Here is a 224785-nt window from a genome sequence, read left to right as displayed (position 1 = left end):
GTGACGACGCTGTCCTTCGCCTTCGTGATCACGGCAACGCTCTGCCTGATCGCGGCGGAGTTCGCGCCCCTTCTGGTGATCGCCTTCGTCGTCCTGCAGGGCAGCGGCTACGGCGTCCTCAGCATCATGCGGCCGGTGATGACACGGGAGATCCTCGGCCAGGCCAGGTTCGGCGCGATCAGCGGCGCCATGGCGGTGCCGTATCTGTGCGCCTACGCGCTGTCGCCCTTTGTCGGCTCGCTGCTCTGGGCAGCCGGCGGCTACGATGTCGCGCTGGCGGTGGTGGCGCTGCTCACCCTTGTCGGGCTGGCCTGCTACCGGGCGGCCCTGCGCCATGCGACAGCCCCGGCGATCCCGGCAACACCGGTCCGCCAGCCATCGTGATCCGTCAGCCCTGCAGCGCCCGGCTGCGCGGTACGGCATCGGCCGGCGGCGAAGGCGTCAGGCAGACCAGTTCGGCCGACACGGCTTCGTCGTCCTCCACCGCCCCGCGTCCGCAGGTCAGGAGCATGCGCGCGAGCTCGTCGGCGGGTTTCGGAGGCGAGAAGAAATAGCCCTGCATCTCGCGGCAGCCCTCGCGCAACAGGATATCGCGCTGGGCCGACGTCTCGACGCCCTCGGCGATCACCGACAAATCCATCGCACGGCTCAACCCGATCACGGCGCGGATGATCGCCATGTTCTCGCGATCGTCGATGTGGCGGACGAAGGACTGGTCGATCTTGATCTTGTCGAAGGGGAACCGGCTGAGATAGCCGAGCGAGGAATAGCCGGTGCCGAAATCATCCATGGAGATGCCGATGCCATGGTCGCGGAACCGCTTCAGTGTCGCCAGCACCGTGGCGCTGTCCTGCAGCAGCAGCGATTCCGTGACCTCGATCCGCAGCCGTTCGGGAGCGAGGCCGGCGCGCTCCAGCGCCGCCTCCACGATATCGGCGAGGCCCGGATCGCGGAACTGCACCGGCGAAAGATTGACCGAGATGGCCAGGTCCGACGGCCATTCGGCGGCCTGCCGGCAGGCGGTTTCCAGCACCCAGACGCCGAGCGGCGCCATCAGTCCGCAATCCTCGGCGACCGGGATGAACTCGGCCGGCGACACCAGGCCGCGCTGCGGATGATGCCAGCGCAACAAAGCCTCGAACCCGGTGACGACCTGACGCTCGACATCCACGAAGGGCTGGTAGAACAGCGCGAATTCCTCGTTCTCGACGGCCAGCCGCAGGTCGAGTTCGAGCTGCCGCCGTGCCTCCAGACCGGCATCCATGTCCGGCTCGAAGAAGCGGAAGGTGCCGCGGCCCTCGCTCTTGGCACGGTAGAGGGCCACGTCGGCATTCTTGATGATGGTGTCCGGGTCGATCGCCCGCCCGGCCTCGGCCATTTCCGCCGTGACGAAGATGCCGACGCTGACGCCGACGCAGATCGGCCGCTCGTCGATGGGAAACGGCTCGACGAAGGCATCGACGATGCGCTGCGCCAGCGCTGCGGCGCCGAGATGCGGATCGCCGGCGGACTGGATGATCGAGAACTCGTCGCCGCCGACGCGGGCCACGAGATCGCCCTGCCTGACGCAGGACAGCAACCTTGCGGCTGCGGCGCGCAGCAGCGCGTCGCCGGTCGGATGACCGAGCGTGTCGTTGACCGCCTTGAAGCCGTCGAGGTCGAGGCAGAGCACGCTGGTGTTGGCGATGCCGGCGGCGGTCCGCGTCGCCGTCTCCAGCCGGTCGCGGAACTGCACCCGGTTGGGCAGTCCGGTGAGCGCGTCGTGCAGCGCCATATGGGAGAGCTTCGCCTGGGCCCGATACTGGTCGGTCACGTCCTCGAACGTGTCGAGCCAGCCGCCGCCTTCGATCGCCTGCCGGGAGGTCGCGATCATCCGGCCGTCGGGAAGTTCGTGGGTGAAGCTGCCGTCCGGACCGGGCGCCAGAAGATGCTGGATCTCCGGATCGAGCAGCACTTGCCGCGCAGACACGCCGATCTGCAGACCGCCAAACATCTCCGCGAACCGCCGGTTGAAGATCACCAGCCGCTCGTCGACGTCGAACAGGCACAGGCCTTGGGTCATGTTGTTGAGCGCCGCCTCGAAGCGGCTGTTCTGGATGGCGATATGGCTGTCGTAGCTGTCGGCCTGCTCGGCCATGAGCTCGCGGATGCGGCCGATATGCTCGCCGATGCTGCGCTGCATCGTCGCCAGGGCCCGCATCAGCTGGGCCGTCTCGTCGTGACCATGTGGCACGATCTCGTTGTCGAGCTTGCCGCGGGCGATCGATTCGGCAACCTGCACGGCCCGGTTCAGCGGCGGCACGATCATCCGCGCCAGCATCAGCGAGATCATCACGGCCAGTACAACGGCCGCCGCCATCGCGCCCTGGGTGCTGTGCATCGAGGCTTCGATCAGTTCGCCGACTTCCCGGCGAAAGCGGTATCCGTCGCCGGCGAGGATCTCGACCGCCGTGTCGAATTCGCCGTCGAGGGCGGAAAACCGCGCCCGCAGCTGCGTGTTGTCCAGCGTGCTGAAATCCTGCTGCAGCAATTGCAGCCCGGTTCGGATTTCGCCGATCTTGCGACGGCCCCCGGGCGACATCGCCCGCTCCGAGGCGACGTCCAGATCCGCCATGATGTCCGGCAGCGATGTCGACAGTGCCGTCTGCGCCGACAGGAACGCTTCGCCATCGCCCCGCACCTCGCCCGAACGCAGCTGCAGATCGTCCATTTCGATCTGCAGAAGCGAGTTCTGCGCCGAGCGCAGATAGCTCAACGACAGAAGCGCCTCGTCGTAAATGCGTGTGGCGAGGTCACCAGCCCCACGCTGCGAGTGCTGCGCGAAGACGCCGAGACCAAGCGTGACGAGCGTCAGGCACAGGCAGCCGACAAGAAGTTTCAACCGGAGGGGCATGCGGTGTCGTAATCCCGGAGCGTTAGGAGGGGCGGAATCTGCCGGGTATCATTCGACCGAAACGGCGAGGCTCATGCGCGGATGAATGCCGCAGCGGACTTCGTAGTCGCCCCGTCGCGGAAAGGTGACGTCGATCACCTCGCCGGGCGCCTGTTCGTCGGAATCGAAGCTGAAGCCGTCGGTCTCGACATAGATCTGGTGCAGGAACTCGTCGCGATTGGTGAAGCGCAACGTGTCGCCCTCTTCGATCGCCACCGCCTTGCGGTCGAACATGCGGTCGATCTGGTCGATGATGATCATATGCCCTGCCGCCATGGCGACGACGATCGGCAGGGTGAAGCCGCACAGGGCGGCGCAGGTGACGAGACGTAGCATCAGGGACGTCCTTTCCGTGTCGGGGCTAGTGGCTGTCCGTCGCCGCCGCGCCGGCGGTCAGCCGCCGGCTATAGGACATGCGGTAGCTGCGGGTGCGCGTGATCAGCATCGGGTCGTCGGACGGCGCAATGCCGCCGACGAGGCTGAGCGGCGTGAAGACGAGCTCGCGCTGCCGCGCGACCGAATCGGCAGCCAGCGTCATCAGGGACAGGACGCCGAGCTCCACCTGTTCGCGGTCCTCGGGCCAGGGAAAGGCCGCTTCGGTGATCGGATCGCCCTCGCCGGCGAGCTGGACCAGCAGGCGGAATTGCACCGGCCCGTCCTCCAGCCGCTCGGCCATGTCCTGCGAGAGATAGTCGGGGTCCTTCGCCGCCGCTTCGGCCGCGCTCAGATGCGCGACGCCCGCGACCGGCACCAGCCGATATTTGCCGAAGCGCGATTCGCCGGCCGCATTGGTGAAGGAGAAGGCGTTGACGCCGTAGAAGGCCTCGGTGGCGAAGCTGACCGGTGCCGGCTTCGGGGCCTCGATGAAGCGTTTGGCGGCCGGATGCGCGGCCAGGTGATCGGCGAAATCCTGCGGATCGGACGAGCCGAGCGCCTGGACGAAGCGGCGGAACTCTTCCGGCGTCTGCGCCGCGAAGCCGTCGAAGGAATGGGCGACGATGTCGGTCGAGCCGCCGTCCGGCAGCAGGAACTTGATCGCCATGCCCTTGGGGTTCGCGTCACCGGTATTGTCGCCGACATGGGGCACGCCGGCGAAATTCGAGAAGCGGACCGTCACGTCCACATCGCCCCCGGTGCGATGCTCGGCGCGGGTCAGCGATGCGGCGTCCTTGGACGGGCGGAACGCCCCGTCGAGGAGAATGCCCTTGGAATGGGCCGTCCGGTAGCCCTTGTGCGGCCCGCCGAAAACCTTGTCGAGCCCGGCGACGATATCCCGGGCGAGCTGGGTCTGGCTGCTGCCGGCCGGCTTGTCCTCGGCGGCCGCGGGTGCGGCGCCGAGCCATGCGGTTGACAGGGCAAGCACCGCTGCCGCGCGCCGAATCAGGGCGCCGGCCCGCCTGTCGTCAGGTCTGGTCATTGCGGGAATCCTGCCAGTTGCTCACGCGGCAACGTGGCACGTGCGTGCTTAACTCATCGCTACGTTGCAGCCGGTTGCAGGCAACCAATCGTTAGCCGGAACGTGGCATGATGGCACGGCTGTCGCGGGGCCCGGGCCCCGGCGAGCGGAACGCGGTCAGGCGGCACTGATCGGCGCGGTCTGCGGCAGGACGAAGGGCAGATCCGGCGGTGTCCGGCCGACCGGCAGGGCGATGCCGTAGACCGCACTGACAAGCGCGTCGTCGACGACAGTGCCGACCGGCCCGTTGGCCAGGACGCGCCCGCCCTTGAGCGCGACGATGCGGTCGCTCGCAAGCGCTGCGAGATTGAGGTCGTGCAGCACCACGACGACACCAATGCCCCGCCCCGCCAGCCGCCGGGCCAGCGAGAGGGTCTCGACCTGGTGGCGCAGATCGAGACTGGCGGTGGGTTCGTCCAGAAGCAGATAATGGCCGTCCGCGCCGTCGCCGGCCGGCGTTTCCATCGCCGCTTCGAGCTGGGCGATGGCCCGGGCCAGATGCACGCGCTGGGCCTCGCCGCCGGACAGGCTCGGCACCAGCCGTGCCGCATGGCCGGCCATGTCCACCTGCGCCAGCGCCGCGGCGGCGATGGCTTCGCGCCGGCGGCCGAGCGCCCCGCCCGCCTCCGCGCCGAAGCCGACGATCTCGGCGGCGGTGAAGGGAAAGGCGAGCGCCACGCTCTGGGCGACCACCGCACGGCGACGCGACAGCGCGGCCGCGCCGATGTCTCCCATCGGGCATCCGTCGAGGCGCGCCGCCCCGCGGTCCGGCCGCATCTGCCCGCTCAACACCTTCAACAGCGTCGACTTGCCGGCGCCGTTGGCACCGATCACGGCGACGCATTCGCCGGGAGTGACGGCAAGGCTGACCCCGTCGAGGATGGTTCGGCCGCCAAGGGAGACCGAAATGTCGGCGAGTTCCAGCATCAGACCACCAGCCCGCCGCGCCGCCGCAACAGCAGCCAGAGGAAGAACGGCGCCCCGACCAGCGCGGTCAGGATGCCGATCGGCAGTTCGGCGGGGGCCACGATGGTCCGCGCCGCGGTGTCGGCGGCAACGACGAGACTGCCACCGAAGAGCGCCGCCGCGGGCAGCAGGGTCCGATGGTCCGGGCCGATCAGCGTGCGCAACAGATGCGGCGCGATCAGGCCGACGAAGCCGATGATCCCGGAGATGGCGACGGCCGCGCCGATCGCCCCGGCGATGACGAACACCGCGAGGCGCGTGACGCGCTGCACGTCGATGCCCAGATGAAACGCTTCCGTGTGGCCGAGCGTCATGGCGTTGAGACTGCGGGCAAGGAACGGCGCGGCGACGAAGGCCGGTAGCATCAGCGGCAGCACCGCCGCGATCTTCGGCCATGTGGCGCCGCCGAGGCCGCCCATGGTCCAGAAGGTCAGTTCGCGCAATTGCTGGTCGTTGGAGATGAAGACGAGCACGCCGATGAGCGCGCTGGCGAGCGCGGCGAGCGCGATGCCGACGAGCAGCATGGCGGCCACCGAGGTGCGGCCGTTCACCGTCGAGAGCCGGTACAGGATGATTGTCGTGCAAAGGCTGCCGAGGAAGGCGGCGATCGGCAGAAGATGCCGCGCGACAAGCTCCGGCAGCCAGCCAGCGGCCATTTCGCCGAGGACGATGCTGGTCACGGCGGCGAGCGCGGCACCTGAGGAGATTCCGACAAGCGACGGGTCGGCCAGCGGATTTCGAAACAGCCCCTGCATCATCGCGCCGGACAAAGCGAGCGCCGCCCCGACCAGCATGCCGGCGAGGACGCGCGGCAGGCGAATGTCGAGGACGATGGTGGCCAGCGACAGGTCCAGCGTCTCCCGGCGACCGGTCGCGGCCGCGACCAGCGCGTCGAGCGTCGCCGAAAGCAACAGGCCGGCGGCCCCGACCGTCAGCGCGACGAGGCAGACCAGCACCGCAAGAATTCCCGCGGCGACGACGCCGACCCGTGCCAGCGTAGCGCGGTCGCGGGATCGCAGGATGTTCCCGCCCCTCCCCGTTCGCGCGCCCACCAGTTCGCCGGAGACGCTCACCGCGGCTCGACCCAGGCGCGCGGCGGCAGCGCCGGCAGATCGAGCCCGGGATACAGATCGGCGGCCAGATCCCGGATCGCATGGGCCGTGCGCGGGCCGAAGCCGAGAAGATAGGTCCCGTCATAGGCGAAGAGCCGGTCTTCTTTCACCGCCGGCGTCGTTGCGAAGGCCGGGTCGGCGCGAACGTGATCGAGGCCGTCGGCGTGCTCGCCCGACTGCATGGTGACGACCGCATCCGGCGCGGCGGCAACGACGGCTTCCGGCGTTGCAGGCTTGAAGCCGGCGAAGGCGGCAAAGGCGTTGTCGGCGCCGGCCAGTGCCAGCATGGCGTCGGCCGAGGTCTTGCGGCCGGCCACCATCGGCGCCCCGCCCCGCATGGCCAGGACGAAGGCAACGCTCGCCCGCTCGCCCACATTTGCGGTCGCCGCAGTCACGGCCGCCAGGTCCGCCGCGACCGCCGCAGCCAGTTCCTCGCCCTTCTCCCCTGCCCCGACAGCGTCGGACACGGCGCGGATCTTGGCGACGATCCCCTCGGCCGTCGGCGTGTCGGGAATGTTGACGAAGGGCACCGAAGCCGCTTCCAGGACGTCGAGCACGTCCGGCGGACCGGCACCCTCGATGGCGACGATCAGCGTCGGCGACAGCGCCAGGATGCCTTCCGCCGCCAGCGCGCGCATGTAGCCGACGTCCGGCTTGTCCGTCATCGCCGCGGGATAGGTGCTGGTGGTGTCCACCGCGACGATCTTGTCAGCCATGCCGAGCGCGTCGAGGATCTCGGTCACCGCCCCGCCGATCGACACGATGCGCGCCGTATCGGCGATCACGACCGTGCGGCCATGGGCGTCGACGATGCTGCGGCTGTCCGCCAGCACCGGAGCCGACAGGGCCGGCAGGAGCGAGAGCGCCGCGGCGGCGATGGTGAGGCGGCGGATAAGGCTTTGCATACCGGATGTCCTACTTGGTCAGGATGAGCTTGTTGTTGGACGTCAGCCGCAGCCGGTAGATGTCGCCGGCATGCCGGATCAGGACTTCCCGCCCGGCCGAAAACAGCTCGGCGGCATTCAGCATCGGCAGCGTTCCGCCGCCGGTTCCTCTCGCCTCATGGCCGGTCCCCGTCTGCGGCTTCGGCGCCGTTTCGCACATCATCTGGACCCTCATCGTCGTCATCCCGCGCTGGACACCCCAGCCCACCGGGCCTTGCCACCCCCTCGGCAACAATGTTGACTCTGATAGTCATGTTAAATATCGAATGCAAGCAAGGCGCCACGGTCGACAAACCGTTCGCCTCCGGATGCCAGCCAGCCGCTCCTGACCGAAGCCAGCCAGCCCGTCACGCCTCTCAAACGACAGCGGGAAATCATGGCCCATCCAGACGGGCGCCTTCGCGGCGCGACACCACCCCTCCTTCTTTCCCTGGCGACGGGCGTTTCGCTCCTCGCCCTTTCGACCGTCGCCATGGCGCAGGACGCGCAAACCACGCAGGAACCGGCGGGCGCTCCGGACATGGACGCGATGGCGATCCAGCTCGACGAGGTGTCGATCCTCGCCAATCGCGGTCCCCAGAGCCCGATCCAGAGCCTTGGCGGCGTCAGCGTCGTCGGCCGTGACGAGATCGCCCGCTACAATGCCGGCGATCTGGAGGACGTGCTGGCGACGATTCCGGGCGTGTCCACCACCAGCGACCGCGACGATCCCGGCGTGTCCATTTCCGTCCGCGGCCTGCGCGATTCCGGCCGGGTCAACGTGATGATCGACGGCGCCCGCCAGAATTTCGGCGTGCAGGGCCATCTCGACAACAATCTCGTCTATGTCGATCCGGCGCTTCTGGGCGGCATCGACGTGATCCGCGGCCCGGTGGCGAACGCCTACGGTTCCGGCGCGATCGGCGGCGTGGTGGCCATGCGCACGCTCGAGCTGGAAGACCTTTTGACGCCGTCCGAGCGCTACGCGGCGCGCCTCGGCACGGTCTACGGCACCAACGGGCCGGACTGGCTGGGCAAGCTGGAGGCCGGCGTGCGCCTCACCGAGGACGCGGATGTCTACGGCGCCTTCGTCTACCGCGACGAGGACGACTACCAGGACGGTGACGGCAACGATGTCGACAACACCGGCTTCGACGTGCGCTCCGGCGTCCTGAAGGCGCGGCTGCGCCCGGCCGACGGCCACGAGATCACCCTGTCGGGCGTCATCTACGACAACGACTTCGTCTCATCGACCGGCTCCGGCGCCGATCGCGACACCGACGTGCGCAACGCCACCTACCGTCTCGGCTACACCTTCGTTAGCCCCGACACGCCGCTGGTCGACCTCAACTTCAACCTCTATCGAAACGAGACCGACTACACGCAGATCGACCAGAACCCGGCCGCGGCGCGCCGCGACGTCGAGGTGTCGACGACCGGCTTCGATCTCTACAACGCCTCGCGCTTCGATCTCGGCATCGTGCCGACCACCCTGACCTACGGCGTCGACTATTTCCGCGACGAGGTGGAGACCCAAGACAATGTCGGCTCGACCGAACTCTTCACGCCGTCCGGCACGCGCGAGGTCTATGGCGGCTTCATCCAGGCCCGGTTCGAATACGACACCTGGCTGGAAGTGATCGGCGGCGGCCGCTTCGATCATTTCGACCTGACCAGCACGGCGACGACCGAAGAGAACACCGGCGACCGCTTCTCGCCGAAGCTCAGTGTCGGCGTCACGCCGATCCAGGGCTTCCAGATCTACGGCACCTATGCCGAAGGCCTGCGTTCGCCGACCCTGAACGAGGCGGTCGTGTCGGGTCTCCACCCGGCGCCCGCCGCCTTCGAGCTCCTGCCCAATGCCGGCCTGTCGCCGGAAGTCGGGCACACGCTGGAGGCCGGCGTGAACCTCTCCTACGACAACGTCCTCGTCGACGGCGACGGGCTGCGCGCCAAGCTGGCGGTCTTCCGCAACGATGTTGACGACTACATCGAATATGCCACGCTGGACCGGCCCGGCGTCGCCAATCCGTGCCTGGCCGGCCGCGGCCCGATCTGCTTTGCGCGCCTGCCCTACGATGCGCTGCAGTACCAGAACATCGAGGAAGCCCGGCTGGAAGGCGTCGAGCTGGAGGCCAGCTATGACTGGCGCTGGGGCTATGTGGGCCTGGCCGGCGCGATCATCGACGGCGAGAACCGCCGCAACGGCGATCCGCTCAACTCGGTCTATCCCGACAAGCTGACGACGACGCTGGGCTTCCGGGCGCTCGACGAACGCCTGACCTTCGGCGGCCGCTGGCATGCGGTGGCGGCCAAGGACGACGTCACCGATCCGACCCTCGCCTCGGACCGCTACGACGTCTTCGACCTCTTCGTCGCCTACGAGCCCAACGAGAACACCCGCTTCGACGCCAGCATCCGCAATCTCTTCGACCGGCAGTACCAGGCCTATTCCGGCTTCCCGGCAAGCGAGACCGACCCGGCGCCCGGCTTCGAGGCGATGTTCGGCGTGAGCATCAAGTTCGGCGTCGACAGTTGACACCCCAACACAAGGATCAGACCATGTTCATCGCAATGAACCGCTTCAAGGTGCTTCCCGGACAGGAAGAGGAGTTCGAAGCGGTCTGGCGCAATCGCGAATCCCAGCTCCAGACGGTGCCGGGTTTCGTCGAGTTCCACCTGCTGCGTGGGCCGGTGCGCGAGGACCACGTCCTCTACGCCTCGCACACCATCTGGGCCGACGAAGCCGCCTTCACCGGCTGGACCAAGTCGGAAGCGTTCCGGGCCGCCCATCGCAGTGCCGGCGAACGCCAGCCCATGTATCTCGGCCATCCCGAGTTCGAAGGCTTTACCGTCGTCCAGACCATTCCGGGTCTCGAAGCGGCAGAGCTTGCCGCTACCGGCTGAGCGACACGTCTGGCCGGCGGTGCGAATTCACGCGCTGTCGGCCGGCATGAACGGGCCCCGCGTCATAGCAGGACGACGTGGCGGACCGTGCGGCCAGCCGCGAGCGCATCGAAGCCTTCATTGATATCGTCGAGCGTTCCGCGGCTGGTCAACAGCCGGTCCACCGGCAGCCGTCCGCCGCGATAGAGCGCGATGTAGCGGGGAATGTCGCGGCTCGGGATGCAGCTTCCGACATAGCTGCCCTTCAGGGTCCGCTCCTCGGCGACGAGCTTGAGCGGCGACAGGGCCATGGTCGCCGTCGGCGGCGTCAGCCCGGCGGTCACCGTCGCCCCGCCGCGCCGGGTGATGGCGAAGGCCAGTTCCAGCGCCCGCGCCGAGCCGGCCATCTCGAAGGCATGATCGACACCGCCGCCGGTCGCCGCGCGCACCGCATCGGCGACGCCCTCCTCGCCGGCATTGAAGATGTCGGTCGCCCCCAGCGTCTTGGCCATCTCCAGCTTGTCGGCCTGCAGATCGACCGCGATGATCCGCGACGCCCCGGCCGCGACCGCGCCGAGAATCGCGCTGAGGCCGACGCCGCCGAGCCCGACCACGGCGACCGTCTCGCCGGCCTTGACCCGGCCGGTGTTGACCACCGCGCCGACGCCCGTCAGCACCGCGCAGCCGAACAGCGCCGCGATCTCCAGCGGCAGTTCCGGATCGATCTTGATCAGCGAACGGCGGGACAGGACGGCACGCTCGGCAAAGGCCGAGACGCCGAGATGATGGTGGACGGGTTCGCCCTCGCAGGACAGGCGCCGCTCGCCCGACAGCAACGTGCCCTCGCCATTGCGGGCATTGCCTGGCTCGCACAGCGCCGGCCGGCCTTCGGCGCAGGGGCTGCAATGGCCGCAGGACGGCACGAAGACCATCACCACGTGGTCGCCGGGGGCCAGGTCGTCGACGCCCGCGCCGACCGTCTCGACGATGCCCGCGGCTTCATGGCCGAGCACCATCGGGGTCGGCCGCGGCCGCACACCGTCGATCACCGAGAGGTCGGAATGGCACAGCCCGGCGGCCTTGATGTGCACCAGCACCTCGCCGTCCCCCGGCGGCGCAAGCGCGACGGTCTCGATGGAGAGCGGCCGCGATGTGGCATAGGGGCCCTCGACGGGCGATCTGCGCAGCACCGCCGCGCGCGTGGTGGTGGTCGTCATCTCTGTCCTCCCCTCGGGCCTGCCGCCGCGATGTTCCGCGACGGCTGGCATCAACGGCGCACGACCGGTCAGGGCCGCTTCCGGCCGGTGCAATCCGGCCAGGCGAGGCTCCCCAGTGCGCCGCATGTCTCCCTGCGATCGGCCGGGAATGTCGCATCGCCTTTGGCGGCTTGGCAATCCGCGCCCCGCGGGTTCTGCTTGTGCGCCCGTCAGAACGGCACGAAGCAGACGATCAGCCCGCCAAGACCAGCGGCAAGCCGCATCCACACCGGCCCCTTCCAGATGAAGGCCAGCGACAGCGCCCAGAGCGCGGCGGCGATCTTCACGAAGGCGATTCCGGCCTCGACCGGACGGTCGGCCATGTGGATGATCGCCGGATTGGCGATCATCGCCAGCGGAATGACATAGAGCCCGATGCCGAGGCGCATGGCGGACCCGGCCACCTTCAGCCAGTTCTCGCCGACCATGCCGGCGGCGATGAACACGGCGCCGCAGACCGGCGGGGTGATGGTCGACAGGAGGGCGAACCAGAAGACGAAGAGATGCGCCAGCAGCGGCTCGATGCCGAGCCGTTCCAGCGCCGGCCCGGCGATGGACACGCAGATCACGTAGGCCGCCGTCGTCGGCACCTCCATGCCCAGCAGGATGCAGGCGATGGCCGTCAGCAGCAGCGCCGGCCAGAGGGAATCGTCGGCCACCGACAGGATCGTCGAGGTGACCTTCACCCCGAGCCCGGTCATGCCGAGGACGCCGATGACGATGGAGGCGCAGATGATGATCGCGCCGATCACCGCGATCTGCTGTCCGGCGCTGACTGCGGCCCCGCCCGCCCGCTCGACGAAGCGGTGCAGCGACACCTCGCCGCGCACATTGACGAAGAGCAGCAGCGCGGCGGCCAGGATCGCCAGGCAGGCGGCATATTGCGGCGTGAAGCCGCCGACGAACATGCGCTCCAGGAGGATGCCGAAGGGCACCGCGAAGAACATGGATGTGATGACCACGTCGCGAACCGAGGGACGGTCCGCCGCATCGACGGCGCCGAGGCCGTAGCGCCGGGCAAACAGGTCGATGCCGATCCAGGTGGTCAGGAAGTAGAGGATTGCCGGCGGCAGCGCCGCCGCCATGATGGTCGCATAGGGCGTGCCGGTCAGCTCGACCATGACGAAGGCCCCCGCCCCCATCAGCGGCGGCATGATCTGGCCGCCCGACGAGGCCACCGCCTCGACCGCGCCGGCCAGCGCCCGCGGATAGCCGAGCCGGGTCATCGCAGGAATGGTCACCGCGCCGGTCGAGGCGACATTGGCCGAGGCCGAGCCGGAGATCGAACCGAACATCGCCGAGGACAGCACCGACACCTTGCCGGCACCGCCACGCAGGCGCCCTGCCGCCAGCGTCGCGACGTTCATGAAGCCCTGCCCGGCCTCGCCGGCATTCAGCACGGCGCCGAGAATGACGAAGATCGAGACGATACCGACGGACACGCCCGTGAGCGAGCCCCAGATGCCGCCCTCGGTGATGGTCATGGTGCCGAGGAAGCTGGCGAAGGGAAAGCCGGGATGGCCGTATTCGCCGGGCACATACTGGCCGAACAGGCCGTAGGCGAGACACAGGAGGGCCACCAGCGGCAGCGGCCAGCCGATCGCGCGGCGCGCCATCTCCAGCGTGATGGCAAGCAGCGTGATCGCGACCGCCATCTGGAAGTCATTGTCGATGAATCCGTACTGGTCGGACAGCGCCTCGGCGTTGAGCGCGATGTAGAGGCAGCCGATCTCGCCGAGGATCAGCAGCACCCAGCCGGTAAGAAGCTGCGTGCGGGTCTTCGCCAGGAAGACGAAGAGCCAGGGCAGCGCCAGCGCCATGTGGATCGGCCGGGCGACCAGCGCCGGCACGAGGCCGCTGAAGATCAGTCCCAGATGGAAGGCGATGGAGAGCAGCCCGAGCACCGGCCAGACGAACCACATCGGAGGGCGCACGGCCGCGTCGTCGGCTACCATCGTACTCATCGCATCATCCTCGCGCGGACCGCCGCGCGGCGCGTCGCACTTGCAGGCCGGCCCCGGCAGCGTCGCGCGCTACCGGGGCCGGAAGGGTCTTTGTGGGTTCAGGGCACGGGCCCGGTCGGCTCAGCGCAGATCGTCGGGCAGATCGATCCCGGCTTCCTCGTAATAGCGCGCGGCGCCCGGATGCAGCTTGACGCCGCTGCCTTCCAGGAGCTCCGGCGTGACCGCATTCCACCAGCGGGCGCTCTCGCCCATCGCCGCCTTCTCTTCCCAGAAGGTCTTGGTCAGGAGATAGGCGGTCTCATCGCTCGTGGCGGTGGTGGTGAAGGCGACGACCGGCAGCGAGGTGGTGACGGTGTCCTCGTCGATGCCGGCATAGGTGCCGGCCGGGATGACCTGCCGCGTGCGGCCGGTCTCGGCCACCTGCTCGTCGGTCAGCGTGATCAGGCTGACCGGCGTGCTGGCCGAGGCCTCGATCACGTTCGGTGCCGGGAACGAGCCGGCGGTGACGAAACCGTCGATCTGGCCGTTCTTCAGCGCGTCCGAGGCGTTGCCGAGCTCGGCGTCGGCGACCGTCACCTTGTCGGCAAGGCCGAAGAGCTCGAGATATTTCTCGCCCTCGGTGGCGCCGAAGGAGCCCTTGCCGAGGAGGATGGTCTTGCCGGTCATGTCCTCCAGCGCGCGCGCATCGGCATCGCCGCGCATGACGAAATGCATGGTCAGCGACGGGATCGGGAACAGCGAGCGGATCTCGGCGAAGCGCGGGTTCTGGCGCTCGGCGAAGGGGCCGGTGCCGGCCGCGGCGGCCGAGACGAGGCCCGGAGGCGCGGTGAAGACGTAATTGCCGGCGCGGGCCGCCGCTTCCATCACGTTCTGGACCGAGCCCTGGCTTTCCTCGACCGTGACGATGACCTCGCCATCGGTGCCGCCCTTGACCGCATTCGCGAGCTCAACACCCATCTGGTAGTAGGAGGTGCCGCTCTTGGCGGATTTGTAGGAGATCCGCTCCTCGGCGGCACCCGGTGCCGCATGGAGCCCCGCGACCAGTACGGCCGCAGCGGCTGCGAACGTCTTCAGACCATTTCCGTGCATTGTCATTCCTCCCATCGTCGTTCCGCCGGTGCCGGCGTGTGTCCCGGTCGACGCTGTCGGCAGCGCCGGCCTCTCTGTCAAGTGCGGCCGCCCCTTGAGGCAAGGCGCGGCGGCCGCAGAAAGGGTCACATCGGGATCGGATGCTTGCGATGCAGCGCGTCGATCTCGGCCAGGACGTCATCACTGAGCGTCACGTCGGTTGACGCGATGTTGTTGCGCAGCTGGTCCATGTCGGTCGCGCCGATGATCGCCGCCGTCATGAACGGCCGGGTCAGGCAGAAGGCGATCGCCATCTGGCAGACATCGAGGCCGTGCTTTTTCGCGATGGCGCCGTAGGCGTCGGCGATGACCGCGTTCTCCGGCGTGTAGCGGCCGCCGAGCGCGTTGTCGTTGACCGCAAGCCGCGCGCCCTCCGGGCTGGCGCCGCCGCTGTACTTGCCTGTCAGGAGGCCGGCGGCGAGCGGCGAATAGGCCAGCAGCCCGACATCCTCGTTGACCGACAGCTCGGCGAGATCGAGGTCGAACAGCCGGTGCATCAGGCTGTACTCGTTCTGGATCGAGGCGACCCGCGGCAGGCCGCGCGCCTCGGCGATCTGCAGGAATTTCTGCGTGCCCCAGCAGGTCTCGTTGGACAGGCCCACATGGCCGATCTTGCCGGCCTTCACCAGTTCGTCCAGCGCTTCCAGCACCTCGACCATGTTGGCCTCGACCGCGGCGGGGTCCTGGCCGCTCGGATCGTAGGTCCAGGACTGGCGGAAATGGTAGGAGCCGCGGTTCGGCCAGTGCAGCTGGTAGAGATCGATGCGGTCGGTCTGCAGCCGCTTCAGGCTGGCCTCCGCCGCCGCCCGGACGCTGGCGCCGGTGATCGGCTCGCCGCCGCGCACCTTGGCGTTGCCCTGGCCGGTGATCTTGCTGGCGAGGACGACGTCGTCACGCTTGCCGGACGCGGCGAACCACGTCCCGATGATCTCCTCGGTACGGCCGACGGTCTCGGCGGTCATCGGCGTCGTCGGATACATTTCGGCGGCGTCGAAGAAATTGACGCCCGCCTCCACCGCGTAGTCCATCTGCTGATGGCCCTCGGCTTCGCTGTTCTGGCTTCCCCAGGTCATGGTGCCGAGACAGATCTCGCTGACGCTCAGGCCGGTCCGGCCGAGTGGACGGTACTTCATGCGTGTCCTCGCTGATGGGGAATCGTTTGGGCCGGACCCTAGCCAAATCCGTCGGTCACACAAGCAAACGGCAGGGTTGCAGGGGTGACGGCGAGTTCAGTCGAAGGCTTCGGCGAGGTCGAGCAGCCGGAAACGCACTTCCTCGCGCCCCCGGTACCGGTCCAGCGACAGCGTGCCGACGGCGTGGATCGGGCGGTCGCGGGAATTGAGCAGCCTCTGGCCGATTTCGGTGTCCGCCGTCTTGAAGGCGATCGCCGAAACGCGGGCCCCGTCGGCGCCGCGCAGGGTCGCCCGCACATGACCATTGCCGACGATCGAGGAGGAATCGATCCGGTGCCGGGCGAGCGCGAAGATCGGCGAGGCATGGCCCGAGCCGAAGGGCCCGGCCCGCATGATCGTCGCATAAAGTTCGGGCGTCAGCCCGGCGGCGCTGACCGTGCCGTCGACCTTCAGGGAATCGCCCTCGCGCAACGCGCTCACGGCCGCCGCGGCGCGTTCTTCCAGGAAGCCGCGGAAATCGCCGAGCCGATCCTTCTGGATGGTCACGCCGGCCGCCATCGCATGGCCGCCGCCCTTGACCAGCAGTCCTTCGGTCACCGCCTCGCGCACCAGCCGACCGAGATCGAACCCGCCGATGGAGCGGCCCGACCCGGTGCCACGGCCCGACCCGTCGAAGGCGATGGCAAAGGCCGGGCGGCGATAGCGCTCCTTGAGGCGCGCCGAGATCAGCCCGACAATGCCCGGATGCCAGTCGTTCGAGCCGACCACCAGCACGGCCGGGCCCTCCCCCGAGCCGATCTCGGCGGCGACTTCGGCATCGGCCTCGGCCAGCATGGTCTGCTCCATGGCCTGGCGCTCCTCGTTGAGGGCGCTGAGGCGCGCGGCGATCTCGTCGCAGGCCGCGTCGTCGTCGAGACAGAGCAGCCGGCTGCCGAGGGCCGCGTCGCCGATCCGGCCGCCGGCATTGATCCGCGGTCCCAGCATGAAGCCGAAATGATGGGTCTCCATCGGTCCGGACAGGCGCGAGACCCGGCCGAGCGCCGCCAGCCCGCCATTGCGCTGGGCATGGGCGACCTTCAGCCCCTGCACCACGAAGGCGCGGTTGAGCCCGACCAGCGGCACCACGTCGCAGACCGTCGCCAGCGCCACGAGGTCGAGCAGGCCGAACACGTCCGGCAGCTTCGACTGGGCCATGCCCCGCCGGCGCAGTTCGCGCGACACCGCCACCAGCGTCATGAACACGACGCCGGCCGCGCACAGATGCCCGAGCCCCGAGAGGTCGTCCTGCCGGTTCGGATTGACCAGCACGTTGGCGTCGGGAAGCTCGGGGCCGGTCTGGTGATGGTCGAGGACGACCACGTCGACGCCCTCGGCGCGCGCCGCCTCGATCGCCTCGAAGCTGCCGGTGCCGCAGTCGACGGTGACGATCAGCGTGGCGCCGTCGGCGGCAAGTTCGCGCATCGCCGCAGGGTTCGGGCCGTAACCCTCGGTGATCCGGTCGGGAATGCGGATCGCCGCGTCGATGCCGAAATGCTTCAGGTAACGCCAGAGCAGCGCCGAGGAGGCCGCGCCGTCGACGTCATAGTCGCCGAAGATCGCCACGCTCTCGCGCCGGCCGATGGCGTCCGCGAGGCGTTCGGCGGCCGCGTCCATGCCGGTGAGGCGCGAGGGATCGGGCATCAGGTCGCGGATGCGCGGATCGAGGAAGCCGGTGGCGTCCGCTTCGGCGATGCCACGCGCCGCCAGCACCCGGCTGACGATGTCCGGCAGGCCCAGCGACTGCGCCATCTTCAGGGCGGCGCCTTCGGCCCGCTCGTCGAGCGCGTTCAGCCAGCGGCGACCGCCGATCGAGCGATCGACGTCGAGAAATGTGCGCAGGGGTGCGGCCATGGATGCTGTTGTGGCGATGGCGGCGGGGCGGCGCAAGGCCGTCCCCGCGACTGCTCACAGATGAAACTTGGACTTGTCGTGGTGATAGGCGCGCATCTCACGCACGGTGCGCGAACGCGAGCGCATCAGCAGCGTGTGGGTGACGATGCGGTCATTGTAGAAGCGCACGCCGTCGAGGAGATTGCCGTCGGTCACGCCCGTCGCGGCGAAGATCACGTTGCCCGAGGCCATCTCATGGGTCGAGTAGATCCGGTACGGATCGGAGATGCCCATCTTCTCGGCGCGGGCGCGCTTGTCGTTGGTGTTGAGCTGCAGGCGGCCCTGGATCTGGCCGCCGGTGCAGCGCAATGCGGCAGCGGCCAGGACGCCCTCGGGCGCGCCGCCAATGCCCATATAGATGTCGATGCCGGTCTGCTCGGGATCGGTGGTGTGGATGACGCCGGCAATGTCGCCGTCGCCGATCAGGCGGATGGCGGCGCCGGCCTCGCGCACCGCCTCGATCAGCGGCGCATGGCGTGGCCGGTCGAGGATGCAGGCGGTGATCTCGGAGACCGCGACGCCCTTGGCCCTGGCCAGCGCCTGCAGATTGACCTCGGGCGGCTGGGCCAGATCGACCACGCCCTCCGGATAGCCCGGTCCGACAGCGATCTTCTCCATGTAGACGTCCGGCGCGTTCAGGAGGCTGCCGCGCCCGGTCATGGCGATGACGGCCAGCGAGTTGGGCAGGTTCTTGGCGCAGACCGTGCGGCCCTCGAGCGGATCCAGCGCGACGTCCACCGACGGCCCCTCGCCGGTGCCGACCTGTTCGCCGATGAACAGCATCGGCGCCTCGTCGCGCTCGCCTTCGCCGATGACGATGACACCCTCGATGGCCAGCGTGTTGAGCTCCGAACGCATGGCGTCGACGGCGGCCTGGTCGGCGGCCTTCTCGTCGCCGCGGCCGCGCAGATGCGCCGCCGCGACGGCAGCCCGCTCGGTGACCCGCGCGATTTCGAGCGTCAGAATCCGGTCCAGCGTGCCGGTCTCGTCAGGTGCCCTGGTCATCGCGCGTCTCTCCCTCGTCGCGTCCCCGCCGCCCGAATCCTGTCAGTGCCGGGCGTGCAGGCCTGATATGCGCCGGATGTGCGAAAGCACAATGTCACCGGTCACAATGCCGGAGAAGCCGCCTCCCGGGCCCTCCGGCGAATGAAGCGCTCAGTCGAGCGCCTCGATGCGGATCATCTTCGGCTCGCCGGACAGATGTCCGTCCTTGGACACCATCTCCAGCGCCTTGCGGACGGCCGCCTCGGTGGTCTCGTGGGTGACGAGCACGACCGGCGCGATCGACGCGTCGGCGGTCTCGTCGCGCCGCCGCTGGACGATGGATTCCAGCGAGATCTTGCTCTCGGCCATGCGCCGCGCGATCGAGGCGAAGGCGCCGACCCGGTCGAGCACCGACAGGCGAATGTAGTAGCCGCCCTCATGGGCACGCATGCGGGCCCGCTTGTAGGGCGCCAGATTGGCCGCCGGCATGCCGAGCGTCGGCCGCAGGGTGCCGCCGGCGACGTCCATAATGTCCGACAGCACCGCCGAGGCGGTCGCGTCGCCGCCGGCCCCCGGGCCGGCCAGAAGGATCGAACCGAGCAGGTCGCTGTCCACCGCCACCGCATTGGTCACGCCGTCGACCCGCGCCAGGGCGGAATCGGCCGGGATCATGGCCGGATGGACACGCTGCTCGATGCCGGTATCGGTGCGCATGGCGACGGCAAGTAACTTGATGCGGTAGCCGAGCTCGGCCGCCGCGGCGATGTCGTCGTTGGTCACCGTCTCGATGCCCTCGATGAACACCGATTCCAGATCCAGCTCGCAGCCGAAGGCGAGCGAGGTCAGGATCGCCAGCTTGTGGGCCGCGTCGAAGCCGCCAATGTCGAAGGTCGGGTCGGCTTCCGCATAGCCGAGGCGCTGGGCGTCGGCGAGGCAGGCCTCGAAGGCGATCCCCTCCTTCTCCATGCGGGTCAGCATGTAGTTGCAGGTGCCGTTGAGGATACCGTAGACGCGGCTGACATCGTTGCCGACCAGCGCCTCGCGCATGGTCTTGACGATCGGGATGCCGCCGGCGACCGCCGCCTCGAACAGGATCTCGGTCTTCTTGCGGGCCGCCAGCCGCGCCAGGGTCACGCCGTGATGGGCGAGCAGCGCCTTGTTGGCGGTCACCACCGGCAGGCCGCGGTTCAGCGCCGCCTTCACCGAATCCAGTGCCGGACCTTCCGAACCGCCGATCAGTTCGACGAAGACGTCGATCTCGGCTTCCGCCGCCAGCTTCACCGGATCGTCGAACCAGGCGAGGCCGGAACTGTCGAAGCCGCGGTCGCGACTGCGATCGCGGGCGCAGACGGCGGTGGCGCTGATCGGACGGCCGGCCTTGTTGGCCAGTGGCTCGGCATTGGTCTCGATCAGCCGGGCAAGGCTCGCGCCGACCGTTCCAAGCCCGGCAATGCCGAGCCGCAATGGGCTGTTCATGACGTCCCTGTCGATGTTTGCGTCGAAATAGCCGGCGAGGTCAGGAGCCGGCGCCGATGGGTTCGACCTTCTGCCCGGCTTCGGCGCCGGTGGCAAGAAAGCGCTTGATGTTGCGGGCCGCCTGGCGAATGCGATGCTCGTTCTCGACCAGCGCGATGCGCACATGGCTGTCGCCGTGCTCGCCGAAGCCGATGCCCGGCGCGACGGCCACATCCGCCTTCTCGATCAGGAGCTTGGAGAATTCCAAGGAGCCCATGTGGCGATAAGCTTCGGGCAACGGGGCCCAGGCGAACATGGTCGAGGACGGCGACGGTACGTTCCAGCCGGCGCGGCCGAACGAATCGACCAGCACGTCGCGGCGGCGGCGATAGATGGTCCGCACCTCCTCGATCGCCTCGTCGCCGGCGTTCAGCGCCGCGGTCGCCGCGACCTGGATCGGCGTGAAGGCGCCGTAGTCGAGATAGGACTTCACCCGCGCCAGCGCCGCCAGCAGCCGCTCGTTGCCGACGGCAAAGCCCATCCGCCAGCCCGGCATGGAGAAGGTTTTTGACATGGAGGTGAACTCCACCGCCACGTCCATCGCGCCCTCCACCTCGAGGATCGAGGGTGGCGGCGAGCCGTCGAAGAAGATCTCGGCATAGGCCAGATCCGACAGGACGACGATCTCGTGCTTGCGCGCGAAGGCGACGATCTCGCGATAGAAGTCGAGATCGGCCTCGAAGGCGGTCGGATTGGCCGGATAGTTCAGGATGATGGCGATCGGCTTGGGGATCGAGTAGCGCACCGCCCGGTCGATGGCGACGAGGAAGTCGTCGTCCGGCTTGGCCGGGATCGCGCGGATCGTGCCGCCCGACATGATGAAGCCGAAGGCGTGGATCGGATAGGTCGGGTTCGGGCAGAGCACCACGTCGCCCGGCGCGGTGATGGCCTGCGCCATGTTGGCGAAGCCTTCCTTCGAGCCGAGCGTCGCCACCACCTGGGTGTTGGGGTTCAGTGTCACGCCGAAGCGGCGGGCGTAATAGGCCGCCTGCGCCTTGCGCAGCCCGGCGATGCCCTTGGAGGCCGAATAGCGGTGGGTGCGCGGATCGCGGATCGCCTCGCACATCTTGTCGACGATGAATTTCGGCGTCGGCAGATCGGGATTGCCCATGCCCAGATCGACGATGTCGGCGCCTCCGGCGCGGGCCGTCGCCTTCAGGCGGTTGACCTCCTCGAAGACGTAAGGCGGAAGCCGGCGGATCTTGTGAAATTCTTCCATGATATTCGGTCCTCGGCGCAATGCCGGTCGGGGATTGGGCCGGTCGTCGGGTGGGCCGGTCGCGGAAATTTAAGTCGGCGGAAGGCCTGTTACTGCCCGGCCTCGATCTGGCGCAAGACTTCCTCAGGCGTCGGCCCGGTGCGCGCCGGCCGCTTGCCGGCGGCGTCGCGCGGCGTCGGCTCGGTGGCCAGCACCGCTTCCATCTCCGCGGCCTGCTGCTGGCGCACCGACTGGGCGCGCTGGATCTTGCCGTCGAAGCCGCTCGGCTGCGCCGCCTCGCTGGCATGCTGGCCGGCCGTGGCGGCGAGCCGGGCCTGCTCAGCCTGGACCTCGGCGTCGGTGAGCTGCTCGGCGGCGCGACCCGGATAGGCACCGAGCAGCGGATAGCCGTCCGCGTCGGTCCGCTGCGAACTCGGCACGTCCGGCGAGGCCGCGAGCCGCAGGGCGCCGACGGACGTGTTCTCCGACTGACAGGCGGCGGCCGGCAGCAGCGCCAGCACGATCGCGAACGGACGGATAACGGAAAGCGGAAGCATAGCCATCAGGCCTTCTTGAAACAGCGTCACACCTCATATCCTAGAGGTCGGGCTTTGACAAAAGCTTGGGTGCCCGATTGTGGCGGGAGCCGATCCTCGACACAATGGCCGGGCACCTCGGGCCAGACTGGGAACCAGCACGCCCGTACCGCATGGGAGGATGCCGCATGACGACGACCAAGCAACCGAACGACGCCGGGCCGCAAAACGGCGCCGGGCCCGACCCGGACTTCGTCGTCAAGGATCCGGAAGCCTTCGCGCGCAACATGGCGCATGTGCTGGAAGAGGTCGGCAAGGCGGCCTCGGCCTGGGTGGGCCCGCGCGAACGCGGCGAGATCGTCGAGGACAATCCGGTGTCGCTGGGCGAGATCGTCCAGACCCTGTCGAAGGTGTCCGAATACTGGCTGACCGATCCGACCCGGGCGGTGGAAGCCCAGACCGCGCTCTTCTCCAACTACATGAATGTCTGGAACAACTCGATCCGGCGCATGGCCGGCGAGGCGCCGGTCAATCCGGTCGAGACGCCCAAGGGCGACAAGCGCTTTGCCGACAAGCAGTGGAGCGAGCACCTGTTCTTCGACTTCGTCAAGCAGGTCTACATCCTGACGACGCGCTGGGCCGACGATCTCCTGGAGCGCACCGAGGGCCTCGATCCGCACACGCGCCACAAGGCCGAATTCTATCTCAGGCAGGTGAGCAACGCCCTGTCGCCCTCGAATTTCGTCCTGACCAATCCCGAGCTCTACCGCGAGACCGTCGCCTCCAACGGCGAGAACCTGGTGCGCGGCATGAAGATGTTCGCCGAGGACATGCAGGCCGGCGGCGGCACCCTGCGCCTGCGCCAGTCCGACGCCTCGACCTTCAAGGTCGGCCGCGACATGGCGCTGACCCCCGGCAAGGTGGTCGCCCAGAACGACGTTTGCCAGATCATCCAGTACGCGCCGCAGACCGAGACCGTGTTCAAGCGGCCGCTGCTGATCGTGCCGCCCTGGATCAACAAGTTCTACATCCTCGACCTGAAGCCGGAAAAATCCTTCATCAACTGGCTGGTCGGCCAGGGCCACACGGTCTTCGTCATCTCCTGGGTCAATCCCGACGACCGGCAGGCGATGAAGGACTGGCAGGCCTATATCGAGGAAGGCATCGTCTTCGGCCTCGACACGGTCGAGGCGGCCACCAGTCAGAAAGAGGTCAACACGATCGGCTATTGCGTCGGCGGCACGCTGCTCGGCGCCTCCCTCGCCTATCTGAAGGCGACCGGCGACACACGGATCGCCTCGACCACCTTCCTGACCACCCAGATCGACTTCACCCATGCCGGCGATTTGAAGGTCTTCGTCGACGAGCCGCAGCTCCAGACGCTGGAGCGGGCAATGGAGAAGAAGGGCTATCTGGAAGGCTCGCAGATGGCGACCGCCTTCAACCTCCTGCGCTCGGGCGATCTGATCTGGCCCTATTTCGTCAACAACTACCTGCGCGGCAAGGAACCGCTGCCCTTCGACCTGCTCTACTGGAACGCCGATTCCACCCGCATGCCGAAGGCGAACCATCTGTTCTACCTGCGCAACTGCTACCTGGAGAACCGGCTGTCACGCGGCGAGATGGAGATCGGCGGCCACCGCCTTGACCTGTCGCAGGTCGATATCCCGATCTACAATCTGGCGACCAAGGAAGACCACATCGCCCCGGCCCGCAGCGTCTTCACCGGCTGCCGGGCCTTCGGCTCGAACGTCACCTATGTCCTGTCCGGCTCGGGCCACATCGCCGGCGTCGTCAATCCGCCCGAGAAGAACAAGTACCAGTACTGGACGGGCCCGGCCCCCAGGGAGGTCGACACATACGAGGACTGGCTGCTGGCGGCGAAGGAGACGCCCGGATCCTGGTGGCCGCACTGGCAGGAATGGATCGCGCCTCTGTCGGGCACCAAGGTCAAGGCGCGCAAGCCCGGCGGCCGCAAGCTGAAGCCGATCGAGGACGCGCCCGGCAGCTACGTGCAGATCAAGGCCTGAGCCCGCGGCCCGGGCCGGGCGCGACGCGGCGTCCTTCGCCGTCGCCGTCGTCGTCAATGGCCCCGAGCCGGCGCGCCGCATTGACGCCGGCCGACCGCCGCCGCTATCGGCAGCCATGGTCAGCTTCCCCTCTCCGCTCATCCCGGCGCGCCTCGTCCTGCGCTACAAGCGCTTCCTCGCCGACGTGGTCATCGACGGCGAGAGCGAGCCCGTCACCGTCCACTGCCCGAATCCCGGTGCGATGATGGGGCTGAAGGCCGAGGGCTCCCGGGTCTGGCTGTCGCGCTCGGCCAATCTGAAGCGCAAGCTGCCGCTGACCCTCGAGATCGTCGAAGCCGACGGCACGCTGGTGGGCATCAACACCGCCCTGCCGAACCGTCTCGCCGAAGAGGCCATCGCCGCCGGGCTGGTGCCGCCGCTGGCCGGCCTCGGCACCGCCCGCCGCGAGGTCAACTACGGCCGCCGGTCGCGCGTCGACCTGCTCTACCAGGCGCCGGACGGCCAGCCGATCTATGTCGAGGTCAAGAACGTCCACCTGATGCGCCGGCCGGGGCTGGCCGAATTTCCCGACTGCGTGACCACCCGCGGGGCCCGGCATCTCGACGAACTCGGCGACCGGGTGGCGGCCGGCGACCGGGCAATGATGCTCTACATCGTCCAGCGCAGCGACTGCGACCGGGTGGCCTTTGCCGCCGATCTCGACCCGGCCTATGCCGCGGCATTCGCCCTCGCCCGCGAACGAGGGGTTGAAGCCCATGCCGTTCGGTGCGACATCAATCTGTCAGATATCCGACCCACGACCATCCTTCCGATCGTCGACAGCGCGCGCCAGCCATGACCACCTATCTCGAAGCCGAAGCGAATCCGACCCGCAACACGGGGGCGATCCGTCTCTATGACGAAGCGGCCTTCGCCGGCATGCGCAAGGCCTGCCAGCTCACGGCCCGTTGTCTCGACGGGCTGGCCGGCATCGTCGAGCCGGGCGTGACGACGGATGCGATCGACCGCTACGTGATGGAGTTCGGCCTCGCCAACGACGCGGTGCCCGCGACGCTGAACTATCGCGGCTACACCAAGAGCGTCTGCACCTCGATCAACCATGTGGTCTGCCACGGCATTCCCAACGACAAGGCGCTGAAGGAAGGCGACATCGTCAACATCGACGTCACCTTCATCGTCGATGGCTGGCATGGCGATTCCTCGCGCATGTATCCGGTCGGCCGGGTCAAGCGCGCCGCCGAACGGCTGTGCGACGTGACCTACCGTTCGCTGATGATCGGCATCGAGGCGGTGCGGCCGGGCGGCCATATCGGCGACATCGGCGAGGCGATCCAGACCTATGCCGAATCCGAGCGCTGCTCGGTGGTGCGCGACTTCTGCGGCCACGGCGTCGGCAAGCTGTTCCACGACGCGCCGAACATCCTGCATTACGGCCGCCGCGGCGAAGGCGCCGAGATACGCCCCGGCATGATCTTCACCATCGAGCCGATGATCAATATCGGCCGCCCGCATGTTAAGATCCTCTCCGACGGCTGGACCGCCGTGACCCGCGACCGGTCGCTGTCCGCCCAGTACGAGCACACGGTCGGCGTCACCGAAACCGGCTGCGAGGTGTTCACCCTGTCGCCGGGCGGCTTCGACACGCCGGGCCTGACGGTCGAGCCGCTGACCGCCGCCGCGGCCAGCTAGTTCCGGCACGATGACCGCCGCGGCCTCCGACGACGAACCGGTAATGACCGGTCTTCAGGAGGCCGGCAAACCCTCGGGCGAGCGCTCACGCAAATCCCGGGACGCCGCAAAGACCGACCATCATCTCGGCCATCGCGACCGGCTGCGCGCGCGCTTCACTGATGCCGGCGCCGATGCCCTGGCCGATTACGAACTGCTCGAACTCGTCCTCTTCCGCACTATTCCGCGCCGCGACGTCAAGCCGATCGCCAAGGCGCTGATCGCGCGCTTCGGTTCGCTGGGCGAGGTGCTGAACGCGCCGCCGCGGCGGCTGACCGAGGTGCCGGGCGTCAAGGAGAGCGTGGCCCGCGACATCGCCATCGTCGCGGCGATCAACCAGCGGGCCATGCGCTCGGCCGTCCGGCAGCGCGAGGTGCTGTCGTCCTGGTCGGCGGTGCTCGACTATTGCAAGGCCGCCATGGCCTACGAGACCCGCGAACAGTTCCGCATCCTGTTCCTCGACAAGAAGAACGCCCTGATCGCCGACGAGGTGCAGGGCACCGGCACAGTCGACCACACGCCGGTCTACACCCGCGAGGTCGTCAAGCGCGGGCTGGAACTGTCGGCCACCGCGATCATCCTCGTCCACAACCACCCGTCGGGCGATCCGACCCCGTCGCGGGCCGACATCGAGATGACGCGCACCATCATCGACACGGCAAAGCCCCTCGGCATCGCCGTCCACGACCACATCATCATCGGCAAGAACGGCCATGCCAGCCTGAAGGGCTTGCGCCTGATCTGAGGTCGAGAGGCACCGGCCCGCCGCAGCCTTGTCCGACAACGGCGATGCCGGCGCGCCCGCCTTCAGTGCAGGTGACCGCCATCCTTGACCAGCCGGATCTCGCGCGGCCGGATCAGGCCGGCATGCATGACCCGGACCGAGTGGATCGCCGCCTCGATCTCGCGGTCCCAATGGTCAAGGAAGCGCTTCAGGCGCGGATAGCTCGGGGCCATGTCCTCGAACTGCCAGGAAAAGCTCTGCAGGAAATCCGGATGGTCCGGCATCCGGTAGAGAACCTCGGCCGTGGTCAGGCCGAAGCCCTTCAGCATGTTCTCGAACTGGGGATCGACGTTGCGGGTGTGCATCGGCAAGCTCCTTGGCTGTGCCGGCCGGCATGAACCGGCACCTGGATGCTCTGCCCCTATGGTTAACGCTTCGTTAAAGCCTGGCAAGCCGGTCGCGCATCCGTGACCCCGAGCCCCCCGCAAGAGACCTGCCCGCCCCTGGCCCGGTCAGCCGCGCGCGACGCGCAGGGTCGAACGCCCGCCATCGATGCCAATGACCTGTCCGGTGATCCAGGACCCGGCATCGGTGAGCAGGATCTCGCCCATCGCCGCAATGTCGTCGGGCCGGCCGAGACGCGGCAACGGGTGCATCTTGGCCACCGCCTCGGCCATCTTCTCGTTGGAGGCAACGCGCTTGCCGAGCGGGCTGTCGACCAGCGACGGCGCGATGGCATTGACCCGGATCTGAGGCGCAAACTCGGCGGCGAGCGAGCGGGTCAGGCCGACGACGGCGCCCTTGGCCATGGCGATCGAGGCATGGGCGGCGAAGCCCTGATCCACCGCCACGGTGGAGAACAGGAGGACGCTCGCTCCGTCCGGCGCCTTCTGCAGCGCCGGTAGAGACGCCTGAATCGCTTTCGCAGCACCCAGCGCGTTCAGGTTGAAATCGTTAAGAAAGTCGTCGCCCTTCAATCGGGCGAAGGGCTTCAGATTGATCGTCCCGACCGCATAGACCAGCCCGTCGAGGATCTCGCCTGCCGCCTCGGCCGCGGCGGCGATCGCCGCATCGTCGGTCACGTCGCAGACCACCGTCTGCGCTCCGATCTCGCCGGCCAGCGCCTGCAGTTCCTCGTCGCTGCGGCCGGCAAGGACGAGGTCGTGTCCGGCCGTCGCCAGGCGCCGGGCGATGGCTTCGCCGATGCCGCCATTGCCGCCATAGATGAGATATCTGCCCATGATCGTGCCGGCCTTCCCTGATTGCGTCGAGACCGGCAGATGCGGCCGCAAGCCGAACGATCAACTGCGACGCGATGGCGCGCCGAGGCGGCATGTCAGCCGGAGACGATCGCCCCGCCCGCCGCGTGCATCGCTTCCGGCGTATCGACATCGACGCTGGCCGCCGCGCCGATCTCCACCGTGACCAGCGCGTCCGGATGCGCCGCGATCACCGACTGGGCGCCGACGTCGCCGGCAATCGCCGCGATCTCGTCGGCAAAGCCGGTGGCGAGAAGCACCGGGTTGCGCCGCTTGCCACCATCCGAGGCGGCGACGATCGCGCCTCTGCCCCCAGGCGCGAAGGCGGCGATCAGCCGGTCGAGATCGGCGGGCCTGAGTTGCGGCTGGTCGGCGAGCATGACGAGGACGCCGTCCGCCCCTGCCGCCACGGCCTCCGCGAAGCCCGCCTTCAGCGAGGTGGACAGGCCGTCGGCATAGGCGGGGTTCTCGATGAGCGACACATCGAGCCCGGCGAGCGCCGCGCCGATCTCTGCGCGCATGTGGCCGACGACGACGCGGACATGGCGGGCGCCGGAGGCGAGCGCGGTCTCGGCCGAGCGGCGCACCAGCGGCACGCCGTCGAAGGTGGCGAGCAGCTTGTTCGGTCCGCCCATGCGGCTGGACCGACCCGCGGCGAGGATCACCACGTCGACGACCGGCCGGGCATCATCCCGCATCTGCCGCGCCCCGCGTCTCGCTTTCCTTCGGCAGCGCCTCACGCGGCTGCGGACGCGAGGCGATCTCCATCAGGAGCCCGCCGACGCCCATGCGCCTGATGTCCTCGCCCGACACGGCAAGATCGGCCAGCAGGCGATTCAAAACCCAGTCGAATCCGTTCTCCTTGGGACTGCGGGCGCAGCCCGGCGCGCCCAGCACCGGACTCCCCCCCAGCCGGCCGAGCAGCAGAAGATTGCCGGGGTCGACCGGCATGCCGAGATGGTCGACAGCGCCGCCGGCCGCCACGATCGCCGCCGGGATCACGTCGCCGGCGTCGATCACCGCCGAGGCCCCGAAGACCAGCGTGATGTCGGCGGGCCCCAGCCGTTCGAGCGCCTCCTTGAGCGCCACCATGTCGTGGGCGCAGCGGATCTCCTCGCCGATCGTCGAGCCGGAGAGCGCCAGTCGCGCCTCCGTCGCCCGCCGCGTCTTGTCGAGGACGCTCGGCTTGACGCCCGGCAATTCGGTCTGGATCAGCGCCACGCGCCGCGCCGCGAAGGGCGCCAGCCGGAAGGCCGCCTTGTCTGCGACGAGCCCCACCGCTCTGTCGACGGCCGCGCCGGGGACGGCGAGCGGGATGATCTTCACCGTCGCGACCATCTGGCCGGCGCCGACCGGGGCATGTTCGGCCAGCGTTGCCAGCGTGATGCCCGGGTCGATGGCGTTCAGCGCATCGACGACGCCGCGATCCGGCAGGAACAGCCCGGCGGGCTCGGCGAAGAGATTGACCCGCCCGGTGGCAGCCGCTCCCGCCCGCACGCCGGTGCCGGCCAGTGCCGCGCCGATCGCGGCCGCGGCCTCGTCCTCGGTCAGATCGTCCGGCTCCAGCCGCGCCGCGACCACCGTCGCGATTCCGGCCTCGCGCAGCCGCGCGACATCGTCGGCCGACAGCCGCGTGCCCTTCTTCAGCCGGCCGCGGTCGAGCGCCTTGGAATGGGCGAGGATCGCGCCCTCGGCATCGGCAAGGGCGACCTCCCCGAAGATCATGCGGCCTCGGTCTCGCCCCGACGATCGGCGAACATCTTGCGCTTGCGGAAGGCCTCGACGACCGAGGCCATGATGGCGACGGCGATCTCGCCCGGGGTGGCTGCGCCGATATCGGCACCGATCGGCGCCTCGATCCGCTCGATCAGATGCGGCGCGATGCCGGCCTCCACCAGCCGGTCGACGCGTTTGGCATGGGTCTTCCGGCTGCCCAGCGCACCGATATAGAAGCAGCCGGCCTTCAGCGCCGCGATCAGCGGATAATCGTCGATCTTCGGATCATGGGTGATCACGCAGACCGCCGTATAAGCATCGAGCGGCCGGTCCTTCAGGACGTCCTCAGGCCATTCGGCGTGGAGGGCGATGTCGGGAAAGCGCTCCGGCGTGGCGAAGGCGGTGCGCGGATCGATGATCTCGATGTCGTAGCCGGCCAGCCGCGCGATCGGCGCCAGCGCCTGGCTGATATGGACCGCGCCGATCACCACGAGCCGCGCCGGCGGCAGATGGGCGTTGAGAAACGCCTCGCCGTCGCCGGTCTGGACGATCCCCGACTTGCCGGAGCGGATCACCCGGCCGATCTCTTCGGCCAGCGGATCGGCCGCCACCTCGGCCTCGCGCACCAGACGCTGCGTGCCGGTGGCGAGCTCGGTCACGACGACCGCGGCCCGCCGGGCCTCGCGCTCGGCATTGAGTGCGGAAAGAAGCGCGCGGTCCATCAGTTCACCCGTTCGACATAGACCCGGATCCGGCCGCCGCAGGACAGCCCGACGCGCCAGGCGGTCTCGTCCGCCACGCCGAATTCCAGCATGCGCGGCGCGCCGGCCTCGATCACGTCCACGGCTTCGGCGACCACCGCCCCCTCGACGCAGCCGCCGGAGACCGAGCCCTCGAAATTGCCCTCGGCATCGATCACCAGATGGCTGCCGGTCGGACGCGGCGCCGAGCCCCAGGTCTCCACGACGGTGGCCAGCGCGAGGCTGCGCCCCTCTCCTGCCCAGGCTTCCGCGGTCTTCAGGACGTCGAATTCGGGTTGGCTCATCTTGCGTCTTCCTTCAAGCATCCTGCCGGTCCGCCTGCGGCTCAGGCCGCCGCGGCTGCGCGATCGGCCGCTGCAATCCAGCGGCGCGGATCGGTGTTGCGGTCGCCGCCCTCCGACAAGGCCGCGCAGAGCGCGCTCATCGCCTCCAGCGAATGCACCGCGCGGAACTCGTCAACATGCGGCAGCATGGCCCGCACGCCCTTTGCCCGGGCCGAGAAACCGTCGAACCGCAGCAGCGGGTTCAACCATATCAGCCGCCGACTGGATTTATGCAGCCGCTCCATCTGTTGCGAGAGGTCGTCGACACTGTCGCGTTCCAGCCCGTCGGTGATCAGGAGCGCCACCGCGCCCTGCGTCAGCACCCGGCGCGACCAGACCCGGTTGAACTCGGCCAGCGCCTCGCCGATCCGCGTGCCGCCGGACCAGTCGCGCACCGCGCCGGCGCAGTCGGCCAGCGCCTCGTCGGGGTCCTTGTGGCGCATCTGGCGCGTCACGTTCGTCAGCCGCGTGCCGAACAGGAAAGTATGAACGCCCCGCCGCTGCTCGGTCAAAGCATGCAGGAAATGCAGGAAGATCCGGCTGTACTGGCTCATGGAACCGGAGATGTCGGCCAGCACCACCAGCGGCGGATGCACCTCGCGCGGCGAACGGAACTTCGGCAGGACGAGATCGCCGCCGGTGCGCATCGAGGCGCGCATCATCGCCCGCGGATCAATCTTGGCGCCGCGCGGATCGCTGCGGAAGCGCCGCGTACGCATCCGGTCCTGCGGCAGCCGCAAGGCGGCGATGGCCCGCTTGGCCTCCTCGACCTCGGCGACGCTCATCTGGGCGAAGTCCTTCTGGCGCAGCACCTCGTTGCCCGAGACGGTGAGGCTCGCGTCGATCTCGATCTCCGGCTTTTCCTGCTTCGTCACCCGCTCCTTGGCGCCCTCGAACATCGCCTCGGCGGCACGATCCTCGCCGGCGCGCTTCTTCTCCGGCTTGGACGGCCGCGGCGGCGCGGTCGGCGAGAACATCGCGATCATCTTCTCGATGAGTTCGCGCGAGCGCCAGAACAGCCGGAACGCCTCGTTGAAGACGGCGTCGTCCTCGTGCCGAGAAACCAGCACGGCATGCAGCGTCCAGTAGAAATCGTCGCGCGAGGACAGGCCCGCCGCCTTGACCGCCGCAATGGCGTCCAGCGTTGCCGACGGACCGAGCTTCAGCCCCGCCTTGCGCAGCGCGCGGGCGAAATAGGCGATGTTGTCGGCCAGCCGGCCCTCGGGGTCGGCAACGGCCGGTGCGCCATCCTCCGGGTCCGAATCCGCCATGGCGTCAGGACGCCTTCGCCAGTTCGCGCTTCACCTCGGTCAGGATCTCGCGGCTTTCGCCCCGCTCCATGCGCTGGATGTCGTCCTGGTATTTCAGCAGCACGCCGAGCGTATCGGAGACATGGGCCGGGTCGAGGGCGATGGCGTTCAGCTCTGTCAGGGCATTGGCCCAGTCGATGGTCTCGGCGACGCCCGGCGCCTTGAACAGGTCGATGCCGCGCAGCCGCTGGACGAAGGCGACGAGTTCCGCCGACAGCTCGGCATTGGCCCGCGGCGCCTTGCGGCGCACGATGTCGAGCTCGCGGTCCGAGGCCGGATAGTCGACCCAGTGATAGAGGCAGCGGCGCTTCAGCGCGTCGTGGATCTCGCGGGTGCGGTTGGTGGTGATGATGACGATCGGCGGTTCGGCAGCGCGGATGGTGCCGAGCTCGGGGATGGTCACCTGGTTGTCGGACAGGATTTCCAAGAGGAACGCCTCGAAGGCCTCGTCGGTCCGGTCGAGCTCGTCGATCAGGAGCACCGGCGCGCGGCCGGGCTCGCCCTCCAGCGCCTGCAGGATCGGCCGGCGGATCAGGAAGCGTTCGGAGAAGATCTCCGAGCGCATGGCGTCGCGGGAAATGTCGCCCGAGGCCTCGCGCATGCGGATCTCGATCATCTGCGCGGCGTAGTTCCACTCGTAGAGCGCCGAGGAGACGTCGAGCCCCTCGTAGCATTGCAGGCGGATCAGCGGCCGGTCGAGGGCGGCGGCCAGCACCTTGGCGATCTCGGTCTTGCCGACGCCGGCCTCGCCTTCCAGGAACAGCGGCCGGCCCATCTTCAGCGCGAGGAACAGCACCGTCGCCAGCGCCCGGTCCGCCACGTAGTTCTGGCTGTCGAGCAGCTGTTCGGTCTCGTCGATGGATGCCGGCAATGAATGTGTCACGTCGCTTCCTTCAAGCAGATGGCGTCGTCGGCCGGCTCGCGGCCGCTCAGAGGTGGCGGTAGGCCCGGTCGAGATAGACCAGCGACGCCGCCCTTGGATTGGTGCGAACCGCCACGACCTCGCCGATCAGCACACGGTGGGTGGCGACGACGCTCGCCTCGATCAGCCGGCAGTCGAAGCTTGCCAGTGCCGATGTGAGGACGGGCGCGCCGGTCTGCAGCGTGTCCCACTCGGCCTTGGCGAACCGCTCTTCGGGCGCCAGCTGGCCCTCGCCGGCAAAGGCCCGGGCCACAGGCTCGTCGGCGGCGGCGACCAGATTGACGGCGAAATTGCCATTGGCCTCAAAGCGGTCGTTCTCCGGGCTCGACATGTTGAGGCACACCAGCAGCGTTGCCGGCGAATCGGAGACCGAGCAGGCGGAAGAGACCGTCAGGCCCCGCTGGCCGGCCGGCCCGTCGGTGGTCACCAGATGTACCGCCGCCGCAAAGCGGCTCATCGCGTCGCGGAAGCTGTCGCGGTCGATTGTCGAAGTCGTCAGCAAACCATCGTCCATACATTGCGGGAGCGAATCCCGGAGCTTTGCGGGTAAACATAGGGCGCGCGGATCGGTTTCGCACGGGGGCGCGCCGCAATCCCGCCGGCAACGCACTGTCCTTAACGGTGGGCACGCCTGCCGGCCGGCGAAAGCCGATTCCGCTCGGCCGCCCGCTGCTGTAGGCTTGCCCGCATGACCATGCTGCAGTTCCGTCCCGGCCCGTTCGGCCCCGCCGCCCTCCTCGCCATCCTGGCCGTCGCCGGCCTCTGGTCCGCTTCCCCGGCCGCCGCCCAGACGGCCGATGCCACGACTGCGAGCCCACCGGTGCTGCTCGGCGTCGCCGCGCCGCTGAGCGACAGCCAGGCAATTCTCGGCACCCAGCTCGTCGCCGGTGCGCGGGCCGCCGCCGGCACCGTTGACCAAGGCGCTGGCATCGAAATCGTCGAGGCCGACACCAAATGCTCGACCGAGGGCGGGCGGCAGGCCGCCGAGACCTTCGTCGCGATGAACGCGAGCGTCGTGGTGGGCTTTCTCTGCGCCGAGGCGATCGAGGCGGCGCTGCCGGTGCTGACCAAGGCCGGCATTCCGGTGATCGATGTCGGCGTGCGGGCCAACCGCCTGACCGACCGGCGCGAGCGCACCGGCCATCTGGTCTGGCGCATCGCGCCGCGCTCCGATGCCGAGGCTGCGGCGATCGCGCAGACCCTGACCGATCGCTGGGCGGGCGAGCCGCTGGGCCTGATCGACGACGGCTCCATCGCCGCGCGCGGCCTTGCCGACATGGTGCGGCGGCTCCTCGGCGACCGCGGCATCGAACCCCAGAGCGTCGACAATTACCGCCCGGCCGAGGAGAAGCAGTTCGGCCTGGTGCGCCGGCTGGAACGCACCGGCATCAGCCGCTTCTTCATCGCCGGCAACCGGCCGGACGTGGCGATCATCATCCGCGACGCGGCCGCCAACGGTCTTGCGCTGCAGGTGATCGGCGGCGAGGAACTGCTCGACGAGACCAGCCTCGACGCGCCGCTGCCCGAAGGCGTCATCGCCGTCGCACCGCGCACCAGCTTCCCCGAACTGGCATCCGCCGAGGACGCAAAGGCGGACCTGCCACCGCAGGGTTATTTCGGCCCGGCCTTCGCCGCGACCGAGATCGCCGTGACGGCCGCCCGACGCGCCGCCGAGACCGGCCGCCCCCTGCCCGACATCCTGAACGCCGACCGCTTCCCGACGCGTCTCGGCGAGATCGGCTTCGACGCCAAGGGCGATTCCGATCTCGATCTCTACCGTGTGTTCGAATGGCGCGGCGGCCGCTTCGCCGAAGCCGGCGGGAGCTGAGGCCCTGTCCGGCGTCTGGCGTCCGGGGCCGCGCAACAGCCTGACGGATATCGCGGGCGTCCGCGTCGGCCATGGCGGTGAAGCGGCCCTGAAGAGCGGCACGACGGCAGTGCTGTTCGACCGGCCGGCCGTCGCCTCCGTCGCCGTTCACGGCGGCGCACCGGGGACCCGCGAGACCGATCTCCTGGCGCCCGAAAACACCGTCGCCGGCATCGACGCGCTGGTGCTGTCGGGCGGCTCCGCCTTCGGCCTCGATGCCGCCTCGGGCGTGCAGGCCTTCCTGCGGGAGGCCGGCCGCGGCTTTGCCGTCGGCGACGTGTGCGTGCCCATCGTGCCGGCGGCGATCCTGTTCGACCTCGCCAATGGCGGCGACAAGCGCGCCGGCTGGGACCGCTACCCGCCCTATCGCGAGTTCGGCTTTGCTGCGGCCAGCAGCGCGGCCGCCGACTTCGCCATCGGCACCGCCGGCGTTGGCATCGGCTGCACCACTGCGACCTTCAAGGGCGGCCTCGGCACCGCCTCGACGCTCTTGCCGAATGGCACCGTCGTCGCGGCCCTCGTCGCCGTCAACGCGGTCGGCTCCCCCACCATCGGCACCGGCCGGCATTTCTGGGCGGCGCCCTTCGAGATGGAAGGTGAGTTCGGTGGCCTCGGCCTGCCCATGCCCCTGCCGGCGGATGCGGCCGCCGTCCGCACCAAGCTCGATCCGCGCCCCGGCGCCAACACCACGATCGGGATCGTCGTCACCGACGCCGTGCTCGACAAGGCGGCGGCCAAACGCCTCGCAATCGCCGGACAGGACGGTTTCGCGAGAGCAATCTGGCCCGCCCATACCGATTTCGACGGCGACCTGGTCTTCGCGGCGGCCACCGGCACCAGCGGTATCGCGCCGGCCCCCATCGATCGGATGGAACTCGCCGCCGCGGCCGCGGCTACCATGGCGCGCGCCATTGCTCGGGGCGTATCGGCGGCCCGTGCGACAGCGTATGATCGGCTGCCGGTCTGGTCGACGGCCTAGGCGGACCGGACACAACGACATCGGGAGAGACCACATGCCGACGCGCTTCACGACGGGTCTTCTGCGCTGGCTGGTCCTGGCGGCCCTCCTCCTTGGCCCGGCCATGGCGAAGGCCGGCGATTTCGCGACCCTCGAATCCTACGGCTTCTCGTCCGACGGCCAGGTCTACGCCTTCGGCCAATCGGGCATCCATGACGGTTCGGGCTTTCCCTATGCCGAGATCTTCTTCCTGGACCTCGCCGAGGACCGGTTCATCGCCCCATCGCCGATCCGCGTCCGGCTCGACGACGAGAACGCGACCCTCGACATGGCGCGCGAGGAAGCCCGCAGCCGGGCCGCGCCGCTGTTCGCCGAGCACGATCCCCGGCCGGAGGCAGGCCTGCTCGTCTTCGCGAAACCGGCGACCGAACTGTCGGACGATCCGCACCGGGCGCGCTTCCTGCCCCGCGCCATCGCCCCCTCGCCGGATCGCCCCGTCGAGTTGCGGATCGAGACGTTGTCCCTCGCCGGTCCGAGCCATTGCGGCGATTTCGGCGAGACGGTCGGCTACCGGCTGGTGCGGATCGCCGCCGAGCCCGGCGCCACGGCGCGCCTCGTCCATGAAGATACGAGCATTCCCGAGAGCCGCGGCTGCCCGCTCGACTACAGCATTGCCGAAGTGCGGGTGCTCGAGCGCCCCGACGGCAGCTTCGCCGCGGTCGCCATCATCGCCGTCGAACAGGTCGGCTTCGAAGGCCCGGACCTGCGCTACATCGCCAATCCCGTACCGATGGACTGAACACCGAGTCCGTTGAGGCGATTCGAAACGTCTGGTAGACGACGCGCATCCCTTCTCCTGCTCGTCTTCGAAAGATATCAGCCGATGATCCCTCGCTATTCCCGCCCCGACATGGTCGCCGTCTGGTCGCAGGAGACGAAATTCCGGATCTGGTTCGAGATCGAGGCCCATGCCTGCGATGCGCTGGCGAAGCTCGGCGTGATCCCCGAGAGCGCCGCGAAGACGATCTGGGAAAAGGGCGGCGCCGCGACCTTCGACATAGACCGGATCGACGCGATCGAGGCCGAGACCAAGCACGACGTCATCGCCTTCCTGACCCATCTGTCCGAGATCGTCGGCCCCGACGCCCGCTTCGTGCACCAAGGCATGACCTCGTCCGACGTGCTCGACACCTGCTTCAACGTGCAGCTGACCAAGGCGGCGGACATCCTGCTCGCCGACATGGACGCGCTGCTGGCCGCGCTGGAGCGCCGCGCCTTCGAGCATCGCGACACCATCACCATCGGCCGTTCCCACGGCATCCATGCCGAGCCGACCACCTTCGGCGTCAAGCTGGCCCTCGCCTATGCCGAGTTCGAGCGCTGCCGCGAGCGGCTGGTGGCAGCACGCGCCGAGATCGCCACCTGCGCCATTTCCGGCGCCGTCGGCACCTTCGCCAACATCGATCCGCGGGTCGAGGAGCATGTCGCCAAGGCCATGGGCCTGACCGTCGAGCCGGTCTCCACCCAGATCATTCCGCGCGATCGCCATGCGATGTTCTTCGCCACCCTCGGCGTCGTCGCCTCGTCGATCGAGCGCCTCGCAACGGAAGTCCGCCATCTGCAGCGCACCGAGGTGCTGGAAGCCGAGGAGTATTTCTCCCCCGGCCAGAAGGGCTCGTCGGCCATGCCGCACAAGCGCAACCCGGTGCTGACCGAGAACCTCACCGGCCTTGCCCGCATGGTCCGCTCCTACGCCATGCCGGCCATGGAGAACGTCGCGCTCTGGCACGAGCGGGACATCTCCCACTCCTCGGTCGAGCGCTATATCGGCCCGGACGCGACGATCACGCTGGACTTCGCCCTCGCCCGCCTCACCGGCGTCGTCGACAAGCTGCTGGTCTATCCCGACCGGATGCTGGCCAATCTCAACAAGTTCAAGGGCCTCGTCCATTCCCAGCGGGTGCTGCTGGCGCTCACCCAGGCCGGCGTGTCGCGCGAGGATTCCTATCGCCTGGTCCAGCGCAACGCGATGCGGGTCTGGGAGGAGGACAAGGACTTCCTGACCGAGCTCCTGGCCGATCCGGAGGTCACCAAGGCCCTGCCAGAGGCGACGATCCGCGAAAAGTTCGACCTCGGCTACCACACCAAGCATGTCGGCACGATCTTCGAACGGGTCTTCGGCCGCGCCGGCTGACGCGCCGCATCCGGAACAATCGACGCCACCGGCGGTTGGCAGGATGAGGGCTGCGCCCGGCATCCGGCAACCGCCGGTCGCAGCCGATCAACCGGGAGGAAGAGCCATGTCCACGCCCCGCGGCCCCTCGCGCCCGAACCGGCGCCACCACACGCTCTGGATCGCACTGACCGTCATCGTCGTCGCCGCGATCGCCTATTTCCTGTTCTTCACCGCCACCCCCGACGAGGGTACGCGCGACGCGGCCGGCGTCTCGACCGAGACCAGCGAGCCCCCCTCGGACGAAGCGCCCGTCACCCTTCCGGCTGACTGACGGCCCGAATGGCGCGGCGCTTTGCCCTTTCGGGCCGGACGATCCTCCTGACCGGCGGGTCGAGCGGTGTCGGCGCCGCGCTCGCCGAGCGGCTGTTGGCGCTGGACTGCAAGATCGTGGTCTGGTCGCGGCGCCCGCCCGATCCCCCTCACCCGTCGCTCATCCACGAGCCGGTCGATCTGGCCGACATGACGGCGCTGGACGGCGCGCTCGACGGCCTCCTCGCGCGCCATCCGGACCTCTCCGTCGTCATCAACAATGCCGGGATCTCCGAGCGGGGCGACCTCGCCCGCAGCGACCCCGCGACGCTGGACGCGCGCGCCGAGGCCCAGATCGCCGTCAATCTGCGGGCGCCGATCCGCATCTGCCAGCGTCTCTTCGCGCCGCTGAGCCGGCTGGACAGCGCGATGATCGTCAACAACACCAGCGGGCTGGCCGTCGCCCCGACCGTTCCCCACCCGGTCTATTGCGCCACGAAGGCGGGCCTGCGCAGCTTCACCCAGTCGATGCGCTACCAGGCCGAGAAGGCCGGCGGCCGGCTCGCCATCACCGAGATCCTGCTGCCCGTGGTCGAGACGCCGATGACCGCAAGCGTCCCGCGCGGCCGCATGCCGGTGGACAAGGCGGCGGACCGGATCATGCGCGGTCTGGGGCGGGCCGAGCCGGAGATATGGGTCGGGCAGACGGCGCTGCTGCGCCGCCTCGTCGGCCTGTCCCCTGCCCTCGCACGACAACTTCTCAAGGTAGCAACTGGTTAGCTACCGGGACGGGTTTCGCAAGCCGCGCCTTGACACACCTGACGACCGACCGCATCTGGGTCCGATGCGAGTTGCAGATGCCGATATTCTCATCGTGCCCGGATACAAGGGCTCACCCGAAGACCACTGGCAAAGCCGGTGGGAGCGCAAGCTGTCGACCGCGCGCCGCGTCCAGCAGGCCGAATGGACCAAGCCGGTGCGCGACGACTGGACCCGGACCATCGCCGACGCCGTCAACGAATCGACGCGGCCGATCGTGCTGGTCGCCCATTCGCTCGGCGTCGCCGCCACGGTGCAGGCGATCCCGCAGTTCCGCAACCGGATCTCGGGCGCGTTCCTGGTCGCGCCTCCGGATGTCGAGAACGATGCGATCCGGCCGCGCCATCTGATGACCTTCGGGCCCTATCCCCGCGACCCGCTGCCCTTTCCGAGCGTCGTCGTCGCCAGTCGCGACGATGCGTTCTCGTCGCTGGAAAGCGCCGAGGACATTGCCGGCGCGTGGGGTTCGCTGTTCATCGATGCCGGCGAGGCAGGCCACATCAATGCCGACAGCGGGCATGGGCCATGGCCGGAAGGTCTCCTGACCTTCGGCAAGTTCATGTCACGGCTGACCGTGCCGGCCTGACGCCGCGAACGGCGCCAGGCACTTCAGGTCAGGCTCAGGCGGACGCCGCCTTCGCCAGGGCGGACGCCCCGGCCGACAGCACGCCGAAATCCGATCCGACGCAGGCCATCCGGTAGCCATAGCCGCGATAGCGCTTGGCGTCCTCGGCCGTCATCGCATAGATCGCCGCGATCTTGCCGGCCGCGGTAGCCGATGCCGCGAGATCGCGGATCGTGGCTTCCGTCTTCTCGCTGCCCGGATCGAGCGTGCCGTCCCCGGACAGGGCGATCGACAGATCCGACGGACCGACGAAGATGCCGTCGAGCCCCTCGATGGCGAGAATCTCCGGCAGATTGTCGAGGGCAGCGGCGGTCTCGATCATGGCGAAGGCCAGCGTCTCGGTGCGGGCCTCGGGCACGTAGCCGCCGCGGTTCCCGTATTCGTGCAGCTGCGCCGCGCGGGTCGGGCCATAGGAGCGCAGGCCCACCGGCGGATATTTCACCGCCGAAACGAAGGCGCGGGCATCCTCGGCCGTCTCGATCATCGGCATAATCAGGCCGGTGGCGCCGAAATCCAGGCACCGTGCGCCCAGCGACCGGTCCTCGATCGGCAGGCGCACCAGCGCCGGCTTGTCGAGAAGGACGGCGCGCTCGATCGCCACCCGCAGGGAGCCGACATCGAAGAGGCCATGCTGGACGTCGAAGGTCGCCACGTCGAAATCGGCGCGCAGGAACGCCTCGTGCACGAGCGGTTCGGGCATGCCGAGCCAGCACGACAGCACGAAGCCGCCTTCGCCGAGGCGGCTGCGAAGTTTGGGAAGGGCCATTCTATTCGGTGTGGACTTGCGTCTCGGCCTCGCCGAGGAACTGGGCCATGTGCCGCCGGATCTGGTGATCCGACTGGTCCACGCCAGCGTCGTCGAAATCCTTGCGGATCTTCTGGAAGACGTCGTTGTCGCCGGCCTCGATGAAGTCCGCCTTGATGACCTCCTGTGCGTAGGCCTTCGCGTCGTCGCCGGTCTTGCCCAGAAGCTCTGCCGCCCAGAGGCCAAGCAGCTTGTTGCGCCGGGCCTCGATACGGAAGCGAAGTTCCTGGTCATGGGCGTAGCGCGACTCGAAGTCCCGCTCGCGGTCGTTCAGCGACATCGTATCCTCCTTGTACAATCGGCCGGACGAAACCCTTCGGCCTAGCTGATCCTTACCGGCTGCGGCCGATGTTTTGAAGCCGCATTCGGCCGTGAACAGGCGCTTGCGCCCTTGATTTGTGCGCACAACCGCACGACTTCCCGAGCAAGCCATCCCTCGACGATTGTTAAGGTCCGCCGTTTGGGCTAATGAGCGGCATAGTCGTCAGACGTCTTCGCGCCGGGCCAGGGCCGGCGCCTCCACCACGATAGAGCTGCATAATGACACGTCGCCGCCGTATCTACGAAGGCAAGGGCAAGATCCTCTACGAGGGCCCCGAACCCGGCACCCTGGTCCAGTTCTTCAAGGACGATGCCACCGCCTTCAACAAGAAGAAGCACGAGGTTGTCGACGGCAAGGGCGTCCTCAACAACCGCATCTCCGAATACATCTTCTCCCACCTGAACAAGATGGGCATCCCGACTCACTTCATTAAGCGGCTCAACATGCGTGAGCAGCTGATCAAGGAAGTCGAGATCATCCCGCTGGAAGTGGTGGTGCGCAACGTCGCCGCCGGTTCGCTGGCCAAGCGCCTCGGCATCGAGGAAGGCACGGTGCTGCCGCGCTCGATCATCGAGTTCTACTACAAGGCCGACGCGCTCGATGATCCGCTGGTCTCCGAAGAGCACATCACGGCCTTCGGCTGGGCGAGCCCGCAGGAGATCGACGACATCATGGCGCTGGCCATCAGGGTCAACGACTTCCTCTCCGGTCTCTTCCTCGGCGTCGGCATCCAGCTCGTCGATTTCAAGATCGAGATGGGCCGCCTGTTCGAGGGCGACATGATGCGGATCATCGTCGCCGACGAGATCTCTCCCGATTCCTGCCGCCTGTGGGACGTGCAGACCCAGGAGAAGCTCGACAAGGACCGGTTCCGCCGCGACATGGGCGGCCTCGTCGAGGCCTATCAGGAAGTCGCGCGGCGTCTCGGCATCATGAACGAAAACGAGCCACCCCGCCCCTCGGGGCCGGTACTGGTCAAGTGAGGCGGCGCCGTGCCGTCAAGCAGCCGGTACCGGCGCTGAAACTGGTCTATTCGAGAGACAGGCGGATATCGTGATGAAGGCACGCATTGTCGTCACGCTGAAGAACGGCGTTCTGGACCCCCAGGGCAAGGCCATCGAGGGCGCGTTGGGCCATCTCGGCTTCGACGGCGTCGGATCGGTCCGCCAGGGCAAGGTCTTCGACGTGGAACTCCACGGCACCGATGGCGAGACCGCACAGGCGCAGCTTGACGCCATGTGCGACAAGCTGCTCGCCAATCCGGTGATCGAGAACTACACCGTCGAGATCGCCTAAGAGCGTCGACGGCCTCGTTTCGACCGTTCAGAGCGGTGGCTGTCGCCTGAGGCAGCCGCCGGATCGTCCTCACCTTTCGAGCCGCACCCATGAAAACAGCCGTCGTCCTTCTCCCCGGCCTCAATCGCGATCGCGACATGATCGCCGCTTTGACCGCCATCACCGGTCGGGCGCCGCAGACGGTCTGGCAGACGGAGACGACGATCCCCGATGTCGATCTCATCGTCATTCCGGGCGGCTTCTCCTTCGGCGATTACCTGCGCTGCGGCGCCATCGCGGCGCGCGCGCCGGCGATGCGGGCCGTCGCCGAGGCAGCAGCGCGCGGCGTGCCGGTGCTGGGCGTCTGCAACGGCTTCCAGATCCTGTGCGAGGCCGGCCTCTTGCCGGGCGCGCTGATGCGCAACAACACGCTGCGCTTCGTCTGCCGCGAGGTGAAGCTCGAAGTGGTGACTGCCGCCACCCGCTTCACCGGCAATTACACCGACGGCCAGATCATCCGCTGCCCGGTCGCCCATCACGACGGCAACTACTTCGCTGACGACGAGACGTTGGCCCGCCTCGACGGCGAGAACCGCGTCGTCTTCCGCTACGCCGAGGGCACCAATCCGAACGGTGCGATCCGCGACATCGCCGGCATCGTCAACGCCGACGGCAACATTCTCGGCATGATGCCGCATCCCGAGAACCTCATCGAACCCGAGCATGGCGGCACCGACGGCCGCGCGATCTTCGAGAGCGCGCTCGGCATCACCTCGCGTCTCGCCGCGTGAGCCAGCCCGTCCTGCGGCCCGCCGCGCTTCTGGCCGCCCTCGCCCTGTCCGCACTGCTGGGCGCCTGCGCGGCCAAGCCCGGCGCTGCGACCGGCGATGCCGCCGCGGGCGACGACACCGGTCTCGACCGGATGGAACGCCTGACGCTGACGGCCAATCGCTGCTGGTTCAAATCCGGCGACGCCGCCTTCGCGCCCTACAGCCTCGCGCCGGAACTCTCGTCCTTCTCGGGCCGGCCGCGCTTCCTGCTGGTGCCGCGCGGCAAGCCGGAATCGAAACCCCTTCTGGTCGTCGAAGGCCGCAAGGGCTCGACCGCCATCGACACCTACGGTCCGCTGATGGGCGAGCCCGTCGCGGCCCGCATTTCCGCCGACCTCTCCCGCTGGCGCGCCGGCGCGGATGGCTGCTCGGCCTGACATGCGGCGCCTGCGGACCCTAGCGGCGATGCTGGCAGGCTTCGCCCTCAGCGCCTGCCTGTCGGGCGAAACCGCCTCGCTGGCCGGGCTCGCCGTCCCGGTCGCCGCGCCGGCCTTTGCCGGCCCCGCACGTCCCGGCCCGGCCGAAATCAACTATGCGAACGCCACCGCCGCCGGCATCTATCGCCGCCGCAGCGCCGAGCGGTCCGCGACCTTCCTGACCGACCGCGATCTCGGCGGCTATGGCCTCTGCCTGCGATCGCCGGCTGCCAGCGGCGGCATGGACCATGCGCTGATCCTGTTCACCCGCCGTCTCGACGGGGATGCGATCTCGCAGGTGGACGACGACACGTTGGTGCTGCGCCGCCCGGCCGACACGGCGCCCTGCCGGGCCGGCGACATCGCCTATGTTCCGGCGGGCCAGCGCTAGGCGCGAGGCACCCACGGTGGCGGTCTAACCGCCGGCCGATCCTACCAGCGCTGCTTGACCGGCTCGACCCGCGCCGCGGGATCGTCCTTGTAGGAGCGGATCGAGGCCTCCAGCGCCGTATATTCGCGGCAGCCATTCTCGAAGGTGCCGTCGGAAAAGGTCAGCGCCACGCGCCGGCACTCGCCGCGCAGCCGGATCAAGAGGATGCCGGCGTCGCGCACCCGTCCGAGATCGAGATAGGCCTCGCCGAGATAGGCCATGGCGCCCCGGTGATGCGGATTGATCGACAGCGCCCGTCCATAGGCGTCGAGGGCGCGCTCGTGATTGCCGGACTTGCGCAGCGAATAGGCGAGCAGCGTCCAGGCATTGTCGTGATGCGGCCGCCGCGCCACGACCTTGGCGAAGGCGGTGATGGCGGCCGGCCAGTTCTCCGCGTCGAAGGCTTCGACGCCATCTGCGTAATCGGAATCGCCCGAGCGCACGGTCGGGCTCATCTCGCCGGAGAACACCGCGGCAGCGTCCTGCGATGCACCCGCCATGACCACCAGGCCGAGGCACAGGGATGCGGCAAGCTGCAAAGCCGCTCGTCTCGCCATGGTCGCCATCGGGTTCTCCCTGCCTGTGCCGGTCCCCCGACACGATGAGACCATCGATCGGACCGGCGCGAAACCGGCATCGGGTGCGGCAGAGCGTCTCGCCGCCAGGCAGCTCGCCGGGCCGGATGTCCGCCAGCAACGGGGGAACACCGGCCAAGCCCCTTTGTGTGCGCCGCGCCAGATGGTAACAGGCGCGCAGGACCTTGCCGGAACGTCGCCCCAGGACACGCCATGAACGCCGAGACCCCCATCACCCCGGAACTGATCGCCGCGCACGGGCTGAAGCCGGACGAGTACGACCGCGTCCTGGCGCTGATCGGCCGCGAACCGACCCTGACCGAGCTCGGCATCTTCTCGGCGATGTGGAACGAGCATTGCTCGTACAAATCCTCCAAGCGCTGGCTGCGCACCCTGCCGACCAAGGGCGAGCGCGTCATCCAGGGCCCCGGCGAGAATGCCGGCGTCGTCGATATCGGTGACGGGCTCTGCGTGGTCTTCAAGATGGAGAGCCACAACCATCCCTCCTATATCGAGCCCTATCAGGGCGCGGCGACCGGCGTCGGCGGCATCCTGCGCGACGTCTTCACCATGGGCGCCCGGCCGATCGCGGCGATGAACGCCCTGCGCTTCGGCGCCCCCGACCATCCGCGCACCCGCCACGTCGTGGCCGGTGTCGTCGCCGGCGTCGGCGGCTACGGCAATTCCTTCGGCGTGCCGACCGTTGGCGGCGAGGTCAATTTCCACCCGCGCTACAACGGTAATTGCCTCGTCAACGCCTTCGCCGCCGGCCTCGCGAAGACCGACGCGATCTTCTACTCCAAGGCCGAGGGCGTCGGCCTGCCGGTGGTCTATCTCGGCGCCAAGACCGGCCGCGACGGCGTTGGCGGCGCGACCATGGCCTCGGCCGAGTTCGACGACACCATCGAGGAGAAGCGCCCGACCGTGCAGGTCGGCGACCCCTTCACCGAGAAGTGCCTTTTGGAAGCCTGCCTCGAACTGATGCAGACCGGCGCCGTCATCGCCATCCAGGACATGGGCGCCGCGGGCCTGACCTGCTCGGCCGTCGAGATGGGCGCCAAGGGCGACCTCGGCATCGAACTGGACCTCGACCAGGTGCCGGTCCGCGAGGCGAAGATGAGCGCCTACGAGATGATGCTGTCGGAGAGCCAGGAGCGCATGCTCATGGTGCTGCGCCCCGACAAGCGCGACGAGGCCGAGGCGATCTTCGTCAAATGGGGCCTCGACTTCGCCGTGGTCGGCCGCACCACCGACAATCTGCGCTTCCGCATCATGTGGGAGGGCCGCGAGGTCGGTAATCTGCCGATCAAGGAACTGGGCGACGAGGCGCCGGAATACGACCGGCCGTGGATCGAGCCGGTGCCGGCCGCACCGATCGCCGCCGCCGACATCGCCGAGCCGGCCGATTACGGCGCCGCGCTCATCAAGCTGCTCGGCTCGCCGGATTTGTGCTCGCGCCGCTGGGTGTTCGAGCAGTACGACACGCTGATCCAGGGCAATTCGCTGCAGCGGCCGGGCGGCGACGCCGGCGTGGTGCGCGTCGACGGCCATCCGACCAAGGCGCTGGCCTTCTCCTCCGACGTGACGCCGCGCTATTGCGAGGCCGATCCGCTGCAGGGCGGCATGCAGGCGGTCGCCGAATGCTGGCGCAACCTGACCGCCGTCGGCGCCGAGCCGCTGGCCTCCACCGACAATCTCAACTTCGGCAACCCCGAAAAGCCGGAGCTGATGGGCCAGTTCGTCAAGGCGGTCGAGGGTATCGGCGCGGCCTGCGAGGCCCTCGCCTTCCCGATCGTCTCGGGCAATGTCTCGCTCTACAACGAGACCCACGGCCAGGCGATCCTGCCGACCCCGACCATCGGCGGCGTCGGCCTGATCGAGGATCGCAGCCGCACCGCCACGATCGGCGGCATGCAGGATGGCGAGACGCTGATGCTGATCGGTGCCGACGGCACGCATCTGGGCGCCACGGTCTATCTGCGCGAGATCGACGGCCGCGAGGCCGGCTCCCCGCCGCCGGTCGACCTGGCCGCCGAAAAGCGCCACGGCGACTTCGTCCGCGGCCTGATCCGCGACGGCCGGGTCGCCGCCTGCCACGACCTCTCCGACGGCGGCCTTGCCATCGCGCTGGCCGAGATGTGCATGGCCTCCGGTCGCGGCGCCAGCGTCGATGCGGGCGACGGCTCCGACCATGCCCGCCTGTTCGGCGAGGACCAGGCCCGCTACGTCGTCGCGCTGAAGACCGGGGACGTCGCCGCGGTGGAAGCGGAAGCCGCCGCAGCGGGCGTGCCGATCCGCCGCCTCGGCACCGTCGAGGGCGACCGGCTGGTCGTTGCCGGGCGCCTCGACCTGACGGTGGAAGAGCTGACGATCGCCCACGAGACCTGGTTCCCGGCCTACATGTCCGGCGAGATCGTCGAGCCGGCCGCCGCCGCCTGAGCGAAGGCCCCTCCCCGGTCCGCCCGATTGATCGCGGACCGGGCGATACCTATCATCAGGCCCGGCCGCGATTCCGGACCCGGCCGAAGGAGATCCAGCACATGCCCATGAACGCCCGCGACATCGAGACGATGATCAAGGACGCCATCCCCGATGCCGACGTGACGATCCGCGATCTGGCGGGCGACGGCGACCATTATGCCGCCGAGATCGTCTCGGAGAGCTTTCGCGGCAAGTCGCGCGTCCAGCAGCATCAGATGGTCTACCAGGCGCTGCGGGGCAACATGGGCGGCGAACTGCACGCCCTGGCCCTACAAACCAGCGCGCCGAAGTAATATGTCGGGGTGACGAGGACGAGGTTTCCCGTCACCGACGATTTCGCATCGTGCCGCGCTGGCCGTCCGAACGACGGACGACTTGGCCGCACGATGCAGGACAAACCCCGCGCGGATTGCCCGCGCGCTTGCGTGCCGGTCCGACCGGCCGCCTGACCGACACCTTGCTTTCGACGAGCGAGGCGATTGAAATGGACGCACGGCAGAAGCGCTGAAAGCCGCTGCACCAGTGTCCGCGAACCCTGAGCAAAGGACCGCATCCATGACCGCCATCAACGAATGGATCGACAACGAAGTGAAGACCAACGACGTCGTGGTCTTCATGAAGGGCACGCCGGCCTTCCCGCAGTGCGGCTTTTCCGGCCAGGTCGTGCAGATTCTCGACTATCTCGGCCTCGAGTACAAAGGCGTGAACGTCCTCTCGACCGACGATCTGCGCCAGGGCATAAAGGCCTACAGCGAATGGCCGACGATCCCGCAGCTCTACGTGAAGGGCGAGTTCGTCGGCGGCTGCGACATCATCCGCGAGATGTTCCAGGCCGGCGAGTTGCAGACCTTCCTGGTCGACAAGGGCATCGCCACCACCGCGCCGGCGCCCGCCGCCGGCTGACCCTTCGGCGCGCCGCGGGACATCCCGCGCGCCTGCCCCATATCCCGATCCGCGGCCCGTGCGTTCTTGAGCGTGCGGGCCGCTTTCGGTTGACACAGCGTCGCCCGCTTCAGGCCGCCAGATTGCTAAGCCATGCTTGCGGATTTGTGCAGTGCGAAATACATCTGCGCGGATCGATCCCACGAGGCTGATGATGTCCAACGCGTCCCCCAACGCCGAAACGCGCGGGCTTCCCTATTGGGAACTCGTCACGATGGTCGCCTGTCTGATGGCGCTCAACGCGGCGGCGATCGACATCTTCATTCCCTCGCTGCAGGAAATGGGCGCAGCCCTCGGCGTCGACGACGCCAACCAGCGCCAGTTCGTGATCACCGCCTACATCCTCGGCTTCGGCGGCGCGCAGATCCTCTACGGCACGCTGTCGGACCGGTTCGGCCGCCGGCCGATCCTGTTCTTCGGCCTCGCCGTCTACATCCTCGCCTCGATCGCCGCGATCTTCTCGCCCACCTTCGGCATCCTTCTGGCGCTGCGCGCCCTGCAGGGCATCGGCGCGGCGGCCACCCGGGTCATCGCCATCTCGGTGGTGCGCGACTGCTTCGGCGGCCGCCGCATGGCCAGCGTCATGTCGCTGGTGATGATGGTGTTCATGGCGATCCCGGTGATCGCGCCGAATATCGGCCAGGCCATCATGCTGTTCGGATCGTGGCGCGAGATCTTCGTGGCGATCGCCGTCTTCGGTGCCTTCGTCACGGTCTGGGCCGCCCTGCGTCTGCCCGAAACGCTGCACCCCGACGACCGGCGCGAGCTCACCGGCAAGCGCATCGTCGAGGCCTTCCGCATCGTCCTGACCAACCGCGTCGCCTTCGGCTACACGGTCTCCACGGCGCTGATCTTCGGCGTCCTGTTCGGATTCATCAACCAGGCCGAGCAGATCTATACCGGCCTCTACGGCCTTGGGCCGATCTTCACCGTCGTCTTCTCGGCCACTGCCGTCTTCATGTCGGCCGCCTCGTTCCTGAACTCGCGGCTCGTCGAGAGACTCGGCATGCGGCGGCTGTCGCACGGCGCGCTGATCGGTTTCCTGTCGCTGGCCGCGCTGCACCTCGTCGTCGCCTACGCCATGGGCGGCGCCGCGCCGCTGTGGTTCTTCGTGCCGATCATGACGCTGAATTTCTGCCTGTTCGGCTTCATCGGCACGAACTTCAATGCGCTGGCCATGGACCCGCTCGGCCATGTCGCCGGCACCGCCTCTTCGGTGCTGGGCTTCATGCAGACCTTCGGCGGCGGCCTGTTCGGCGCGGCGATCGGCTATTTTTACGACGGCACGGTGCTGCCGATGCTGGTCGGCTTCATCATCCTGTCGGTCTCGTCGCTGATCTGCGTGGTGCTGGCCGAGGGGCGGCTGTTCGACGCCAAATACGACACGCCGGCCACCGCCACCGCACCGACCAGCACCGGCGCCGAATAGCAGCCTGCCGCACGCGGCAGGGCGATCCCCGGCTCCTGCCGGCGCTCTCGCCTATCGCGGCAGCAGGCCGTCGCGCGCGGCGGTCCAGACACTGGCGTCGCAGGCGGCGATGACCACGCCTTCCTTGTCGCGCGGCGTATAGCGCGTGCCGTCGGGCTTGCCGACATGGCCGCCGGCCTCCGCGACCAGCAGACAGCCGGCCAGATGGTCCCAGGGCATCAGCTTGGAATAGACGCTGAAATGCGAACCGCCGGAGGCCAGCAGCCGGTATTCGTGGCCGGCGCAGCGATAGTTTCCAGTGATCTTCACGCCGGCCAGGCGTGGCAGCAGCGCAGCCTTCTCGTCGGGCGCAAAATAGCTCGTGCTGATGCAGGCGATGGTCTCGGCCAGCGGCAGGGCGGCGGCGGTCGTTAGCCGCCGGGTCTCGCCCGAACGCGTGCGCTGGATCGCACCGGCGCCCTTCTCGGCGATCATGACATCGTCGCCCACCGGATCGTAGATGATGCCGCCGATGGTCTCGCCGCGCAGCACCACCGCCGCCATCACCGCAAACAGCGGCAGCCCGGCGGCGAAATTCGCCGTGCCGTCGACCGGGTCCACCACGATCGCCAGTTCCGCGTCGTCGAGGCGATCCAGCAGCGCCGGGTCGGCGGCGACCGATTCCTCACCGAGGAACAGGGCGTCGGGCGCCAGCGACCGGCACTCGCGGGCGATCCAGCGCTCGGCCGCCTCGTCGGCCTCGGTGACAAGGTCCGTCGCCGAGGTCTTCTGCCGGATGTCGGCCTCCGACAGATTGCGGAAGCGCGGCATGATCTCCGCGATCGCCGCCTCCCGCAGGATATGGGCCAGACGGTCGATATCGATGGGTGCGGTCATGACGGAAGGCCTTCGGCTGAGGGTCAGGTCGTGGGGGAAGCGGGCGCCAGTCCGGCGAAGTCGAACAGCGACGGATCGAGCAGATGGCCGGGCCGCACATTGCCCAGGGCCCGCAGCATCACCTGCTTGCGGCCCGGAAAGCGGCGCTCGAGATCGGCGATCATCTGCTTGGTCACGTTGCGCTGCAGCCCGTCCTGGCTGCCGCAGAGATCGCAGGGGATGATCGGAAATTCCATGGCGGCCGAGAATTTGGCGATGTCCTCCTCCACCGACCGGATCAGCGGCCGCAGCACCATCAGGTCGCCCTCGTCGTTGATGAGCTTGGCCGGCATCGCCGACAGCCGTCCGCCATGGAAGAGGTTCATGAAGAAGGTCTCGAGGCAGTCGTCGGCATGGTGGCCGAGCACCAGCGCCTCGCAGCCTTCCTCGCGGGCGATGCGGTAGAGATTGCCCCGCCGCAGGCGCGAGCACAGCGCGCAATAGGTGGCGTTCGACGGCACCTTCTCGGTGACGACCGAATAGGTGTCGCGATATTCGATCCGGTGCGGAATGTCGTAGCGGGTCAGGAAGTCCGGCAGCACGTGCTTGGGGAAGTTCGGCTGCCCCTGGTCGAGATTGCAGGCGAGGAGATCGACCGGCAGCAGGCCGCGATATCTGAGATCCGATAGCAGCGCCAGCAGCGCGTAGGAATCCTTGCCGCCGGACAGGCCGACCAGCCAGCGCGCGCCCGGCCGGGCCATGGCATGCGCCTCGATGGTCTCGCGCATCTCGCGCAAAAGCCGCTTGCGCAGCTTCTTGAAGGTCACCGACGACGGGCAGTCGCGAAACAGCGGATGCGCCGAGCCGGCGCCGTCCTCGGCAGCCGGCGTCGCCGCGTCGTCGTCCTGCGCGTTCGCTGCGCGCGCGGTCTCCAGATCGAGCATCCCCGCCTCCGTCGTCACGGGCTTCGTCTAGCCGCAGACCGCCCAAAACAAAAGGCCGCCCAGAGGACGGCCTTTCGCAAAACTCGCATGCACCGAGAAATCAGCGCGAATAGAACTCGACCACGAGGTTCGGTTCCATCTGCACCGGGTACGGCACGTCGTGCAGGCCCGGAACGCGCTGGTAGGTCGCGACCATCTTCTGGTGGTCGACCTCGACATATTCCGGAACGTCGCGCTCGGCGAGCTGAACCGACTCGAGGATGATCGTCAACTGCTTGGACTTCTGACGAACCTCGATCACATCGCCCGGCTTGCAGACGTAGGACTGGATGTTCGTGCGCACGCCGTTGACGTTGACATGGCCGTGGTTGACGAACTGACGGGCCGCGAAGATCGTCGGCACGAATTTCGCACGATACACGACGGCGTCGAGACGGCTCTCGAGCAGACCGATCAGGTTCTCCGAGGTGTCGCCCTTACGGCGCGCGGCCTCTTCGTAGATCTTGCGGAACTGCTTCTCGGAAACGTCGCCGTAATAGCCCTTGAGCTTCTGCTTGGCGCGCAGCTGCACGCCGAAGTCGGAAACCTTGCCCTTGCGGCGCTGGCCATGCTGGCCCGGGCCGTACTGGCGCCGGTTCACCGGGGACTTGGGACGGCCCCAGATGTTCTCGCCCATGCGGCGATCGATTTTGTACTTCGCTGATGCGCGCTTGCTCATCGCATTTCCTTCAACAAAACGAGGCCCCGCGGACAATCCGAGGACCTTCTGAGGAAACGCGCCCTCCTCTGCCCGCTGTTGCGGACTGACAGGACGACATTGGCACGAGGCGATGCCGTCCACGGGACACGTCAAAAACCGGCTGGAACGGGTCCAACCGGCTGGGCTGTTCCATACGGGGGCGGCCGGAAACTGTCAACCGGCCGCCCGCCGGATCAGTATTTGGCGATCACCCAGATCGCATGGATGATGCCCGGGATATAGCCGAACAGCGTCAGGACGATGTTGATCCAGAAGTGCTTGCCGAAGCCGACCTGCATGAACACGCCGACCGGCGGCAGGATGATCGCGAGAATGATGCGGATGATGTCCATGGGGTCTGGTCCTCTTGTACGGGTGTCGGTCACTGCAACGCCGCTTGTCCCGGCTCGTTCCCCGCAGGCCGTTTTGAAAAAATAGCGCAGCTTGATCTTTGCGCCCGGCGATGCCACCCGTTGCCACCTGCCGATACGGAAGGGGGACGGGATGGGGCGACGGATGAGGGTCTTGCCGCTGGTGCTGGGCGTGGGGGTGCTGCTCAGCGCCTGCGCCACATTGTCGGAAGAGGAGTGCGTGACCAGTGACTGGCGCACCCTCGGCGAGTCGGACGGGGCCAATGGCCGGCCGGTCAATTTCGTCGCGCAGCACCAGGCCGCCTGCAGCAAGCACGGGATCGAACCCGACCTGTCCGCCTGGCGCAGCGGCTGGGACGCCGGCATTTCCAGTTTCTGCACGCCGGAGAACGGCGCCCGGATCGGAGCACGGGGCGGCAGCTATCAGAATTCCTGCCCGCTCGACCTCAAGGCCGGCTTCGAGGAAGCCTACCGCGCCCACAAGCGCGTCCATGATGCCGATCGGCGGGTTGACGATTTGCAGGGACGCATTGATCGCCTGCGCGACGAGATCGACACACTGGACGACGAGAAGGCGGAGCGCGGCAAGCGGCGCGAGCTGCGCCGCTTGCGCGACGATCTCTGGGACGCCGAGGACGATCTGCGCCGGGCCGAACAGGATCTGCTGCTGGCGCGCTTCGCCGAGCGGGCGGCGGGCTAGCTGGCGCTATCGGCCACTTCGAGACCGAAGCCGCGCACCAGCCGGCGCATCTGGTAGCCGGGTGTGCCGCCGGTGAAATGGGCGCGGTCGAAGCCTTCGGGAAGTTCGCCCGAGCCCGGCTTGCACAGCGAGCGCGCCCGCCGGGCGATCGCCTCGGCCGGGTCGAGCCAGTCCACCGGCCATGGCGCCAGACGGCGGAAATGGTTGGCGATCAGTGGATAATGGGTGCAGGCGAGAACGACGATGTCGGTGCGCTGGCCGCCGGCCTCGACGAAGCACGGGGCGATCTCCGCCGCCATTGCGTCGTCGAGCTCCTGGCCGCCGCTCGCCTCGCTGTCGAGGAGCGAGCGTTCGGCCAGCCGGGCCAGTTCCGGCGATCCCACCAGCCGCACCTCGCAATGGGTGGCGAAGGCCTCGACGAGATCGCGCGTATAGACGCGGCGGACCGTGCCGGGCGTCGCCAGGACGCTGACGAGGCCGGACCGGGTGCGCTCGGTGGCCGGCTTGATGGCCGGCACCGTGCCGACGAAGGGAATGGCGAAACGAGCGCGCAATTGCGGCAGCACCAGCGTCGAGGCGGTGTTGCAGGCGATGACCGCAAGGCTCGGTTCGTAGGTGTCGATGAGCTCGGCGAAGAGGTCGAGAATGCGCGCCACCAGCGGCTCCTCCTCCCAGTCGCCATAGGGAAAGCCCGCATCGTCGGCCACATAGATGAAGCGCCGGTCGGGCATCGCCGTCCGCAATTCGCGCAGCACGGTCAGTCCGCCAATGCCCGAATCGAAGACGAGGATAGGCGCGTTCACAGGGCCGGCTTTCCGGTCCCGTCCGGCGCCGGGTCGGCCCCCTCCGGCGCGTCGTCGCCGGCATGGCCGCCCTCGGCCTTGTCCGCCGGCGCGAGGCCGCCCTTGGCGATGACGTAGTCGAAGGAGCGGATGACGCCGCGCATGGTACGCACCTCCGGCTCGGAGAAGCCGGCCTTGGTCAGCATGGTGCGCAGCTTCTGGGCCAGCGCCTCGCGCTTGTGCTCGGGGTAAAAATAGCCGTTGCGGTCGAGCGAGGTCTCGAGGTGCTCCAGCAGCCGGTGGAGATCCTCCTTGCGCGCCGGCGGCACCTCGGGCGCCGAAAAACGCGGCTTGGTGACATCCGCCGAGCCCGCCATGCGCCAGGCATAGCTCATCAGGAGGACGGCCTGGGCGATGTTCAGCGAGGCGAAATCCGGATCGACCGGGAACGTCACGATCTCGTCGGCAAGGCCCACTTCCTCGTTGGACAGGCCGAAGCGCTCGCGGCCAAACAGGATGCCGGCCGACTGGCCGGCGCCGATCCGCGCCCGCAGATTGGCGGCAGCCGTCTCCGGCTCGCGCACAGGCTTGAAGCTGTCACGGGCCCGCGCCGTCGTCGCATAGACGAAGGTGAGATCGGCCACCGCCGCCTCGACGCTGTCATACAGCCGGGCGGCCTCGATCACGTGGTCGGCGCGCGAGGCTGCCGCCACCGCCCGCTCGTTCGGCCAGCCGTCGCGCGGACTGACGAGGCGCAGGTCGGACAGGCCGAAATTGGCCATCGCCCGCGCCACCATGCCGATATTCTCACCGAGCTGGGGCTCCACGAGCACGATGGCAGGCCCGGCCTCGGGCGTCTTGTTGGGCGACTGGTTCTCGGGCACGCTGGCGACATCCTCTGTTCGGCTCGCTGATACCGCGCCACGCCCGCCACGCCAAGCGGGGCGCAAGAGCATCCCCAGCCGCGCTGGTTCCTCCTCACGGCGTCGCGCCGTCCACCCCCTCCCAGGCAATGCGCCGCAGCGGATCGGGATCGGCCTCGCCGCGATCGCGGCGGGCCGACAGGACCAGCGTCTCGCGGGTTTCGGTCCGGTAGGCCGGCCAGTCGTCGCCGGGCGGCCCGCCATTGACGAAGGCCATCCAGCGCTCGCGCATCCGTATCGCCAGTTGCTGGCGTGCCGGATCGGGCAGCACGCCGAGATAGACGCTGCGGAACGGCTTCAGGAAATCCTCGAACAGCAGCGGCAGATCGACCGAATGGGTTGCCCCGAGCCGCGACAGGAGCCCCTTCGCCTCCCAGTCCAGTCGGTACATGTAGGTGGGCGCGCGCTGCGACTGGCTGTCGGCCATGTGGATCGCCGCCATGCGGAAGAGGAGATCCGTGCCGAAGGCGATGCGCCCGGCCCGGCCGGCGGGATAGAGCGCGCCGATCCTCTCGGCCGCCGCCTCCCCCGCCGTCTCGGCCACCCACCGGGTCAGGGACGGCTTGTCGCTGTCGATCTTGAAGATCGGCAGCTCGCTGAAGAAGGAGAACTCGTCGCGATTGGTGCCGATCAGGAGCGGCACCGGCTTCATGGCGCGGTAGAGCGCGGGCAGCGGGCCGTCCGGCAACTCGCCACAGTCGAAATGCGGCCGCGAGGGAATGCCGGGAAATTCCGCCGTGACCTTGCGCGCGGCAAGGCCGAAGGCCCGCGGCGCCAGCTGGAACAGCCGTTCGCGATCGGCCTCTGCCCCGAGGACCGCCAGCGTGCGCTCGCCGATCTCCATCGCCTGGGCGCGCGGATAGAACAGATTGAGCCCGCCCGACTGCATGATCGCCCGCGAGAACAGCCCATGCGATCCCGGCGCTGCCATGTGAAAGGCGACGGAGGCCGCCCCGGCGGATTCGCCGGCGATCGTCACCCTTTCCGGGTCGCCGCCGAAGGCCGCGATGTTGTCGCGCACCCAGGCGAGCGCCAGCCGCTGGTCGAGCAAGCCGGCATTGGCGGCAAAGCGCGCGTCGCCGGGAAACAGTTCGGCAAAGCCGTTGAAGCCGAAGACGCCGAGCCGGTAGTTCAGCGTCACCACCACGGCGTCGCCGCGCCGGGCGAGATCGGCGCCCGGATATTGCGATCCCGAGCCGATGATGAAACCGCCGCCATGGATGAAGACGAGGACCGGCCGCGACCCGCGCGTGTCCGGCGTCCAGACATGCAGGTTGAGGCAGTCCTCGCTGAAGGTCCGCTTCAGCCCGGCAAAGGTGGCGAAGGGTTCGGCCAAGGCGCGGCGCTGGGGCGCGGCCGGCCCGTAGGCATCGGCGTCGAAGGTCCCCCTGAACGGCGCGGGGGCCCGAGGCGCGGCAAAGCGCAGGCGTCCCACCGGCGGTACAGCATAGGGAATGCCCAGAAAGCACGCGATGCCGCCGATGCGGTTGCCCCGCACCCGGCCGCAGGGCGCCTCCGCCACCACCGATGCTGTCATGCGCAAACTCCTGTGCGGTTGGTGGCGGGCCGCACCGGCCCACCGGCGGCGAGCGGCGCCACCCATGCTTTGCGTCCACCGATACGGGTGTTATAGGGCGCCGTGAGTTTCGGGCGTGGCACCGCGTCCTGCATCCATGCGGCCGCTCAGGGCCGCGTTTTCATTGCTTCAGGGGGAAGACAGAGATGGCGAAGATCAAGGTCGACAATCCGGTCGTGGAACTCGATGGCGACGAGATGACCCGGATCATCTGGCAGTTCATCAAGGACAAGCTGATCCATCCCTATCTCGACATCGACCTTGAATATTACGACCTCGGCATGGAGAACCGCGACGCCACCGACGACCAGGTGACGGTGGATGCGGCCAACGCCATCAAGAAGCACGGCGTCGGCGTCAAATGTGCGACGATCACCCCGGACGAGGACCGCGTCGCCGAATTCGGCCTGAAGAAGATGTGGCGTTCGCCCAACGGCACGATCCGCAACATCCTCGGCGGCGTCATCTTCCGCGAGCCGATCATCGCCAAGAACGTGCCGCGCCTGGTGCCCGGCTGGACCCAGCCGGTGATCGTCGGCCGCCATGCCTATGGCGACCAGTACCGCGCCACCGACTTCAAGTTCCCCGGCAAGGGCAAGCTGTCGATCAAGTTCGTCGGCGAAGACGGCGAGACCATCGAGCACGAGGTGTTCGACGCCCCGGCCGCCGGCATCGCCATGGCCATGTACAATCTCGACGAGTCGATCCGCGACTTCGCCCGCGCCTCGCTGAACTACGGCCTGCAGCGCGGCTACCCGGTCTATCTGTCGACCAAGAACACCATCCTCAAGGTCTATGACGGCCGCTTCAAGGACATCTTCCAGGAGGTGTACGAGGCCGAGTTCGAGGACAAGTTCAAGGCCGCCAAGATCACCTACGAGCACCGCCTGATCGACGACATGGTGGCCTCCAACCTGAAATGGTCGGGCGGCTATGTCTGGGCCTGCAAGAACTACGACGGCGACGTGCAGTCCGACACCGTGGCGCAGGGCTTCGGGTCGCTCGGCCTGATGACCTCGGTGCTGATGACGCCGGATGGCAAGACCGTGGAAGCGGAAGCTGCCCACGGCACCGTCACCCGCCACTACCGCCAGCACCAGCGCGGCGAGCAGACCTCGACCAACTCGATCGCCTCGATCTTCGCCTGGACCCGTGGCCTCGCCCACCGCGCCAAGCTCGACGACAACGCCGCCCTCGCCGAGTTCGCCTCGACGCTGGAGAAGGTCTGCGTGTCGACCGTGGAGAGCGGCCACATGACCAAGGACCTGGCGCTGCTGATCGGCCCGGACCAGCCGTGGCTGTCGACCACCGGCTTCCTCGACAAGGTCGACGAGAACCTGCAGAAGGCCATGGCCTGATCGCCAGCCCGACAGCTGAATGACGAAACGCCCGGCCTCAGCGCCGGGCGTTTTCGTATGTGGGGATGAGAGAGCGGGACCGTTCGCCAGCGCGCAGTGTCAGCCGGACGCACCAGCGCGATCCGGGCGCATTCGAAGGCAACAGGCCGGCGCGGGCCGACGGACCCGAACGCAAAAGGGGCGCCCGCGGCGCCCCTTGATCCTCGATAAGCGTGTGTGGTCGGCCTCAGCCCGCCGCGGCCTCGATCGCGGCCTCGACGGCGGCAAGGGCTGCGTCGGCCTTGTCGGCATCGGGACCGCCGGCCTGCGCCATGTCGGGCCGGCCACCGCCGCCCTTGCCGCCGATCGCGACGCTCGCCTCGCGCACCAGCGCCACGGCGTCGAAGCGCTCGGTCAGGTCCGCCGTGACGCCGACGACGACGCTGGCCTTGCCGGCATCGACGCTGACAAAGGCGACGACGCCTGAGCCCAGCTGCGTCTTGGCCTCGTCCACCAGGCCCTTCAGATCCTTGCCGGCAACGCCATTGAGCACGCGGCCGAGGAAGCCGACCCCGGCCACGACCTTCGACGCCGAGCCGCCCTCGCCGCTCGCGCCATCGCCGGCCAGCGCCAGCCGCTTGCGGGCTTCCGCCAGTTCGCGCTCGAGCCGGCGCCGCTCTTCGACGACCGCTTCGAGGCGCGCCGGGGCATCGGCCGGCGAGACCTTGAGGATCGACGCCATCTGCCGGACGCGGGCATCCTGTGCAAGGAGATGATCCCGCGCCGCCTGACCGGTCAGCGCCTCGACACGGCGCACGCCGGCGCCGACCGCGCTCTCGCCCAGGATATGGACGAGGCCGATGTCGCCGGTGGCGTTCACATGGGTGCCGCCGCACAGTTCGATGGAGAAGGTCTTGCCGGCCTTCTCGCCTTCCTCGCCCGTGCCCATGGACACGACCCGCACCTCGTCGCCGTATTTCTCGCCGAACAGCGCCATGGCGCCCGATGCGATCGCGTCGTCCACCGCCATCAGCCGAGTCTCGACCGGGGCATTCTGCAGGACGATGCCGTTGGCCAGCCGCTCGACCTCGGCGAGTTCGGCGGCATCGATGGGCTTGGGATGGGAAAAGTCGAAGCGCAGCCGTTCCGGCGCGACCATCGAGCCCTTCTGCGCGACATGGCTGCCAAGGATCTCGCGCAGGCCCTCATGCAGCAGATGCGTCGCCGAATGGTTGGCGCGGATCTTGGTGCGCCGGCCGTGATCGACGATCAGGTCCAGCGGCATGCCCGGCTTCACCGTGCCCGACTTCACCTTGCCGCGATGGACGAACAGCCCCTCGGCGAATTTCTGCGTGTCGGCGATGACGATCTCGACGCCGTCGCCGCGCATCACGCCGGTATCGCCAAGCTGGCCGCCCGATTCGCCGTAGAACGGCGTCTGGTTGAGGACGATGGCCACCTCGTCCCCGGCCCCCGCTGCGGGGACCTCGGCGCCGTTGCGCACCACCGCCATGACCGAGCCCTCGGCCCGCTCGGTGTCGTAGCCAAGGAACTCCGTCGCGCCGACGCGCTCGCGGATCGGGAACCAGATCGTCTCGGACGCCGCTTCACCGGAGCCGGTCCAGCTCTTGCGCGCCTCGGCCTTCTGCCGCTCCATGGCGGTGTTGAAGGCGTCGAGATCGACCTCGATGCCGCGCTGGCGCAGCGCGTCCTGGGTCAGATCCAGCGGAAAGCCGTAGGTGTCGTAGAGCTTGAAGGCGGTCTCGCCGGACAGCTTGGCGCCGGCATCCATGCCCTCGGTCGCGTCGGTCAGCAGCGACAGGCCGCGGTCGAGCGTCTGCAGGAAGCGCCGCTCCTCCAACTTCAGCGTCTCGGAGATCAGCGCCTCGGCGCGCACCAGCTCGGGATAGGCGCGGCCCATCTCGGCGACCAGCGTCGGCAGCATCTTGTAGAGCACCGGCTCGCGCGCCCCGAGCATCTTGGCGTGGCGCATGGCCCGCCGCATGATGCGGCGCAGGACATAGCCGCGGCCCTCGTTCGACGGCAGCACGCCGTCGGCGATCAGGAAGGCGGTCGAGCGCAGGTGGTCTGCGATGACCCGGTGGCTGGCGACGCTGTCACCCTCGGCGCGCGAGCCGATGGTCGCTTCGACGCTGGCGATCAGCGCCTTGAACAGGTCGATGTCGTAATTGTCATGGACGCCCTGCAGGATGGCCGCGATACGCTCCAGCCCCATGCCGGTGTCGATCGACGGGCGCGGCAGCTCGACGCGATTGTCGGCGCTGAGCTGCTCGAACTGCATGAAGACGAGATTCCATATCTCGATGAAGCGGTCGCCATCCTCGTCCGGGCTGCCCGGAGGGCCGCCGGGGATGCCTTCGCCATGGTCGAAGAAGATTTCCGAGCACGGACCGCACGGGCCGGTCTCGCCCATCGCCCAGAAATTGTCGGAGGTCGAGATGCGGATGATGCGGTCGTCGGACAGGCCGGCGATCTTGCGCCACAAAGCCGCCGCTTCCTCGTCCTCGGAATAGACCGTGACCAGGAGCCGGTCGGCCGGCAGCGCGAATTCCTTGGTGATCAGGTTCCAGGCGAGTTCGATCGCCCGGTCCTTGAAATAGTCGCCGAAGGAGAAATTCCCCAGCATCTCGAAGAAGGTGTGGTGCCGGGCGGTGTAGCCGACATTGTCGAGATCGTTGTGCTTGCCGCCGGCGCGCACGCATTTCTGCGAGGTCGCCGCGCGCTGATAGGGCCGCGTCTCGACGCCGGTGAAGACGTTCTTGAACTGCACCATGCCCGCATTGGTGAACATCAATGTCGGGTCGTTGCGCGGCACGAGCGGCGACGAGGCCACCCGCTCGTGATCGTTCTTCGCGAAATAGTCGAGGAACGCGGACCGGATTTCGTTGACGCCACTCATGAATGCGACCTTCGGAATACCTGCGGGGAAGAGCCCGTCGCCGCGGCGCGCACGCCGTCAGCCTCGGGCAAAGGCGCGTTGTACAGAGGCCCGCTCCGCCTGTCCATCAGCCCCCCCAACGCGAAACGACCCACCCGGATGGGCAGGCCGTCGCGCATGTCGTGCTGCCGTTGCCGATCAGGCGTCGGAATCGTCGCCCGGGCCGGTGTCGTCCAGAAGCTGCTCGGCGAGAAGCCCGGCATTCTGGCGGATCAGCGTCTCGATCTCGTCGGCGACGGCCGGATTGTCGCGCAGGAACGACTTGGCGTTCTCGCGTCCCTGCCCCAGCCGCTGGCTGTTGTAGGAGAACCACGCGCCCGACTTCTCGACGATGCCGGACTTCACGCCCAGATCGACCAGCTCGCCGGTCTTGGAGACGCCCTCGCCATACATGATGTCGAACTCGACCTGCTTGAACGGCGGCGCCAGCTTGTTCTTGACCACCTTGACCTTGGTCTGGTTGCCGGTGACCTCGTCGCGGTCCTTGATCGCGCCGATGCGGCGGATGTCGAGGCGAACCGAGGCGTAGAACTTCAGCGCGTTGCCGCCCGTCGTCGTCTCGGGCGAACCGAACATGACGCCGATCTTCATGCGGATCTGGTTGATGAAGATGACCATGCACTTGGAGCGCGAGATCGAACCGGTGAGCTTGCGCAGCGCCTGGCTCATCAGCCGGGCCTGCATGCCGGGCAGCGAATCGCCCATCTCGCCCTCGATCTCGGCGCGCGGCGTCAGCGCGGCGACCGAATCGACCACCAGCACGTCGATCGCGCCCGAGCGCACCAGCGTGTCGGTGATCTCCAGCGCCTGCTCGCCGGTGTCCGGCTGCGAGATCAGGAGGTTCTCCAGATCGACGCCCAGCTTGCGGGCATAGACCGGGTCGAGCGCGTGCTCGGCATCCACGAAGGCGCAGACGCCGCCCTTCTTCTGGGCTTCGGCAATGGTGTGCAGTGCCAGCGTCGTCTTGCCCGAGCTTTCCGGACCATAGACCTCGACGACGCGGCCCTTCGGCAGGCCGCCAATGCCGAGCGCGATGTCGAGGCCCAGCGAGCCGGTGGAAACGGTCTCGATCTCGACGATCTTTTCGTTCTCGCCGAGCCGCATGATAGAGCCCTTGCCGAAGGCTCTCTCGATCTGCGACAGCGCGGCGTCGAGCGCCTTGTTCTTGTCCAACGAATTATCCTCGACAAGCCTGAGTGAATTCTGTGCCATGAGAGACGAGACCTTATTCCACGCGTTGGACGGGGGTGCAATGACGAGCCGCACCATCACCATGTACTCTTTTTGTTCCAGTTCCGCAAGCCCGCGATCCCGGTTTGTTCCGTTTTCGCGCGCTGCCGCGAATCGCTTCCCGGCGATGAATTTCTGAAGTTTTGATGAAGAGCCCGCCCATGACCGCCCCCCTGATCTATGTCGCCGGCGCGGCCCATATCGACCGGCGCGCGATCTCGGACGCGCCCTTCATCCCGCATGCCTCCAATCCCGGACGGCTGGTGGATTGTCCCGGCGGCGCGGCGTTCAACGCGGTTCAGGCCATGGTCCAGGCCGGGGCGACGATAAGCCTGCACAGCGCCCGCGGCGGCGACCCGGACGGGCGCCGCGTCACCGACGCGATCCGCGCCCTCGGCGTCACCGACCTGTCGGTCACCTGGCTCGACCGCATGACGCCCACCTACACCGCCGTGCTCGACGACAAGGGCGAACTCGTCGCCGGCATCGCCGACATGGCGCTCTACGACCTCCTGGTGCCGCGGCTGTTCACCAAGAGCGCCGTGCGCGCGGCGATCGGCAGGGCCAACGGCGTCCTCGTCGACGCCAACCTGCCGTCCGGCGCGATCGCGACGATCACCCGGGAGGCGGCGGGCAAGCCGGTCGGCGCGATCGGCGTCTCGCCGGCCAAGATCGGCCGCCTGCAGGAATCGCTCGGCAATATCTCGGCGCTGTTCCTCTCCTATGCCGAGGCCGCCAGCCTCGTCGAGGCGACGACGGGCACCAGCCCGCAGCTCATCGCCGAACTGCTCGGCGAGCTCGGCGTCCACCGTGCCGTGGTGACCGACGGGCCGCGCGAGGTGATGATCATCGACGGCGAGACCGTTTTGCTGCAGCAGCCGCCCACCGTCGTTCCGAAGGACATCACCGGCGCCGGTGACAATCTGGCCGGCACCGCCTTTGCGGCTTTGTGCGCCGGCACGCCCTGGCTCGACGCCGTGCGCGCCGGCATCGTCGCCGCCTCGTTGCGGATTTCGTCCGATCCGTTATCCCCGGACGCATTGTCGCGGAGGATCGCCGAGGGCGTCGCCGCGCTGCATGACCCCCGCGCACCGGAGCCTGCGTCTTGACCACTGCCCTGCCCTATACGGCCTCTGCGGATGTCGCCGCCGCGCTTGCTTCGAACGCGCCGATCGTCGCGCTGGAATCGACCATCATCACCCATGGCATGCCCTATCCGCGCAATCTCGCCATGGCCGAGCGGGTCGAGGCGATCGTCCGCGAGGAAGGCGCCGTGCCGGCGACCATCGCCGTCCTCGACGGACGCCTGCGGATCGGGCTCGAGCCCGCCGAGCTCACGGCCCTCGCGACCGCGAAAGACGTTCTGAAGGTGTCGCGCGCCGACCTCGCCTATGCCCTGGCCACCGGCCGCACCGGCGCGACCACGGTCGCCGCCACGATGATCGCCAGTGCGCTCGCCGGCATCGGCGTCTTCGCCACGGGCGGCATCGGCGGCGTCCATCGCGGCGCCGAGACGAGCTTCGACATCTCCGCCGATCTCGAAGAACTGGCGCGCACGCCGGTGATCGTCGTCTGCGCCGGCGCCAAGGCGATTCTCGATCTGCAGAAGACGCTGGAAGTGCTGGAAACCAAAGGCGTTCCAGTGGTCGGCTACGGCACCGACGATCTGCCAGCCTTCTGGTCACGCAGCTCCGGCCTGCCGGTGCCGCTGCGCCTCGACAGCGCCGCCGCCATCGCGGGCTTCCAGGCCGCCCGCGACAGTCTCGGCATCGATGGCGGCATGCTGGTCACCAACCCGCTTGACGAAGCCGCGGCGATCGATCGCGACGAGGTCGACGGCTGGATCGCCCAAGCGCTCGCCGATGCCGAGGCGGACGGGATCACCGGCAAGGCCGTGACGCCCTTCCTTCTTGCCCGCATCTTCACTCTCAGCGGCGGTCGCTCGCTGGAGGCCAATATCGCGCTGGTCGAGGCGAATGCCCGGCTCGCCGCCCGCATCGCGGTCGCCCGGCAGGGCTGAGCCGCCGGAGCGGCTGGAAGCCTATTCGTCGAGCATGTTCTTGACCGCCACGGCCAGCTCGCGCAGCGAGAACGGCTTGGCGAGGAAGCCGAACTTCTCGCCCTCGGGCAGGTTCTTGGCGAAGGCATCCTCGGCATAGCCGGAGACGAAGATGAACTTCAGCTCCGGTCGCGTCTTGCGCATTTCGCGCAGGAGCGTCGGGCCATCCATCTCGGGCATGACCACGTCGGAGACGACGAGCTCGATCTGGCCGTCGAGTTCCTCCATCACCTCCAGCGCCTCGATACCGGACGCCGCCTCGTGGACGTCGTAGCCGCGCATCTTCAGCGCGCGCACATTGCCGGCCCGCACATGGTCCTCGTCCTCGACGAGCAGGATCGAGGCCGTGCCCGACAGATCGACCTTGGCATTGACCGGCGCGGCGACGGCATCGCTCTTGGCCGCCGTCACCTGCGCCGGGATATGGCGCGGCAGGAAGATGCGGAAGGTCGTCCCCTCGCCGGGCTTGGTGTCGACGAAGATGAAGCCACCCGACTGCTTGACGATGCCGTAGACCATGGAGAGGCCGAGGCCGGTGCCCTTGCCGATGTCCTTGGTGGTGAAGAACGGCTCGAAGATGCGCTCGGCGACCTCAACCGGCATGCCCGTGCCGGTGTCGGAGATCTCGGCGAGCACATAGTCGCCCTCGGTCATTTCCGCGTAGCCGAAGGCCGCGGCCTCCGCCGCCTCGACGTTGCGGGTCGAGATGGTGATGGTGCCGCCGTCCGGCATCGCGTCGCGGGCGTTCTGCACCAGGTTGGTGATCACCTGCTCGAACTGGCCGATATCGGCCATGACCGGCCATAGGTCGCGCGCATGATGGCGCTCCAGCTTGGCATGGTCGCCGCTGACCCGCTTCAGGAGGAGATGCATGTCGGCGACCACGTCGGTCAGGTTCAGCATCTTCGGCCGCATGGTCTGGCGGCGCGAATAGGCCAGCAGCTGACGCACCAGCGAGGCAGCGCGATTGGCGCTCTGCTTGATCAGCAGGAGGTCCTGGAACGAGGGATCGCCGGTGCGGTGGTTGAGCAGCAAGAAGTCGACCGAGGCGGTGATGATCGTCAGGACGTTGTTGAAATCGTGGGCGATGCCGCCGGCCAGATTGCCGATGGCCTGCATCTTCTGGCTCTTGGCGAACTGCTCCTCGAGGGCCCGCTGCTCGGTGATGTCGACGCCGTAGAGGATGACGACCTCTTCGGTGTCCGACCCCGAATTCGGGATCGGGCTGACATAGAAGCGCACGGCACGGGTCCGCTCGCCCTCGATCTCGGCGTCGATCGGCGGCACGCCCGCCTGCCCTTCCATGGCCGAGCCGAGCGCCTGCTGGAAACCGTCGCGACCGGCCGCCAGAATGCTCGATTCGATCGCCGCGGTGCCGTTCGCCGCCTCGTTGCCGAAGATCTGCCGGAACACCGCATTCGAGCGCACCGCGCGGCCCTGCCGGTCGAGGACGGCGATCGCCATGGGCGAGGAATTGAAGAAGCGGGTGAACCGGGCCTCGGCGACCTCGACGGGGCTGGCAGCATGATTGTCGCCGCTGCGGTTGAGGACCAGCGTGCGCACCGTGCCCGGCGCGGCCACGTCGTCGGCGACCGGCTTGCGCAGGAGCCGCACCGGCAGGCTGCGTCCCGACTTGGTGATCAGGTCGAGGTCGATGGCAGTGGTGTCCAGCGCATCGGCGCCGCCCTGCGGCAGGGTGAGGAGCGGATGCGACGCCTCGGGCACGAATTCCAGGATCGAGCGACTAAACGGCCGGAACTCGACCAGATCGACGCCGAGCCAGTCGGCCAAGGTGGCGTTGAGATAGGCGATTTTCAGATTGCCATCGGTGGCGAAGAAGCCGGCCGGCGCGCGGTCGAGATAGTCGATGGCGTGCTGCAGATCCTGGAACGAACTCTCCTGGTGCTTGCGCTCGGAGGTGATGTCGAGGATCTGCCAGGCATGCAGCGTGCCGTTGGAGGTGTTCAGCGGGCGCACCGAGGCGCGGTACCAGTGCGGCGTCGGGTCGGTGCTGTCATACAGACTGCGCGGCAGGCGGAACTCGCGCTGCCCGGTGCGGTTTTCCCGCGCCAGATTGGCCAGGTGGTAGATCGCCTCGGACGCTTCGGTCTCGCGCGCCAGAAGCCGCTCCAGCGTCTTCACGCCGGCCGCACTGGTGGCGCCGGTGATCTCGCCATAGGCCTTGTTGGCGTAGATGATCCGACCCTTGCGATCGAGGATCAGCATGCCGGTGCGGGCGGTGTCGAGAAAATCCTTGGCGATGGAGGCTTCGGCGATCCGGCCGGTGAACTGCACGAAGCCCAGCGCGGTCGCGAAGATCGCCGCAAGACCGGCCATGGCGAGGCCGCCGAAGATGATCAGCAGCGCAATGCCGCCATAGGCGTTGCCCAGAAGCGCCAGCAGCGCCGCCAGCACCATCAGCGAGCCGCCGAGCATCAGAAGGCGCCTGACGCCCGAGGCTGCCGTGGCCCTGTCGATCAGCGGCCGGTCTGCAGACCCCGTCGTCGCCCCTCCATCCATCGTGATTCGCTCCTTGTCCGCGCCGCCATGACTATGAATCAAAAGCAGATTCGACGCGAGAGTGCCCCAGGGTGCTTTTATTCGGCCTGTGGCCGCGGAAAATCCCGGCGACGCCTTCGCGCGCGCCGTCCAACGCTTTATGAACGTTCAAGCTGGCGTTGCCCTTGCCCATGGGGTTCATCCCGCGGAAGGTTGCCCCAAATGTGAAATCGGGCGTGCTCCTCCGCCCAGAGTAGAAGGAAGCCCGCCCCATGCCGCAGTGGATCGTCGATCTCGTCGGGGAAGGCCTCGCGCCGATCGTCTGGGTGGCCATCGTCGCCGTCATCGTCTGTGGTCTGGCGATGGCGATGATCGTTCTCGCCAAGAAGGCCTTCGGCGGACGGATCGGCACCCAGTTCAAGGGCCGCGCGCCGCGTCTGGCGGTGATGGACGTCACCCGCATCGACGAAAAGCGCAAGCTGGTGCTGGTGCGCCGCGACGAGATCGAGCACCTGATCCTCATCGGCGGCCAGAACGACGTGCTGCTGGAGGGCAACATCCTGCGGGTGCCGGCCGCCGCGCGTCCGCATGGCGACTGGAACACCTCGCGCTCCGACGAGATCGAGGAGGAGCGCTTCGCCAGAAACCATCGCCACGAGCCGGAGCTGCCCGCCGTCGCCGAACGGGCCCGGGCGCCCGAGCCGCGGATCGACGCCCCGGCCCCGCGCGAGACGAAGCCGACGCCGCCCGAACGCGCCGAAGCCCCCTCCGCTGAAGCTCCGTCCGCCGGCGCGACTGACCGTCGCTCGCCCCCGCCGGTGGCAACGCCGTCGCCGCTGGCCGCCGCAAGTCTGGCCACCGCCGCAACGGGTGCCGCCGCAAATGGTGCTGCCGCGTCCGTTGCGGTCGACAGCCCGTCGCAGGATACCCGGCGTCCCGCGGCCGCCGCCATGCCGGAACCGGTGGCGCCGCCCGCTCCGCCGAAGGCACCCGTTGCCGCGCGCCCGGTGACCCAGCCGCGCTCCATGGCGACGCCGACCGCCACGCGTGCGCCCGACAGCGGCCCTGCGACCGCGCAGCAGGACACGGCCGCCGGCCCGGCGCCGGCCAGCCGCGTCGAGCCGCGCTTTGCCGCGGCCAGAAGCCAGCCGGAGCCATCGGCGCCCGATTCCGAGACCGCACGCACGCAATTGCGCGCCCAGATGAACCGCTCGCAGTCGCCGGAATTCTCGCGGGTTCAGGACGCGACCGCGCCGGCGATCGCCGTCGAGCCTGCCGATTCCCCGGTGGCGGCGCGCCAGCCCCTGTCGGTCCGCAGCTTCGCGAGCGCGATCCAGCAGCGCAAGGCGCCGCCTGAAATGCCGCCGCCGGCCACGCCAGCCACCCCAGCGCCGACGCCTCGGCCGGCTGCGGCTGCCCCCGTTTCGGCCGCCCCGGCCTCGGCCCCAGGCCGCGGCGCTGCGACAGCCGCCACCGCGTCCGCTGCCTCTGCTGCCCCATCGGTCGCATCGCCGGCCCCCGAGCCGGAAGCGCCGAAGCCGGAGGCAATGCCGACCGCCAAACCGGAGGCGCCGGCCGCCCCCGCATCTGAGCCCGCCAAGGCCCCCGCCATCGAGGCCGAACGCGCCGACCCGAGCCTCGAGGATTTCCTGTCGGCCGAACTCGACACCGATTTCGGTGATGACGACGGCGACGAGGATGTCGCTCCGCCGCGGGGCAGTGTCCCGGCTCCCTCGGTCGATGTACCCGTGACGGGCCGGCCGGAGCGCGCGCCCGAACCCCGCGACGTGCCGAAGGTCGATGCCACCGCGCGTTCCCCCGGCGCGTCGACCTGGCCGCAGGCGCCGACCCCGGTCGTCGCCAAGGCCGAAGACGCGAAGCCGTCACCGGCCCCCGCCCCGTCGATCGACGCCCCCAGCCGCGAACCGGCCGCCTCCCCGCGCCCGATGCCGGAACCGGCGCGGGTGGAACCGGAGACGCGTGCCGACCGCGAGACCCCGGACGATTCGGCGCCGGATGCACCCGCGACGGGCGATCAGGCCCCCGAGCGGCGGCTGACGCTGGAAGAGGAGATGGAGCGCCTGCTGGGCGACTTCAGCTTCGACGCCAAGGGCGAACTCAAACCCAATTGATGCCAGGATGCCCGTCTGCGCCGATCACGCGCAGGCGGGCATTCCGCCACCCTGAGGGGTGGACGGCCGGCACGCTGAAACTGTCGGGATTGGAACGCCGAACCGGAACGGTGCGGCCTGGAACGGGGAAGCTGGTCGTACGAAGGGCGGCCCCCGTCAGGGGACGACCGGTCGGCTATTCGTCGCGATAGACCTTCTCGCGGCGCTCGTGCCGCTCCTGCGCTTCCAGCGACATGGTGGCGATCGGGCGGGCGTCGAGCCGTTTCAGGCTGATCGGCTCGCCGGTCTCCTCGCAATAGCCGTAGGTGCCGTCCTCGATGCGCTCCAGCGCCGAGTCGATCTTGGCGATCAGCTTGCGCTGGCGATCGCGGGCCCGCAGCTCGATGGCGCGGTCGGTCTCGGAGGAGGCGCGGTCGGCGGCATCGGCCTGATTGCTGTTGTCGCTGGCCAGCCCCAGGAGGGTCTCGCGCGATTCCCGCAGGATCTCGGCTTTCCACGCCAACAGCTTCTTACGGAAGTAGTCCTTCTGACGGTCGTTCATGAACTGCCCGTCTTCGGACAAGGTCGCATCGATATTGAGTAACTGGCTCATCACGCACCTCCGTTTCCGTAATTCGGGCTTATAGCGACGCTTGTCTCCGGGAACAAGTTAACTCCGGTATCCTACATCCAGAATATGAAGACGTTTCTAAGAGACGGATTTCGCAAGGATTTCCGAGCGCTCTATCCCTCGTCTGGATGACGTGGCGATGACGCGGCAGCGATGAATGCCGTCCTGCGACGAACCGGCCGCCGGTTCCGCCCCGAACCGCGCCTCGACCGACGTGCCGACAGCGGCGGCGAGGCCGCCGATTGCCCGGACCGCATTTATCGGCATAGTCCCTCGCCATGTCCTCCGCCTCGACGTCCCGCCTCTACATTCTCCGCCATGCCCATGCGGGCTGGGCCCGCCCCGGCGAAAGCGACCATGATCGCAGGCTGGACGCCCGCGGCCGCGCCGAATGCGAGCGGCTGGTCGTCTTCCTGCGACGCAAGGCCTTCGCCTTCGACACCGTGCTCTGCTCGACGGCGGCGCGCACCCGCGAGACCCTCGACCTGATTCGACCGGCCCTGCCGTCCGGTCTTGCCGAAGAGAACCTGTCCTCGCTCTATGGCGGCGAGGTCGCGGCCTATTACGAGGCGGTGCGCGGACAGGCGGATGCGACCGCGCTTCTCGTCATCGGGCACAATCCGATGATCGAGGAATTCACCCTGTCGCTCGCCGGCAGCGGCGATCGCGCGGCACTCGCCACGGCGAGCCAGGGCTTCCCCACCGGAGGTCTGGCAATCGTGGAATTCGAGGGGCCCCTGTCCCGGATCGCGCCGGGCGCCGGCAGATTGTGCCGCCTTTTCGATCCCGACGAGGCCGGCTGAGCGGCTGGCCGCGGGCCGGCGCGCCTTTCGAGCCGCCCCCGGCGGACCTATATCGGGGCCTGACGACCGACCCGGAGCCCAGAGAGGACCCCCGCCCCGCCCATGACCTCCCTTGCCGACGAAGCCCGGCTCGTCTTCGATACCTTCACCGACCGCACCACCGGCCTGTTCCACCCTACGCTGCGGCTGGGTGTCACCGGCCTGTCGCGCGCCGGCAAGACGGTCTTCATCACCGCGCTCGTCCATAATCTCCTGCATGGCGGGCGGCTGCCGCTGTTCGAGGCGCAGGCGGGCGGCCGCATCCTGCGCTCCTTCCTGGAGGAGCAGCCGGACGATGCCGTGCCGCGCTTCCAGTACGAGGAGCACATCCGCACCATCCTGGAGGACCGGCTCTGGCCGAACTCGACGCGGGCGATTTCCGAGCTGCGCCTGACCATCGAGTATGAATCGGGCTCCGGCTGGGGCCGGATGTTCTCCGGTGGCCGGCTGTCCATCGACATTGTCGACTATCCGGGCGAATGGCTGCTCGACCTGCCGCTGCTGGAAAAGGACTTCGCGACCTTCTCGGCCGAATCGCTGGAGCGCGCGCGCCTGCCCTCGCGCCGCCATCTCGCCCGGGAATATCTCGACCTCGTCGACAGCGTCGATCTGGAGGCGCCGGCCGACGAGACGACGGCGGTGGCGCTCAGCCGTGCGTTCGCCGGCTATCTGCAATCCTGCCGCGCCGACAGCGCCGCCCTCTCGACGCTGCCGCCGGGGCGCTTCCTGATGCCCGGCGACCTCGAAGGCTCGCCGGCTCTCACCTTCGCGCCGCTGCCGGTCGAGCCCGGCCGGACCTATCCCAAGGGTTCGCTCGCAGCCCATCTCGCGCGCCGCTACGAGGCCTACAAGACCGTCGTGGTCAAACCCTTCTTCCGCGATCACTTCGCCCGCCTCGACCGGCAGATCCTGCTGGTCGACGTGATGCAGGCGATCAATGCCGGCCCCGAGGCCGTCCGCGATCTCGAAACCGCCCTCGCCGACATTCTCGGCTGCTTCCGCCCTGGCCGCTCGACCTGGCTCGGCTCCTTCCTGACGCGGCGGATCGACCGCATCCTGGTCGCCGCCACCAAGGCCGACCATCTCCACCGCGACAGCCACCGGCGGCTGGAGGGCATCGTGCGCCGGCTGCTCGACGACGCCATTGCCCGGGCGAAATTCTCCGGCGCCCGCACCGACGTCCTTGCCCTTGCCGCCGTGCGCGCCACCCGCGAGGCCAGCGTCGAGGATGGCGGCGAGACCCTGCCGGTCATCGTCGGCACGCCGGCCGAGGGCGAGACCATCGGCGAGGAAACCTTCGACGGCCGCACCGAAACGGCGATCTTCCCCGGCGACCTGCCCGCCGACCCGGCCCGGCTGTTCGTCGACGGGGCCGAACCCGACCCGATCCGCTTCGTGCGGTTCAAGCCGCCACGGCTAGAGCGCGATGCAGCCGGGCTGACCCTGTCGCTGCCGCATATCCGTCTCGACCGCGCCCTGCAGTTCCTCATGGGAGACCGGCTGTCATGACGAGCGACGACACGCAGGACGGCCGCCGTCCCCGCCGCCGGCCGGGCGCCTTCCGCCTCGACGAGGCCGGGATGCAGCCCGAGCGCGCGCCGGAGCCAGAAGCGGCGGCACCCAGCCGCACGCCGCGGGCCATCGAGAACATCGCGAAGATCCGGCTGGACCCCGAGGACGCCATCGAGCGCGAGGCGATCGCGGTTCTCGACGACGAACCGGCGGCCCGGCGCAAGCGGCGCTTCTCCTTCGGCAAGCTGTTCCTCGCCGCGCTCGGCCTGCTGATCTCGCTCGGGATCGGCCTTGCCGTCGATGCCCTCGTCCGCGATCTCTTCGCCCGCTGGGAATGGCTCGGCTGGGGCGCCGTGGCGCTCGCCGGACTCCTCGTCGTCGGCGCACTGGGCGTCGCCCTGCGGGAAGTGATCGGCCTGATGCGGCTGGCCGCCGTCGATCGCGAACGTCAGGCCGGCCGCGCCGCCTATGAAGCCAACTCGACCGAGGATGCCCGCAACGTGGTGCGTGGCCTGTCCACTCTCCTCTCCGGCCGACCGGAGACGGCCAAGGGCCGTGCGAAGATGGCGGAACTGAAGGACGAGGTGATCGACGGGGCCGATCTGGTGGCGCTGGCCGAGCGCGAGCTGCTGGGGCCGCTCGACCGACAAGCGCGGGCGCTCGTCCTCGCCTCCTCCAAGCGCGTCTCCGTGGTCACCGCCGTCAGCCCCAAGGCGCTGGTCGACGTCGCCTATGTCCTGTTCGAGACGGTCAAGCTGATCCGCCGCATGTCGGAGCTCTATGGCGCCCGGCCCGGCACGCTCGGCCTGATCCGCCTGACCCGCGACGTGGTCGGCCATCTCGCCGTCACCGGCACGATCGGCATCGGCGACGGGCTCGCCCAGCAATTGCTCGGCCACGGCGTCGCCGCGAAACTCTCCGCCCGGCTCGGCGAGGGTGTCGTCAATGGCCTGCTCACCGCCCGCGTCGGCCTTGCCGCCATGGACCTCTGCCGCCCGCTGCCGTTCCTCCGGCTACGCCGGCCGTCGATCTCCGATGTCCTCGGCGACCTGACGGTCATCGGTGCGGCCCGAACGCCACAGGCGGCATCGACCGAGCCGCGCACCTCCGGTTGAGCGAACCGTCGCAAGGCTGTGTTAACCCTTACGGATCATAAAGGGGGCTAGGAAACAGCCACTTGCGCCGTCAGGAAGGTCCGCTCATGTCCCGCATGCTGAACGCCGGTCTCGCTCTCGCCATCGCGGCCGGTTCGGCCATCGCGACGCCTGCTCTCGCCGATCCCGACAAGGCGTTCTTCCGCCAGGTCGTCGGCCAGTGGTCCGGCCCGGGCGAGATCGTCGCCGGCAAGTACAAGGGCACCAAGTTCGTCTGCGACTTCGCCGGCTCCGAGCATCCCAAGGCCACCGGCGTGGCCCTCGACGGCTCCTGCCGCGTCGGCCTGTTCTCCCAGCCCATGCACGCCGAAGTCCTGCGCTCGGGCACCAGCTATCGCGGCGCCTTCCAGGACGGCGCCAAGGGCAAGGGCCTCGACATCGTCTCCGGCAATGTCGATCGCGACCGCATCATCGTCGGCCTCGACCGCAAGCAGCTCAAGGGCGCCATGGTCGCCCGCCTCGCCGACGCCGAGACGCTGGCGATCACCGTCTCGGTCACCGTCGCCTCGGAACTCGTCCCGGTCATCGGCATGAATCTGAAGCGCACCGGGGCCACCCGTCAGAGCGCCCTGACCGAGTAGAGCCCAACGCAGGACGCCGGCGTCAGCTGCGCCCGCGCAGCCATGCCAGGGCGCCGGGCGCCATTCCCTTGAATTTTGGCGCATCCTCGAGCGGCGCGACGAGAAGCCAGGCGTCATCGACGAGCTGCCATTTCAGCCGGTGGTAGAGCTTCGAACGCGTCAGCGCGCTGTCGATGAGATAGATGCCGTCGCCCAGCCTGAAGCCGTCTCCGTGGAGATCGATGTCGGTGCCTTGCCACCGCTCGTCGCAGAGGAAAAGATAGAGCTGGGTCATGCCGGTCCGTCTCACCTTCGCCTGACATCCTCTCGGACCTGCCCGGTCCCTCCCGTCGATCGACCGCCCGGGTCCGGAACACCCCGCCGTGCTAGCGCCCACGTCCGCTGCGCGGCCCGACGCCGCCGCTCTCAGGCGTCGGCGTGTTCCTCTCGCCACCATTCGCCGTCGGCGCTGGCCGGCTTGATCCCCTCGGGATCGATCGCCGCGATCCAGTCGGCCACCGTCCGGCCGCCGAAGGCGAGGTCCGGCGCGATATCGGCGAGCGGCACCAGCACGAAAGCCCGCTCGGTCACCCGGGGATGCGGCAAGATCAGCGCGTCGTCTTCATAGGGTGAGGCCGCATAATCCAGGACGTCGAGGTCGAGCGTGCGCGGCCCCCAGCGCTCGCGCCGCTCGCGGCCGAAGAGCCGCTCCGTCGCCAGGCACAGTTCCAGGAGATCGCGCGGCGCCAGATCGGTCTCGACCGCCGCGCAGGCGTTGACGAAGTCCGGCTGGTCGGTCTTGCCCCAGGGCGGCGTGCGGTACAGCCGCGAGACCGCGACCACCGTCGTGTCGTCGCGCCCGTCGAGCCGGCGCAGTGCCGCCGCCATCTTCGCCGCCGGATCGCCGATATTGCCGCCGAGCCCGAGATATGCCCGTGCGCTCACCAGCGTTCGCCCCGCATGGCGCGGAACATGGCGTCGGTCACCCGCAGCGCGTCGCGATTGGCCGCCACGTTGTGGACGCGGAAGATGTCGGCGCCGCGTTCGCGCATCAGCGCGCTGGTCGCCGCCGTGGCGATGTCCGGCTCAGGATCCTCGCGCCCGACCGCGCCGCGCACGAAGCGCTTGCGCGACGTGCCGACGAGCAGCGGATGGCCCAGCGCCTGCAATTCGTCGAGCCGCGTCAGGAGGATCAGGTTCTGCGGCCCGTCCTTGGCGAAGCCGAAGCCCGGATCGACCACGATCGCCTCGGCCGGCACCCCGGCCCCGCGGGCAATGTCCAGCGACCGGTTCAGGAACAGATACTGGTCGGCGATCATGTCCTCGAGCGTCTCGCGCTCGCGGCCATTGTGCATCAGGCAAAGCCCGGCGCCGGTCTCGGCTGCGACCGTGGCAATGCCCGGGTCCTTCTGCGCGCCCCAGGTGTCGTTGACGATATGCGCCCCCGCCTCGACCGCCATGCGGGCCGTTTCGGATCGATAGGTGTCGACCGAGATCACGCAGTCGGAGCACGCCGCCAGCGCCTCGATCACCGGCATGATCCGCCGCTGCTCCTCGGCGGCGTCCACCGGGGTCGCGCCGGGCCGGGTCGATTCGCCGCCGATGTCGACGATCGTCGCGCCCGCCTCGACCATCCGCAGCGATTCCGCCACCGCAGCGTCGACGCTGGCATAGCGGCCACCGTCGGAGAAGCTGTCGGGCGTCGCGTTCAGGATGCCCATGATGCAGGCCGGACCGTTGAGGTCGATAGTGCGGCCATGGCCCACGCGCCAGGTTCCGCCGCGCGGTTCGGTCAGCTTCATCGCGTGTCACCTTGCCAGCATTGCATCAGGGTCTGGTAGCGCGCGGCCCGGCCGGGTGCAATCGCGTCGCCGGGCAAGCGCGCCGGGTCGAGGTGCAGGCGCGCGAAAACGCCGCGACCGGGCCCTTTCTGCCGATCTCCCACTGGCCCCGGAGGCCTTGCGCGCTAGCCTGTGACGTTCAGCCCGCCCTGCCACTGCCCGCGAAAGCCGCCGATGCAATACCACGCCATCCACCAATGGGTCCGCCAGCGGATCGAGATCACGACGCTCGTGGCCGCGCTGACCGCGGCAGCCGCGATCTGGGGGTTCGTCTCGCTCGCCGGCGAGGTGGTGGAAGGCGACACCAAGGGGCTCGACACCGACATCCTGCTCTGGTTCCGCAGCGCGACCGACCCGCAGGATCCGCTCGGCCCCGGCTGGATGGAAGAGTTCGGCCGCGACATGACCGCCCTCGGCGGCACCGGTGTCCTCGTCATGCTGACGCTGTTTGCCGGCGGCTTCCTGTGGATGCAGGGCAAGCGTCGCTCGATGATCATGATCTTCGCCGCGGTCGGCGGCGGCTTCGCCATGAGCCAGCTTCTCAAGTTCGGCTTCGACCGGCCGCGTCCCGACCTCGTGCCGCACGGTTCCATCGTCTACACGGCCAGCTTCCCGAGCGGCCACTCCATGATGTCGGCCGTCACCTATCTGACGCTGGCGATCCTGGTCGCCCGCGTCCAGGAGCGCCACCGGGTCCGCATCTACCTCATCACCATCGCCTGTTTCCTGACGGTGCTGGTCGGCGTCAGCCGCGTCTATCTGGGCGTCCACTGGCCGACCGACGTTCTCGCCGGCTGGACCGCGGGCGCCGCCTGGGCAGTCGGCTGGTGGATGCTCGCCCGCTGGCTGGAGGAACGCGGCGCGGTCGAGCCTGAAGCCCAGACGATCGACGAGCCCGCCGATTCTGCCGCCCCCTGAGGCCGGCTGCGACCGCACACGCCCTCTCTGATGGCCGCCCCGACCGGGCGGCCATAGGCGATCTCTATGCGCCTTTCGTCGCGCTTGCATGCCCGTAAGCCCTGATTCGCCAAGGCGTTAACACCTTCGCGCCGCGAAATTGACGCAATCGGCTTGCGGAGCCGCCATTGCTATGGAAATGATCATGCCTTCGGACGCGGCGTTCCTGACACTTTCGCGCGCGCCAAACAGACCGGCATCCCAGAAGCACCGGAAAACGGGCGGGCAATGGAATATTTTCTTCAGCAATTGATCAACGGTATCACGCTCGGCTCGATCTACGGGCTGATCGCCATCGGATACACGATGGTCTACGGCATCATCGGCATGATCAATTTCGCCCATGGCGAGATTTTCATGATCGGATCGTTCGTCTCGCTTACGGTCTTCTTGGCGCTCGCCGCCCTCGGCATCACGTTCCTGCCGCTGGTGCTGCTGATCATGGTGCTCGTCGCCATGCTCTGCACCTCGCTCTGGGGCTGGACGGTCGAGCGGGTCGCCTACCGGCCGCTGCGCGGCTCCTTCCGGCTCGCCCCGCTGATCACCGCCATCGGCATGTCGATCTTCCTGCAGAACTTCGTGCAGGTCACCCAGGGTGCCCGCGTCAAGCCGCTGCCGCCGCAGATCCAGGGCGGCATCACGCTGATGGATTCGCCCTCCGGCATCGTCGTGCAGCTCAGCTACATGCAGATGATCATCATCGGCATGACCATCGTCCTGATGGCCGGCTTCTCGCTGCTGATCTCGCGCACCTCGCTCGGTCGCCAGCAGCGCGCCTGTGAGCAGGACCGCAAGATGGCCTCGCTGCTCGGCGTCAATGTCGACCGCACGATCTCGCTGACCTTCGTGCTCGGCGCCTCGCTCGCGGCGGTCGCCGGCATGATGTACCTGCTCTATTACGGCGTCATCGATTTCTATATCGGCTTCATCGCCGGGGTGAAGGCGTTCACCGCGGCGGTTCTGGGCGGCATCGGCTCGCTGCCGGGTGCCATGCTGGGCGGCCTCGCCATCGGCCTGATCGAGACCTTCTGGTCCGGCTATTTCTCGGTCGAGTACAAGGACGTCGCCGCCTTCTCCATCCTGGCGATCGTGCTGATCTTCATGCCCTCCGGCCTGCTCGGCCGGCCTGAAGTCGAGAAGGTCTGATCGCGATGGCCAGCACGACATCAGCCACCGCGGCGAACCGCCCCGAGGGCGCGGAGATCCTGTCCGAAGAGCGGCGCGACGCGGCGCGGGGCGAACCGCCCTTCACCGAAGCGCCGACCGGCGACAGCCGCCTCGTTGCCTCCCTGAAGGAGGCCGGCATCACCGCGGCGATCATCGCGGTCATCACCCTGTTCTTCCTGGCCTTCCGGTCCGACATCGCATCGGGCGGCCTGTCCCTGACCCTGCGGCCGGAGTTCTGGCTGGTCTGGGTGGTGATCGCCTTCGGCGTCCGCTTCCTCCTGTCCTATTTCGTCTTCCGCTCCGAACAGCCGATCACCGGCTTTCTCAAGAAGACCTTCGCACCCACCGCCCGCGGCCTGCCGATCGGCAAGGTCCTCGGCATCGCGCTGCTGCTGGTCGCACTGACCCTGCCCTATCTCCTGGCGACGCTGGTTCCGAGCCAGAACCGCTATCTCCTCGACCTGGCAATCCTGATCCTCACCTATGTGATGCTGGGCTGGGGACTGAACATCGTCGTCGGCCTCGCCGGCCTGCTCGATCTCGGCTACGTCGCCTTCTACGCGGTCGGCGCCTATTCCTTCGCGCTGCTGTCGACGAATTTCGGTCTCGGCTTCTGGGTCTGCCTGCCCATGGCCGGCCTGTTCGCGGCGATGTGGGGCGTCATGCTGGGCTTCCCGGTGCTGCGCCTGCGCGGTGACTATCTGGCCATCGTCACCCTCGCCTTCGGCGAGATCATCCGCATCGTTCTGTTGAACTGGTACGAGTTCACCGGCGGCCCGAACGGCCTCCTGGGCATTCCCAAGCCGACGCTGTTCGGCCTGGAGTTCAACCGCGGCGACAATTCCTTCGCGGAGTATTTCAACCTCGAATACGACACCGTGCAGCGGTTCGTGTTCCTCTACTACATCATCCTGGCGCTCGCCCTGATCACCAACTTCGTCACCCTGCGGCTGCGCAAGCTGCCGGTGGGCCGGGCCTGGGAAGCGCTGCGCGAGGACGAGATCGCCTGTCGCTCGCTCGGCATCAACACCACCAACGTCAAGCTCACGGCCTTCGCCACGGGCGCGATGTTCGGCGGTTTCGCCGGCGCCTTCTTCGCCACCCGGCAGGGCTTCATCTCGCCGGAGAGCTTCACATTCATCGAATCGGCGATCATCCTCGCCATCGTGGTGCTCGGCGGCCTCGGCTCGCAGCTCGGCGTGGTCATCGCCTCGGTGGTGATGATAGGCGGCATCGAACTCTTGCGAAACCTCACCATCCTGCAGGCGGTGTTCGGTTCGGACTTCGATCCGACCCAGTACCGCATGCTGATCTTCGGTCTCGCCATGGTGGCGATCATGGTGTGGAAGCCGCGCGGCCTGATCTCGTCGCGCTCCCCATCCGATGTCTACAAGGAGAAGAAGAAGATCGGCGCCGATCAGGTCTCCCAGGGCGAGGGTCACTAATGTCGAACACCTCTCACCGCTGGTCGCTCGACCCGGTTCTGACCGTCGAGCATCTGACGATGCGCTTCGGCGGCCTGACCGCCGTGGACGACCTCTCCTTCAATGTCGGGCGCGGCGACATCACCGCCCTGATCGGTCCGAACGGCGCCGGCAAGACCACGGTCTTCAACTGCGTCACCGGCTTCTACAAGCCGACCGAGGGCCGCATCGCCATGCGCCGGGGCCGCAATGTCCCGGACGCCAAGATCGCCGCCCTCACCCGCAGCGGCAACCAGTACGACCGCGACGACGAGCATGCGGTGTTCCTCCTGGAGCGGATGACCGACTTCCGCATCACCGAGGTCGCCGGCGTCGCCCGTACCTTCCAGAACATCCGCCTGTTCGGCGGCATGACGGTGCTAGAGAACCTCCTGGTCGCGCAGCACAACAAGCTGATGCGCGCCTCCGGCATGACCATCGGCGGCCTGTTCGGCCTGCCCGGCTACCGGCGCGCCGCCGCCGAAGCCAAGCGCAAGGCAATCGAATGGCTGGGGCATACCCGCCTTCTCGACCGCGCCGACGACCCGGCCTCCGACCTGCCCTACGGCGCCCAGCGCCGGCTGGAGATCGCCCGGGCCATGTGCACCGATCCGGCGCTGCTGTGCCTCGACGAGCCGGCCGCCGGCCTCAACCCGCGGGAATCGGCCGAGCTGAACACGCTGCTGCGCTACATCCGCGACGAGCATGACGTCTCGGTGCTGCTGATCGAGCACGACATGGGCGTTGTGATGGAGATTTCCGACCACATCATCGTGCTCGACTACGGCAAGAAGATCTCCGACGGTTCGGCCGCCGAGGTGCGCGACGATCCCAAGGTCATCGCCGCCTATCTGGGCGTCGACGACGAGGAGGTGGAGCAGGTCGAGCAGGATCTCGGCGTCAAGAAGGCCGGCGCGTCGACGCACGCCGCCGACGGCAGTCAGGGAGACATGGCATGAGCGCGGTCGCGCCGACGCCCGAGGGGGAGCCGATGCTGGCGGTCCGCGGCGTGCATACCTTCTACGGCAAGATCCAGGCGCTGCGGGGCGTCGATGTCGACGTCTTCGCCGGCGAGATCGTCACGATGATCGGCGCCAACGGGGCCGGCAAGTCGACCCTGATGATGACCATCTGCGGCAATCCGCAGGCCCGCGAGGGGCAGATCCTCTATCGCGGCGAGGACATCACCCACATGCCGACCCACGACATCATGTCCCGGTCGATCGCACAGTCGCCGGAAGGACGCCGCGTGTTCGGCCGGATGACCGTGATGGAGAACCTCCAGATGGGGGCCATCATGGAGGACGAGAAATATTTCGACGACGATCTGCGCAAGGTCTTCGAGCTGTTTCCGCGGCTCAAGGAGCGGCGCGGCCAGCGCGGCGGCACCCTGTCGGGCGGCGAGCAGCAGATGCTGGCCATCGGCCGGGCGCTGATGAGCCGGCCGAAACTTCTGCTGCTCGACGAGCCGTCCCTCGGCCTTGCCCCGCTGATCGTCAAGCAGATCTTCGACGTCATCCGCGAGCTCAACGCCAATGAGGGGCTGACCGTGTTCCTCGTCGAGCAGAACGCCTTCCACGCCCTGCGCCTCGCCCATCGCGGCTACGTCATGGTCAACGGCACCGTCACCATGTCGGGCACCGGCAAGGAGCTTCTGGCCCGCGAGGAAGTGCGCAGCGCCTATCTGGAAGGGGGAGCCCACTGATGGAATCCGAAATGGGCCTGCTCTGGGAAGTCGCCCTGCCCGAGTTCCTGCTCGTCACCGTCGTTCTCGGCGGCGGCGGTGCCTGGATGATCGGCCGCTCCACCGCGCTGACGTGGAACGGCTGGGGTCTGATGACCTTCTACGTGCTGTTGCTGACGGCTGCTGTCCGTTTCATTCACTTCAGTCTGTTCGGCGGCTCGTTCTTTCTGCCGCCGGCGACATTCGGCACCGCGATCTACTATGGACTGATCGACTTCATCGTATTGTTGGCCATTGCCGGCATCGGGCGCAGCTATGTCCGCAACCGTCAGATGTCTCGGCAGTACGGTATATTGCACGGTAACCATCGCTGACTCTGCCGCATTAATGAGCGCCGGCGAAAAACTGTGCCGGGGCTATTCCAACGGCAGCGAATCCGGTCTTAAATCCCCATCGGTAGAGGACGGTCAACACCGCCTCGTGGCCCACCGGCCGCCAGAAGCAACAGGAAGGTTCCCATGAAGAAAGCACTCCTAGCCGGCGCAGCGCTCAACCTGGTATTCGCTGGCGCAGCGTTCGCCGACATCACGATCGGCGTCGCCGGCCCCATGACCGGCCAGTACGCCAGCTTCGGTGAGCAGCTGCGCACGGGCGCCGAGCAGGCCGTTGCCGACATCAACGCCGCCGGCGGCGTGAATGGCGAGATGCTGAAGCTTTCGGTCGGCGACGACGCCTGCGATCCGAAGCAGGCCGTGGCCGTGGCCAACCAGTTCGCCTCGCAGGGCGTGCCGTTCGTGGCCGGCCATTTCTGCTCGGGCTCCTCGATCCCGGCCAGCCAGGTCTATGCCGACGAGCAGATCGTCCAGATCTCCCCGGCCTCGACCAACCCGGACTTCACCGACAAGCGCCCGGGCGACGGCGTGTTCCGCGTCTGCGGCCGCGATGACCAGCAGGGCGAAGTTGCCGGCAAGTACATCTCGGACAACTTCCCGGATGCCAACGTCGCGATCATCAACGACAAGACCGCCTACGGTAAGGGCCTCGCCGACGAGACCCAGAAGTACTACGAGGAAGCGTCCGGCAAGAAGCCGGCCCTCGTCGAGGCCTATACGGCCGGCGAAAAGGACTACACCGCCCTCGTCACCAAGATGAAGGAAGCCGGCATCAACCTGCTCTATATCGGCGGCTACCACACCGAAGCCGGCCTGATGGCGCGCCAGATGCGCGAGCAGGGCATGGACACCGTGCTGATGTCGGGTGACGCGCTCGTCGCCGAGGAATACTGGGCGATCACCGGCGACGCCGGCCAGGGCACGCTCATGACCTTCTCCCCGGATCCGCGCAAGAACGAGGCCGCAGCGCCGGTCGTCGCCGAGCTCGAGAAGGCCGGCAAGACCGCCGAGGGCTACGTGCTCTACACCTACGCGGCGATCCAGGCCTGGGCCGACGCGGTCAAGAAGGCCGGTTCCACCGACTTCGACCCGGTCGTCACCGCCCTCAATGATGGCGACTACGCCACGGTCATCGGCGACCTGACCTTCGACGACAAGGGCGACGTCACGCTGCCGGGCTACGTCGTCTACGAGTGGAAGGACGGCCAGTACGACTACGTCGACGGCGCCGCCCAGTAAGCATCAGGACGCGGCAGATGCCGCATCCCGACATGACGAAGGCCCCGGTGCATTGCGCCGGGGCCTTTTTCGTTGTGGCGGCGCGGGGCTCGGCTCGCCGATAACACCCTGCCCGTCCCGGCACCTGCCGGCCATGCGCCTGGGCATGGCCAGCCGGCGACCGGACGTCAGTCCTGCCCGTGCTTGAACACGGCGGCGCGCTTCTCGCGGAAGGCGGACATGCCCTCCTTCTGGTCGGAGCCGGAAAACAGCGCGTGGAAGGTGCGGCGCTCGTGCAAGAGCCCCTCGCGCAGGCCCACCTCGAACGACCGGTTGGTGGCTTCCTTGGCGGTGATCGTCGCCGGCTTGGAGAACTCCGCAATGGTCCGGGCGGCGGCCATCGCCTCCTCCATCAGCGAGGCCGCGGGCACCAGCCGCGACACCAGCCCCATCCGCTCGGCTTCCTCGGCCTCGACCATCCGGCCGGTGAGGATCATGTCCATCGCCTTGTACTTGCCGACGGCGCGGGTCAGGCGCTGCGAGCCGCCCATGCCGGGAATGACGCCGAGCTTGATCTCCGGCTGGCCGAACTTGGCCGTGTCGGACGCAATGATCAGGTCGCACATCATCGCCAGTTCGCAGCCGCCGCCCAGCGCGAAGCCGGACACCGCCGCGACCATCGGCGTGCGCACCCGCTCTAGCATCTCCCAGTCGGAGAACCAGTCGGCGAGCATCATCTCCATGACCGTGCGGTCTTCCATCTCCTTGATGTCGGCGCCGGCCGCGAAGGCCTTTTCCGAACCGGTGATCAGAATCGCGCCGACGCCGGGATCGCGGTCGAGCTCGGCGGTCAGCCGGACGATCTCGCGCATGACCTCGGAATTCAGCGCATTCAGCGCCTTCGGCCGGTTCAGGGTGAGGATCGCGACGCGGCCCTCCCGGCTGGTGAGTACGACCTTGTCTTCGCTCATCTGTCCTCCTCTTGCGGGCCCTGCCCGCTCTCGGCTCTGCGACATGGGGCGACGGTCCGGGCTGCCGTCATTGGCAACCCGGTCGCCGCGATCGCGGTCCTATTTCGGCGCCATGCGGATGGCGCCGTCGAGGCGGATCGTCTCACCGTTGAGCATCGCGTTCTCGGCGATGTGGACGACCAGCCTGGCGTATTCCTCGGCGGTACCAAGCCGCGACGGAAACGGCACTGCCGCCGCCAGCGAGGCCTGCACCTCTTCCGGCATGCCGGCCAGCATCGGCGTCTCGAAGATACCCGGCGCGATGGTCATCACCCGGATGCCGGTCTGCGCCAGGTCGCGCGCCATCGGCAGCGTCATGCCGGCGATGGCCGCCTTGGAGGCCGAATAGGCGAGCTGGCCGATCTGGCCGTCGAAGGCGGCGACCGACGAGGTCGAGACGATCAGGCCACGCTCGCCATCGGCGTTGAGCGGGTCGCCCTCGGACATCAGCTGCGCCACCTGCGAGGCCATGTTGAAGGAGCCGATCAGATTGACCGCGATCACCTTCTGAAACAGCGCCGGATCATGGGCCGCACCGCGCGAGATGGTCTTGCGGCCCGCCACGATGCCCGCGCAATTGACCAGGATGCGCGGCGTGCCGATCGCCTCGACGGCCAGCGCCAGCGCCTGCCGGACCGATTCGGAATCGGACACGTCGCAGCGCACGAAAACGCCGCCGATCTCGTCCGCGACCGCCTGCCCGGCCTCCTCGTTGAGGTCCAGCACCGCGACCTTGGCCCCCCTGGCGGCCAGTGCGCGGGCCGTGCCGCGCCCCAGACCCGAGCCTGCGCCGGTCACGATCGCCGGTGTCGTCGTTCCGATATCCAAGCATTCCTCCATGCGTTGCGGGGCGGGACCGCGAAGATGCGGCGCCTCGCCCCTTGGGATGTGATCTATTGCCGTAGCCCCGCGCGTTCCCCGGCGAAAGCCGGAAATGACGCCGGCGCGCGATCTTTCCCCCTCGTCTTCCACCCGGCCGCGCCACGTCGTATGCACGGCAGCGATCTGTCACAGGAGTCCGGCATGTCCCGTACCGTTTACGTCAATGGCGCCTACGTTCCCGAGGAAGAGGCGACGATCTCGGTCTTCGACCGCGGCTTTCTGTTCGCCGACGGCGTCTACGAGGTCACCACTGTCCTGTCCGGCAAGCTGATCGATTTCGGCCCGCACATGAAGCGGCTGGCGCGCTCGCTCGGCGAACTCGACATGCCCTCGCCCGCCAGCGAGGAGGACTTGCTGACGATCCACCGCGAGCTTGTCGCCCGCAACGGCCTCGACGAGGGGCTGATCTACATGCAGGTGACCCGCGGCGCCGCCGATCGCGATTTCCTGTTCCCGCCGAAGGACACGGCGCCGTCCCTCGTCCTGTTCACCCAGGCCATGGTCCTGCGCGACAAGCCGGCGGCGCGCACCGGCATCCGCATCGCCTCGGTGCCCGACCTGCGCTGGGCCCGCCGCGACATCAAGACGGTGCAGCTGCTCTATCCGTCCATGGCGAAGATGGAAGCCAAGGCCAAGGGCGCCGACGATGCGTGGCTGGTCGAGGACGGCGTCGTTACCGAAGGCTCGTCCAACAACGCCCATATCGTCACCGCCGACGGCACGCTGATCACCCGGGACCTGTCGCATTCGATCCTGCACGGCATCACCCGCGCCGCGGTGCTGAAGCTGGCGGCCGACGACGGCGTCAAGGTCGAGGAGCGCAGCTTCACCCTCGAAGAGGCGAAGAACGCCAGCGAGGCCTTCGTCACCTCCGCCTCCACCTTCGTCATGCCGGTGGTGGAGATCGACGGCCAACCGGTCGGCAGCGGTGCGCCCGGCCCGATCGCCCGGCGCCTGCGCGAGATCTATCTCGCCGAGGCCGACCGCACCGCCATCTGACGGCCTCGGACGCCGGCCGCTCGGCACGCTGCCGGTCGGCGTCGCGACCGCCATTGAAGCCGGTCATCAGCTTCGCTTTCGTTTCTTGCGCTTCGGTTTCGTTTTGCCCATGATCGCTCCGTCAGGGGAGGAGTGAACCATGCTGTCGGACCGACAGACGCAAATACTCGAGAGTGCCAAGCGCAGCGGCCGCGTCTCGGTGGAGGAACTGGCGGCCCGCTACGACGTGTCGGTCCAGACCATCCGCAAGGACCTGAACGACCTTTGCGATCAGCGGCTTCTGGCCCGCGTCCATGGCGGCGCTGTGCTGTCCTCCGGCGTCGAGAATGTCGGTTACGACGCCCGCCGCACCATCGCGGCGGACGAGAAGGGCGCGATCGGCCGGGCGGTCGCCGATCTCGTGCCGGACCGCGCCTCGCTCTTCGTCAATATCGGCACCACGACCGAGGCCGTCGCGCGCGCCCTTCTGCGCCACGCCGGGCTGATGGTCATCACCAACAACATCAACGTCGCCACCGTCATGCGGCCCTATCCGGAGATCGAGGTGGTGATCGCCGGCGGCGTCGTGCGCCGCTCCGATGGCGGCATCGTCGGCGAGGCGGCGGTGGATTTCATCCGCCAGTTCCGGGTCGATTTCGCCGTCATCGGCGTCTCGGCCATCGATCCCGACGGCTCGCTGCTGGATTTCGACTATCGCGAGGTGCGCGTCGCCCAGGCTATCATCTCCAATGCGCGCCATGTCATCCTGGCGGCGGATTCGTCCAAGTTCGAGCGCAGCGCGCCGGTGCGGATCGGCCATCTCGACCAGGTCCACACCTTCGTCACCGACGTCGCGCCCGACGGAATCCGGCAGATCTGCCAGGACCGCGAGGTGCGTCTGATCGAGGCCGGCCGGCGCGATGCGACCAAAGCCGACGCCGCCGAGTAGTTTTCGTTTGACGTTCGGTTTGGTTTCGTAATAGCCTCCTCACATTCGCAATCGCAACCTCGAATGTTGCGGTGCGAAGCCTGGGGAGGCTCTTCTGGATTACGACGTTTTCATCATCGGTGGTGGAATCAACGGCTGCGGCATCGCCCGCGACGCCGTCGGCCGCGGCTACCGGGTCGGGCTCGCCGAGATGAACGATCTCGCCTCCGGCACGTCCTCCTGGTCGACCAAGCTGGTGCATGGCGGCCTGCGCTATCTCGAGCATTACGAGTTCAGCCTCGTGCGCCACGCTTTGATGGAGCGCGAGGTGCTGTGGAGCATCGCGCCGCACATCATCCGGCCGCTGCGCTTCGTCCTGCCCCATCATGACGGCCTGCGCCCGGCCTGGCTCCTGCGCCTCGGCCTGTTCCTCTACGACCATATCGGCGGCCGCCGGAAGCTGAAGGCGACGACCACCGTCGATCTCGACGGCCCCCTCGGCGCCCCGCTGAAGGACGATTTCCAGAAGGGCTTCGAATATTCCGATGCCCGCGTCGACGACGCCCGCCTCGTCGTCCTCAACGCCCGCGATGCGGCGGCACGCGGCGCCGACATCATGGTCCGCACCAAGGTGACCGAGGCGCGGCGTGAAAAGGACGGCTGGGTCATCGCCCTCCACGATCAGGAGACCGGCGCGGTCCGCTCCGTCACCGCGCGCTTCCTGGTCAATGTCGGCGGCCCGTGGGTCGACGCCATCATCCAGAACGCCATGGGCCGCAACGGCGCCAACCACATCCGCCTCGTCCAGGGCTCGCACATCGTCACGCGCAAGCTCTACGACCACGACCGCGCCTACATCTTCCAGAACGCCGACGGGCGGATCATCTTCACCATCCCCTACGAGGACGATTTCACCCTCGTCGGCACCACCGACCAGGACTATGAAGGCGACCCGTCGCAGGTGGCGATCAGTCAAGGCGAGATCGACTATCTCCTGTCGGCCGCCAGCGAGTATTTCGACAAACCGGTCGTCGCCGAGGACATCGTCTGGACCTATTCCGGCGTGCGCCCGCTCTATGACGACGGCGCCTCCAAGGCGCAGGAGGCCACCCGCGACTACGTCCTGAAGGTCGAGGGCGAGAATGGCGGGGCGCCGGTCCTCAACTGCTTCGGCGGCAAGATCACCACCTACCGCGTCCTGTCGGAAGAAGTGCTCGGCAAGATCGCCCATCATCTCGGCGCCAAGGGCAAGAGCTGGACCGGCGACGAGCCGCTGCCGGGCGGCGACTTCGCCGTCGACGGCGTCGGCGCGCTGGAGGCGGCACTGCGCCAAGCCGCGCCCGAGCTCGACGCGGCGACGATCCACCGGCTTGTCCGCTCCTACGGCACCGACGCGGCGAGATTCGCCAGGACCGGTGCACTCGGCCGGGATTTCGGGCACGGTCTCTACCAGGCCGAGATCGACTGGCTGATCCAGGAGGAATGGGCCCGCACGGCGGAGGATATCCTGTGGCGCCGCACCAAGCTCGGCCTGCGCTTCAGGGCCGACGAGACGGACGCACTGGCGCAATATGTGACGCAGCGACAGAATGAACGGAGGACGGCCGCCGAATAGAACCGGCGCGTCTGGGAGGACACATTGCTCGAATTGCAGAACGTCAGCCGCAGCGTCGGCGGCGAAAAGCACATCATAGACGTCTCGCTGACCCTCGACCGCGGCTCGCTCAACGTGCTGCTCGGGCCGACGCTGGCCGGCAAGACCAGCCTGATGCGGCTGATGGCCGGCCTCGACGCGCCGACGTCGGGTCGCGTCGTCATGGACGGCAGGGACGTGACCGGCGTGCCCGTGCGCAAGCGCAACGTGGCCATGGTCTACCAGCAGTTCATCAACTACCCGACCCTGACGGTCTACGAGAACATCGCCTCGCCGATGCGCATCGCCGGCAAGTCGGCGGCCGAGATCGAGGCCGCGGTCCAGAAGGCAGCGGCGCTGATGAAGCTGACGCCCTTCCTCGACCGCACGCCGCTGAACCTCTCCGGCGGCCAGCAGCAGCGCACCGCGCTCGCCCGTGCCCTCGTCAAGAATGCCGAACTGGTGCTGCTCGACGAGCCGCTGGCCAATCTCGACTACAAGCTGCGCGAGGAACTGCGCGAGGAACTGCCGAAGATCTTCGCCGAGACCGGCGCGATCTTCGTCTATGCCACCACCGAGCCCCACGAGGCGCTGCTTCTGGGCGGGCGCACAGCCACCCTCTCCAAGGGCCGCGTCACCCAGTTCGGCGAGACGCCCGACGTCTATCGCCAGCCCCATGATCTCCTGACCGCGCGCACCTTCTCCGATCCGCCGCTCAACGTCATGGCCTTCACCAAGTCAGGCAGCCGCTTCACCTCGCCCAACGGCGTCGTCTTCGAGGCCGCGCCGAGCCAGGCAGCCCTGCCGGACGGCCGCTATCTCGGCGGCATCCGGCCGCATCACCTCACCGTCGAGACCGGCGACACCACCGGCACCGTCTTTCCGGCGGTGATCAGCCTGACCGAGGTCACCGGGTCGGAGACCTACATCCACGCCGAGGTCGGCGAGGACCGGATCATCGCCCTCGTCCACGGCGTGCGCCGCCACGAGACCGGCGAGACCATCCGCCTGTCCTTCGATCCCGCCAGCCTTCTCGTCTTCGACGAAGCGGGCAACGCCGTCGCGGCGCCCGCCCGACACGCGGCCTGAGGAGAACGCCATGGCCCGCATCCGCCTCGACCATATCCGCCACGCCTATTCGCCGGCCCTCGCTGCGGCCGACATCTACGCCCTGCGCGAGGTCCACCACACCTTTGACGACGGCGGCGCCTATGCGCTGCTCGGGCCGTCGGGCTGCGGCAAGACCACGCTGCTCAACATCATCTCTGGCCTGCTGACCCCGTCCGAGGGCAGCGTCCTGTTCGGCGACGACGACGTGACCATGCTGACGCCCGAGGCGCGCAACATCGCCCAGGTGTTCCAGTTCCCGGTCATCTACGACACCATGACGGTCCGGGAGAACCTCGCCTTCCCGCTGAAGAACCGGAAGGTGCCGGCCGCCGAGATCAAAACCCGTGTCGAGGACATGATCGGCCGCATCGGCCTCGAGGCCAAGGCCGACCGCAAGGCCCGCGGCCTGACCGCCGACGAGAAGCAGAAGATTTCGCTCGGCCGTGGCCTGGTGCGCTCCGACGTCAACGCCATCCTCTTCGACGAGCCGCTGACCGTCATCGACCCGCATATGAAGTGGCAGCTGCGCTCCGAGCTGAAGCAGCTCCACCGCGAATTCGCGATGACCATGGTCTACGTCACCCACGACCAGACCGAGGCCCTGACCTTCGCCGACAAGGTCGTCGTCATGTACGAGGGCGAGGTTGTGCAGATCGGCACGCCCGAGGAACTGTTCGAGCGGCCTCAGCACACTTTCGTCGGCTATTTCATCGGCTCGCCGGGCATGAATGTCCTGCCCTGCCGGATCGACGGCAGCGACGCGATGGTCTCCGACATGCGCATCGCCCTGCCGGGCGGCCGCGCGGCCTATGCCGCCGGGGCGAAGACCGAACTCGGCATCCGGCCGGAATTCGTCACCATCGTCGACCGCGGCGACGGCGACGCCGTGCCGGTGACCATCGACAAGGTCGAGGACGTGGGATCGGAGCGCATCGTGCGGGCCCGGCTCGGCGAGCATCCGCTCAGCGCCATCGTGCGCGAAGGCGTCGCCATCCCCACCGACGCGGCCATGCGCTTCGCGCCCGACGCGCTCAATCTCTATGCCGATTCCCGGCTGGTCGGACGGGTCTAGGGAGAACGCACATGGACAAGACCTGGAACAACAAAGCCTGGTTCATGGTCATGCCGGTGCTGGTGCTGGTCGCCTTCTCCGCCGTGATCCCGCTGATGACCGTGGTCAATTACGCGGTGCAGGACACCTTCGGCAACAACCAGTTCTTCTGGTACGGCACCGACTGGTTCGAGGAGGTGCTGACCTCGGCGCGCTTCCACGACGCCCTCATCCGCAACCTCGCCTTCTCGGCCATCATCCTGACCATCGAGGTGCCGCTCGGCATCCTCGTCGCGCTGGCCATGCCCCGCAAGGGCATCTGGGTGCCGGTCTGCCTCGTCCTGATGGCGCTGCCGCTGCTGATCCCCTGGAACGTCGTCGGCACGATCTGGCAGGTCTTCGCGCGCACCGACATCGGCCTGTTCGGCTACACGCTCGCCTCGCTCGGCCTCGACTACAATTACGTTCAGGACCCGTTCGACGCCTGGGTCACGGTCATCATCATGGATGTCTGGCACTGGACGAGCCTCGTCGTCCTCCTGTGCTACGCCGGGCTCGTGTCGATCCCGGACGCCTATTACCAGGCCGCCAAGATCGACGGCGCCTCGCGCTGGGCGGTGTTCCGCTTCATCCAGCTGCCCAAGATGGGCCGCGTGCTGCTGATCGCCGTGCTTCTGCGCTTCATGGACTCGTTCATGATCTACACCGAGCCCTTCGTCGTCACCGGCGGCGGACCGGGCAACGCCACGACCTTCCTGTCCATCGACCTGGTGAAGCTGGCGCTGGGCCAGTTCAACCTCGGCGAAGCAGCGGCGATGAGCCTGATCTACTTCCTGATCATCCTGGCGCTGTCCTGGGTCTTCTACACCATCATGACCAATGTCGGCACCGAGCGCCCGATGAAGGGAGGCGACAATGACTGACACCACGGCAAACCGCGACGTCGTCGAGGCCCCGGGCGCCGGCGCCGTGCCGCCCACCGGCCGGTCCGGCGAGGCGATCGCCCGGCGCAGCCGCAAGGCATCCGGCGGCTTCCGCTGGAAGGCGCTGATCCCGATCCTCTACATCGTCTTCCTGCTGCTGCCGATCTACTGGCTCGTCAATATGAGCTTCAAGACCAATCAGGAGATCCTGAGTGGGCTGACGCTGCTGCCGGAAAACCCGACCCTGCGCAATTACACGGTCATCCTGACCGACCCGTCCTGGTACAACGGTTACATCAACTCGATCATCTATGTCGTTCTGAACATGGTGATCTCGGTCTCGGTGGCGCTGCCGGCAGCCTATGCCTTCTCGCGCTTCCGCTTCCTGGGCGACAAGCACCTGTTCTTCTGGCTTCTGACCAACCGCATGGCGCCGCCGGCGGTGTTCGCCCTGCCCTTCTTCCAGCTCTATTCGGCCTTCGGCCTGATCGACACGCATATCGCCGTGGCGCTCGCCCATTGCCTGTTCAACGTGCCGCTGGCGGTGTGGATCCTGGAAGGCTTCATGTCGGGCGTGCCGAAGGAAATCGACGAGACCGCCTATATCGACGGCTATTCCTTCCCGCGCTTCTTCTTCAAGATCTTCACCCCGCTGATCGCCAGCGGCATCGGGGTCGCGGCCTTCTTCTGCTTCATGTTCTCCTGGGTCGAGCTGCTGATCGCCCGCACCCTGACGGTGACCGACGCCAAGCCGATCTCGGCGATCATGACGCGCACGGTCTCCGCCTCCGGCCTCGACTGGGGCGTCCTCGCCGCGGCCGGCGCCCTGACCATCATTCCCGGCGCAATCGTGATCTGGTTCGTGCGCAACTACATCGCCAAGGGCTTCGCCCTGGGGAGGGTGTGATGCGCATCACCGCACCGACCGCCAAGACGGAGGCCTGCCGATGATCGACCTCAGCTGGATGGCCTGGACCTGGCCGACCGCCACCTTCTTCATCGCGATCTTCGCACTCATCGCCCTGATGGGCGTCTGGGAGAAGGTGTCGCCCGGCGGCAATCCCCGGGTCGGCATCCTGCGCTTCGAGACCACCCGCGGCGACCGCCTGTTTGTGTCGCTGCTCGGCTCGGCCTTCATCTGCCTCGGTTGGCTGTGGGGCGTAGACCTGCCGCTCTGGTACGCCCTCGGCCTCTGCGCCGTCTTCTTCGTTCTGGTTTTCCGGCTCGTCTGACGGGCCGGAACCGGGCCACACCGCGTCGTCGCCGGTCGACGCGGACATGCCCATCGCTCGCACCGGCACACACTGGGAGGACATTCGACATGATGAAACGATATCTGATGGGAACGGCCGCCACATTGGCGATCGCCCTGGCCGCAGGGCCGGCCATGGCCGACATGGAGGCGGCCAAGAAGTTCCTCGACGCCGAGATCGGCGATCTCTCCACCCTGTCCCGGGAGGAGCAGGAGAAGGAGCTGCAGTGGTTCATCGACGCGGCGAAGCCCTATCAGGGCATGGAGATCAAGGTCGTCTCCGAGACCATCACCACCCATGAATACGAGTCCAAGGTGCTGGCCCCGGCCTTCACCGCGATCACCGGCATCAAGGTCAGCCACGACCTGATCGGCGAGGGCGACGTTGTCGAGAAGCTGCAGACGCAGATGCAGTCGGGCGAGAACATCTACGACGCCTACATCAACGATTCCGACCTGATCGGCACCCACTGGCGCTACCAGCAGGTCCGCAACCTGACCGACTGGATGGAAGGCGAAGGCAAGGAGGTCACCAATCCGGGCCTCGACCTCGACGACTATATCGGCACATCCTTCACCACCGCGCCGGACGGCAAGCTCTATCAGCTTCCCGACCAGCAGTTCGCCAACCTCTACTGGTTCCGCTACGATTGGTTCAACGACGAGAAGAACAAGGCCGACTTCCAAGAGAAGTACGGCTACGAGCTCGGCGTGCCGGTCAACTGGTCGGCCTATGAGGACATCGCCGAATTCTTCACCGGTCGCGAGATCGACGGGAAGAAGGTCTATGGCCACATGGACTACGGCAAGAAGGACCCGTCGCTCGGCTGGCGCTTCACCGACGCCTGGCTGTCCATGGCCGGCAATGGCGACAAGGGCATCCCGAACGGCGTGCCGGTCGATGAATGGGGCATCCGCGTCAACGAGCAGAGCCAGCCGACCGGCTCCTGCGTCGCGCGCGGCGGCGACACCAACGGCCCGGCCTCGGTCTACGCCATCGAGAAGTATCTCGACTGGCTGAAGGCCTACGCCCCGCCTGAGGCCCAGGGCATGACCTTCTCCGAATCCGGTCCGGTCCCGGCCCAGGGTGCCATTGCCCAGCAGATCTTCTGGTACACCGCCTTCACCGCGGATGCGGTCAAGGAAGGCCTGCCGGTGGTGAACGAGGACGGCACGCCGAAATGGCGCATGGCCCCCTCGCCGCACGGCGTCTACTGGGTCGACGGCATGAAGCTCGGCTACCAGGACGTGGGCTCGTGGACCCTGATGAAGTCGACCCCGGTCGACCGCGCCCAGGCCGCCTGGCTCTACGCCCAGTTCGTCGGCTCCAAGACCGTCGACGTGAAGAAGGCCCATGAGGGTCTGACCTTCGTGCGCGAATCGACCATCCGCGACGAGAGCTTTACCGAGCGGGCTCCGGAACTCGGCGGTCTCATCGAGTTCTACCGCTCGCCGGCCCGCAAGCAGTGGTCGCCGACCGGCACCAACGTGCCGGACTACCCGAAGCTGGCACAGCTCTGGTGGCAGGCGATCGGCGACGCGTCCTCGGGCGCCAAGTCGGCCCAGGAAGCGATGGACTCCCTCTGCGCCGAGCAGGAAAAGGTGATGGAGCGCATCGAGCGCGCCGGCATCCAGGGCGACATCGGTCCCAAGCTCAACGAAGAGCAGGACATGGAGTACTGGGTGGAGCAGGCCAAGGCCAACGGCACGCTGGCACCTCAGCCCAAGAAAGAAGACGAGAAGGAACAGCCGATCACCGTCAATTACGACGAGCTGGTGAAGAGCTGGGCCGACGCCAACGCGTCCAAGTGAGCGTCTGACATCTGAGAAACGAAGGCCGGGGTCAGCCCCGGCCTTCTGCCATCGCGAACACCAGCATCCAGAAGGGGACGGCATGTCCGGATACGTTCTCGCCATCGACCAGGGCACGACGTCGACCCGTGCGATCGTCTTCGACGACGGCTTTCATATCCGCGGCCTCGGCCAGCAGGAATTCCCGCAGCATTTCCCCCATTCGGGCTGGGTCGAGCACGATCCCGAGGATATCTGGTCCTCGACGCTTGCCACCATCCGCACCGCGCTCGCCGACGCCTCGCTGTCGGCCTCCGATATCGCTACCATCGGCATCACCAACCAGCGCGAGACCACGCTGATCTGGGATCGCGACACCGGCAAGCCGATCCACAACGCCATTGTCTGGCAGGACCGACGCACCGCCGAATTCTGCCGCAAGCTGGTCGCCGACGGCCACGAGCCGGAGATCACCCGCAAGACCGGGCTCCTGATCGACCCCTATTTCGCCGGCACCAAGATCGCCTGGCTTCTCGACAATGTGGAGGGTGCCCGGGCCCGGGCCGAGGCCGGCAAGCTCGCCTTCGGCACCGTCGACAGCTTCCTCCTATGGCGGCTGACCGGCGGCCGGGTCCATGCCAGCGACGCCACCAATGCCTGCCGCACCATGCTCTTCGACATCGAGGCGCATGACTGGGACGACGACCTCTTGCGGCTCCTCAAGGTGCCGCGCTCACTGCTACCCGAGGTCAAGGATTGCGACGCCGCCTTCGGCACCACCGACCCCGGCCTCTTCGGCGCCGCGATCCCGATCTGCGGCATGGCCGGCGACCAGCATGCCGCGACCCTCGGCCAGGCCTGCTTCCAGCCGGGCATGCTGAAATCCACCTACGGCACCGGCTGCTTCGCGGTGCTCAACACCGGGGACACAAAGGTGCCCTCCTCCAACCGACTCCTGACGACGATCGCCTATCGGCTGGCCGGCCGCACCACCTTCGGCCTCGAGGGCTCGATCTTCGTGGCCGGCGCCGCGGTGCAATGGCTGCGCGACGGGCTCGGTCTCGTCGACCGCGCCGACCGCACCGGCCCGATGGCCGGGGCCGCCGACGACGCCCAGGAGGTCTACATGGTGCCGGCCTTCACCGGCCTCGGCGCGCCCTGGTGGGACGCGGAGGCGCGCGGCGCGATCTACGGCCTGACCCGCAAGACCGGCCCCAACGAACTCGCCCGCGCCGCCCTCGAATCCGTCTGCTTCCAGACCGCCGACCTGTTGTCCGCCATGAAAAAGGACTGGACCGGCGCCTCCGACACCATCCTACGCGTCGACGGCGGCATGGTCGCCTCCGACTGGACGATGCAGCGCCTCGCCGACATTCTCGATGCCCCGGTCGACCGTCCGGTCGTCCTGGAAACCACGGCCCTCGGCGCCGCCTGGGTCGCCGGACAGAAGGCCGGCGTGTGGCCCGACATGGCAGGCTTCGCCGAACGCTGGAACCTCGAACGGCGCTTCGAGCCGCGCATGGATGCCGTCACCCGAGGCCGCAAGCTCGCCGGCTGGGCCGATGCGGTGAAGCGGACGCTGAGCTGAACCCGTTCGGCGCGTCGCTGGACACGCGGATATCCCGGCACTAAATTAAGGATATCCCCGCGGATCGGAGCACGATCATGCCGCTCTATGTGAAAGACCCGGAAGTCGGCGAACTCGCCGAGAAGCTCGCCGCGCTGACGCAGACGACCAAGACCGAAGCCGTCCGGCGCGCGCTTCGCGATGCTCTCATCCATGCCCGCACCACCAGCGCGCCGGAAACAGGCGAGACGTCCTATGTCGAGCGGGGACTGCGCTTCTCCCGCGACATTCTGAACGATTATCCTCCCGGTGCGCATCCGCAGCCGGTCACAAAGGAATGGATCGACAGCCTCTATGAGGACGGCTGATGTATGTCGATGCATCGGCCCTCGTCGCACTCATCCTGTCCGAACCGGATGCGCCGGACATTCTCGCGCGGATGGAATCGGCGGACCGGCTGTTCACCAGTCCGACCGGACTGTGGGAAGCGGTGATTTCCTGCACCCGCCGCATGGACTGGGACCCTGAAACCGCGCGGTCTGCTGTCGCGAGATATCTCGACGGAATGCAGATCGCCGTCGTGGATATGCCCGCAGCAACTGCGGACCTCGCCATCGACGCCTATGCGCGCTACGGCAAGGGCCGGCACCCAGCGGCGCTGAATTTCGGCGATTGCTTCGCCTATGCCTGCGCCCGCCATTTCGACGTGCCGCTGCTCTACAAGGGCAACGACTTCGCCCGGACCGATATCGGCGCCGCCTGACCGCCGGTCCGCCGCGCAGCTAAGCAATGGGATGCGCCTCACCCGTTGACCTTTGCCCCGCGATCCGGTCTGTCGTCAGCCGAAACAGCGCCGCATCCGGCTGCCACTCACAACATCCCGCAAGAGATTCGCCATGGCCACCAAGGACATCGTCTATATCGCCCTGTTCGCCGCTCTGATGGCGGTGCTGGGCGTTTTTCCGCCCCTGATGATCCCGGCGCTCGGCATTCCGATCACCGCCCAGTCCATGGGCCCGATGCTGATGGGCGGCATTCTCGGCGCCAGGCGCGGCACCCTGTCGATGCTGCTGTTCCTCGCCCTCGTCGCGGTCGGGCTGCCGCTCCTGTCCGGCGGCCGCGGCGGCCTCGCGCCCTTCGTCGGGCCGTGGTCGGGCTTCATTTATGGCTGGCTCGCCGCAACCTTCGTCATCGGCTGGCTGACCGAGCGGTTCTGGAACCGCCTTTCCTTCCCGCTCGCCTTCGTCATTGCGGTCATCGGCGGCATCGGCATCATCTATCTGGTCGGCATTCCCTGGTATGCGGCGATGTCGGGCATGGGCCTCGTCGAAGCCTTCATCGGCTCGGCCGTCGCCTTCATCCCGGGCGACCTGATCAAGGCCGGCGTCGCCGCGGCGGTCATCATCGCCGTGCGCCGCGCCTATCCGCTGATCGCCCCCCGGGCCTCCGCCCGCTCGGCCTGACCGGCAACATGCGGATGGCCGCCTCGTGATCGCCCTGACCGGCGTCGCCGCCGAACGCGGCGGCCGCCGCGTCCTGTCGGATCTGGACCTCACCCTCACCGAGCGACGGATCGCCATCGTCGGCGCCAACGGCTCCGGTAAGAGCACCTTCGCGCGCCTGCTCAACGGGCTGGTTGTACCCAGCGAAGGCAGCGTTACCGTCGACGGCTTCGACACGAAGTCGAGCGGCAAGGAGGTGCGCCGGCTCGTCGGCTTCGTCTTCCAGAACCCGGACAACCAGATCGTCTATCCGACCGTCGCCGAGGATATCGCCTTCGGGCTGAAGGGGCGCGGGCTGGACAAGCCGGCGATCGCCGCCCGGGTCGCCGCAACGCTCGACCGCTTCGGCCTGACCGGCATGGACGACCGCCTCGCCCATGAACTGTCCGGGGGCGAACGCCAGATGCTGGCGCTGGCCGGCGTCATGGCGATGGCGCCGCGCTGGCTGGTCATGGACGAGCCGACGACGCTGCTTGACCTCCGCAACACCCGCCGCGTGATGGATGCGGTCGCGGCGCTGGAACAGCATGTCGTCTTCGTTACCCACGATCTCGACCTGATCGCCGGCTTCGACCGGGTGCTCGTCTTCGAGGCCGGCCGCCTCGTCGCCGACGCGGCCCCGGCCGAGGCGGTGGCCGCCTACCGGGCCATCGCAGGATGATCGCCGGGCTTTACCGGCCCGGGACCAGTCCGGTCCACCGCGCCCGCGCCGGCAGCAAGCTCGCGGCGCTGCTCGGCCTCGGCACGCTGCTCTTCGCCATCGCCGATCCCTGGCTCGCAGCCGCGGCCCTCGTCGTCACGATGGCCGCCCATGGGCTGGCGCGCATTCCGGCCCGCGTCGCCTTTGCCCAGATCCGCCCCGCCCTGTGGATCCTCGGCATTCTCTTCGCGGTCCAGCTCTGGCTGGTCGGGCTCGACGCCGCCCTGCTGCTCGTCCTGCGCTTCGCCACGCTGATCCTCGCCGCCTCGCTTGTTACTCTGACCACCCGCACCGCAGAGCTCGTCACGGTCATCGAATGGGCGCTGTCGCCATTGGCGAGGCTGGGCGTCGATGTGGCCAAGGTCGGGCTCGCCATCTCGCTCGCCATCCGCTTCATCCCCGCCGTCGCCGCGATCGTCGAGGAGGTCCGCGAGGCCCAGCGCGCCCGCGGCCAGGACCGCAGCATGGTCGCGCTGGCCGTGCCGGTGATCATCCGCCTCCTGAAGATGGCCGACGAGATCGCCGAGGCGATCGACGCCCGCTCCTGACGGGAGAAATTCCCGTTGTGCGATAGGGCGTGACGGGCCGCACCCGGACGCGCTACATGAAGCCGGGCACGCGAAGGATCATGGGAGGATCGTTCATGCGATGGATTCGGGCGACGCTCTGCGCCGCACTGGCTCTGGCGCTGTGGACCGGTTTCGCGGCAGCCGAGGACGATACGGCACACGCGCCGGTTCGGATCGGCGTTCTGAAATACGGCACGGTCAACTGGGAACTCGACGCCATGAAGCGCGCCGGGCTCGATGCCGCCAACGGCGTCGATGTCGAGATCGTGCCCTTCGCCGGCGAGGACGCTTCGACCGTGGCGCTGCAGGCCGGCTCCGTCGACATGATCGTCTCCGACTGGCTGTGGGTCTCGCGCCAGCGGGCGACCGGCGCGGACTTCACCTTCGTTCCCTATTCCACCTCGGTCGGTTCGCTGATGGTACCGGGCGACAGCCCCGTCGCCGACCTGGGCGACCTGACCGGCAGGACCATCGGCGTCGCCGGCGGACCGCTGGACAAGAACTGGTTGCTGATCCAGGCGCTCGCGAAAAAGGACCACGGCACCGACCTCGCGGCCGAAAACGACATCGCCTATGGCGCACCGCCGCTCCTGGCCGAAAAGGCCCGGACCGGCGAGCTCGATGCCGTCCTCAATTACTGGCACTACGCCGCCCGGCTGGAGGCGCAGGGCTTCCGCACGCTGATCTCCGGCACTGACGCGGCGATCGCGATGGGCACCGCCGGTCCGGTCGCGGCGATTGGCTGGGTGTTCAGCGAGGCCTTTGCGAAGGACCACCCGAAGGCCGTCGAGGGCTTCGTCGCCGCCGACAAGGCGACCAAGCAATTGCTTGCGACCTCCAACGAGGCCTGGAACGCGCTCAAACCGCTGATGAAGGCCGAGGACGACGCGACCTTCCGGATTCTTCGCGATCGCTACCGCGAGGGCATCCCCGGCCGCAGCGGCGCCGACGAGGCCGTCGATACCGCCAGGCTCTACGAGGTCCTGGCCGAGATCGGCGGATCGAAGCTGGTCGGGCCGTCGGACACGCTCGTCGATGGCACCTACTGGACCGGCGACGGGAATGGCTCCTGACGTAGCGGCCGGCGATCGCGGCAAGCCCTCCGCCGGCATCGCGCCGGCGCTGGTGACGACGTTGTCGCTGCTCGGGCTCCTGGCCGCCTGGTGGATCGCGGCGGTGATCGCCGACAGCCGCGTCCTGCCGACGCCGCCGGCCGTGTTCGACGCCTTCTGGCGCGATGCCGTCACCGGCGAACTCTTCTACCATCTCGCCATGACGCTGTTGCGCGTCGCCGCGGCCTTCGCCATCGCCATGATCATCGGCTCGGCCATCGGCGTCGGCCTCGGCATGGACGCCCGCGCCGACCGCTTCTTCGACCCGTGGCTGATCCTGTTCCTCAATATCCCGGCGCTGGTGGTGATCGTCCTCGCCTATATCTGGTTCGGGCTGAACGAGGCGGCGGCCGTCGGGGCGATTGCGATCAACAAGATCCCCAATGTCGTCGTCACCATGCGCGAGGGCGCCCGCTCGCTGGATCGCGGCCTTTTGGAGATGGCCTCGATCTACCGTTTCGGGCGCTGGCGGACCCTGCGCGACGTCGTGCTGCCGCAGCTACAGCCCTATTTCGCCGCCGCCTCACGCTCCGGGATCGCGCTGATCTGGAAGATCGCCCTGGTCGTAGAGCTCCTCGGCCGTTCCAATGGCGTCGGCTTCCAGATCCATCTCTATTTCCAGCTCTTCGATGTCGCGGCGATCCTCGCCTACACCCTGGCCTTCGTCGCCATCATGCTCCTGATCGAGTTCCTGCTTGTCCAACCCCTCGAAGCCCATGCCACCCGCTGGCGCGCCCGGCCCGCTTGACGTCGCCATCCGCGACAAGGTGTTCACGACGATCGACGGCGTCCGGCTGGCCGCGATCGACGCGGTCGCCTTCACCGCACCGCCGGGCAGCTTCACGACGCTGATCGGCCCCTCCGGCTGCGGCAAGACGACGACGCTGCGGATCACCCTGGGGCTCGACCGGGACTATACGGGCCATGTGCGCCTGCCCGCCGCCGACGGCCGCATCGCCGCCGTGTTCCAAGAACCGCGTCTCCTGCCCTGGCGCACGGTCGAACAGAATGTCCGCCTTGCGCTGCCCGAAGCGCTGGCGGGCGCCGATCTCGACGCTTTGTTCGAGACGCTGGGCCTTGCCGCCATGCGCGGCCGCTATCCCGGCGAACTCTCGCTGGGCCTTGCCCGCCGGGCTGCGCTGGCCCGCGCCTTCGCCATCGAACCGGCGCTGCTGCTGCTCGACGAGCCCTTCGTCTCGCTCGACGAAGCGACGGCCAACCGGCTGCGCGCTTTGCTCATGGAGGTATGGTCCGCCCGCCCGACGACGGCGCTGATGGTCACCCACAATCTGCGTGAGGCGGTGGAGCTCTCCGACCGGATCATCTTCCTGACCGAGCGGCCGGCACGGGTCCGGGGCATCCACGACATCGACACGCCGCGATCCGAGCGCGATGCCGCCTGGCGCGACGCCGCGGTCCTGGCGATCGACGCCCGCTTTCCGGGCGTTCTCTAGGCTTCAGGGGTCCGTGGCTCGCGCCTAGCTGCCGGGGACCGTCGCCCCCGCCGGAACGGCGACCAGCTCGAAGCGGATCGTCACGGCCTTGTCCAGATACTGCCCGGTCGGATCGTTGGCGACGCCGAGATCGAAGGCGGTCCGGTCAACGGTCGCGCTCCCGGCCACATGCGCCGGGCCGTCGCCGTCCTGTTCGAAGCGGAAGGGGACCGTCACCGGCAGGCTCTTTTCCTTGATCGTCAGCGTGCCGCCGGCTTCATAGCCGGTCTCCACCGCGCGGAAGTCGCTGAGTTCCAGCGTCACGGTCGGGTGCGTCTCGCTGGCAAAACCGTCCGTGCCCTGCACCTGCGGCGCGACGAAGCTGTTGTCGACGGCGATCGACGCCGCATCGATGGTGATGCTCGCCTCGGCCAGATCCAGCGCCTCCGGGGAAAAGCGCACATCCGCCTGCCACGTGCCGATGGTGCCGGTCAGCGTCTTGCCCGAAAATCGCGTCTCGAAGCCGAGCTGGCTTTGCGCCGGATCCACGATCCAGTCGCCGCTGGCAGGAGCGTCGGGCGCTGCCGGCGCGCGGTCGTCGCGCGTCGCTTCTGCCCCGAGGAGAGCGTCGGGCTGGCCGGCCACAAGCCCGCCGCCGAGCGCGGAGAGCACCACCGCCAGCGCGATGGGGATTGCGATCAGCCGTGTTTGTGGTCGCGCCATGCCGTGATGCGGCAGCATGCGCGAGAAGGACGGAACAGCATCGACCAGCGAATGCTTCAGCGCGCCGGCCACATGCAGGACGAGAAGCCCGAGAAACGACAGCGCCAGCCATTTATGGGCAAAGCCGAGAACATCCTCGAGCGCGGCGGGGTCGATGCCGGGGAGCAGCGCGGCCACCGGCAGATGCGGCCATTCGAGGCTGTCGATGAGGAAGAGATAGGTCGGGATGCCGGCCGCAGCTGCCGAGACCAGCAGCCAGCCTGACAGCGGCACGACCAGCATCAGGGCGTAGAAGGCCAGATGGACCAGGCCGGAGGTTGCCCGCTCGGCGCGCGAGGTGGTCGGCGCCAGGGCCGGCGGCGGGTTCACCAGCCGCCAGGCGATCCGCGCCAGCGTCAGGCAGAGCACCAGGATGCCGATGGTCTTGTGCCATTGGAAGAGCGCGAAGCGCAGCGCATCCGGCATGGCGTCGAGATGCACCATGGCGAGGCCGACGGCGAGCTGGAACAGGATCGCCAGGGCAATCGTCCAGTGCAGCAGGATCGCGCCGCTGGTGTAGCGCGTATAGGCCGCGGACCAGCCGGCTGTCGGGGACACGCTCATCTGACGCTCCGTGGCGGGAAATGGGGAAGGATCAAAACGACCGGCGAACGGCCGCACACCTGGCCGGCTCGCGGGCAGCGTCAGACCTTGGGGATCATGCCGTCGCGGGCGACGGGACGCAGGGAAGCGCCCCGCCGTTCGGCGATCAGGACTGGGGAACGAATTCCGCCTCGATCTCCAGCAGCACCTCGGCGGCGACCGGCCCGGCCAGCGCCTCGATGCCGTATTCGGTGCGGTCGACGGTCATCGCACCGGAAAAGCCGACGGCCGGCTTCTGCGACATCGGATGCGGGTTGAGGGCGGTGTTGAAGGTGACGTCCAGCGTCTCTTCACGGGTCTGGCCGTTCAGCGTCAGGTCGCCGGTCACCGTGCCGGTGTTGTCGCCGGTCAGCTCGATCGACTTGGACACGAAGGTGATCTCGGGGAACTTCGCCGCGTTCAGGAACATGTCGCTGGCGATCTCGGCGTCGAAATCCTTGTCGTCGGCCGGATAGTTCGTATCCACCGAAGCCGGATCGATCGTCGCGGTCAGGCTCGACTGCGCCGGATCCTCGGAATTCAGCTCCAGCGTGGCCGAAATCGTCGAGAACCGGCCGATATAGGTCGACAGGCCGAAATGCTTCACCTTCCAAAGAACATTGGTGTGCAGCGGATCGGCGACATAGGTTCCGGCGGGCACGTCGATGCTCTGCGCATGAACGGAGCCGGCAAGGCACAGTGCGGCGACGGTGGTCAGCAAGAAACGCATGAAAACTCCTCTGGGACAGAAAGCCTCTGGGGCTGCCGGTACACTACGGATTTTCTGCACTGCAAAAAGACGCCGCCGCCGAGACAGACTGTTCAGGGGCCTCCCCCTGCGCAGCCGCGATCCGGGATCGCAGCGACGGGTCGCCCGGCGTTGCCCATGGCCCCGCTTGGCGCTTGACCTCTTCGCGCCTGCGTCGGACTTTCGATCCCATGAACACGATTCGATCCGTCTGCGTCTATTGCGGCTCCTCCGCCGGCCGCGATCCCCGATATCTCGAGAGCGGCCGACGCCTTGGCGAGGCGATCGGCGCCGCCGGCATGCGCCTCGTCTATGGCGGCGGCACGCGCGGCATCATGGGCGCGGTCGCCGAGGGCGTGATCGCCAAAGGCGGCGCCGTGACCGGCATCATCCCGCGCTTCCTCATCGACATGGAGGCGACCGAGAGCGAGCTGACCCGGCTGGACGAACTGATCGTCACCGAGGACATGCACGCCCGCAAGCACCAGATGTTCGAGCGCTCGGACGCCTTCGTGGCCCTGCCCGGCGGCATCGGCACGCTGGAGGAGCTGATCGAGATCCTCACCTGGAGCCAGCTCGGCCGCCATGCCAAGCCGGTCATCGTCGCCAATGTCGGCGGCTTCTGGGACCCGCTGTCCCGGCTGATGGACCATATGAGCGCCGAAGGCTTCCTCCATACGGCCCATCAGGTGCGCCCGATGGTGATCGACGACGTCGATGCCATCGTGCCGGAACTGGTGACGGCCCTCGCCGGCGACGACGCGCATCGCCGCGGCCGGGCGGAGATCGTCGAGAAGCTCTGACGCCGGCGGCACCCGCGGCCTGACTGCCTTCCAGCCCCATCGCACGACCATGCGCCCGCCCCCGGACTGCCGGCGGCGGGCGCCTTTGCTTGCGTCGCGGCGCCTGCGTCCTACATCGAACGCAAGGCGGCGCCCGGCCGCACCCCATTCCTCCCCGTCACACGACCCGAGAACGACAAGGACACGCCGCATGGCCGAGAAGCGCTCGACCCCGAAGATCGAGGTCCGTACCGCCGAGAAGAGCGATGTCACCGACATCATCGCCCTCTCCTCCAAGGTGTTCAAGGACGACGCGCCCTACACGCGCGGCATGATCCTCGGCCAGCTCTCGGCCTTTCCCGAGGGCCAGTTCGTCGTCGTCTACGAGGGCGAGATCGTCGGCTATGCCGCGACCATGATCCTGGCCGAGGAGAAGGCGCTCGGCCAGCACAGCTGGGGCGAGGTCACCGGCGGCGGCTATGCCGCCATGCACGACCGCAAGGGCGAGTGGCTCTACGGGACCGAGGTCTGCGTCGACCCCGACCGCCGGCGCCTGCGCATCGGCAAGCGGCTCTACGACGCCCGCCGACGCCTGTGCCAGGATCTCGACCTCAAGGGCATCGCCTTCGGTGGCCGCATGCCGGGCTACCAGCGCCACGCCAAGAAGTTCGGCACCCCGGAAGCCTATCTGGAGGCGGTGAAGGCCAATGACGTCAAGGACCCCATCGTCTCGTTCCACCTGAATGCCGGCTTCGAGCCGCAGGGCCTCCTGAAGAACTACTATCCCGGCGACAAGGCCTCCGGCGGCTACGGCGTCCTGATGCTGTGGCGCAATCCCTATTACGATCCGGCCCGCGAGGAGCAGCCGGTCAACCGCGGCAATCCCGACATGGTGCGCATCGTCACCGTGCAGATGAAGGCGCGCAAGATCGCCCAGCCGCAGGATTTCTACGACGCGGTCGAATATTTCGTCGAGGTGGCGTCGGAATATGGCGGCGACTTCGTCGTCTTCCCCGAACTCTTCACGCTGATGCTGCTGTCCTGCGAGCCGGAGGAACTGAAGCCCGACGCGGCGATCCAGCGGCTGACCGAGCACACGCCGGACTTCGTCGAGCGGCTGAGCGAGATGTCGATCCGCCGCAACATCAACATCATCGGCGGCAGCCACGCCACCAAGACCGATGACGGCGACATCCAGAATGTCGGCTATGTGTTCCTGCGCGACGGCTCGGTGCATGAGCGCGAGAAGACCCATCCGACGCCCAACGAGCGCCAGTACTGGCAGATCAAGGGCGGCGATCCCACCGACACGATCGAGACCGACTGCGGCCCGATCGGCATCATGATCTGCTACGATTCCGAGTTCCCGGAAGTGGCGCGCCGCCTCACTGACCAGGGCGCCCGCATCCTGTTCGTGCCGTTCAACACCGACACCCGCCACGGCTATCTGCGGGTGCGCTATTGCTGCCAGGCCCGGGCGATCGAGAACCAGTGCTATGTCGTGACGTCCGGCATGACCGGCAATCTGTCCAACGTCGACAATCTCGACATCGAATACGCCCAGTCGGCGATCTTCACGCCCTGCGACTTCCCCTTCGCCCGCGACGGCATCGCCGCCGAGGCGTCGGAGAATGTCGAGATGGTCACCGTCGCCGATCTCAATCTCGCGACGCTCAACTGGGCCCGCTACGAGGGCTCGGTGCGCAATCTGCGCGACCGCCGGCTCGATCTCTACAAGGTGCGCTGGTCGGACGGCGGCTGAGCCGTCCGGCTCAGGCCGTCTGCGGGGTGAGTGCGGCGGCCCGCCGCCGCGCCCGCCCGTTGCGGAACAGCGCCACGGTGTAGAGCACCACCGCGCTCCAGATCAGGCAGAAGGCGACCAGCTGCCAGTTCGAGAACGGCTCGCCGAAGACGAAGACGGCGGTCAGGAACAGCAGCGTCGGCACCATGTATTGCAGGATGCCGATGGTCGAGTAATGCAGGAGCCGCGCGCCGGCGGCGAACAGCATCAGCGGGATCGCCGTCAGCGGCCCGGCAAAGATCAGCATGCCGGCCACGTATCCGCCGGTCATCACGTGGTTGTCGCCCGGCAGGAAGGCCAGAAGCAGCACGCTCGGCACGGCCAGCAGCGCCACCTCCAGGAAGAAGCCCTCGGTGGAGCCGACCGGCACCATCTTGCGGAGCAGCCCGTAGGTGCCGAAGGAAAAGGCCAGGACGAGCGAGATCCACGGCAAGCCGCCGGCCTTGATCGTCAGGATCAGCACCGCGACGCCGGCCAGGGCAATGGCCGTCGCCTGCAGGCGGTTCGGCCGCTCGCCCAGGATCACCGCGCCCAGGAGCACATTGACCAGCGGGTTGATGTAATAGCCGAGCGCCGCGTCCAGCGCCTGACCGGAGGCGATGGCGTAGACATAGGTGCCCCAGTTGAACGAGATCAGCGAGGCCGTCAGCGCCGCCAGCGCCAGGGTTCGCCACTGGGTGAAATACCGCCAGACGCCGCCCAGCAATCCCTGCCACCACAGGACGAGCACCGCGAAGGGGATCGCCCAGATCACCCGATGCGCCACGATCTCCAGCGGCGAGACGTGGCTCAGGAGCTTCATGTAGATCGGGAGAACCAGACCCCAGATCGCGTAAGCGCCAAAGGCATAGAAGAAGCCCTTGTTCGCGCTGCCGGCGGCTTGCATGGATGTGCTCGATAATAAGGTTGAGTGACGGCTTCCTGTAACAGAGCCGCCCCCGTCCCGACACCCGCTTTCTGGTGATCGGACCGATCGCGAATCATGATCGACATGGGGCTGTCGGGATCAGCCCTGCCGGCCGAAGCGGTCCGTTGCCCGGATCAGCCGGTCGAGAATGCCCGGCTCGTTGAAGGCGTGCCCCGCGCCCTCGACAAGGTGCAGATCCGCGTCCGGCCAGGCCTTGTGGAGTTCCCAGGCGATGCGGGCCGGGCACGGCATGTCGTAGCGCCCGTGGATGATCTCGCCCGGAATGCCCCTCAGACGATGCGCATCGCGCAGCAGCTGCCCCTCCTCCAGCCAGCCGGCATGAACGAAGAAGTGATTCTCGATCCGCGCGAAGGCGATGGCGAAATGCGGGTCGGAGAAGTCCGCCGTCAGCGCCGCCGAGGGCATGAGCGTGATGGTCTCGCCCTCCCACAGGCTCCAGGCCTGTGCCGCCGCAAGCTGCTCGGCGGGATCGTCGCCGACCAGGCGCCGGCGATAGGCCATCATCATGTCGCCCTGCTCGGCAGGCGGGATCGGCGCCAGGAATCGCTCCCATTTGTCCGGGAACATCTCCGAGACGCCGAACTGGTAGTACCAGGATAGCTCCGCCTTCGTCAGCGTGTAGATGCCACGCAGCACCAGCGCGTCGACCCGTTCCGCATGGGTCTCGGCATAGGCGAGCGCCAGCGTCGAGCCCCAGGAGCCGCCGAAGACCAGCCAGGTCTCGGCCCCGACCATGGCGCGCAGCCGCTCGATGTCGCCGACCAGGTGCCAGGTGGTGTTGGCCTCGAGCTCGGCATGGGGCGTCGAGCGACCGCAACCGCGCTGGTCGAAGAGGAGAACGTCGTAGACCGTAGGATCGAACAGGCGGCGATGGGCCGGCGAACAGCCGCCGCCCGGCCCGCCATGCAGGAACACCGCCGGCCGGCCGCCCGGCGTGCCGCAACGCTCCCAGTAGATCCGGTGTCCGTCGCCGACATCCAGCATGCCATGGGCGTAAGGCGCGATGTCCGGATAGAGGCCCTTGAGGCCGGTCGCATCATTCATGGCCGTTCCTGTTCCTCGGCATCCGGGCGATCGGCATGCTGATACGACACGATCTCTGCCAAAAACGGATTGGCGGCGATATCGGCGTCGGTCGATCGCACGGGTAGATCGCTGAGCCGGGCCGTATAGGGCAACTCCGCCTCGACGCCGAACTGGATCGTCGGCGCGATGGCCGCCGGGTCGTCGAAGGCGCCGATGGCCAGCGCCATCCCGTCCGGCGCCTCGTAGGTCAGCGGCGTCCCGCAGTTTTCGCAGAAACCGCGCAGCACATGGTTCGACGAACGGAACCGCGCCGGCTCGCGCTTCGTCCAAACGCAGCCGCCCTCCGGCACCGACACCAGCGGTGCGTAGAAATTGCCGAACGCCTTCTGGCACATGCGGCAATGGCAGATCGACGCCTGCCCCAGTGTCCCGGTGATGCGAAACCGCACCGCGCCGCACTGACATCCGCCCGAATGACCCATCCGCCCAATCCTCATCGCCCGTCCGGCGCCCGAACGCGCCGCCACGAGGATAGACCCGCGCCCGCGCGTCTCCAACAGGCAGGTGCCAAGTGTGATCCGCCTCCAATTGCAACCCATGGAAGAAAACAGACTTGCCCTCTTAGGTTGCATATGCAATGTTACGTAACGTAATAATTGTATCGGATGGGAGGTGGAACGGTATGTCCGACATATCGACCCTCCTCGACACGCTCGGCCCCTGCGACCCGACCCTGCGCATCGGCGTGGTGGACGGCACGCCCGACCTCGCCATCCCCGCCCTCGCCGATGCGCGGCTCGACCTGGAGCCCACGATGCGCATTGCCGAGGCGCACGGGCCGGACGCCCATGGCACCGAGATCTGCAGCGTGCTGTTCGACCGCGAGGGCGGCCTGGCCCGCGGCTGCAGCGGTCTCATCCTGCCGGTGTTCTTCCCCGATCCGCGCCCCGCCTACATGGCGCCCCGCGCCACCCAGACCGACATCGCGCGCGGGATCTACATGGCGGTCGAGCGCGGCGTCGCGATCGTCAACATCAGTGCCGGCCAGCTGTCCTCGACGCCCGAGGCCTCGCGCCATCTGGAGGACGCGCTGGATCTGTGTGAGCGCAAGGGCATCCTCGTCGTGGCCGCCACCGGCAATGACGGCTGCGCCTGCCTGCATGTCCCGGCCGCCGTCGCCAGCGTTCTGGCGGTCGGCGCGATGGACGCGGCGGGCCGGCCGCTGCAGAGCTCCAATTTCGGCGCGAGCTACGGCGCCAACGGCATCCTGGCGCCCGGCGCGGGGCTGACCGTCTCCAGCCTGCGCGGCGAACGCGTCCAGCGCAGCGGCTCGAGCTTCGCCACCGCGGTGGTCACCGGGGTCGCCGCACGGTTGCTGTCGGCCGCCCGGCGCGACGGCAGGTCCCTCGGCCCGCTCGACATCCGCCGGATCCTCATCGAGACCGCCCGCCCCTGCGACCCGCAGGCCGATGGCGAGTGTGCGCGGGTTCTCGCCGGACGGCTCGACGTTCGGGGAGCGATCGAACGCCTTCGTCAGACACTGGAGCCGGAGCTGGAGGGGGCGGTTTTCCTCCCGCGATCCGGGAACGACCAAGCTGGGAGAGAGCCAATGATCAGGGAAACCCTATCCGTCAGCCCGTCCGCGGCGACCATGTCCCCGCCCGGACGATCCGGCATCGCCGGCGCCGTCCTTCAGTCCGATTGCGGCTGTGGCTGCGGCGGCAAGAAGCAGGCGGCGCAGCAGGAACTGGCCGCCGGCGCAACGGCCGACGAGGACGAGTTCGACGAGGACATGCTCGCTTCGGGCGACGATGGCGGGGATGACGACGACGGCGACGATGATGTCGACGTCGCGGGCGCCATGCAGTCGGCCCGTCCGGTCCGGCGGCGGCGCGGCGCGCTGGCTGAGGCCCGCGAGGTCCGGCAGTCGAGCGTGACGCAGCAAGGCTGCGGTTGCGGCGGCGCGGCGAAGGAGCCGCAGAAGGTCTATGCCATCGGCTCGGTCTGGTTCGATTTCGGCAACGAGCCGCGATACGACGCCATCGTCCAGCGCATGGGCGATCCCGTCGCCGCCAACACGCCAGCGGCGCTGATCGACATGCTGAAGAACGATCTGTCCTTTGCCACCGGCATCACCTTCATCCTGATGCAGGAGCAGATCCCGATCTACGCGATCACGCCGGCCGGCCCCTTCGCCCAGGAGGTCTATGCCGACCTGCTCGACGCCATGCAGACCAGCCTCGACAACACCGGCGATTTGCAGCGCGTCGCGATCCCGGGCTTCGTCCACGGTTCGACGCGGCTGATGAACGGCCAGATCCTGCCGGTGATCTATCCCGACCCGCGCGGCATGAGCAAATGGAAGCCGATGGAGCTGGTCAACGCCGCCAAGGCCGCGATCGGCGAGGAGAGCGTCAGCGACGACGCGATCTTCAACTTCCTCGTGCGCACCTATGACGAGCTGCGCAATCTGGGCATCAGCCCCGAGGACAGGGCGATCAACTTCGCCGCCACCAATGCCTATCAGGGCGCCAGCGTCTTTGCCGACGGCATGAATCGCGGGCTCGAGCTCTACAGCATCACCGTCGCGCGCAGTCCGATCTGCCGGCCGGATTCCGATTGCTGGGATGTGCAGGTGACGATGTTCGATGCCGAGAACGAGCGGCGCGCCGCCCGCGTCTACCGCTTCACGGTGGATGTCAGCGAGGTCCTGCCCGTCACCGTCGGCGCCGGCCGCAACTGGAGCGTCCCGCTCAGCGCGTTGACGTGACCCGAGCCCATCCGCCGGGTCTGCCTGCGCGCGCCCGGCGGTTCCCGGCGTCGGCGCATGACGTGCCGGCGCCAGACCTGCGAACCTGAAGGAGAACCAACATGAGACGACCGATCCAGGCTCCGCCCGTCCAGCGCCATGGCAGCGGCCTGACACATCTCTCGGGCACGGTCAGCCAGTCCGGCTGCTGCGTGCGGGTGGCCGGAATCTGCCTCGCCAGCTCTCCGATCTGCTGAACGGGCCGGATCATCCGAACCCGCATCGGAAGACCGTTCGGCCTTAAAGACCCGCCGGTCGGTCCCAACGGGATGGGCGCCGTGCGACAGGCGCGCCGGCCATCCGGACATGCCAACGACCCACAGCCAGTCACCAACAGGGAGAAGTCATCATGAGATCCCCCATGCAATCGGCTCCGGTCATGCGCGGAGCGACTTTCGTCACGGATTCGGGCGGCGTCGGCCAGTCCTTCAGCTGGAGCTGCCTGCTGAAATGCGGCAGCAAGCTGATCCGCTGCGCCCCGCAGTGCATTCCGAACCCCCTGAACCCCGGCTGCATCAGCTGCCTCGGTTCGTCGTTCAACACCTGCAAGAATTGCTTCTGACGACACCGGCGATCGCCGGCCCATCCGACCGGGCCGGCGGTCGTCCCGCAACGCACGATCCGCGTTGCACGGACGGAGACGACCGCCCGAGACCCGCCGCGTGCTTCGCCTTTTGCGAGCGCGCCCCCGCATGATCCCCTTCGACAGGGAGGCTCAGACGATGGACATGCCCCGTCAGGCGAAGCCCCAGCCTCGCAATTTCATGCAGGAACTCGTCGGCCGGCAATGGGCGCCGACGGCCGAGGACCGCAGCGTGCCCGAAGCGCTGCGCCTGGAGGAGACCACCAGGCCGAAGCGCCGCCGCAAGAAGGCGGACGGCGCGTGCCTGCGCCAGCTCATGACCTTTTCGGTCGGCTGAGACACACCGCCTCCGCCGGCAGGGTCACAATTCCCTTGCGAAGCGCTCCGTCGCTTTCAGGAGTTCGTTCAGGATGCCCGGCTCGGCGAAGGCGTGGCCGGCGCCCTCGACCATGCGATAATCCGCCCGCACCCAGGCCTGGGCCAGCTGCCAGGAGGTGATCGCGGGCGTGACGACGTCGTAGCGCCCCTGCACGATCACCCCCGGAATGTCGACGAGCCGGCCGGCATCGCGGATCAACTGCCCCTCCTCCAGCCACAGATCATGGTAGAAATAATGGTTCTCCAGCCGGGCGAAGGCGATCGTCGCGTCCGAGACGGGACCGCCGGACGCTGGCTCGCCGCCCGGCGCGGTCCGTAGCATGACCGTCGCCGATTCCCAGCCGGTCCAGGCCCGCGCCGCCTCGGCCCGCACCGCCCGGTCCGGGTCGGTCAGGCGCTTGCGATAGGCGGCGATGATGTCGTCCTGCTCAGCCGCCGGGATCGGCCCCAAGAGGTTTTCCCAGCGATCGGGAAACAGCCGGTTGGCGCCGCCGTCGTAGAACCAGTCGAGCTCGGCCCGCCGGCCGGAGAAGATGCCGCGCAGGATCAGCCCCGAAACGCGCTCCGGATAGGTCTCGGCATAAGTGAGCGCCAGCGTCGCGCCCCAGGAGCCGCCGAACATCAGCCAGCGCTCGACGCCGATCAGCTCGCGCAGCCGCTCCAGATCGGCGACCAGGTGCCAGGTGGTGTTGCCTCCCAGCTCGCCGAGCGGGGTCGAGCGCCCGCAGCCGCGCTGGTCGAACAGCAGGATGCGGTAGCGTTCCGGATCGAACAGCCGCCGGTGCTGGGGCGACGCCCCGCTGCCGGGCCCGCCATGCAGGAACACCACCGGTATGCCGCGCGGATTGCCGCACAACTCGTAATACACTTCGTGCCCGTCACCGACGGCAAGGCGTCCGGTCTCATAGGGCTCGATGGCGGGATAGGGCTTGCGCGTTGGTTCACTCATTCCCTGCCTTGTAGGGCAGACAACCCCGCTTGGCATCGGGACACACCGATGAATTCTCGACGAGCGATGGGGAAGCGCCGAGTGCCGAGCTGGCTGCGACATCCCGCTGCCGTCACGTCATGCCCAGCGACTCCGCGACGCCCAACCGCCACGGCCGGCTCGCCAACCCCGTCAGCTCAGCAACCCCGCCCTCGCCACAAAGGGCGCCGCCCTCCAAGCTGAGTCATCCTCGGGCTCCGACCCGAGGACCCATGCCAAACCGCCCCCACCGCCGCGACGCCAACCGGCGCCCCTCCCCGGTCGCCGCAACGTGGCGATGCCGAGGCATGGGTCCTCGGGTCAAGCCCGAGGATGACGCCGTGGGTGTGACGGGCGCCGTGGATGGATGGCAGACGTTGATGGGTATGCGCAGCGGGTGAGTGGCAGGCGTGATGGTCGCGCTTGGATGGATAGCTGGCGCAGTCACCAGCACGGCACTCCCGTCAGCTCAGCCCCCGCCCTCGCCACAAAGGGCGCCGCCCTCCAAGCTGCGTCATCCTCGGGCTCCGACCCGAGGACCCATGCCAAACCGTTCCCGCTACCGCCACGGCAACGAGCGCCCCTCCCCGGTCGCCGCGACGTGGCGACGCCGAGGAATGGGTCCTCGGGTCAAGCCCGAGGATGACGCCGCGGGTGGGAGGAACGCCGTGGATGGACGGCAGGCGTGGATGGGGTATGCGCAGAGGGAAACTGGCGGGCGTTGAGGGTGGCCCTTGAATGGATGGCCGGCGCACTCGCCAGCACGGCACTCCCACCAGCTCAGCCCCCGCCCTCACCACAAAGCGCGCCAACCTCCAAGCCGCGTCATCCTCGGGCTCCGACCCGAGGACCCATGCCAAACCATTCCCGCCGCCGCCACGGCAACGGGCGCCCCTTCCCGAGCGCCGCAACGTGGCGATGCCGAGGCATGGGTCCTCGGGTCAAGCCCGAGGATGACGCCGTGGGTGGGATGAGTGCCGTGGATGCAGGGCAGACGGGAATGGTGGCGCGTTGAACGGATAGCCGGCGCAGTCGCCAGCACGTGGGTGCCTGCACCTCCAGCCCCCGCCGTCCCCCCGCTCGCCGCCGCTAGCGCTTCATCTCCCACGTAGTGATCCGCTCGCCGGTGTCGGGGTCCTTGCCGTCCTTGAGCTGGATGCCCTCGGCGAGCAGGTCGTCGCGGATGCGGTCGGCCTCGGCGAAGTTCTTCGCCCGCAGGAGATCGAGGCGCTCGGCGATCCGGGCGGCGATGGCATCCGCCGGCACCGGCGCGGCCAGGTCCGACGTCGCGGCGAGATAGCCGGCCACGTCGATCCCGAGCACGTCGAGGCAGGCGCGCAGCGCGGCCGGGTCGCCCTTGCGCAGCGCGTGCAGTTCGGCGATGGCGGCGGCACTCGCCAGATCGTCGGACAGGGCGGCGAGGAAGCGCTCGCTCGGCGCCGAGGGCGCGACGTCGGCCACGGCCCGCGCCCAGCCGGCCAGCGCCTCCTCGGCCTCCTCCAGACGCTTCACCGAGAAGTCGATCGGCTCGCGATACTGGGTCATCAGCATGGCCAACCGCAGCACGGCGCCGGGCCAGGACCGCCGGCCGAAACGCTTCGTGTGCAGGAGGTCGTGAATGGTGACGAAATTGCCGTCCGACTTCGACATCTTGCGGCCCTCCAGCTGGAGGTAGCCATTGTGCATCCAGACCTGCGCCATCGCCGCGGTGCCGTGGGCGCAGCGGGACTGGGCGATCTCGTTCTCGTGATGCGGAAAGATCAGGTCGAGCCCGCCGCCATGGATGTCGAAGGTCTGGCCGAGATAGGCCTCGCTCATCGCCGAGCATTCGATATGCCAGCCGGGACGGCCCTTCGGCGTGCCGGTGCGGCCCGCCGCCTCCCAGGCCTCGCGGCCCCAGGGCGCTTCCCAGCCGGGCTCGCCGCGTGAGGACAGCTTCCACAGGACGAAATCGCCCGGATTGCGCTTGTGGCCTTCGACGGCGATGCGGGCGCCCGCCCGCTGCTCGTCCAGCCTGCGGTTCGACAGCTGGCCGTAATCGGCCATCGAGGTGACGTCGAACAGCACCTCGCCGCCCGCCTCGTAGGCATGGCCCTTCTCGATCAGCGTGGCGATCATCGACACCATGTCGTGGCCGTCGCTGCGCCCGGTGACGAAATCGGTCGCCCGCGGCTCGTGATCGGGCGGCAGGCAGCCGAGCGCGGCGACGTCGGCATGGAACTGGTCGGCGGTCGCCTGCGTGACCTTCGCGATCGCCGCGTTCAGCGGCAGGTCCGGATAGTCCCGCGACGCCCGCCGGTTGATCTTGTCGTCGACGTCCGTGATGTTACGCACATAGGTGACGTGATCGGCGCCGTAGAGATGGCGCAGCAGCCGGTAGAGCACGTCGAAGACGATCACCGGCCGGGCGTTGCCGATATGGGCGTAGTCGTAGACGGTCGGCCCGCACACATACATGCGCACATGCCGGTCGGCCTCGGCCTTGCCCGGATCCTGCCAGTCGAGTGGCCGGAACTCCTCCTTGGCGCGCTTCATGGTGTTCCAGAGCGTCAGCCCCCGAAAGCCGTCGTCCATCACTCGTCCCCGGTCGTCTGCATGGTTGCGGAGGCTCTCGCTAACGCCATTCGGCCCGGCTGACAAATCGCGGCGGAGAGCCACGCCGACGAACCCCACGATTCATGTCATTCGGACATGCGGCTTGATCGAAAACGGATGGCGCAATTTTCATTCGCAAAGCGTACAAAACTGGAAATATTCCAATCGCCTGGAACCCTTTCGCTGTATCGCGATTGCCACTGCATGCCCCAAACGAAGGTGGCGCACCGAGGTTGTGATTTCGGTTTAGAATTTGCCGCTAATCTGGCGCAATCGGGGTCATTGGTTGCGGTCCCATCCAGCCGACGAGACATGGCAATGAGCAGCAGCAACAGTATCGAATTTCGTTCCAAGAGCGAGCGTGAGCGCGACATCCATCTGGAGCGCAATTACCGCGAGATCGGCAATCGCGCGATTGCCGCGGCGAGCCAGTCCTGCTGCAAGCAGAAGCGCGTCGAGACGCGCCGGGACAGCTATGCCGGCGCCGACCTGACCGCCGCCCACTAGGGCGACGGACGCGGACCTCAGAAATCCGCGCTCATCAGCAGCGTGATGGACAGAAGCGCCATCACCGCGGCGATCGAAACATCCAGGATCCGCCATGCGGCGGGTCTGACGAAGACGGGCGCAAGCAGCCGCGCACCGTAGCCCAGCGCCACGAACCACACCGCCGAGGCGATCATCGCCCCGCCGGCATAGGCCGTGCGCTGGCTCGCCTCGCCGTAGCGGGCCGACAGGCTGCCCAGCAGCACCACCGTGTCCAGATAGACATGCGGGTTGAGGAAGGTCAGCCCGAGCACCACGCCGATCGCGGCCCGCCGGCTCATCAGCCGTGCGCCACGGACCGCCATCGCGTCCGGATGGAACGCCCGCCGCAGCGCCAGCACCGCATAGACGGCGAGGAAGGCCGCGCCGCCCAGCGTCACCAGCCGGACGATCTCCGGCGCACCGGTGATCAGCGTGCCGAGCCCGGCGACGCCGGCGGCGATCAGCGCCGCATCCGCCAGCGTACAGACCAGCACCACCGCCAGCACGTGGTTGCGGGCAAGCCCGCGCTCGAGCACGAAGGCGTTCTGCGCCCCGATCGCCACGATCAGGCCGAGACCCAGCGCAAAGCCCCGCGCCCCGGCCGCAAGCAGTTCCATTCAGCTATCCGTCACCGATCGAGAGCAGGAGAACCGCCTCAATGGGCGGCGATGAACGCGGTCAGGATCTCGCGCGCGGCGAGAAGATCGCGCTTGTCGATCATCTCGGCCACCGTGTGGATGTAGCGCGTGCCGACGGCGATGCCGACCGCCCGCGCTCCCGAGGCCGCCTGCTGGACGGCGGCGCCGTCCTGCCCGCCGCGAGCGAGGATGGTGCGCTGAAAGGCGATGTCCTTGGAGCGGGCCAGCGCCTCGATCTCGCGCACGAGGTCGATGTCGGCGATGAAGGACCCATCCTTCAGATGCAGGCCGAAGCCCTTGCCCTGCACCGTCGTGCGGTCCTTTTCCGGCACGCCCGGCGTGTCGCAGGCCAGCGTCGTGTCGACGCCGATGCCGATGTCCGGCTGCACACCGAAGGCCGCCGTCTTGGCGCCGCGCAGGCCGACTTCCTCCTGGGCGGTGAAGGCGACCGTCAGTTCGCAATCATGGGTCTCGCCCGCCTCGACCAGCTTGCGCACGGCTTCCAGGCCGAGCCAGCAGGCGATGCGGTTGTCCAGCGCCTTGGAGACGATCTTCTCGCCCATCTCCTCGAAGGGCTCGTTCATCACCACGAAGTCGCCGACCTGCACCATGTCCCTGGTCGCGGCGCCATGGCCGATATCGACGAAGAACTCGTTCGGCTCCGGCATCTTCTTGCGCTCTTCGGCCGACTGGATGTGGATCGGCTTGCCCTCGGCATTCATCACGCCCTTGAAGTCGCCGTCGTCGGTGCAGACGAGGACGCGGCGCGAGAACAGGTTGCGCGGATCGAAGCCGCCGACCGGGTCGATGTGGATGAAGCCCTTGTCGGTGACGTGGCTGACGAGGAAGCCGATCTCGTCCATGTGGCAGAGCAGCATGACCTTCTTCGGGGTCTCGCCCTTGCCCTTGCGGGTGCAGATCAGCGAGCCGAGCGTATCGACGCGGATCTCGTCGAACAGGCCCTCCGCTTCCCGGGTGATCAGGTCGCGCACGCGGTGTTCGCGGCCGGGCACGCCGGGGGTTTCGCACAGACGCTTCAGAAGATCGGTGTTCACGGGGCTATCGTCCTGTTGGAATGTCAGAAGAGCGAGGGCTGGATCGGGCCATCGGCCGCGCCGTCGTCCGGCTCGGACGCGGTCTCCACCGGCAACTGGATATCGGGGCCGGTATTGGCAACCTTGTTGACCTTGTCCGACACCCGCACCGGCTCGAAGAAATCGTCGTTCGCCGCGGTGAGTATGTCGCCGACCGAGGCGGGGTCGTGGGTGCGGCAGTCCAGCCAGCGGTCGTGATCCTGCGGCAGGACAACCACCGGCATCCGGTCGTGGATCGGCGCGATGCCGGGATTGGCCACCGTCGTCAGGATGGCGGCGGTGTCGATCTCGCTGCCGTCCGGCGCCAGATAGGTCTCCATCAGTCCGGCAAAGGCGAAGGGCCGGCCGTCCGCCGGACGCAGGAAATACGGCTCGGATTTCGCCTTGCCCTGCCGGCGCCATTCGTAGAAGCCGGTCGCCGGCACGAGGCAGCGCCGGTAGCGCATGGCGCCGCGAAAGGCCTTCTTCTCGCTCGCGGTCTCGGCCCGCGCGTTGATCAGCAGCGGAAACGCCTTCACATCCTTGACCCAGGACGGGATCAGGCCCCATCGCACGATCAGCGCGGTGCGGTTCGGCAGATTCGCGCCGGGCCGCTCGGGCTGGCCGCCGATGGCGATCAGGATCGGCTGGGTCGGCGCGATGTTGTAACGTGGCGGAAACGGATCGAGCTCCGCCAGCGCCAGCAGCGCGGCGACGTCGTCCGGGGGTGCCGTGAGAGTGAAACGTCCGCACATGCCGGCTGTTGAGCCGCAGCGCCGGCGTCCTGTCAAGCGGGTCGCGGGCGATCCGGCAGGTGGAGCGAAGAGGAACCCGTGCCCATGCCAGAGACCAGCCTCCGCCCGCTTCTCGGCGTCTCCTGCGGCCTTGTCGCCGAGGGCCGCCTGCTTCTCGTCGAACGCGGCCGGCCGCCCTTTGCCGGCAAGCTGAGCCTGCCCGGCGGCAAGCTGCGCTTCGGCGAAGCGGTCACGGCCGCCGCACGGCGCGAACTGGCCGAGGAGACCGGCGCGGTGGCGGACGATCTCGCCTTCGTCACGCTGCACGAGGCGATCGATCCGGATTTCCACGCGGTGATCGCGGTCTTCGGCGGACGGCTGATGGCCGGCAGCGAGCTGGCGGCGGCGGACGATGCGGCGGCCCTGCACTGGCTAGCCCTCGCCGACATCGAGGTCGCCGACGCGGCCGGCCGCACGACGCCCGGTCTTTACGATGTCGCACGGAAGGTCCTCGCCACCTGCGCGGAAAACTGACACACCGGGGCAACGAACGGCGCGCGATTCCTGTTGCCCGAAAGGCGCAGGCGCGGGAGATAAGCGGCCGGGCATCGGACCGATCGTTGCAATTGTCTTAACGAAGGACGAAACATCGGCCATGCGTCGAATGATGATAGCCGCGACGGCCGCACTGGTGGTCTCTTTCGCCGGTTCCGTGGCGGGCGATCACCGGGCGCTGGCCCAGGAGAGCGCCCCGGCGGAAACCGCGCCGGAAGCTGCAGCGCCGCGGGGCGAGGCAGCATTCCTGAAGCCGCTCGGACGGCTGGCGTCGATCCTCGGCTCCATCCACTTCCTGCGGACCCTGTGCGGCGACACCGACGCGGCGATCTGGCGCCAGAAGATGGAAGAGCTGCTGGCCGAGCAGGCGCCGGGAGAGGCCGACCGCCGCTATCTGATCGGCAGCTTCAACAGCGGCTACCGGGCGTTCGAATCGACCTATCGCGAATGCACCCCCGCCGCACGGGTCGCGGTGAACCGCTATCAGGGCGAAGGGGTCACTCTGGCACGCGAAATCAGTGCCAGATACGGGAATTAACCGATGATTAACGGTTCGGAAAAACGGCGAGACTGTTCGCGCCCGGATCGTGCTAGGACCTTAACGGGACGTGAAGCCGCATGGCTGGAATTGAGGGAATCGGAATGATCGATTTGCAGAGCGCCGAACTGGACGAAATGATCCAGGCCGAAAAGAAGCAAGTCGCATTCGAGTATCACAACGAAGCCTGGGCCGACGGCATCTCCGACGGCATCGAGGCCGAGATCCTCGCCGAGACCGCCATCGCGACCGCCCTCACCGAGCTGGTGCGCCGCCATGGCGAGGACGATGTCCTCGAAATGGTCGAGACCCTGCGCCAGCGCATCGAATATGGTGAATTCCGTCCCGACCGGATCATCCAGTAGTCTCTGCCCTCCTCGCGGTCCGGACATTCCACCGCACCCCATCGTCCAACGCAGCGGAGGTCCGTCGTGCCGACGCGCCTGACCCTTGCCCTCAGCACTTCTCTCTTCGCGCTGGCCACATTCGTCGCCGGCGACGCGCTGGCGTTGTCGCAGATCGATCCCGTCGAGGGCCGCTCCGGCTCGCGTGAAGGCATCATCGCGGTGCCGCTGCCGCCGCTGACCGATGCGCCGACCAGCGAGACGGAGACCGGCCGTCCGCAGGGACCGGGCGAAGGCACCGATGCCGGCGAAGTGCCGCTGTCGCCGGAAGACGAGGTCGAGCCCGGCGACACAAGGCCGGCGCCCGCCGAAGGGCCCGAGCGCCGGCGCGAACCGAGGCCCGCCGGCGAGGCGCCGGCCGATGCCACCGATCGCCCCGGCCCCGACACCCCGCGTCAGGACGGGGCGCGGGCAAGGCCGGATGGGGCAACCACCAATTTTCAGGCCGAACGGGCGCCGATCGCGGCCCTCGCCTCGGAAGTCGCCTATGGCGATGCCGGGCTGCCGCGCCCGGTCCGCGACCTGCGGGCCCGGCTGATGGCCGTGGCAAGAAGCGGCGAGATCGAGAAGCTGGCGCCCTATATCGAACGCGGCGACCACGGCACGGTCCTGTCCTTCGGCCAGGGCGGCGAGGACCCGATCGCCTTCCTGAAATCGGCCTCCGGCGACGGCGAAGGGATCGAGATCCTCGCCATCCTCCTGGAAGTGCTGCAGTCGGGCTACGCCCGGATGGAGCCGGACACCGACAACGAGATCTATGTCTGGCCCTATTTCACCCAGCAGCCGATGGATTCGCTGACCAAGCCGCAACTTGTCGAGCTGTTCGAGCTGGTGACCGCCGGCGACTACCGGAACATGCGCGAATTCGGCGCCTATAATTTCTACCGGGTCGGCATCTCGCCCGAGGGCCGGCTGGAATTCTTCGTCGCCGGCGACTGAGCCTCAGCGTCCCTGGCCGAGCTACCCGGCTTTCACCGCCATCAGCCGTTCGAGCTGTGCCGCCGTCTCCTGCGCGCCCATCGCCTTGGCCGCGCCCAGCGCGTCGACGCCGTCCGCCGCGCGAGCCTCGAGATCGGCGCCGCGCTCCAGGAAATAATCGACCATCTCGGTGCGGTTGAACATCGCCGCCATCATCAGCGGCGTGCGCCCGTCCGGGCCGCTGCCGTTGACGGCGGCGCCATGGTCGAGCAGCAGCCGCGCGATCTCCGCCTCGCCCTTGAAGGCGGCGCCGGCCAGCGGCGTCTGGCCCCGGTCGTTGACCAGCGACGGATCGGCGCCGCGTTTCAGCAGCAGTTCCGTCAGTTCGACATGGCCGTGATAGCTCGCCAGCATCAGCAGGCTGTCGCCCTTCTCGTTGCGCAGATTGGGCGGCAGGCCCTTGTCGAGAAAATCGGCCATGGCGACGGCGTCGCCGCCGCGCGCCGCCTGGAAGACCATGGCGGCCAGCGCCAGCGTCTCCTCGTCGAATTGTGGGGCGGGGCCGTTCGCCTCGTCCTGCATGGCCGTCTCCTTGATCCGTGGCGTCTGCACCGTGCGGACTTAGGAAGTCGCTGGCGGATGCCAAGCCATGGGACGACAGACGGCCCCTGGCCGCCTCAGCCCTGGCCGCCTCAGCCCTGCCGACCGAGCGGCGCCAGGGTCTCGACGAACTCCACCGGCTCGCCGGTCGACGGCGCGACGAGCTCGCCCTCCCACATGGCCCGCCGGCCGCGCACCAGCGTGCCCACCGGCCAGCCGGTGACCGCCTTGCCGTCATAGGGCGTCCATTGCGAGCGCGAGCCGATCCAGTCGTCGGTGATGGTGGCCTCGCGCTTGAGGTCCACGATCGTGAAGTCGGCGTCGTAGCCGAGCGCGATGCGCCCCTTGCGCGACAGGCCGAAGATCCGCTGCGGACCGGCCGAGGTCAGGTCGACGAAGCGGGCAAGCGACAGGCGGCCATTGGCGACATGGTCGAGCATGATCGGCACGAGGGTCTGCACGCCGGTCATGCCGGAAGGCGACTTCGGATAGACCGCAGCCTTTTCTTCCAGCGTGTGCGGCGCATGGTCGGAGCCGAGAACGTCGACGACGCCGGCCGCGATGCCGTGCCAGATGCCGTCGCGATGCCGCGCCTCGCGCACCGGCGGGTTCATCTGCAGCTTGGTGCCCAGCCGGCCGTAATCCTCGGCGGTCATGGTCAAATGATGCGGCGTCGCCTCGCAGGTGACATTGCGCTTGTGCCCGGCGAGATAGACGATCTCCTCGGCCGTCGAGATGTGCAGCACGTGGATGCGCGCGCCCACCTCCTCGGCAATGCCGACCAGCCGCTCGGTGCATTGCAGCGCCGCCACCTCGTCGCGCCAGACCGGATGCGAGGCGGGATCGCCCTCGACCCGCAGATCGGCGCGGTCGCGCAGCCGGAACTCGTCTTCGGAATGGAAGGCGGCGCGGCGGCGGGTGCGGCGCAGGATCTCGCGCACGCCATCGTCGTCCTCGACCAGCAGCGAGCCGGTCGACGAGCCCATGAACACCTTGATGCCGGCCGCGCCCGGCAGCCGTTCCAGTTCGGCGACGTCGGCGGCGTTCTCGCGGGTGCCGCCCACCCAGAAGGCGAAGTCGCAATGCATCCGGTGGCGGCCGCGCGCCACCTTGTCGGCGAGCGCCTCCTCGCTGGTGGTCAGCGGATTGGTGTTCGGCATCTCGAAGACGCAGGTGACGCCGCCCAGCACCGCGGCGCGCGATCCGGTCTCGAGATCTTCCTTGTGGGTGGCGCCCGGCTCGCGGAAATGCACCTGGCTGTCGATGACGCCGGGCAGGATGTGCAGCCCGGTGCAGTCGATCACCTCGCCGGCCGATGCCGCGTCCAGCGTGCCGATCGCGGCGATGTGCCCGTCGACGATGCCGACGTCACGCGCACCGGCGCCGTCCTGGTTGACGACGATGCCGCCCTTGAGAACCGTGTCGAAGGTCGTGGCGTTGCTGGCACTCGTTCCCATGGCGTCGTTCCGTGCTTGTCCCTCTGGAGTGCCCGGCTTACGTAAACAGGCAGGATCACACAAGCGAGCCGTCCATGCCCTATGCCCGCCTGCCGGAGCGCAGCCTCCTTGCCGTCACCGGGGAGGCCGCCCATCATTTTCTGCAGAACCTCGTCACCGCCGACCTCGATGGTCTGGCCGACGGCGAGATGCGCCCCTGCGCGCTGCTGACGCCGCAGGGCAAGATCCTGTTCGAATTCCTCATCGGCAAACAGTCCGACGGGCTGCGCATTGATGTCGCCACCAGCGCCGCCGCCGATCTGAAGAAGCGCCTGACCCTCTACCGCCTGCGCACCAAGGTGGGCATCGAATCGCCCGACCAGCCGGTCCATGCGGTGTGGGAGGAGCCCGACCTCACCGCCGCCGAACTCTATGCCGATCGCCGCTTCCCCGAGGGAGAGATGGCGCGGCTCTACGGTACTCCGCCGGAAGGGCTCGCCGAGGCCTCCGCCGACGATTACCGCCTGCGCCGCATCCGCGCCGGCATCGCCGAGGCCGAGACCGACTATCCCGGCTCCGACGTCTTTCCGCATGACGTGCTGTTCGACCAGAATGGCGGCGTGTCCTTCCGCAAGGGCTGCTTCGTCGGCCAGGAGGTCGTCTCGCGCATGCAGCACCGCGGCACCGCGCGGCGGCGGCTGATGCTGCTGGCCGGCGAACGGCATTTGACGCCCGGCTCCAACATCGAGGCCGGCGGAAAGACCATCGGCACCGTCCTGTCGGCCGACGGCACCGAGGGCTTCGGCTTCCTGCGGATCGACCGGCTGGCCGGCGCCCTGTCGCGCGGCGAGGAATTGTCGGCCGACGGCGTGCCGGTGACGGCGACGATCCCTCCCTGGGCCGGTTTCGCCCTGCCCGAACCCGCCGGCGCCGAGGGCGAGACCGCCGGAAGCGAGGCATGAGCCGCACTGACGCGAAACCACTCCGGGTCTGGCAGCGCATGCTGTCGGGCCGCCGGCTCGACCTGCTCGATCCCTCCCCGCTCGACATCGAGATCGAGGATGTCGCCCATGGCCTGGCCCGCGTCGCCCGCTGGAACGGCCAGACCCGCGGCGATCACGCCTTTTCCGTCGCCCAGCATTCGCTGATCGTCGAGGCGATCGTCGCGCGCCGCGAACCCGATCCCCGCTGGCGCCTCGCCGCGCTGCTGCACGACGGCCCGGAATATGTGATCGGCGACATGATCTCGCCCTTCAAGAGCGTCATGGGCGGCGACTACAAGCTGGTGGAAAAACGCCTGCAGGCGGCGCTGCATCTGCGCTTCTCACTGCCGGCGACGCTGCCCGCTGCCGTCGAGAAGGCGATCAAGGCCGCCGACCGGCTGTCGGCCTATCACGAGGCGACGCTGCTCGCCGGCTTCGACGAGCGCGAGGCGGCGCAGTTCTTCGGCAAGCCCGGCGCGGCGCTGCTGGATGCCGCCGATTTCGCCCCCGTTCCGACCGCGGCGACGGAAGCCGCCTTCCTGAAGCGCTTCGCCGAACTCGACGCCGCGCTGGCCGTCGCCGCCGGCTCGGGCGAGCGGGCACCGGCCAAAGCGTCGCGGCAGGGGTGACATCGGCGCATCCCGGCGCAATATGTGGGCCCATGTCCTATCTCGTCGTCTCGTCCCTCGCCGAACTGCCCGCCATGGTCGCCAGCCATGGCGCCCAGGATCTGGTCACGCTGATCAACGCCGACACGCGGGTCGACCGGCCGTCCGGCATCGCGCCGGACCGGCATCTCTTCCTCGGCTTCAACGACATCGCCGAGCCGATCGAGGGCCTGACGGCGCCGACCGTCGACCATCTCGACCAGTTGCTGGACTTCGGCACGCGCTGGCGCCGCGACACGCCGCTGGCGGTGCATTGCTGGGCCGGCATCAGCCGCTCCACCGCCGCCGCCTATATCCTGGCGCTGTCCATCAATCCGGATCTTGAAGAAGAGGCGCTGGCGAACGAGCTGCGCAGGCGGGCGCCGTCCGCCACTCCCAATCCGCGCCTCGTCGCCCTCGCCGACGACAAGCTGCAGCGCGGCGGCCGCATGGTCTCCGCCATCCGCGCCATCGGCCGCGGCGAAGACGCCTTCTCCGGCACGCCCTTCATCTTGCCGCTGACGCTCTGATCGACGAGCGGCGGCGTCAGCCCCGCGGCTTGTAGACGTGGTCGGGGCCCGGGAAGCTGCGGTTGCGCACCTCGTCGGCATAGTCCGCGATGGCCCGGCTGGCGGCCTCGCCGAGCGCACCGTAGCGCTTGACGAAGCGCGGCACGCGCGGCGTCAGACCGAGCATGTCCTCCAAGACCAGGATCTGGCCGTCGCAGGCCGCTGAGGCGCCGATGCCGATGCTGGGCGCCGCGATCTCGGCCGTGATCGTCTCGGCCAGCGGCTCGACGATGCCCTCCAGCACCACGGCAAAGGCGCCGGCGTCACTGACCGCCTTCGCGTCCGCGAGGATGCGGTCGCGGGCAGCGTCATCATGGCCTTGGCTGCGAAAGCCGCCCATGGCGTTCACCGCCTGGGGCGTCAGGCCGACATGGGCCATCACCGGAATGCCGCGCTCGACGAGGAAGGCGATGGTCGGCGCCATGTGCTGGCCGCCTTCCAGCTTGATCGCGCCGCAGCCGGTCTCCGCCATCACGGTCGCGGCCGCGCGGAAGGCTTCCTGCGGGCTTGCCTCGTAGCTGCCGAAGGGCATGTCGACGACGATCAGCGCCTTCTCCGTCGCCGACACCACGGCGCGGCCATGGGCGATCATCAGCTCCGGCGAGGCGCCGAGGGTGGACGCCATGCCGTGCTCGACCATGGCGAGGCTGTCGCCCACCAGGATGAAGTCGACATGCGGATCGACCAGAGCCGCCATGGTCGCATTATAGGCGGTCAGGGCGACGATGGGGGTGGCGCCCTTGCGGCTGCGAATGGCGGGCGCCGTCAGGCGGGTCGTGCGAACCGGCGTGCTCATGCGACCTGCCCTTCCGTTGCGCTCCCTTGCGCCTTCTCCGCGACACGCTGGTCGATCAGGAGCACGTCGCCGAACCGGGCTGTCACCAGGATCACCACCGGCCGCTCGTCGATCGCCGTCACCGCGTCGAGGCTTGCCGCGTCGCGAATGTCCAGCGAGGCAAGATCGGCGCGCGGCTCGGCGGCGATGATCTCCCGCATGGCCGCCAGCACCGGCTCCGGCTCGGCGGCACCGGCCCGCAGTAGCGCCTCGCCCCGGTCCAGCGCCCGCGCCAGCACCACGGCCGCGTCGCGGTCCTCCGGCGTCAGCCGCACATTGCGCGACGACATGGCAAGACCGTCGGCCTCGCGCACCGTCGGCACGCCGACGATGGTGATCGGCGACGACAGATCGGCGACCATGCGCCGGATCACGGTGAGCTGCTGGTAGTCCTTCTCGCCGAAATAGGCGCGGTCCGGCTGGACGATGTTGAACAGCTTGGTGACCACCGTCGCGACGCCGCGGAAATGCCCGGGACGCGCCGCACCGATCAGGATCTGGCCGAGCGGCGCGAGATCGACGGATGTCTGCAGGGGCTGGGGATACATCTCCGCCACCGTTGGCGCGAACACCTGGACGCCGGCGAACGCCGCCAGCTGCGCAAGGTCGCGTTCCAGATCGCGCGGATAGGCGTCGAGATCCTCGTTCGGCCCGAACTGGGTCGGGTTCACGAAGATCGTCACCACCACGGCGTCGTTCTCGGCGCAGGCCCGCTCGACGAGCTTCAGATGGCCGGCATGGAGATAGCCCATGGTCGGCACCACGCCGACGCTCTCGCCCCGGGCCCGGCAGTCCGCCAGCGCCGCCCGCATCGATCCGATCTCGCTATGTACCTGCACGCAGTCCTCCCCACCGTCTGGCCGCGGCTTTTATCGTCTGCGGGGCGCGAGCGAAAGCCGTCGCAACCGGTTGCGGGACCGGACTTGTGGGCGACCGATCAGCGAGGGTGATCGCTGCGATCACGGAAACGCGGTTTCACGGGCGATGCGCCGGGTCTAGTAATGGCGGCGAACCGATGCGGGGATGACGAGATGAGCGCGACGACGACGACCGCGAGCGCCGACCGGACGCCATGGCTGGCGATTGCCGCCGGCTGCCTGATCGCGCTCCTGACCTTCGGGCCGCGCTCGGCGATCGGCTTCTTCCAGATCCCGATGCTCACCGACAATGGCTGGAGCCGCGAGGATTTCGCCATCGCCATCGCCATCCAGAACCTCTTCTGGGGCGCCGGCCAGCCGCTGTTCGGCGCCATTGCCGACCGCTTCGGCACCGCCAAGGTGCTGGTCCTCTCCGGCTTTCTCTACGCCGCGGGGCTTGCCATCACCGCCGTCGCGCCGACGCCGCTCTGGCTGGCCGTCGGTTCGGGCGTCCTCGTCGGGCTGGGCGTTGCCGCCGGCTCCTTCGGCATTGTCCTTGCGGCCTTCGCGCGGCGGGTCTCGGCCGAGCAGCGCTCCTTCGTCTTCGGCCTCGGCACCGCCGCGGGCTCGGCCGGCATGTTCGTCTTCGCGCCGCTCAGCCAGGGACTGATCGACCGCTTCGGCTGGTCGGATTCGCTCCTGGTCCTGTCGGCGATGATGCTGCTGGTGCCACTCTTCGCCTTTGCCCTGCGCGGCAACAGCCGCACCACGCGCGGCCATTCCAGCCTGGTGGCGGAGATCGAGCAGACCATGGGCGCCGCCCTGCGCGAAGCCTTCGCGACGAAGAGCTACGTGCTCCTGACCACCGGCTTCTTCGTCTGCGGCTTCCAGGTCGCCTTCATCACCGCCCACTTCCCCGCCTATCTCGCCGACAAGGCCATCGCTCCGGTCTGGGCGGTCACGGCGCTGGCGCTGATCGGCTTCTTCAACATCATCGGCTCGATCGCCTCGGGCCTCATCGGCCAACGCTATTCCAAGCCGCATTTCCTGGCGCTGATCTATGTCGGCCGGTCGATCGCGGTGACGATCTTCCTGCTGACGCCGATCACGCCGATGACGGTGGTGGTCTTCGCCGTGGTCATGGGCCTGTTGTGGCTGTCCACCGTGCCGCCGACCAACGCCCTCGTCGCGATCATGTTCGGCACCCGCTATCTCGGGCTCCTGGGCGGCCTGGTCTTCCTGTCCCACCAGATCGGCTCGTTCCTCGGCGTCTGGCTGGGCGGCTATCTCTATGCCGTCGCCGGCTCCTACGATCCGGTGTGGTGGCTCGGGGTCGGCCTGGGTCTCGTCGCGGCGCTGGTCCACTGGCCGATCCAAGAGGCGCCGGTCGTGCGGGCACCGGTTCCGGCCTGAGCCAGCCCTCGGGCCGCGACTAGGCGGCGATTCCGATCTTGCGCAGCGCCGACAGGAAGCCGGCGCGCGCATCCGGCACGTCGATCCCGCGCGGCTCGTAGACATGGCGGCCAAGGAAATAGCCGGTCAGGCGGTACCCCGCCGCCAGCGATTCCGCATCGCTGGCCGTGGCGGCATCGGCGAGGAAGGCGGGCAGCGTCAGCAGCTTGTCGTGCCACGGCGCGCCGGCCTCGCGGCTGACCGCCCGGCCGGTGCGCGGCGAAACATAGGCGAGGTCGTCGCGCTGGCCGGTGGCCGCGCAGCGCTCCAGGTCGAGGCCGAAGCCCAGCTCCTCCAGCAGCGCGATCTCGAAGCGCAGCATCAGTTCGGCGACGAGTTCGGGCCGGTCCAGATGATCGACGATGATCTGCAGCCCGTCATAGAGCCGCGCATGGGGATCGCGCTCGGCCAGAAGCCGCAGATGCGCGGCAACGAGCTGCACGCCGTTCAGCCCGACGCCGGATTCCATCAGCCGGGCCGCACGCAGTTCCAGCGGTTCGAGGACGAAGGCGCCCATATGCTCGTCGAGCCGGGCGCGCCAGTGGACGGCGACGGAATTGCCCGGCTGCAGCACCGGCTGCTGCTTGCGCGAGCGCCCGCCCCGCACGAGGCCGAGATGCCGGCCCCGCGCGCGCGTCATCACCTCGGCGACCACACTGGTCTCGCCGAGGCGCCGTACGCCGAGCACGATCGCTTCCTCACGCCATTCCATGTCACATCAGCGCCGCAGCGCACTCCGGACCGGTCCACCGCGACGGCGGTGACGGCAGCAGGCGGTCAGCTGGAATAGTCCAGCCCCATCTCGCGGTAGCGCTCGGGATCGTCGCCCCAATTGCCGCGCACCTTCACGAACAGAAACAGATGCACCTTCTGGTCGGCCGCTTCGGTGATCTCCTTGCGGGCCGCCGAACCGATCGCCTTGATGGTCTCGCCATTGTGCCCGATCACGATGCGCTTCTGGCTGTCGCGCTCGACATAGATGGTCTGCTCGATCCGCACAGAGCCGTCCTGGCGCGTCTCCCACAGCTCGGTCTCCACATGCGAGCTGTAGGGCAGCTCCTGGTGCAGGCGCAGATACAGCTTCTCGCGGGTGATCTCGGCGGCGAGCTGGCGCAGCGGCAGGTCGGTGATCTGGTCTTCCGGATAGTACCAGGGCCCTTCCGGCAACGCCTTGGCCAGATAGTCCATCAGGTCGCCGCAGCCCGAGCCGTTCAGCGCCGAGATCATGAAGATCTCGTCGAAGGCGACGCCGCGCTCGGTGATTTGCTGGGTCAGGCCGAGCAGCCGGTCGCGGCGCATCTGGTCGACCTTGTTGAGCAGCAGGACCTTGGGCTGCTTCACATCCTTGAGGCGTTCGAGAATGGTCTCGACCTCCTCGTTGATGCCGCGGTCGGCGTCGATAATCGCCAGCACGATGTCGGCGTCGCGGGCGCCGCTCCAGGCGGTGCGCACCATCGCCCGGTCGAGCCGGCGCTTCGGCGCGAAGACGCCGGGCGTATCGACGAAGACGATCTGGGTGCGATCGCGCATGGCGATGCCGCGCACCAGGGCCCGGGTCGTCTGCACCTTGTGGGTGACGATCGACACCTTGGTGCCGACGAGCTGGTTGACCAGCGTCGACTTGCCGGCGTTCGGGGCGCCCAGCAGCGCCACGAAGCCCGAGCGCGTCGGTCCTTCTGCGGCTGGCGCGGCGCCCGCCTCGGTCGCGTCGATGCCGGTCGTGTTGTCGTCTTCGGTCAATTGTCGTCCTTCCAGACGGATTCGCGAATGAGCACCGCCGTGGCGGCCTCCTGTTCGGCAATGCGGCGGGACCGGCCCTGCCCGTCCGCGGGAGCAACGTCCGGGATCGAGACCCGCACGGTGAACAGTGGATCATGGTCGGGGCCGGAGCGCTCGACGATCTCGTATTGCGGCGTCACGGGCCCGCGCGTATGCGCCCATTCCTGCAGCGCCGTCTTGGCATCGCGGCGTGCGGCGACACTCTTGCCGAGCCGCCCGCCCCAGTAGCGCACGATGAAGTCGCGCGCCGTATCGAGCCCCTCACCCAGATAGATAGCCGCGATCAGCGATTCCACCAGATCGGCGCGAATGCTCTTGGTGCGATCGCTCTTCAGCTTCTTCAGGTCGCCGCCATGGCGGACGAACTCGTAGAGGCCCAGCTCGTCGGCGATCTCGGCGCAGGTATCGGCGCTGACCAGCGAATTGAGCCGCAGCGACAGCTCGCCCTCGTCGGCGCCGGGAAACATGTCGAACAGCTTTTCGGCGACGACGAGGCCGAGCACCCGGTCGCCGAGGAATTCCAGCCGCTCGTAGCTGCGTTCGCCCTCGCCCTTGCCGCCCTTGCTGGAGCGCAGGCTTGAATGGGTCAGCGCCCGCTCGAACCGCGCCTTTTCATGGAACGTGATGCCGATCCGGCGTTCGAGCTCCTCGAGCGGCTTGTCCGCCTTCAGCCGAGCCATGTCAGGATGCGGCCCGGCCGCAGGTCGGTCGGCCATTTCCAGATTTCCAGCGGGGACACGTCGCCCTCCACGGAGAAGAAGATCACCTGGGCCTTGCCGACGAGATTCTCGAACGGCACGTAGCCGACGTCGAAGCGGCTATCGAGCGAATTGTCGCGATTGTCGCCCATCATGAAGTAATGCCCCTCGGGCACCACGAATTCGCGGGTGTTGTCGCCGGCCGAATTCGGGCTGAGGTCGAGCGTCATGTAGCTGACGCCGTTCGGCAGCGTCTCGCGGAAGCGCGGCACCGGCGTGCCGTCCTCGGCGACGAAATCCTCGACCTTCTCGCGCTCGACCGGCTTGCCGTTGATCGACAGGACGCCGTCGACCACCTGGATGCGGTCGCCCGGCAGGCCGACCAGCCGCTTGATGTAGTCGACGTCTTCCTCGCGCGGCTTGCGGAACACCACCACGTCGCCGCGATCGGGCTGCGAGGCCATGACCCGGCCGTCGAACAGCGGCGGCGACAGCGGCATCGAATATTGCGAGAAGCCGTAGCTCCATTTCGACACGAAGAGATAGTCGCCGACCAGGAGCGTCGGCATCATCGAACCCGACGGAATCGAGAACGGCTGGAACAGGAACGTGCGGATGACGAGGGCGAGCAGGAGCGCCTGCACGATCACCTTGAGGGTCTCGCCGACCCCCCCGGATTCCCTACGTTCGGCCTTCTCGACCATGCTTCGCCTTTCGTCGCCCCATCGCAGCGCGGCAAAGCCGCCCGCGCCTTCTACCGGCTCGCTCCGACAGGAGCAATCCGCTCTGCGTCAAACTTCGCGCCGCCCAAACGCGCGCCCCGTCGTCGTCGCGGCGGCCTGTCAGGCTGCCCGTCCCGGGTCGCCACCGGCCGCATCCGGGTCGCGCAGACCGCGCGGCGGCCGTCCGGCGATGATCTGGCGGGCGCGGCGTCGCTGGAAGCTGCGCGCCGTGAAGAACACCAGCGCGTAGCTGGCCAGCCCGGCGATCAGCCCCAGCGGCAGGCAGCCGACGAGCATCGGCTTCACCACAGGGTCCCAGATGGCGATGAAATCCATGTGGCCGAGGGCCGTGCCGAGCCCTTCGGGCGATTTCTCGTGCACCGGCGGCGCATGCAGCATGAACTGGCCGGTTTCGTAGGTGATGCCCCAGATGAGCGGGAAGGTCAGCGGATTGCCGGCCGCCGTTCCCAGCGCCGCGGCTGCCATGTTGCCGGCGATGACATAGGCGATGGCGAAGGCCAGCAGGAAATGGAAGCCGATGAAGGGCGTGAACGACGAGGCGACGCCTGCCGCCACACCGGCGGCGATGGCATGCGGCGTCGCGTTCAGCCGCAGCACCCGCTTGCGCAGATAGCGGAAGGAGCGGCGGAACGAGCGGCGCGGCCACAGGATCGTGCGGATCCGCGCTGCTAGATTCTCCGGCTGGCGCCGCCTGAACAACATTCCGGTCGCATTCCCCAATCCGCGTCAGATCGCGGCGATCAGTCTTGCCTGCGCCCGGTGCGGACAAGGCCGCACGGTCACTGGCGATGGTCCCGCCCGGTCGGCTACAGGTTGCGGCTACCCGGCTTGACCGGCGGAATTGCGGCCAGTTCCGGCGGCAGGGCGTCGGCCGGATAGGCCGGCACCTCGTATTCGGCCAGCGCGATCAGCGGCACGCCCACATCGACCTTGCCGGCCGAGCGGTCGATGATGCAGGCCGCCGCCAGCACCTCGGCGCCCAGGCCCCGCAGGCACTCGACGGTTTCGCGGATCGACAGGCCCGTGGTGACGATGTCCTCGACGATCACCACGCGGTCGCCCGGCGAAATCTCGAATCGCCGCAGCCGGAACACGCCGTTCTCGCGCTCCACCCAGATCGCCGGCGCGCCGAGATGGCGGGAGGTCTCATAGGCCGGGATGAGCCCGCCGATGGCCGGGCCGACGACATAGTCCGGCGCCGGCGACACCTCTTCCCGAATGCGCTCGGCCAGCGCCTTGCACAGCCGCTCGGTCAGATGCGGATGCATGAACACCCGGGCCTTCTGCAGGAAGACCGGACTGCGCAGCCCCGAAGTCAGGATGAAGTGGCCTTCCAGATAGGCGCCGGCCTCGCGGAATATCGCGAGCACTTCCTCACTGGTCATGAACGGGTCTCCTCGGCTGCTGTTGCAGCGGTTCGATACGCTGGCTGGCCGTCCGGCTCAACCGTTGACCCGCACGACTTCCGAGACGCAGGGCTTGGCGCGCAGCTGCCGCAGGGTCTGGGTCAGGTGCTGGACATCCCAGACTTCCAGTTCCAGCACCATCTTGGTGAAGTCCGGCGCCGTGTTGACCATCGTCAGATTGTGGATGTTGGCGTCGTTGGCGGCGACCGTCTCGGCGATCTCGGCCAGCGAGCCCGGCTCGTTGATCGCCGAGATCATGATGCGGGCCGGAAAGCGCTCGTTCATCGCCTCGTCGATGTCCCAGCGCACGTCGATCCAGCGATCCGGCTCGTCGTCGAAGGCGATCAGCGCCGGCGACTGGATCGGATAGATGGTGATGCCTTTGCCCGGCTCGATGATGCCGACGATGCGGTCGCCCGGCACGGCGCCGTCCGGGCCGAAGCTCACTGGCATGTCGTCGCCGGCGCCGCGGATGGGAATCGCCTTACCGCCCTTCTTCGACTTCTTGGAGCGGCCGGGCACCCGGAAGATCATGCCGGCGGCGGTGCGCAGATTGACCCAGCCGTCCTCTTCCCGGTGCGGCGACTTGCGGGTGACGCGGCTGTCCTGGAAATCCGGATAGGCCGCCCGCACGACGTCCGCCGAGTTCAGCTCGCCGCGGCCCACGGCCGCCAGCGCGTCCTCGACCTCGCGCTGGCCGAGCTTGGCCAGAAGCGGCTTCAGCGCATCGCGCGAGAAAGTCTTGCCCGAGCGCGCGAAGGTGCGTTCGAGGATCTGCTGGCCAAGGCCGGAATATTGCCGGCGGATGGCGGCGCGATTGGCCCGGCGGATCGCCGAGCGCGCCTTGCCGGTCACCGCCAGGTTCTCCCAGGCCTGGGGCGGCGTCGCGCCCTTGGCCCGGATGATCTCGACCTCGTCGCCATTCGACAATTCGGTGACCACCGGCATGATCCGGCCGTCGATCTTGGCGCCGACGCAGCTGTCGCCGACATCGGTATGCACCGCATAGGCGAAATCGATCGGCGTCGCGCCACGCGGCAGCGCGATCAGCCGGCCCTTGGGCGTGAAGCAGAAGACCTGGTCCTGGAAGAGCTCGAGCTTGGTGTGCTCTAGGAACTCCTCGGGATTGTCGCCCTCGGCCAGAAGCTCGATGGTGCGCCGCAGCCAGCCATAGGCGTTGGAATCCTTGGACAGGTGGACGCGCTGGTCGCCGTCACCCTCCATGTCCTTGTAGAGCGTGTGGGCGGCGACGCCGTATTCGGCGACCTCGTGCATCCGGCGGGTGCGGATCTGCAGTTCGACGCGCTGGCGCGACGGGCCGACGATGGTGGTGTGGATCGAGCGGTAGTCGTTCTGCTTCGGGGTCGAGATGTAGTCCTTGAACCGGCCCGGCACCATCGCCCAGCTGCGGTGGACGATGCCGAGCGTGCGGTAGCACTCCTCCTCGGTCTCTACGATCACCCGGAAGCCGAAGATGTCGGAGAGCTGCTCCAGCGACAGCGCCTTGCGCTGCATCTTGGAGAACACCGAATAGGGCTTCTTCTGCCGGCCGCTGACCGTGGCGACGATGCCGTTCTCGCGCAGGCGGTCGGTCAGGTCCGTCTCGATGCTGGCGATCCGCGCCGCATGGCGCTGGTTCAGCTCTTCGAGGCGCGCCGAGATCGTCTCGTAGGCTTCCAGATTGACATGCCGGAACGCCAGATCCTCGAGTTCCTCGCGCATGTCGTGCATGCCCATGCGCCCGGCCAGCGGCGCATAGATGTCCATGGTCTCCTGCGAGATACGGGCCCGCTTTTCCGGCGCCATGTGGCCGAGGGTGCGCATGTTGTGCAGGCGGTCGGCCAGCTTGACCAGGAGGACGCGGATGTCGTCGGCGATGGCCAGGAGCAGCTTGCGCAGGTTCTCTGCCTGCGCCGCCTTCTTGGAGACGAGGTCGAGGCGCTTGAGCTTGGTCAGGCCCTCGACGAGCTGGCCGATCTTGGGACCGAAATGCTGGTCGATCTCCTTGCGGGTGGCGTCGGTGTCCTCGATCGTGTCGTGCAGCAGCGCGACGGCGACGGTCGCCTCGTCGAGATGCATGTCGGTGAGGATCGCCGCGACCTCCAGCGGATGCGAGAAATACGGATCGCCGCTCGCACGCTTCTGCGCGCCATGCTTCTGCATGGCGTAGACATAGGCTCGGTTGAGGAGCGCTTCATCGAGATCGGGCTTGTAGGCCGCCACCTTCTCGACGAGTTCATATTGCCGCATCATGGGATTGGGGATCGGGTCCGCAAAGAGAAAGGGGCGCGCCGTCAACGACGGCACGCCCCTCAATATAAGACTGTGAGGCCGCCGACCGAAAGTGCCGGCATTCCCAAAAGCTTAATAATCGTCGGTCTTTTCCGGCGGGACCAGGCCCTCGATGCCGGAGAGGAGCTCTTCCTCGGACATCCGGTCGAAGGACACCGGCTCGTCGTCGCCGGCCTCGGCGGCAGCGGCGATGCTGCGGGTCTCGGCCGGGGCCGAGGCGGGCTGCGGTGCCGGCTCCGGCTCGTCGACCTCGACATGCTTCTGCAGCGAGTGGATCAGGTCTTCCTTGAGATCGCCGGGCGACAGGGTCTCGTCGGCGATCTCGCGCAGCGCGACCACCGGGTTCTTGTCGTTGTCGCGATCGATGGTGATCGGCTGACCCTGGGAGATCTGCCGGGCGCGATGGCTGGCGAGCAGGACCAGCTCGAACCGATTGTCGACCTTATCGACGCAATCTTCTACGGTGACGCGGGCCATGCCTGTCTCCTGAGTATCTGAAATTCGAAGAGATGAACGCGTCGCATATACCGTTTGTGGGCGTACGGCAAGGGTCGGACGCTGCGCTATCCCCTGCCCTCGTTGACAGCGCCGCGGCGGCCAGAATAAGCGAAGCGCAACTCACCGGCGTTCGCCGACCGGCGCCGGCCCCGGCCTGAAACGGCCGGCCCGCAGACCCTCGTGCCGCCTGCGCTCATCCTGTCGAGCCTGCGGATGCGTGCCCTCCCTCATGCGAGAAAGCAGCCATCCATGTTCGATCAACGCGAAAAGATCGCTCTCTTCATCGACGGGGCCAATCTCTATGCCGCCTCGCGCGGGCTGGGCTTCGACATCGACTACAAGAAGATGCTGCGCAGCTTCGAGGCCCGCGGCTATCTGCTGCGCGCCTATTATTACACCGCCCTCGTCGAGGACAACGAATACTCCTCGATCCGGCCGCTGATCGACTGGCTGGACTACAATGGCTACCGCGTCGTCACCAAGCCGGCCCGGGAGTTCACCGATGCGAGTGGCCGCCGCCGGATCAAGGGCAACATGGACATCGAGCTCGCCGTCGACGCGATGGAGCTGGTCGACACCGTCGATCATTTCGTCCTGTTCTCCGGCGACGGCGACTTCCGCTCGCTGGTCGCGGCCCTGCAGCGCAAGGGACGCAAGGTGTCGGTCGTCTCCACCCTGACCAGCTCGCCGCCGATGATCTCCGACGATCTGCGACGCCAGGCCGACCATTTCATCGAGCTCGCGAACCTCAAGGGCGAGATCGGCCGCGACCCGGCCGAGCGCGAGGCGCGGATCGCCCGCCGCATCGAGGCCGAGGAAGCCGCCGCGGCCGTCGAAGAGGACGACGACTATTGAGCGCCACCATCGCGCCGCGCCGCCCGTCGACGCTCCGGATCGAAGAATGAGTTCGACACCCGCGCCCGAAAACCTGCCGGCGGAGCCCTCCCGCGACTGCCCGCTCTGCCCGCGGCTCGTCGCATTCCGCGAGGAATGGCGGGCAAAGGAGCCCGACTGGCACAATGCGCCGGTGCCGACCCTGCTGCCGCCAGAGGGGGCCGGCGCGGTGCGTCTGCTGATCGCCGGTCTGGCGCCGGGGCTGCGCGGTGCCAATCGCACCGGCCGGCCATTCACCGGCGATTATGCTGGCGACCTGCTCTACGCGACGCTGGCGCGCTACGGCTTTGCCAATGACCGCTTCGCCGCCCGCACCGATGACGGGCTCGAACTGATCGACACGGCAATCGTCAACGCCGTGCGCTGCGTGCCGCCGCAGAACAAGCCGGTTGGCGCCGAGATCAACACCTGCCGGCAGTTCTTCTCCGGACGGATGGCGACCTTTCCGAAGCTCGCGGCGGTCGTGACCTTGGGCCGCATCGCCCATGACTCGACGGTCCGCGCGCTGGGCGAACGCCCCTCGGCGGCCCCCTTCGGGCACAACGCCCATCACATGGTCGGCGGCATCGCGGTGTTCTCGAGCTATCACTGCTCGCGCTACAACACGAATACCGGCCGGCTGACCGAGGCGATGTTCCACGACGTGTTCGAGAATGCGGCGGCGTTCCTGAAGCGCTGAACGTCAGCGCCAGTGCGCCATGATCGCCGCCTGCACGTCAGCGCCCGGCGGACAGCCAGGCAGCGACATCGGCCGCGTTCCGGTCGGCCGGGACAACGGATAGAACACCTTGTCGATGCGCCCGTCGGTGACGACCATCGCCATGCGCTTCAGATACAGCCCGCCGTCGAGTTCAAAGAACGGCAGCTCGAGGGCGCGGCGCAGGTCTCCCGCGGCATCCGACAGCAGCGGATAGGGCAGATGCAGCCGCTCGGCCGCCTCGCGCTGCTCTTCGGTCGTCTGGGTGGACAGGCCGAACACCTGTGCGACGCCGAGCGCCTGCAATTCGGCATGATGGTCGCGGAAGCTGCAGCTCTGGGGCGTGCAGCCGCGTGCGCCGGGGAAGTCGTTCCAGCCTTCGGGCAGCGCCGCGTCGGGCCGGCCGGTCATCGGATAGACATAGAGGACGAGGCGGCCGGGCAGACGCGACAGGTCGACCTGCGTCCCGTCCGTTGCCGGCAGCGGCACCGCCGGAAGGCGCGTGCCTTCCAGATGCGCGGCGCCGCCGTCGTCGGTCGGCGGCGTCAGATCGTCCGGCAGTCTCGACACGTCGACCATCCGCCTCTCCCCTGGCTCAGGCTTCCTTCAGGATCCGCTGCTTCTGGCGGTTCCAGTCGCGTTCCTTCATGGTCTGCCGCTTGTCGGGCGCGTTCTTGCCGCGCGCCAGCGCCAGCTGCAGCTTGGCCACGCCGCGATCGTTGAAGTAGATCCGCAGCGGCACCAGCGTCATGCCGTCCTTCTGGATCGCGCTCGCCAGCCGGCTGAGCTGGGTGCGATGCACGAGGATCTTCCGCCGCCGCTTCGGCACATGGTTGAAGCGGTTGGCCTGCAGATATTCCGGCAGGTTGGAGTTGATCAGCCAGAGCTCGCCGCCCTCTTCGCTGGCGTAGGACTCGGCGATCGACGCCCGCCCCTCGCGCAGCGACTTCACCTCGGTCCCGGTCAGGACGAGGCCAGCCTCCAGCGTGTCGAGGATCTCGTAATTGAAGCGGGCCTTGCGGTTCTCCGCAGCAACGTTCGAGCCTGCCGATTTCTTCTTCTTCGCCATTCAAACCTCGCGCGCGGCCCGGCCGCGCTCCTCTCGCCCCATGATATAGGGGCGAGACGGCATGGTTTCGACCGTCGTGCGACGGCCGATCAGCCGGTCAGGCCGGCATGCTTCAGCGCCGCGTCGATCGCGCGCTCGGTGGATTCGTCGATCGGCACCAGCGGCGAACGCAGGCGGTTGCCCAGCTTGCCGAGCTTCGACAGGGCGTATTTCACGCCGGTCGGGTTCGGCTCGATGAACAGCGCCTTGTGCAGCGGCATCAGCTTGTCCTGGATCTCCAGGGCCTTGGCGTAGTCGCCGGCAAGGCAGGCCGACTGGAATTCGGCGCCCAGCTTCGGCGCGACATTCGCCGTCACCGAGATGCAGCCCTGGCCGCCATGGGCGTTGAAGCCGAGCGCCGAGGCGTCCTCGCCGGACAGCTGCAGGAAGTCGGGGCCGCAGGTGATCCGCTGCTCCGACACGCGCTCGACGCGGCTGGTCGCGTCCTTGACGCCGATGATGTTGGAGAAATCCGCCGCCAGCCGGCCCATCGTCTCCGGCCTCATGTCGATGACCGAGCGCCCGGGGATGTTGTAGATGATGATCGGCAGCGACACCGAGCGGGCGATCGCGGCGTAATGGGCGTAGAGGCCCTTCTGGTTCGGCTTGTTGTAATAGGGCGTGACGACCAGAAGCCCGTCGGCGCCGGCCTTTTCGGCGAACTGCGCGAGTTCGATCGCCTCGACTGTGTTGTTCGAGCCGGCACCCGCCACAACCGGCACCCGGCCGCGCGTCGTCTCGATGCAGATCTCGACGATGCGCTTGTGCTCGCCATGGGTCAGCGTCGGGCTCTCGCCCGTCGTGCCGACGGGCACCAGACCGTGCGAACCCTCGCCGATCTGCCATTCGACGAAGGCCGCGAACGTCGCCTCGTCCAGCGATCCGTCTTCGGCGAACGGCGTCACCAACGCCGGCAGCGAACCCTTGAACATGCTCTCTCTTTCTCCCCACATGCCGGTCATCGAACGGCGGCACGCGCTTCGTCTCGTGAATGTCATCTGGCCGACGACCGTCGCCCGCTGGACCACCCGAAGATGGCGTGCCGGAAGCTGCAATCGGTCCGGGATCGCGGCACCATATTGAAGCGGTCGGGGCGAAACAAGCAGCGCCCGGAGGCCGTCCCGCCCGAAGCCTCGTGACTGTTGCCGGTAACGGCGCTTTAATCGTGGTCGTGAGAGATTTGCAAACCATTCCGGCAATCCGCCATGACCCGATCGCGACGGTCACAGGCAGCGGCGATTGCGAGCGGAAGTGGCGGGGCCCGGCAGTCCATCTGCCTCGGTCCGGACGTCCAGAAGGTTGGCCATGACAGCACAGAATCTTGCGCAGCGGCTCGTGATTGCAGCGGTGATCTCCGCCATGACGGCCACGTCCACACTGGCCCAGGAGGCGGTGTTGCCCCTGCTCGGCCCGTTGCCGACGTCGCGTCCCGCCGTCCATGCGGCCGGCGTTCCGATGGATCCGTGGCGCTTCGGCCGAACGGTCACCGCGCGCCAGAACCCGGCCCTCGCCCAGGCCGCCCCCGCGGCCCCCCCGGCCGGCGCCAGCGCCTTCACCGCCTCCATCGCGGCGATGACCCCGCGCCTCGGTTCGGTGCAGCCGATGCGCGGCGAGTTGAAGGACGGCCTGCAGGCGCTCTCCGACCGCAACGCCCAGAAGGCCCGCGCCATCCGCGAGGGCATGGTGCCCGGCTCGCTCGACCGCCACATCCTGTCCTGGGCGATCGGCCTGACCGGTGGCAAGGACGTTCCGGCCGCCGAGATCGCTCGCACCGCCACCGAGCTTGCCAGCTGGCCCGGCACCAAGACGCTGCGGATCAACAGCGAGAAGGCGCTCTATCGCGAGCAGCTGCCGGCGGGCGAAGTGATCCGCGCCTTCGGCAACGGCAAGCCGGAAAGCCCCGAGGGCGCGATGGCGCTGGCCCGCGCCTATCTGGCCGCCGGCGATGCCGGCCGCGCCAAGGCGCTGGTGTCGCGGGTCTGGCGCGAGGAACGCCTCGACAAGGATGTGGAGCGCCAGTTCCTGGCGAATTTCCAGTCGCTTCTGTCGCGGGCCGACCACAAGCGCCGCATGGACATGCTGCTCTATGCCGAGCGCGTGACCGATGCCGGGCGCGTCGTCGGCATGGCCGGCGCCAAGGCGCTCTATGCCGCCCGCGCCGCGGTGATCCGCAACGAGGGCAATGCCGCCAAGCTGTTGTCCGCGGTGCCCAAGGCCGAGCGCGCCGATCCCGGCTACCGCCTCGCGCTGATCGAGTACAACCGCAAGCACGACAAGGTCGAGGAAGCCGCGCAGCTTCTCATCGACGCCCCGCGCGATGTCGATGCGCTGGTCGATCCCGACGCCTGGTGGAACGAGCGCCGCATCGTCGCCCGCGATCTCCTCGATCTCGGCAAGCCGAAGCTCGCCTATCGCGTCGCCGCCATGCATCTGGCCGAAAGCCCCCAGGAACAGGTCGAGGCCGAGTTCCACGCCGGCTGGATCGCCATGCGTTTCCTCAACGACCCGGTGACGGCGCAGCGCCATTTCGCCCAGATCGTCCAGATCTCCAGCATGCCGCTGTCCCTGTCGCGCGGCTATTACTGGCTGGGCCGTTCGGCGGAAGCCGGCGCCTCGGGCTCGGCGGCCGGCTATTACGCCAAGGCCGCGCATTATCCGGCGACCTATTACGGTCAGCTTGCGGCTGCGCGCCTCGGCCGCAAGCCGGAAGCGATCAGCTTCCCGCGTCCGAGCGACGCCGAGCGCCGCCGCTTCGAACAGCGCGAGGCGGTCCGCGCGATCCGGCGCCTGGAGGAGATCGGCTCCGACTGGCGCGCCGACAGCCTGTATCGCGCGCTCGCGGACGAACTGGAGAGCCCGGGCGAACTCGCGCTTCTCTCGGTCATGGCGGAGCGGCGCGGCGACCATCACCTGGTGCTGCAGGTCGGCAAGCTCGCCTATTGGCGCGGCATCGACGCCCCGGCCCTCGCCTTCCCGATCGGCGTGATCCCGGCGAGCGCCAACATCTCGGCGGCGGGCAAGGCGCTGGCCTATGCCATCGCGCGTCAGGAAAGCGCCTTCAACCCGAAGGCCCGGTCATCCGCCGGCGCGCTCGGCCTGCTGCAGCTCATGCCGAACACCGCAAAGAGCGTCGCCCGCAAGGTGGGTGTCAGCTATTCGCCGGACCGGCTGACCAGCGACCCCGGCTACAACGCCACCCTCGGCGCGCATTTCCTCGGCGAGCAGATCGCCGATTTCGGCGGCTCCTACGTGCTGACCTTCGCCGCCTACAATGCCGGCCCGCGGCGCGCCCGCGAATGGATCGAACGGTTCGGCGATCCGCGCGGCAAGCCGCTCGACCAGGTCGTCGACTGGGTCGAGCGCATTCCCTACACCGAGACCCGCAACTACGTGCAGCGGATCATGGAGAATTACGGGGTCTACAAGATGCGCCTCGGCGCCGGCTTCGACATCGAGCGCGACCTGCGCTTCGGCCGCGGCGGCTGACCGCCGCCTATTGAAGCCCCTGACATGGCGCGCCGGCCTCAGCCGGCCGCCTTGCCCTGGGACAGGGCACGGGCCTGTTCCACCCACGCTTCCCGGCCGATCCGGCCGCTGAAGCCGATCGCCGCTTCGATCGCCGCGATCTCGCTTTCGCCGAGGGCCGCGATCTGGTCGAAGCGGAAGATGCCCTGCTCGAACAGGAGACGCTCCACCGTCGGGCCGATCCCCTTGATCTGCGTGAGATCGTCCGGCGCCTGCGCGCCCTCTCCGGTGTCGGTCACCGACGCATCGGCGGTCCCGCCAGCAGGCGCCGCCTCGACGCCTGCATCCTCGCCGCCCCCACCGGCCGAACTGTCGGCTTCGGTTTCGCCCCCCGTCTCCGCACTCGCCGGCGCGCCGCGCAACGGCGCCGGCCCTCCGGCGGTGCGGAACGCGGCGACATAGGTCCCGTCATCGGCGGGCACCGGGGTGAGAGCCGGCGGCACGGCGCTGCCGTCCTCGACCATCCCGGGCGCTGCCTCGCCGCCATCGAGATTGGCATAATCCACCGTCCGGAAATCCTGGTCGAAACGCTCGGAACGGTGCTTCACCGCCAACGGGTCGGCCGGTATGCCTTCGCGATCGGCGAGATCGGGCGTCGGCGCATCGGGATGCGGCCCGGAGAACGCGATCCGTTCGCCGGGAAGCTGCGGCATGGGATCGGGAATGCGCCCGGCCTCGCCACCGCGGATCACCTCCGCGGCGACTACGCTGCCGCCGAAATTCGAGAACACACCCGACTGGCTGGGTTCGGCTGGTCGTCTCTGGTCCGGCGGCGGCGGGCTCCAGGTCGAATGCATGCGCCGCTGACGCGCGCGATCCTCAGCGATCGCCGCCCGGTCCTGCGACAATCGGGTGTAGTCCACCGAGCGGAAATTGCGGTCGAAGGGCGCGGCCCGGTGCTTGACGGCGAGCGGGTCTTCCGGCGGGACCGGTGCCGCAGATTTTGGCGCGGCGGCAGGTTTGGCGACGACCTCTGCCTTCGCGGCGTCTGCGCCCGCTCCGTTCGATGCGGACGACACGTCCTGATCGGTAACGTCCTGCGCGTCGGCCTTGGTCGCAGCAGGAGCAGGCCTCGCCGCAGCATTGTCGACGGCCTCGGCCCCGTCCATGCGCGCGGGGGCCGGTGTTTCAGCAGCTTGGGAGGTCTTGTCGTCCCTAGGCCCCCTGGGCCCTGCCCGGCCGCTGTCGCCGCGAAGAAGGCGGGACAGTCGGGTGAGACCCGCGGTCGTGGCGGCAAGCACGATCAACTTGCCAAGGAAGGACGTCATCTGGCCGGCTCCGCAGTCGATGAAGATGCGGGACTAGCTAGTGGGAGTGTGCAGCGCGGCAACCGCCGGTCGGCAGGACCGTCGATCCGCCGGCAGACCACCTGCGGTGACCATCACCTCCCCAAACAAAAAGAGCCCGGCGCGAACGCCGGGCTCTCTAGACGATATGTCTGCTCTATTAGAAGGAGCGGACGAAGCGGAGGAAGCCCGCCGTCTGGTCGAGGGAGTCGTCAACGAAGCCGTTCTGGCCGTCGAAGTCGATGTTGGCGTAGGAGATCTCAGCCAGCATGTCGAAGTTGTTGGTGATCTCGTAGCCGACGTTACCGACCAGCTTGTAGTACTCACCATCGCCACGGTTCGAGAAGGTGGTGGCGGTCGTGTAGCGGTAGGTGTCGAAGGTCTCACCGTAGACGCCCGAAACCGCGATGCCGAGCTTGCCGAACTGCTGAGCGTAGCCAGCGCCGATCTGCCACTCGACCGGCAGGGTGCCGACCAGGAGGTCGTTCTGCGTGCCGAGCGTAGCGGCGTTCGAGAACAGGCCCAGCGTGGAGTAGCTGGACGGGTCGAAGGCGTAGGAACCCTCGATCTTCAGCTCGGAGTCAGCAGCGATCAGGTCCGTGAGGGACAGACCGGCCTTCAGAGCGAAAGCGCCATCGTCTTCGCGCGGATCGGTACCGTTGATGATAACGGCCGAAGCGGGAACGATCACACCGGCGCTGTTGATCACGAAGCCCGAACCCGGGGTGAACGAAGCAACGTTGATCAGACCGCCCTGGACCCGCTCGTCATACGAACCGGCGAGGTAGATCGAGCCCCAGCCACCGGCATAGGCCAGGCGACCAACGACGTCCGGTGCGAAATCGCCCGAGCCATCGTCTTCCAGCGACAGAGCGGCGGTGAAGCCGTTCGCTGCGTAAGTGTAGGAGACGCGGTTGGTCTGGTAGTCACCGACCGGCAGGTCCGTGTCCGTCAGCAGGCCGTCGCCCTCGGTCCAGAGGCTGTCCAGGTAACCCATGGTCAGGCCACCGAGCTGGATGAAGCCCATGTCCATGCGGTAGTTGGCGTCGTTGCTGTAGGCGCCGAAAGCGTTCTGAGCCTGGACGCGAGCGAAGGCGCGCAGGGTGCCGAGCTCGGTCTCTTCACGAGCGTCGAAGTTCAGGCGGACGCGGACGGCGGAGCCGGCCTGGTAGTTGTCGCCCTCGGAGTTCGTGAGGTAGTCGTTGCCGAAGTCGTCCTCGATGCCGCCAGCGACGTTGTACTGGAAGCGTACATAGCCGTTGATCGACAGGCAGGTCTCGGTGCCCGGGATGTAGTAGAAGCCCGTGCCGTAAACGTCGCAAACGCGAACGTAGTCGACCGGCTCCGGAGCAACCGGCATAATGACGTCCGCAGCGCGGGCGCCGGAGACTGCGACGAGAGCCGCAGCGGAGCCGAGAAGAAGGCTCTTAATGTTCATGTCCTGACCTCCAGTCATTTTTTATAGGTTAGGGTTGGGCCTTATACGAAGGACAGCCTTCCCTGCCCCATCCCCTGTGCGAAAGTCCGAAGCGAATGCCCCCTCGATCTCTCTGTGGCGACAATATCCACCAGCGTTCTGGATGCAATCGCCTAAATGCCACATTGGGGCTTCTGGGGTGCTTTGGACACACCCCTGTTGCGAGGATGCCACTTTTTCATTCACCACTTGTTAAGAAACGCCGGTTTGTGGGGGTTTGCGGCCGCCTCTGACGGCCCTCGCCTAGAGCCTTGCCGGGTCGTGGACCGCGCGGAACAGGCCCTCCAAACGGCTTTTGCCCCATCGCGGCCCGAAATGCGGCGCGGGTGATTCCCGCCCCGAAGCGACCGTCCGGCGGGTCAGAGTCGGAAGATCGGCGCCCCGAGATCGCGGAAGTCCCGCTCGCGGCAGGTCAGGACGATGATCTGCAGATCCTCCGCCGCCTTTTGCAGGACGAGATGCATCCGCTCCAGCCGCTTCTCGTCCGTATTGACCAGGGCATCGTCGAGGATCACCGCGGCCGGATGCCCGCCCTTCTTCAGGACATGGGCCAGCGCGATGCGGGTGACGACGGCCACCTGTTCCCGCGCGCCCGCCGACAGGCGGCGGAAATCCTCCGCGACGCCGGCCCGGTGCAGGCTGCGGATCTCCAGCGTGGTGTCGTCGAGCTCGATCTCGGTGCCGGGATGGATCAGCTTCAGATACGGCGCGACCTGGGTCTTGATCGGTCCCAGCCAGTGTTCGCGCGCCTCGCGCTGCGCGCCGATCAGTGTGCTGTGCAGCAGACGCGAGGCATCAGCTTCGAGCGTCAGGCGCGTCAGCCGCGTCTCCAGCGTGCCGATCTCGCCCTCGAGGCGGGCGATCTCCTCGCCGAGGCCGGTGGCGCCCTGGGCTCGCAGCTCGCCTTCCAGGGTCAGCGCTTCATCCTTCAGCGCCGCCATGTCGCGGCGGATCGATTCGAGCGCCTTCCTGCGCGTCGTCAGGGTCAGGCGCACCGTCTCCGGATCAGCATTGTCGCGTTCGCGCTGGCGCATCGCCGCCACGGCGGCCTTGGCCGAACGCTCCAGCTCCGCAGCCGCCAGATCCTCGGCCAGTGCCGTGCGGGGCCGGACGGCTTCGGCCTCGGCAAGATCGCGGCGCAGCCGGTCCGCCTCGGCCTGCCGGAAACCGGCTTCCGACTCTGCCGCGGCAATCCGGGCGAGACTGCCGGATGCGGCCCGGCGCACCTGCTCCAGTTCTGCGCCGGCTGCATCGAGGCGCCGCCGTGCTTCCTGGCGAATCTGCCGGATGCGCTCGCCGTCGGCCGCAACCGGCTCTGCGCCATGCTGCGCGACCTCCGGCGACAGGGCTGCGCGCCGGGCAAGGTCGGCCCGCAACTCCTCCAGCGTCGACACCGCCGTCGCTACGCCCTCGGGTAGAAGCGCCGCGAGCTGCCGGGTCAGCGCGGCCGCCTCGATCCGGCGCTCTTCGGCAACCCTGGCACGGGCGCGCGCGGCGTCGGTCGATTCCACGTCGAAACGTTTCAGCAGCGTCGCGCGCTCGGCCGCCGCCGCTTCACTGTCATGGCGGAGGGTCTCGGCGTCGCCGCCAGGCTCCACCACGATCCGGCCGAAGCCGTCGAGCGTGAAGCCGGTGGGGACCGTCACCCGGACGGCGGCGCCAAGCGTCACTGGCTGACCGGCCGCATCCGTGACACCGGTGTCGCCCTCCGGCTCGAACCGGATGGTCGGCGCGGCCACCGACAGGCGGACCGCGGCATCGCGCACCCGCTGGTCGGCCGCATCAAGCGCCTTGATCGCAGCCGCGTCGATCGCCGGCGCGCCGTCGGGCCGGCGCAGTTCGGCGAGGCGGGCGTCCAGCGTCCGGCCTTCCTTCAGGCGGCGCTCCAACGCGGCGATCTCGTCGGTCAGGCGCTTCGCCTCGGCGCGCGAACGCTGCGCCTCGTCGGCGGCGTCGGCCTGTTCGGCGGCCAGCCGCGCGGCCTCGCGTTCCGCTTCCGCCTGCTCCAGCCCGGCCCGCTCCTCGACACCGGCCGCCCGCAATTCGTCGAGCGTGGTCGCGGTCTCACCGGCAACCCGCGCCGCCTCGGCCACGGTCGCCATCAGCTTTTCGCGTTGGGACAGGCGCTCGGCCGCCGCATCACGCCGCGCCAGCGCATGCTGAACGTCACGCTCGGCCTCACCGCATTCCCGGTCGAGATTTTCCGCCCGGACCGCTGCCGCTTCGGCCGCTTCCAGCGCCTGCTCGGCCTTCGGCAGGGCGGCATCGCGCTCATAGGCGCGCAGCTTGCGCCGCCGCTCTTCCAGCCGGTCGAGCCGGTCCTGGAAGTCGCGCCAGAGCGACGTCTTGGCGGACAGCTCGTCGCGCAGCTCCGCCAGACGCTCTTCCGTCTCGCGCACCGGCGACGAGCGGGCGACCTTCAACGTCTCGGTAAAGAAGCGGTCCTGCAGCGCCTTGGCGCTGGCGATCAGGCTGCGCCCGCGCTCGCCGCCGAGAATCTGCCCCACCTCGCCTTCCAGCGACGCCGTCACCGCGTCGCGGCCGACACCGACGTCGAGACCTCCGGTGGAACGCCCCTGCTCGACCCACAACAAGCCGAAGGCGCCCTGGTGCTTGTCGAGCTTCGGCTCGCCCGCGCCCGGATGGGTGAAGCGGAACAGCTCGGCGAGATGCTCCTCCACCGCGTCGCCCGACAGCTTGCCGCCGGCCCAGACGAGTTCAGCAGCTGGGCGCTGTAGGAAGGCCTTGGTCAGCGTGTAGCTCGTCCCGTCGATCTCGAAACCGACCTCGACCTCGGGCCGTGCCTGCCGGTCATAGGGCCCGAGCGCCTTCACCGCCTCGCCGCCGGCCCGGTGCTTCTGGAAGAAGGCGGCGCGCAGCGCGGTCAAGAGCGTCGACTTGCCGGCCTCGTTGTCGCCGACGATGACATTGAGGCCCGGCTCGATCAGCGGCAGTTCGGCCGAGCGGATGCCGGCGAAATCGGTGAGGCGAAGCGACTTCAGATACATGGCTCAGCCCGCCTTCGAATGTGCGGAGCCGTCACCCGCCGTGCCCAGCAGCCGGCGGTGCTCGACATAGGCCATGCGCAGCGCCAGCTGGGCGGCGGTGCGGTCGGGGTCCTGCGGATCGGCCGCCCGTTCGCGCAGCCGGTCGATGGCCACCCGTACGAAGCCGCCGACATCGATCAGGTCGAGATCCTCTGCATCCGGTTCGTCGATCAGCCCGGCATCGCGCAGGCGCAGATCGAAAAGCCGCGCCGACCACTCGCCCAACGCCGCGTCCAGCCGCACCCGCTCGCGCAGCGGCAGGCTGCCGGTCAGGGTCAGGTCGAGCAGCGTCTCGCCGGGACGGGCCAGTTCCGCCAGCGCCGCGTCGAGGCCGTCGATGGCGCCGTCGAGCCTGAGGTCCATCGCGCGCCAGTCGAACCGGGCCGTGCGCACCCGCTCGATGCGCGGCGCCGCGCCCGGCGCGTCGATCTCGACGATCGCCACATGGCCGGGCTCGTTGGCCGGATAGCGGTCCGGCTCCGGCGTGCCGGCATAGACCGTGCGCGGCGCGATCTCGACGAAACCGTGCCAGTCGCCGAGCGCCAGATAGTCGAGCCGTGCCCGCTCGGTGCGGTCGTCGGCGATCGGATTGCCGGATTCGGCCTTGGCCGGAAGCCGGTTGGCGACCGAGCCATGGGCCAGCCCGATGCGCACGGCGCCAGCAGGCGTCTCGGCATGGTCGAACCAGGCCGTCAGATCCGCGCCCTCGTGGCGGCGGGTCAGCGGCGCCGGCAGGATTACCGCCGCGCCGTCCTTCAAATCGATCGGCTCCGGCCGGTCGGCGATGACCACCGCAGCCTGGCCGCTGCGCCGGCGCAGCCGCGTCCAGACGGATTCGCTCAAGGCCGCGTCGTGATTGCCCGGCAGCATGATCCACGGGCCGGAAAAGCCCGCGATCGCCTCCAGCGTCCGGTGCAGATCGCGATCGGACACCGTGTTGTCGTCGAAGGCGTCGCCCGCCACCAGCACCGCGTCGCAGCCGCGCGCCTGCGCCAGCGCCGCGATCCGCGCGACCACGGCGAAACGCTCGGCGCGCAGTTCGCCGCGACGGTCGGTCTCGAACTGGCCGAAGGGCTTTCCGACCTGCCAGTCGGCGGTATGGAGAATCCGGATCAAGGGCTTGGCGCGGTCAGTTCGGTTGCAGGGCGAGGATGGCATTCGCAGAACGTGCTGCCCGAGTGCCGGCCGATACGCAAGGTTGCGGCGGCAGAGCCCTTAGCCATCAACCACTTTTCACCAACCGCCAACGCGCGCAGGGCGGCGGGGTGACTCAACGGGAACGAGTCGCCGCCCGCGTCCGTTCTACCGGCGCGGCAGTCTGTCTTGTCTGGAGTATATGCATGGCGCCTCGTCCCATCTGGAAAGGCCAGATCCGGCTTTCCCTCGTCTCGATCCCGGTCGAAATGTTCTCGGCCACCCAGTCCGGCGCCTCGATCAGCTTCCGCCAGATCCATCGCGAGAGCGGCAAGCGCATCCATTACGACAAGGTGGTGGAAGGCATCGGCCCGGTCGACAAGGACGAGATCGTCAAGGGCTACGAGGTCGGCAAGGACGACTACGTGCTGCTCACCGACGAGGAGATCGAGGACGTCAAGATCGAGACCAAGAAGACGCTGGAGCTCGTCCAGTTCGTCGACACATGCTCGATCCCGCCGCTCTATTTCGACAAGCCCTATTATGTCGTGCCCCAGGACGAGCTGGCCGAGGACGCCTTCCGCGTCGTGCGCGACGCCTTGCGCCAGGCCAAGAAGACAGGGCTCGGCCAGTTGTCGCTGCGCGGCAAGGAATATCTCGTGGCGCTGCGCCCCTGCGGCACTGGCCTGCTGCTCGAGACGCTTCATTACGAGGACGAGATCCGCAAGTCCGATACGATCTTCTCCGACATCTCCGACGCGGAGACCGACGGCGATCTTCTCGACGTCGCGACCCAGCTCATCGAGAAGAAGACCGCCCCCTTCGACGCCTCGAACTTCAAGAACCACTACACCGCGGCGCTCAAGGCGCTGATTGCCGAGAAGCGCAAGAAGGGCGGCAAGGCCCGCGTCACCGTCGAGGACGACGAGCCGGCATCGGCGAGCAAGGGCAGCAATGTCGTTGACCTGATGGCCACCCTGAAGAAGAGCCTCGAAGGTGGCGGCGGCGAGAGCGGCGAGAAGAAGAGCGCCTCCAAGTCAGGCGCGTCGTCCGCACGGGGCAGCAAGGCCAAGACCACCGCCAAGTCGCGCAGCACCAAGGCGAGCGGCAGCAAATCGACGAAGACCGGCTCGGCTGCGAAGGCCACCACCAGCCGGCGCAAGAGCGCCTGACGGGTCGCGGTCATGGCAGCAAAGAGCGACGCCCTGCTCGAAACCTACCGGCAGAAGCGCGACTTCGCCAAGACGCGCGAGCCCAGCGGCTCGGAGGCCGAGGAGATCGCCGGCGACGGCCTGTTCTTCTGCGTCCAGAAGCATGACGCGACGCGCCTTCACTACGATTTCCGCATCGAGTGGGAAGGCGTCCTGAAGAGCTGGGCCGTCACCAAGGGCCCCAGCCTCGACCCCGCCGACAAGCGCCTCGCGGTCCGCACCGAAGACCATCCGATGGATTACGGCACCTTCGAGGGCACGATCCCGAAGGGCGAATATGGCGGCGGCACGGTGATGCTCTGGGACCAGGGGACCTGGGAGCCCCTGGAGGATCCCGACAAGGGCTTCGCCAAGGGCAGCCTCAAGATGCATCTCGAAGGCGAGCGCATGCGCGGCAACTGGGCGCTCGTGCGGATGAAGCCGCGAAACGGCGAGAAGCGCGAAAACTGGCTGCTGATCAAGGAGAAGGACGAGGCGGTCGATCGCCGGCGCAATCTCCTGAAGGCCGACAAGAGCGTGAAGACCGGGCGCACCATGGCCGCCATCGCCAAGGGCGACGACGTCTGGGACACCGACCGCACGGCCGATGACGAGAGCCAGGAAACGAGCGGCAAGAAGAGCAAGACGTCCTCGACCGAGGCGAAGAGCAAGAAGCCGTCGGCCAAGCCCGCCAAGGGCAAGGCGGGCAAGCCGTTGCCGATGCCCGCCTTTTCCCCGCCGCAGCTCGCCACCCTCGTCGACACGGCCCCGGCCGGGCGCGACTGGGTCCACGAGATGAAATATGACGGCTACCGCGTCCTGATCGCCATCGGCGACGGCAAGGTGACCTGCTGGACCCGCAACGAGCAGGACTGGACCGAGCGCTTCACCGGCATCGCCGAGGCCGCCGCGACCCTGAACTGCCGCAGCGCGCTGATCGACGGCGAGGTGGTCGCCTTCGACGCCGATGGCGGCACCGATTTCTCCACCCTCCAGAAGCATCTGTCGGAGGGCGGCCCCCTCTCCTGCTTCTGTTTCGACCTCCTGCATCTCGATGGCGAGGATCTGCGCGACCAGCCGCTGACCGACCGCAAGGCGGCTCTGCGCGATCTCCTCGACGGCCACGAGACCCAGACGCTGCTCTACAGCGAGCACATCACCGGCAGCGGCGAATCCGTCTTCAAGAAGGTCTGCGCCTCCGGTCATGAGGGCATCATCGCCAAGCGCGCCGATGCGCCCTATCGCGGCGGTCGCTCGCGCAACTGGCTGAAGGTCAAATGCACCCGCCGGCAGGAATTCGTCATCGGCGGCTGGAAACCGTCGGACAAGAAGAGCCGGCCCTTCTCCTCGATCCTGCTCGGTGTCATGGACGGCGACACGCTGGTCTATCGCGGCCGTGTCGGTTCGGGCTTCGACGAGGAGGCCATGGCCGATCTGAAGGCCCGCTTCGCCGATCTGGCGCGCAAGACCTCGCCCTTCGCCGAACTTGCCTCCGATGTGAAGCGCGCCGCCCGCTTCGTCACGCCGACGCTGGTGGCCGAGATCGAGTTTGCCGAGATCACCGCCGACGGCTCGATCCGCCACGGCGTCTTCAAGGGATTGCGCGAGGACAAGCAGGCCGGGGACGTGACCGACGAGCGACCGACATCCGCTCCGGCGTCGGGGCGCAAGGGCGGCAAGCCCGCCGCGAAGGCGACGCCGTCGCCGCAGAGCACCGGCGCTGCGCCCGATCGGGTGGCCGACGTTCGGCTGACCCATCCCGGGCGCGTCGTCTTCGAGGGCCAGGGCGTCACCAAGGGCGACCTTGCTCTCTATTACGAGAAGATCGCCGACCGCATGCTGGCCCATGCCGGCAACCGGCCGCTGTCGCTGGTCCGCTGCCCGCAGGGCGGCGACAAGCGCTGCTTCTTCCAGAAGCACGACAGCGGCGGCTTTCCCGACGCGGTCGAAACCGTCGCCGTCACCGAGAAGGATGGCAGCAAGGCCGACTATCTCACCGTCGGGAGCGCCGCCGGCCTCGTCGGTGCGGTGCAGATGAACACGCTCGAATTCCACATCTGGGGCGCCCACAACGACAGGCTGGAAAAGCCCGACCGGCTGGTCTTCGACCTCGATCCCGACGAGGGCCTCGATTTCGGCGATGTGAAACAGGCCGCCTTCGACCTGCGCGACAGCCTCGCCGATCTCGGCCTGACGACCTTCGCCATGGTCACCGGTGGCAAGGGCGTCCACGTCATCGCGCCGCTGGAGCGCCGCCAGGGCTGGGACGATCTGAAAGGCTTCGCCCGCGGTTTTGCCCATCTGCAGGCGCGCGAGGAGCCGGACCGCTACGTCGCCACCATGTCCAAGGCCAAGCGCACCGGCAAGATCTTCATCGACTGGCTGCGCAACGAACGCGGCGCCACGGCCATCGCCCCCTATTCCACCCGCTCGCGCGCCGGCGCCCCGGTGGCGACGCCCGTCACCTGGGACGAACTGGCCGAGCTCGACGCCGCCAATGGCTTCACCCTCGACACGGTCGCCGCCCGCCTCGACGAAGCCGATCCCTGGGCCGACTACGATTCGGTACGCCAGTCGCTGACCAAGCCGATGCTCAAGGCGGTGGCGGAATGAGGCGCCGCCGCCGCGCTTGATTCCCGCCCCCCGCTGACGCAGTTTCGCTGCGCATCAGCTCGGGAGGTTGCCCATGCCCATTTACGCGCTCGACGAAGACCGGCCGGAATTGCCGGACGATAACAGCGTATTCGTCGCGCCGGGGGCGCATGTCATCGGCCGGGTGCGGCTCGGCCGCAATGTCGGCATCTGGTTCGGCGCCGTTCTGCGCGGCGACAACGAATGGATGACCATCGGCGACGACACCAACATCCAGGACAATTGCACCCTGCACAGCGATGCCGGCTTTCCGCTGACCATCGGTGCCGGCTGCACCCTTGGCCACGCCGCCATCGTCCATGGCTGCACCATCGGCGACAATTCGCTGATCGGCATGGGCGCGACGGTGCTCAACGGCGCCAAGATCGGCCGCAACTGCATTGTCGGCGCCAATGCGCTGGTGACCGAGGGCAAGGAATTCCCCGACAATTCGCTGATCGTCGGCGCGCCGGCGCGGGTCGCCCGCACGCTGGACGAAAAGGCCGAGGCCGGGCTCAGGCTGTCGGCCGAGCATTACGCCCGCAACGCCCAGCGCTTCGCCAAGGGCCTCGTGCCGATCGAGCCGGGCAACGCCAAAGCGCCGAAGGCCTGACCCCACGGCCCGGCCATCGCCGCTGGGCCCCATGCCTGCCGCGTTGCGCCGCCTAGCGACGGCTCTTCCCATTCCCGTTCGGAGTTCCCCATGCCGCTCTTCACCGATCTCGTGCGATCGCTGCCCGCTTCGGTGCCCTTCGTCGGGCCGGAAGCGCTGGAGCGGCAGACCGGCGTGCGCTTCAAGGCCCGCCTCGGCGCCAATGAGAGCGTCTTCGGCCCGTCGCCGAACGCCATCGAGGCGATGACGCGGGCCGCCGCCGACAGCTGGGGCTATGGCGATTCCGCCAATCACCATCTGAAGGAGGCGCTGGCGGCACATCTCGGCCTCGCGCCGGACAACATCATGGTGGGCGAAGGCATCGACGGGCTGCTCGGCCTGCTGGTGCGCCTCACCTGCGAGCCCGGCGACCGCGTCGTCACCTCCCACGGCGCCTATCCGACCTTCAACTACCATGTCGTCGGCCACGGCGCGGCGCTGGACTTCGTGCCCTATCGCGACGACCGCGAAGACCTCGACGCGCTGATCGCCCGCACGCGCGAACTGAAGCCGAAGCTGCTCTACGTCTCCAATCCCGACAATCCAACCGGCTCCTGGTACGAGGCGGCGGAGATCGAACGGCTGATCGACGCCGTGCCGGCGGAGACGATCCTCGTTCTCGACGAGGCCTATGCCGACATGGCCCCCGCCTCGGCCCTGCCGGCGATGAGCGTCATGCGCCCCAATCTCCTGCGCTTCCGCACCTTCTCCAAGGCCTATGGCCTTGCCGGTGCGCGCATCGCCTATGCCATCGGCGAAGCCGGGACGATCGTGCAGTTCGAGAAGGTGCGCAACCATTTCGGCATTTCACGCGTGTCGCAGGTCGGCGCGCTCGCGGCGCTGCGCGACCAGGACTATCTGGCCCGGACGGTGGAGAAGATCGTGGCCGCCCGTGGCAGGCTGGCGGAGATCGCCACGACGGCCGGGCTGATCCCGCTGCCGTCGGCGACCAATTTCGTCGCCATGGATTGCGGCGGCGACGGGGCCTATGCCCGCGCGATTCTGGAGGCGGTGATCCGGCGCGGCGTGTTCATCCGCATGCCGGGTGTCGCGCCGCTCGACCGGATGATCCGCGTGACCGTCGGCCGCAACGAGGATCTGGCGGTCTTCGAGACCGCGCTCGGCGAGGCGCTGGCGGAGGTGGGCCGGCCCCGGACGGCCTGACGGCAGCCGCTTATGTCAGAGGCTGGGCGCCGATGCGCCCGATGCCGTGGAGACGCGTCGCGGGTGATCAGTGACGGGTCATCCACTGGCGCGCGGCGCGCAGCGCGGCGGCGACCTCGGCCTTCGACATCTGGCTGGCGACGTCCTGCCGGTGATAGGCGGCCGCGTCCGAACCCTTGCGATCGGCGAGATTGAAATACATGTGGGCGGCGACGAAATCGACCGCGCCGTCATGGCCGCAGGCCGCGCGCATGCCGAGGTCGAAGAGGATGTCGGCGTCGACGAACACCGCGCCGCTGGCCGAGATGTCGTCGTAGTTCTGGAAGTCGATGCGAGCCATTGTCTTTCGCGTCCCTGTCGCTGTTGATCGGCTGCTGTCCGATGGGTCGAGAATGACCGCGACGACTGAAGGGGTGCTTAAAGTTTTCGATTAATTCGAGATAAATGCGTGTGAGCATTTGGTTCGGGAAAATGCGCTCAAGCCACTGAACCTTCGGGGCAATCCGATCTGAGGACGGACCGCTTCCGTATCGGAAAATTCACCCATTGCTAACCGTGCCGTCGCATTCCATGCCTTTGCGGCAGATTTTCCGTCCTCGTGCCCATCGCCGATTTCGCGCATCCGGCAGGGACGCGAGCATTGCCATTTGCGGCGTCTCGTTTACTCTTACGTGAAGGGAAGCGTCACGGTGTCGAGGAGGACGCCGGCTTGCCCTGATGGGGAGCGAGAACATGAAGCGACTGATACTGGCGGCCGCCCTCGGCCTTGGCATGGGCGGCATCGCGCACGCCGATCCGATCGAGGGCAACTGGAAGATGCCGTCCGGCTACAATGCCAAGATCACCAGCTGCGGCGGCGCCTTCTGCCTGACCTACACGACCGGCCCCCACAAGGGGAAAACCTTCGGGCAGATGCAGCCGACCGGCAAGGGCAAATATGCCGGCACGGTCACCGACTACACGAAGGGCGGCAAGGAATATTCCGGCAAGGGCGCGCTGTCCGGCAACACGCTGTCGGTCTCCGGCTGCGTCCTCGGCGGCTTGATCTGCCGCTCGCAGAGCCTCACCCGCCTCTGATCCGGCCGGGTGGGCAGGCCTCCCTGCCCGCCCGTTCCGCGCACCACTTGGCGCGCACCGGCCGGCATTCGGCCTGTCGTCGATGGCAACATATCGACCGTGGCAACCCTTGGCGCGGCAGCGGCGTTCTGTCTGTTCGATCCTGAACAGACCACGGAGCCCGCCATGAAGACGATCCTCATCGCAGCAGCCGCCGCCACCATGGCGCTCGGCACCTCCGCATGGGCCGCCGAGCCCATCGTCGGCAAATGGCGCGCGCCGGGCGGCGGCATCGTGCAGGTGTCGAGCTGCGGCGGCGCCTATTGCGCCGAGGTGATCTCCGGCCAGCACAAGGGCAAGTCCGTCGGACGCATGACCGGCAGCGGCGCCGATTACGAGGGCGAGGTGACCGACCCCCGCGACGACCGCACCTACAGCGGCAACGCTGTGGTCAAAGGCGGCAAGCTGGAGCTCACCGGTTGCGCCCTCAAGATCTTCTGCAAGACCCAGACCTGGGTGAAACTCTGAGCCGCGCCGCCTGACCGGCACCGACAACCGGCCTCAGCCGCGCCGTAACGCTCGCCCCCTCCGCGGCTCTACATCCGTTCGCGCCCGGCCATCCGAGTCGGGCGCGTGTCAGCCTCGCTTCAGCGCCATGTGCAATTGTGGCGAAAATGCTGTAGGGCGGCACCATGATGACACGAATGACCGCGCTGACGGTCCTGATCGCCGGGATCGGCACTGTCCTGAGCTTCCTGGTGCAGGACATCGGCGAGCGCCCCGGCAGCGCCTTCGGATCCCTGACCGGCGACGATTGCGATTATCGCCGCGGCATCGTCTGCCCGCTGGTCCGCGATCCGATCGTTCTCCAGAACACCACCGGCGGTTTTTGAGACCGGGCGTCTTCTCGCTGCCGTGACAGCCGGTTAGACAGGGGCATGACCGAGATCGTTCCCGCCCCGGCCGAGAGCCGCATCGTCACACCCGAGACCGCCGAACGCCGCCCCTACTGGGATGCGCAGGAGGCCGTCGCGGAAGTCATCCGCCTCTATGGCCGCTCCGTCGCCTTCCTGTCCGACAGCTTCGACGCGGTCCTGAAGGACGGCGATCTCGACCATCGCTACCGCGCCTATTATCCGGAAATCTCGCTGGCCACGACGACCCATGCGCGGGTCGACTCGCGCCTCGCCTTCGGCCATGTGCCGCGGCCCGGCCGCTACGCGACGACGGTGACCCGGCCGGATCTGTTCGAGCGCTACCTCGTGGACCAGATCGCGCTCCTGATCCGCAATCACGGCCAGCCGGTGCTGGTGGGGGATTCCACCACGCCGATCCCGCTGCATTTCGCCTTCGGCGAAGGCACCTATGTGGACGGCAGCATGGCCGAGCGGCTCGACCGGCCGCTGCGCGACGTCTTCGACGTGCCCGATCTGGAAGCCACCGACGACCGCATCGTCAACGGCAACCACGAGACCGGCCCCGGCGAGGAGATGCCGCTGGCGCCCTTCACGGCCCAGCGCGTCGACTATTCGCTGCACCGGCTGTCGCACTACACCGCGACCCATCCGGCGCATTTCCAGAACTTCGTCCTGTTCACGAACTACCAGTTCTATATCGACGAATTCTGCATGATGGCGCGCGAGATGATGATGCGCGGCGGCGATGGCTATGTGGAATTCGTGGAGCCGGGCAATGTCGTCACCAGCCCCGGCGAGGCCAAGCCGCATCAGGGCGTCGCGCCCTCGCGCCTGCCGCAGATGCCGGCCTATCATCTCAAGCGCGCCGACGGCCACGGCATCACCATGGTCAATATCGGCGTCGGCCCGTCCAATGCCAAGACGATCACCGACCACATCGCCGTCCTGCGCCCCCACGCCTGGCTGATGCTCGGCCATTGCGCCGGCCTCAGAAACAGCCAGGAACTGGGCGACTACGTCCTTGCCCACGCCTATGTGCGCGAGGATCATGTCCTCGACGCCGACCTGCCGGTCTGGGTTCCGATCCCTGCGCTGGCCGAAGTGCAGGTGGCGCTGGAGAAGGCCGTCGAGGAGGTCACCGGCCTGTCCGGCTACGAGCTGAAAAAGATCATGCGCACCGGCACGGTCGCCACCATCGACAACCGCAACTGGGAGTTGCGCGACCATCGCGAACCGGTCGAGCGCCTGTCCCAGTCGCGGGCCATCGCCCTCGACATGGAATCGGCGACCATCGCGGCCAACGGCTTCCGCTTCCGCGTGCCCTACGGCACCCTCCTCTGCGTCTCCGACAAGCCGCTGCATGGCGAGTTGAAGCTGCCGGGCATGGCGACGGAATTCTACAAGCGGCAGGTGGCCCAGCATCTGCGCATCGGCATGCGGGCGCTGGAGCTCATGTCCGAACTGCCCTCCGAGCGGGTGCATTCGCGCAAGCTGCGCTCCTTCTTCGAGACGGCGTTCCAGTAGGCATCATGGCAGGGACCGGAACGACAGACGCGCCGGCGCGCGGACGAACCGGCGGTCGCCGCTGGCTGCGGTGGACGCTCGCGGCCCTGGCGCTGGCCTGCGCCGTGGCGATCGTCGCCGGCTTCTTCGGGGATCACGTCGCCGCCTTCGATTCCGTCGGGCATTTTCGCGCCCATCTGTCGGTTGCCGCCCTGCTCGCCGGCATCGCCGCGCTGATCGCCGGCCCGGCCATCCCGCGCATCGCCGGCGCCGCGGCGCTCGCGGCAGCGCTCGCCGGCTTCGCGACCGTGGCGCCCTATGTCCTGCCGGACAGCACCCCGATAGCCGCCGACGCCCTCGCGGGCCGACCGGCCTATCGCCTCCTGCAGATGAATCTGCGCTACGACGTCGCCGAGCCGGCCGAGGCCATCCGCCGGATCGCCGCCGAAGCGCCGGACATCGTCACCCTGCAGGAAACCGGGCGCGACTGGCAGGCGCGGCTCGAAACCCTGTCGGCAACCTATCCGCATCAATTCTACTGCAGCGGCCCCTTCGCGCAGGGCAACGTCGCCATCCTGTCGAAGCGTCCCTTCGTCGACGAGACCGGATATTGCGACGTGGTGAACGGTTTCGCCGCGCGGCGCATCGATTTCAACGGCACCGTCGCAACCATCGTTTCCCAGCATCTGCAATGGCCCTGGCCCTTCGGCCACTGGCGGCAGGTGGCAGAATTGCAGGAAACGCTGGGGCTGCTCCGCGGCCCGGTGCTGATCGCCGGCGACTTCAACGCCGCGCCGTGGAGCGCCGCACTGGCGACCTATGCGGCGGCCAGCGGCACGACACCGATGACGGGCATCGGTTTCACCTGGCTCCTGCGCGCCCTGCCGGGAGCGCTCACGCCCTATATCGGCCTGCCGATCGACCACGTGCTGGCGACACCCGGCATCGTGATCCGGCGGCTCGACACGCTGGCGCCCACCGCCTCCGATCACCTGCCGATCGCGGCGACCTTCAGCCTGCCGGCCGCGGCCCCGGCCGCCCCGGACACCCCGCTGGCCGCCGCGCTGTAGCTCGGCGGCCGTTCCCGCTCAGACGTTACTAGACAGACCTGCGCCCCGCCGCTCTGCGACGGCACCCGGTCATATCTTCAGGTTCGCATACTCGATGGCGTTGGGGTCCCCATAACGGTCCCGCCCCTTACTGCGGCGCGACCGACACCAGGATCTCGTTCAGCGCCTGCGTTCGCTGCGCGATGACGAAAGCCCGGCAGGACGGATAGGACAAATGGCGGCCGATCGAACCGTATGTGGCCGGATCCAGATAGAACAGGCAGGTCCGGTCGCGGTAGGCGAGCCATGCCCGCTGCTCGTCCCGCAGCATCTCCTGGCTCTCCTCGGGAAGCTCCGCCAGGAGCGCCTGCCACGCCTCGTTGAGGCGCGCATCCTCGCGCTCGATCCAGGCACCGCCGCAGTCCCCCATCTCCCGCATGCTGGCATCGGCCTCGCGCAGGCACGCATCATAGGCGTCGTCGGCGCGGGCCGGCAGCGCCAGCAGTTGCAGGGCCAGGACAATCAGCGGCAAAGCCAGGCGCATGGCGGTCTCCCCTTCACGACACGACGTGCAACGCTGCGCCGTTCGGCGCGACGCGGCTCCTACATCACCTGATAGACCGGCCCCTCGCCACCCTGCGGCGGCACCCAGTTGATGTTCTGGTTCGGGTCCTTGATGTCGCAGGTCTTGCAGTGGACGCAGTTCTGGGCGTTGATCACGAACTTCTCCTCGCCGCCCTCCTGCACCCATTCGTAGACGCCGGCCGGGCAGTAGCGCTGCGACGGGCCGGCATAGACCGCGAATTCGGAATCGTGCTGCAGCTGCGGGTCCTTGACCTGCAGATGGACCGGCTGGTCCTCCTCGTGATTGGTATTCGACAGATACACCGAGGAGACCTTGTCGAAGGTCAGGACGCCGTCCGGCTTGGGATAGTCGATCTTCTTGTGCTTGGCCGCCGGCTCCAGGCAGGCATGGTCGGGCTTGCCGTGCTTCTGGGTGCCGAAGAAGGAGAAGCCGAACAGCGAGTTGGTCCACATGTCGAGGCCGCCCAGCCCGATGCCGAGCAGGGTGCCGTATTTCGACCAGAGCGGCTTGACGTTGCGCACCGGCTTGAGGTCGCGGCCGATCGCCGACGTGCGCCATTCGTCGTCATAGGCCGACAGCACGTCGTGCGCGCGTCCCGCCTTGATCGCCTCGGCGGCCTTCTCGGCGGCCAGCATGCCCGAGGTCATGGCGTTGTGGACGCCCTTGATGCGCGGCACGTTGACGAAGCCGGCCGAGCAGCCGATCAGCGCGCCGCCCGGGAAGACCAGCTTCGGCACCGACTGCCAGCCGCCCTCGGTGATGGCGCGCGCGCCATAGGCGATGCGCTTGCCGCCTTCCAGCAGTTCGGCGATGTCGGGATGCGTCTTGAAGCGCTGGAATTCCTCGAAGGGCGACAGATACGGGTTCTTGTAGTTCAGGTGGACGACGTAGCCGACATAGACCTGATTCTCGCCCAGATGGTACAGGAACGAGCCGCCGCCGGTGCCGCTGTCCAGCGGCCAGCCGAAGGAGTGCTGCACCCGGCCCGGCTTCGACTTGGCCGGATCGATCTCCCACAATTCCTTCAGCCCGATGCCGAACTTGCCCGGCTCGCGCCCCTCGTCGAGGCCGTAGCCGCGGATCAGCTGCTTGGCCAGCGAGCCACGCACGCCCTCGCCGATCATCACGTATTTGCCCATCAGCGCCATGCCGCGCTGGTACATCGGGCCGGGCTCGCCGGTGCGGGCAACGCCCATGTCGCCGGTGGCGACGCCGATCACCGCATTGCTCTCGTCGTAGAGGATCTCGGAGGCCGCGAAGCCCGGATAGATCTCGACGCCCAGCGCCTCGGCCTTCTCGGCCATCCACTTGCACACGAGGCCCAGCGACACGACGAAATTGCCGTGATTGTTCATCAGCTTCGGCATCAGCGCATTGGGCAGGCGAAGCGAGCCGCTGGCGCCGTAGAGATAGAACCGGTCGTCGGTGACCTTGGTCTTGATCGGCGTCTCTTCCTCGCGCCACTCCGGCAAGAGGATGTCGAGGGCCGAGGGATCGAGCACGTTGCCGGACAGGACATGAGCACCGACCTCGGCGCCCTTCTCCAGGACCACGACGGAGAGCTCCGGGTCGATCTGCTTCAGCCGGATCGCCGCCGACAGACCCGCCGGCCCGGCGCCGACGATCACCACGTCGAATTCCATCGACTCGCGTTCGGGCAGGCTCTCGGTCTGGCTGGCGGTATCGCTCATCGTCTCTGGGTCCTTTCGGTGGCGCGGGCAGACGCCGCGCATCCTCGTACACATTCGCACCGTGTGCCGTCGTTCCAAGACTAGGGCACGGGCCTGTTTGGACGAGTTCTAGCCTGATTGACCTTTCCGTCAAACAGCCGGCGTCGTGCGGATCGTCGCGGACGTCCCCGGCCCTTGACGCGCCGCCCGCGGGCGGATCAGACAGGCCCGGCCCGACACAAGGAGACCGGCTTGAACGCGCTCTATCTCGGCATCGCGATTCTCTGCGAGATCGTCGGTACCACCGCCCTCAAATCGACCGAAGGCTTCACCCGGCTCGCACCCTCGCTGGTCACCGTGGCGACCTATGTGCTCGCCTTCTACTTCCTGTCGCTGCCGCTGCGCACCATGCCGGTCGGCATCGTCTATGCGATCTGGTCGGGCACCGGAATCGTGCTGCTGGCCCTCATCGACATCTTCTGGTTCCGCGTCACGCTCGACCTGCCGGCCCTGCTCGGCCTGGCGCTGATCGTCGGCGGCGTGCTCGTCATCAACCTGTTCTCCCAGTCGCTCGGCCACTGACGCCGCCGTCGCGCCGCGCGGAAAAATCGGCTAGGGAATGGCCATGAACGCCGAGCCCCACCCCATCGACCGCGAGGCGGCCATCGCCCTCCTCGAATGGTACCGCGCCGCCGGCGTCGATGCGGTGACCAGCGAGGCCGCGCGCGACCGCTTTGCCGAGACGCAGGCCGAGATCGCCGCCCGCAAGGCCCGGCGCAGCCAGCCGGCAGGCGCCGCCCCGGCAGCGTCCGGCGATGCTCCGCGCCCCGCGCGGGAAGCGAGGCCCGCCCCGGCCAGGACGCCGCAGCCGGCCGAGGAGCCCGGCTTCCCCTCGCCCCGCATCGCGGTGCCCGACGACATCGCCGTCGCCGATGCCCGCGAACGCGCCCGCTCGGCCACGACCCTGGCCGAATTGCGCGCCGCGCTCGACGATTTCGACGGCTGCAATCTGCGGATCTCGGCCCGCTCGACGGTGTTCGGCGATGGCAGCGAGACCGCCGATCTGATGCTGGTCGGCGAGGCGCCGGGACGCGAGGAGGACACCGCCGGCGTGCCCTTCGTCGGCCGCTCCGGGCAGCTTCTCAACCGCATGCTGGAATCCATCGGGCTCGAGCGCGAGGCGGTGCGGGTAACCAACACCGTGCCCTGGCGCCCGCCCGGCAACCGCCCGCCGACGCCGGCCGAGACGCAGATCTGCCTGCCCTTCGTCCAGCGCCATATCGAACTGGTGGCGCCGAAGATCCTGGTCTGCCTCGGCTCGCCTTCGGCCAAGGCGATCCTGGGGGCGCAGGAGGGCATTCTGCGGGTGCGCGGCCGCTGGACCACCTACAGTTTCGGGCTGGAGCAGTGCGACGCCATCGACGCGGTGGCGATGCTGCATCCGGCCTATCTGCTGCGCCAGCCGGCCCAGAAGCGCCTCGCCTGGCGCGACCTGATCGCCCTGCGCGAGCGTCTGGCGCAGAAATCGACGGCGGGCTGACGCGGGACCGGGCCGCCGCACGAATCGGCAGCGAAAAGGCACTCGCCAAATCGGTCCGAAACGCCTAGCTCTGCCCGCGAGGCAACGCGCCGCATCGACCACACCGTTCCGGGGCCGTCCCATGCCACTGCAGATCCTGCCGATCGCCGCACTGCTCGCATCGACCTTCTTCCTGATGGCCGGCGCCGGGCTGATGGGCATTCTCCTGCCGGTGCGCGGCTCGATCGAGGGCTGGTCGAGCTACCAGATCGGCGCCTTCGGCACCTCCTACGCCATCGCCTTCACGGTCGGCTGCTTCGTCATGCCGGTGATCGTGCGCAGCGCCGGCCATGTGCGTACCTTCGCCAGCCTCGCCGCCCTCCTGGCGATCTCCGTGCTCTTGAGCGGCGTCCTCATCGACCCGCTGGCCTGGATCGTCTTCCGCGCCATGGCCGGCTTCGCGCTGGCCGGCACCTACATGGTCGTCGAGAGCTGGCTCAACGAGCGGGTGACCAACGAGAGCCGCGGCAAGATCTTCTCGATCTACATGGTGGTCACCATGGCGGCGATGATGGGCGGCCAGTACGTCATGCCCCTCAGCCGGCCCGAGCTGACCATTCCCTTCATGCTCTGCGCGATCCTGTTCGCGCTGGCGGTGATCCCGACGGCGCTGTCGCGCGCCGCCTCGCCGAAGCCGCTGACCAGCGTGAAGATCGATGTCGGCCTGATCTTCCGCAATTCGCCGGTCGCCGCCGTCGGCGTGCTCCTGGCCGGCATCATGTCCGGCGGCTGGAACAACATGGCGCCGGTGTTCGGCCAGAAGATCGGCCTGTCGACCACCGAGATCGCCACCCTCGTCGTCGTCGCCATGGCCGGCGGCATCGTCTTCCAGGTGCCGCTCGGCCGCTTCTCGGACCGGATGGACCGACGCTATGTGATGACCGCGGCCGGGCTGATCGGCTTCATCGCCGCCGTCCTCGGCGTCTATGTCGATGCCATGCCCTGGGGCGCGACGGTCTATTTCGTCGTCGCCTTCATCCTCGGCGGCATCGTCTATCCGTCCTATTCGCTGGCCGTGGCGCATGCCAACGACTACGCCGCCGACGAGGATTTCGTGAAGATCTCCAGCGGCCTCCTGATCCTCTACGGCGTTGGCACGATGATCGGCCCGATCTATGCGGCATTCCTGATGGAGAGCTTCGGCCCCGAAGGCATGTTCCAGGCGGTCGGCACCTCGGCCGTCGCCTATGCCGCCTATTCCTACTACCGGACCTACCGCCGCGAGGCGCTGCCGGTGGACGAGCGGGCTGACTTCCAGACCGTGCCGCTGGCCCGCACCCAGACGCCGACCAGCTTCACGCTGGATCCGCGCGCCGAAGCCTCGATCACCGCCGAGGAGGAACTGGCCGCCAGCGACGAGGCCGAGGCAGCCGAGGCAATGGCCAGCGCCGAAGCGGAGGCCGAAGCAGAAGCGGCGGAGGCCAGTGCCGAGTCAGAAGCAGCAGCGAAGGCGGAGGCAGAGGCGGACCGAACCGACCGCCATGCTGCCGCCGCGCGCCCGGTCGAACCGGTGACCCCGCCGGACGACAAGGCCGGCGGCATCTGAGCGCCAGGCGCGGACGCCAGCTCCCTCCCCGGCCGATTGCGATCATCAGCGCCGGGGCGAAAGCCGGAAACAGACAACGTCTCCGGGCCTTGCACCCACACAAACGAAAACGGGCGGCCGTGATGGCCGCCCGTTTCGCGTTTCGGAACTGTCCGGCGGTCAGCCGATGCGGCCGCCGCCCTGCTTGGTGATGGCCACCACCGACGGACGCACCGGCATGTCGTCCTTGAAGTCCGGCCAGCGGGTGGAGAGATCCTCGTAATAGGACGGCCGGCCGAAGCCTTCCCAGTCCTCGCCGCCATCGGCCGGGTGCTGGACCGCCACGAAGGCCGTCTGCATGTCCGGCAGGATCAGCGGACCGCACATCTCGGCGCCCACCGGAACGCGGAAGAACAGCTTCGACGTGCCGCGGGCCGCGCCCTCGGTGTCGACGGCGAAGAGACCGTCGGTGCGGCCCGTCGCCTTCGGCGAATTGCCGTCGGTGGAGACCCACAGCCGGCCCTCGGCATCGACCGCGCAATTGTCCGGCATGCCGAACCAGCCGTTCTTCGTCGTTTCCGTCGAAAAGGTCGCGCCGACATCGGCGACCGACGGGTCGCCGCATTTCAAAAGGACTTCCCACGTGCCCTTGGTGGCGGCGAAGTCGCCGCCGTCCTCGGCGATCTCGATGATGTGGCCGAAGGCGTTCTTGGCGCGCGGATTGGCGGCATCGGCCTCCTCGCGCTTGGTGTTGTTGGTCAGCATCACGTAGACGCGGCCATTGGTGCCGTTCGGCTCGATGTCCTCCGGACGGTCCATCTTGGTCGCCTCGAGGAGATCGGCCGCGCGCCGGGTCTCGATGACCACGTCGGCCTGGCTTTCAAAACCGTTCTCGGCGGTCAGCGGGCCTTCGCCGAAGACCAGCGGCATCCAGGTCAGGGAGCCGTCGTCCTCGAACTTCGCGACATAGAGCGTGCCCTCGTCGAGAAGGTCCATGTTCGCGGCCCGGTCGTCGGGATTGTAGGTGCCCGCGGTGACGAACTTGTAGACATAGTCGAAGCGCTCGTCGTCGCCGAGATAGAACACCACCCGGCCATCCGCCGCGACGATCGACTCGGCGCCTTCATGCTTGAAGCGGCCGAGCGCGGTGCGTTTCTTCGGCACCGAGTTCGGGTCCTCGACATCGACCTCGACGATCCAGCCGAAGCGGTTGGGCTCGTTCGGCTCCTTCGACACGTCGAAGCGATCGTGGAAATTGCCCCATTCGTAGCTGCCGTCCGGCACGCCGTAGCGCTCGTAATTCTGTGCTTCCCGGTGATCTGCCGGCAGTTCGCCGACGAAATAGCCGTGGAAGTTCTCCTCGGCCATGATGTAGGTGCCCCACGGCGTGACGCCGCCGGCGCAATTGTTGATGGTGCCGAACACCTTGGTGCCGGACGGATCGGCCTTCGTCTGCAGGCGGGCATGGCCGGCGGCCGGGCCGCGCAGCTCCATCTCGGTCCCGGCGGTGATGCGGCGGTTCCTGGCGCCGTCGGTCACCACCTGCCACTTGCCGTTCTCCTTGCGGATCTCGACGATGGTGCCGCCATGGGCCGCCATCTCGATGTCGACCCGCTTCTGGTCGGCCGCGGCGACCGTGAGCTTGTCGCCCTCGACCTTCACGATGCCCGGGAACATCAGGTGTTCGTTGGTGTATTCGTGATTGACGACGAGCAGGCCATGCTCCGACGAACCGTCGATCGGGATGAAGCCGACATAGTCGTTGTTGTAGCCGAACTGGCGCGCCTGGGCTTCCGGCGTCTGGTTCGCCGGATCGAACTCCGGTGAATCGGCGAAGACCGGGTCGCCCCAGCGCAGCAGCACGTCGGCATCGTAGCCTTCGGCGATGTGGTGCATCTCGTCGACGCCGGCCTCGACCTCGGTGAAATCGAATTTCGAGCCAGTGGCGCCTTCGGCATGGGCCTCGTCGGCGGCCATCAGCGCCAGCGGGCTCACCGTGGCGGCGATCGCGGTGGCGGCCATCGAGCCGCGCAGGAAGTCGCGGCGCGAGAAGCGCGTCGCGATCACGTCGCCCATGGTGCGGTTGTCGGTCGGGTTCAGACCGTCGCCATCGGCCTCTTCAAGCTGGCTGGTGCGGAATACCGCACGGCTTGCATGTTCGTTCATCGACGCCCCCTGATCTTGCGAAATCCGGCACCGTCCAACTTTTGGAACGGTTCCAGCATCGCATAATCAGGCAAGGTCACAAGCCGATGACACGCCACTGTGAAGGCCGAGGAAGGCGCGCGGGCCTGCACCGGTGGGCGTTTCAGCCCGTCGGCGGGGTGACCCGGCGGGCCCGCGAGCGCTCCAGGCCCAAGCGGTGCTCGCGCCAGATGATGAAGATGCCGGCCGACACGACGATGGCTCCGCCGAGGATCGTCGTGCCGCTCGCCGCCTCGTCGAAGATCACATAGCCGATGATGATGGCGAGGATCAGCGAGGTGTATTCGAAGGGCGCGATGGTCGAGGTGTCGGCATAGCGGTAGCAGGCGGTCAGGAGCAGCTGGCCGACGCCGCCGCACAGGCCGGCGAGGATCAGGAAGCCGGCCTGCTCCCATGTCGGCACTACCCAGCCGAAGAAGATCGACAGCGCCGCCAGCGCCGACGAGGTCAGCGAGAAATAAATGACGATGGTGGCGGTCTTCTCGGTGTGGACCAGCCGGCGGATCTGGATCATGGCGATGGCGGCCACGGTGGCCGAGACCATCGCCGCGGCAATGCCGATCGCCTCGCCATCGGCCAGCCCGTCGCTGCCCAGCGACAGTTTCGGCAGCGTCACGACCATGATGCCGATCAGCCCGACGAGCACCGCCGACCAGCGGTAGAGCCAGACGACCTCCTTCAGGAAGATCGCGGCGAACACCACGGTCAGCAGCGGCGCACCATAGGTGATGGTGATCCATTCGGGATAGGGCAGCCGCGTCAGGGCGAAGAAGCCGAACCCCATGGAGGTGACGCCGATGACGCCGCGCCAGACATGGCCGCCGAGATGGTCGGTCGTCAGCGCCGTGCGCAGATCGCCGAGCCAGGCGAGATAGATGACGACAGGCACCAGCGCGAAGAACGAGCGGAAGAACACGATCTCGCCGGCCGGAATACCCTGGGCCCCCGCCTTGATGGAGGTCTGCATGCCGACGAAGACCACGACGGAGATGCATTTGAGCATGATGCCGAGCATCGGATTGGGCGAGGCCGCGTCGCCAGGCACCTGTGGCATTCGTCCCCTCAGACCGCCGCGCCCCTTTGCAGGCGCCGGCATCGTCGATCATGCGTTTCTGTCATCGCCCGGCAGGCCGTTTCATGGACGACCGGGCGACGTTCGGGCCCCTAGCGGGCGGCCTGCAGCGCTTCCCAGACCCGTAGCGGGGTCGCCGGCATGTCGATATGGGCGACGCCCGCCGGCCGCAGCGCGTCGACGACGGCATTCATCACCGCCGGTGCGGCGCCGATCGTGCCCGCCTCGCCGGCGCCCTTGATGCCGAGGGCATTGGTGGTGGACGGCACGTTGCGCGTCTGGAAGTCGAAATACGGGAAGTCCCAGGCCCGCGGCATGGCGTAGTCCATGAAGCTGGCGGTCACCAGCTGGCCGGTCTCGTCATAGACGGCGTTCTCGATCAGCGCCTGGCCGATGCCCTGCGCGACGCCGCCATGGATCTGGCCGGCCAGAAGGATCGGGTTCACCGTCACGCCGAAATCGTCGCAGATCGTGTAGGACAGGAGCTCGGTCATGCCGGTCTCCGGGTCGATCTCGACCTCGCAGACATGGGTGCCGTTCGGATAGGTCGCCTCGTCCTGCTTGAACTCGCCGACCGCCTTGCGATCGTCGTCGGACTTGGCCGCCGCCGCCAGCGCGGCGAAGTCGATGGCCCGGTCGGTGCCGACGATCCGCGCCTCGCCGCCTTCCAGCTCGATGTCGGTCGCGGCGGCTTCCAGCTCGTCGGCCGCCAGCTTCTTCAGCTTCTCGGCCAGCGACTGGCTGGCCCGGCGCACCGACACCGCGCCCAGCGGGATGGAGCGCGAACCGCCGGTGCCGCCGCCGGTCGGGGTCTCGTCCGTATCGCCCTGGCGCACGTCGATCCGGTCGTAGTCCAGCTTCAGCGCCTCGGCGACGAACTGGGCATAGGCCGTGGCATGGCCCTGCCCGTTGGTCTGGGTGCCGATCTTCAGCTCGATCCGCCCCTCATGCGTCAGCTCCACATAGGCCGGCTCGGAACCGGGAAAGGCGCAGGCTTCCACATAGGTCGCAAAGCCGATGCCGCGCAGCTTGCCGTTCTTGCGGGCCGCGTCTCGCCGGGTCTCGAAGCTGGCCCAGTTCGCCCGCCGCAGGCCGGCGTCGAGATGGCCGGCGAAATCGCCGGTGTCGTACAGTCGGCCGATCGGGGTGCGGTAGGGCAGCTGATCGGAGCGGATGAAGTTGCGCTTGCGGATCTCGTCGCGTCCGAGGCCCAGCTCGATGGCGCATTCGTCCACCAGCCGCTCGATCAGATAGGCGGCTTCCGGCCGCCCGGCGCCGCGATAGGCGTCCACCGGAACCGTGTTGGAATAATAGAGGTGGCAATCCACGTCGATCGCCGGGATGTCGTAGAGGCCGGTCGCCATCGACATGCCGAACCACGGGATCATCGGCCCGAACTGCGAGGCATAGGCGCCGAGATTGGCGTGCAGATCGATTTTCAGCGCCAGGAACCGACCGTCGGCATCCATCGCCATCGAACCGGTGACGATGTTGTCGCGGCCATGGGCGTCGGTGACGAAATGCTCGGTGCGGTCGGCGGTCCACTTGACCGGCTGGCCCAGCCGTTGCGCCGCGACCAGCACCAGCGCATGCTCGCGATACAGGAACGCCTTGGTGCCGAAGCCGCCGCCGACGTCGCGGGTGACGACGCGGATCTTGTCCTTGCCGACCTTCAGGACGCGCGCCGCCAGCGTGTCGCGCATGCCGTGCACGCCCTGGCTGCCGGTGGTCAGCGTGTAGCGTTCGCTCTCGGCGTCATATTCGCCGACCGAGGAGCGGACCTCCATGTAGTTGCAGACGAGGCGGTTCTGCACGAGGTCGAGGGTCGTGACATGCGCTGCCTGCGCGAAAGCCGCGTCCGTCTTCTCCCGGTCGCCCTCATGCATGTGGCCGGCGATGTTGCCGTCGCGATCGTCCCAGGCGAGGAGGTGGCCGTCCTTGGCCGCCGCCAGATCGGGCACCGCGTCGAGCACGTCGTAGTCGATCTCGATCAGCTCGGCCGCGTCGCGCGCCTGGATCGCCGTCTCCGCGACGACGAAGGCCACCGCGTCGCCGACATGGCGCACCGTGTCGCGGCACAAAACCGGCGCGTCATGGGGCTGGAACGGCTCGCCGCCCACCTGCTTGGGGCTGGCGAGACAGGGCACTTCGCCGAGTTCGGCGATATCGGCATGGGTCAGCACCATGCGCACGCCCGGCGCGCTGCGCGCCGCTTCCAGGTCGCCGATGGTGAAGCGGGCATGGGCATGCGGCGAGCGCACCACGGCGGCGTGCAGCAGGCCGGCGCGGGTCTCGTCGTCGGTATAGTGGCCCTCGCCCCGGATGAAGGCGTCGTCTTCCTTGCGCAGCACCGACGCGCCGAGGCCAAACTTTGGGGTCATGACGTTCATGGGAAAGCTCCTTCGACGCGAACCGATCGCCGTGGACAGCACCCGTTCGCAACGGGAGGGTCGGCCACAATGGTCTTAAACACCACTTATTGCTTCCGGCGCAGCCCGTCGAGGGTGGAGGTTGCCGGCCCGCCGCATGTGCCCCACCGCCGCACGCGATTGGCAATCTGCGGTTTCCGGTCTAACTGCCGGGAAAATCAGGAAAGGGAAGCCCATGCTGCGCAGTGAAGACGGCCAGACGATCCGGCTGGAAGATTATCGCCCGACCGATTTCATCCTGCATTGCGTGGACATGACGGTCCGCCTGTTCGAAGGCCGGGCCGAGATCGACACGCGACTGGTGCTGGAGCGGCGCGAGGGCGTGGCCGAGGATGCGCCGCTGGTGCTGGACGGCGACGAACTGACCCTGACCGGCCTTGCCCTCGACGGCGCCGCGCTCGAGGCCGACGCCTATACGGCGGCGCCCGACCGGCTGACGATCCGTCAGGCCCCGGCCCGCGACCGCTTCCTTCTCGACATCGCGACCCGCATTGTCCCGGAAGAGAACACCAAGCTGATGGGGCTCTACCGCTCCAACGGCATCTGGTGCACCCAGTGCGAGGCCGAGGGCTTCCGCCGCATCACCTATTTCCTCGACCGACCCGATGTGCTCGCGCCCTACCGGGTCCGCATCGAGGCCGACCGCACGGCCGCCCCCGTCCTCCTGTCGAACGGCAACCCGACCGAGAGCGGCGATCTCGGCGACGGCCGCCACTACGCCGTCTGGGACGACCCGTTCAACAAGCCGGCCTATCTCTTCGCGCTGGTCGCCGGCGATCTCGATTCCATCCGCGAACCCTTCACCACCGCCAGCGGCAAGCCGGTCGAACTCGCCGTCTACACCGAGAAGGGCCGCGCCGGGCAGGCCGGCTACGCCATGGACGCGCTGAAGCGGTCGATGGTCTGGGACGAGCGCCGCTTCGGCCGCGAATACGACCTCGACGTGTTCAACATCGTCGCCATCGCCGACTTCAACATGGGCGCGATGGAGAACAAGGGCCTCAACGTCTTCAACCACAAATACGTGTTGCTCGATCCGCAGACGGCGACCGACACCGACTATGCCGGCGTCGAGACAGTGATCGCCCACGAATATTTCCACAACTGGACCGGCAATCGCATCACCTGCCGCGACTGGTTCCAGCTCTGCCTGAAGGAAGGCCTGACGGTCTATCGCGACCAGGAGTTCAGCGCCGACGAGCGCTCCGCCACGGTCCAGCGCATCGGCTCGGTCCGGCGCCTGAAGGCGCACCAGTTCCCCGAGGATCAGGGCCCGCTCCAGCATCCCGTCCGGCCGACGGAATACAGGGAGATCAACAACTTCTACACGGCGACCGTCTACGACAAGGGCGCCGAGATCGTCCGGATGCTCGCCACCATCCTCGGCGAGGACGGCTTCCGGAAGGGGATGGACCTCTATTTCGAGCGCCATGACGGCGACGCCGCCACGATCGAAGATTATCTCGCCTGCTTCGAGGCGGCCACGGGCGTCGACCTCTCGCATCTGGCGGTCTGGTACAACCAGGCCGGCACCCCGACCCTGTCGGTGCGCGAGGACTACGATGCCGGCACCGACCGGCTGACCGTCACCCTGCGCCAGTCGCTCGACGAGGGCGCCGCCGGCACGAGGACCGATCCGGTCCATATCCCGATCCGCTTCGGCCTCGTCGGCTCCAACGGCCAGGACAAGGACGCCGTGCCGACCCATGGGCCGGACGTGGAGGGCGACGTCATTCACCTGACCGAGGCCGAGACGACACTGGTCTTTGAGAATCTCGGCGAGCGCCCCTACCTCTCGATCCTGCGCGACTTCTCCGCCCCGGTGAATCTCGACTTCGCCCAGAGCGAAGCCGACCGCCTGGCGCTCGCACGGCTCGACCCCAACCTCTTCAACCGCTGGAGCGTCCTCAACGACCTCCTCGGCGAGGCGATGGTGCGTGCCTGCCGTGCGGGCGGCGCGGCGACCGCCTCGCCGCTGCCGGCGGAGATCGTCGACGCGGTGCTGGCCACCGCCGCCGACCCCGCGCTGGAGCCCGCCTTCCGGGCACAGGCCCTGGCCCTGCCGGCCGAACCGGACGTGGCGCGCATGCTCGGCCGCGACGTCGACCCGCAGATCGTCCACGACGTGGTAGACGCCGCCCGCCGGGCGATCGGCACCGCCGGCGTCCAGGTCTTCGAGCGGCTAGCCGCCGAGATGGCGACGGTCCAGGCCTTCTCCCCCGACGCCGAAAGCGCCGGCCGGCGCTCGCTCGCCAATGCGGCGCTCGCCTATCTGACCGCCGCCACGAACGACCCGGCGGCGGCCGAGGCGCAATATGCCAGCGCCTCCAACATGACCGACCGCCTCGCAGCGCTCGGCATCCTCGTCCATCGCTTCCCGGATGCCGCGGCGTCGCAGGCCGCGCTCGACGATTTCTACCGGCGCTTCGAGACCGACGAGCTGGTGCTCGACAAATGGTTCGCCCTGCAGGCGACCGTGCCCCGGCCCGAGACGCTGGAGACGGTGATCGCCCTCACCGGCCACGCAAAGTTCTCCATGCGCAACCCGAACCGCGTGCGCGCCGTCATCGGCACCTTCGCGGCCGGCAACCAGCTTGCCTTCCACCGCCCCGACGGTGCTGGCTATCGCTGGGTGGCGGAGCGACTGGTCGAGCTGGACCGCCTCAATCCGCAGATCGCGGCGCGCATCGCGACCACCTTCCGGTCGTGGCGCAGCTTCGAGCCGACCCGCCGCGGGCAGGCCGAAACGACTCTGCGGCAACTGCTTGAGACTGAACATCTTTCGACGGATCTTGGAGATATCTTGGGAAGGTCTTTGAAATGACTCGTCAATTCGTTGACTCCCAGATTCTGCCGCAATTCCACGCTGGACAAGGTGATTCGCATTTGCTCAATTGGTAATGATTCGGATCGGCGGCGTTCCTGATCGTTAAGATGCGGTTTACGAGGGGTGAGCATGCGAGCGGACGCGTCCAACGCGCCGGCAGGGGGACTATTGTCCCGATTCGAGGCCCTGCTGACTGCGCGAACGGAAATTGCTGGACACGCCAAGATGTTGGCGGCCCCGGCCTACCGACAGCTTCTGCGCTCCGAGAAGGCGCTTCGCCGCTCGATCCCCATCCTCATCGTCTCCTTCCTGGCGCTTGCGGCGGTCATCCGTCTGGCGACCCTCGTCGAGGAGCGGATGGCACTGGAAGAGGGTGCCGTCCGCGACCTGACCATCGCCACCGCGCTGATGCGCGCCGAGAGCCACGCCATCGAGGCCGATGGCGACGGTGTCGCGCTGGCGGCGGATCTTCTCGCCAGCGCCCTGCCCGCCGAGCTCCTGCGCCACGGCCGCTTCGCCGTGGTCAGCGACAGTGACGGCATGATCGTCGCGGCCATGCCCGGCTTCGAGAACCTCGTCGGCGGCGACCTCAAGCGCCTGATCGGCGAGCATCAGGAACTGTTGATGTTCGGCGAGCGCGCCGGCGTGCAGGACACCCGCTTCGGCAGCGAACCGGCCTTCGTCGCCAGCGCCCGCCTCGCCGACAATCAGGGCATCCTCACCTTCGTCCAGCGCGAGACCGACCTGCTGTCCGAATGGCGCCATTCGGTCTCGGTCAACGTCACGCTCTTCGCGCTGACCTCCACGATCATGCTGGTCGTGCTCTATGCCTATTTCCGCCAGGCGACGCGGGCCCAGGACGCCGACGCGCTGTATCTGGAAACCCATCAGCGGGTCGATACCGCCCTGTCGCGCGGCCATTGCGGGCTCTGGGACTGGGACATCGCGCGCGGCCGCATGTACTGGTCGCGCTCCATGTACGAAATTCTCGACCTCTGCCCCAGGGACAGCGTCCTGGCCTTCGGCGACATCGCGCCGCTGATGCATCCCGACGACGGAAGCCTGTTCGAGGTCGCCCGGCAGGTCGCCGCCGGCAAGATCACCAGCCTCGACCGCGTCTTCCGCATGCGCCACCGCAACGGCAGCTATGTCTGGCTGCGGGCCCGCGCCGAGGTGTCGCGCACCGCCGAGAACGAGGTCCACCTGATCGGCGTGGCCGTCGACGTGTCCGAGCAGCAGGAGCTGGCGCGCCGCACCGACGAGGCCAACACCCAGCTCAACAACGCCATCGAGAACATCTCCGAGACCTTCGTCCTGTGCGACAGCCAGGATCGCCTGGTCCTGTGCAATTCCAAATATCGCGAGACCTTCGGCCTGACCGAGGCGGACGTCGCACGCGGCACGCCGCTGGCCACCGTCATGGCCAAGGCCCGCAAGCCGATCGACAGCCATGCCGTGACCAGCCCGACCTTCGCCAGCGGCGAGCGCGCCTCCGAGGCGCTGCTGCCGGACGGCCGCTGGCTGCTCCTGTCCGAGCGCCGCACCGCCGACGACGGCTTTGTCTCCATCGGCACCGACGTCACCCAGCTCAAGCTGCATCAGGCCCGCCTGTCGGATTCCGAGCGCCGGCTGATGGCGGTCATCGACGATCTGTCGATCGCCCGGCGCGACGCCGAGCGCAAGGCGGTCCAGCTGACCGAGATGAACCAGAACTACGCCGCCGAGAAGGAGCGCGCCGAGACGGCCTCCAGCGCCAAGACCACCTTCCTGGCCAACATGTCCCACGAGCTGCGCACGCCGCTCAACGCCATTCTCGGCTTCTCCGAGATCATGCGCCAGGGCACCTTCGGCCCGATCGGCTGCCCGAAATACGGCGAGTACGCGGAGGACATTCACCAGAGCGGCCACTACCTGCTGAAACTGATCAACGACATCCTCGACATGGCCAAGATCGAGGCCGGTCGCCTGGTCCTGAACCACGAGACCGTGGACCTCAGCGAGATCGCCACCGAGACCGGCAAGATCATCGAGGTCCAGGCCGACCAGAAGGCCATCCGCCTCAATGCCGACGTGCCGGAGCGCATGGAGCTGACGGTGGACCGCCGCGCGACCAAGCAGATCGTGCTGAACCTCCTGTCCAACGCCGTGAAGTTCACCGACGATGGCGGCACGGTGAAGATGAAGCTGCGCACCGTCGGCGACGCGGCGCTGATCACCATCGCCGACAACGGCATGGGCATTCCGCGCGCCGCGCTGAAGAGCCTCGGCAAACCCTTCGAGCAGATCGAGAACGAGCTGACCCGCACCAACAAGGGCACCGGTCTCGGCCTCGCCATCGCCCGGTCGCTGGTGGCGCTGCAGGGCGGCCGCATGCGGATCAGCTCGCAGGTCGGCGAAGGCACCATCGTCGCCATCCGCCTGCCGCTAACCCCTGCCCAGACCGAAGCCCTTGACCAGGCCGCCGTCGCCTGACGCCTCGCGCGGCAACGCCGCGCGGGTACGACCACGTCCGCGGGGCTGCGGGAGATCAATCCACGCTAAGGAGCCAGGCGGCCACGCATCGCGCGGCCGACAGGGCGCAGGACGTCATCAGCCCCCTTGCGCCGTCGTCGCGGCATCGGCCGGCGCCGTCTCGTCCTCGCCGGAGACCGGCAGCAGCGTGTTGAAGGCGTGCCGCACCCGCGCCGCCGTCTCGGCAAGCAACGGCGCCACTTCGCCCGGCTCTTCCAGCCCCAGCGCCCGCGTCAGCCGGTCGGCCAGCCCGGGCGGCAGATCCTCGATGCGCTCGACCCCGGTCGGGCCGAGCCGCAGGATCTGGATGACCGACGTATAGGTCCGCATCGCACCCGGCAGGTCCACCGGCGCTCCGTCGGCATCAACGGCGGCGAGATCGGCGGCGGAAAGGACGGACACGGTCGGGCTGCCGACGAGATCGGAATCGGCCCGCCCGGTCAGCAAGGCCCATTGCGCCAGGAACTCCAGGTCGATCAGGCCGCCCGGGATCAGCTTCAGATCGAGCGGCCCCTTGGGCGGCTTATCGCGGTCGAGCCGCGCCCGCATGTCGGCCACGTCGCGGCTGGTCGTGGCCTCGTCGCGGGCCTCGCCGAGAATGTCGCAGATGGTGTGCCCGACCTCGTCGCGGAACTCCGGATCGCCGGCGATCGGCCGCGACCGTGTCAGCGCCATGCGCTCCCAGGTCCAGGCGTCGGTCGCCTGGTAGCGGCGGAAGGAATCGATGCGGGTCGCCAGCGGCCCCATGTTGCCCGACGGGCGCAGGCGGAAATCGACCTCGTACAGGATGCCCTCGCGCATCTGCACGGTCAGCGCCGCGATCAGCCGCTGGGTCAGCCGGGCGAAATACAGCCCCGTGGCGAGCGGCTTGTCGCCGTCCGATTCCTCGACATCCGGGTCGTGGTCGTAGAGCAGGATCAGGTCGACGTCGGAGCCGGCGGTCAGCTCGCAATTGCCCAGCCGCCCCATGCCGAGCAGCGCCAGCCGCGCGCCGGGCACCCGGCCATGCTTCTCGGCGAAGGCGTCGCCGACCGCCTTGAGCGTGGCGTCCAGCACCACATTGGCGATGTTGGAGAAGGCCGGCCCCGCCTCCCCCACATCGACGACACCGCTGAGCAGGCGCGCACCGACAAGGAAACGCTGTTCGGAGGCAAAGATCCGCAGCCGCGCCAGAATGTCCTCGTAGCCATTCGCCTCCGACAGGAAGCTGGCCAGCCGCTTCTCCATCATCGCACTCTCGGGCACCTCGTCGAAGAAGGCCGGGTCGAGCAGCGCGTCGAAGACATGCGGGCGCGCCGCGATGGTCTCGCGCAGCGCCGGGGCCGAGGTGATGATCAGCGCCAGCAGGTCGAGGATGCGCGGGTTGGAGGCGATCAGCGAGAAGAACTGGATGCCCGCCGGCAGGCCCGCCAGGAACGTGTCGAAGGCGGCGATCGCCCCGTCCGGGTCCTTGGCGTTGGAAAAGGCCGCCAGCAGCATCGGCAGGCCCGAGGCCAGGCGCTCGCGCGCCGTCTCCGACCGCGTCGAGCGATAGCGGCCGAACCCCCATCCGCGCACAATCCGCGCGACGTCCTCCGGCCGGGCAAAGCCCAGCTCCTTCAGCCGTGCCAGCGCGTCGGGATCGTCCTCGCTGGACAGGAGCCGCTTGGAGACCGCCTCCTCGCCCTCTCCCGCATCGCGCTCGCGGCCATCGTTGAACAGGCTCGTATAGTGCCGATCCACGCGGCGCAGATGCGACAGCAGCGCCTCGGCGAAGGCCTCGTGATCGGAAAAGCCGGCCAGCCGCGCGATGCGTTCCAGCCCTTCCTCGTCCTCCGGCAGCGTGTGGCTCTGCTCGTCGGCGACCATCTGGATGCAGTGCTCGATCCGCCGCAGGAACCAGTAATCCTCGAGGAGGTCGCGGGCCGTATCGGCGGTGATCCAGCTCCCCTCGGCCAGTTCGTGCAGCGCCTCGTCGGTGCGCCGGCTGCGCAATTGCGGTGCGCGTCCGCCGGCGATGAGCTGCTGGGCCTGGACGAAGAACTCGACCTCGCGAATGCCGCCCCGGCCGAGCTTCACATTGTGGCCGCCGACGGCGATGTCGTCGAAGCCGCGATGGCGATCGATGCGGGTCTTCATCGCCTGGATGTCGGCGATCGCGGCGAAGTCGAGATATTTGCGCCAGACGAAGGGCGTCAGCTCCTGCAGGAACGCCTCGCCCGCCGCCCGGTCACCGGCGATGGTGCAGGCCTTGATCATGGCGGCGCGCTCCCAGTTGCGCCCCGAACCCTCGTAATAGCTCATCGCCGCATCGGTGGAGATCGCCAGCGGCATCGCGCCCGGGTCGGGCCGCAGCCGCAGATCGGTGCGGAAGACATAGCCGTCGGCGGTCCGTTCGCCGACGATCCGCACCAGCCGCCGCACGATGCGCGAGAAGGTGTCGACCGATTCGGTCGGATCGGCAGCGACCGACTGCTCGGGATCGAAGAACACGATCAGGTCGACATCGCTGGAATAGTTCAGTTCGCGCGCGCCCAGCTTGCCCATGCCGAGGACGAACAGGCCGCATCCGGCCTCCGGGTCGGCCGGGTCGGGCAGCACGATCTTGCCGCCCTTGTGGGCCGCGATCAGGCAGAAGCGCAGCGCCGTCGCGACCGCCGCTTCGGCCAGCTGCGACAAATCCTCGGTGGTCTCCTTGACGCTCGCCGCGCCGAACAGGTCGCGCAGCGCGATCAGCAGCGAGACCTCGCGCTTGATCAGGCGGATCGTCGCCATCAGCGCCGTTTCGCCCTGCTCCGCCACCTCCATGTCGCGCAGTTCGCCGATGCGCTGCGCGATTCTTTTACGCGCCGGCGCATCGAACAGCGCGTCCAGCCATTCGGGGTGCTGGAGCATCTGGGTGTTGAGATAGGTCGACAGGTCGAGCACCGCGCCGAGCCGCGCCACATCCGGGCCGCCCCGTGCGAGAAATTCGCCGAGCCGCGTCAGATCCTGCGCCGCCGCCGCCTTGCTCAGGTCAGTGAGCCACGCCTCCGCCTTGACGGGATCGAGCGGCGTCGGGGCGATGTCGCCGCCGATGCCCAGACCGCTGTCATGCTCTTGCGCCGTGTCCTGTTTCGCCATCGGCGACCGTCTTTCCATCCTGAGGAAACTCCAGGACCACTCTAAGGCCCGGAGCCGCATCCTCAAGCGCGAGACGTCCGCCATGCACCCGCGCGATCGCCTGGACCAGCGACAGGCCGAGGCCGGAGCCCGGCAGCGAACGGCTCTGGTCGAGGCGGTAGAAGCGCTCCAGCACGCGCTCGCGCTGGTCGGCGGGCACGCCGGGACCGTCGTCCGACACCGACAGGCGACAGACACCGTCGGTCAGTTCGAGCCGCACGGCGATCCTGGCGCCGCCGCCATCCGCGACACCGTATTTCAGCGCGTTGTCGATCAGGTTCGACAGGGCCTGGGCGATCAGTTCGCGGCTGACGGAGGCCTGCACCGGCGGGCTCGGCGCAAAGACCAGCGTCGCGCCCGCTTCCTCGGCGAGCGGCTCGTAGAGTTCGCAGACATCCGCCACGATCCCGGCGACGTCGACGCGGGTCTTGATGACCGGATGCGATCCAGCCTCGACCCGCGAGATCATCAGCAGCGCGTCGAAGGTACGGATCATCTGGTCCGCCTCGGAGATCATCCCCTCCAGGACGGTGCGCGTGCCGGCGGCGTCGACATCGGCCGACAGCGCCGCCTCGGCGCGGTTGCGCAGGCGCGTCAGCGGCGTCTTCAGATCGTGGGCGATGTTGTCGGAGACCTGGCGCAGGCCCTCCTGCAGCAGGGCGACGCGGGCAAGCAGCGTGTTGAGATTGTCCGACAGCCGGTCGAACTCGTCGCCCGTGCCGGTCACCGGCAGGCGTTCGGTCAAATCACCGGCCAGGATCCGCGCGCTCGCCCCGGACATGCGGTCGAGGCGCTGCAGTGCCTGCCGTCCGACGAGGAACCACGCGAACAGCGCCGCCGCACCCATCAGGGCGAAGGCCAGGATCAGCGCGCTGCGCACGATCTGGCGGAAGCGTTCCTGCTCGGTCTGGTCGCGGCCGACCAGCACCCGCATGCCGTTCGGCATGCTGACCACCTGCGCCACCGCCAGATGGTAGCGGTCGCCCGGATCGTCGGCGAAGCGCTCGTAGCCGAAGGGCTGTTCGGTGAAGCCGCCCTCGTCGAGGACGCCCGCCTGCAGGCTCTCCACATTGCCGGCGAGAATGCGCCCGGTGGCGTCGGTGACGAGGTAGAGCGAGGCACCCGGCTGGCGTGCGCGGCGGTCGATGGTGCGCACCAGCCCGGCGATGCCGGCGGCGTCGTAGATCTGCGCGATCTCGCCGATTTCCTCGTTGATCGCCGCCCGGCTCTGGTTCTGCAGGATGCTCGACGCCGTCGCGGTGACATAGAAGACGAGGATCACGGCAGCGACCGAGAACAGCAGGAAATAGACCGCCGACAATCGGACGGCGGTCATCCGCATCAGGGCCTTCAACCGCGCCATCGGGGCTTACGCGTCGCTGCGCATGATGTAGCCCGAGCCGCGCACCGTGTGCAGCAGCGGCGTGTCGAAGTCGCGCTCGATCTTGGAGCGCAGCCGCGAGATATGCACGTCGATCACGTTGGTCTGGGGGTCGAAATGATAGTCCCAGACATTCTCCAGGAGCATCGTGCGGGTGACGACCTGGTTAGCGTGCTTCATCAGATATTCGAGCAGCCGGAACTCGCGCGGCTGCAGCACGATCGGCTTGCCGTTGCGGCGCACCTCGTGGGACAGCCGGTCGAGTTCCAGGTCCCCGACCCGGTAGCTGGTCTCCACGTCCTTGCTGCCGCGGCGCCGTCCCAGCACCTCGATCCGCGCCAGGAGCTCGGAAATCGCGAAGGGCTTGGCGAGGTAGTCGTCGCCGCCCGCCCGCAGGCCGGTGACCCTGTCGTCCACCTGCCCCAGCGCCGACAGGATCAGCGCCGGCGTCTCGTTGCCCTTCTCGCGCAGGCCCGAGATGATCGACAGGCCGTCGCGCCGGGGCAACATGCGGTCGACGACGAGAACGTCGTAGCTGCGGCTGTCGGCCATGTGGAAGCCGTCGTCGCCATCGCCGGCATGTTCGGCGACGTGACCGGCCTCGCGCAGCGCCTTGACCAGATAGGCGGCGGCTTCGCTGTCGTCTTCGATGATCAGGATGCGCATGGGGTCGGGCAGCGTTGCGGGGCTCGGGGAGAAGGGCATCTCGGTTTCTCCTATGTGAACCATTCGGCGCAAAAGAAAAGCGGCTGACCGGCGTGCCGGGCGCAGGCCTGGCGCGTCGGTCAGCCGCCGCGGGTGGAGAGAGCGAGGCCCGAAGGCCTCGCCATCATCGTCGGAAGGATCAGCTCTTGGCGATCGGCAGCGCCACGAAGCGGTTCTGACCGTTGGTCTGGAGCTGGAACAGTGCCGCCTTGCGACCGGATTCCGCAGCGGCGTCGATCGCCGACTGCACGTCCTTCTGGGTCTCGACCGTCTCGCCATTCACCGCGATGATGATGTCGCCGGCCTTGATGCCCTTCTCGGAGGCCGAGGAATCTGGCTTCACGTCGGTGACCACGACACCCTCGCCGTCTTCCGACGGGGTCAGGGTCAGGCCGTAGCCCGACAGCGACGACGGATCGACCGGGACGCCCGAACCGCGGGCCGAGGCGGCCTCGTCGAGGCTGGACAGATTGCCCAGTTCCACCGACACGTCCTGCGCCTTGCCATCGCGCCATATGGTCACGTCGACCTTGGTGTCCGGGCGGTAATTGCCGATCATGCGGGCCAGTTCGCGCGGACCCTCGACGGTCTCGCCGTTGACCGCGGTGATCACGTCGCCGGTCTTGATGCCGGCCTTGGTCGCCGGGGTCTCGTTGTCCGGCAGGGTGACGATGGCGCCCTTCTCCTCGTCGAGGCCGACCGCCTCGGCGATGTCGTCGGTGACCGGCGCGATCTGCACGCCCAGCCAGCCACGCTCGACGCTGCCGTCCTCGCGCAGCGACTGGATGACGTCCTTGGCGACCGAGGCCGGGATCGCGAAGGCGATGCCGACATTGCCGCCCGACGGCGAGAAGATCGCCGTGTTGACGCCGATGACCTTGCCGTCGAGACCGAAGGCCGGGCCGCCGGAATTGCCGCGGTTCACCGCCGCGTCGATCTGCAGGAAGTCGTCATAGGGGCCGGCGCCGATGTCGCGGCCGCGGGCCGAGACGATGCCGGCCGTCACCGAGCCGCCGAGGCCGAACGGATTGCCGACTGCCACGACCCATTCGCCGATGCGCACGGCGTCGTCGTCGCCGAACTCGACATAGGTGAACTTGGTGTTGCTCTCGTCGACCTTGAGCAGCGCGAGATCGGTGCGCGGATCGGTGCCGATCAGTTCGGCGTCGTACTCCGTGCCGTCATCCATGACGACCGTGTACTGGCTGCCGCCCTCGACCACGTGGTTGTTGGTCACGACGAAGCCGTCGTCGGAGATGAAGAAGCCCGAGCCCTGGCCCATGCGGGTGCGCGGCTCGCGATCCGGGCGCATGCCGTTCGGGGCGTTGTCGCGGCCCGGCACGTCGAAGAAGCGGCGCAGCGGGTGATCTTCCGGCAGGCTGTCGAAGGGGCTGCCCATCTGCGGGCCGCGGCCCTGCGACATGGTCGGGGTCACTTCCTGGGTGACGCGGACGGAGACGACGGCCGGCGAGACCTTCTCCACCACGTCGGCAAAGCCGAAATTCTGGACCGGTGCCTCGACCTTCACCGGCTCGGCGAAGACCGGCACGGTGTTGCCGACGACGCCGGTCAGCGCGACGCTGGCGACGCCCGCGGCCAGAACGCCGGCAATCAGACCGCCACGCTTCGTCTTGTTCGCATCGTTGCGCATTGGAAACCCTCTTCGATTGGTCTTCGATCCCTGTGGCGCCGGCACGAGCCGTGCGCCATCGATGGATGCCAATCTAGGGATTGCCAGATTACGGGAGCTTTTCGGGCGTGTGAAATCTTCGTAAGGTTGGCGCCCTGACGCCCGGAACCGTCAGCCGCGCGAGCGCGTGACCTCGGCGATCGCCGCTTCCTCTTCCGGCGAGAGCGCCGTCGGCGCCGCAGCCTGCCGGCGGCCGCGCACGGTGATAATGGCAAAGCCGATCCCGGCCAGAAGCACCACCACCGGCGTGCCCCACAGCGCCAGCGTCGCCCAGTCGAAGCGCGGCTTCAACAGCACGAACTCGCCATAGCGCGAGACCAGATAGTCGATGACCTCGTCATCCGTGTCGCCCGCCACCAGCCGCTCGCGCACGAGCAGCCGCAGATCCTTGGCGAGATCGGCATTGCTGTCGTCGATCGACTGGTTCTGGCAGACGAGGCAGCGCAGCCCCGTCGACAATTGCCGCGCCCGCGCTTCCAGTGCCGGATCGCTCAGCACCTCGTCGGGCGTCACCGCGAATGCCGGTGCCGCGCCCTGCGGCCCCACGATCAGGAGCATGGCGAGGACGAGGCTCGCGGCGATGGCGCGCCAGCCGGGCCGGGTCACGCTTCGGCTCCCGCCGCCAGCTGCCGCTTGCGGCTGCGCGCCGGCGCACCGACCCGCAGGCGCCGGTCGAACAGCGACACCGTGCCGCCCACCGCCATGAAGATCGCGCCGATCCAGATCAGCGTGATCAGCGGCTTCCACCAGACGCGCACCACGATCGAGGCGCCGTCCGGCGAGGGATCGCCCAGCGAGATGTAGAGCTGCGAGAACCAGCGTGTGTGGATGCCGGCCTCGGTCGTCGGCATCTGCCGCGCCGGATAGAAGCGCTTGGCGCTTTCGATCGTGCCGGCATCGAGACCGTCGCGGCGCAGCGTGAACGTGCCCACCTGCTCTTCGTAATTCGGCCCCTGCCGCTGCTGGGCGCCCTCGTAGCGCACCTCGTAGCCGCCCGCACTCACCGTCTGCCCGGCCCGCATCGCGGTCACGGTCTCGGTCTGGAAGGCCGAGGCGGTGATCACGCCGAGCACCGTCACGCCGAGGCCGAAATGCGCCAGCACCGTGCCGAAGGCCGAGCGCGGCAGCCCGCGCATGCGGGCAAGACCCGTGCGCCAGCCGACCTTGGCGAAATTCGCCCGCACGAACAGATCGGTCAGGGCGCCGGCCATCAGCCACACCGCGAGGCCGAAGCCGAGCGCCGCCAGGATGCGCGTGCCCGAGGTCAGCGCCACGGCGATGAGGATGGTCAGCATCGCCGCGCCGATGGCGAAATACAGCCGCTGCGCCGCGGCCAGCAGATCGCCGCGCTTCCAGGCCAGCAGCGGGCCGAACGGCACGGCGAACAGCAGCGGCACCATCAGCGGGCCGAAGGTGAGGTTGAAGAACGGCTCGCCGACCGAGATCTTGGCACCACCCAGGACTTCCAGCACCAGCGGATAGAGCGTGCCAACCAGCACCGTCGCGGTGGCCGTCGTCAGGAACAGGTTGTTGACGACCAGCGCCCCCTCGCGGCTGATCGGCGCGAACAGGCCGCCCGCCTCCAGCGACGAGGCGCGCAGCGCAAACAGCGCCAGCGACCCGCCGATGAACAGGCACAGAATGGCGAGGATGAAGACGCCGCGGGTCGGATCGGTGGCAAATGCGTGCACCGAGGTCAGGACGCCCGAGCGCACCAGGAAGGTGCCGAGCAGCGACAGCGAGAAGGTCAGGATCGCCAGAAGGATTGTCCAGATCTTCAGGGCCGAGCGCTTTTCCATCACCAGCGCCGAATGCAACAGCGCGGTGCCGGACAGCCACGGCATGAAGGAGGCGTTCTCCACCGGGTCCCAGAACCACCAGCCACCCCAGCCGAGCTCGTAATAGGCCCAGTAGGAGCCCATCGCGATGCCGGCGGTCAGGAACACCCAGGCCGTCAGCGTCCAGGGCCGCACCCAGCGGGCCCAGGCCGCGTCGATGCGGCCGTCGATCAGCGCGGCCACGGCGAAGGAGAAGGCGATCGAGAAGCCGACATAGCCGAGGTAGAGCAGCGGCGGATGGATCGCGAGACCGATGTCCTGCAGGATCGGATTGAGGTCCTGCCCCTCCATCGGCGCCGGAAAGACGCGGGTGAACGGGTTCGACGTGGTCAGGATGAAGAGCAGGAAGCAGGCGGTGATCCAGGCCTGCACCGCCAGCACATTGGCCTTCAGGCTGGCCGGCAGGTCGCGGCCGAACAGCGCCACCAGCGCGCCGAAGAGGCTGAGGATCAAGACCCACAGGAGCATCGAGCCCTCGTGGTTTCCCCACACGCCGGTGACCTTGTAGAGCATCGGCTTCAGCGAATGCGAATTCTGAAAGACGTTGAGGACCGAAAAGTCCGACGTCACATAGGCCGCCGTCAGGGCCGAGAAGGACAGCATCAGGAGAACGAAGGCACCGGTCGCGGTGATCGTGCCGGTTTCCATCAGCCGGGCGTCGCCGCTGCGCGCCCCGATCGCCGGCAGCACCGATTGCACCAGCGACAGGGACAGCGCCAGGATCAGGGCGTAATGGCCGATCTCGACGATCACGAGCCGGCCCCCGACGTCTGCGTCACCACGGCCTCGGGCGTGTCCTTGTTCACCATGCCCTTGCCGTCCTCCCAGAGCCCGCGCTCCTTCAGGTCGTCGACGACCTCCTTCGGCATGTAGGTCTCGTCATGCTTGGCCAGCACCGTGTCGGCGATGAAGATGCGGTCCGGCCCCAGCGTGCCTTCGGTGACGACGCCCTGTCCCTCGCGGAACAGGTCTGGCAGGAGCCCGGTATAGGCGACCTCGACGCTCTCCAGCGAGTCGGTGACCTTGAAGCTGACATGCTGCGAGCCGTCGCGCACGACCGAGCCGGTCTCCACGAGACCCCCGAGCCGGATGCGCTGGCTCTGCGCAGGCGCCTTGGCGACGATGTCGCTCGGCGAATGGAAATAGGCGACGCTGTCGGACAGGGCGGTCAGGACGAGCGCGGCCGCGCCGCCGATGACGACGAGGATCGTGGCGATCGAGGCGAGGCGCTTCTGCTTGCGGGTCATTGTGTCTGCGTCTCTCCCTCGGCGGTCAGCCCAAGCTCGTCGCCGAAAGCGGCGATTTCCCGGCCGGCTGCGGAATCGGCGGCGAAGGTCCGGCGCGCCGTGCGATAGGCCGCGCCCGCCGCCTCGTCGTCACCGAGGACGGTATAGGACCGGATCAGGCGCTTCCATCCTTCCACATCGTTCGGGTTGGTTTCCAGCCGGGCGGCCAACTGCGACACCATGCCCTCGATCATCGCCTGGCGATCCTCCGCCGCCATGTCGGCGGCAGCGGCGATGTCGGCTTCGCCGGGCCCGCGCGCCGGTGCCGCGGTTCCGGCGTCCGCCGTCGACGCTGCCGGGGGCGCTTCGCCGCGCGCATCGGCGATCGCCGCATTGGCGATCTCCAGCCACGGCGCATCCGGCGGGCTCATCTCGACGAGCTGCGTCCAGGCGGTCACGGCCTCGTCGCGGCGCCCTTCCTGCGACAGGTTCAGCGCCAGGAAGAACTTCGCCGGCAGATGCGCGGGATTGGCGGCGACAGCCCGTTCGAAGGCGGCCTCAGCCTCGTCCGTCACCTCGCCGCCGGCGAGCTGCGTCAGCGCCTCGCCCAGTCCGCTCTCGCGGGCGGCCGACGAGCCGTTGAGACGAATACCGTTGCGAAAGGCCTCGGCCGCATCCTCGACACGGCCGATCCGCAGATAGATCGGCGCCAGCACGTCCCAGCCGCGGCCGTCCTCCGGCTCGGCGCGCAACCGTTCCTCGGCGCCCGCGATCAGGGTCTGGATGTCGCCGGGACCGCTCGCCGGCGCGCTGCGTCCGGCCAGCGGCACATCGGGGCGCCCCGCGCCGCCGAGCTGGGCATACAGCACCACCGAGCCGATCGGCACGAGAAGCGCGACGGCCACGATGGCGGCCAGCATGCGCGGCCGCTGCCACGACGCGGTGCCCGCCTGGCTCTCGCTCTTGCCGCGATCGGCGGCCCGCAGCAGGCGCCGGCCGATCTCCGCCCGTGCGGTCTCGGCCTCGGCGGGCGCCATCGCGCCGCGCGCCACATCCGCGTCGAGCTCGCGCAATTGCGCCGAATAGACTTCCACGTCGTGCTCGGCACGACTGGCCAGATGCTCCTGCCGGGAGCGCAGCAGCGGCCACAGCGAGAGAAGCGTGACGGCCGCCGTCATCACGGCGGCGATAAACCAGAAGATCATGCCATCCCTATACTCACGGCGACGGCCAAAGGAAACGCGGCCTTCGGCCTCGCCCGCCCTCTGCGGCGAAGCAGGTCGACCGCGCGCCGCATGATCGTCAGACGACCGGCTTCCAGAAGCCGCTGGCCGTCCGGCAGGCGGTTCCCACCGCCTTCACCGCCGGCGATTCGCCCTGGAACACATGCGAATAGCCCCGGCAGTCCTGCGAACCGACGCGGTAGAGCTGGGTCGGCACGACCTCGCCGCTGTAGCCGTCGGCGTTCCACGCGACCGGCTGTCCGGCCGTGGCGAAGTTCAGCGCCTGGAATTCCGCCTCCAGCGCCCGCGCACGGGCGTCCTCCGGCAGCGTCCGGCCCACCGGATCCTGCCCGATCAGCCCGCCGTCCAGCGCCGCGACGCCCTCGGTCGGCGGCGACAGGGTTCCGCCGCCGAACCCGGCGCTCAGGCAACCGGACACGGGAAGCGCCAGAACCGGAACCAGAAGCTTCAAGACAATGCGCATATGATCCATCCGAATACGGCAGGCCCGTCGCAAGACTGCGCCAGGGAAGGCCTGTCGGAGATCATGGGTCTTGCCCGGCATGTCAAGCGGCCAGGCCGCCCGGCGCGCGGGGAAGCGTCACCGTGGCTTTCAGGCCACCCAGTTCGGAGCGGCCGAGATCCAGGACGCCGCGATATTCGCGCACCATGTCGAGAACGATGGACAGGCCCAGCCCGCTGCCAGGCGTCGCCTCGTCGAGCCGCGTGCCGCGCTTCTTGGCCTCGACGATCTGTTCCGCCGTCAGCCCCGGCCCATCATCCTCGATGCTCACCGAGACGCGGTCGGCGCCCGTCGCCTCGGCCGAAACGCGGATACGGGCCTTCGCCCATTTCCCGGCATTTTCCAGGAGATTGCCGGCGATCTCTTCCAGATCCTGCTTCTCGCCGGCAAAGACCAGATCGGCCGCGGCCTCCGCGTCGAAATCGAGATCGACGCCCGGGTTGAGCTTGGCGACCACCCGCACCAGCCGCTCCAGCGTCGGCGCAACCGGCGTGCGGAACACGCCGCCCTCGCTCTGCGCCGCCACCCGCGCCCGGTCGAGATAATGCTGCACCTGCTGGCGCATCCGCTCGGCCTGGTCGCCGATCACCTGGCCGCGCTCACGGCCCATCGCGCTCGCCTCGTTGACGAGCACGGCGATCGGCGTCTTCAGCGAATGGGCGAGATTGCCGACCTGGGTGCGCGAGCGCTCCACGATGCGGCGATTGTTGTCGATCAGCGCGTTCATCTCGACCGCCAGCGGCTCGATCTCGATGGGAAAACGCCCTTCAAGCCGCTCCGCCCGGCCCGTTCGCACGTCGCTCAGCGCCGCGCGCACCGCCCGCAGCGGCCCCAGCCCGAACAGGATGGCGAGGCCGTTGACCAGCACCGTCCCCAGCCCGACGGCGCCGAGATAGAGGGTGAGGATGCGGTCGAACTCGCCGATTTCGGCGGCCACGACGCTGGCATTGCCCATCACCCGGAACCGCGCCGCATGGTTCTGGCTGTCGAGCACGACCTCCGTCTCGATGATCCGCAATTGCTCGCCGTCGAGGCCGTCGGCATCGTAGCTGCGCCGATAGGCGGCGTCGAAGGGCACCTGCGCGGTCGCCGTCGGCGGAACGTCGAGGATCCCCAGCGAGCCGGAACTCAGCCTCCCTTGCGTGTTGGCGCTGGCCGGCACGACCTCCCAGTACCAGCCCGACAAGGGCTGCAGGTAGCGCAGGTCGCCGAGGTCGGGCGAGCCCGACAGATAGCCGGAATCGCCGACGCTGACGCTGTTGACGAGATTGTAGAGCTGCGCCGTCAGGAGGTCCTCGAACCCCTTGCGCGCGGTCCGCTCGTACAGCGTCGAGATCAGACCGCCGGCCACCGCGAAGGCGACGATCGCCCATACGCTCGACAGCAGGATGACCCGGGCGGTGAGCGACCTAACCGCCGGTGCCGCCATCATGCATCCTGTAGCCCTGCCCGCGGACGGTTTCGATCAGTTCGGCGCCGCCGAGCTTCTTGCGCAGCCGCCCGACAAACACCTCGATCGTGTTGGAGTCCCGGTCGAAATCCTGGTCGTAGAGATGCTCGATCAGTTCGGTGCGCGAGACGATCTGGTCCTGATGGTGCATCAGATAGTCGAGCAGGCGGTATTCGTGGGAGGTCAGCTTCAGCGCCGTGCCGTCGAGGGTCACCCGGGCCGCACGCGTATCGAGCCGCAGCGGCCCGCAATGGATCTCCGAAGAGGCATGGCCGGCCGCCCGGCGGATCAGCGCCCGCAGCCGCGCCAGCACTTCCTCCACATGGAAGGGCTTGGTGACATAGTCGTCGGCGCCCGCGTCGATGCCGGCGACCTTGTCGCTCCAGCGGTCGCGGGCGGTCAGGATCAGCACCGGCATGGTGCGGCCGTCGCGCCGCCAGCGCTCCAGGACGCTGATGCCGTCCATCAGCGGCAGGCCGACATCCAGCACCACCGCGTCATAGGGTTCGGTATCGCCGAGAAAATGCCCCTCCTCGCCGTCCATCGCCTTGTCCACCACGTAGCCGGCGCCGTTCAGCGCCTCCACGAGCTGGCGGTTCAGTGTCTGGTCGTCCTCCACGACGAGTATCCGCATGCGGATCGTCCCCTCTCTGCAATTCGTCCGGCATCACTCGAAGCCGGATCGCGCGCTTGCCCGGCCGGACCCAGCGCTGCCAGGCTTACGGGCGAATGGTCACCGTCGTCTTGCGCGGTCGGCCGCCATCGGTGCCCGGCACCAGCACCGTCACCACGCAGACCGTCTGGCCGCCTTCGGTGCGGGTCGAGACCGACAGCACCTCGCCGCCGGTCTGCGCCGCGGCCTTGGACCCGGCGCTCGAGCAATCGGCCTGGGCCAGGCGCACCAGACCGTCCGTCACGGGCGCCGCCCGGCGAAGCTGCTGCGGCCAGTCGCCCGCACCGTCACGCGCGACGACCGGCCCGGCCCCCAGCGTCAGGGCGGCGAGAAACACAAGAAAGATGGTACGAATTCGGGTCATGGATTGCCCAGCTAGATCGGAACGCCACCGGCCACAGACATGGCAGCCGACCCCTTCCTAGCAAGGTCTCGCTGAACCGCCCATGAATGATGCGGGTTCGCGCGACGATTCCGGCAGGCTCCGGCACTTCCGGCGTGCCAAACCGCCACGCATCCGGGCGGACGCGTGACGGCTCCGGCCCCAGCCGTCCGCTATCGCAGGGTCTTCTGCGCCGCCAACCGGCCGAGGATCGCCACCACCGCGCCGATGGCCGCGGCGCCATTGGTCAGCGACAGTATCAGCGTCTCGCTGGTGGCCGCGTCGATCTCGACGCCAACCATCCCGCCGACGCCGGCGACCAGCGCCACCAGCCCGCCCCAGATGCTGCGCGACTGGTACCAGGGTTTTGCATCGCTCATCTCGCCTCTCCTCCTGTTGCCTTGAATTGCCGGGTCAGCCCGGACGGATGAAGGTCTGGACGGATGGCGTCCCGTCGCCCCAGACCGGGCTCGTCTGGGCGACGGTCACCGTCACCGTCGTCGGCAGCGCGCCGAAGGCGGCGTGCTGTTCCGCCGCCGTGACTGCCAACGCCGGCAGCTCGGTCTGCCGGGCAAGAACCGCCCCCGATCCGTCGTCGATTTCGATGCTGTAGAGTTCGCGCTCCTCGCCCAAAGGCACGTCGAGCCCGTCCCAGCCATCGCCGCCGATCCGCGTCCGCCGGATCCACGCCAACTCCAGCGCGCCGTCCGGCTGGAACTCCGCGCGCAGATGCACCGGCGACAGCGGCCGCACCGAGCGCGCCCCCAGGGTGGCGGGCAGTGTGACGACCGCCGGATCGTCGGCGAGCCGGCCGAGCGGCGATACGCGGATCGCCAGGTCGCGCCCGACCTCGCCGGTACCAAGGCCCAGCGCTTCGCAGGCCGCGTCGAGCAGCACGAAGGCCGCCCCCGGCGCAGCGCCCGCCGCCATCGCATCCTCGGTGCCTCCCTGCGCCCGCAGCAATCCGCTCAGCTCGAAGACCTGCGGCGCGGTCTCTGTGGCGCCGGCGAACTGCAGCACCTCCCAGGCGCCCGACGCGCTCTCAACGGCGCAGAGATTGCCGCCATCGAGCAGCGCTCCCTCGTCGATCGAGGACAGCGTTCCGCGATGCAGCCGCACGACCAGCCGGGTGCCCCGGTCGAGCACGCCGCGGGGACCCGGCTCCAGCGCTTCGATCAGCGCCCCGGTCGTCGCCGCTCGGGTGGCGATGCTGCGTGTGTCGAAGCCGTCGCCCGTACGCGACACGCCGACGGCATAGCCCGCGAAAGGCCTCGCGTGGATCGCGAAGCGCGCCCCGGCGATCGCGTCGCCGCCCTCAGGCAGCGGCAGGTCGAGCAGATGCACCAGCGGCCGCGAGGCACCCAGCGGCACCAGCGGGCCGGGCCCCGGCGGCGGTTCCCCCTGGTCGGGATAGGCGCGACGCCGGGGCGGCAGCAGCCGCGCTTCCATCTGGCGGGCGAGCCCCGTCTCGATCCGGGTGATCAGCCAGGCCCCGCCCCGGCCGTCGAGCCGCACCGTGTCGCCGGCCTCCAGCGCCAGTTCCGATGTCGCGGTCCCGAAGCGCGCGGTCTCGGCATGCCCGCCCATTTCCGCCAGCATCGCGGCCGCCAGTTCCCGCGCATGGGCTTCATCCAGCACCACCGGCAGTTCGACGATCTCCTTGCGCGGCCGGTCGGCGCTCGCCCGCACCGCCTCGGCGGCGCTCGGCTGATAGGCCCGCGCCGGATCGAGATAGCCCAGCGAGACCTCCTCTGCCCGCTCGCTCGCATCGGCCCGGCGCAATTCCACATAAGGGCCCTCCCCGTCGGCAAAGGCGGTAATTGTCGCTTCGGGCCGCAGCCGCTCCAGCGAGCGCAGCACCAGCCGTCCCGCCGCCACATGGCCGACCGTCCCGGACAGCCGCATCAACTCCTCCAGCGCCTGGCGGGCCGAGCCGGGCCCACCCGCAACAAAACCGGTCACGACCGCATCCACCGCCGAGACGTCGAAATCCGTGATGCCGTGATCGCGCAGGATCGCCGCAAAGAGCGCATCCGCCGGGGCGTTCGCCAACCGGCCGCTCAGCCAGTGGCCGCGCCGCCAGTTGTCGCCATCGGCCCAGACATCGGACCGCTCGGGAAACGGCGGATAGGGTCGCGCGTCCCACGTCCACAGATGGATGGCGTCCGGCACCACCATTCGCCCGCCATAGACCGGCGAAACCGGGTTGGCCGCCGCATCGAAGACCGGCGAGGCCGGATCCCAATACTCCAGATGCGCCTCGACGAAGCGGCGCTGGGCGAGATCGTCACGGCCCCCCGCCGAGAAATGCGGCGTATGGCTCTCCGAGGATTTCGGGTCGACGAAGACATTCGGTTGGTTGGCGCCCTTGTCGATGGCTGGGCAGCCGAGCTCGGTGAACCAGATCGGCTTGCCTCTCGGTACCCAGGGCGAGGTCCCGGCAATCTCCACGCCGCCGCGCCGCTCGACATGCGCATTCGCCCACCACCCTGCCAGATCCTTGGCGCGATAGACCCAGGGCTTGCCATGGGCACCGTCGGTGATCGGCGTGCGCAGCCCCGCCGCGCGGTCGCGCGCGCTGGCATAGTACCAGTCGAAATATTCGCCGCCGGCGATGCCGCTCCGCAGCGCCGCCCGGTCGTATTGCGAGGGCGTTTCGTCCGCCGACGCATCCTCGCCTGCGTCCCGCAGATCGGCGAGCGGCAGGTAATTGTCGATGCCGACCACGTCGATCGCCGGCGAAGCCCAGAGCGGATCGAGATTGTAGAAGACGTCGCCCGAACCATCCGCCGGCTGGTAACCGGCATATTCGCTCCAGTCGGCGGCATAGGTCACGACCGCCTCCGGCAGCATCGCCTTCACGGTCTCGGCAATGGCGATCAGCCCCTCGACAAAGGGAAACGCCCCGGTCTCGTCGCGGATGCGGGTCAGTCCCCGCATTTCCGAGCCGATGACGAAGGCGTCGACGCCGGCCGTGGCGGCCAGCGCCGCCTGATGGAAGATCATCCGCCGATACGACCATTCCGCCGGCCCCGCATAGACGACCTCTCCGCCCGCGACGGAGAAATGCTCCGGCCCCGCCGTGCCCAGAAAGGCCGCGATGGCGGCGCGGGCCGACGCCGTGCCGTCGGTCGAGCCGGCCCGGCCCGGTTCCAGATCCAGCGTCATCCGCCCGCGCCAGGGAAACGCCGCCTGTTCGCCCGCGCCATAGGGATCGGGCAGCCCGTTGCCCGGCGGCACGTCCATCAGGACGAAGGGATAATAGGTGACCGCCAGCCCGCGCGCCTTCAGATCGGCGATCGCCCGCGAGACGCCCCGGTCGCTCGGCGTGCCGCCGAAGGCCGGCCCGCCATCGACGCGGCTGACCAGCCTTGCCCCGCCGCGACCGACGCCGCCTGCCCGCCATTCCTCGGTCTCGTCCCGGGCTCCGAGCTCGATCCCCGGCCGCAAGGTGCAGTGTCCGGCCCTCAGATCGTCGCCGAACCAGGACACCACCAGCGCAGCCCGCTCCAGCGCCGGGCACAGCGCTTCCAGCTCGTCCAGCGATGCCGTCCAGTCGCTCGGTCCGAACAGCATGTTGCGGTTGATCAGCCGGTCCTCGCCCGGCCCCAGCCGCTCGCGCACCGGCAGCGGATCGAGCCCGTGCTCGCTGGCGCCGGGAATGATGGTGACGGCACGGATCTGCGTCTCCATCTGCCCGACCGGACGCAGGATCTCGCAGGTGATCTGCGGCAGCCGGTTGCCCCAGCGCTCCAGCGGCAGCCGCTCGAAGACGAGATAGGCAAGCCCGCGATAGGCCGGCGCATTGCCGGCCCCCTGCCGCGCCTCGATCAGCGGATCGGGCGCCTGGATCTCGTTCCCCGGATAGACGCGGTGAACGACCTGCTCGCGGTCGATCTCCTCGCCATCCGCCCAGATCCGGCGAATGCCGGCGATCGGCCCCTCGCACAGGCCGACGGCGACATTGCCGTAATAGCTGTAGGTGGTGCTCTCGACCTTCGGGCCGCCGCCCTTGCCGCCGCGCCGCTCGGTGGCCGAATCCTCCTCGAAGCGCGTCGCCCAGATCACCTGCCCCGCCACCCGCGCCGTGCCGTAGACCCGCGGAATGCCGGCGCCCTCGTCGGCGCCCATGATCCGGCTTTCCGTCAGCCGCGGCCCTTCCGTCCGCTTTGTCGTGCCGAACAGCGCCGCGTCGATCGAGGCGCCCGCCAGGGCGCCGGCCGCGCGGCCGAGCACCGCGCCGAAAGGCCCGCCCAGCACACCGCCGACGAGACCGCCGGCCGCCTGCAACAGGATCGTCGCCATGGTCTACTCCGGAAAGCGAAAGGCGCCGGCAATGCAGCGCGTCCAGGCATGCGGCATCGGCGAGGAAACGACCGAAGCGCCCTCATAGGCGTGGATCAGACGATCCCCCGCGTCGAGGATGCCGCAATGGGTGGCGGGCGCGCCGACCCGCCAGCGAAACAGGAGGACGTCGCCGGGCCGCGCATCGGTGCGGGCGATCTCCCGCAGGTGTCGCCGTGCGCCCTCCAGTAGCCGGTCCGGCCCCGAACGCGTCGCCCAGTCGACCCGGTAGGGTCCCGGATCCTCCGGCTCGGCGCCATGCAGCTCGCGCCAGACACCGCGCAACAGGCCGAGGCAGTCGCAGCCGACGCCCCGCCGGCTGCCCTGATGGCGATAGGGCGTCCCCAGGAAGCCGCGCGCCACGATCAGCGCCAGCGGCAGACCATCATCGGCGGCCGCCCTGCCGCCATCGCTACCAACACCACGCGCGCCTGTTTCCACCATGCTCATGGCACCACCGGCGCGCCATCATGGCGCCCGTCGCTCTTGGCGATGGCCAGCGCCGCATCGCCGCCCGGCATGTGCGGAAAGCCGCGAAAATTCGCCGCATTGCCGAACCGGTCGCGGCAGGTGGCAAAGCGCTTGTCGCATCCCTGCACCAGTCGTACCGGGTCCCCCGGCGACGGCGTCGCCCCCGGCGCCTCCGCCAGCGCCAGCGTCACGGTCCCGCCGCCGCCCGGCATGGCCGAGACGATGTCGGCCCCGAGCCCCTCGGCCATTCCGCCCAGCACCGTCACCCGGCCGTTCTGGAACAGCGCCGGCGCACCGCCGAGCGTGCCGGCGACGACCATCCGCGATCCCTCGCCGCCCACGACAGTCGTCTCGATCGTGTAGGGCGCCGCCGAGGCCGCGAATCCGCAGCGCGCATCGCCGAACACCGCATCGCATCGCCGCCGGTAGATCCGCCCCCGCACCCGGTCGAGCTGTGCTGCGACACCGCGCAGTTCGGCGGCAAAGCCGGTCTCGCCGCGCTTCACTTCGCCGAGTTCCGCCACATCGACGAGGACGTGTTCCTCCGGGCTCTGCCAGTTGACGACGAAGGTCTCGATCCGCGCCGCGTCGTAGCGCCCTGCCCGGATGTCGGCCTCGTCGATGGCAGCGGAATCCAGCGCTCCCTCGACCTCGCGGCTGGCCGCCGCCAGCCCCAGCATCTCCTCGGCCTCGCTGCCGGTCAGGCCCGTCGCGGCCTCGAAGCGGGTCCCCGCAAGAACCAGCGCCGCATCGTGATCGGTGAAGCCCAGCACAACGCCGTCCCGGCGGGTCAGGCGCCAGCAATGGGCGAGCGTCGTCTGCGGTCCCTGCAGATGCGCCGCCAGTTCCGGGGGAATCTGTCTCATGGGCGCACCTCGATCAGCGGGATGGACGGGATCTCTCCGGCCTCGAAGGCCGCGACATTCACGGTCAGCTGGTCCATGTCGAACCGCACCGGCACGTCGAAATCGTAGCCGGCGGTGATCGCCGCGCCCTCGGCCGGCGGGGTGGCGAAGGTGACGATCCCCGTCGCCGGGTCGACGGCCATCCCCGCCGCGACCTCGCTGCCGTCCACCGCGACGCGGACCGTGTCCCCGGCCGGCTTGGCGATCGGCCGGACATAGGCGTCCGCCCCCAGGCCATAGCGCTTCACCAGCGCAAACTCCGTCGTCACCCCGTCGCCCACGCCGATCGCCTGATCGAGGGCGCTCGGGCTCCCCCCATAGGCGCAGGAACGCCAGTCCAGCGGGTCGCGAAAGCGGAACCCCGTCAGCCGGCCCCGCCGCGCCTCGAAGAAATCCAGCACCGCCACCAGATCGGCGAGACTGCGCACGCCCGACCCCGCATCGTAGCGGCGCACGGAATGGCGGTGGCGCTGGTTGCGATGTTCGAAGCCGGTCGACAGCCGCACGATCTCCGTGCGCCGCTCCGGCCCTCCGCTGGTCCCGAAGGACACGCGCAGCGGAAACCGCGCCTCGCTGAAGGCTTCGATTGCCATGGTCACAATCCCCGTCGGCCGCGGCTGGCGGCCCGCGCCAGCATCGCCTGGATCTGCGCCTCCGACCGCCGGAAGCTCGTCGCATCGGGCGTCGTCACGTTGAACACGATGGACGGGCCGGCCGGCGCACCGGTGCTCGCCACCCCCAGCGTTCCGTCGGCGCCGCGCTGCAGCGGCAGGATCGCCTCCGCCCCCGCCTCGCCCATCAGGCCCAATTTGCCGGCCGTCGGAAAATAGCTCGGCGCGGCGACCACACCGCCCTTGGCGAAGGGCACGATGCCGGTCGCGGCGCGCACGCCGCCCCCGCCGCCGAGCCCGCCCAGCGCATTGCCGACGACGTTCGACGCCAGGTCCGTCAGCGGCTTCAGCGCCGCATCCAGCGCGATCGTCGAGATCCGCTGGCCGAGCTGGCGCAGCACGCCGTCGAGCGAGCGTCCGCCCGTCACCGCGCCCTTCATCGCCGACGCGATCGCCGCGCCGAAGGAATTGGCGCGCTGCGTCAAGTCCCCCATCGCCTGCTCGAACCCGCTGGTATCGGCGACGATCGCGACGTTCATGGTCTCGTCCGGCTCCATCCTGTCACCTCGTCAGTTCGAAGAATCCCGGTCGGGAAAGCGCCGCATCAGGGCGACCAGCGCGGCGCGTGCAGGCGGCTCGTCCGCAACGGTGCCGAAGGGCGCCAGCGCCGCCGCCAGCTCGCGCGGCGTCGCGGCCCAGAAGGTGCGCGGCGACAGCCGCAACAGGCCGAGCCCCGCCTGCATCGCCTCGGTCCAGGGAAATGCCGTGCCGGGCGCCGGTCGATCCGGCACGGCGTTCAGGGGTTTGGCGGAGCCGGCTCCGTCTCCTCACCCGGCGTGCCGAAGGCCGCGGCCAGCAATTGCGCGGCAACAGTCGCGGCACCCGCCGCCCCCCCGTCGATCCGCATGGCCGCCACTTCGGCCTCGCCGACATCGGCGCCGCCGCCGCGCAGGCCCGCCGCCAGGATCCGCGTCAGGTCGCGCGCCGACAGCCGGCCGGAGCCGAAGCGCTCCGCCAGCCCGGCCAGGCTGTCCGCTGCGAAGGCGTCCTCCAGTTCGGCCAGCGCCCCCAGCGTCAGGCAGAGCGTGCGCTCGCGCCCGTCGATGATCGCCGGCACCTCGCCGCGATGGCGATTGACCGCCATCGTCAGACCGCCGCGAAAACCAGCGCGCCGGCCGATTCCAGCGTCGCCTCGAAGGTGATCTCGCCATTGTGCTCGCCGGCATACTCCAGCGCCGTCAGCTGGAACGGCCCGGTAATCGTGCCGAATTCCGGGATCGCCACCTGATACGGCACGACGTCTCCGGCAAAGAACACCTGCCGCAGGCTGGCGTCCGAGGCGGCATCCTTGAAGATGCCCGATCCCGACAGCGATGCCCGCTGCACCCCGGCCCCGCCCAGGAGTTCGCGCCAGCGGCCGGCGCTCTCGGCGTCGGTGATGTCCACCGTCTCGGCGTTGAAGGCGATCCGCCGGGTCCGCAGGCCCGCCACGGTGACGAAACTCCCGTCCCGGTTCTCGTCCATCTTCAGGAGAAGGTCCTTGCCTCTCTGTGCGGCCATTCGCGTTGTCCTTTCCGCCCCGGTGCCGGTCGGCACCGGCCAAAGAAAAGGGCGGCCCCGAAAGACCGCCCGTGTCGATGTCGCCTGGATGTCCGCGGGACCTTTGCCCCGCGCCGGCTGGCCGTCAGGCCAGCGGTTCGGTTACCGCCCGGAACCGCAATATGCCGTGATAGGTGGCCGAGTCCGGTTCCTGCCGGGCCTCGGCGAATTGCAGTTGCAGATTGACCAGATGATGGCCCTCCAGCGGCAGATGCGCGTCGTTCAGCCGGCCGGCCACCTTGTCCATGATCTCGTAGGTCTCGGCCTTGCCGCCACCCTTCGCCCAGACATGCAGGGTCAGGATGTGCTCGGAGCCGTCCTCGGTCCCGGTCGACCAGTCCACCACCGCCGTGCGGCCGAGCGTCAGATAGGGAAAGCTCGCATGTTCGGGTCTGCGGTCGAACACTTTCGGCCCGCCCAACAAAGATGTCAGCGATGGGTCGGCGGTCAGCGTCTCGAAGATCGTCGTCTGGAGTTCGGCACTGGGATGCGCCATGTCATCCTCCTCGCTCACGGATGTCTACAAGATGATATATGGCGTGCCCTTGCGTCCGCCAGACGAACTGCGACCTCTTATTCCACGTCGCGCACAAGTGATCGCACCCGCCCGCAAGATCAGACCGTCGCCGGCGAGCCCCGCGCATCGCGCGGATCGTCGCCAGGCCCCGTATCGCGATCATCCAGCGTGCCGAGATGCCGCGGCACGTTCGAGGTCGACGGCCAGGTCCCCTTCGCTACGGTCGAGCGCAAGCGACCGGGGCTGCGAACCGCGCGCACCAGCCGTTCGAGCGGCAGGCGGCTGCGCAGCCGCCGCATCTCCACCGAAATCCGCATCACGCCTCCTCCTCGCACCGGCACATCAGAAAGCGCCCCGTCTCGTCCGGATCATGCACCGAGGCGATGACGAGGCGCCGCGTCCCGATGCCGAAGGCACGCCCGCGCACCACCTCCTCGCTCGAACGGCAGATCACCCGATGCGTGATCGTTGCCTCGTGGCGGTCGAACCGCTCGCGTGCCGCCGCGGACACCGGCTCCACATGCACCGACAGCTCCCGCACCTCGGCCCAAACCGTTGCCGCGCCGCCGGCGCCGTCCGGCTCTGCTTCGGGCGCCAGCAGCGCCGCGCGCTTGCGCAACAGCCCCGGATCGAGGAACAGCGGCGCCATCAGATCCGCACCCGCCGATAGGGCGCGATCAGCGACCGTGCGAGCTCCGGCATCACCGCCGGCTGCTGCCCGGGATCGACCGCCGCCCGCATCTCGTAGGATGCCGCCACGATCACCAGCAGCGCGGTCCGCAGGTTCTCCGGCACCTTGCCAGCCGCAAACCCCGCCTCGAACTCCACCTCGACGCCGTTCACCGCTGCCGTCCGCACGCCCGGCGACACCCGGATCGCCTCCACCCCCAGCGCCCGCTCGACGATGGCCTCGCCGGCGTCGAACATCACCGGCACGCCGCCCGACGCGTAGGCGGTCACGCCGGTGATCGCCCCCAGCGGCCGGCGGGCGATCTCCACCCAGCCGTCGGCCGGCACCGGATCGAGCGCCAGCCGGAAGGACCGCTGCACCAGGACCAGCCCGGCCATCGCCTCGATGGACTCGCGCGCCGCGCGGATCAGCGCAGCGATCAGTCCGTCCTCGTCGTCCCGGTCGATCCGTGCCCAGGCCTTCGCCTCGGCCACGCTTGCCGGCTCCTCGGCCTCGCCGAGCCCCAGATCGATGATCGTCATCCGTCCCTCCGCCAAAGCAAACGGCCGGGCATCCGCCCGGCCGTCATCCGTCTCGCCGCTCAGCCGCCCGTCAGGCGGCGAAGTCGAGGAACTTGGCGGCGTCGAAGTCCTGGATGCCGCCGCCGACCCGCTTGGTCGTGTAGAAGAGGACGTAGGGCTTGGCCGAATAGGGATCGCGCAGGACCCGCACGCCCTGCCGGTCGACGACCAGGTAGAAGCGGCCGAAATCGCCGAAGGCGATCGCCTTCGCGTCCGCGGCGATATCCGGCATGTCCTCGGCCTCGACCGTCGGAAAGCCCATCAGCGTCGCCCGCGCCCCGGCGCTGGCCGGCGGCTGCCACAGATAGTTGCCGTCGCCATCCTTCAGCTTGCGCACGCTCGCCTGGGTGCGGCGGTTCATCACGAAGCTGGCGTTCTGCCGGTAGCCGGCCTTCAGCGCATAGACGAGGTCGAGCAGGCTGTCGGCCGCCTCGCCCGGCGCAAAGCCGCCGTCGGCGCCGGTCGCCACCGTGCCCACCGAGCCCCAGGCCCAGGCGCCCTCGTCCACCGTCGGATAGGTCATGAAGCCCTTCGGCTTGGCCACGCCGTCGCCATTGACGAAGGCCGCGCCCTCCTGCGCCGCGAAGGCCTGCTCGACCTCGTCGCCGATCCAGCGATCGATATCCACCGCCGCATCGTCGAGCAGCGCGTTGGTCGCCGCCGGCATGGCGTAGAGTTCCATCGTCGGAAAGGCGAGTTCGGCGAGCTGCGGTGCGGTGGTCTGCGGCCGGGCATCGGCCTCGCCCACCCAGCCGGTCTGCGCGCCGTCGATCGCGAAGGGCTTCTTCAGGACGGCGGCCGAGACCATGCGCACCGTCGCGATGGCGCGGATCGGCGAGATCGCCGCAAGCCGCCGGCCGATCTCGGTCTCGGTTTCGTCCGGCACCAGGAAGCCGCCATCGGCGCCGGTCAGGCTCGACATCGCCTTTTCCTCGAGCCGCCGCAGTCCCTGCTCGTCGCCGCCGCGCACATAGCGCTCGAAGGCGCTGCGATGCTCGCTCGGCCCCGCGGCCGGCCGGCGTTCGCCCCCGCCAAGGGCCGGCCGCGCCTCCTTCAGGATCAGCCGCTCGACACGCCGCTCCTGTTCGTCGAGGCTCTTGGAAATCCTGTCGACCTTCTCCTCGGTCAGGACGTCGGCGCTCATGCGTTTCTCTATCTCGCCCAGGCGCTCGTCATTGGCCTCACGAAAGCTCTCGAAGGCCTGCATGAACTCGTGAAAGGCCGCTCCGGCCTCCGGCGCATGCGCCTTGGTCTCGAGGGACGGATGGGAATGGTCGCTCATGCGGATTCTCCGTTTCGCTTCAGAAGAGTTCAGATGTCAGGCGCCAAAGCCGGTCGCGGTCCGGGCGCGCCGCGGTACGGCCAGATCGGCCGCGCTGGCCACGCCGGCGAACAGGCGGGCCCGCTCCTGCATCGGGAAGGTCACCAGCGAGACCTCCCACAGATCGATGGTCACCAGCCGCCGCCGGGCCGTGCCGGCGCCGCGGCGCGCGAGCCTGGTGCGAAAGCCGATGGACAGGCCGTCCAGCGCCCCCGCCGCGATCAGCCCGGCCGCCTCGCGCCCGGCCGCCGTCGCCAGCGCCAGGACGCCCTCGACATAGAGGCCGGTGCGATCCTCGCGCACATGGTGCCAGCGCCCCACGGGCCGGCCGGGATCGTGCTGCCAGAGCATGGCGATGCCGGCCATGCCGCGGCGCAGGACCGAGGCGGCAAAGGCCCCCGGCTCGATGACGTCGCCGGCGAGATCGGTCTCGCCGAAGATCGCCGCATAGCCGCGGATCGCCCCGTCCTCGGTCACGCCCGGCGCCGTGCGGGCGCGCAGCCCGCCGGTCATCGCTTCCTCCACGGCCGGTTCTCGCCGCCGCGGAACAGCCCGTCGGCAAAGCGCGACAACACGCCCAGCGCCCACCAGGCGCACAAGCTCGCCGAGGCCGACCCCATCAGCGCCAGCTCCATGGCGCTCAGGGTCTGGCCGAGGTCGAGATGCTCGGCCAGCATCAGCCCGGCCGGCGGGCCGAACACCACGCCGGTCACCATGCCGATCAGGAAGCGCGACGCCGCCTCGCGCCGCCCCTTCGGCAAAAGATAGGCGACCGAGATCGCCGACCCGGCCGCCGCGCCGAGGATCTTCGACGCCCAGAGCGCCAGAACGGACACGGGTTCGACGTTCATCGGCACCTCCATGGGATGGTCGCGCGCCGGCCGGCCCGCTCTCACGGACCCCGGCACATGTCATGTCTGTCGATTGCAGAAGACGTTTCGGGTGTTTCCCGAACCGCCGGACGCCGGTTTCGGCCACACAGCAACAGCGCCCACCCAGGCGGCGGGCCACGCGGGAAAACCGCGCGGCCCCATCAGCCGTCGGGCGCGATCAGGAGATCCACCAGAACACGATGCCCCAGAACAGCAGGCACACGAGCAGCAGGATCAGCCCGGCCCTGGCGCAGCCAATGGCGCCATCGTCGTCTTTCACGGCGGGCTCCTCTCGCATTCATCGAAGCCGCGACACTGCAGCTACAGACAGGCACGAGAAGGATGGCCGCATGGTTTCCACGGGCTTACCTCGCCCGGTGGTTAGCGAGGTCTTGACCAAGTGTCGCGATTGCTCTCGGACGCCTCACCCCTCGGCGCCGTAGCCCACCGCCTCGCGCTTTTCCGAGCGCGACAGGAAGTCCGCCGTCCCGACCCGCGCCCACAGCGCCTCGCGCTCGGCGCTCAGCCCCTCGACCCAGTCGAGATCCTGCGCCAGCCGCAGGTCGGGCGCGCCGAAATGACCGCCCAGCCAGTCGCCGATCGCCCCGGCCAGGCGTCCCGCCAAGGGCAGCACCGTCAGGCGGAAGAAGGCGCGGTTGGCCTCGGCATAATTCGCATCGGTCAGGTCGCCGGGGATCCCCAGCAGCATCGGCGGCACGCCGAAGGCCAGCGCGATGTCCCGCGCCGCACCGTTGCGTGCCTCGATGAAATCCATGTCCTTGGGCGACAGCGCCATCGCCTTCCAGTCGAGCCCGCCTTCCAGCAGCATCGGCCGCCCGGCCCGGGCCGCCCCGGCATAGCCGCTTTCGAGCTCGGCCTTCAGCCGGTCGAACTGCTCGGGCGCCAGGTTGCCGCCGTCGGCCGGCTGATAGACCAGCGCGCCGGACGGCCGAGCCGAATTGTCGAGCAGTGCCTTGTTCCAGCGCGACGCCGCATTGTGCAAATCGAGCGCCGTCTGCGCCGCCGCCAGCGGGGAGTAGCCCGCCGTTTCGGCCAACGGATGGAACAGCCGCACATGCAGGAGCGTCGCCGGACGCTCGCCATTCCCCTCGGCGGCGATCCGGCGCACCGCGTGGCCGGCGCGATATTCATAGGCCTCCGGCCAGCCGTCGCTGCCCTCGACGATCCGCACCCGGTCCGGCCGCAGCGCATGCAGCGCCCGGATCTGCCCGTCGATGCCGGTCGCCTCCAGATAGGCGTTGCCCGACAGGAGCAGATGCCCGCACAGGGTCTCGGTCAGGCTCTGGCCATCGCTGGCCGGGTTCGGCCGGCGCAGGAGGTCGAGGATCGGATGCGCCGTGACCTCTCGGCTGCCCTCGTAGAGCAGCATCGGGATCGCCGCCGCGGTCTCGGCGATCAGCCGGACCGAGCGGTAGACCACCGGGTTCTGCATGAAGCCCGCACGCGCCAGCCCCTCATAGCCGCGCTCGCTCCATCCGCCCGGATCGCCGCCGCCGGAAAACACCAGCGCCCCGCCGGCAGACCCCACGCCCTTGCGCTCCCCCGGTGCCGCTGCCGCACGCGCCCCGCTCCCGCCACCAAGCCAGTCGGCGATCCGTGTCTTCAAGCTCATGATGGTCTCCGCAGCGTCGATCACGGCGCGCCAGGCGCCATGCTGACAACAAAAACCCCGCCGGAGCGGGGTCACAGAACTCGGATAGGGGCGACACTTCGCCTGCCTTCAGTCGGCCATCGACGCCAGGATATCCTGCGTGGCCATGATCAGCTTCAACGGACTGATCTTGGTCGGCTGAAACCCCAGATTCTGGTAGAATTGCGCTGCCTCTTCATCGAGCGCGTCCACCACGACCGCGCGAAACGCCACCGCCTGCGACGCCGAAGCAGCATTGCGCAGCGCATTGGCCAGAAGCGCCTTCCCGATGCCGTGTCCGTGCAGATCCTCATGCACCGCCAGCCGGGCGAGAAGCGCGATCGGAATTTCGCTCGGTGTGCCGTGCGGCCGCTGCGAACGCGGCACGTCCTTGCGCAGGATCATCCCCGCGCACAGCGCGTAATAGGCCCGCACATGCATGTTCGCGTCGCGCACCACGAAGGTCCGCGTGTAGTTCGCGCTCTGATTATGGAGCGCCATGTCCGACAGCCATTCGTCGAGGCTCGGCTTTCCGCATCGGAAATCCGAAAAGTCGTGGCTGTCGGTCAGTGGCTCGGGGGCGAAAAGCCCTAATGCTCGGAAGTCGCCCACTGGCTACCGTTCCGAAGCAGGGAGGCCAGTTCCGGATGTACCTTCGCCGGCTGGGAAATCGTCTCCGCGATCGAGTCGAAGAGCGCCGCATCGAGATGCAGGAACCGCTGGTCCATGAGTTCCTTCTGCGCGCTGAACGTCGCAGCCTCGATGACAAAACTCGACAGGCTCTTGCCGCACGTTTCTGCCGCGCGCTTGATCAAGGCCAGTTCGTCGCTCTTGATCCGAACGTTGAGATTGTTTTCTTTTTTCAAAGCAGTCATTTTCGGTCCTCCATGACCGATCCGGTATCGTCGTCTCGATACCTCGTCGACGGTTCCCCTAGCATAGGCTCAACCGTATTGACAATGTGTGGACGAGCAACGGTCGAAACAAGAATATGTTGCACCTAATAACACCTGCTGACGCCATATAGCCCTCAAAGCCCGCGCACCCGCGGGTCGCGCACCGGGCCGGTCAGCGCCGTCACCGCCCAGACCAGCGCGTCCAGCCGGTCCGGCGAGCGCCCGCCGCTCAGGCCGTCCGGGCCGAAATCGGCCATCTCGTCTTCCAGTTCCGGAAACCGCCCCGCATGGCGCACCCGGCCCTGCTCGTAGAGCGCCGCCACCGGCTCGGCCCGCAGCCATTTGCCCCGCGACGCCCGCACGGCGCGAAACGGCACGCTCGGCGCGCAGGCGCGGATCACCGCCTCCACCATGTCGCCGCCCTGGTTCACCTCGGCGACGATCCGGTCCGCCTCCAGCCGTTCGAACAGCGCCACCGCGGCGCCCGCCCATTGATGCGGCTTGGCCCCGCGCCGGCTCGCATCGGCCAGCACATAGATCGTGCCGTCCGCCGCATGGCCCGCCGCCACGATGCCGCAGGCGTCCGAGCGCGTCGTCGCCGTCGCCGGCGGATCCACCGCCACCACCACCCGCCGCAGCTCCGGCGCCACGCGCACCCGCGCCCTGTCGATCGCCGCCACGTCGAACAGCGCGTCCTCGCGCGCCTCCAGCATCAACCCTTCCAGTTCCTGCCGGCCGAGCCGCGACCCGCCGTAGCGGGCCTCCATCGCCGCCAGGAATCCCGGCGCCAGATTCGCCGCGTTCTCCGCCGTGCGCATGTGCGTCGTCGCCGTCCCGGCATCCGCCATCAACTGCTTCAACAGCGGGATCGGCCGCGGCGTCGTGGTGAACAGCGCCCGCGGCCGCACCCCCAGGCGCAGACCGAACTGCAGATTGTCGAAGCACGCTTCGCCATGTACCCATTTGGCGAATTCGTCGCCCCAGGCCGCATCGAACTGGTAGCCGCGCAGCGCGTCCGGGTCCTCCGACGAGAACACCTGCGCGATCGCCCCGTTCGGAAACACCAGCCGCCGCCGGCTCACCTCATAGACCGGCCGCCCCTCCACCGAGGCCGCCACGATCCCGCTTTCGCCGGCGATCATCACCTCGCGCGCATCGCCCAGGGTTTCGGCGATCAGCGCGATCCGGCCATGCGGGCGCGCGGCGATCGGCGGTGCCCCCGCCGCCATCGCCCGCACCCATTCGGCGCCGGCCCGGGTCTTGCCCGAGCCGCGCCCGCCGATCAGCAGCCATTGCCGCCAGTGGCCCGGCGGCGGCAATTGCGAGCGCCGCGCCAGCCGCAGCCAGTGCGGCGACGCGCTCGCCAGCACCGGTCCCGGATACTCGCCCGACAACGCGGCCACTTCCGCCTCGTATTCCGCCTCCGACAGCAGCGGCAGCGCCGCGTCGTCCCCTGCCGCAGCGCCTTCGACCTCCGAACCGTTTTCGCCCCCGCCCGCAGCGCCAGCGCCGCCATCGCCGCCCGACGCCTCGCTCGCGTCGATCCTGGCCGCTACGCCCGCGCCCCGCGCCAAACCCGCACGGTCCGACCCGCCATCGGCACCTTCATCGCCGCCGCCGCCCTCGCTTGTCGCGCCAGCCCGCCGCCCGCCGGTCATGCGCTGTCCGTCGGCGCGGAAGGCCCCGCCGGCCCGTCCTCCACCGGCCGCGGATCGCCCGCATAAGCGCCGTCGGCATCGAACAAGGTCGCCCCCTCGCGCCGCCGCGCATCGAGGCTGCGCAGCCGCGACAGAAACTCGTCGCGCAGCCGGGCCGTCTCCGCCGCATCCGCGTCGCCGCCTTCCACCGCCAGCCGTTCCAGCCGCTTCAGTTCCAGGAGCTTTTCCAGGGTGCGCGCCGCCTGGCCGATGCTCTCGACCCGCTCCTTGGCGCTCGCCCGACGCGGCGCCGGCGCGGCCTCACCACCAGCCTTCGCCGGCGCCCGCCGCTTCGCCCCGTTGGCGGTCGCCGTCCTGGCGGCTTGGGCCCGCGCCGCGCCGGCCGCCCGCGATAAAGGAATATTGTCCGAAAACTCGGCCTGCAGCGTCTCGACCTCGCGTCGCAGCAGCACGAACAGGCGCTCCGACAACAGCTCCGCCATGCTGCGCCTGCCCCCAAGCATGTCGCCGGCCACATCGGCCAACAAAAAGGGCGCCGGAGCCAAACCCCGCCGCCCGCAATTTCTCGACTGTATATGAACACTACCCGACCACCGTCACGCCGTCAAGGACTTTTTTCCTAGCCCTTTCATGCCCCCCTAAGCGGCATCGTCCATCGGGTTCTCGCCCGGCCAGGCCGCCAGATGATCCTCGTAATCCTCCAGCGCCATGCCGGCCTCGCTGACCGTGCGGCCGCGCACCGAGACGCCGGCCTGGTGCACCGTGTCGGGATCGCCCGAAACGAGGTGGTGCCACCAGTAGAGATCGCTGCCCTCGGCCACCAGCCGGTAGGCGCAGCTCGGCGGCAGCCAGCCGATCGAGCGCACCGTCGCCACATCCAGCGACACGCAGTCGGGCACCGTCGCCTGCCGGTTGTCGTAGTCGCGGCAGCGGCAGCTTTCGCCGTCCAAGAGCTGGCAGCCGACATTGGTCCAGGCGATCTCGCCCGTGTCCCAATCCTCCAGCTTGTTGAGACAGCAGCGCCCGCAGCCGTCGCAGAGCGACTCCCACTCGTGGGGGGTCATCTCCTCGAGGCTCTTGGCCTGCCAGAAGGGCTTGTTGCCGGAATCACGCATGGTTGAAATGTCTGCACTTCCTCGCGACTTTTTCATGATCTCGACGTATAGGGTACAAGCACTTCCTGATGAAGGGACGTCGCGTCGCGGCCGCAGATGCGTCGCGGGCGCGGGGTCCGGCCGAGAGTGACAGGTTGACCTTGGACGAAACTCCCGAAAAACGCCGGCGGCGCAGGCAGCCCTCGCGACTGATCGAGATCGACGCCTGGATCGACTCCAGCCTGTGGCGCTCCTTCCATGCCTTCGCGGCGTGGTGGGAAGGCGTCACCGTGTTCTCCCGCAAGTTCCGCGTGCGGGGCTTCAACCGCTTCCTGTTCGAGGTCATGGGCGAAGGCCTGACCCTCGGTCTGGCCGGCTTCGTGCTGCTTCTGGCGCTGGCCCAGCCGGCGATGAAGGTCACGGCAAAGGGCCTGCCCCAGGAAACCGACTATTCCGTCCAGTTCCTCGACCGCCATGGCGACGAGATCGGCCGCCGCGGCGTGCTGCGGGCCGCCGCCGTGCCCATCGACGAGATGCCGGATTCCTTCATCAAGGCGGTGCTGGCCACCGAGGACCGGCGCTTCTTCGAGCATTGGGGCATCGACTTCTTCGGCCTCGCCCGCGCCATGTCCGAGAACGCCCGCGCCGGCGGCGTCGTCCAGGGCGGCTCCACCCTCACCCAGCAGCTCGCCAAGAACCTGTTCCTGTCCAACGAGCGGACCATCGATCGCAAGATCAAGGAAGCCTTCATCTCGCTCTGGCTGGAGTCGCATCTGACCAAGCGCGAGATCCTCGCCATGTATCTCGACCGCGCCTATATGGGCGGCGGCACCTTCGGCGCGGCCGCCGCGGCGGAATTCTATTTCGACAAGAACATCCGCGACGTCTCCATGGCCGAGTCGGCCATGCTGGCCGGCCTGTTCAAGGCCCCGGCCCGCTATGCGCCGCACATCAACCTGCCGGCGGCGCGGGCCCGCGCCAACGAGGTCCTGACCAACATGGTCCAGGCCAATTTCGTCACCGAGGGCCAGGTCGTCGCCTCCCGCCGCCAGCCGGCCGTCGCCGTCGACCGCTCCTCCACCCAGTCGCCGGACTATTTCCTCGACTTCGCCTTTGAGGAGGTGCAGCGCCTCGCCCGCGAGGCTGGCCTCAAGCAGCGCAGCTTCCTCGCCCGCACCACCATCGACATGCGGCTGCAGCAGCTCGCCGATGAATCGGTCGAGTATCATCTGCGCCAGTTCGGCACGAATTACGACGTCGAGCAGGGCGCCATGGTCGTCATCGGCGAGGATGGCGGCGTGCGCGCCATCGTCGGCGGCCGCGACTACGGCGTCTCCCAGTTCAACCGCGCCACCAACGCGCTGCGCCAGCCGGGCTCTTCCTTCAAGGTCTTCGTCTATGCCGCCGCCATGCAGGCCGGCATGACCCCGTCCGACACCATCGTCGACAGCCCGATCACCATCGGCCGCTGGTCGCCGCAGAATTACGGCCGCTCCTTCTCCGGCCGGGTCACGCTGGCCAATGCGCTGGCCCGCTCGCTCAACGTGCCCGCCGTCAAGCTCAGCCAGAAGGTCGGCATGGACAATGTCACGGCGCTGGCCAGCGAGATGGGCGTCGAATCCCCGCTGCGCGGCGACAAGACCATGGCGCTGGGCACCAGCGAGGTCACCGTCCTCGACCAGGCGACCGCCTATGGCGTCTTCGTCAATGGCGGCATGGATTCCCACCGCCATGCCATCATGCAGCTGATGGACGCCTCCGGTCAGACGATCTGGGATGCCCGCCGCGACATGCCGCCGCGCAAGCGCATCCTCACCGAGGACGCGACCAAATCCATGAACGAGATGCTCGTCGCCGTCTCCGAGCGCGGCACCGCGCGCCGCTCCCAGCTCTCCATGACCCGCGTCGCCGGCAAGACCGGCACCACCCAGAGCTACCGCGACGGCTGGTTCGTCGGCTACACCGGCAATTTCACCGCCGCCGTGTGGTACGGCAATGACAGCTTCCGCCCGACCCGCAACCTCACCGGCGGCTCGCTCCCGGCCATGACCTGGCAGCGCTTCATGGAGACGGCCCACAAGAATATCGAGCTGAAGCCGATCCCGTTCATCGACGATCCCTTCCCGGCCGAAAAGCGCGAGGTCGCCACCAGCGATGGCGAGGCGCCGCCGCCCGAGGGGCCGCAGATGCTGTCGCGCGCCGCCCAGGCGGTTCTCGACGACATCGTCGAGCGGCTGGAAGCCCTGCCGCCGCTCGAACCCGAGCAGCTCGCCGCCGCCAGCGCGTCCGGCGCCCCCGCCGCCACGCAGCGCTAGACCGCCATCGGCCTCCCCGGATCTGACCGCCCATGCGTCTTGCGCTTCTCGTCCTCATTGCCCTGTCGATCGCCCTCGGCCTCGGCGGCTGGTCCGCCGACTGGGCGCTGCAACGCTCGACCGAGATCGGCACCGTGTCGGTCGGCCCGTGGCAGGCCAATCCCTTTGCCGGCGCGCCGGACGCCGATCCCTATTCCAAGGCCCGGCTCGCCCGCCTCGGCAATCTGACGCTCGGCATCGGCGAAGGCATCCTCTTCACCGCCGACCAGGACGGCGCCGGCAACCCGCTGCGCCGCCAGTGCAATTACCGCCTTGCCGGCCAGACCCCGCCGGCCCGCATCTGGACGCTGGTGCCCTTCACCCCGGAAGGCCGGCTCATCGCGCCGGCGGCCGGGCGCAATGGCTGGCTCACCTCCAACAGCCTGATGCGCGAGGAAGACAATTCCTTCGCCATCGCCCTCGGCCCCTCGGCCCGCTCGGGCAACTGGCTGGCGACCTCCGGCACCGGTCCCTTCACCCTCGCCTTGGCGCTCTACGACACGCCCGCCAGCGCCTCCACCGGCGTCGACAGCCTCGCCCTGCCCAGCATCACCCTCGAGACCTGCTATGATCGCTAGGCTGCTCTACGCCATCGTCGTCGGCCTCATCGGTGCCGCGCTCGTCCATATCGTGGTGATCTTCGCCATGCCGCATCTGGCCGAGAACAATGCCTGGGGCCGCTTCGCCCGGCTCGGACCGCTCAACGAGACCGTCCGCGTGGAGGCGCTGCGCAGCGCCGGGCCCGACACCATTGCCGCGACGCCCGGCTCCGATCGCCACGACTTCGCCTTCGTCGATCCCGCCTTCGTCAATGCCAGCTGCCGCTTCTCGCTGGCCGACGGCCCGGTGCGGATGATCGCCAGCTACGGCCCCACCACCTTCTGGTCGGCCTCGATCTACGATCGCAACGGCGACAATCTCTACAGCATCAACGATCGCTCCGCCGTCGACGGCATCTTCGACCTTCTGGTCGGCACCCGCGAACAGATCGTCGATGCCAATGCCGACATCGACAGCGGCGACGACACCACCATCCCGGTCGAGGTCGATCTCAGCGAAGGCTACATGACCATCCGCGTGCTGGTGGACGAGGAGAGCAAGCGCCCCGCCGTCGAGGAATTCATCGGTTCGCTGGCCTGCCGCCCGCTCGGGCCGGTCACCGCCAATCAGCCCGCCGCCAACCGCGACGGCTGATCGCCGTCCCCCTCGCTCGCCCGGGAACGCCGCATGGGGCGGCATGCCGCCCGGCACCGCTCGCTGGGGAAGGACGATCGACCGACGCCGGACCGCTGCGATCAGGCCTGCCGTTTCATCACGACGGCGCCCTTGCCGGCCCGCTCCGGAATCGCTTCCCGGCGCACGCAGGGCAGGAGAATGATCTCCGCCGTCGTGCGGCCGCCCGGCGCGGCCGGCCGCGCCCGCTGATATCTGTCCGACTTGCTGTTCAGGTTCACAATGACTGCCATGGTACGATTCCTCGTCCAATGGAGCACGGCAACATCCAGTATCTGGCGCTGTCGACCCAGGGGCTGACCATCGCGCATCGACCATGATCCGGATGGTCCTGATACCGGCGCATTCGTCATTCGCGCCGTCCGCAGGGCAGCAGACCCTACGACAGTTAACAGCTTGCTAATGTTTCTTAGCTAATCCTTCCTCCCGGCGAAACCAAAGGTCAACCATACGGGAGCCCCATGAAGGACGTCCTGCCGCGCATCTACCGTTCCCTCGAAAAGGACATCCGGCGCGGCGGATTCGACACCATCGTGACGGCCGCGACCATGAGCTTCCTGACCCAGGCCGCGCCCGGCAAACGGCAGCTGCGCGAGTTCGGCGACCTGGTCGCTTCGGCCTGGCCGCAGCTCGGTGCCGACACCCAGCGCACGCTCGCCCAGTCCCTCGCCTCCGCGCCCAACCTGCCCGTCGGCATCGTCGACCGCATCTGCAGCGCTCCGCTCGAGATCGCGGCGCCGTTCCTGCGCGCCAGCCCGTGCCTCGAGAGCCGGCATCTGGAGGCGCTGGCCCAGCGCCCGGACGCTGCCCTCCACGCCATTCTCGCCGAGCGCGAGGCCGCCAATGCGGTCCCCGCCGCTTCGGCCCCGAGCGCAATTCCCGCCGCCCCGGCAAAGCCGGCGACCGCGCCCGTCGCGGCCCAGCCCTCCGCCTCCTCGCCCGTCCGCCCGGATGCCGCCGCAGCCGCCCGTGCCGAGCTGTTCCGGCTTGCCCGCCCCGGCCGTGCACCGGCGACACCGGCCGCGCCCCAGGCAGCCGAGGCACCGCTTGCGACCTCGATCTCCGGCCTCGTCACGGAAGCTCGCGCCGGACGGATCGAACGCTTCTATGCCGGCCTCGGCCGCATGCTGACCCTCGACGCCGCGACCCTTGCGACCATCGCCGACGATGCCAGCGGCGAATGGCTTGGTCGTGCCTTGAAGGTGCTGCGGGCCAGCCCGACCGATGCCCTCACCGCGATCATGCTGGTCAAGCCCCGCATCGGGGCCGATGTCGCGGCCTTCGAGGCGATGAAGACGATCTATCGCGGGCTGGACGTCGACGACTGCCGGTCGCGCCTTGGCCTCGCGAGGGCCCGCATAATGGTCGACGCGCCGGCGCTGCAGCCGCAATCGGCCGATCTGGTGATCCGTCCGGTCGCCGGTGCGCCGCGGCGCAGCTTCGGCCGCCGCACGCTGCCGCCGGCTGTCGAACGCTCCATCGGCAAGCGCTGAGGCCGATCGGCCGCCGCGCTATTCCGTGGCCAGCTCGATGAAGGCTTCGGGGTCGCGGGTCTCGATTTCCACCACCCAGAAATCCGGGTCGAAGCGGGCTTCGCGGGCCAGCCGCGCTTCCAGCGCCGCCTCGTCCGTCGCCGGTTCGAGAACGAAGCGGCGCTCGCCGCTCTCCTCGCTCAGGCTCTGCGGCGCCGGCCCGTACAGCTGAAACGCCCCGCCCGGCTGCCGGGCCACGATGAAGATCGCGCCGGCCTGATCGGCGCCGCGGCGGGCGACGACGGCGAAGTCGCCGGCCGAGAACAGCCGGCGCACGAGCTGCGCGACATGGAGTTCGCTGGTTATCCGCATCGGCGCGCGCGACCGCTCACTGGATCGCGCCGATCTCGATCAGCCGCTCCAGGATCCGCGGGTCCGGCGCACCGGTGACTTCCAGCCCTTCCAGCGCCTCGAAGGTGCGGATCGCCTCGCGGGTGCGCTCGCCGGGAATGCCGTCGGCCGAGAGTTCGGCGACCTGCGCCGAGGTCAGCCCGGCCTGGATCCGGCGCACCAGCTCGCTGTCGCTGAGCTTGCCGATCTCGGCCTGCAGGGCGTCGTCGGGCGCGTCGGTGGAATTGTCGGGCACGTTCCGCGGAATGCCCCGCATCCGCTCCTCGATGCTGGCGATGGCGTTCGGCCGCGGCGACGGGTTCGGCGCCTGCGCCGTCACCTGCCGGATCTGCGACAGCAGCAGCGGCGTCGCCGCGCCATCCGTCGGCAGGCCGTGGCGGCTCTGGAACGTGCGGATCGCAGTGTCCGTCGCCGGCCCCGGGCGGCCGTCCACCGGCGCCTCGTAGATGCCCGCCTCGGCCAGTGCCGTCTGCACCTCGCGCACCAGCGGCACCGGCATCAGCGCCGGGTTGTTGCCGGCCACGCGCGTGCCGCCGCCCTCGCCCGGCTCGCGCGTCGCCAGGAACGGGCTCGGATGCGGTCCCGGCTGGTGCATGGCGTTGATCGCCACGCCGCCGAACAGGATGGCGAACCCGGTCAGGCCCGCCGACAGCGCCGGACGGCGTGCGAGCGCACGCGCCACTCCCGCCGCGCCGCGACGGGTCAGGGCCAGAAGCGTCGTGCCCATGCTAGGCCGAGCGGCGCGCTTCGAGGGTCTGCGGGGGGAGATTCGTTTGGGTGCGGGCATCGCTCAGAGCTACGACATTTTCCTTGAGGTTTGGTGTGGATTCGGCACCTTCGACATAGACCGCCGGCAGGCGGACCGTCACCATGGTGCCGACGCCCGGCTGGCTGCGGATCGTCATGTCGCCGCCATGCAGTTCGGCCAGTCCCTTGACCAGCGACAGGCCGAGGCCGGTGCCCTGGTAGCGCCGCGTGGTGCCGGACGAGACCTGCACAAAGGGCCGGCCCAGGCGCTCGATATCGCTTTCGGCAATGCCGATGCCGGTGTCGCTGACCGAGAACTCGACCATCGGGCCGACCCGCCGGCTTTCCAGCGTCACTACGCCGACCTCGGTGAATTTCAGCGCGTTCGACAGAAGGTTCAGGAGGATCTGGTGGCAGGCGCGCCGGTCGGCGGTGATCTCCTCGTCGCGGCAGCCGGGCCGCACGTCGAGGCGCAGATCCTTGCGCCGCGCTTCCTCGCGCACGACGTCCACCGCCAGGTCCATCGCCTCGCCGAGGCCAAAGGCTTCCGGCACCAGCTCGTAGCGGCCGGCCTCGATCTTGGACACGTCGAGCAGGCTGTTGACCACCGACAGGAGGTGCTGGCCCGACTGGCGGATCAGCCCGACATATTCCTTCTGGCGATCGCTCTCGAAGCCCCCGAAGAATTCCTGGTCGAGAATGTCCGAGAAGCCGATGATCGCGTTGAGCGGCGTGCGCAATTCGTGGCTGACCGCCGCCAGGAACTGGCTCTTGGCCGCCGACGATTGATTGGCCGCGTCGAGCGCCGTCTGCAGGTCCGCCGATTCGCCCGCCGCATGCGCCGCGACCGCGACGGCCACATGCACGGCACCGGTCTCGGCGCAGCCGCGAAGACGCAGGCCTGCCGGATGATAGGTCCCGTCGCCGCGGCGCAAGCGCGCTGCCGCAATGACGACCTGCTTCGTGCGCCGCGCATCCGCCAGCGCCTGCAGGAACACCACGCGGTCGCCGACATGGACGAGGTCGACGAGGCTGCGGCCGGTCACGGCGTCGCGCTCCTGTCCGATGCCGGTCAGCGCGGCGGGCGACACCGCCGTCACCATGCCGCGGGCGTCGAGCGAGATCAGCGCCGCATCCAGCAGGGCGGCCGCGTCGTCGATCGACGGACCGGCAACGGCAACATCCGAGGTCGTGACCGTGGCGGTGGTGGAGCCGGTCGAACGCCGGGCCAGCCGGAGGACGAGCGTCGCGCCATAGCACAGGATCAGGGCGGCCGAGGCGGGGTCGAGACCGGCGGTGAAGACCGGCGGGCCGACGGCGAGAAGGCAGGCGGCAAAGACCAGGGTCGACCCGGCCAGCGCCGCAGCCAGTCCGCGACGGCCGGCGATCAGCAGTTCGGCCGGCAGGATCGCCAGCAGGATCAGCCAGGCGGCCGAAGAGGATTGCGCGAACAGCGCGCCCCAGCCGATCAGGCCGGCGACGAGCGTGCCGCCCAGCCAGGTCGCATGGTCGATGGCGCCGGTGGACGACAGATAGGCCGCGGCCGCCAGCGCCATGCCGGCGACGATCAGCGGCGCGGCCACGGCGAGAATGCCGGACTGGAGCAGCGCCAGGATGGGCGATGCAATCGCGGCGAGCAGACCGGCGCCGATCAGGCCGCCGATCGCCAGCGCCTGCACCCGGCGCTCACCCGCGTCGCTGACGGAGTTCGGAACGAGAACATCGAGCCGTTCGCCGATGAGAGACAGCGCACCACCGGCCGGTGTTCCTGTCTGTCGCTCGTCCAACGCCTCGGTCATACAAGAACTCGCACTCACATTCAGGCCGCCGGGCGTCGAGGACAATTCGAGGTCCGGCGGCGGTCGACCGTGATAATGCGACCGACGGTTTAAGGAAGCCATAAACCACGGCTTTTCCCGTTGGCGTTGCCGTCGGATACCCGGCGCAGCGCAGATTCGGACATCGTCCGTCTTCGCTTATGGTTAACGCTTCCTTGCGCCGCCCGATGCCCGCATCGCCGGCCATCCGATCCGAAGCGGCGGTGGAAAACGGACAATTTGAATCAACTACGCGTCGCAGTTTCAACGTCCCCTTGGAACGGCCATGGCATGGTGGCGCTTATCGAACGACCGGTCGACCAGGACCGGATGCATGCTCTGCCATTTCGGGGATTGAAATGATCCGCTTCATCATCAGATCGGCCTTCCTGCTCGGCCTCGTCGCCCTGTTCCTGCCCAGCGGCCAGAACGACGGCGACGACGCGGCGACCGGCATCGATCCCTTCACCGCCATGATGGGGGCCCAGGCCGCCATTGCCGACATCTGGGGCTTCTGCGACCGGGCGCCCGCCGCCTGCTCGGCCGGTGGCGATCTGGTGCAGTTCGCCGGCGACCGGATCGGCGACGGCTTCGCCCTCGCCTATCGCACGATCCAGGGTCAGGCCGGCGAGCCGGCGACCACCGACATCGCCGCCGTAAAGACGCCCGCGCCGCAGCACCCCGTTCCGGCCGGCGCGATCCCTGCAAGCAGCCGCCAGGACGACATCGTCACCGGCGCCGTGGCGCAGGTCCTCGAACTCGCCCGCCCCGCAACGCCCGGCCGCACTGCAACGCCGGCCGCCGGCACATTCGCCATGCCGGCGCTGGAGGAGACCCGGACGGTTGCCAGCCAGCCGCGTCCCGACGCCGCCGTGCCCGCCGCCACGACGCCGGCCCGCCTGCCGATCCCGCAGCCCGCGCCGCGCGCCTGACACCTTCCACCGAGATCGCATCCCCGGCCGGGCCTGACATCGCCGCCCGCTGACCTTATATCGCGACCAGAGCGGTCCCACGGCCGTATCGGGCCAGACCGGAGGCGGAATGCAGACGATCGAAGACATCACGGCGGATTTCGAATATCTCGACGACTGGGAAGACCGGTACCGTTACCTGATCGAGCTCGGCCGCGCCCTGCCGCCGATGCCCGAAGGCTCCCAGACCGAGGAGAGCAAGGTGCGCGGCTGCGCCAGCCAGGTCTGGCTGGTCAGCGAATCCGACACGGCCAATCCTCCGCACCTGACCTTCCTGGGCGATTCCGACGCCCATATCGTTCGCGGTCTCGTCGCCGTGGCGCTCGCCTTGTTTTCCGGCAAGACCGCGCCGGAGATCCTCGAGGCGGATGCCGAGGCGACCTTCCTGCGTCTGGGCCTCAAGGATCACCTTAGCCCGCAGCGCTCCAACGGCCTGCGCTCCATGGTCGCGCGGATCAAGGACGACGCCCGGCAGGCCCTCGCCGCCGCCTGAGGCGTCTGCCGTCGCGGACGGCACCCTGCTGCGGCCGCGCTGCCGGCTTCGGCCCCGCATGCGTCAGCCTTCCGCCGGCTGACCGCCGTCACCTCGCGCCCCGCCGATCGTCGGGCGCGAATCGGCGGTCCCCCACCGGCGAATGCGCCCCTCGCGGTGGCCCGTCTGCCGATCCAGCCCGTAATGGCGCGCCAGAACGCCGAGCCCGGCCTTCAGCAGGAGCTTGGCGGAGCGAACCGGCCATTGCCGCTCCCGCTCGATCGTCTCCAGCCCCTTCAGGAAACAGCAGAAGTCGAGCAGCACGCCGGAGAGTTCCGGCCCGACCGCCGCGATCGCCGCATCCACCCGCCGCCGCGCGTCGATCGCCGAATCCGAGACATCGCCGCCACCGCGGCTGCCTTGCCCGCGCGGCTGCGCGTCCCAACGCTGACTGATGCCGGGCATGAGCTGGCCCCGGGTGAAATGGCCGCGCAACCGCTCGCCGGCCTCCACCTCCTCCGCCGTCAGGAACGCCGCGCCGTCCCGGCCCCTGCGTTTGGCGAGGCGCGCAAGCGGCGATTCGTCGTCGTTGAACCCCGCCCTCACGCTGCCTCTCCGCGTCCACCGCTACGCGCGAGTGCCGCCCGGATCGCCGTTCCCAGCCGCTCCAGCCGTTCGATCACCGCGTCGAATTCGGCATCGTCCCGCCGATCCTCGATCCGCCGCACCGCATAGGCGATCGTCGTGCGGTCGCGGCCGAACGGCCCGGCCATGCCGGTCAGCGGAATCTGGAAGACCACATGGGCGAGATACATCGCCACATGGCGCGCTTCGCAGATCGGCGCGATGGCCCGGGTCGGCCGGTCGATGTCGCAGACCGGCACGTCGAGAAAGGTGCTGGCGATCTCCCGCGCGAGACGGCAGCCGAGCCGCGTGTCGACCGGCGGAACGCCGTCGCGGGCAGGCGGCACGTCGGTTGACGCTGCCGCCGCCGGAACGCCCGGCAGGCCGCCCCTGTCCGACGAAATGTCTTCGCTTCTGGCCGGGATCTGATCCTGCATCGCTGCCTCCACTGTTTTCGGGATCTCCCCGTTCTTAGGCCAGATGCTGTCGATTGTGGAAATTATTCCTATTTCATGGTGCACGAGCCCGGCTGCCGGATTGACCATTCAGGCCGAAACTCCGGCATTGACGTGAAACCGAACAGGAATTTTTTCCCCGCCATCGCCCACGCGGGCCAGGCTCATGCGGACATCCGAGGAGGACATCCGCATGACCCCATCCTTCGACCGACCGGCGTCGCAGATCCGGCTTGAGGCGGCCGCCCGCAGCTATGTCGCGGCGCGCCGGCGAGTCGCCGCGGACCACGCCGCCCGGCGTCAGCTTGCAGCGTTGCTGCGGCCATTCGCGCGCCCGTCGTCCGCGCTCGACGCGGCGATCGCCGCCGACGATCCGAGCCTCATTCCCGAAGGGCACCGAGGGGAGATGCTGTCGCATCTGGCCGCCGAGCTTCGCCATCTGGCGCGTCTGGCGCGGCGCGGCGACCGCGCCTACGACATCAACCGCCATCTCAAGGCAAAGCGTCTGGCACGCTGGCTCGGCGGCGCCGAGCGCTGGCTTCGCAGCCCCACAGAGCTCGGTTCCGGCCGCTCCGCGAACGCCCGGTTTCACCGCGCCGGCCGGTGTCGATCAATGCCCTAGAGGAAGCCCCCGACAGACAAAAACCCAACGTTCGCAACACAGATCGCACCGATACTAAGCCTCGCGTAGTATAGCTTGACACCCTTCCGATGGCTGGCCACAACATCGGTCCTGTTCTTGATCGGGTGACTCACCGGGCATCGGCCCTGGGGCCCGATCGAAAGCGAACGATCTGGGAGGATCACCGAATATGCAGAGTTTCACGCGCCTGCTGCTGGCCGGCACCGCCGCGGCCGCCGTCCTCGTACCGGCGACCGTCAGCGCACAGGAAGTGTCCAACGACGTCGTCAAGGTCGGCATTCTCAACGACCAGTCGGGCGTCTACGCCGATTTCGGCGGCAAATGGTCGGTCGAGGCCGCCAAGATGGCGATCGAGGATTTCGGCGGCACGGTTCTCGGCAAGCCGATCGAGATGGTCTCCGCCGACCACCAGAACAAGGCTGACATCGCCTCCAACATCGCCCGCGAATGGTACGACGTCGACAATGTCGACGCGATCATGGAGCTGACCACCTCGTCGGTCGCCCTGGCGGTTCAGGGCCTGTCCCGCGAAAAAGAGAAGATCACCATCACCACCGGCGCGGCGACCACCGAGCTGACCGGCGGCCAGTGCAGCCCCTACGGCTTCCACTGGGCCTATGACACCCACGCTTTGGCGGTCGGCACCGGCGGCGCGCTGGTCAAGGCCGGCGGCGACACCTGGTTCTTCCTCACCGCCGACTACGCCTTCGGCTATTCCCTCGAGGAGCAGACCGGCAATTTCGTCAAGGAGAATGGCGGCGAAGTCCTCGGCGCGGTCCGCCATCCGCTCGGCACCACCGACTTCTCCTCCTTCCTGCTCCAGGCACAGAGCTCGGGCGCCAAGGTCATCGGCCTTGCCAATGCCGGCCTCGACACCGCCAGCGCCATCAAGGGCGCCGCTGAATTCGGCATCGTCCAGGCCGGCCAGCAGCTCGCCGGCCTGCTCTTCACCATCGCCGAAGTCCACGGCCTCGGCCTCCAGGCCGCACAGGGCCTGAACCTCACCGAGGGCTGGTACTGGGATCAGAGCGACGAGAACCGCGAGTTCGCCAAGCGCTTCATGGAGCGCACCCAGCGCATGCCGAACATGATCCAGGTCGGCACCTACTCGGCCGTCACCCAGTATCTGAAGGCCGTCGAGGCGGCTGGCACCGATGCCACCGACGCCGTCGCCGAGAAGATGCACGAGCTGCCGGTCGAGGACGTCTTCGCCAAGAGCGGCACCGTTCAGGAGAACGGCCGCATGGTCTACGACATGTACCTCTTCCAGGTGAAGGCGCCGGACGACTCCACCCAGCCGTGGGATTACTACAACGAGATCTCCACCGTGCCGGGCAACGAGGCCTTCCTCTCGGTCGAGGATTCGGGCTGCGACGTCGCCAGCTTCGCTAAGTAGGACGCACACGGGAACGGGGGCGGCGCCGCTGGCGTCCGCCCCCGTTCCGCTTTCTGGCCGGCTGCCCGATTCCAGGACAAGTGCCTGAAGTTTCGGCTTGCAGTCATGGGGTTTGGCCGATCCAATGCAGTTGCGCGACAGCCGTCACGGGGAGGTGACGACCGCGCTCCAAGGGAGGAATCGATTTGATGACCATGAAGACCAGCCTCGTCGCCCTGTGCGCTGCCGGCGTCGCGGCCACCGCTGCCCTTCCCGCCGCGGCCCAGGAGATTTCCGACGACGTCGTGAAGATCGGCATCCTGAACGACCGCTCCGGCGTCTATGCCGACACGGCCGGCGAAGGCTCCGTCGTCGGTGCCCGCCTCGCGGTCGAGGATTTCGGCGGCACGGTTCTCGGCAAGCCGATCGAGATCGTCTCGGCCGACCACCAGAACAAGGCCGACATCGGCTCCAACATCGCCCGTGAGTGGTACGACACCCAGAATGTCGACGCGATCATGGACCTCACCACGTCCTCCGTGGCCCTCGCGGTCCAGGGCCTGTCGCGTGAGAAGAAGAAGATCACCATGACCACCGGCGGCGGCTCGACCGAGATCGCCGGCGGCCAGTGCAGCCCCTACGGCTTCCACTGGGCCTACAACACCCGCGCTTTGTCCCAGGGCACGGCCGGCTCGCTGGTCAAGAACGGCGACGACAGCTGGTACTTCGTCACCGCAGACTACACCTTCGGCGATTCGCTCCAGAACGAGGCCACCAAGGTGATCGAGGCCAATGGCGGCGAAGTGCTCGGCGCCGTGCGCCATCCGCTCTCCACCACCGACTATTCCTCCTTCATGCTGCAGGCGCAGAGCTCCGGCGCCAAGGTCGTCGGCTTCGCCAATGCCGGCCTCGACACGGCGAATGCCGTCAAGGCCGCCACCGAGTTCGGCCTCGTCCAGTCCGGACAGAAGCTCGCCGCGCTGCTCTTCACCTTGGCCGAGGTCAACGGTCTCGGCGTCGAGGCGGCCCAGGGCCTGAACCTCACCGAGGGCTGGTACTGGGACCAGAGCGACGAGAACCGCGAATTCGCCGACCGCTACATGAAGGCCTTCGGCAAGATGCCGAACATGATCCATGTCGGCACCTATTCGGCGGTCCTGCAGTATCTGAAGGCCATCGAGGCCGCCGGCACCGACGAGACCGAGGCGGTCGCCGCCAAGCTGCACGAAATGCCGGTCGAGGACCTCTTCGCCAAGAACGGCAAGGTCCTGGAGAACGGGCGCATGGTCTATGACATGTTCCTGTTCGAGGTGAAGACGCCCGAGGAATCCACCGGACCCTGGGACCTCTACAAGGAGGTCGCCACCGTTCCCGGCGACGAGGCCTACGGCACCGTCGAGGAAAGCGGCTGCGACGTCTCGTCCTTCCCCAAGGGCTGATCTGACAGCGGACGCCGGCCGGCCATGCGGGCCGGCGTCCATCCCGGCAATGCGTTTTAACGCTGACAGGAGTACCCCGCGCCGATGAGCGTATCCCCGCAAGAGGCGATTCTGTCCGCCCGCGGCCTGACCAAGGAATTCTTTGGCTTTACCGCCGTCAATTCCGTCGATCTCGACGTGCGCGAAAACACCATCCACGCGCTCATCGGTCCCAACGGGGCCGGCAAGACGACGGTCTTCAACCTTCTCACCAAGTTCCTGACACCGACATCGGGCACCATCACCTTCCGCGGCAAGGACATCACCAAGGTCAAGCCAGCGGATGTCGCCCGGCTCGGACTGGTGCGTTCGTTCCAGATCTCGGCGGTGTTCCCGCATCTGACGGTGCTGGACAATGTCCGCGTCGCGCTGCAGCGCAAGGCGCATCTCGGCACGCAGTTCTGGCGCTCCAACCGGGTGCTGCACACGCTCGACGATCGCGCCCACGAGCTGATCGACGCGGTCGGCCTTGCCGAATACGCCAATCTGGATGCCGCCGAACTCTCCTACGGCCGCAAGCGGGCCCTGGAGATCGCCACCACCCTCGCCCTCGACCCGCCGGTGCTGCTCTTCGACGAGCCCATGGCCGGCATGGGCATCGAGGACATCGGTCGCATCTCGGCCCTGATCAAGCGCATCGCCAAGGACCGCACCGTGGTGATGGTCGAACACAACCTCAACGTCGTGGCGGATCTCTGCGACTACGTCACCGTCCTGGCGCGCGGCGAGATTCTCGCCGAAGGCGACTACGAGACGGTGAGTTCCGATCCGCGCGTGCGTGAAGCCTATATGGGAAGCGAAGATGATTGAGGCCCCGGGCCGCCCGCAGGGCCCTGCCCTTCTCGAGGTGCGCGATCTGCACGGATGGTACGGCGAAAGCCACGTCCTGCACGGCGTCTCGCTGGATCTGCACGAAGGCGAGACGATCACCCTGGTCGGCCGCAACGGCGCCGGCAAGACGACCACCCTGCGCGCCATCATGAACCTTCTGCCGCGGCGCGAGGGATCGATCCGCATCGCCGGCGCCGACATGATGAAGGTGCCGGTCCACCGCACCGCCTATTCGGGCATCGGCTACGTGCCGGAAGAGCGCGGCATCTTCGCCACGCTGACGGTCTCCGAAAACCTCATGCTGCCGCCCACCGTGGCGCCCGGCGGCATGACCATCGAGGAAATCTACGACCTCTTCCCCAACCTTGCCGAACGCCGCAATTCGCCGGGCACCAAGCTGTCCGGCGGCGAGCAGCAGATGCTGGCCATCGCCCGCATCCTGCGCACCGGCGTCAAGATCATCCTTCTCGACGAGCCCACCGAAGGGCTCGCCCCCGTCATCATCCAGCGCATCGGCGATGTGCTGATGGAGCTCAAGAAGAAGGGCATGACGCTGCTTCTCGTGGAACAGAACTTCCGCTTTGCCCGCAAGGTCGCCGACCGCTTCTTCCTGATGGAGGACGGCCACATCCTGGAGAGCTTCCCGACCTCCGAACTCGATGCCCGGATGGACCGGCTGCACGAAGTGGTGGGAGTGTAACGCGCCATGACCATGATCTTCGGCATTCCGCTCCCGGCGCTGCTCGGCCAGTTGCTGATCGGCTTCATCAACGGCTCGTTCTACGCCCTTCTGAGCCTCGGCCTCGCGGTCATCTTCGGCCTTCTGCGAGTCATCAACTTCGCCCATGGCGCCCAGTACATGCTCGGCGCCTTCACCGCCTATCTGGTGCTGGCCTATACCGGCCTCGGCTTCTGGCCGGCGCTGATCGTCGCGCCGCTCATCGTCGCCATGCTCTCGGCAGTGATCGAGCGCACCATGCTGTCGCGGCTCTATGACCTCGACCATCTCTACGGCCTGCTCTTCACCTTCGGCCTGGCGCTGATCATCGAGGGCACCTTCCGCTATTATTTCGGCGCGGCGGGCAATCCCTATCCGACCCCGGCGCTCCTGGCCGGCGGCACCAATCTCGGCTTCATGTTCATGCCGAACTATCGCGGCTTCGTCGTCGTCGCCTCGCTGGTCATCTGCATTTCCACCTGGCTGCTGATCGAGAAGACCCGGCTCGGCGCCTATCTGCGCGCCGCGACCGAGAACCCGCAGCTCGTCCAGGCCTTCGGCGTCAACGTGCCGCTGCTCCTCACCCTGACCTACGCGCTCGGCGCCGGTCTCGCCGGCCTCGCCGGCGTCCTGGCCGCGCCGATCTACCAGGTCAGCCCGCTGATGGGCTCCAACCTCATCATCATCGTCTTCGCCGTGGTGGTGATCGGCGGCATGGGCTCGATCCTCGGCGCCATCATCTCCGGCTACATGCTGGGCATCCTCGAGGGCCTCACCAAGGTGTTCTATCCCGAAGCCTCGAACATCGTCGTCTTCGTCATCATGGCGATCGTGCTCATGATCCGGCCCGCCGGCCTGTTCGGGAAGGAGGCGTGACATGACCAGCCTGGATCACACCAGCGAAGTCCGCACCGAGGGAACCGACGGCACCGCCGTCGCCCCCGACCGCAAGCCCGGCCAGCGCGACCTGTCGACCATCGGCTTCGTCCTCGCCGGCATCGCCGTGGTCGGCCTGCTCGTCGCGCCGTTCTACGTCTATCCGGTCTTCATCATGAGCGTGCTCTGCTTCGCGCTCTTCGCCATCGCCTTCAACCTCTTGCTCGGCTATGTCGGGCTCCTGTCCTTCGGCCATGCCGCCTTCTTCGGCGGCGCGGCCTATTTCACCGCCCACGCCGCCAAGGTCTGGGGCTGGGAGCCGCTCTCGGCGATCCTGCTGGGCGCCGGCGGTGCCGGCCTGATCGGCCTTCTGGTCGGCTATCTCGCCATCCGCCGCCAGGGCATCTACTTCGCCATGGTCACGCTGGCCCTGTCGCAGATGATCTTCTTCATCTTCCTGCAGGCGCCCTTCACCCATGGCGAGGACGGCATCCAGGGCGTGCCGCGCGGCTATCTGCTGGGCATCGTCAATCTCAACGACCCGCTCAACATCTACTATTTCGTCCTGGCGATCTTCCTGTTCGGCTTCTTCGCCGTCTGGCGCATCGTCCACTCGCCCTTCGGCCACGTGTTGAAGGCGATCCGGGAAAACGAGAACCGCACCATCTCGCTGGGCTACCGGGTCGAGCGCTACAAGCTCGGCGCCTTCGTCATGTCGGCGGCCATTGCAGGCCTCGCCGGCTCGACCAAGGCCATCGTCTTCCAGATCGCGACGCTCACCGACGTGGCCTGGCAGATGTCCGGCGAGGTCGTGCTGATGACCCTCCTCGGCGGCATGGGCACGATCTTCGGACCGGCGATCGGCGCCGCGCTCGTCGTCACCATGCAGCACTATTTCGCGTCGATGGATTTCCCGGTCACTGTCATGATCGGCATCATCTTCGTCCTCTGCGTGCTGCTCTTCCGCCGTGGCATCGTCGGCGAGGCCATCCGCCTCATCCGCCGATAAGAACAACACCCAGCGGGGCCGGCCATCGCGCCGCCCCGCTGGCGTGACTGCCACATCCAGCATCATCCGCGGGCTGCCGGCACACGCAGAACGCTGCCCGCCGCACCAGCCGCCAGTCTCGCCGCACCCCGCCAGTGCCTCGCCGCTCAGGGCCGCGCCAGCCCCGCCTCAGTCGAGAAACACCCGCGAGCGCGCTGCGGCACCCATCGCATCCACCACCGAGATGTCGACGAAGCCCGGCTCTAATGGCTGCCATTGCGCCTGCCGCTGCAGCGCGTCGCGGGCCACCGGCCGACCGTCCACATACCAGGTGAAGGGCGGCTGGCCGTTCCTCACCTTCAGGAACAGCTCGCTTCCCGCGCCCGAGACGAGCCCCAGTTCCACCTTCGCCGCATCCGGCGGAAACACGATCTCCGGCTTCAGCCCGCTCTGGGCGAGATCCGCGGCCCGGCCGACCCGGCGCATCGGCGGCGGCAGGCCGCCCCCGGCCGAGGCGAGGATGCCCGGCGGCGGACCGGCGAGCCGCGTCACCGGACCGATCCGCGCAAACACGTCGCGCATCACCGGCACGGCCGAATCCTGCCCGACGAGCCCGGCCACCGGTGCCCCGTCCGGTCGTCCCAGCCACACGCCCACCACGTGCCGCCCGTCATAGCCGATGGTCCAGGCGTCACGGTAGCCGTAGGAGGTGCCGGTCTTGAAGGCGATGTCGCCGGGCGAGCCCTTGGTGGTGGTCGAGGCGCCGGCGAGGATCGAGGTCACGTACCAGGCCGCCTGCGGCGACAGGATGCGCTTGCCCATCACCGGCTCGCCGCTGCGCTCCACATGCAGCGGCATGGCGACGCCGCCATTGGCGAGCCCGCCATAGATCCGCACCAGGTCCTCCAGCGTCAGCCCCAGCCCGCCGAGCCCGATGGCCAGCCCCGGCAGCGACCGGTCGCCGAGTTCCGGCGCGGCGCCCGCCCGTCGCATGCGATAGACCAGCCGCGACGGCCCGACCGCGCCGAGCAGTTCCACCGCCGGCAGGTTGCGCGACAGTTGCAGCGCCCGCCGCGCCGTGATCACGCCCTCGAACTCCCGGTCGAAATTCTGCGGCGTATAGCCGGCGAAGCCACCGGGTGAATCGTCGACGAGGCTTTCGGGATGGGCGATGCCGCGCTCGAAGGCGAGGCCGTAGATCAGCGGCTTCAGCGTCGAGCCCGGCGAGCGCGTCGCCCGCGTCAGATCGACGAAGCCCTGCCGCTCGCGGTCGAAGAGGTCGGGCGATCCGACCTGCGCCAGCACCTCCCCCGTCGCCGCATCCGCCACCAGGAGGGCAAGGCTCACCGGCTTCTTCAGGCCTTGCGCCTTCTGGCGCGCATAATCCTCCAGCCGCGCCTGCAACGCCTTGTCGATGGTCAGGTCGATCCGCGCCGCCTCCGGCTTTGCCTGGTGCAGCCGGACCGAGGCATGGGCGGCGAGCATCGGCAGCGCCCGTCGGCCGGTGGGCATCGCCTCGCGCATGGCGCGCCCCGCCTCGCCGTCGCTGATCAGCCCCAGCGTCGCCATCCGCGCGATCACCCGGTCCCGCGCCGATTTGGCGCGGTCGGGATAGCGGTCCGGCCGATAGCGTTCGGGCGATTGCGGCAGCGCCACCAGCAGCGCGGCTTCCGCCGCCGTCAGCCGCTTCGGCTCCTTGCCGAAGAAGCTGAGCGCGGCCGCCCGCACGCCCTCCAGATTGCCGCCATAGGGTGCGAGCTGCAGATAAAGCGACAGGATCTCGGCCTTGGTCCGGCTGCGCTCCAGCGCAAGCGCGACGAGGATCTGCTCGGCCTTGGCGGCGAGACTGCCCGTCGGCAGGCGGCCCAGGAGACGCGCCACCTGCATGGTCAGCGTCGAACCGCCCGACACGATCCGCCGCTCGGCCAGCGACTGCCACGCCGCCCGCACGAAGGCGACCGGATCGACGCCGCCATGCTCGGCAAAGCGCTTGTCCTCCCAGGCGACCAGCATCTCCAGATAGCGCGGATCGACGTCACCCGCCCCGGCGGCCAGCCGCCAGCGTCCGTCACCATTGGCAAAGGCCCGCAGCAGCGCCCCGTCGCGGTCGCGCACCTCCACCC

223 protein-coding genes (2 of these 223 running past the window's edge) are annotated in these 224785 nt (G+C 68.4%); 102 read left to right on the top strand and 121 right to left on the bottom strand.

Annotation, left to right across the window (positions count from 1 at the left end):
- A protein-coding gene (locus N7I30_RS11965) for an MFS transporter (protein WP_498639064.1) crosses the window boundary here: on the top strand, positions 1–384 show its 3' end. 885 nt of this gene lie to the left of the window's left edge; the window shows 384 of its 1269 coding nt (coding positions 886–1269); its start codon lies off the left edge, out of view; it ends in the stop codon at positions 382–384.
- 4 nt (positions 385–388) lie between these two features.
- Here N7I30_RS11965 and N7I30_RS11960 read toward each other — a convergent pair whose 3' ends face one another.
- The 7 genes from N7I30_RS11960 to hemP all read right to left on the bottom strand — a co-directional run bounded on the left by N7I30_RS11960 (position 389) and on the right by hemP (position 7585).
- The gene (locus tag N7I30_RS11960; protein WP_498639062.1) at positions 389–2893 is read right to left on the bottom strand and encodes a putative bifunctional diguanylate cyclase/phosphodiesterase; all 2505 of its coding nucleotides are present in this window, start codon (positions 2891–2893) and stop codon (positions 389–391) included.
- A gap of 48 nt (positions 2894–2941) precedes the next feature.
- Positions 2942–3268: a plastocyanin/azurin family copper-binding protein gene (locus N7I30_RS11955; protein ID WP_024348554.1), complete on the bottom strand. Its 327-nt coding sequence runs from the start codon at positions 3266–3268 to the stop codon at positions 2942–2944.
- Positions 3269–3293: 25 nt separating this feature from the next.
- Positions 3294–4349, bottom strand: a complete 1056-nt coding sequence (locus N7I30_RS11950; protein ID WP_498639060.1) for a catalase family peroxidase — start codon at positions 4347–4349, stop codon at positions 3294–3296.
- A 156-nt stretch (positions 4350–4505) separates the two neighbouring features.
- A complete protein-coding gene (locus N7I30_RS11945; protein ID WP_498639059.1) occupies positions 4506–5315 on the bottom strand; it encodes a heme ABC transporter ATP-binding protein in 810 nt (269 codons plus the stop codon).
- Positions 5315–6427 carry a FecCD family ABC transporter permease gene (locus tag N7I30_RS11940; RefSeq protein ID WP_498639057.1) on the bottom strand — a complete coding sequence of 371 codons (1113 nt, stop codon included), beginning with the start codon at positions 6425–6427 and terminating at the stop codon, positions 5315–5317. Before N7I30_RS11940 ends, N7I30_RS11945 begins: the two co-directional genes overlap by 1 nt.
- Positions 6424–7371, bottom strand: a complete 948-nt coding sequence (locus tag N7I30_RS11935; RefSeq protein WP_498639055.1) for a heme/hemin ABC transporter substrate-binding protein — start codon at positions 7369–7371, stop codon at positions 6424–6426. The genes N7I30_RS11940 and N7I30_RS11935 overlap by 4 nt, the downstream gene beginning before the upstream one ends.
- 10 nt (positions 7372–7381) lie before the next feature.
- A complete protein-coding gene (gene hemP, locus N7I30_RS11930) occupies positions 7382–7585 on the bottom strand; it encodes a hemin uptake protein HemP (RefSeq protein WP_228238627.1) in 204 nt (67 codons plus the stop codon).
- 201 nt (positions 7586–7786) lie between these two features.
- On the opposite strand from hemP, the gene N7I30_RS11925 reads away from it, so the two are divergent.
- Positions 7787–9928: a TonB-dependent hemoglobin/transferrin/lactoferrin family receptor gene (locus tag N7I30_RS11925; RefSeq protein ID WP_498639051.1), complete on the top strand. Its 2142-nt coding sequence runs from the start codon at positions 7787–7789 to the stop codon at positions 9926–9928.
- Positions 9929–9951: 23 nt separating this feature from the next.
- Entirely contained in the window at positions 9952–10296 is a 345-nt protein-coding gene (hmuQ, locus tag N7I30_RS11920; protein ID WP_024348561.1) for a heme-degrading protein HmuQ, read from the top strand.
- 62 nt (positions 10297–10358) lie between these two features.
- On the opposite strand, the gene N7I30_RS11915 is transcribed toward hmuQ, so the two are convergent.
- From N7I30_RS11915 to N7I30_RS11875, 9 genes are all read right to left on the bottom strand, one after another.
- Positions 10359–11492, bottom strand: coding sequence for a zinc-dependent alcohol dehydrogenase family protein (locus N7I30_RS11915; RefSeq protein WP_498639048.1), 1134 nt, complete (start codon positions 11490–11492; stop codon positions 10359–10361).
- Positions 11493–11701: 209 nt separating this feature from the next.
- A complete protein-coding gene (locus N7I30_RS11910; protein ID WP_498639046.1) occupies positions 11702–13495 on the bottom strand; it encodes a TRAP transporter permease in 1794 nt (597 codons plus the stop codon).
- Positions 13496–13615: 120 nt separating this feature from the next.
- On the bottom strand, positions 13616–14599 hold the full coding sequence (locus tag N7I30_RS11905) for a TAXI family TRAP transporter solute-binding subunit (protein ID WP_498639044.1): 984 nt from the start codon (positions 14597–14599) through the stop codon (positions 13616–13618).
- Between the two features lie 110 nt (positions 14600–14709).
- Positions 14710–15756 (bottom strand): aldo/keto reductase, encoded by a 1047-nt coding sequence (locus N7I30_RS11900; protein ID WP_498639041.1) that lies wholly within the window; start codon positions 15754–15756, stop codon positions 14710–14712.
- A 96-nt stretch (positions 15757–15852) separates the two neighbouring features.
- Complete coding sequence (recJ, locus tag N7I30_RS11895) at positions 15853–17646, bottom strand: single-stranded-DNA-specific exonuclease RecJ (protein WP_498639039.1); 1794 nt, start codon at positions 17644–17646, stop codon at positions 15853–15855.
- Positions 17647–17700: 54 nt separating this feature from the next.
- Positions 17701–18690 carry a class II fructose-bisphosphatase gene (glpX, locus tag N7I30_RS11890; RefSeq protein ID WP_498639036.1) on the bottom strand — a complete coding sequence of 330 codons (990 nt, stop codon included), beginning with the start codon at positions 18688–18690 and terminating at the stop codon, positions 17701–17703.
- A 150-nt stretch (positions 18691–18840) separates the two neighbouring features.
- Positions 18841–20145 (bottom strand): homoserine dehydrogenase, encoded by a 1305-nt coding sequence (locus tag N7I30_RS11885; protein ID WP_498639035.1) that lies wholly within the window; start codon positions 20143–20145, stop codon positions 18841–18843.
- A gap of 40 nt (positions 20146–20185) precedes the next feature.
- Entirely contained in the window at positions 20186–21403 is a 1218-nt protein-coding gene (locus N7I30_RS11880) for an LL-diaminopimelate aminotransferase (protein WP_024348569.1), read from the bottom strand.
- A gap of 89 nt (positions 21404–21492) precedes the next feature.
- Positions 21493–21945, bottom strand: coding sequence for a hypothetical protein (locus tag N7I30_RS11875; protein WP_498639033.1), 453 nt, complete (start codon positions 21943–21945; stop codon positions 21493–21495).
- Between the two features lie 161 nt (positions 21946–22106).
- On the opposite strand from N7I30_RS11875, the gene phaC reads away from it, so the two are divergent.
- From phaC to radC, 4 genes are all read left to right on the top strand, one after another.
- Complete coding sequence (phaC, locus tag N7I30_RS11870) at positions 22107–23948, top strand: class I poly(R)-hydroxyalkanoic acid synthase (protein ID WP_498639032.1); 1842 nt, start codon at positions 22107–22109, stop codon at positions 23946–23948.
- 115 nt (positions 23949–24063) lie between these two features.
- Positions 24064–24786 (top strand): DNA/RNA nuclease SfsA, encoded by a 723-nt coding sequence (gene sfsA / locus N7I30_RS11865; protein WP_498639030.1) that lies wholly within the window; start codon positions 24064–24066, stop codon positions 24784–24786.
- A complete protein-coding gene (gene map / locus N7I30_RS11860) occupies positions 24783–25637 on the top strand; it encodes a type I methionyl aminopeptidase (protein ID WP_024348573.1) in 855 nt (284 codons plus the stop codon). Before sfsA ends, map begins: the two co-directional genes overlap by 4 nt.
- Positions 25638–25680: 43 nt before the next feature.
- The gene (gene radC / locus N7I30_RS11855; RefSeq protein ID WP_498639028.1) at positions 25681–26421 is read left to right on the top strand and encodes a RadC family protein; all 741 of its coding nucleotides are present in this window, start codon (positions 25681–25683) and stop codon (positions 26419–26421) included.
- Positions 26422–26483: 62 nt separating this feature from the next.
- Here radC and N7I30_RS11850 read toward each other — a convergent pair whose 3' ends face one another.
- The 9 genes from N7I30_RS11850 to N7I30_RS11810 form a co-directional block, all read right to left on the bottom strand.
- On the bottom strand, positions 26484–26765 hold the full coding sequence (locus N7I30_RS11850; RefSeq protein ID WP_051141474.1) for an usg protein: 282 nt from the start codon (positions 26763–26765) through the stop codon (positions 26484–26486).
- A 147-nt stretch (positions 26766–26912) separates the two neighbouring features.
- Positions 26913–27641, bottom strand: a complete 729-nt coding sequence (locus N7I30_RS11845; RefSeq protein WP_498639026.1) for an SDR family NAD(P)-dependent oxidoreductase — start codon at positions 27639–27641, stop codon at positions 26913–26915.
- Positions 27642–27736: 95 nt separating this feature from the next.
- Positions 27737–28357: a nucleotidyltransferase family protein gene (locus N7I30_RS11840; RefSeq protein ID WP_498639024.1), complete on the bottom strand. Its 621-nt coding sequence runs from the start codon at positions 28355–28357 to the stop codon at positions 27737–27739.
- The gene (locus N7I30_RS11835; protein ID WP_498639022.1) at positions 28347–29384 is read right to left on the bottom strand and encodes a molybdopterin-binding protein; all 1038 of its coding nucleotides are present in this window, start codon (positions 29382–29384) and stop codon (positions 28347–28349) included. The genes N7I30_RS11840 and N7I30_RS11835 overlap by 11 nt, the downstream gene beginning before the upstream one ends.
- Positions 29381–30097 (bottom strand): XdhC family protein, encoded by a 717-nt coding sequence (locus N7I30_RS11830; protein WP_024348579.1) that lies wholly within the window; start codon positions 30095–30097, stop codon positions 29381–29383. Before N7I30_RS11830 ends, N7I30_RS11835 begins: the two co-directional genes overlap by 4 nt.
- On the bottom strand, positions 30097–30420 hold the full coding sequence (locus N7I30_RS11825) for an XdhC family protein (protein ID WP_024348580.1): 324 nt from the start codon (positions 30418–30420) through the stop codon (positions 30097–30099). Before N7I30_RS11825 ends, N7I30_RS11830 begins: the two co-directional genes overlap by 1 nt.
- Positions 30421–30461: 41 nt before the next feature.
- Positions 30462–31730: a vWA domain-containing protein gene (locus N7I30_RS11820; RefSeq protein WP_498639018.1), complete on the bottom strand. Its 1269-nt coding sequence runs from the start codon at positions 31728–31730 to the stop codon at positions 30462–30464.
- Positions 31731–31734: 4 nt separating this feature from the next.
- Complete coding sequence (locus tag N7I30_RS11815) at positions 31735–32652, bottom strand: AAA family ATPase (protein ID WP_187391496.1); 918 nt, start codon at positions 32650–32652, stop codon at positions 31735–31737.
- Between the two features lie 46 nt (positions 32653–32698).
- Entirely contained in the window at positions 32699–33193 is a 495-nt protein-coding gene (locus tag N7I30_RS11810) for a flavin reductase (RefSeq protein WP_338083199.1), read from the bottom strand.
- A 186-nt stretch (positions 33194–33379) separates the two neighbouring features.
- Between N7I30_RS11810 and N7I30_RS11805 the strand changes: the two genes are divergently transcribed.
- The 7 genes from N7I30_RS11805 (at position 33380) to N7I30_RS11775 (ending at position 39406) form a co-directional block, all read left to right on the top strand.
- The gene (locus N7I30_RS11805; RefSeq protein WP_498639015.1) at positions 33380–34519 is read left to right on the top strand and encodes a branched-chain amino acid ABC transporter substrate-binding protein; all 1140 of its coding nucleotides are present in this window, start codon (positions 33380–33382) and stop codon (positions 34517–34519) included.
- A gap of 4 nt (positions 34520–34523) precedes the next feature.
- The gene (locus tag N7I30_RS11800; RefSeq protein ID WP_498639090.1) at positions 34524–35537 is read left to right on the top strand and encodes a P1 family peptidase; all 1014 of its coding nucleotides are present in this window, start codon (positions 34524–34526) and stop codon (positions 35535–35537) included.
- A 34-nt stretch (positions 35538–35571) separates the two neighbouring features.
- The gene (locus N7I30_RS11795) at positions 35572–36315 is read left to right on the top strand and encodes a DUF2259 domain-containing protein (RefSeq protein WP_498639013.1); all 744 of its coding nucleotides are present in this window, start codon (positions 35572–35574) and stop codon (positions 36313–36315) included.
- 84 nt (positions 36316–36399) lie between these two features.
- Entirely contained in the window at positions 36400–37710 is a 1311-nt protein-coding gene (gene purB, locus N7I30_RS11790; protein ID WP_188077344.1) for an adenylosuccinate lyase, read from the top strand.
- A gap of 106 nt (positions 37711–37816) precedes the next feature.
- Positions 37817–38023, top strand: coding sequence for a hypothetical protein (locus N7I30_RS11785; RefSeq protein WP_370193168.1), 207 nt, complete (start codon positions 37817–37819; stop codon positions 38021–38023).
- An 8-nt stretch (positions 38024–38031) separates the two neighbouring features.
- Positions 38032–38781, top strand: a complete 750-nt coding sequence (locus N7I30_RS11780) for an SDR family NAD(P)-dependent oxidoreductase (protein WP_498639011.1) — start codon at positions 38032–38034, stop codon at positions 38779–38781.
- Between the two features lie 64 nt (positions 38782–38845).
- Positions 38846–39406: an RBBP9/YdeN family alpha/beta hydrolase gene (locus tag N7I30_RS11775; RefSeq protein ID WP_009209039.1), complete on the top strand. Its 561-nt coding sequence runs from the start codon at positions 38846–38848 to the stop codon at positions 39404–39406.
- 34 nt (positions 39407–39440) lie between these two features.
- On the opposite strand, the gene N7I30_RS11770 is transcribed toward N7I30_RS11775, so the two are convergent.
- Complete coding sequence (locus N7I30_RS11770; RefSeq protein ID WP_498639009.1) at positions 39441–40211, bottom strand: HpcH/HpaI aldolase family protein; 771 nt, start codon at positions 40209–40211, stop codon at positions 39441–39443.
- Between the two features lies 1 nt (position 40212).
- Positions 40213–40530: a DUF1476 domain-containing protein gene (locus tag N7I30_RS11765; protein WP_024348591.1), complete on the bottom strand. Its 318-nt coding sequence runs from the start codon at positions 40528–40530 to the stop codon at positions 40213–40215.
- A gap of 260 nt (positions 40531–40790) precedes the next feature.
- Here N7I30_RS11765 and purC point away from each other — a divergent pair, with 260 nt between their 5' ends.
- From purC to N7I30_RS11740, 5 genes are all read left to right on the top strand, one after another.
- A complete protein-coding gene (gene purC / locus N7I30_RS11760; RefSeq protein WP_009209036.1) occupies positions 40791–41555 on the top strand; it encodes a phosphoribosylaminoimidazolesuccinocarboxamide synthase in 765 nt (254 codons plus the stop codon).
- A 70-nt stretch (positions 41556–41625) separates the two neighbouring features.
- The gene (purS, locus tag N7I30_RS11755) at positions 41626–41868 is read left to right on the top strand and encodes a phosphoribosylformylglycinamidine synthase subunit PurS (RefSeq protein ID WP_024348592.1); all 243 of its coding nucleotides are present in this window, start codon (positions 41626–41628) and stop codon (positions 41866–41868) included.
- Positions 41869–41957: 89 nt separating this feature from the next.
- Positions 41958–42638 (top strand): phosphoribosylformylglycinamidine synthase subunit PurQ, encoded by a 681-nt coding sequence (purQ, locus tag N7I30_RS11750; protein WP_475362817.1) that lies wholly within the window; start codon positions 41958–41960, stop codon positions 42636–42638.
- Positions 42635–43054: a hypothetical protein gene (locus N7I30_RS11745; protein ID WP_498639004.1), complete on the top strand. Its 420-nt coding sequence runs from the start codon at positions 42635–42637 to the stop codon at positions 43052–43054. Before purQ ends, N7I30_RS11745 begins: the two co-directional genes overlap by 4 nt.
- A 28-nt stretch (positions 43055–43082) precedes the next feature.
- On the top strand, positions 43083–43484 hold the full coding sequence (locus N7I30_RS11740) for a hypothetical protein (protein ID WP_498639002.1): 402 nt from the start codon (positions 43083–43085) through the stop codon (positions 43482–43484).
- Between the two features lie 41 nt (positions 43485–43525).
- Here the strand turns inward: N7I30_RS11740 and N7I30_RS11735 are convergent, their stop codons facing one another.
- Entirely contained in the window at positions 43526–44089 is a 564-nt protein-coding gene (locus N7I30_RS11735) for a tetratricopeptide repeat protein (RefSeq protein WP_498639000.1), read from the bottom strand.
- Positions 44090–44311: 222 nt separating this feature from the next.
- Here N7I30_RS11735 and purL point away from each other — a divergent pair, with 222 nt between their 5' ends.
- The 4 genes from purL to N7I30_RS11715 all read left to right on the top strand — a co-directional run bounded on the left by purL (position 44312) and on the right by N7I30_RS11715 (position 48950).
- Positions 44312–46537, top strand: coding sequence for a phosphoribosylformylglycinamidine synthase subunit PurL (gene purL / locus N7I30_RS11730; RefSeq protein WP_498638997.1), 2226 nt, complete (start codon positions 44312–44314; stop codon positions 46535–46537).
- 101 nt (positions 46538–46638) lie between these two features.
- Positions 46639–46872, top strand: a complete 234-nt coding sequence (locus N7I30_RS11725; RefSeq protein ID WP_024348598.1) for a BolA family protein — start codon at positions 46639–46641, stop codon at positions 46870–46872.
- Between the two features lie 262 nt (positions 46873–47134).
- Positions 47135–47482 carry a Grx4 family monothiol glutaredoxin gene (gene grxD, locus N7I30_RS11720; RefSeq protein ID WP_009209030.1) on the top strand — a complete coding sequence of 116 codons (348 nt, stop codon included), beginning with the start codon at positions 47135–47137 and terminating at the stop codon, positions 47480–47482.
- A gap of 193 nt (positions 47483–47675) precedes the next feature.
- Positions 47676–48950 carry a multidrug effflux MFS transporter gene (locus N7I30_RS11715; RefSeq protein ID WP_498638996.1) on the top strand — a complete coding sequence of 425 codons (1275 nt, stop codon included), beginning with the start codon at positions 47676–47678 and terminating at the stop codon, positions 48948–48950.
- 51 nt (positions 48951–49001) lie between these two features.
- Here the strand turns inward: N7I30_RS11715 and N7I30_RS11710 are convergent, their stop codons facing one another.
- From N7I30_RS11710 to N7I30_RS11695, 4 genes are all read right to left on the bottom strand, one after another.
- Positions 49002–49826 (bottom strand): inositol monophosphatase family protein, encoded by an 825-nt coding sequence (locus N7I30_RS11710; RefSeq protein ID WP_498638994.1) that lies wholly within the window; start codon positions 49824–49826, stop codon positions 49002–49004.
- 23 nt (positions 49827–49849) lie between these two features.
- On the bottom strand, positions 49850–50749 hold the full coding sequence (ttcA, locus tag N7I30_RS11705; RefSeq protein WP_498638992.1) for a tRNA 2-thiocytidine(32) synthetase TtcA: 900 nt from the start codon (positions 50747–50749) through the stop codon (positions 49850–49852).
- Positions 50750–50849: 100 nt separating this feature from the next.
- A complete protein-coding gene (gene rpsD / locus N7I30_RS11700) occupies positions 50850–51467 on the bottom strand; it encodes a 30S ribosomal protein S4 (protein ID WP_498638990.1) in 618 nt (205 codons plus the stop codon).
- A 215-nt stretch (positions 51468–51682) separates the two neighbouring features.
- On the bottom strand, positions 51683–51841 hold the full coding sequence (locus tag N7I30_RS11695; protein WP_040325465.1) for a YqaE/Pmp3 family membrane protein: 159 nt from the start codon (positions 51839–51841) through the stop codon (positions 51683–51685).
- A gap of 91 nt (positions 51842–51932) precedes the next feature.
- Here N7I30_RS11695 and N7I30_RS11690 point away from each other — a divergent pair, with 91 nt between their 5' ends.
- Complete coding sequence (locus N7I30_RS11690) at positions 51933–52559, top strand: DUF2799 domain-containing protein (protein WP_498638988.1); 627 nt, start codon at positions 51933–51935, stop codon at positions 52557–52559.
- Here the strand turns inward: N7I30_RS11690 and murI are convergent.
- From murI to N7I30_RS11675, 3 genes are read right to left on the bottom strand one after another with little or no spacing between them, the layout of a single operon-like run.
- Positions 52556–53362: a glutamate racemase gene (murI, locus tag N7I30_RS11685; RefSeq protein WP_498638986.1), complete on the bottom strand. Its 807-nt coding sequence runs from the start codon at positions 53360–53362 to the stop codon at positions 52556–52558. The two genes, N7I30_RS11690 and murI, sit on opposite strands and share 4 nt — an antisense overlap.
- On the bottom strand, positions 53359–54297 hold the full coding sequence (locus N7I30_RS11680) for an RNA methyltransferase (RefSeq protein WP_498638984.1): 939 nt from the start codon (positions 54295–54297) through the stop codon (positions 53359–53361). Before N7I30_RS11680 ends, murI begins: the two co-directional genes overlap by 4 nt.
- 22 nt (positions 54298–54319) lie before the next feature.
- Positions 54320–55801, bottom strand: coding sequence for a carboxylesterase/lipase family protein (locus N7I30_RS11675; protein ID WP_498638982.1), 1482 nt, complete (start codon positions 55799–55801; stop codon positions 54320–54322).
- A 185-nt stretch (positions 55802–55986) separates the two neighbouring features.
- On the opposite strand from N7I30_RS11675, the gene N7I30_RS11670 reads away from it, so the two are divergent.
- A complete protein-coding gene (locus N7I30_RS11670; protein ID WP_277023593.1) occupies positions 55987–57198 on the top strand; it encodes an NADP-dependent isocitrate dehydrogenase in 1212 nt (403 codons plus the stop codon).
- Between the two features lie 226 nt (positions 57199–57424).
- Here the strand turns inward: N7I30_RS11670 and alaS are convergent, their stop codons facing one another.
- Both alaS and recA read right to left on the bottom strand, forming a co-directional pair.
- Positions 57425–60097 carry an alanine--tRNA ligase gene (alaS, locus tag N7I30_RS11665; RefSeq protein WP_498638979.1) on the bottom strand — a complete coding sequence of 891 codons (2673 nt, stop codon included), beginning with the start codon at positions 60095–60097 and terminating at the stop codon, positions 57425–57427.
- Positions 60098–60274: 177 nt separating this feature from the next.
- A complete protein-coding gene (gene recA / locus N7I30_RS11660) occupies positions 60275–61348 on the bottom strand; it encodes a recombinase RecA (protein WP_009209020.1) in 1074 nt (357 codons plus the stop codon).
- A 179-nt stretch (positions 61349–61527) separates the two neighbouring features.
- On the opposite strand from recA, the gene N7I30_RS11655 reads away from it, so the two are divergent.
- Positions 61528–62475 (top strand): PfkB family carbohydrate kinase, encoded by a 948-nt coding sequence (locus N7I30_RS11655; RefSeq protein WP_498638977.1) that lies wholly within the window; start codon positions 61528–61530, stop codon positions 62473–62475.
- The gene (locus N7I30_RS11650; protein ID WP_498638975.1) at positions 62472–63386 is read left to right on the top strand and encodes a pseudouridine-5'-phosphate glycosidase; all 915 of its coding nucleotides are present in this window, start codon (positions 62472–62474) and stop codon (positions 63384–63386) included. Before N7I30_RS11655 ends, N7I30_RS11650 begins: the two co-directional genes overlap by 4 nt.
- A gap of 21 nt (positions 63387–63407) precedes the next feature.
- Here N7I30_RS11650 and cckA read toward each other — a convergent pair whose 3' ends face one another.
- Positions 63408–65945: a cell cycle histidine kinase CckA gene (cckA, locus tag N7I30_RS11645; RefSeq protein WP_498638973.1), complete on the bottom strand. Its 2538-nt coding sequence runs from the start codon at positions 65943–65945 to the stop codon at positions 63408–63410.
- Between the two features lie 31 nt (positions 65946–65976).
- Entirely contained in the window at positions 65977–66117 is a 141-nt protein-coding gene (locus tag N7I30_RS11640; protein ID WP_498638971.1) for a hypothetical protein, read from the bottom strand.
- Between the two features lie 79 nt (positions 66118–66196).
- Between N7I30_RS11640 and N7I30_RS11635 the strand changes: the two genes are divergently transcribed.
- Positions 66197–68056 (top strand): hypothetical protein, encoded by a 1860-nt coding sequence (locus N7I30_RS11635; RefSeq protein WP_498638969.1) that lies wholly within the window; start codon positions 66197–66199, stop codon positions 68054–68056.
- A gap of 175 nt (positions 68057–68231) precedes the next feature.
- Here the strand turns inward: N7I30_RS11635 and dksA are convergent, their stop codons facing one another.
- Positions 68232–68648, bottom strand: coding sequence for an RNA polymerase-binding protein DksA (gene dksA, locus N7I30_RS11630; protein WP_024348614.1), 417 nt, complete (start codon positions 68646–68648; stop codon positions 68232–68234).
- A 296-nt stretch (positions 68649–68944) separates the two neighbouring features.
- Here dksA and N7I30_RS11625 point away from each other — a divergent pair, with 296 nt between their 5' ends.
- The 4 genes from N7I30_RS11625 to N7I30_RS11610 all read left to right on the top strand — a co-directional run bounded on the left by N7I30_RS11625 (position 68945) and on the right by N7I30_RS11610 (position 72755).
- Complete coding sequence (locus N7I30_RS11625; RefSeq protein ID WP_498638964.1) at positions 68945–69469, top strand: SixA phosphatase family protein; 525 nt, start codon at positions 68945–68947, stop codon at positions 69467–69469.
- A gap of 102 nt (positions 69470–69571) precedes the next feature.
- Positions 69572–71017, top strand: a complete 1446-nt coding sequence (locus N7I30_RS11620; RefSeq protein ID WP_498638960.1) for a YcjX family GTP-binding protein — start codon at positions 69572–69574, stop codon at positions 71015–71017.
- Positions 71014–72135 (top strand): YcjF family protein, encoded by a 1122-nt coding sequence (locus tag N7I30_RS11615; protein WP_498638957.1) that lies wholly within the window; start codon positions 71014–71016, stop codon positions 72133–72135. The genes N7I30_RS11620 and N7I30_RS11615 overlap by 4 nt, the downstream gene beginning before the upstream one ends.
- Positions 72136–72221: 86 nt before the next feature.
- Entirely contained in the window at positions 72222–72755 is a 534-nt protein-coding gene (locus N7I30_RS11610) for a hypothetical protein (protein WP_498638956.1), read from the top strand.
- Positions 72756–72777: 22 nt separating this feature from the next.
- On the opposite strand, the gene N7I30_RS11605 is transcribed toward N7I30_RS11610, so the two are convergent.
- The 3 genes from N7I30_RS11605 to folP all read right to left on the bottom strand — a co-directional run bounded on the left by N7I30_RS11605 (position 72778) and on the right by folP (position 74536).
- Positions 72778–73029, bottom strand: coding sequence for a hypothetical protein (locus N7I30_RS11605; protein ID WP_498638954.1), 252 nt, complete (start codon positions 73027–73029; stop codon positions 72778–72780).
- A gap of 131 nt (positions 73030–73160) precedes the next feature.
- Positions 73161–73679 (bottom strand): 2-amino-4-hydroxy-6-hydroxymethyldihydropteridine diphosphokinase, encoded by a 519-nt coding sequence (folK, locus tag N7I30_RS11600; protein ID WP_498638951.1) that lies wholly within the window; start codon positions 73677–73679, stop codon positions 73161–73163.
- Positions 73676–74536 carry a dihydropteroate synthase gene (gene folP / locus N7I30_RS11595; protein ID WP_498638949.1) on the bottom strand — a complete coding sequence of 287 codons (861 nt, stop codon included), beginning with the start codon at positions 74534–74536 and terminating at the stop codon, positions 73676–73678. The genes folK and folP overlap by 4 nt, the downstream gene beginning before the upstream one ends.
- Before the next feature lie 213 nt (positions 74537–74749).
- Between folP and N7I30_RS11590 the strand changes: the two genes are divergently transcribed.
- The 7 genes from N7I30_RS11590 to N7I30_RS11560 all read left to right on the top strand — a co-directional run bounded on the left by N7I30_RS11590 (position 74750) and on the right by N7I30_RS11560 (position 81477).
- Positions 74750–75493 (top strand): phosphatase PAP2 family protein, encoded by a 744-nt coding sequence (locus N7I30_RS11590; RefSeq protein ID WP_228238729.1) that lies wholly within the window; start codon positions 74750–74752, stop codon positions 75491–75493.
- Between the two features lie 267 nt (positions 75494–75760).
- On the top strand, positions 75761–76678 hold the full coding sequence (locus N7I30_RS11585; RefSeq protein WP_009209006.1) for an ABC transporter permease subunit: 918 nt from the start codon (positions 75761–75763) through the stop codon (positions 76676–76678).
- Between the two features lie 5 nt (positions 76679–76683).
- Complete coding sequence (livM, locus tag N7I30_RS11580; protein WP_498638946.1) at positions 76684–78144, top strand: high-affinity branched-chain amino acid ABC transporter permease LivM; 1461 nt, start codon at positions 76684–76686, stop codon at positions 78142–78144.
- Positions 78144–79121, top strand: coding sequence for an ABC transporter ATP-binding protein (locus tag N7I30_RS11575; protein ID WP_024348625.1), 978 nt, complete (start codon positions 78144–78146; stop codon positions 79119–79121). Before livM ends, N7I30_RS11575 begins: the two co-directional genes overlap by 1 nt.
- Positions 79118–79867 carry an ABC transporter ATP-binding protein gene (locus tag N7I30_RS11570; protein ID WP_498638944.1) on the top strand — a complete coding sequence of 250 codons (750 nt, stop codon included), beginning with the start codon at positions 79118–79120 and terminating at the stop codon, positions 79865–79867. Before N7I30_RS11575 ends, N7I30_RS11570 begins: the two co-directional genes overlap by 4 nt.
- Positions 79867–80220 (top strand): DUF6867 family protein, encoded by a 354-nt coding sequence (locus N7I30_RS11565; RefSeq protein WP_498638943.1) that lies wholly within the window; start codon positions 79867–79869, stop codon positions 80218–80220. Before N7I30_RS11570 ends, N7I30_RS11565 begins: the two co-directional genes overlap by 1 nt.
- Before the next feature lie 144 nt (positions 80221–80364).
- The gene (locus tag N7I30_RS11560; protein ID WP_230785803.1) at positions 80365–81477 is read left to right on the top strand and encodes a branched-chain amino acid ABC transporter substrate-binding protein; all 1113 of its coding nucleotides are present in this window, start codon (positions 80365–80367) and stop codon (positions 81475–81477) included.
- 167 nt (positions 81478–81644) lie between these two features.
- Here N7I30_RS11560 and N7I30_RS11555 read toward each other — a convergent pair whose 3' ends face one another.
- Positions 81645–82427, bottom strand: coding sequence for an enoyl-CoA hydratase (locus N7I30_RS11555; protein WP_024348628.1), 783 nt, complete (start codon positions 82425–82427; stop codon positions 81645–81647).
- A gap of 99 nt (positions 82428–82526) precedes the next feature.
- Positions 82527–83306 carry an SDR family NAD(P)-dependent oxidoreductase gene (locus tag N7I30_RS11550; protein WP_498638939.1) on the bottom strand — a complete coding sequence of 260 codons (780 nt, stop codon included), beginning with the start codon at positions 83304–83306 and terminating at the stop codon, positions 82527–82529.
- Positions 83307–83489: 183 nt separating this feature from the next.
- Here N7I30_RS11550 and N7I30_RS11545 point away from each other — a divergent pair, with 183 nt between their 5' ends.
- The 18 genes from N7I30_RS11545 (at position 83490) to N7I30_RS11460 (ending at position 99918) form a co-directional block, all read left to right on the top strand.
- The gene (locus tag N7I30_RS11545; RefSeq protein ID WP_498638937.1) at positions 83490–84347 is read left to right on the top strand and encodes a D-amino-acid transaminase; all 858 of its coding nucleotides are present in this window, start codon (positions 83490–83492) and stop codon (positions 84345–84347) included.
- 139 nt (positions 84348–84486) lie between these two features.
- A complete protein-coding gene (locus N7I30_RS11540) occupies positions 84487–85275 on the top strand; it encodes a DeoR/GlpR family DNA-binding transcription regulator (RefSeq protein WP_187391532.1) in 789 nt (262 codons plus the stop codon).
- A gap of 94 nt (positions 85276–85369) precedes the next feature.
- Positions 85370–86869, top strand: a complete 1500-nt coding sequence (glpD, locus tag N7I30_RS11535; protein WP_498639089.1) for a glycerol-3-phosphate dehydrogenase — start codon at positions 85370–85372, stop codon at positions 86867–86869.
- A gap of 24 nt (positions 86870–86893) precedes the next feature.
- Positions 86894–87976 carry an ABC transporter ATP-binding protein gene (locus tag N7I30_RS11530; protein ID WP_498638935.1) on the top strand — a complete coding sequence of 361 codons (1083 nt, stop codon included), beginning with the start codon at positions 86894–86896 and terminating at the stop codon, positions 87974–87976.
- Positions 87977–87986: 10 nt separating this feature from the next.
- Positions 87987–89069: an ABC transporter ATP-binding protein gene (locus N7I30_RS11525; protein WP_024348634.1), complete on the top strand. Its 1083-nt coding sequence runs from the start codon at positions 87987–87989 to the stop codon at positions 89067–89069.
- Positions 89070–89080: 11 nt separating this feature from the next.
- Positions 89081–89971, top strand: a complete 891-nt coding sequence (locus N7I30_RS11520) for a carbohydrate ABC transporter permease (RefSeq protein WP_187391534.1) — start codon at positions 89081–89083, stop codon at positions 89969–89971.
- Positions 89964–90878: a carbohydrate ABC transporter permease gene (locus N7I30_RS11515; RefSeq protein ID WP_024348636.1), complete on the top strand. Its 915-nt coding sequence runs from the start codon at positions 89964–89966 to the stop codon at positions 90876–90878. Before N7I30_RS11520 ends, N7I30_RS11515 begins: the two co-directional genes overlap by 8 nt.
- Positions 90879–90918: 40 nt before the next feature.
- Positions 90919–91203, top strand: coding sequence for a DUF2160 domain-containing protein (locus N7I30_RS11510; protein ID WP_029702490.1), 285 nt, complete (start codon positions 90919–90921; stop codon positions 91201–91203).
- A 92-nt stretch (positions 91204–91295) separates the two neighbouring features.
- Positions 91296–93035, top strand: coding sequence for an ABC transporter substrate-binding protein (locus tag N7I30_RS11505; RefSeq protein ID WP_024348638.1), 1740 nt, complete (start codon positions 91296–91298; stop codon positions 93033–93035).
- Between the two features lie 82 nt (positions 93036–93117).
- Positions 93118–94602 carry a glycerol kinase GlpK gene (gene glpK, locus N7I30_RS11500; protein WP_498638932.1) on the top strand — a complete coding sequence of 495 codons (1485 nt, stop codon included), beginning with the start codon at positions 93118–93120 and terminating at the stop codon, positions 94600–94602.
- A 77-nt stretch (positions 94603–94679) separates the two neighbouring features.
- On the top strand, positions 94680–94949 hold the full coding sequence (locus N7I30_RS11495) for a type II toxin-antitoxin system VapB family antitoxin (protein ID WP_491372648.1): 270 nt from the start codon (positions 94680–94682) through the stop codon (positions 94947–94949).
- Complete coding sequence (locus N7I30_RS11490) at positions 94949–95344, top strand: type II toxin-antitoxin system VapC family toxin (RefSeq protein ID WP_491390156.1); 396 nt, start codon at positions 94949–94951, stop codon at positions 95342–95344. The genes N7I30_RS11495 and N7I30_RS11490 overlap by 1 nt, the downstream gene beginning before the upstream one ends.
- A 133-nt stretch (positions 95345–95477) precedes the next feature.
- The gene (locus tag N7I30_RS11485; protein WP_187391538.1) at positions 95478–96044 is read left to right on the top strand and encodes a biotin transporter BioY; all 567 of its coding nucleotides are present in this window, start codon (positions 95478–95480) and stop codon (positions 96042–96044) included.
- 25 nt (positions 96045–96069) lie between these two features.
- Complete coding sequence (locus N7I30_RS11480; RefSeq protein ID WP_491390155.1) at positions 96070–96744, top strand: energy-coupling factor ABC transporter ATP-binding protein; 675 nt, start codon at positions 96070–96072, stop codon at positions 96742–96744.
- On the top strand, positions 96741–97331 hold the full coding sequence (locus tag N7I30_RS11475) for an energy-coupling factor transporter transmembrane component T family protein (RefSeq protein WP_498638929.1): 591 nt from the start codon (positions 96741–96743) through the stop codon (positions 97329–97331). The genes N7I30_RS11480 and N7I30_RS11475 overlap by 4 nt, the downstream gene beginning before the upstream one ends.
- 95 nt (positions 97332–97426) lie before the next feature.
- On the top strand, positions 97427–98425 hold the full coding sequence (locus N7I30_RS11470; protein ID WP_498638926.1) for an ABC transporter substrate-binding protein: 999 nt from the start codon (positions 97427–97429) through the stop codon (positions 98423–98425).
- Positions 98415–99212: an ABC transporter permease gene (locus tag N7I30_RS11465; RefSeq protein ID WP_498638924.1), complete on the top strand. Its 798-nt coding sequence runs from the start codon at positions 98415–98417 to the stop codon at positions 99210–99212. Before N7I30_RS11470 ends, N7I30_RS11465 begins: the two co-directional genes overlap by 11 nt.
- Positions 99181–99918: an ABC transporter ATP-binding protein gene (locus tag N7I30_RS11460; RefSeq protein WP_498638922.1), complete on the top strand. Its 738-nt coding sequence runs from the start codon at positions 99181–99183 to the stop codon at positions 99916–99918. Before N7I30_RS11465 ends, N7I30_RS11460 begins: the two co-directional genes overlap by 32 nt.
- A gap of 24 nt (positions 99919–99942) precedes the next feature.
- On the opposite strand, the gene N7I30_RS11455 is transcribed toward N7I30_RS11460, so the two are convergent.
- Positions 99943–101223, bottom strand: a complete 1281-nt coding sequence (locus tag N7I30_RS11455) for a cytochrome b/b6 domain-containing protein (RefSeq protein WP_498638919.1) — start codon at positions 101221–101223, stop codon at positions 99943–99945.
- A gap of 145 nt (positions 101224–101368) precedes the next feature.
- Entirely contained in the window at positions 101369–101971 is a 603-nt protein-coding gene (locus tag N7I30_RS11450) for a YceI family protein (protein ID WP_228238761.1), read from the bottom strand.
- Between the two features lie 209 nt (positions 101972–102180).
- Here N7I30_RS11450 and N7I30_RS11445 point away from each other — a divergent pair, with 209 nt between their 5' ends.
- Together N7I30_RS11445 and N7I30_RS11440 are read left to right on the top strand one after the other, a co-directional pair.
- Positions 102181–102792 (top strand): LOG family protein, encoded by a 612-nt coding sequence (locus tag N7I30_RS11445; RefSeq protein WP_188077300.1) that lies wholly within the window; start codon positions 102181–102183, stop codon positions 102790–102792.
- A gap of 190 nt (positions 102793–102982) precedes the next feature.
- Positions 102983–104533, top strand: coding sequence for a GNAT family N-acetyltransferase (locus N7I30_RS11440; RefSeq protein WP_187391546.1), 1551 nt, complete (start codon positions 102983–102985; stop codon positions 104531–104533).
- Positions 104534–104543: 10 nt separating this feature from the next.
- Here the strand turns inward: N7I30_RS11440 and rarD are convergent, their stop codons facing one another.
- The 3 genes from rarD to N7I30_RS11425 form a co-directional block, all read right to left on the bottom strand.
- Positions 104544–105458 (bottom strand): EamA family transporter RarD, encoded by a 915-nt coding sequence (rarD, locus tag N7I30_RS11435; RefSeq protein WP_498638916.1) that lies wholly within the window; start codon positions 105456–105458, stop codon positions 104544–104546.
- Positions 105459–105578: 120 nt separating this feature from the next.
- Positions 105579–106544, bottom strand: a complete 966-nt coding sequence (gene pip, locus N7I30_RS11430) for a prolyl aminopeptidase (RefSeq protein ID WP_498638914.1) — start codon at positions 106542–106544, stop codon at positions 105579–105581.
- Positions 106541–107008 carry a GFA family protein gene (locus tag N7I30_RS11425; RefSeq protein ID WP_498638912.1) on the bottom strand — a complete coding sequence of 156 codons (468 nt, stop codon included), beginning with the start codon at positions 107006–107008 and terminating at the stop codon, positions 106541–106543. Before N7I30_RS11425 ends, pip (N7I30_RS11430) begins: the two co-directional genes overlap by 4 nt.
- A 200-nt stretch (positions 107009–107208) precedes the next feature.
- Between N7I30_RS11425 and N7I30_RS11420 the strand changes: the two genes are divergently transcribed.
- The 4 genes from N7I30_RS11420 (at position 107209) to N7I30_RS11405 (ending at position 110255) form a co-directional block, all read left to right on the top strand.
- Positions 107209–109296 carry a PatA/PatG family cyanobactin maturation protease gene (locus N7I30_RS11420; protein ID WP_498638909.1) on the top strand — a complete coding sequence of 696 codons (2088 nt, stop codon included), beginning with the start codon at positions 107209–107211 and terminating at the stop codon, positions 109294–109296.
- Positions 109297–109397: 101 nt separating this feature from the next.
- Complete coding sequence (locus N7I30_RS11415) at positions 109398–109532, top strand: hypothetical protein (RefSeq protein ID WP_266102021.1); 135 nt, start codon at positions 109398–109400, stop codon at positions 109530–109532.
- 152 nt (positions 109533–109684) lie between these two features.
- Positions 109685–109897, top strand: a complete 213-nt coding sequence (locus N7I30_RS11410; protein WP_498638905.1) for a hypothetical protein — start codon at positions 109685–109687, stop codon at positions 109895–109897.
- A 130-nt stretch (positions 109898–110027) separates the two neighbouring features.
- Positions 110028–110255 (top strand): hypothetical protein, encoded by a 228-nt coding sequence (locus N7I30_RS11405; protein WP_024348657.1) that lies wholly within the window; start codon positions 110028–110030, stop codon positions 110253–110255.
- Positions 110256–110279: 24 nt separating this feature from the next.
- Here N7I30_RS11405 and pip (N7I30_RS11400) read toward each other — a convergent pair whose 3' ends face one another.
- Together pip (N7I30_RS11400) and cysS are read right to left on the bottom strand one after the other, a co-directional pair.
- Positions 110280–111245, bottom strand: coding sequence for a prolyl aminopeptidase (pip, locus tag N7I30_RS11400; protein ID WP_498638903.1), 966 nt, complete (start codon positions 111243–111245; stop codon positions 110280–110282).
- 1107 nt (positions 111246–112352) lie between these two features.
- A complete protein-coding gene (gene cysS, locus N7I30_RS11395) occupies positions 112353–113837 on the bottom strand; it encodes a cysteine--tRNA ligase (protein WP_498638901.1) in 1485 nt (494 codons plus the stop codon).
- Between the two features lie 339 nt (positions 113838–114176).
- Between cysS and N7I30_RS11390 the strand changes: the two genes are divergently transcribed.
- The gene (locus N7I30_RS11390; protein ID WP_187392246.1) at positions 114177–114365 is read left to right on the top strand and encodes a hypothetical protein; all 189 of its coding nucleotides are present in this window, start codon (positions 114177–114179) and stop codon (positions 114363–114365) included.
- 17 nt (positions 114366–114382) lie between these two features.
- Here the strand turns inward: N7I30_RS11390 and N7I30_RS11385 are convergent, their stop codons facing one another.
- The 3 genes from N7I30_RS11385 to N7I30_RS11375 are packed head-to-tail and all read right to left on the bottom strand — an operon-like array spanning position 114383 to position 116852.
- Complete coding sequence (locus N7I30_RS11385) at positions 114383–114997, bottom strand: LysE/ArgO family amino acid transporter (RefSeq protein ID WP_498639087.1); 615 nt, start codon at positions 114995–114997, stop codon at positions 114383–114385.
- Between the two features lie 44 nt (positions 114998–115041).
- Positions 115042–116079, bottom strand: a complete 1038-nt coding sequence (locus N7I30_RS11380) for a M42 family metallopeptidase (protein ID WP_498638899.1) — start codon at positions 116077–116079, stop codon at positions 115042–115044.
- Positions 116080–116102: 23 nt separating this feature from the next.
- Positions 116103–116852: an SOS response-associated peptidase gene (locus tag N7I30_RS11375; RefSeq protein ID WP_498638897.1), complete on the bottom strand. Its 750-nt coding sequence runs from the start codon at positions 116850–116852 to the stop codon at positions 116103–116105.
- An 84-nt stretch (positions 116853–116936) separates the two neighbouring features.
- Between N7I30_RS11375 and N7I30_RS11370 the strand changes: the two genes are divergently transcribed.
- The 4 genes from N7I30_RS11370 to N7I30_RS11355 all read left to right on the top strand — a co-directional run bounded on the left by N7I30_RS11370 (position 116937) and on the right by N7I30_RS11355 (position 119267).
- On the top strand, positions 116937–117365 hold the full coding sequence (locus N7I30_RS11370; protein ID WP_498638895.1) for an NUDIX domain-containing protein: 429 nt from the start codon (positions 116937–116939) through the stop codon (positions 117363–117365).
- 121 nt (positions 117366–117486) lie between these two features.
- Entirely contained in the window at positions 117487–117924 is a 438-nt protein-coding gene (locus N7I30_RS11365) for a TIGR02301 family protein (RefSeq protein ID WP_187392241.1), read from the top strand.
- A 104-nt stretch (positions 117925–118028) separates the two neighbouring features.
- Complete coding sequence (locus N7I30_RS11360; RefSeq protein ID WP_035694394.1) at positions 118029–118289, top strand: hypothetical protein; 261 nt, start codon at positions 118029–118031, stop codon at positions 118287–118289.
- A gap of 66 nt (positions 118290–118355) precedes the next feature.
- On the top strand, positions 118356–119267 hold the full coding sequence (locus tag N7I30_RS11355; protein ID WP_498638893.1) for a hypothetical protein: 912 nt from the start codon (positions 118356–118358) through the stop codon (positions 119265–119267).
- Positions 119268–119288: 21 nt separating this feature from the next.
- Here the strand turns inward: N7I30_RS11355 and N7I30_RS11350 are convergent, their stop codons facing one another.
- Both N7I30_RS11350 and N7I30_RS11345 read right to left on the bottom strand, forming a co-directional pair.
- Positions 119289–119828, bottom strand: coding sequence for an ankyrin repeat domain-containing protein (locus N7I30_RS11350; protein ID WP_498638891.1), 540 nt, complete (start codon positions 119826–119828; stop codon positions 119289–119291).
- 110 nt (positions 119829–119938) lie between these two features.
- Entirely contained in the window at positions 119939–121303 is a 1365-nt protein-coding gene (locus N7I30_RS11345; protein ID WP_498638889.1) for a dihydroorotase, read from the bottom strand.
- Positions 121304–121377: 74 nt separating this feature from the next.
- Between N7I30_RS11345 and ygfZ the strand changes: the two genes are divergently transcribed.
- The 3 genes from ygfZ to N7I30_RS11330 are packed head-to-tail and all read left to right on the top strand — an operon-like array spanning position 121378 to position 123442.
- Complete coding sequence (ygfZ, locus tag N7I30_RS11340; protein WP_498638885.1) at positions 121378–122244, top strand: CAF17-like 4Fe-4S cluster assembly/insertion protein YgfZ; 867 nt, start codon at positions 121378–121380, stop codon at positions 122242–122244.
- Positions 122241–122894, top strand: a complete 654-nt coding sequence (locus tag N7I30_RS11335; protein ID WP_498638883.1) for a YfbR-like 5'-deoxynucleotidase — start codon at positions 122241–122243, stop codon at positions 122892–122894. Before ygfZ ends, N7I30_RS11335 begins: the two co-directional genes overlap by 4 nt.
- Before the next feature lie 32 nt (positions 122895–122926).
- Positions 122927–123442 carry a tyrosine phosphatase family protein gene (locus tag N7I30_RS11330; RefSeq protein WP_498638881.1) on the top strand — a complete coding sequence of 172 codons (516 nt, stop codon included), beginning with the start codon at positions 122927–122929 and terminating at the stop codon, positions 123440–123442.
- Between the two features lie 16 nt (positions 123443–123458).
- Here N7I30_RS11330 and panB read toward each other — a convergent pair whose 3' ends face one another.
- Both panB and panC read right to left on the bottom strand, forming a co-directional pair.
- Positions 123459–124277, bottom strand: coding sequence for a 3-methyl-2-oxobutanoate hydroxymethyltransferase (panB, locus tag N7I30_RS11325; RefSeq protein ID WP_498638880.1), 819 nt, complete (start codon positions 124275–124277; stop codon positions 123459–123461).
- Entirely contained in the window at positions 124274–125155 is an 882-nt protein-coding gene (gene panC, locus N7I30_RS11320) for a pantoate--beta-alanine ligase (RefSeq protein WP_498638878.1), read from the bottom strand. Before panC ends, panB begins: the two co-directional genes overlap by 4 nt.
- A 192-nt stretch (positions 125156–125347) precedes the next feature.
- Here panC and N7I30_RS11315 point away from each other — a divergent pair, with 192 nt between their 5' ends.
- Positions 125348–126586, top strand: coding sequence for an MFS transporter (locus N7I30_RS11315; protein WP_498638876.1), 1239 nt, complete (start codon positions 125348–125350; stop codon positions 126584–126586).
- A 19-nt stretch (positions 126587–126605) separates the two neighbouring features.
- Here N7I30_RS11315 and recO read toward each other — a convergent pair whose 3' ends face one another.
- From recO to rpoZ, 8 genes are all read right to left on the bottom strand, one after another.
- The gene (gene recO / locus N7I30_RS11310; protein ID WP_498638874.1) at positions 126606–127337 is read right to left on the bottom strand and encodes a DNA repair protein RecO; all 732 of its coding nucleotides are present in this window, start codon (positions 127335–127337) and stop codon (positions 126606–126608) included.
- Between the two features lie 65 nt (positions 127338–127402).
- Positions 127403–128338, bottom strand: coding sequence for a GTPase Era (era, locus tag N7I30_RS11305; protein WP_498639085.1), 936 nt, complete (start codon positions 128336–128338; stop codon positions 127403–127405).
- Between the two features lie 23 nt (positions 128339–128361).
- Positions 128362–129084, bottom strand: coding sequence for a ribonuclease III (gene rnc / locus N7I30_RS11300; protein ID WP_029702499.1), 723 nt, complete (start codon positions 129082–129084; stop codon positions 128362–128364).
- The gene (gene lepB, locus N7I30_RS11295; protein ID WP_498638872.1) at positions 129072–129806 is read right to left on the bottom strand and encodes a signal peptidase I; all 735 of its coding nucleotides are present in this window, start codon (positions 129804–129806) and stop codon (positions 129072–129074) included. Before lepB ends, rnc begins: the two co-directional genes overlap by 13 nt.
- 138 nt (positions 129807–129944) lie before the next feature.
- The gene (locus N7I30_RS11290; RefSeq protein ID WP_228238814.1) at positions 129945–130547 is read right to left on the bottom strand and encodes a DUF2062 domain-containing protein; all 603 of its coding nucleotides are present in this window, start codon (positions 130545–130547) and stop codon (positions 129945–129947) included.
- Between the two features lie 104 nt (positions 130548–130651).
- Positions 130652–131230 carry an orotate phosphoribosyltransferase gene (gene pyrE, locus N7I30_RS11285; RefSeq protein WP_187392230.1) on the bottom strand — a complete coding sequence of 193 codons (579 nt, stop codon included), beginning with the start codon at positions 131228–131230 and terminating at the stop codon, positions 130652–130654.
- 57 nt (positions 131231–131287) lie between these two features.
- Complete coding sequence (locus N7I30_RS11280) at positions 131288–133504, bottom strand: RelA/SpoT family protein (protein ID WP_188077277.1); 2217 nt, start codon at positions 133502–133504, stop codon at positions 131288–131290.
- Between the two features lie 111 nt (positions 133505–133615).
- Positions 133616–134020, bottom strand: a complete 405-nt coding sequence (gene rpoZ / locus N7I30_RS11275) for a DNA-directed RNA polymerase subunit omega (protein ID WP_187392229.1) — start codon at positions 134018–134020, stop codon at positions 133616–133618.
- A gap of 270 nt (positions 134021–134290) precedes the next feature.
- On the opposite strand from rpoZ, the gene N7I30_RS11270 reads away from it, so the two are divergent.
- Entirely contained in the window at positions 134291–134896 is a 606-nt protein-coding gene (locus tag N7I30_RS11270; RefSeq protein ID WP_498638869.1) for a LabA-like NYN domain-containing protein, read from the top strand.
- Between the two features lie 46 nt (positions 134897–134942).
- On the top strand, positions 134943–135614 hold the full coding sequence (locus N7I30_RS11265; RefSeq protein ID WP_188077275.1) for a uracil-DNA glycosylase: 672 nt from the start codon (positions 134943–134945) through the stop codon (positions 135612–135614).
- Positions 135615–135617: 3 nt separating this feature from the next.
- On the opposite strand, the gene N7I30_RS11260 is transcribed toward N7I30_RS11265, so the two are convergent.
- The 3 genes from N7I30_RS11260 to dapA all read right to left on the bottom strand — a co-directional run bounded on the left by N7I30_RS11260 (position 135618) and on the right by dapA (position 137672).
- Positions 135618–136211, bottom strand: coding sequence for a peroxiredoxin (locus tag N7I30_RS11260; protein ID WP_498638866.1), 594 nt, complete (start codon positions 136209–136211; stop codon positions 135618–135620).
- Between the two features lie 16 nt (positions 136212–136227).
- Positions 136228–136701, bottom strand: a complete 474-nt coding sequence (gene smpB, locus N7I30_RS11255; RefSeq protein WP_009208946.1) for an SsrA-binding protein SmpB — start codon at positions 136699–136701, stop codon at positions 136228–136230.
- An 89-nt stretch (positions 136702–136790) separates the two neighbouring features.
- Entirely contained in the window at positions 136791–137672 is an 882-nt protein-coding gene (gene dapA, locus N7I30_RS11250; protein ID WP_498638863.1) for a 4-hydroxy-tetrahydrodipicolinate synthase, read from the bottom strand.
- A gap of 373 nt (positions 137673–138045) precedes the next feature.
- Here dapA and N7I30_RS11245 point away from each other — a divergent pair, with 373 nt between their 5' ends.
- Positions 138046–140226, top strand: coding sequence for a lytic transglycosylase domain-containing protein (locus tag N7I30_RS11245; RefSeq protein ID WP_498638860.1), 2181 nt, complete (start codon positions 138046–138048; stop codon positions 140224–140226).
- A gap of 38 nt (positions 140227–140264) precedes the next feature.
- On the opposite strand, the gene N7I30_RS11240 is transcribed toward N7I30_RS11245, so the two are convergent.
- The 4 genes from N7I30_RS11240 to N7I30_RS11225 form a co-directional block, all read right to left on the bottom strand.
- Positions 140265–141533, bottom strand: a complete 1269-nt coding sequence (locus tag N7I30_RS11240) for a helix-hairpin-helix domain-containing protein (protein WP_498638858.1) — start codon at positions 141531–141533, stop codon at positions 140265–140267.
- A 178-nt stretch (positions 141534–141711) separates the two neighbouring features.
- The gene (locus N7I30_RS11235; RefSeq protein WP_277021585.1) at positions 141712–142989 is read right to left on the bottom strand and encodes a porin; all 1278 of its coding nucleotides are present in this window, start codon (positions 142987–142989) and stop codon (positions 141712–141714) included.
- A 398-nt stretch (positions 142990–143387) separates the two neighbouring features.
- The gene (locus tag N7I30_RS11230) at positions 143388–146036 is read right to left on the bottom strand and encodes an AAA family ATPase (RefSeq protein WP_498638856.1); all 2649 of its coding nucleotides are present in this window, start codon (positions 146034–146036) and stop codon (positions 143388–143390) included.
- 3 nt (positions 146037–146039) lie between these two features.
- Positions 146040–147191 carry a metallophosphoesterase family protein gene (locus N7I30_RS11225; protein ID WP_498638853.1) on the bottom strand — a complete coding sequence of 384 codons (1152 nt, stop codon included), beginning with the start codon at positions 147189–147191 and terminating at the stop codon, positions 146040–146042.
- A gap of 224 nt (positions 147192–147415) precedes the next feature.
- Between N7I30_RS11225 and ku the strand changes: the two genes are divergently transcribed.
- The 4 genes from ku (at position 147416) to N7I30_RS11205 (ending at position 152846) form a co-directional block, all read left to right on the top strand.
- Positions 147416–148381 (top strand): non-homologous end joining protein Ku, encoded by a 966-nt coding sequence (gene ku / locus N7I30_RS11220; RefSeq protein ID WP_498638852.1) that lies wholly within the window; start codon positions 147416–147418, stop codon positions 148379–148381.
- Positions 148382–148393: 12 nt separating this feature from the next.
- Complete coding sequence (gene ligD / locus N7I30_RS11215; RefSeq protein ID WP_498638850.1) at positions 148394–151012, top strand: DNA ligase D; 2619 nt, start codon at positions 148394–148396, stop codon at positions 151010–151012.
- Between the two features lie 73 nt (positions 151013–151085).
- A complete protein-coding gene (locus tag N7I30_RS11210; protein ID WP_498638848.1) occupies positions 151086–151643 on the top strand; it encodes a gamma carbonic anhydrase family protein in 558 nt (185 codons plus the stop codon).
- A 90-nt stretch (positions 151644–151733) separates the two neighbouring features.
- A complete protein-coding gene (locus tag N7I30_RS11205) occupies positions 151734–152846 on the top strand; it encodes a pyridoxal phosphate-dependent aminotransferase (RefSeq protein ID WP_498638846.1) in 1113 nt (370 codons plus the stop codon).
- Between the two features lie 67 nt (positions 152847–152913).
- On the opposite strand, the gene N7I30_RS11200 is transcribed toward N7I30_RS11205, so the two are convergent.
- Entirely contained in the window at positions 152914–153186 is a 273-nt protein-coding gene (locus N7I30_RS11200) for a hypothetical protein (protein ID WP_024348694.1), read from the bottom strand.
- Positions 153187–153578: 392 nt separating this feature from the next.
- Here N7I30_RS11200 and N7I30_RS11195 point away from each other — a divergent pair, with 392 nt between their 5' ends.
- The 5 genes from N7I30_RS11195 to N7I30_RS11175 all read left to right on the top strand — a co-directional run bounded on the left by N7I30_RS11195 (position 153579) and on the right by N7I30_RS11175 (position 157392).
- Positions 153579–153923 (top strand): DUF2147 domain-containing protein, encoded by a 345-nt coding sequence (locus N7I30_RS11195; RefSeq protein WP_187392217.1) that lies wholly within the window; start codon positions 153579–153581, stop codon positions 153921–153923.
- Between the two features lie 165 nt (positions 153924–154088).
- A complete protein-coding gene (locus N7I30_RS11190) occupies positions 154089–154430 on the top strand; it encodes a DUF2147 domain-containing protein (protein ID WP_370193586.1) in 342 nt (113 codons plus the stop codon).
- A gap of 176 nt (positions 154431–154606) precedes the next feature.
- On the top strand, positions 154607–154795 hold the full coding sequence (locus tag N7I30_RS11185; protein ID WP_024348697.1) for a hypothetical protein: 189 nt from the start codon (positions 154607–154609) through the stop codon (positions 154793–154795).
- A 45-nt stretch (positions 154796–154840) separates the two neighbouring features.
- The gene (locus N7I30_RS11180; protein WP_024348698.1) at positions 154841–156343 is read left to right on the top strand and encodes an AMP nucleosidase; all 1503 of its coding nucleotides are present in this window, start codon (positions 154841–154843) and stop codon (positions 156341–156343) included.
- A gap of 5 nt (positions 156344–156348) precedes the next feature.
- Positions 156349–157392 (top strand): endonuclease/exonuclease/phosphatase family protein, encoded by a 1044-nt coding sequence (locus tag N7I30_RS11175; RefSeq protein ID WP_498638842.1) that lies wholly within the window; start codon positions 156349–156351, stop codon positions 157390–157392.
- 127 nt (positions 157393–157519) lie between these two features.
- Here the strand turns inward: N7I30_RS11175 and N7I30_RS11170 are convergent, their stop codons facing one another.
- Entirely contained in the window at positions 157520–157915 is a 396-nt protein-coding gene (locus tag N7I30_RS11170) for a lysozyme inhibitor LprI family protein (RefSeq protein ID WP_498638841.1), read from the bottom strand.
- A gap of 59 nt (positions 157916–157974) precedes the next feature.
- Entirely contained in the window at positions 157975–159648 is a 1674-nt protein-coding gene (locus tag N7I30_RS11165) for an electron transfer flavoprotein-ubiquinone oxidoreductase (protein WP_498638839.1), read from the bottom strand.
- A gap of 231 nt (positions 159649–159879) precedes the next feature.
- Here N7I30_RS11165 and N7I30_RS11160 point away from each other — a divergent pair, with 231 nt between their 5' ends.
- From N7I30_RS11160 to N7I30_RS11150, 3 genes are all read left to right on the top strand, one after another.
- Entirely contained in the window at positions 159880–160209 is a 330-nt protein-coding gene (locus tag N7I30_RS11160) for a DMT family transporter (protein ID WP_040325405.1), read from the top strand.
- 37 nt (positions 160210–160246) lie between these two features.
- Positions 160247–161167 carry a uracil-DNA glycosylase gene (locus N7I30_RS11155; RefSeq protein ID WP_498638837.1) on the top strand — a complete coding sequence of 307 codons (921 nt, stop codon included), beginning with the start codon at positions 160247–160249 and terminating at the stop codon, positions 161165–161167.
- Positions 161168–161288: 121 nt separating this feature from the next.
- Positions 161289–162752, top strand: a complete 1464-nt coding sequence (locus N7I30_RS11150) for an MFS transporter (RefSeq protein ID WP_498638835.1) — start codon at positions 161289–161291, stop codon at positions 162750–162752.
- Positions 162753–162911: 159 nt separating this feature from the next.
- On the opposite strand, the gene N7I30_RS11145 is transcribed toward N7I30_RS11150, so the two are convergent.
- From N7I30_RS11145 to N7I30_RS11135, 3 genes are all read right to left on the bottom strand, one after another.
- Entirely contained in the window at positions 162912–164897 is a 1986-nt protein-coding gene (locus N7I30_RS11145) for a PhoX family protein (protein ID WP_498638833.1), read from the bottom strand.
- A 142-nt stretch (positions 164898–165039) separates the two neighbouring features.
- Positions 165040–165990, bottom strand: a complete 951-nt coding sequence (locus N7I30_RS11140; RefSeq protein ID WP_035694397.1) for a DMT family transporter — start codon at positions 165988–165990, stop codon at positions 165040–165042.
- A gap of 110 nt (positions 165991–166100) precedes the next feature.
- Entirely contained in the window at positions 166101–168398 is a 2298-nt protein-coding gene (locus N7I30_RS11135; RefSeq protein WP_498638831.1) for a xanthine dehydrogenase family protein molybdopterin-binding subunit, read from the bottom strand.
- Positions 168399–168612: 214 nt separating this feature from the next.
- Between N7I30_RS11135 and pepN the strand changes: the two genes are divergently transcribed.
- Together pepN and N7I30_RS11125 are read left to right on the top strand one after the other, a co-directional pair.
- Positions 168613–171261 (top strand): aminopeptidase N, encoded by a 2649-nt coding sequence (pepN, locus tag N7I30_RS11130; protein WP_498638829.1) that lies wholly within the window; start codon positions 168613–168615, stop codon positions 171259–171261.
- Between the two features lie 228 nt (positions 171262–171489).
- On the top strand, positions 171490–173736 hold the full coding sequence (locus N7I30_RS11125; RefSeq protein ID WP_498638826.1) for a PAS domain-containing sensor histidine kinase: 2247 nt from the start codon (positions 171490–171492) through the stop codon (positions 173734–173736).
- A gap of 117 nt (positions 173737–173853) precedes the next feature.
- Here the strand turns inward: N7I30_RS11125 and N7I30_RS11120 are convergent, their stop codons facing one another.
- The 34 genes from N7I30_RS11120 to N7I30_RS10955 form a co-directional block, all read right to left on the bottom strand.
- A complete protein-coding gene (locus N7I30_RS11120) occupies positions 173854–176877 on the bottom strand; it encodes a bifunctional [glutamine synthetase] adenylyltransferase/[glutamine synthetase]-adenylyl-L-tyrosine phosphorylase (protein ID WP_498638824.1) in 3024 nt (1007 codons plus the stop codon).
- Positions 176846–178279, bottom strand: a complete 1434-nt coding sequence (locus tag N7I30_RS11115; protein ID WP_228238861.1) for a sensor histidine kinase — start codon at positions 178277–178279, stop codon at positions 176846–176848. Before N7I30_RS11115 ends, N7I30_RS11120 begins: the two co-directional genes overlap by 32 nt.
- A 6-nt stretch (positions 178280–178285) precedes the next feature.
- The gene (locus N7I30_RS11110) at positions 178286–178963 is read right to left on the bottom strand and encodes a response regulator transcription factor (RefSeq protein ID WP_024348712.1); all 678 of its coding nucleotides are present in this window, start codon (positions 178961–178963) and stop codon (positions 178286–178288) included.
- Between the two features lie 178 nt (positions 178964–179141).
- A complete protein-coding gene (locus N7I30_RS11105) occupies positions 179142–180653 on the bottom strand; it encodes a Do family serine endopeptidase (RefSeq protein WP_187392206.1) in 1512 nt (503 codons plus the stop codon).
- Positions 180654–180803: 150 nt separating this feature from the next.
- Positions 180804–181298, bottom strand: coding sequence for a cytochrome c-type biogenesis protein (locus N7I30_RS11100; RefSeq protein ID WP_491374380.1), 495 nt, complete (start codon positions 181296–181298; stop codon positions 180804–180806).
- On the bottom strand, positions 181295–183283 hold the full coding sequence (locus N7I30_RS11095; RefSeq protein WP_498638821.1) for a heme lyase CcmF/NrfE family subunit: 1989 nt from the start codon (positions 183281–183283) through the stop codon (positions 181295–181297). Before N7I30_RS11095 ends, N7I30_RS11100 begins: the two co-directional genes overlap by 4 nt.
- A complete protein-coding gene (gene ccmE / locus N7I30_RS11090; protein ID WP_498638819.1) occupies positions 183280–183777 on the bottom strand; it encodes a cytochrome c maturation protein CcmE in 498 nt (165 codons plus the stop codon). The genes N7I30_RS11095 and ccmE overlap by 4 nt, the downstream gene beginning before the upstream one ends.
- Complete coding sequence (gene ccmI / locus N7I30_RS11085) at positions 183774–184961, bottom strand: c-type cytochrome biogenesis protein CcmI (RefSeq protein WP_498638817.1); 1188 nt, start codon at positions 184959–184961, stop codon at positions 183774–183776. The genes ccmE and ccmI overlap by 4 nt, the downstream gene beginning before the upstream one ends.
- A 97-nt stretch (positions 184962–185058) precedes the next feature.
- Entirely contained in the window at positions 185059–185463 is a 405-nt protein-coding gene (locus N7I30_RS11080) for a hypothetical protein (protein WP_024348718.1), read from the bottom strand.
- An 82-nt stretch (positions 185464–185545) separates the two neighbouring features.
- On the bottom strand, positions 185546–186934 hold the full coding sequence (locus N7I30_RS11075) for an ATP-binding protein (protein ID WP_498638815.1): 1389 nt from the start codon (positions 186932–186934) through the stop codon (positions 185546–185548).
- A complete protein-coding gene (locus N7I30_RS11070) occupies positions 186912–187586 on the bottom strand; it encodes a response regulator transcription factor (RefSeq protein ID WP_009208915.1) in 675 nt (224 codons plus the stop codon). The genes N7I30_RS11075 and N7I30_RS11070 overlap by 23 nt, the downstream gene beginning before the upstream one ends.
- An 85-nt stretch (positions 187587–187671) precedes the next feature.
- Entirely contained in the window at positions 187672–187989 is a 318-nt protein-coding gene (locus N7I30_RS11065) for a hypothetical protein (RefSeq protein ID WP_491374412.1), read from the bottom strand.
- 191 nt (positions 187990–188180) lie between these two features.
- Positions 188181–188387: a hypothetical protein gene (locus N7I30_RS11060; protein ID WP_188077600.1), complete on the bottom strand. Its 207-nt coding sequence runs from the start codon at positions 188385–188387 to the stop codon at positions 188181–188183.
- Between the two features lie 34 nt (positions 188388–188421).
- Positions 188422–192312, bottom strand: coding sequence for a baseplate multidomain protein megatron (locus N7I30_RS11055; RefSeq protein WP_498638812.1), 3891 nt, complete (start codon positions 192310–192312; stop codon positions 188422–188424).
- A gap of 3 nt (positions 192313–192315) precedes the next feature.
- Positions 192316–192801 carry an NlpC/P60 family protein gene (locus tag N7I30_RS11050; protein WP_498638810.1) on the bottom strand — a complete coding sequence of 162 codons (486 nt, stop codon included), beginning with the start codon at positions 192799–192801 and terminating at the stop codon, positions 192316–192318.
- Positions 192798–193688, bottom strand: coding sequence for a phage/gene transfer agent baseplate hub protein (locus tag N7I30_RS11045; protein ID WP_498638808.1), 891 nt, complete (start codon positions 193686–193688; stop codon positions 192798–192800). The genes N7I30_RS11050 and N7I30_RS11045 overlap by 4 nt, the downstream gene beginning before the upstream one ends.
- The gene (locus N7I30_RS11040) at positions 193685–194320 is read right to left on the bottom strand and encodes a phage distal tail protein, Rcc01695 family (RefSeq protein ID WP_498638806.1); all 636 of its coding nucleotides are present in this window, start codon (positions 194318–194320) and stop codon (positions 193685–193687) included. The genes N7I30_RS11045 and N7I30_RS11040 overlap by 4 nt, the downstream gene beginning before the upstream one ends.
- Before the next feature lie 2 nt (positions 194321–194322).
- Positions 194323–194877, bottom strand: coding sequence for a phage tail tape measure protein (locus N7I30_RS11035; RefSeq protein ID WP_498638804.1), 555 nt, complete (start codon positions 194875–194877; stop codon positions 194323–194325).
- A gap of 30 nt (positions 194878–194907) precedes the next feature.
- Positions 194908–195129 (bottom strand): rcc01693 family protein, encoded by a 222-nt coding sequence (locus N7I30_RS11030; protein ID WP_498638802.1) that lies wholly within the window; start codon positions 195127–195129, stop codon positions 194908–194910.
- A gap of 5 nt (positions 195130–195134) precedes the next feature.
- Positions 195135–195482 carry a gene transfer agent family protein gene (locus N7I30_RS11025; protein ID WP_498638800.1) on the bottom strand — a complete coding sequence of 116 codons (348 nt, stop codon included), beginning with the start codon at positions 195480–195482 and terminating at the stop codon, positions 195135–195137.
- 2 nt (positions 195483–195484) lie between these two features.
- Positions 195485–195898, bottom strand: coding sequence for a phage major tail protein, TP901-1 family (locus N7I30_RS11020; RefSeq protein ID WP_498638798.1), 414 nt, complete (start codon positions 195896–195898; stop codon positions 195485–195487).
- Between the two features lie 124 nt (positions 195899–196022).
- Complete coding sequence (locus N7I30_RS11015) at positions 196023–196433, bottom strand: DUF3168 domain-containing protein (RefSeq protein WP_024348730.1); 411 nt, start codon at positions 196431–196433, stop codon at positions 196023–196025.
- Positions 196434–196552: 119 nt separating this feature from the next.
- Positions 196553–196771 (bottom strand): hypothetical protein, encoded by a 219-nt coding sequence (locus N7I30_RS11010; protein ID WP_498638796.1) that lies wholly within the window; start codon positions 196769–196771, stop codon positions 196553–196555.
- A complete protein-coding gene (locus N7I30_RS11005; protein ID WP_498638794.1) occupies positions 196771–197103 on the bottom strand; it encodes a phage head closure protein in 333 nt (110 codons plus the stop codon). The genes N7I30_RS11010 and N7I30_RS11005 overlap by 1 nt, the downstream gene beginning before the upstream one ends.
- Positions 197103–197666: a head-tail connector protein gene (locus tag N7I30_RS11000; RefSeq protein WP_498638792.1), complete on the bottom strand. Its 564-nt coding sequence runs from the start codon at positions 197664–197666 to the stop codon at positions 197103–197105. The genes N7I30_RS11005 and N7I30_RS11000 overlap by 1 nt, the downstream gene beginning before the upstream one ends.
- Before the next feature lie 70 nt (positions 197667–197736).
- A complete protein-coding gene (locus N7I30_RS10995) occupies positions 197737–198987 on the bottom strand; it encodes a phage major capsid protein (RefSeq protein WP_498638790.1) in 1251 nt (416 codons plus the stop codon).
- Positions 198988–199023: 36 nt separating this feature from the next.
- Positions 199024–199539: an HK97 family phage prohead protease gene (locus N7I30_RS10990; protein WP_498638788.1), complete on the bottom strand. Its 516-nt coding sequence runs from the start codon at positions 199537–199539 to the stop codon at positions 199024–199026.
- A complete protein-coding gene (locus N7I30_RS10985; RefSeq protein WP_230789922.1) occupies positions 199536–199877 on the bottom strand; it encodes a DUF6107 family protein in 342 nt (113 codons plus the stop codon). Before N7I30_RS10985 ends, N7I30_RS10990 begins: the two co-directional genes overlap by 4 nt.
- Before the next feature lie 445 nt (positions 199878–200322).
- On the bottom strand, positions 200323–201531 hold the full coding sequence (locus tag N7I30_RS10980; RefSeq protein ID WP_498638785.1) for a phage portal protein: 1209 nt from the start codon (positions 201529–201531) through the stop codon (positions 200323–200325).
- Between the two features lie 108 nt (positions 201532–201639).
- Positions 201640–202005: a GNAT family N-acetyltransferase gene (locus tag N7I30_RS10975; RefSeq protein WP_498638783.1), complete on the bottom strand. Its 366-nt coding sequence runs from the start codon at positions 202003–202005 to the stop codon at positions 201640–201642.
- Positions 202006–202139: 134 nt separating this feature from the next.
- On the bottom strand, positions 202140–202424 hold the full coding sequence (locus N7I30_RS10970) for a type II toxin-antitoxin system TacA family antitoxin (RefSeq protein ID WP_498638781.1): 285 nt from the start codon (positions 202422–202424) through the stop codon (positions 202140–202142).
- Between the two features lie 155 nt (positions 202425–202579).
- Positions 202580–204103, bottom strand: a complete 1524-nt coding sequence (locus N7I30_RS10965) for a DNA-packaging protein (RefSeq protein WP_498638779.1) — start codon at positions 204101–204103, stop codon at positions 202580–202582.
- Positions 204100–204627, bottom strand: coding sequence for a hypothetical protein (locus tag N7I30_RS10960; protein WP_498638777.1), 528 nt, complete (start codon positions 204625–204627; stop codon positions 204100–204102). Before N7I30_RS10960 ends, N7I30_RS10965 begins: the two co-directional genes overlap by 4 nt.
- Before the next feature lie 114 nt (positions 204628–204741).
- On the bottom strand, positions 204742–205218 hold the full coding sequence (locus tag N7I30_RS10955; RefSeq protein ID WP_024348740.1) for a YcgN family cysteine cluster protein: 477 nt from the start codon (positions 205216–205218) through the stop codon (positions 204742–204744).
- A 140-nt stretch (positions 205219–205358) separates the two neighbouring features.
- On the opposite strand from N7I30_RS10955, the gene N7I30_RS10950 reads away from it, so the two are divergent.
- From N7I30_RS10950 to N7I30_RS10940, 3 genes are read left to right on the top strand one after another with little or no spacing between them, the layout of a single operon-like run.
- On the top strand, positions 205359–207512 hold the full coding sequence (locus N7I30_RS10950; protein ID WP_024348741.1) for a transglycosylase domain-containing protein: 2154 nt from the start codon (positions 205359–205361) through the stop codon (positions 207510–207512).
- 32 nt (positions 207513–207544) lie between these two features.
- Positions 207545–208129 carry a DUF1214 domain-containing protein gene (locus tag N7I30_RS10945; protein ID WP_498638775.1) on the top strand — a complete coding sequence of 195 codons (585 nt, stop codon included), beginning with the start codon at positions 207545–207547 and terminating at the stop codon, positions 208127–208129.
- Positions 208119–208745 (top strand): DUF1254 domain-containing protein, encoded by a 627-nt coding sequence (locus N7I30_RS10940; protein WP_498638774.1) that lies wholly within the window; start codon positions 208119–208121, stop codon positions 208743–208745. The genes N7I30_RS10945 and N7I30_RS10940 overlap by 11 nt, the downstream gene beginning before the upstream one ends.
- A gap of 101 nt (positions 208746–208846) precedes the next feature.
- Here N7I30_RS10940 and N7I30_RS10935 read toward each other — a convergent pair whose 3' ends face one another.
- Positions 208847–209017 (bottom strand): hypothetical protein, encoded by a 171-nt coding sequence (locus N7I30_RS10935; RefSeq protein ID WP_498638772.1) that lies wholly within the window; start codon positions 209015–209017, stop codon positions 208847–208849.
- Between the two features lie 228 nt (positions 209018–209245).
- Between N7I30_RS10935 and N7I30_RS10930 the strand changes: the two genes are divergently transcribed.
- Positions 209246–210277 (top strand): hypothetical protein, encoded by a 1032-nt coding sequence (locus N7I30_RS10930; RefSeq protein ID WP_498638769.1) that lies wholly within the window; start codon positions 209246–209248, stop codon positions 210275–210277.
- 18 nt (positions 210278–210295) lie between these two features.
- On the opposite strand, the gene N7I30_RS10925 is transcribed toward N7I30_RS10930, so the two are convergent.
- From N7I30_RS10925 to N7I30_RS10915, 3 genes are read right to left on the bottom strand one after another with little or no spacing between them, the layout of a single operon-like run.
- The gene (locus N7I30_RS10925) at positions 210296–210628 is read right to left on the bottom strand and encodes a DUF1491 family protein (protein ID WP_498638767.1); all 333 of its coding nucleotides are present in this window, start codon (positions 210626–210628) and stop codon (positions 210296–210298) included.
- A 16-nt stretch (positions 210629–210644) separates the two neighbouring features.
- A complete protein-coding gene (locus tag N7I30_RS10920; RefSeq protein WP_498638765.1) occupies positions 210645–211394 on the bottom strand; it encodes a peptidoglycan-binding domain-containing protein in 750 nt (249 codons plus the stop codon).
- A 1-nt stretch (position 211395) separates the two neighbouring features.
- Positions 211396–213213: a sensor histidine kinase gene (locus N7I30_RS10915; protein ID WP_498638763.1), complete on the bottom strand. Its 1818-nt coding sequence runs from the start codon at positions 213211–213213 to the stop codon at positions 211396–211398.
- A gap of 377 nt (positions 213214–213590) precedes the next feature.
- Between N7I30_RS10915 and N7I30_RS10910 the strand changes: the two genes are divergently transcribed.
- Positions 213591–214163: a DUF5330 domain-containing protein gene (locus N7I30_RS10910; RefSeq protein WP_498638761.1), complete on the top strand. Its 573-nt coding sequence runs from the start codon at positions 213591–213593 to the stop codon at positions 214161–214163.
- A 109-nt stretch (positions 214164–214272) separates the two neighbouring features.
- Positions 214273–214695 carry a SufE family protein gene (locus N7I30_RS10905; protein WP_009208881.1) on the top strand — a complete coding sequence of 141 codons (423 nt, stop codon included), beginning with the start codon at positions 214273–214275 and terminating at the stop codon, positions 214693–214695.
- Positions 214696–214758: 63 nt separating this feature from the next.
- Here N7I30_RS10905 and N7I30_RS10900 read toward each other — a convergent pair whose 3' ends face one another.
- Positions 214759–215280, bottom strand: coding sequence for a DUF6456 domain-containing protein (locus N7I30_RS10900; RefSeq protein ID WP_498638754.1), 522 nt, complete (start codon positions 215278–215280; stop codon positions 214759–214761).
- A complete protein-coding gene (locus N7I30_RS10895) occupies positions 215277–215735 on the bottom strand; it encodes a helix-turn-helix domain-containing protein (RefSeq protein WP_498638751.1) in 459 nt (152 codons plus the stop codon). The genes N7I30_RS10900 and N7I30_RS10895 overlap by 4 nt, the downstream gene beginning before the upstream one ends.
- 211 nt (positions 215736–215946) lie before the next feature.
- Between N7I30_RS10895 and N7I30_RS10890 the strand changes: the two genes are divergently transcribed.
- From N7I30_RS10890 to N7I30_RS10860, 7 genes are all read left to right on the top strand, one after another.
- A complete protein-coding gene (locus N7I30_RS10890) occupies positions 215947–216375 on the top strand; it encodes a hypothetical protein (protein ID WP_498638749.1) in 429 nt (142 codons plus the stop codon).
- Between the two features lie 190 nt (positions 216376–216565).
- Positions 216566–217792 carry an ABC transporter substrate-binding protein gene (locus N7I30_RS10885; protein WP_029702526.1) on the top strand — a complete coding sequence of 409 codons (1227 nt, stop codon included), beginning with the start codon at positions 216566–216568 and terminating at the stop codon, positions 217790–217792.
- A gap of 194 nt (positions 217793–217986) precedes the next feature.
- A complete protein-coding gene (locus N7I30_RS10880) occupies positions 217987–219210 on the top strand; it encodes an ABC transporter substrate-binding protein (RefSeq protein WP_498639084.1) in 1224 nt (407 codons plus the stop codon).
- Positions 219211–219294: 84 nt separating this feature from the next.
- Positions 219295–220059, top strand: coding sequence for an ABC transporter ATP-binding protein (locus tag N7I30_RS10875; protein WP_024348755.1), 765 nt, complete (start codon positions 219295–219297; stop codon positions 220057–220059).
- The gene (locus tag N7I30_RS10870; protein ID WP_024348756.1) at positions 220052–220780 is read left to right on the top strand and encodes an ABC transporter ATP-binding protein; all 729 of its coding nucleotides are present in this window, start codon (positions 220052–220054) and stop codon (positions 220778–220780) included. The genes N7I30_RS10875 and N7I30_RS10870 overlap by 8 nt, the downstream gene beginning before the upstream one ends.
- A 6-nt stretch (positions 220781–220786) precedes the next feature.
- Positions 220787–221674: a branched-chain amino acid ABC transporter permease gene (locus tag N7I30_RS10865; protein WP_009208875.1), complete on the top strand. Its 888-nt coding sequence runs from the start codon at positions 220787–220789 to the stop codon at positions 221672–221674.
- A gap of 1 nt (position 221675) precedes the next feature.
- Complete coding sequence (locus N7I30_RS10860) at positions 221676–222683, top strand: branched-chain amino acid ABC transporter permease (RefSeq protein WP_498638746.1); 1008 nt, start codon at positions 221676–221678, stop codon at positions 222681–222683.
- Between the two features lie 168 nt (positions 222684–222851).
- Here the strand turns inward: N7I30_RS10860 and pbpC are convergent, their stop codons facing one another.
- On the bottom strand, positions 222852–224785 hold the 3' portion of the coding sequence (pbpC, locus tag N7I30_RS10855; RefSeq protein WP_498638745.1) for a penicillin-binding protein 1C. 136 nt of this gene lie beyond the right edge of the window; the window shows 1934 of its 2070 coding nt (coding positions 137–2070); its start codon lies off the right edge, out of view; its stop codon occupies positions 222852–222854.

Source organism: Aurantimonas litoralis (genome assembly GCF_026153195.1).
Taxonomy (GTDB): Bacteria; Pseudomonadota; Alphaproteobacteria; order Rhizobiales; family Rhizobiaceae; genus Aurantimonas; species Aurantimonas coralicida.
This window is presented reverse-complemented; position numbering and strand designations above follow the sequence as displayed.

Bases quoted from the DNA above. Each gene is read 5' to 3' on its own strand.
- N7I30_RS10965 (WP_498638779.1), bottom strand. From the start codon at position 204,103: ATGACCGGCGGGCGGCGGGCTGGCGCGACAAGCGAGGGCGGCGGCGGC.
- lepB (WP_498638872.1), bottom strand. From the start codon at position 129,806: ATGGTCGAGAAGGCCGAACGTAGGGAATCCGGGGGGGTCGGCGAGACC.
- N7I30_RS11210 (WP_498638848.1), top strand. From the start codon at position 151,086: ATGCCCATTTACGCGCTCGACGAAGACCGGCCGGAATTGCCGGACGAT.
- N7I30_RS11135 (WP_498638831.1), bottom strand. From the start codon at position 168,398: ATGAACGTCATGACCCCAAAGTTTGGCCTCGGCGCGTCGGTGCTGCGC.
- N7I30_RS11495 (WP_491372648.1), top strand. From the start codon at position 94,680: ATGCCGCTCTATGTGAAAGACCCGGAAGTCGGCGAACTCGCCGAGAAG.
- N7I30_RS11835 (WP_498639022.1), bottom strand. From the start codon at position 29,384: ATGATCTTCGGGGAGGTCGCCCTTGCCGATGCCGAGGGCGCGATCCTC.
- N7I30_RS11170 (WP_498638841.1), bottom strand. From the start codon at position 157,915: ATGCGCCTGGCTTTGCCGCTGATTGTCCTGGCCCTGCAACTGCTGGCG.
- N7I30_RS11485 (WP_187391538.1), top strand. From the start codon at position 95,478: ATGGCCACCAAGGACATCGTCTATATCGCCCTGTTCGCCGCTCTGATG.
- ccmE (WP_498638819.1), bottom strand. From the start codon at position 183,777: ATGACCCGCAAGCAGAAGCGCCTCGCCTCGATCGCCACGATCCTCGTC.
- N7I30_RS11510 (WP_029702490.1), top strand. From the start codon at position 90,919: ATGATCGACCTCAGCTGGATGGCCTGGACCTGGCCGACCGCCACCTTC.
- N7I30_RS11710 (WP_498638994.1), bottom strand. From the start codon at position 49,826: ATGACCGCACCCATCGATATCGACCGTCTGGCCCATATCCTGCGGGAG.
- N7I30_RS10980 (WP_498638785.1), bottom strand. From the start codon at position 201,531: ATGAGCTTGAAGACACGGATCGCCGACTGGCTTGGTGGCGGGAGCGGG.
- N7I30_RS11655 (WP_498638977.1), top strand. From the start codon at position 61,528: ATGACCGCCCCCCTGATCTATGTCGCCGGCGCGGCCCATATCGACCGG.
- N7I30_RS10860 (WP_498638746.1), top strand. From the start codon at position 221,676: ATGACCAGCCTGGATCACACCAGCGAAGTCCGCACCGAGGGAACCGAC.
- N7I30_RS11670 (WP_277023593.1), top strand. From the start codon at position 55,987: ATGGCGAAGATCAAGGTCGACAATCCGGTCGTGGAACTCGATGGCGAC.
- alaS (WP_498638979.1), bottom strand. From the start codon at position 60,097: ATGAGTGGCGTCAACGAAATCCGGTCCGCGTTCCTCGACTATTTCGCG.
- N7I30_RS11540 (WP_187391532.1), top strand. From the start codon at position 84,487: ATGCTGTCGGACCGACAGACGCAAATACTCGAGAGTGCCAAGCGCAGC.
- recJ (WP_498639039.1), bottom strand. From the start codon at position 17,646: ATGGCCGCACCCCTGCGCACATTTCTCGACGTCGATCGCTCGATCGGC.
- N7I30_RS10995 (WP_498638790.1), bottom strand. From the start codon at position 198,987: ATGAGCGACCATTCCCATCCGTCCCTCGAGACCAAGGCGCATGCGCCG.
- N7I30_RS11840 (WP_498639024.1), bottom strand. From the start codon at position 28,357: ATGCGGGATGATGCCCGGCCGGTCGTCGACGTGGTGATCCTCGCCGCG.
- N7I30_RS10990 (WP_498638788.1), bottom strand. From the start codon at position 199,539: ATGACCGGCGGGCTGCGCGCCCGCACGGCGCCGGGCGTGACCGAGGAC.
- N7I30_RS11850 (WP_051141474.1), bottom strand. From the start codon at position 26,765: ATGCACACCCGCAACGTCGATCCCCAGTTCGAGAACATGCTGAAGGGC.
- N7I30_RS11780 (WP_498639011.1), top strand. From the start codon at position 38,032: ATGGCGCGGCGCTTTGCCCTTTCGGGCCGGACGATCCTCCTGACCGGC.
- N7I30_RS11680 (WP_498638984.1), bottom strand. From the start codon at position 54,297: ATGCTCTTGCGCCCCGCTTGGCGTGGCGGGCGTGGCGCGGTATCAGCG.
- N7I30_RS11290 (WP_228238814.1), bottom strand. From the start codon at position 130,547: ATGTTGTTCAGGCGGCGCCAGCCGGAGAATCTAGCAGCGCGGATCCGC.
- N7I30_RS10865 (WP_009208875.1), top strand. From the start codon at position 220,787: ATGACCATGATCTTCGGCATTCCGCTCCCGGCGCTGCTCGGCCAGTTG.
- N7I30_RS11915 (WP_498639048.1), bottom strand. From the start codon at position 11,492: ATGACGACCACCACCACGCGCGCGGCGGTGCTGCGCAGATCGCCCGTC.
- N7I30_RS10970 (WP_498638781.1), bottom strand. From the start codon at position 202,424: ATGACTGCTTTGAAAAAAGAAAACAATCTCAACGTTCGGATCAAGAGC.
- N7I30_RS11675 (WP_498638982.1), bottom strand. From the start codon at position 55,801: ATGACAGCATCGGTGGTGGCGGAGGCGCCCTGCGGCCGGGTGCGGGGC.
- N7I30_RS11560 (WP_230785803.1), top strand. From the start codon at position 80,365: ATGAAGAAAGCACTCCTAGCCGGCGCAGCGCTCAACCTGGTATTCGCT.
- N7I30_RS11590 (WP_228238729.1), top strand. From the start codon at position 74,750: ATGCAATACCACGCCATCCACCAATGGGTCCGCCAGCGGATCGAGATC.
- N7I30_RS11375 (WP_498638897.1), bottom strand. From the start codon at position 116,852: ATGTGCGGACGTTTCACTCTCACGGCACCCCCGGACGACGTCGCCGCG.
- N7I30_RS11765 (WP_024348591.1), bottom strand. From the start codon at position 40,530: ATGTCGCTGAACGACCGCGAGCGGGACTTCGAGTCGCGCTACGCCCAT.
- rpoZ (WP_187392229.1), bottom strand. From the start codon at position 134,020: ATGGCCCGCGTCACCGTAGAAGATTGCGTCGATAAGGTCGACAATCGG.
- N7I30_RS11465 (WP_498638924.1), top strand. From the start codon at position 98,415: ATGGCTCCTGACGTAGCGGCCGGCGATCGCGGCAAGCCCTCCGCCGGC.
- N7I30_RS11125 (WP_498638826.1), top strand. From the start codon at position 171,490: ATGTTGGCGGCCCCGGCCTACCGACAGCTTCTGCGCTCCGAGAAGGCG.
- N7I30_RS11260 (WP_498638866.1), bottom strand. From the start codon at position 136,211: ATGGTCGACGTGTCGAGACTGCCGGACGATCTGACGCCGCCGACCGAC.
- N7I30_RS11165 (WP_498638839.1), bottom strand. From the start codon at position 159,648: ATGAGCGATACCGCCAGCCAGACCGAGAGCCTGCCCGAACGCGAGTCG.
- N7I30_RS11365 (WP_187392241.1), top strand. From the start codon at position 117,487: ATGCGTCGAATGATGATAGCCGCGACGGCCGCACTGGTGGTCTCTTTC.
- cckA (WP_498638973.1), bottom strand. From the start codon at position 65,945: ATGGATGGAGGGGCGACGACGGGGTCTGCAGACCGGCCGCTGATCGAC.
- recA (WP_009209020.1), bottom strand. From the start codon at position 61,348: ATGGCACAGAATTCACTCAGGCTTGTCGAGGATAATTCGTTGGACAAG.
- N7I30_RS11795 (WP_498639013.1), top strand. From the start codon at position 35,572: ATGCCGACGCGCTTCACGACGGGTCTTCTGCGCTGGCTGGTCCTGGCG.
- N7I30_RS11040 (WP_498638806.1), bottom strand. From the start codon at position 194,320: ATGGCAATCGAAGCCTTCAGCGAGGCGCGGTTTCCGCTGCGCGTGTCC.
- N7I30_RS10935 (WP_498638772.1), bottom strand. From the start codon at position 209,017: ATGGCAGTCATTGTGAACCTGAACAGCAAGTCGGACAGATATCAGCGG.
- N7I30_RS11640 (WP_498638971.1), bottom strand. From the start codon at position 66,117: ATGGGCAAGGGCAACGCCAGCTTGAACGTTCATAAAGCGTTGGACGGC.
- N7I30_RS10890 (WP_498638749.1), top strand. From the start codon at position 215,947: ATGACCCCATCCTTCGACCGACCGGCGTCGCAGATCCGGCTTGAGGCG.
- N7I30_RS11550 (WP_498638939.1), bottom strand. From the start codon at position 83,306: ATGGAGGAATGCTTGGATATCGGAACGACGACACCGGCGATCGTGACC.
- N7I30_RS11035 (WP_498638804.1), bottom strand. From the start codon at position 194,877: ATGAACGTCGCGATCGTCGCCGATACCAGCGGGTTCGAGCAGGCGATG.
- N7I30_RS11060 (WP_188077600.1), bottom strand. From the start codon at position 188,387: ATGAGCGATGCAAAACCCTGGTACCAGTCGCGCAGCATCTGGGGCGGG.
- phaC (WP_498639032.1), top strand. From the start codon at position 22,107: ATGACGACGACCAAGCAACCGAACGACGCCGGGCCGCAAAACGGCGCC.
- purC (WP_009209036.1), top strand. From the start codon at position 40,791: ATGACACGTCGCCGCCGTATCTACGAAGGCAAGGGCAAGATCCTCTAC.
- N7I30_RS11935 (WP_498639055.1), bottom strand. From the start codon at position 7,371: ATGCAAAGCCTTATCCGCCGCCTCACCATCGCCGCCGCGGCGCTCTCG.
- N7I30_RS11825 (WP_024348580.1), bottom strand. From the start codon at position 30,420: ATGAGCCAACCCGAATTCGACGTCCTGAAGACCGCGGAAGCCTGGGCA.
- N7I30_RS11150 (WP_498638835.1), top strand. From the start codon at position 161,289: ATGCCACTGCAGATCCTGCCGATCGCCGCACTGCTCGCATCGACCTTC.
- N7I30_RS11240 (WP_498638858.1), bottom strand. From the start codon at position 141,533: ATGACGTCCTTCCTTGGCAAGTTGATCGTGCTTGCCGCCACGACCGCG.
- N7I30_RS11875 (WP_498639033.1), bottom strand. From the start codon at position 21,945: ATGGCTATGCTTCCGCTTTCCGTTATCCGTCCGTTCGCGATCGTGCTG.
- N7I30_RS10870 (WP_024348756.1), top strand. From the start codon at position 220,052: ATGATTGAGGCCCCGGGCCGCCCGCAGGGCCCTGCCCTTCTCGAGGTG.
- N7I30_RS11055 (WP_498638812.1), bottom strand. From the start codon at position 192,312: ATGGCGACGATCCTGTTGCAGGCGGCCGGCGGTCTCGTCGGCGGTGTG.
- N7I30_RS11155 (WP_498638837.1), top strand. From the start codon at position 160,247: ATGGCCATGAACGCCGAGCCCCACCCCATCGACCGCGAGGCGGCCATC.
- N7I30_RS11280 (WP_188077277.1), bottom strand. From the start codon at position 133,504: ATGATGCGGCAATATGAACTCGTCGAGAAGGTGGCGGCCTACAAGCCC.
- glpK (WP_498638932.1), top strand. From the start codon at position 93,118: ATGTCCGGATACGTTCTCGCCATCGACCAGGGCACGACGTCGACCCGT.
- N7I30_RS11005 (WP_498638794.1), bottom strand. From the start codon at position 197,103: ATGGCGCCGCTGTTCCTCGATCCGGGGCTGTTGCGCAAGCGCGCGGCG.
- rarD (WP_498638916.1), bottom strand. From the start codon at position 105,458: ATGCAAGCCGCCGGCAGCGCGAACAAGGGCTTCTTCTATGCCTTTGGC.
- N7I30_RS11045 (WP_498638808.1), bottom strand. From the start codon at position 193,688: ATGAGACAGATTCCCCCGGAACTGGCGGCGCATCTGCAGGGACCGCAG.
- N7I30_RS11105 (WP_187392206.1), bottom strand. From the start codon at position 180,653: ATGCGCAACGATGCGAACAAGACGAAGCGTGGCGGTCTGATTGCCGGC.
- purB (WP_188077344.1), top strand. From the start codon at position 36,400: ATGATCCCTCGCTATTCCCGCCCCGACATGGTCGCCGTCTGGTCGCAG.
- N7I30_RS11315 (WP_498638876.1), top strand. From the start codon at position 125,348: ATGAGCGCGACGACGACGACCGCGAGCGCCGACCGGACGCCATGGCTG.
- N7I30_RS11770 (WP_498639009.1), bottom strand. From the start codon at position 40,211: ATGGCCCTTCCCAAACTTCGCAGCCGCCTCGGCGAAGGCGGCTTCGTG.
- N7I30_RS11205 (WP_498638846.1), top strand. From the start codon at position 151,734: ATGCCGCTCTTCACCGATCTCGTGCGATCGCTGCCCGCTTCGGTGCCC.
- N7I30_RS11910 (WP_498639046.1), bottom strand. From the start codon at position 13,495: ATGAGTACGATGGTAGCCGACGACGCGGCCGTGCGCCCTCCGATGTGG.
- purQ (WP_475362817.1), top strand. From the start codon at position 41,958: ATGAAAACAGCCGTCGTCCTTCTCCCCGGCCTCAATCGCGATCGCGAC.
- N7I30_RS11475 (WP_498638929.1), top strand. From the start codon at position 96,741: ATGATCGCCGGGCTTTACCGGCCCGGGACCAGTCCGGTCCACCGCGCC.
- N7I30_RS11905 (WP_498639044.1), bottom strand. From the start codon at position 14,599: ATGGGAGGAATGACAATGCACGGAAATGGTCTGAAGACGTTCGCAGCC.
- N7I30_RS11140 (WP_035694397.1), bottom strand. From the start codon at position 165,990: ATGCCACAGGTGCCTGGCGACGCGGCCTCGCCCAATCCGATGCTCGGC.
- cysS (WP_498638901.1), bottom strand. From the start codon at position 113,837: ATGGACGACGGCTTTCGGGGGCTGACGCTCTGGAACACCATGAAGCGC.
- ttcA (WP_498638992.1), bottom strand. From the start codon at position 50,749: ATGCTCGATCTGGAGACCGCGCGCGCAGCGAACGCGCAGGACGACGAC.
- N7I30_RS11235 (WP_277021585.1), bottom strand. From the start codon at position 142,989: ATGAACATTAAGAGCCTTCTTCTCGGCTCCGCTGCGGCTCTCGTCGCA.
- hmuQ (WP_024348561.1), top strand. From the start codon at position 9,952: ATGTTCATCGCAATGAACCGCTTCAAGGTGCTTCCCGGACAGGAAGAG.
- ku (WP_498638852.1), top strand. From the start codon at position 147,416: ATGGCGCCTCGTCCCATCTGGAAAGGCCAGATCCGGCTTTCCCTCGTC.
- N7I30_RS11265 (WP_188077275.1), top strand. From the start codon at position 134,943: ATGAGTTCGACACCCGCGCCCGAAAACCTGCCGGCGGAGCCCTCCCGC.
- N7I30_RS11015 (WP_024348730.1), bottom strand. From the start codon at position 196,433: ATGGCGCATCCCAGTGCCGAACTCCAGACGACGATCTTCGAGACGCTG.
- N7I30_RS11405 (WP_024348657.1), top strand. From the start codon at position 110,028: ATGATCCCCTTCGACAGGGAGGCTCAGACGATGGACATGCCCCGTCAG.
- N7I30_RS11925 (WP_498639051.1), top strand. From the start codon at position 7,787: ATGGCCCATCCAGACGGGCGCCTTCGCGGCGCGACACCACCCCTCCTT.
- panB (WP_498638880.1), bottom strand. From the start codon at position 124,277: ATGAGCACGCCGGTTCGCACGACCCGCCTGACGGCGCCCGCCATTCGC.
- purL (WP_498638997.1), top strand. From the start codon at position 44,312: ATGAACGCCGAGACCCCCATCACCCCGGAACTGATCGCCGCGCACGGG.
- N7I30_RS11115 (WP_228238861.1), bottom strand. From the start codon at position 178,279: ATGGCGCGGTTGAAGGCCCTGATGCGGATGACCGCCGTCCGATTGTCG.
- N7I30_RS11450 (WP_228238761.1), bottom strand. From the start codon at position 101,971: ATGCGTTTCTTGCTGACCACCGTCGCCGCACTGTGCCTTGCCGGCTCC.
- N7I30_RS11785 (WP_370193168.1), top strand. From the start codon at position 37,817: ATGTCCACGCCCCGCGGCCCCTCGCGCCCGAACCGGCGCCACCACACG.
- N7I30_RS11740 (WP_498639002.1), top strand. From the start codon at position 43,083: ATGCTGGCAGGCTTCGCCCTCAGCGCCTGCCTGTCGGGCGAAACCGCC.
- N7I30_RS11360 (WP_035694394.1), top strand. From the start codon at position 118,029: ATGATCGATTTGCAGAGCGCCGAACTGGACGAAATGATCCAGGCCGAA.
- N7I30_RS10895 (WP_498638751.1), bottom strand. From the start codon at position 215,735: ATGCAGGATCAGATCCCGGCCAGAAGCGAAGACATTTCGTCGGACAGG.
- smpB (WP_009208946.1), bottom strand. From the start codon at position 136,701: ATGGCGAAGAAGAAGAAATCGGCAGGCTCGAACGTTGCTGCGGAGAAC.
- N7I30_RS11545 (WP_498638937.1), top strand. From the start codon at position 83,490: ATGTCCCGTACCGTTTACGTCAATGGCGCCTACGTTCCCGAGGAAGAG.
- N7I30_RS11880 (WP_024348569.1), bottom strand. From the start codon at position 21,403: ATGGAAGAATTTCACAAGATCCGCCGGCTTCCGCCTTACGTCTTCGAG.
- N7I30_RS10925 (WP_498638767.1), bottom strand. From the start codon at position 210,628: ATGCGGATAACCAGCGAACTCCATGTCGCGCAGCTCGTGCGCCGGCTG.
- N7I30_RS10875 (WP_024348755.1), top strand. From the start codon at position 219,295: ATGAGCGTATCCCCGCAAGAGGCGATTCTGTCCGCCCGCGGCCTGACC.
- N7I30_RS11960 (WP_498639062.1), bottom strand. From the start codon at position 2,893: ATGCCCCTCCGGTTGAAACTTCTTGTCGGCTGCCTGTGCCTGACGCTC.
- N7I30_RS11025 (WP_498638800.1), bottom strand. From the start codon at position 195,482: ATGGCGGTCAATCGCCATCGCGGCGAGGTGCCGGCGATCATCGACGGG.
- dksA (WP_024348614.1), bottom strand. From the start codon at position 68,648: ATGAGCCAGTTACTCAATATCGATGCGACCTTGTCCGAAGACGGGCAG.
- N7I30_RS11345 (WP_498638889.1), bottom strand. From the start codon at position 121,303: ATGGGAACGAGTGCCAGCAACGCCACGACCTTCGACACGGTTCTCAAG.
- pip (WP_498638914.1), bottom strand. From the start codon at position 106,544: ATGAATGATGCGACCGGCCTCAAGGGCCTCTATCCGGACATCGCGCCT.
- N7I30_RS11190 (WP_370193586.1), top strand. From the start codon at position 154,089: ATGAAGACGATCCTCATCGCAGCAGCCGCCGCCACCATGGCGCTCGGC.
- N7I30_RS11350 (WP_498638891.1), bottom strand. From the start codon at position 119,828: ATGCAGGACGAGGCGAACGGCCCCGCCCCACAATTCGACGAGGAGACG.
- N7I30_RS11065 (WP_491374412.1), bottom strand. From the start codon at position 187,989: ATGACCCGAATTCGTACCATCTTTCTTGTGTTTCTCGCCGCCCTGACG.
- N7I30_RS11885 (WP_498639035.1), bottom strand. From the start codon at position 20,145: ATGAACAGCCCATTGCGGCTCGGCATTGCCGGGCTTGGAACGGTCGGC.
- N7I30_RS11945 (WP_498639059.1), bottom strand. From the start codon at position 5,315: ATGCTGGAACTCGCCGACATTTCGGTCTCCCTTGGCGGCCGAACCATC.
- N7I30_RS10905 (WP_009208881.1), top strand. From the start codon at position 214,273: ATGCAGACGATCGAAGACATCACGGCGGATTTCGAATATCTCGACGAC.
- N7I30_RS11900 (WP_498639041.1), bottom strand. From the start codon at position 15,756: ATGAAGTACCGTCCACTCGGCCGGACCGGCCTGAGCGTCAGCGAGATC.
- ligD (WP_498638850.1), top strand. From the start codon at position 148,394: ATGGCAGCAAAGAGCGACGCCCTGCTCGAAACCTACCGGCAGAAGCGC.
- N7I30_RS11410 (WP_498638905.1), top strand. From the start codon at position 109,685: ATGAGATCCCCCATGCAATCGGCTCCGGTCATGCGCGGAGCGACTTTC.
- N7I30_RS10885 (WP_029702526.1), top strand. From the start codon at position 216,566: ATGCAGAGTTTCACGCGCCTGCTGCTGGCCGGCACCGCCGCGGCCGCC.
- N7I30_RS11185 (WP_024348697.1), top strand. From the start codon at position 154,607: ATGACCGCGCTGACGGTCCTGATCGCCGGGATCGGCACTGTCCTGAGC.
- N7I30_RS10915 (WP_498638763.1), bottom strand. From the start codon at position 213,213: ATGACCGAGGCGTTGGACGAGCGACAGACAGGAACACCGGCCGGTGGT.
- N7I30_RS11455 (WP_498638919.1), bottom strand. From the start codon at position 101,223: ATGAGCGTGTCCCCGACAGCCGGCTGGTCCGCGGCCTATACGCGCTAC.
- N7I30_RS11075 (WP_498638815.1), bottom strand. From the start codon at position 186,934: ATGATGGCGGCACCGGCGGTTAGGTCGCTCACCGCCCGGGTCATCCTG.
- N7I30_RS11830 (WP_024348579.1), bottom strand. From the start codon at position 30,097: ATGGACCGCGCGCTTCTTTCCGCACTCAATGCCGAGCGCGAGGCCCGG.
- N7I30_RS11505 (WP_024348638.1), top strand. From the start codon at position 91,296: ATGAAACGATATCTGATGGGAACGGCCGCCACATTGGCGATCGCCCTG.
- N7I30_RS11110 (WP_024348712.1), bottom strand. From the start codon at position 178,963: ATGCGCATCCTGATCATCGAAGACGACAGCGAAGCCGCCGCCTATCTG.
- N7I30_RS11950 (WP_498639060.1), bottom strand. From the start codon at position 4,349: ATGACCAGACCTGACGACAGGCGGGCCGGCGCCCTGATTCGGCGCGCG.
- N7I30_RS11615 (WP_498638957.1), top strand. From the start codon at position 71,014: ATGACGAGCGACGACACGCAGGACGGCCGCCGTCCCCGCCGCCGGCCG.
- N7I30_RS11555 (WP_024348628.1), bottom strand. From the start codon at position 82,427: ATGAGCGAAGACAAGGTCGTACTCACCAGCCGGGAGGGCCGCGTCGCG.
- map (WP_024348573.1), top strand. From the start codon at position 24,783: ATGACCACCTATCTCGAAGCCGAAGCGAATCCGACCCGCAACACGGGG.
- N7I30_RS11080 (WP_024348718.1), bottom strand. From the start codon at position 185,463: ATGCGCATTGTCTTGAAGCTTCTGGTTCCGGTTCTGGCGCTTCCCGTG.
- grxD (WP_009209030.1), top strand. From the start codon at position 47,135: ATGACCGCCATCAACGAATGGATCGACAACGAAGTGAAGACCAACGAC.
- N7I30_RS11390 (WP_187392246.1), top strand. From the start codon at position 114,177: ATGAGCAGCAGCAACAGTATCGAATTTCGTTCCAAGAGCGAGCGTGAG.
- N7I30_RS11145 (WP_498638833.1), bottom strand. From the start codon at position 164,897: ATGAACGAACATGCAAGCCGTGCGGTATTCCGCACCAGCCAGCTTGAA.
- N7I30_RS11440 (WP_187391546.1), top strand. From the start codon at position 102,983: ATGGCCGAGAAGCGCTCGACCCCGAAGATCGAGGTCCGTACCGCCGAG.
- N7I30_RS11620 (WP_498638960.1), top strand. From the start codon at position 69,572: ATGACCTCCCTTGCCGACGAAGCCCGGCTCGTCTTCGATACCTTCACC.
- N7I30_RS10955 (WP_024348740.1), bottom strand. From the start codon at position 205,218: ATGCGTGATTCCGGCAACAAGCCCTTCTGGCAGGCCAAGAGCCTCGAG.
- N7I30_RS11605 (WP_498638954.1), bottom strand. From the start codon at position 73,029: ATGACCCAGCTCTATCTTTTCCTCTGCGACGAGCGGTGGCAAGGCACC.
- N7I30_RS11820 (WP_498639018.1), bottom strand. From the start codon at position 31,730: ATGGCGGATTCGGACCCGGAGGATGGCGCACCGGCCGTTGCCGACCCC.
- N7I30_RS11370 (WP_498638895.1), top strand. From the start codon at position 116,937: ATGCCAGAGACCAGCCTCCGCCCGCTTCTCGGCGTCTCCTGCGGCCTT.
- N7I30_RS11715 (WP_498638996.1), top strand. From the start codon at position 47,676: ATGTCCAACGCGTCCCCCAACGCCGAAACGCGCGGGCTTCCCTATTGG.
- N7I30_RS11245 (WP_498638860.1), top strand. From the start codon at position 138,046: ATGACAGCACAGAATCTTGCGCAGCGGCTCGTGATTGCAGCGGTGATC.
- N7I30_RS10945 (WP_498638775.1), top strand. From the start codon at position 207,545: ATGCGTCTTGCGCTTCTCGTCCTCATTGCCCTGTCGATCGCCCTCGGC.
- glpX (WP_498639036.1), bottom strand. From the start codon at position 18,690: ATGACCAGGGCACCTGACGAGACCGGCACGCTGGACCGGATTCTGACG.
- N7I30_RS11120 (WP_498638824.1), bottom strand. From the start codon at position 176,877: ATGGCGAAACAGGACACGGCGCAAGAGCATGACAGCGGTCTGGGCATC.
- pepN (WP_498638829.1), top strand. From the start codon at position 168,613: ATGCTGCGCAGTGAAGACGGCCAGACGATCCGGCTGGAAGATTATCGC.
- pyrE (WP_187392230.1), bottom strand. From the start codon at position 131,230: ATGACCAGTGAGGAAGTGCTCGCGATATTCCGCGAGGCCGGCGCCTAT.
- N7I30_RS10940 (WP_498638774.1), top strand. From the start codon at position 208,119: ATGATCGCTAGGCTGCTCTACGCCATCGTCGTCGGCCTCATCGGTGCC.
- N7I30_RS11180 (WP_024348698.1), top strand. From the start codon at position 154,841: ATGACCGAGATCGTTCCCGCCCCGGCCGAGAGCCGCATCGTCACACCC.
- sfsA (WP_498639030.1), top strand. From the start codon at position 24,064: ATGGTCAGCTTCCCCTCTCCGCTCATCCCGGCGCGCCTCGTCCTGCGC.
- N7I30_RS11270 (WP_498638869.1), top strand. From the start codon at position 134,291: ATGTTCGATCAACGCGAAAAGATCGCTCTCTTCATCGACGGGGCCAAT.
- N7I30_RS10930 (WP_498638769.1), top strand. From the start codon at position 209,246: ATGAAGGACGTCCTGCCGCGCATCTACCGTTCCCTCGAAAAGGACATC.
- N7I30_RS11775 (WP_009209039.1), top strand. From the start codon at position 38,846: ATGCGAGTTGCAGATGCCGATATTCTCATCGTGCCCGGATACAAGGGC.
- N7I30_RS11020 (WP_498638798.1), bottom strand. From the start codon at position 195,898: ATGGCCGCACAGAGAGGCAAGGACCTTCTCCTGAAGATGGACGAGAAC.
- N7I30_RS11695 (WP_040325465.1), bottom strand. From the start codon at position 51,841: ATGGACATCATCCGCATCATTCTCGCGATCATCCTGCCGCCGGTCGGC.
- rpsD (WP_498638990.1), bottom strand. From the start codon at position 51,467: ATGAGCAAGCGCGCATCAGCGAAGTACAAAATCGATCGCCGCATGGGC.
- N7I30_RS11195 (WP_187392217.1), top strand. From the start codon at position 153,579: ATGAAGCGACTGATACTGGCGGCCGCCCTCGGCCTTGGCATGGGCGGC.
- N7I30_RS11625 (WP_498638964.1), top strand. From the start codon at position 68,945: ATGTCCTCCGCCTCGACGTCCCGCCTCTACATTCTCCGCCATGCCCAT.
- N7I30_RS11490 (WP_491390156.1), top strand. From the start codon at position 94,949: ATGTATGTCGATGCATCGGCCCTCGTCGCACTCATCCTGTCCGAACCG.
- N7I30_RS11200 (WP_024348694.1), bottom strand. From the start codon at position 153,186: ATGGCTCGCATCGACTTCCAGAACTACGACGACATCTCGGCCAGCGGC.
- N7I30_RS11575 (WP_024348625.1), top strand. From the start codon at position 78,144: ATGTCGAACACCTCTCACCGCTGGTCGCTCGACCCGGTTCTGACCGTC.
- N7I30_RS11570 (WP_498638944.1), top strand. From the start codon at position 79,118: ATGAGCGCGGTCGCGCCGACGCCCGAGGGGGAGCCGATGCTGGCGGTC.
- N7I30_RS10985 (WP_230789922.1), bottom strand. From the start codon at position 199,877: ATGAACGTCGAACCCGTGTCCGTTCTGGCGCTCTGGGCGTCGAAGATC.
- N7I30_RS11565 (WP_498638943.1), top strand. From the start codon at position 79,867: ATGGAATCCGAAATGGGCCTGCTCTGGGAAGTCGCCCTGCCCGAGTTC.
- N7I30_RS11805 (WP_498639015.1), top strand. From the start codon at position 33,380: ATGACCATGCTGCAGTTCCGTCCCGGCCCGTTCGGCCCCGCCGCCCTC.
- N7I30_RS10920 (WP_498638765.1), bottom strand. From the start codon at position 211,394: ATGGGCACGACGCTTCTGGCCCTGACCCGTCGCGGCGCGGCGGGAGTG.
- N7I30_RS11845 (WP_498639026.1), bottom strand. From the start codon at position 27,641: ATGGGCAGATATCTCATCTATGGCGGCAATGGCGGCATCGGCGAAGCC.
- N7I30_RS11050 (WP_498638810.1), bottom strand. From the start codon at position 192,801: ATGAGCATGGTGGAAACAGGCGCGCGTGGTGTTGGTAGCGATGGCGGC.
- ccmI (WP_498638817.1), bottom strand. From the start codon at position 184,961: ATGATCTTCTGGTTTATCGCCGCCGTGATGACGGCGGCCGTCACGCTT.
- N7I30_RS11420 (WP_498638909.1), top strand. From the start codon at position 107,209: ATGTCCGACATATCGACCCTCCTCGACACGCTCGGCCCCTGCGACCCG.
- N7I30_RS11725 (WP_024348598.1), top strand. From the start codon at position 46,639: ATGCCCATGAACGCCCGCGACATCGAGACGATGATCAAGGACGCCATC.
- N7I30_RS10910 (WP_498638761.1), top strand. From the start codon at position 213,591: ATGATCCGCTTCATCATCAGATCGGCCTTCCTGCTCGGCCTCGTCGCC.
- N7I30_RS11635 (WP_498638969.1), top strand. From the start codon at position 66,197: ATGCCGCAGTGGATCGTCGATCTCGTCGGGGAAGGCCTCGCGCCGATC.
- N7I30_RS11175 (WP_498638842.1), top strand. From the start codon at position 156,349: ATGGCAGGGACCGGAACGACAGACGCGCCGGCGCGCGGACGAACCGGC.
- N7I30_RS11010 (WP_498638796.1), bottom strand. From the start codon at position 196,771: ATGCGGATTTCGGTGGAGATGCGGCGGCTGCGCAGCCGCCTGCCGCTC.
- N7I30_RS11330 (WP_498638881.1), top strand. From the start codon at position 122,927: ATGTCCTATCTCGTCGTCTCGTCCCTCGCCGAACTGCCCGCCATGGTC.
- N7I30_RS11520 (WP_187391534.1), top strand. From the start codon at position 89,081: ATGGACAAGACCTGGAACAACAAAGCCTGGTTCATGGTCATGCCGGTG.
- N7I30_RS11735 (WP_498639000.1), bottom strand. From the start codon at position 44,089: ATGGCGACCATGGCGAGACGAGCGGCTTTGCAGCTTGCCGCATCCCTG.
- N7I30_RS11425 (WP_498638912.1), bottom strand. From the start codon at position 107,008: ATGGGTCATTCGGGCGGATGTCAGTGCGGCGCGGTGCGGTTTCGCATC.
- N7I30_RS11070 (WP_009208915.1), bottom strand. From the start codon at position 187,586: ATGCGGATACTCGTCGTGGAGGACGACCAGACACTGAACCGCCAGCTC.
- N7I30_RS10880 (WP_498639084.1), top strand. From the start codon at position 217,987: ATGAAGACCAGCCTCGTCGCCCTGTGCGCTGCCGGCGTCGCGGCCACC.
- N7I30_RS11460 (WP_498638922.1), top strand. From the start codon at position 99,181: ATGCCACCCGCTGGCGCGCCCGGCCCGCTTGACGTCGCCATCCGCGAC.
- N7I30_RS11000 (WP_498638792.1), bottom strand. From the start codon at position 197,666: ATGACGATCATCGATCTGGGGCTCGGCGAGGCCGAGGAGCCGGCAAGC.
- folP (WP_498638949.1), bottom strand. From the start codon at position 74,536: ATGAAGCTGACCGAACCGCGCGGCGGAACCTGGCGCGTGGGCCATGGC.
- dapA (WP_498638863.1), bottom strand. From the start codon at position 137,672: ATGTTCAAGGGTTCGCTGCCGGCGTTGGTGACGCCGTTCGCCGAAGAC.
- N7I30_RS11445 (WP_188077300.1), top strand. From the start codon at position 102,181: ATGAACACGATTCGATCCGTCTGCGTCTATTGCGGCTCCTCCGCCGGC.
- N7I30_RS11610 (WP_498638956.1), top strand. From the start codon at position 72,222: ATGTCCCGCATGCTGAACGCCGGTCTCGCTCTCGCCATCGCGGCCGGT.
- N7I30_RS11515 (WP_024348636.1), top strand. From the start codon at position 89,964: ATGACTGACACCACGGCAAACCGCGACGTCGTCGAGGCCCCGGGCGCC.
- hemP (WP_228238627.1), bottom strand. From the start codon at position 7,585: ATGAGGGTCCAGATGATGTGCGAAACGGCGCCGAAGCCGCAGACGGGG.
- N7I30_RS11585 (WP_009209006.1), top strand. From the start codon at position 75,761: ATGGAATATTTTCTTCAGCAATTGATCAACGGTATCACGCTCGGCTCG.
- radC (WP_498639028.1), top strand. From the start codon at position 25,681: ATGACCGGTCTTCAGGAGGCCGGCAAACCCTCGGGCGAGCGCTCACGC.
- livM (WP_498638946.1), top strand. From the start codon at position 76,684: ATGGCCAGCACGACATCAGCCACCGCGGCGAACCGCCCCGAGGGCGCG.
- pip (WP_498638903.1), bottom strand. From the start codon at position 111,245: ATGAGTGAACCAACGCGCAAGCCCTATCCCGCCATCGAGCCCTATGAG.
- ygfZ (WP_498638885.1), top strand. From the start codon at position 121,378: ATGCCCTATGCCCGCCTGCCGGAGCGCAGCCTCCTTGCCGTCACCGGG.
- N7I30_RS11415 (WP_266102021.1), top strand. From the start codon at position 109,398: ATGAGACGACCGATCCAGGCTCCGCCCGTCCAGCGCCATGGCAGCGGC.
- N7I30_RS11525 (WP_024348634.1), top strand. From the start codon at position 87,987: ATGGCCCGCATCCGCCTCGACCATATCCGCCACGCCTATTCGCCGGCC.
- N7I30_RS11955 (WP_024348554.1), bottom strand. From the start codon at position 3,268: ATGCTACGTCTCGTCACCTGCGCCGCCCTGTGCGGCTTCACCCTGCCG.
- N7I30_RS11470 (WP_498638926.1), top strand. From the start codon at position 97,427: ATGCGATGGATTCGGGCGACGCTCTGCGCCGCACTGGCTCTGGCGCTG.
- rnc (WP_029702499.1), bottom strand. From the start codon at position 129,084: ATGGCTCGGCTGAAGGCGGACAAGCCGCTCGAGGAGCTCGAACGCCGG.
- N7I30_RS11335 (WP_498638883.1), top strand. From the start codon at position 122,241: ATGAGCCGCACTGACGCGAAACCACTCCGGGTCTGGCAGCGCATGCTG.
- recO (WP_498638874.1), bottom strand. From the start codon at position 127,337: ATGGAATGGCGTGAGGAAGCGATCGTGCTCGGCGTACGGCGCCTCGGC.
- N7I30_RS11230 (WP_498638856.1), bottom strand. From the start codon at position 146,036: ATGTATCTGAAGTCGCTTCGCCTCACCGATTTCGCCGGCATCCGCTCG.